Source organism: Niastella sp. sgz303648 (assembly GCF_059587045.1).
In genome coordinates this window covers 1-230686 of the sequence record NZ_JCAPSW010000005.1, presented here as the reverse complement: position 1 = coordinate 230686, position 230686 = coordinate 1, and the positions used below count along the sequence as shown (strand labels likewise).

Here is a 230686-nt window from a genome sequence, read left to right as displayed (position 1 = left end):
TTTGTCGCGTGTTACTTCAGCCGAATTAACAACACCATAGGCACCAAACAATTTTCTCAAATCTGTATCACTTATATTTCTACCAAGATTGTAAACCTGTATGTTCATGACATTAGATTTTAATGATTAAAATTTATTTCGAATTATTTAATTCCCGTAGTACAGATATACACCCCGTAGCCAGTTAAAGACCGACAATTCGCTTTTTGTATCCTGCGGCAGTTGGGTAGTGATGAGTTCTTCAATTCTATGTCCATCGCGCAGGGATAATTTTCCCAGCGATTTACCAAAATAATTTATAATGAACAAAACCTGGTTGCCATTGCTACGATCGAAAAAACGGCGGTCGGGGTCACTTGTATACACCGAGTGATTAATTTTAGTTATCCAGTTATAGTGATCGTTTTGAAGATGTTCTTTTAAGAATAACATACAAATATTAATTTAAACAGCAGTTAAAAAAGATAGAAGAAGAGAAGAAATTATTAAGGTGAGCTACGTTGCAGAAACACCTTTCAACTGCTATTTATTTAAAGATAGGCCTTTTTATTCATAAATTACTATCTGTCTGTGGTTTAAACGTTTGCAGTCATTAATTAAGTCTTCTTTTGGTATACCAATCACGCTTTACATTGCTTGTATATTAGTTGTTTGCTTCGCATTGTCGTTTTGTTAACATTATAATTCATATATTGCTCAATAATAGAACGTACCGAAATAGGTTTCTTTCCTTTTCCACTTCATTCCCTCATTTAAAGTGGCTTTGTAAATTTTCAGCTTTCTGCATTTTCTATTCTTTTTCAATCAAAATATTATTATGTTTTTATTGTTTTTCTTCGTAGCCCTATGGTATTCGTCTTTGTTTTTTCAAACATTTTTCCAGCACAGATACGCGGCACATAGCGCTTTTACCATGAACAAATTCTGGGAGCGGGTATTTTACATTTTCACTTACCTCGCTCAGGGTTCGTCTTATATGAGTCCGCGCGCGTATGCCATTATGCATCGTATGCATCATGCATATACAGATACTGAAAAAGATCCTCATTCGCCGAAATACTCCAATAATATATTTAGTATGATGTGGCGCACACGTACCATATACGCTGGAATTTTTAAAGGAACCATTGAGGTAGAAGAGCGTTTTACCAAGAATCTTCCCGATTGGCCGGCATTCGACAAATGGGCACATTCTACCGTATCGAGAACTCTTTGGGCGGTTGGTTATGGTGCTATATTTGTGTATTTTGCTTCAACCTTTTGGTTATTGTTATTGCTGCCCGTAGTATTGGCCATGGGCGCCTTTCATGGTGCAATCATTAACTGGTTTGCACATAAGTATGGATATATCAATTTCAGATTAAGGAATACTTCTCAAAATTTGTTTTATATAGACATTCTGATGTTGGGAGAATCGTATCATAATAACCACCATAAACGTCCTTCTGCAGTAAATTTTGGTAAACGCTGGCATGAAATAGACCCGGTATATCCCATTATCCGTTTATTGGCATGGAGCCGTATCATAAAATATTAGCAACAGAATACCATATGGAGTGGGGGTAGTATACAAAGCTTTGTTGCATGGCTGCAAAGCAGGTTTGTTTAACCCCGGCCGGTGTTAGAATAATGCACCGGAACTTTGTTTGCATACAAAGAAGCTTTGTAGCAATAATTATTATTAAAATAGCTTACATCAGCCTGCCGATAGCTTACATACACGGCAAATAAGTTACAAAGGTTTTCAAAATAGATTACACAGCTCCGCGAATAGCTTACATAGTCCCCCGAAATAGCTTACAATAACGGCAAAACAGCATGCAAAACGGCTATGTTTGTTGCAGCGCATTTTTGCAGCACTGCAAAGATGCTTTGCAGCGTTCAGTAATCACAGAGGTGTCATCAACCTCGTGCATTGCACAGAGTGATAAACTAAAATCCCGTCAAATAAGGCGGGATTTTTTCATTTTCAATGTGGCTTTCTTCCTGCAAACCTGATGACAGCGCCTTTGCCATTATGGTATTTTCCTTCGTGTAACTGAATTTCTTCTTCTTCCAACAGCATTACTTCATAATTTTTAAAATCGGTTGTGATCTCTTCTTTTGAGTATAGCATATCAATTTCTTTAGGGCCGCCGACTTTAGGATTTTGCTTCACCAATGGCAAATGGCTTTTACTAAAGGCTTCCAGTATAATAATGCCGCCGGGTTTGAGGTATTCATGTAACTTTTGGTGAAATTTTGATTTCATGTTTGCCGGAAAATGGGCATATATAAGTCCGATAGCATCGAAACTTTCCTTTTCAAATTGCAGTTGTTCAAAATCGCCGACAATATATTCAAGCGCAATCCCGTTTTCTTTGGCAAGTTGTAATGCTTTCGACTTTCCTTCGGCACTTAAATCAAATGAGGTTACTTTCCACCCACGTAATGCGGCAAATACGCCATTGCGCCCTTCTCCATCGGCCGGCATCAATATTGAGCCGGGTTCAAATTTTGGAAGCCATTCTTTAAAAAACAGATTTGGCTCTTTGCCGTAGGCAAATTCGGTGTCTTTATATCTTTCATCCCAGGCTTGATCCATAGTATTTGATGTATTTTTAATTTACATCAAAGGTAGTTGCTGAAGCAGTGGTTCCGATAGCACAAAAATGTAGTTTAACAGTACTTATCTGAAGTTATTCCTAAACGCTTCGGGCGAATAGCCGGTATGCTTTTTAAAGAACCTGATGAAGTAGGATACATCTTCGTAACCCAGGTGATAAGCTATCAGGGTTATTTGGTTGGATGTTGCAAGGAGATGTCTTTTGGCTTCCAGAATAATATGTTCAATAATTAATGCTGAACAGGTTTTGCCCAGCGTTTCCTTTGTGATGGCATTCAATTGCCAGGGCGAAAGGTTCAGCAGTTGTGCATAATCCGACACCTGTTTATGAGTAGTTATATGCGTTTCCAAAAGCATCAGTAAGGCTGAAAGGCGTTCCTGTGTATACAGGTTAACAGCGCCTACAGCATTTTGTTTGTGCAGCCGCATCAGTTCAATAAATAAAATACTGAGGTTTGCTTTTATCGCCTCCTCATGCATTTCCTGTTTGCCACTATACTCCTGAAAAATATTGGTCAATAAAGCATCTGATTTTTTGAACACCGCCGCATTAGGCTGATAATAGTTCATATTACCTGCTTTGTGTAATAGTTGAGCCGGCACTTTGTCGTGCGGATGATAAAACTCTTTTGTAAACTCAATAAGATATCCCGTGCTTCCGGCTCTCAACGTGAGTTGATGAACCTGCCCGGGCCGCAAAAAGAAAATGGTTTTGTCATCAACTTTGTATGGGGTAAAGTCTATTTCATGATGGCCTTTTGCTTTTTTCAAAGCAAGCATAAAAAAGAAATCATGCCGGTGAAGTGGCTGCACCATATCTTTCCCGGCAAGAAGTTCCCTGATATCACGTATGCTGAAGTTTTTAGAAAAATCAGGCTCCTGGGTAGTTGCCCCGATACGTCTGATAGGAATCGTTTTCATGTTGTGGTCATGTTCCTGTATTATTCGATAAAATCTTGTTCTTTACCTCCGGCATCGCATTCAACACATGTTCTTCGCTTCGGGCGCCTTCGATGGGAAAGATGGATACTTTGTTAATGTCGATAAATTCATTTCATTCCGGCTACAATTTTATTCCAGGCAATCTGGCCCTGCAGGCTTTGAAATTCGGGTTGTTGCTGTAAGCGGCCTTTATCGTTAAAACCGTTTTCAACGGCCTTCATCAAATCTTTTTCTGTGGCTGCTGCATCATTATTACGGGCATTCAGTATGGCAGAAAAATACCAGGCTTCGCTATTGGTTGGGTCGGCCAGTTTGTACAGCTCAACCGTGTACCGGGCATCATTATTTTGATTTGCATTTATAAGCTGATTGCTGAACGAATAAAATGCCAGCGACAACCAGGCCAGCAGTCGCTGGTACATGGCGCCTTCGGCAGTGGCGGGGTTTGCTTTTGCATACAGACCGCCGATGGTTTTCGTCCAGTAATTCATATCGCCCTGCTGAAACTGCTGCATGTACTGCCTCTTGATCTGCTGCTCGGTTGCAAGCAATTGCTGTTGTGCGAGTGATTGCTGCTTATATGCGGCAGTGCCGGTTATTGATGTTAGCTTTTGCTGAAACCAGTTTGTTTCATTGGCTAACCCGTTAAGCAAACTGATGGCTATAGTACACTCCATAGCTGCTTTTGCCGGTTTGTTCGCCTTTTCATAATCAGCAATCGTTTGTTTGCTTTTGGAAATGAATTGACTGATAAAAGCATCGTCTTTGGAAATGAGGTGTTGCGCCATGGCATCCAGTTGCAGTGCAGCAAACGCTGTGCTCATCGTTTTTTCAGGCGCCCATTCGTGTTTGCCATTGAAAAAAAGTATGCGGTGCCTTGTTTGCGTTTTATCAAAATCGTTTGTTATAGCAACCAGGTCGGTCATATTCATATCACCTTCACCGGTGATGGCGGTAAAAGTGAAACTAAAATTGCCTGCAGGTGTTTGGTCGGGCAATCCTGCCCCGTTGGCAATAACACCTTTTATTTCTGAATGATGCAATGCCACATAACCGGCTACTTTGGCGCCGCCCGAAAAACCACCTGTATATACACGGCTGTCACTGATGGGCAAACGCTTTTTGGTATCATCATATAATGTTTGCCAAATGGTTTCGGCCTGTTGCCAGTTGTTGCCGTTCTTCGAATTATTGCTGCCGATCAAAATAAAACCAAAGGCGTCTGCCAGTGCTTTATATTTTCGTACAGGTAGTGACCCGCTGGCATGCGGATCAAAAAAATATACAACAGCCAGCGGTTGTTTATTACTCTTTGCCGGAATATAATGTGAAGGAATATATAGCGCATAGGATTGCGAAGGATCGCCTGTACAAACTACGGTATCGATAATTTTCCCCGTTGGGAATGAATCCCGCACAACGGCGCGGGATTCCTGTATGGTATCTTTATTGTTGTTATTGGCAACAGGTACCTGCTGATTATTATTGGCGCAGGCATGCGTGTATAGGGCTGCTGTAACCAGACCAATAATTTGTACGGTTTTTATCATACTCCAACTGATGATTATTTGGCAAGATGTTTTCTTACTTCGGGTGCAACTTTGGTTCCAAGCAATTCAATCGATCGCATTACCTGCTTATGCGGCATAGTACCTACACTGATGTGTAATAAAAAACGGGTGAGGCCGAATAGCTCCTGTTCATACAATATTTTTTCAGTTACTTCCTGCACACTGCCCACCAGCAAAGCGCCTTTCTTTGAACGCAATCCTTCATACTGCTCACGTGTTAATGGCTGCCATCCGCGTTCTTTGCCCAGCTGTGTCATTACATATTGGTAAGATGGATAAAACTCATCGGCCGCCTGTTGCGATGCGTCGGCAATATAACCATGTGAATGAACGCTCAATTGTATTTTGCTTTCATCGTGCCCTGCTTTTATCCAGGTGCTTTTATACAACTGCGCCAGCGGTTTAAAGTGTTCAGGACTTCCACCAATAATAGCCATGGCCAGCGGCAAACCATAGGTGGCGGCGCGTATAACCGATTGCGGTGTTCCGCCCACTGCTACCCAAATAGGTAATTCAGATTGATAAGGCCTTGGGTATACACCCCGGTTGTCGATCGCCGGGCGGTGTTTGCCTTTCCAGGTAATCTTTTCACTTTTATTTAATTTGATAAGCAGGTCGAGCTTTTCGGCAAACAAGTCATCATAATCATCGAGGTCATAGCCGAATAATGGGAATGATTCAATAAAAGATCCGCGTCCGGCCATGATCTCGGCGCGGCCATCCGATAACAGATCAACCGTGGCAAAATCCTGGAACACGCGTACCGGATCATCGGAACTTAATACGGTTACGGCGCTGGATAGTTTTATGTTTTTGGTTTTTACAGCTGCAGCGGCCAATATCACGGCAGGGGATGAGGCCACAAAATCAGGACGATGGTGTTCGCCCACTGCAAAAACATCCAGTCCAACCTGGTCCATCAGTTCCACTTCTTCCATCAGATCGCGCATGCGCTGGTGCGGCGAAACCGTTTGCCCTGTTGCCGTATCGGGTGTGCGTTCTACAAAAGTGCTAATGCCGATTTCCATATATTTATTATTCTCCTTTCTTTACAAAATGGTACACTACATAACCAAATGTAGGGCAAAATTGTTCATACCGGCCATGATGGGCTGGCGGATGGCCCCCCATATTGTTCCGGATTTTACAAACATAACATGTTTTGTTTTTATGATTTGTATGCTAAACGCTTATATTCATACCATGAAACAAACCATCATTATAATTGCCTGCTTTATCGCCGGTATTAATTGTTTGAATGCTCAGGGCGTTTCACACGATACCGCCGGCTACACGCCTGCCGCAGAAAATGTACAGGCCCGTCATCAGTTTCAGGACGATAAATTCGGAATGTTCATACACTGGGGATTATCGAGCGTGCTGGCCGATGGCGAATGGGTGATGAACAACCGGAATATTAAAGTGCTAGATTATACCCGCCTGCTTCGCGCTTTTAATCCGGTTGATTTTGATGCTGCCAAATGGGTGGCTACCGCAAAAAATGCGGGCATGAAATACATTGTTTTCATTACGCGCCACCACGATGGCTTTTCGAACTGGGATACCAAACAATCTGACTGGAAAATCACCAATACACCTTATGGAAAAGACGTATTGAAAATGTTGTCGGAAGAATGCCGTAAACAGGGCATTAAATTAGGGTTATATTATTCATTGCTCGACTGGTACCGGAACGATTATCCCTGGGAAACGGGTCGAACCGGCAAAGGCACCGGCCGAACAGCCAAAAGCAATTATGCTTCGTACCTGCAGTTCATGAAAAATCAATTGACCGAACTGCTTACGAATTACGGCGATATCATGTGCATTTGGTTCGATGGTCATTGGGACCAAACCAATCCTGAAGGCGATGCCGACCGCAGTTCGCGAATTGACTGGAAGTATAACGAGATCTATCAACTGATTCATAAACTGCAACCGAAATGTATGATCGGCAATAATCATCATTTGTCGCCTATACCCGGCGAAGACTTTCAGATGTTTGAACGAGACCTGCCCGGTGAAAATAAGTCGGGTTTAAGTTTTCAAAAACCATCCGAAGCGGAGCCGCTCGAAACCTGCGAAACCACCAATGGTGCATGGGGATACAATATTACCGACCGCAATTATAAATCGCCCAGGCAGGTTATACAATTGCTGGTGGGCGCTGCAGGCCGCAATGCTAATTTGTTATTGAATGTAGGGCCTATGCCCAATGGCGTTATTCAACCCGAATTTACCGATACACTGGCCGAAGCGGGTAAATGGCTGCAGCAATATGGGGAGAGTATTTATGGCACAAGAGGCGGACCGCTTACTCCGCAACCCTGGGGTGTAACTACTCAAAAGGGAAAGTTCATTTATATACACCTGTTCAAAGCGCCTGATGGCAATACCATTTTATTGCCCGATGCAAAAATGAAGATCAAACAGATGAAAGTGCTGGGAACAAACACTGCAGTTAAATATACAAAGCAAAAAACTGGAATCAGTATTTCAACTGAAGGTATAATGGTTGATGGTGCGGATACAGTAATATTAGTTGAATCTGTATAAATATACAAGGCACGGGAAATAAGGGATAAAATGTAATATTATCGATAAACCTGCGACTAAAAGTACAGTCTGATGGGCGGCTTGTTAACTAACAACCAAGGTGAGTAGGTATTTTTCACAGGCTAACATTCAGATATATTAAAAGCAGTTTATTTGCACAAAATGCGAAATGCTTAGCGCAAAACGCGAAACGCTTAACGCTTAACGCAAAACGCGTAAAGCTAAACTGGATTTGCGTTCGGCGTTAAGCGTTCGGCATTAAGCGTTTCGCGTTCAGCATTATTCATAAACCTTCAAATTTAATTATGAGAAAGATTCCCCTGTTATTAATGGCTTCGTTACTGGCATTTGCAGCCTGTAAAGACAAGAAAAAAGCCGAAGGAGAAACTGAAACTTCAACACAACAAACATCTGCTTCCGGTGAAGAAAAGAAATCAGCACCTGCCAATCAGCCCAAAGAGTATAAGGTAATAGTAACACCCGATTCAGCTATATTGGGTAAAACCAAGGAAGCTCTGGTGAAAGTAACCGGCGCCACTGCCATTGCATTAAGTGACCCCGATGGAAAAGACAATGGCATTGAGCTTACATTTAAACTCACTGTTACCAACAAATCTACAATAGGCAATAGCAAATCAGTATCGGTTTCTTATTCCGATTCGCGCCTGGAATTAGATAATGGAACAAAGATTACACATGATTCGGGAACTGATTTTCTGAGGGCACAACCCGAAGCTACTTCAAAAGAAGAAAGCTGGACATACAAAATACCCGCTGGTGCAAAACCAAAAGCGCTTAATCTTTTTATGGATGATACAAGAGTATCGGTGAATGTGACGCTGGAATAAATACGTCAATGGTCAATGGTGAATGGTCAATACATCCCCCATGTATTCATTCACCATTGACTATTCACCATTCACCATTGACCTCGGTTAAATCATTTTTGAACAACCAGTTGTTTGCCGGGCAGATCGATCGTTATTTGCGATCCAAGCCAGTTGAGGTACATTATTCCGTCGTAAATTAACCCGTCTACAAACTGCGCTTTAATATTGCTGATATTGATGGCGGGGCTGGCAGCAGCGGCCAGTTTCTTCAGGGTAGCGCTGTAGGTGGTTGAAACAAATGCAGTATCCATCTCACTTTTTCTTCCATATTTTTTCACAGTATTCGAATCATTAATATTTATACCCAAACGCTTGCAATATTTTGAATTGAATTTAAACACATCATTCCCGGCGCCGCTGTCTAATGACATTTGCAAAGTGAGTGTATCATTTAATTTGAAATAGGCGAAAATATCCAATGATATTCCACGCGATTGTTCAGGTTGAACCGGAATTACATAACCGCTTTTTTTGAGCGCAGCAACCGTTTTGGGAGATTCAAACCGAAGCTCTTTTTTTGTAAAATCAAAGGTAAAGGGTTGTTGTTCCAGTAGTTTCAGGGATATAATACCATCTAATGTGCCGAGGTCTAAATCAAAATAGCTTACTTCCTGCAAGGGTTGCTTATAGTTGCCCAGCTCAAAATTTTTTACCTCGAACAGGTCGATGTCCAACCGCTCTCCGGTAGCCCTGAATGCGGTATAACCGCCGTCTTTTTGTACTTTATATTTGAGTTTATTAAAAAAGGTTTTGGTGAATACAGTCATGCCGGCGCCGGTATCGAATATAAAGTTTCCTTCAATACCTTCAACTTTTGCCTTTACCACAATATAGCCGTCTGGCAGCAATTGAAAAGGTATCGAAGCGGTTGTGCTTTGTGAAAATGAATTAGTACATATAACTAAAAGAAAGAATGCAAAACAGGTAGCTATTTTCATTAGGTTGAGTTTAGCCCGCGAAAATAGCAAATCGCTCTTACGAAACCGCTTTAAGTAGCGACCGTTCATAAAATGCCTGATCGGGATTTAACGGTGATTTGTATGCGCCAGTTAGATCAGCGCTTTAACGAGTTGCTTTAGATTTTTTCCGAATAAATTTTTTTACAAAAATTTCAATTTCATGCCTTCATGTGATGCGATAAAGCCCAGTGATTCGTAAAACCGAATGGCATCGGGTCGTTTTTTATCGGAAGTAAGTTGTATTAAATGACATCCTTTTTCCTTAGCCCTGTTAATGGCATAATCAAACACTTTTGTGCCAATTCCCTTGCCGCGATGTTTTGAGCCTGTTCTTACAGCCTCAATTTGTGCTCTCAATCCCCCTTCGTATGTGAGGTATTGAATAAAAGTTAAATGAAACGTTGCTACTTTTTCGCCGTTCATTTCAGCAATGGTTAATTCCTGGTTGGGATCACTTTCGATTTTCCCGAATGCTTTTAAATATTTGTCAGAAAGTGTGTTTGTTGAATTTTCTCTGCCGGCGCCCAGCACATCGTCTGCAAGCATCTGAACAATATCGGCCAGATCATCTATTGTTGCCAATCTGAACGTAAGATTAGTATTCATAATATAAGGTTTTGTTTACGCAAGTATAATTATAAAATAAAACACCCGTTCCAGCAAGCGGGTGTTTTGTTCGAATTCAGCCTTTCGAACCCTTTATTATGAAAAAAGCATAATTGTTTTATTAAATGGCCGCTTTACGAAGCGAGCACCCGTAAAACCTTTCATAAAATGCCTGATCAAGCATTTCGCGGTGATCGGGATGCGCCAGTTCGATCAGCGCTTTGGCGCGTTGCTTTAAATTTTTTCCAAACAAATTGGTAATGCCAAATTCAGTTACCACCCAATGCACATGTCCGCGGGTTGTAACAACACCGGCTCCTTCTTTTAAGAATGGTACAATGCGCGACAATCCTTTCGATGTGGTAGAAGGCATGGCAATGATCGGCTTACCATCTTCCGATAATGAAGCGCCGCGCATAAAGTCCATTTGTCCGCCAATGCCCGAATACTGGTAAGTGCCCATGGAGTCAGCACAGATCTGACCTGTTAAATCAATTTCAATAGCGCTGTTTATAGCAGTTGCTTTGGGGTTCTTACGAATAACACTGGTATCATTGGTATATTCAATATCCATTACGCGAATGGCCTGGTTGTCGTTCACAAAATCGTACAGTTTTCGTGTACCTGCCATAAAACCTGTTACAGAACGGCCAACATTTAATTTTTTGCAACTGTTGTTGATCACACCGCTGTATATTAAAGGGATCACTCCGTCGGACAGCATTTCGGTATGAATACCCAGGTTTTTATGACCCGTTAAATTTTTAAGTACCTGGTCGGGAATATTGCCTATGCCCAGTTGCAGGGTGGCGCCGTCTTCAATTAACGAAGCCACATTTTTACCAATCTGTTCCATGGCCTTACTTACTTTCGATGAATAGTCAACTTCAGGTAAGGGGCTTTCATGTTCAACCAGAACATCTATCTGATCAATATGTATAAAACCATCGCCATGTGTGCGGGGCATCAGCGGGTTTACCTGCGCAATAATAACTTTGGCTGTGTCAACTGCCGACCGGGCAATGTCTACAGATGTGCCCAGCGTCACAAATCCATGCCGGTCGGGTGGCGAAACCTGAATGACAGCCACATCTATCGGTAAAATATTTCTTTTAAACAGTTGCGGTATCTGGCTAAGAAAGATGGGAACATAATCGCCCTGATCGCTGTTGGCCACGGCACGCACACTGGCAGAAACAAATAAAGAGTTCACAAAAAAGCTGTTTTTGAATTCGGGTTTGCCAAAATCAAAGTCTCCCAGCATGGTAATGCTAACCAGTTCAACATTTCGTAATTCAGGAGCGCGTTTTTGCAAAGCGGTAATCAGATGCAAGGGCGTAGCGGCGCTGCCATGCAAAAACACTCTTTGGTTCGATTGAATTAATTTAACAGCCTCATCAGCCGTACGGTATTTACCTGCATTCATAAATCAATATAGTTGAGGATACAAGATTACAACACAGGGGGGCGTTTTTACCTGATGGCCGTCATCCTTCTGCGTGAAAAAAATCAGTTCTGCCGGCTTTTGCTACCCCTGTAAATCATAAAACTACGATGAGTGCAAGGCCTGTTTTGCCAGCATTGAATGGGTCAAAATAATAAAGCGCGCTGCACAACAAGCACGGCGATAGTAAGTGTTTGTGTTACACTTTAATAAAACAAATGCAGCTTTACGGTCATCCTATATGGTGAATGTTACGTTACGGTTTACTAACATGAAATCAATTTTACCCAATAACAATGAAATTTAGAGTATTGCTAAAATAACTTCAGCAGTTATTGATTTACTTAATTAACTTAGTTCTGCAACACTTATCACATACCAAAACCAGCACATGAGAAAGGCTCTGCTTTTAATAAAAGCAGCAATGGGCCTGTGTTTGATTATAAGTCAAACCGCCCGTTCGCAAATCACCCCCACAACCTTTGATAAGGTCATTTCATTTCCTTCGCGGTATGTAAATAAAATTCAGCAAAAGTATTCTCACGTTGATGAAGCGTTAACCAAACAAACAGAGAAGTATCTTCAACGGTTGGTCAAACGCGAAAAAAAATTACAACGGAAATTATCTAAAATAGATTCAACTGCTGCGCAGCAGTTATTTGCCAATAGTGAGCAACAGTATGCGCAACTGATCAGCAGGTTCAATGACAGTACCCGGCAGCTATCAAATTCAGCAGGAGAGTACCTTCCCTATGTAGATTCTGTTAAATCTTCATTATCATTTCTTGATCAAAACAAAATAACATTGCCCGGTGCAAAAGACATGCAGGGCAACATTCAATCTTCACTGAGCGAAGTAAATGCATTACAAAACAAACTACAGCAAACCGACGAGGTGAAAGCATTTATTCAGCAACGTAAACAACAAATTAAGCAGGCACTAAGTAAGTATACCACCTTACCAAAAAGTATAACCGGCACTGTGGATGATTATAATAAAGACGCTTATTATTATAATCAGCAGGTACAGGAGTATAAAGAATCTCTGAAAGACCCAGGCAGGTTAGTGCAAAAAGGATTGACGCTGTTGAATAAACTGCCTGCTTTTAGCCAATTCATGCAACAACATAGCGAGCTGTCAGGCTTATTCAGGTTGCCTGATAATTACGGTGCGTCGCAAAGCCTGGCCGGTTTACAAACAAGAGACCAGGTGCAGCAGCAATTGATGGATCGTTTTGGGGCGGCGGCTTTTTCTTCTGCCGGTGGTGGCGCAGGTGCAGGTTATCTGCAACAAAATGTACAGAATGCACAGGCACAACTGAGCCAGTTGAAGGATAAACTGATTAACTCCACCGGAGCGGGGAAAGGAGATGCCGACATAGCCGGTTTCAAACCCAATAATCAACGAACAAAAACTTTGTGGCAGCGCCTCGAATACGGCACCAATTTACAAACAACAAAATCAAATTTCTTTCCCACTACTACCGACTTCGGTTTATCTGTTGGTTATAAGCTGAGCGATAAAGGAACCATTGGCATTGGTGCCAGTTACAAAATGGGGTGGGGTAGCGATGTCAGGCATATTTCGATTACCCATGAAGGTATGGGGTTAAGATCTTATTTGGATATGAAGCTCAAAGGAAGTTTTTATGCAAGCGGGGGATTTGAATATAATTATCAACCCGGCCTCCCCCCAGCCCCCTCCGGTGGAGGGGGAGTAGAGACTGCTAATGCGTGGAGCCAAAGCGGCCTCGTTGGCCTGAGCAAAATCATCTCTGTAAAAAGCAAATTCTTTAAGAAAACGAAGCTGCAGTTGTTGTGGGATTTTTTGAGCTATCAGCAGGTGCCGCAAACACAACCCGTAAAATTCAGAATCGGATATACATTATAACATTTATGAAAAAACATGTATTGCTCTGGCTGCTACTATTGCCCGAAATGATCGCTGTTGCACAGCAGGGAATAAAATTACAGGTGCTCACTCCACCACCGCCCGATGTAAGTGCATTAGGGAAATTCGGACTGGTACCTGTTGATAATTTCACAGGCGTGCCTGCTATTTCCATTCCCGTTTACACGATTAAGGAGGGAACACTGGAGTTTCCGGTGTCGCTGCAATATCACGCCGGAGGTCTTAAGGTAAAAGAAGATGCCAGTGAAGTAGGTCTTGGGTGGGCGCTCAGCGCTGGCGGATCTATTGTGAGCATTACACGCGGCCGCCCGGACTTTATAGGAGGGTTTGCGGCTTCCTATATCTCAATGCCCGATCCTCCGGAAATACAACTGAAAACAAAATCACCTATCTATAGCCAGGAACAGTGGTTTTACACATGGAAGAATGATATCAGGCTTATGGCGACCGGGTCGGGGGGTGACGGATTAATCTATAGTGGTCTTAATTTAACCAAAAACGGCACACCAAAGGAGTACTACAATTATTTTACGGTGGATTATAATGGCGAGGCGCCCGATTTTGCATCGGATCTGTATATGCTAACATTAGGTGACAAATCATACAAATTAATTTTTGATAATAACTTTAAACCGGTAGTGTTAGGAGATGGATCACTGAAGGTAGAGTTGACTTATAACGCATCCTACCCCGACTGGAAGGTTACAGATGAAAGCGGTACTGCATATTATTTTACACCATTGCAGTATTACTATACCGGCCCGGTGTGGCCACCTAATAATGGGCGTGCTCTTGAATTGAATACATGGCACCTGACCAGAATTGTTTCACCTACCTACGGAGAGATAAACTTTAAATACCTGCGTTCTGCCCGGGATTTTACCTCGCCTTTGCCCAATGTTTCACAAACCTACCTGTTTGGGAATGTTTCAGTGCATACGCAGGATCAAACGAATAAAATAGATGCATATTATACCCAGTATCAGCAGCTGAATATCGATTCTATTCAGTTTAGCCTGGGGTATATGAAGTTTTTATACGATTCGGTGCGACTCGATTTAATGGGCGGAAGGCGTTTGAAGGCCATTGAAGTGCGGGATAAAACCAACCGTCTTGTGAAAAAGACAGTCCTTGATAATAATTATTATTTTAATGCTTCTTCGATTGGCGGCTCTGGTTTTTCATTACCTGATTTAAACGTGTTTACTGATGATAACAAAATGAAGCGGTTGAAGCTGAATGCTGTGCTGGAAACAGATGTAACGGATACGAATAATTATAAAAAATATGCCTTTACCTATAACGAAAAGCTAAATCTCCCTCCAAAGCTGTCTCTGTCAATCGATCACTGGGGCTATTATAATGGCGCCACAAACAGTGACCTGGTTCCACCTGTTACTTTAAACCTCGCTACAAGCCCCCCTGTGTTTTTTACCGGCGCTAACAGAGATGCCAATCCTGCATACATGCAGGCAAATACACTTACTACCATTCAATACCCCACGGGAGGAACTTCTACTTTCACCTATGAAACAAACCAGTTCCTGCGAAACGAAACTGAAGTCACTTATCAAAATGAAAGCAGCGAGTTGTATAAAGCAAAGGGATCCGCTACTGTGAATAATGGAGGCTTCGTGGATGCAAACGGCAATTTTACGGTTGCTTCGGGCTGGGCAGGGAAAAAACTTGAAATAGCATCGATCGTATCAAGGGATCCCGCTTATCCTTTAGATCCCTATTTTCTGGATATCGTTGTAAAGAAAAACGGTAGTTTTCTAAAAAGGATATCTACCATTCCTCCCGCCGGCTCAAGCATGGTTATTGATTCCTCTATCATTTTGGAAGCAGGGAATTATAATATTTCCTTTGATGCAGCCACCACCGATTTTTTTAATAGTTGCGAGATCAGGAGGATTGTTTATGTGCTCAGGGCAGATACAATTTTAAACCAGGTGCTTAAAACCCATTATGCAGGAGGTCTTAGAACGACTAAAATCAGGACTGTAGACTCGTTGAGCGGCAATGTAAATACCAAAACGTATACTTATTCAAATGGCACCGCAGATGATTTGCCCATTTATGAATCAGCCGAAGGCTATGATCCGATGGGAGAAGGAACAGGGAATTATTTTCGTTACCGCTATGGACAATCTGTTTATCCTTTTTCAGATGGGAGAAACGCACCTTTTTTCGGTTATGAGAAAGTTGAGGTAAAAGAGGTTGATTATAACAACAACGCCAATGGAGTAAGTGAATATAATTACGGCACTTCGGGCAGTATTAACATCAATACAATGGCAAAGTATGGTGGCGGTTTTGATGAACCTGGCATTATAAACCCCATTATGGCGCCCATCCCTGATATACCCGGAGGATCGAGGGGTAAATTACTGTCAGAGTTGCATTATAAACTGGTAAATGGAACAAAGGTACCGGTATCATCAACCCGCTATTATTATACCAGAATCAATTCAGACACGGTGTGGCAAATGGTGTTTAATCAGGGATTAAGCTATTACTTATTTGATGGTTATAATCACGAGCAGGAGTTCAGGATCTATGCACATCATTTTTCAATTCCTGTGCTACGCAATATGCTCGACCGGAAAGAAGATAGCGCCTATGATGCATTGGGAAAAGCTATACTGAGCAAAACTGAAAGCTATACATACGACAAAACGAATGGCCACTATCAGCTTATTAAAAAAAGTACCCGAAACTCAAAAGGCGATACGCTGAATACCTGGTACAAATTTCCGCAGGACTATGGCGATCTCTCCACCGTGTCAAACCTCGACACGGTATCGCAGGGCCTTCGTCTTTTACAACAATCACATATTGTTATACCCGTTGAAACCTGGAATGAACAGCTAAAAGCAGCATCAACTGTTAAAAAGTATGGGGCAGCACAAATAAATGTGTTTAATAATAATTTGCCTACAGTAAAACAGGTGCTTGCTTTGGAAACACCAACACCGCTAACCACGTTTACACCTTCATCGGTCAATAATGGTGTTTTTAATAAGAACAATTTGTATACAAGCCGCATCAGGTTCACTAAATATGATGCCAGGGGCAGATTACTGGAACAAAGTAAGGAAAACGATATGCCCAATAGCTATATCTGGGATTATAGCTATATGCGCCCTGTTGCAGAAGTGGCGAATGGCACGCAAACTGATATTGCCTACACTTCCTTTGAAGCCGATGGCGCGGGCAACTGGTCGGGCATCAACGCTGCTTATGTTCAAAATATCGCCGGTATTACAGGAAGTAAGTATTATAGTCAAAGCGGATTTTCAATTTCGAAACCGTCGCTAAACGCTTCAACTACCTATACAGTATCGTACTGGACGTTAAACAGTAGCGCCTATCCCATAACCGGCACGCAAACAAACTGGCCGCAAAAATTAGCAACCGTAGTGATAAATGGAAAAACATGGAACTATTTTGAGCACCTCGTTACCGGGCAATCGACCATAACTGTTAGTGGTTCAGGTTCTATTGACGAATTGCGTCTTTATCCCAAAGGCGCCATGATGGTAACCTTTACGTACGATCCGCTGGTGGGTCTTACTACCCAATGCGACCAGAACAACCGTATTACGTATTACGAATATGACGGGCTTACGCGGTTGAAGCTGATCAAAGACCAGGACGGTAATATCATTAAGACATTCGATTATCACTACAAAAAATAACATCTTTTTATATGCATTGTCAAAAAACTATGCCGGTATATTTCAGGTACGTCCTTGTGCTATTGGCTGGTTTGCTTATGGTATCAAATCGCGCCGGGGCACAGGCTACTATTACGGGAGCCACCTGTGTATTTTCCGGTAACTACTATGGTCCGTATATCATTAGTGGTATTACCTGGAGCACGGCCGACAAATGGTGCGTTACAGGCGGCACTATTAATTCAACCACCAACACCTGTATAAATAATAATGGCACCAATTCTATAGGAATTACCTGGAATTCCGGCATCACCAGTGGTACGGTATCGTACTATTCACCAGCCACCGCCACTACACCCATTGCTACACTTACGGTTACCATTATTAATCCGGGTACTGTGAGTCCCTCTGTTGCGTTTGTGCCAGGCGGACAGTCGACTACTGTTTCATTTACCGGATCAGGCGCCAGCGGCTGCAGCGGTACTTATAATTATCAATGGCAACAAAGCACTACCGGCGGTTCAACGTATACAAATATTTCCGGCGCCAACAGCCTTACCTGCAGCGTTACAGGAACCTATACCCAAACAAGTTTGTACCGGCTGGCAGTAACCAGCAGCAGTACAACAGGCACAGGCTATACTTCACCGGCTACAGTAGTTCCTATGAACCCGATTGTAACCGGCGCCATCAGCCCTGCATCGGTTGCTGTTAATTATAATACCAGTCCCGATTCCCTTAAAGCTACAGCAGCCAGCGGAGGTTCCTGCGGCACAAGCTATACGTATCAATGGCAGAGCTCAACAAATAATACAACCTGGACAAATATCTCCGGTGCAACAGGTTTAAGTTATAAACCCGGTAATCTTACCGTTACTACGTATTACCGGCAGGCAGTTACCTGCGGCCCGCTTACCCAATATACCAATACGGCTACCGTAACGGTATACCCGCAATTGCAGGCCGGCAGTATAACACCGGCTGCAGCTACCATTGTTTATAACACCAGTCCCGGTACGCTCACATTAAACAATGTATCGGGGGGTAATGGTACGTATACTTATCAATGGCAGCTATCACCGGATAATTCTACCTGGATTACTGTCACAGGCGCCGGTGCTGTTACCTTTACGCCCGGTAATTTAACCTCCGGTATGTATTACAGAGTAACCGTTATCAGCAATGGTATAAGTGCTCTGAGCTCAACCGCTGCCATTACCGTTAACAAACAATTGGCGGGGGGCGCCATCAGCGGTGCTGCAGGGCCCATTGTTTATAACACATCACCCGGTTTATTCAGCAACAGCCAAAGCGCTGCCAACGGCAGCTGTGGTAGCAGTTACAGCTATCAATGGCAGCTATCGTACGACAACAATACCTGGAACAATATCGCCGGCGCTACCGCCGGCACCTATACGCCCGGTGCACTCACCCTTCCACGTTACCATTTCAGGCGGCAGGTGAGTTGCGGAACCGAAACGGCCTGGTCGAATACATTGACTGTTCTGGTAAATCAACCTTTATCGTATGGTGATATTACGCCCGATAACCTTATCATTGCCTCAGGCGCTACGCCCGGTATGTTGACTGCCAATCCGGCTACCGGCGGCACCTGCGCCACGTATAGTTATCAGTGGCAGCAAAGCGCCAATGGCAGCACCTGGACCAATATCAGCGGCGCAACCAGCCAGAATTATACACCGGGTGCACTTACTGCTACCACGTATTATCGCCGTATGATAACGTGTGGTAGCGAAACAGGCTATACCAATGTGTGCAAAGTAACAGTAGGCGCCTTTGCATCGTGCGACGTGAATTATATTCGCGCAAGAGTTTTTACACAACCGGGTTTTACCGGCAAACCTTCGGCTGATAGTATTACAGCGCCACGTTCAGTTAAACAAACCACGCAATATTTTGATGGGCTTGGAAGATTGGTGCAAACGGTAGGCAAACAGGCCAGCTCTGGTTTGAAGGATGTTGTGGCTCCCATTGTATACGATGCCTGGGATCGGGAAACCAACAAATATCTGCCTTATGTGGCTGAAGCAACAGACGGTAATTACCGGTGCAATGCACTGCCCGAACAAAAAAGTTTTAATGCAACGCAGTTTCCCGATGAACAGTTTTTCTACGGGCAAACAGATTATGAATCGAGTCCCTTAAACCGGGTTGAAAAAACCTATGCACCCGGTAACAACTGGGTAGGCAGCAGCAGGGGCGTAGTCGCCAAATACTGGTATAACACAGCCATCGATGATGTGAGAATATGGAATGTAACGGATGTGACCGATAGCTTTGGTACTTACAGCACAACAACAGGTAGTGCCGGCGCCTATGTTGCGGGTGAATTAAGTAAAAATGTTACAATAGATGAGCGTGGCACCCAGATAATTACATTTACCGACAAGGATGAGAAAGTAATTCTGAAAAAAGTACAGTTAACCGCATTATCCGATAATGGCGGTGGCAGCGGGTATACCGGCTGGTTATGCACCTACTATATTTACGACGATATGGGTAACCTGCGTTGTGTGGTGCAACCGCACGGCGTAGAGCTGCTGTTACAAAACAACTGGAATACGGCTGCGCTTAATGGCGATATCCTGAACGAGCAATGCTTCCGTTATGAATACGACGGCCGCCAACGGATGATTATGAAAAAGATACCAGGCGGCGCTCCTGTTTATATGGTGTATGATAAAAGAGACAGGCTGGTAATGATCCAGGATGGCAATATGCGAAAAACAGGTCAGGTAAAATGGCTGGTTACGCTGTACGATAATCTGAACCGGCCCACTCAAACAGGATTGTGGACCAATAATCAGACTTTAACATATCATGCCGCTGCTGCTCAAAATGGTACGAATTTCTTTTATCCTTTTTCAGAAACCACTGTTCCTGCAACCGGATGGGAACTGTTAACACAAAAACACTATGATGATTATACCGCTCTTCCGGCCGGTTTAACAGCGAGCCTCACAAACAGTGGTTATACTACATACCTGAATGCTCCTGCAACTGATTATCCTGAACCTGTAACGCTGTTTGCTTCAGTAAAAGGATTGGTTACCTGGACAAAAGTTAAAGTAACCGACGAAACCCAATATATTACCTCCTGTACCCTGTATGATAAAAAGGGAAGGGTACTACAGGTACAAACCCTTAACTATACCAACGCTCCGGATGTTGTAACCAACCAGTACAACTTTGCCGGCCAGCTGTTAAGAAGCCATTTAAAGCATCAGAAGGGAGGCGGCAATGCTCAAACTTACACCCTGGCCACCAAAAACAACTACGATGACATGGGAAGAATGACATCGGTTGAAAAAGACTTTAATGGCAGTGGCTGGAAGCCGATAGCTGCTATGAGCTATGATGTATTGGGACAGATAAAAACCAAAAACATTTCCCCGGCCCTGAATAATAATGCCGGGCTTGAAACACTTACTTATGATTACAACATAAGGGGCTGGCTACTGGGAATAAATCGCGATTATGTTAAGAATGTTACCGGAGTGGGCGGCTATTTTGGATTTGACCTCGGTTACGATAAACAAACCATTGGTTCTATCGGCAGCTATGCAGCCGCTCAATATAATGGAAATATAACCGGAACTGTTTGGAAAAGCAGGGGCGACGGAGAGGTGAGAAAATATGATTATACCTATGATGCAGTAAACCGGCTTACCGGCGCCGACTTTAACCAGCAGTTTGGAAGCTCATGGGCCAAAACAGATCCAAACAATGCAGCCAATAAAATAGATTTTAGCGTAAGCAACCTTACCTATGATGCCAATGGCAATATAGTTACTATGCAACAACAGGGCTGGAAACCCGGTGGCAGTACTTTAGTGGACAACTTAAGTTACGCTTATATGAACAGTGGCAACAGCAACAAATTGCTGGCGGTAACCGAAAGCAGTGCCATTGGCACAACAGATAATAAACTCGGCGATTTTACCGATAAAAATCGCACATTGGATGATTATACTTATGATGTAAACGGCAATCTTGTTACTGATAAAAACAAGAAGATTGCCGGCATTATCTATAATTACATGAACCTGCCGCAAAAGATAAGCATTAGCAAAGACGACGGCACTTCCAAAGGCACAATCAGCTATTCATATGATGCTTCCGGCGCGAAGCTGAAAAAAACGGTTAGCGATAGCACCAACGGCGTAACAACTACTACATTATACATAGCAGGGTTTGAATACCGCAACGATACATTGCAACAGGTAGGGCAGGAGGAAGGACGTATACGCTACGCCAAAAAATACTTCTTTAACGGCGACAGCGCTTACCGCTATTTTTACGATTATTTTTTGAAAGATCATTTGAGCAATGTACGCATGGTGCTTACCGAACAAAAAGATACGGCAGGATATTATGCTACTATGGAATTGGGAACCAGCAACGCCATTCGCAACAAAGAAAACGCTTTGTTTAATAATATTACCACAAGTGCCTACGCAGCCGCCGGTGTACCGGGCGGTTACCCAGCCGATACCTCGCTCAGCAACCCCAATAATTATGTAGCCAAACTAAACGGCAGCGGCCAAAAAACAGGACCATCGATAGTATTGAAAGTTATGTCGGGCGATGTAATTGATGTAGCCGTTAAATCATTTTACAGACCACAGGGCGCAGCCGGTAGCAACACAAGCGCCCTTACCGATATTTTAACTTCATTGGCGGGCGGAATTGTTTCGGCATCGGGCGATGTGAAGGGAACGCTTTCGCAGTTAAGCAACAGCAGCACCAGTCCCTTGCTGGATGCCTTAAATCTGTTCAGATCGGGCAATAATCCCGATCCCACGGGTAAACCAAAGGCTTACCTGAACTGGATATTACTCGACGAGCGCTTCAATTATGTAAGCAGCTATCCGCAAAGCGGCGCATTGCCTGCAGGTAATGCCGATGTATTAAATACCCTGGCCTATACCGGTATTAACATCACCAAAAACGGTTACCTGTATATCTATGTAAGCAATGAAACGCAAAACTGGGATGTGTTCTTCGATAACCTCGCCATTAAACATTATACCGGGCCGATACTGGAGGAAACGCATTATTATCCTTATGGACTAACCATGGCGGGCATTAGCAGTAAGGCCATTGGCAAACAGGATAACAAATACGAATACAACGGGAAAGAAAAGCAGGAAAAAGAGTTTAGTGATGGCAGCGGTCTTGAGTGGTACGATTTTGGGGCCAGAATGTATGATGCTCAAATTGGCAGGTGGCATACGATAGACCCCATGTCAGAAACCGGCAGGCGCTGGAGCCCATATAGCTATGCTTATGATAATCCTGTTCGGTTTATCGATGTTGATGGTATGACGCCGGGCGATTCAACAAAGTTTAATTCGGTACAGGGGCAGGGGGCAGGTGCTACAGCTGATAAAGACGCTACTCAGTTAGCCGCGACTCTGAAAAAAGCAGGTGTTGGTTCAGCTCAGGCAACTGAAATTATGAACGAATACACGAACAATGATAACGGGGCAAAACCTATTATGAATGTGGGTGAAACAGAAACTTCTGTATCAACAACTTCCAATGGCCTGAGTTCAATGACAACTACAGAGACTTCCTCTTTCACTGTGGTAAGCGTGGATATGGGCTCAGGCGGACCATTACAAAAACAAAATGCCGGGAATAGTAATATAAATTTTGGGACTAATAATAGTGTTGCCAATGCTGACGCCAAGGCGTATACAGGTGGGTTAACTGTTACTATTAAAGCAAGTGATGCCGTTAGCGGGGGGGCGAATGCTTCAGCAACGTTGACTAACACTAAAACGAATACAACGGGTACCACGGGAAACATCACAACACCTGGTACATCATCACAAGGTACTTTAATGTTTAGAGTATCTGTTACAACAGTAACAACCGTAGTAACAAAGAATACTACATTCGATGGAATGGGTATGGCTTCCGGAACCTCCACATCGAATACATATACAAATTCAAAATTTTACTACTCTGACACCAACAAAAACAGCCGCATTGCGCTTGTAAAAGTTGGTAGTTATTAATACCCGAATACAAAAAGTCCCGCCTTACGGCGGGATTTTTTGTATTCATACTGCCTGTTGATGTACAGCGCCCATCTCACACACTTATCGCCCAAAACTGCACACTTATAAGCCAAAACTACACGCTTATTAACCAGCATTCAAAATGTTAAAATGATTTTATAGTTTAGCGCGTGATTATAACGTTTAGTTTATAATTTATCTAAACCCAACTTATATAGCCATGAAAATCGTTGCCCCTTACCTGTTGGTGGCCCTTTGCTGTGTATTAATTTTTTCCTGTCAGAAAGATGCAGACTCATCCGGTTCCTCAACCGTTAAATACAAGATAAAAACATATACTGAGGAAGTAACTTCACCTTTGGGAAGTGAAAAACAATCTTTCAATGCCAGTTATGATAACAACGACAGATTGCTAACCCTTGAATCCGTTACTACACCCGGTTATAAATTTGTGTATCAGTATCCGAACGACAAACAGTTTACCATGGATATATACGACGCTGGTTCGGTTACAATACATGTTACCTCTTTTATCAACAGCAGCGTTTCTTTAGTCGACAGCACTTTTCAGTATAACGATACACAGGATTCCTCCACTGAAAAATATATTTATAACAGCAGTAAGCAATTGGTGAAAAAATACGAATATGAATATTCAAAGTCAACCGGTTCTGTACTCGATAATGTTGTAGATTATACCTATGATAGCAATGGGAATCTTATAAAAGAAAAAGATTATTCTGGCGAAACTACCTTAAAATACGATACTGTTATTCCCAATACACTTTATCAGGGCCTTATTTACGCCAATAACCCTAAGCAGTTGCCTACCAGCGAAATTACCACAGGAGGCGAAACAGTTACTCACACATACACTTTCGACAGCGATAAACGTGTTATCGGTGATAATGTAGTTAGTACCGACGGCTCAGTTATAAAAAGAACGTATACGTATTATTGAAAATCATCCGGAAAAATAAAAAGACTTCAGTACGGAGCAAAAAAGCTCCGTACTTTTTAATTCAGTCAAATACATTGAGAAAATCAGCAGTTCGCAGCCATGTATCAGCATCTTCAGCAATCGATCAATACCATAATGCCTTTTTTGGTAAAGGCCGATTTAAATGAATACCCCAATGGCGCTTTCGTGTTCAATCCGCTTGGCAATGAAAGATTATTAAAAAAGGTTGCTGATGACCTGGCCTGTGTGTATATATTCACCGATGATGGAAAACCGGTAATTGCCGACAAAGAGCTTATCGCAGCCTGTAATTTGAAGGCCGAAGACCTGGCCGGCATTGCAGAAGAGAATGTTTTTAAGTTATTTCAATATCACCAGGTCTTAAAAAATGATATAATTCCCAATGGCGGTTTGTATTCTATTTTGCTGAACAACCGGAACGAGGCTTCCTGTATGGTATCTCCCCGGATATGGACTACCCTTAGCGACCGTCATAATGATCATATATTCGTATCGGTTCCCAAATACAACGAAATACATTTTTGCACTTTACAAAGTAATGCATTACCCGGTTTGATTTCGCATACCATAACCACTTACAACAATGCAGGTAATGCCGCCCTTTCACCCAACATTTATCTGCATCATAATGGTTCATGGGTCATGTTCGACAAAGGGTACCAGCAAATCATTGAATATTGTACAGTCCATAATTTATTCTATTTTTAGCGCCATTTTTTATGGCGAACAATCATCCTGAATTAAGAACAGTGAACGTTACGCGATATGTAACGCCGTTGCGTGAAGGCGGTTCGCTGCCGGCCATTGCCGAAGCAGACGACGGTTTTATGTACGTGCTTAAATTTCGCGGGGCAGGGCAGGGGATAAAGGCATTGATTGCCGAACTGATCGGCGGTGAAATTGCCCGTGCCCTTGGATTAAAAATCCCTGAAATTGTATTGGCCAATCTGGATACCGCTTTTGGCCGCACCGAACCCGATGAAGAGATCCAGGACCTGTTAAAGGCAAGCGTTGGACTGAACCTCGGGTTGCATTATCTGTCGGGCGCTATTACATATGATCCCGCCGTTACCACCATCGAACCCAAACTGGCTTCGCAAATTGTATGGCTCGATTGTTTGCTTACTAATGTCGACCGCACCGCGCGTAATACCAATATGCTTATCTGGCACAAAGAACTATGGCTGATTGATCATGGCGCTACGCTGTACTTTCATCACTCCTGGCAAAACTGGAAGGAACAGGCCCTGCGGCCATTTGTACAGGTAAAAGATCATGTATTATTACCACAGGCTACGCAGCTGAATGTGGTTGATTCAGCATTCCGTGCTATTCTTACACCCGAGCGCATTGCCGGTATAGTACAGGCTATTCCCGAAGACTGGCTTAACACCAACCTGCCTGAAGCATCTGTTGAAGAACGCCGCCATGTTTATACTGAATTTTTAAATACACGAATTGCATCGTCTGAAATATTTGTAAAAGAAGCCCAACATGCAGGAAAAATATTTATTTGAGTACGCTGTTATTCGTATAGTGCCAAAAGTTGAGCGCGAGGAATTTTGTAACGTTGGCATTATTCTTTACTGTAAGGAACAGCGGTTTTTGCAAACTATGTATACGGTAAACAGCGACCGTATAAAGGCGTTGGACGAAAAGGCGGATATTCCCGAAATAAATGCCTACCTGCAGGCTTTTGAAAAAATATGTAAAGGTATAAAAGAAGGCGGGCCGATTGCCCAACTGGATATGGCTTCGCGTTTCAGGTGGCTAACAGCGCAACGAAGCACTATTTTACAAACGTCGAAAGTACATCCCGGCTTTTGCCAAAATCCTCAGCAGGCGCTGATACGGCTGCATGAGCAGTTGGTACTGTAACAAACTCCCACCACCATACGATACACTGCAAACCCTTCCTCCAGGGCAAAGTAATATTATGATGTTGCTTGAATATCAACGCTTTATGAATTAATGACATTTCATTAACAAACAGTTTCTGGGCGGTCATTAAACATTTGTCTATTTCTAATATCTATTACTTCCTAAAAAGTAAACAACATGAAAACATTTTTTCTCGGCCTTGCCGTATGCATCTCATTGGCTGCTTCAGCCCAACAACGTGTAGCTCATCCCCACGAAGTAAGAAAAGATACCCGTGACATCAGGAGCGACAGGCGCGATATCCACCACGATAAAAAAGATATTGCGCATGATAACAAGGATATTTCTGCTGACAAAAAAGATCGTCGTCAGGATGTCAAAGATCTGAGCCAGGATAAAAAAGATATCCATCAGGATAAAAAAGAACTGGTAAAGGACAAAAAAGATGGCAACACCGCAGATCTGGCTGCAGACAAAGCAGATATTAAGAGTGATCGAAAAGATATTCACGCCGATAAAAAAGATATTGGCTCCGATACCCGTGATATCCGTCATGATCGCAACGACAGAAGAAAAGATGCAAAAGATTTGAAAAAAGATAAGAAAGACCTGAAAGAAGATAAGAAAGAACGGGTCGAAGACGCAACAGGAAATTAAGTTACATTCAAAGTAAAGGTCCGAAACATTGTTCCGGACCTTTCTTTATACCGATAACCCCTGCACCACCATGAAAAAAATATACTTTATTGGTTGTTTTGCCTTACTGATTTTCTCCGGTCAGTTTTTGATTGCCCAGGATTCAACCACAAAAAAAGCAACTTCATATGCAAAGTTGCGGGTAAGCTACCTCAGCGATAATGTTTATTTAGGCAGAAGCGATTCCTTAAAAACTCCTTATATAACACCAGCCTTTACGTATTACCATAAATCGGGATTATTTGCCGGTATCAGTGGTTCATACCTTACTACCACCGGAACGATGGATATGTTTAGCCTTACAGGCGGTTACAGTTTGAGCAAAAACAAATGGTATGGTGAAATAGCCGCCGACAAATATTTTTATAGTTCATCCAGCTATAGTGTAACATCAGAATTAAAGGGTGATTTCAGTATTTATTCAGATTATGATTTTGGATGGATTGAACCCAGTGTAACCGGTAGGGTTACATTCGGCGATGCTACAGATTTTGCAGCTACCATTGGGCTTGATCATACTTTCTTTATGTGGAATGATAATATTTCCGCTACTCCCACGTTTTATATAAACGCTGCTACCCAAAATTATTATAATGCCTATTATCACAAAAGAAGGTATGCAACAACAAGAACAGGGCAAACAAAGGCACTTGATATCACTGCAAGCACACAGGATGCCTCGAAATTCAGGATACTGGATTATGAAATAACACTTCCGGTTGATTATAGTCTTAAAAAATTCACTTTCGGCTTTACGCCTACGCTGGCATTGCCGGTAAATCCAAATACGATTAAGATTGTTGTAAAACCGGTAAACGGTACGCAGGAACGTACAAAGTATACTGCTGAAAATTTGACTACACGTTTTTTCTTTACGGCATTTTGTTCAATTAAGATATAAACCTCAAACATCCCTGATTTTAAAAGCTGCAAACGAACGAACGTTCACGTAATTATACCCCAAAAATAACCCGTAGATTGCTGAAAAACGATGGTAATCGTAGTGGCATAGAGTTTGCTCAACCAGATATGCATTATTGTTTGCTGTTAAAAAAAATTACCATGTATTTCTGTGAAAAACTATTTATTGATTACAAAAAACAAATGCTTCCCTGGCATACTTTTTCAGTTCGCATACCGTTGATGTACGATTTATGTTCATTATCAAATTGAAATGAATATAATTAATGGGGTATCCTTAACATTTCTTTCTTTACCTTTGCGGCTCTTATAAAACCATAAAGAAGTATCCTTTTCACGGTAATAAATGCTCTTCTTAGTAGCAGGGTTTTATTAAAAGTGACTGTTGATACAAAACAATTTCGCGTAATTATGCCTAAAGTAACCTTTAATAATAAAGACAAGTCTTTTTTTAATACTTTAAAAGCCGGCGTTGATCAGTATTTTGCGTCTAATAAAATCAGGAAAACCGGCAACTGGAGCCTGTATTCAAAAACAGCCATTTTAGCGCCTTCCGCTATTGTTGTGTATGCCTCTCTGCTTTTTTTTCAGCCCCCTGCTTTTTTGGCCATTTTACTGTGCTGCCTGCTGGGATTTATCCTTGCCAGTATCGGTTTTAATGTAATGCACGATGCCTGCCATGGCAGTTATTCAAGCCGCGGCTGGGTAAATGATACTATGGCCCTGAGCTCGAACTTAATGGGCGGTAATACCTTCATCTGGAAGTTTAAACATAATATAGTACATCATACATATACAAATGTCGATGGGGTCGACGATGATATTGCACTTAGCCCCCTGATGCGTCAATGCGAAACCCAAAAATGGTTCCCGCCGCACCGTTTTCAGCATATTTACGGCTTCATTTTGTATGCTTTTACCTCGCTTGCCTGGTTTTTTGTAATGGATTTTACAAAATATTTCAACCAGAAGGTGCATACAACGCCTATGCAGAAAATGGATTTTAAGGAACACGTTATTTTCTGGGTAAGCAAATTGTTGTATGCCGGCTTTTTTGTTGTTCTGCCTATCATAAAACTGGGCTGGATGCCCTGGATGTTCGGCTTTATTGCCCTGAACCTCACCCTCGGTTTAACCCTTGCAGTCGTATTTCAACTGGCCCATGTGGTAGAACATACTGAGTTTGTTCATGTTGATATAGATGATGTTAAAAAAATTGAAGAAGAGTGGGCCATTCATCAGATAAAAACCACAGCCAATTTTGCTCCACGCAATAAGTTCGTATCGTGGTTTGTAGGCGGCCTGAATTATCAGGTAGAACACCACCTGTTTCCCCGTATCAGTCATATACATTACCCTGCCATCAATAATATTGTAAAACAAACCTGCAGGCAGTTTGGTATTACCTATAACGAATTTCCAACCATGCAGCAGGCCATTGCTTCGCATTACAGAGTGATTAAGCAATTGGGCAAAAGGCCGGCTTAAGCTGGTTGCTTCGCAACTTTTATGCAGTAGCGCTAAGAGCTATAAGAGAAAAGGAGAAAAAAGAGAATATTTATCTTTTTTCTCCTTTTTTTATGCCTGGAAACGCTGTTTAGATTCTCTTTCACTCTTTTAGTCCCGCTTTGCGGGACGTTTCTCCTTTCTCTCTTTTTCTCCTTTATGCTCTTAGCGCCACTGCATTAGGCGCTGGCGCCTTTTTTTGTAACTTACATCAACTAAGAACTTAGAACATAGAACCCCAGAACTGCTATGAGTGCGGATAACAAATGGCTTTTAATACGCAATTACGATTTGTGGGCGCATCTTACCGATGACGAGTACGATGAGCTGAACATTGTTCATAATTTTATTGAGGCCCCTAAAGGCGATTACATCTACTTCGAAGCGTTTCATCACAATAAACTGTATTTCGTTAAAGAGGGATATATACGCATTGGATATATCGACGACAGCGGCCGTGAAGTGATCAAAGAAATCATTCAAAAAGGGGAGCTGTTCGGACAAATTACCCTCGAAAGAAATAGCCTGAATGGCGAATTTGCACAGGCCTGGAAAGCCGGCGTAAGTCTATGCGCTTTTACTATCGAAGATTTTGAAAAGTTGTTACAAAAAAGGCCCGAATTAGCTTTAAAATACAGCAAACAGATAGGCGCCAAACTGAAACAGATCGAAAACCGGCTGATCAACCTGCTCAATAAAGATGTAAAAACTCGGTTGGTGCATTTTTTATTACTGCTGGCGCAAAAACAAGGCAGTTCGAACAATACCAGCCGCTGTGTTCCCAATTACCTTACTCATGAAGATATTGCCCACCTCATAGGATCGAGCCGGCAAACCGTTACCACCCTTATCAACGAACTCACCGAAGAAGGACTGATCAATTACAGTCGCCATGAGATTTGCTTTCCCGATGTTAATAAAATTCAAAAGCTGACCATTGTCGTATAGCCGACAGGCGAACAGTACCCTTGTTATTAGTTTTGTTCTGTGAATCGGAAGCCGGAATCCGGAAGTCAGAGATCTGAAGTCTGAGGTCCGAAGACTGAAATCCGAAACTCACGTTATAAAGAAAGAAGGGATTCAATAAAATTCGGGGTTTTCTGACTTCCGACATCTGACTTCCGACTTCTCTAAAATATTATTATATGAAACACATTGTAACGGTACTGACAATTCTATTAATGAGTACAGCTATAGGGCATGCACAGGATGCAGCATTCAGAACAAAACAGTTTAACCTCGATGAAGGAGTGGCTATACAGGGATACGATCCGGTAGCTTACTTTTTACAGCACAAAGCTATCAAAGGAAGCCGTGACCTTGCTGTTAGTCACCAGGGCGTTGTGTATTATTTTTCGTCGGCAGCCAATAAAGAAGAGTTCAAAAAAAATCCGTCGAAATACGAGCCGCAATATGGCGGTTGGTGTGCCTATGCCATGGGTGCCAAAGGCGAAAAAGTAACCATCGACCCCAAAACCTTTAAAATTATCGATGGAAAGCTATACCTGTTTTATAACCGGTTTTTTAATAATACCCTTACCGACTGGAACAAAAATGAAGTTGAACTCAGGAAAAATGCTGATGGTAATTGGAAGAAGATTACCGGATATTGAGATTTCGCGATTTAGAGATTTTGGGATTTTGAGATTTAAATGAAAGCATAAACCGGAAGAAATCTCAAAATCTAAAAATCCCAAAATCAGAAATAAACTTTAACCCTTACTACAATTTATACATGCGAGTAAAAAGTTAATTATGCAGGTAAAAAATATTGCCATCTGGGTTCTTCGGTTGCTGGCTGCCGTAATTATGCTTCAAACCCTTTACTTTAAGTTTACGGCACACGAACAATCTGTTGCCTTGTTTACAAAAATCGGTATGGAGCCCTGGGGGCGTATCGGCACCGGCGTGCTGGAACTTATTGCATCGGTACTGATTTTATATCCGCGTACAACCGGCTGGGGAGCGGCCCTTGGCGTAGGATTGATGAGCGGCGCCCTGTTCTTTCATTTGTTTACCGGTTTGGGCATAGTGGTCGACGGAGATGCTGTATTATTTATCTATGCGGTTATCACTTTTGTTTGCTGCCTGATATTGCTGATCATTTACCGCAAACAGATTATAGGTTTCTTTTTTAAAAATCAAATGAAGCATGCCTGAACCAACTATGGTATTTTGAATGGATAGCGTGAAAAATTTTCCACGCTTTTTGTTAAAAACAGTAACAAAGCGCAAGCTATAAAGCATAAAAACGGCCAATGAATTATATTACAAGGTTTTTTATATGAAATATTACATTTTTTTAGTTGTTGGCCTTTTTAGTTCTATCTATTCGTTTGCCCAGTCGTTTACCCCGGTTGATAGTTTGTCGGAAGTTTCGTTCAAAATAAAGAACCTCGGATTCAATAGCAGCGGCTCTTTCAGCGGTCTGGCGGGCGTTATAACCTTTACACCCGATAACCCGGCTGGCTGCAATTTTGATGTGCATATTGAAGCCAATACGGTAAATACAGGGGTCAATTTAAGAGATGAACACCTGCACGGCACTGAATATTTTGATGTTAAAAACTATCCGCAAATCAGGTTCGTATCTGTAAAAGTCACCGGTTCCAATAAGAGCGGAACATTATTTGTTTTTGGTAAGCTTACCATGAAAGGAATAACGAAAGATTTGTCGTTCCCTTTTACAGCACAGCCATACAAGGATGGTTATATGTTTAATGGTGAATTTAAGCTCAACCGCAGAGATTTTAAAGTGGGTGGAGGCAGTACACTAAGCGATAATCTAACGGTTATACTGAAGGTTTACGCAAAGAAAGATTAACGGTGATACAGGCAGGTAAAACTGTAAGCCAGGTACTGAGTGAAAATTGTATATGCGGAAAAATCTTAATAAAATAATAATATTATATTTAGGAACAAAACCGACCAATGCAATTACAACAAGCTGTAAATAACATTTTTGTACAACTTACAGGCTCACTCAGCCAGCTATCGCCACCGCAGTATAGGCAGCCGTGTAAAACCCTTTTTAGCAACACGGTTGGCCAGCATGTGCGACACATCATTGAGTTGTTTCAGTGTCTTGAAAACGGATACGAATCGGGTATAGTGAATTATGAAAAGCGTAAACGCGATGTGCTTATTGAAACCGATAAGGAGCTTGCCTGCCGGCTGCTCATCGATTTGTACCGGGTATTGAACAAACCCAATAAAATGCTCACGCTGCAGGCCTGTTACGACGATCATATCAACGAAACCATTGCCATTGAAACAAATTATTACCGCGAAATCGCTTATAACCTTGAACATACCATCCATCACATGGCATTGATTCGTGTGGGCATTACTGAAATATCAGCCATTCAATTACCCGATGATTTTGGCGTAGCCTCATCTACCATTAAGTATCGAAAACAATGTGCACAGTAACATTTATTCCTGTCATGCAAGGGTGTGGGCATAAAATATATCTTACATCCAACCGCGATGAAAAGCATTGGCGTTCCAGTGCTTTGCCGCCTGACGTATATCGTTTTGCATCGGGCAAGCTGTTGTTTCCGAAAGACGGCGATGCCGGTGGTACCTGGATCGCTGCCCATGAAAACGGTAATGCGATCGTTTTTTTGAATGGCGGTTTTATTCGTCATACACCCGCACCGCCTTACCGCAAAAGCCGCGGACTGATTTTACTTGACCTGATCGCTGCTGATAACCCGGTTACCGGTTTTGAAAAGATAAATCCGGAGCAGATTGAACCTTTTACCGCCATCATATGGAATCAGGGACAACTTTTTGAATGCCGGTGGGATGGATCAAAAAAACACAGTTTAAAGGTAAATGCATTGCAACCACATATATGGTCGAGTGTTACGTTGTACGATGAGGAGGTGATCAAAAAACGCAAAAGCTGGTTCAGCAACTGGCTGCAAAAAAACAAACAATTGTCGCAACAGGATATTCTGAACTTTCACCAGTTTACCGGCGATGGCGATGCGCACAACGATTTACGCATGAACCGGAACGGACAGGTATTTACCGTAAGCGTTACTTCAATGGCCATTACTGATGAAGCTATACAAATGCAATATCTCGATCTTAAAAACAGCAGTGCCTACAACACAAACTTAACTGTCGAAAAATCAATGGCAGGCCGATAATGAAAAGCATACAACGCATCCTGCACCGACCTTTTTTTATAAAATTATTTAACTGGGAATACTGGAGCTTTACGGCCGTTTATCTGTGTATTTACCCGGTTTGGGTAGCATTGTGCCTGCGGGCCAGGTCGTTCTTTTTCTTTGCCGCCTCCAATCCCACTATTAAGAATGGCGGTTTTTTATGTGAATCGAAAAAAGACATCATTACTATTATTCCCCCGCAATATCATCCGCCTACTGTTTTCTTTTCGATACCGGCCAATGGCCAAATGGTATTGAAAGATCTGCAACGGGCCGGTTTACAGTTTCCGCTCATTGGGAAACCCAATATTGGTGCACGTGGCCGGGGTATAAAGGTGTTATGCCATGAACAGGATGTAATTACCTATACACATGGCGCATTTCTTGATTTTCATATACAGGAGTTTGTTCCCTGGAAAAACGAAGCGGGTATTTTTTATGTACGATATCCCGGTTCTGAAAAAGGAATGGTCACCGGTATTGTACGCAAAGAGTTTTTATCGGTAACAGGCGATGGAAAGCACACCATTCATCAATTGTTGCAACAGGATAAAAGGGCATTGATGTATCTTAACAGTCTTGAAATTATTCATGGCAACGGTTTAAACGAAGTACTGCCCGAAGGAGAAAAAAAGATCGTTTCGCCTTATGGCAATCATGCCCGCGGTGCAAAGTTCCTCGACGACAGTCATTTGGCCGATGAAGCCATTACGCGGGTAATTGATGACGTTTGCAGGCAGATACCCGGTTTTTATTTCGGCCGGCTCGATATTCGTTTCGATACCTGGGACGCGCTGAAACAAGGCAAAAACTTTTCGATCATTGAAGTGAACGGAGCCGGTTCCGAGCCAACCCATATTTATGATCCCCGGCACTCCTTATTCTTTGCCTGGAAAGAAATTATCAGGCACTGGATATTTTTGTACCGTGTAAGCCGTTTGAACCATAAAAAAGGTCATCGCTATCTTTCATTGAAAGAAGGTGTTGCCATGTTCAGGGAAGATAAATTGTGGTCGCAGAAGCTGGCTGCCATGGCAGAATAGTTTATGGTTTATGGTTGCTGCCGCGTTTTGGAGTTTCATTATTAAAACTCTACACCTTAAAAGTTCAACAGAATTATTATTACACGGAAAGATTCACCTAAAGAACCACAAACCCCGTCCGACCGGGTCATCCGGGCGGGCATAAACCACAAACTTCAAACTGTTTCAAACTGTTTCAAACTGAATTAATGAAACTACTACGCATTTTCGTTACGGGCATGTTCATTAGCTTCCTGGGCACGCTGCCGCTGGGAACGTTGAACGTAGCGGCTATGCAGATATCCGTTAGCGACGGCATACGCCCGGCCCTGTATTTTTCATTGGGTGCATTGCTGGTAGAGATCATTTATGTGCGCATTTCGCTGGTGGCGATGGACTGGGTTCGAAAACAAAATAAACTCTTCCGCCGGCTCGAATGGTTTACGGTATTTATCATTGTGGCGCTGGCAATATTCAATTTTATAGCAGCGTCGGGTACGCATCAAACCAAAAACGTAATTCTTTCCCATACCATACATCGCTTTTGGCTGGGTGTTGCCATGAGTGCGGTAAACCCGGCCCAGATACCCTTTTGGTTTGGCTGGAGCACCGCCCTGTTCACCAAAAAAATACTGCACCCCCGAAACGATCACTATAATGTGTATATAGCTGGTATTGGCATTGGCACCTTTATGGGGAATGCTATATTTATATTCGGCGGTCAGCTGATCGTTAATAAGCTCAATGCGCATGAAAGCCTCATCAGCTGGATCATCGGAGGTATTTTTGCTGTTACGGCTGTTATTATGACCTGGCGCATTGTAAGAAAGAAATAGGCCATTTGTTCGGGTCTGATTAAGGTCTGAACCGGGTCTATGCCGGGTCAAAGTCGCAGCTTGTTCGCAAATTTGCGAACAAACCCTATAGCAGTCCCAATGCAATCCCGAACAAATCCAGGAGAAAGAAGTCAGAAGTCGGATGTCGGATGTCCGATGATTGTAATCGGATGAGGTGCGAATAAATAAGGAGGATAAATTATCGGGTTCAATCTGACTTCAAACTTCCGACCTCAGACTTCAGATTTACATCAGCAGCCAATTCGCCCCTCACTATCAATATATTATAAGATTAAATAATTTTCCCTTCCATCAAACACACCAAAAAATTCTGCTATACGTTTTAAACCCTAAAATCAATAACCGGTCTGACCGTAAATTAAAACGTACCCCATGATTAAAAAGCAAACCCTTACCTTAGGCGTAATCGCTTCATTATTAATTACTTTCTCGTTTATTGGCTGTAAAAAAGACGCAAAATCCGACACAGATACCACATCTGCCACGGATAATTCAATGGCTGAATCAAACTATAACGATGTAAATACCATGGTCGATGCTTCTGCTTCGGCAGGCACCAGCTTTAGCTTCAGGTTAGCTACCAATAATGATGGTACAGCCCGTGTTGAAAACATTTTTGGCGGCTGCGGCAGCGTTACCGTTGATACCGTAAGCACTACCCGCACCATCGTTATCGACTTCGGCACCAGCAATTGTTTGTGTATTGATGCCAGATACCGTCGTGGTAAAATACTGGCCAGCTGGACCGGCAAGTACCGCGATTCGGGCACTGTGATTAACATTACTTTCGATAATTACTTTGTAAACGATAACCAAATCAAAGGAACTCATAAAACAACCAACCTGGGTAAAAACGCATCGGCCCACCTGGTGTATAAAGTTGAAGTAAACGGACAAATAATTAAAGCCAATAGCGGCGGTACCATTACATGGAACTCTACCCGTCAGCGCGAGTGGGTTGATGGCGCTTCAACACCGTTGAACCTTCTTGATGATACTTATTCAATAACCGGTTCTGCCAGCGGCACTACTGCATCGGGCGTATCGTATACCATCAATATTACACAGGCTTTGGTTCGTAAAATGAGTTGCAGATGGTTCGAAAGCGGTAAGGTGGAAATTACACCCAATGGCGGTCTTACCCGTACACTGGATTATGGTAGCAGCGGTTGCGATGCCAATGCAACGGTAACTATTGCCGGCGTATCGTTCCCGATTGTATTACTATAAGTCCTGAGCGTAGTCGAAGGACTGTTTTAAATCCTGAGCGCAGTCGAAGGATTAATGTTTCTTCCCATAGCTCATAATAAGTTTTATTTGATGAGGGCCCTGCACGCAAGTGCGGGGCTTTCCTTGTTACCGGATACCGGTTTCCGGGATCCCGGTAACCGGTAACAGTAAATTGGGAACCGGAATCTTTACTTCGAGCTCAGCTCTTCCACCCATTTATCCCTGTCATCAGGACTAAACTTCCATGGCGCAAAGTTGTTTTCGATATTGCTGAACATCGCATTCCATTCCTGCGGGGCATTGCTTTCTTCCATAACGAGAGAGCGGCGTAGTTCGAGGATAATTTCAAGCGGACTAATACTTACCGGACATTCCTGCACACAACTATTGCAGGTAGTGCAGGCACGCAATTCTTCAACAGTAATATAATCGTGTAAAAGTGTTTTGCCATCATCTTTAAATTCACCGTTTGTATCAATATTACGGCCTATATCTTCGACCCGGTCGCGTGTGGCCATCATGATCTTGCGGGGCGATAATTTTTTACCGGTAATGGTAGCGGGGCAGGCCGCACTGCACCGGCCGCACTCGGTACAGGAATAGGCATCCATTATATTGCGCCAGCTAAGGTCGGTTACTTCTTTGGCGCCGAATGTAGCAGGTGGCGCAGCATCGGCAGGAGCCAGTTCGGGCTGCATGGCATACAGCACTTCGTTTTGAATGGCCGGCATATTGTTTATTTTACCCATTGGCTGCAGCCGGGTATAATACGCATTGGGAAAAGCCAGCATAATGTGCAGGTGCTTCGAATACGGTATATAATTTAAAAAAGCAAAAATACCTGCAATGTGCAGCCACCAGCAGGTTCTTTCAATACCAACCAGTGCACTGCTGCTAAACTCGCCCAGCAGCGGATGAAGCAGGGAAGAAAACGTAAAATTGCCGGTAATGTGTTCGGCATAATGCGAATACCCTCTTTGTTGCAGCATGGTATCGGCCGAGTTCATGGTCAGAAAAAGGGTCATCAAAACAATCTCGGTGATCAGGATATAATTTGCATCGCTGCGCGGCCATCCGTTCAGGTCGGGGCTTGCCAACCGTTTTACCTTCACCACATTTCTTCTTATAAGAAATATTACACAGGCTAATAATACGGTTACTGCCAGAAATTCAAAGGCATCGATAAGATAGGGATATATTGCACCACCAAAGCCTGCAAAGATCCGGTGCGTGCCAGCTACACCGTCGATGAATATTTCAAGCACTTCGATATTAATGATGATAAAACCCGCATAAATAAAAAAGTGCATAACGGCAACGAGCGGGTTACGGAACATTTTCTTTTGACCAAATGCAAGCAGCAACACATTCTTCCACCGTTCGCCGGCCCGATCGTTATAGGGCGCATCTTTACCTAATAAAATATTACGGCGTATGCTCATGATCTTTTTACTGAAAAGCCATATGGCAACCGCCGCTAAAATGATGAACAGGATCTGTGGTATATATGACATGAAGCTAAGGTAATTTGAAAATGTGATAATTTGAAAATTTGAAAATGTGCAAATGCGGAATCGAAAGAACCACAAACTATAAACCACAAACCACAAACTTTAATTAGATTTGGCCAAAAAAATTAATGGCGCGAAATTATATTCTTGATGAAGGTACGGTAGCCCGGAAATTGCAGCGTATTGCCTATGAGATCATAGAAAACAACCTCGATGAACAGCAGATCATTCTGGCCGGTGTACGTGAAAATGGCAGCACCATTGCCCGAAATATTCAAGGTATGTTGCAGGCAATTAGTAAAGTTTCGATTGAACTGATAGATATTTCGCTCGATAAAAAATCGCCCGGTGAAATTACCCTTAGCAAACCCATGGATTTTACCAATAAAGTAATTATTGTAATCGACGATGTGGCCAATAGCGGTAAAACCATGTTATATGCCATAAAACCCTTTCTGGCTTATTTGCCCAAAAAAATTCAAACACTGGCGCTGGTTGAACGAACCCACAAAACCTACCCGATTGCCACTGACTATGTAGGTTTATCTGTAGCAACCACCCTGCAGGAACATATTTTTGTTGAGGTGGAAGGGGAAGTTGTAAAGGGTGCATATATGGAGTAATATCAAAGTTACCAGTTACCGGTTACCAGGTACCCGGAATCCGGTAACCGGCAACTAATAGTATAACGCATGCAACTTCAGCTTGCCTTTCGAATTTAATTCAATAGCCGGCGCAGGGATCTTTACCATATTGACAACTGAAAAAACAGTTTTCAGGAATTTACTTTTTGTTTTAATACGGGTAAGATCAATATCGGGCGATAAAAAGAAGCGACGCACCCGTGGAATATCGAACCGGTTAAATGCATTGCCCTGTTTATCGATCCAGGCATTGGTATAACCGCCCAGCATGCCGTCGCTGCTGTATCCGGCGGCAATATTCAGCCAGGCAGGCCATGAAGAACCTTCAAAAAATGCATGTACATTAGCGCTCAGCCAATAGGTTTGCGAGTTATAATCCTTCAACATTCTTTCGGGCAAACTTTTCCCAAACAACTGGTTTCGCCGGGTAACCAATTCGGGACTTCCATATTCATATGGCCAATAACTTAATTTGATCTGAATGCGTTGTTCCTTCCAGGCCAGTTGCTGCACCACAAAAGAGGCGGCGCCTACGGTATTGGCCGTCATATCGCCCCAGCTAAAACCCCATTCGCTGCTGAATCCGTCCTGTATTTCAATAATGCTTTGGTATGCCAGTCCGCTGATGCCCCCCAGCCAGATGCTTGTTTTTTCATTCAAACCGCTCCATTTCCACAAACCAGACGACAGGCGACTGATCTGGTAGGCCGTCCAGGTATGACCGGCCTTATCCATCTGGTTCCATTCGCCGTTGTCGTTAAAAAAGTGAAACGATTGCTTCGGGTAACCGGCATACCAGGCTTTATTTAAGGCGATGTAGGAGCCGGTCCATAAAGCGACATGGGTTCCGGCAATCAGCCAGAAACGGTTTTTATTGAGCGAATCGCTCACTGCCGGGTTATGAAACTGCGGGAAGCTGAAGGGGTGAACCGGGGTGCGGCTATTCACATTGCCCATTGCCCATTGCTCATTGCCAGTTGTATTATCCTGGGCACAGGATTTTGTATCAAATCCTGCAAACAGATAAAGGGCGAACGCTATTTTTAAAAAGAAAAAGAATGATTTTTGGATTCGAACAATCACAGTAATGATTTATGATGATAAATCGTGAAAAGTAAAACGTGAAATGTGAAAAAAACGCCTGAAAGGTAAATTTTCCCGGGTGGTTCCATTTGCCGTTTCACGTTTTCAGTTTCACGACAAAGTAATAAACCAATTGTCAAATCATAAAATTATATACCTTCAAACCTTCAACAATAACATCAAATTGAGTACTATGGATGATGTAATTATGCAGCGCATAAAAGTTTGGAAAGACGGAAATTTTGACGAAGCTACCAAACAGGAAATTGCCAGACTGGAAAAAGAAAACCTGAACGAGCTGGCCGATGCTTTTTATCGTAACCTTGAATTTGGAACGGGCGGTTTGCGCGGTATTATGGGCGTAGGTACCAACCGCATGAACAAATACACTGTGGGAACGGCCACACAGGGCTTTGCCAATTACCTGAATCAAACATATCCCGGTGGTACTATTCGGGTTGCCATTGCACACGATAGCCGTAACAATAGCCGCCAGTTTGCTGAAATCACAGCGAACGTAATGGCCGCCAATGGCATTAAAGTATTTTTATTCGAAGCTTTACGGCCAACACCCGAACTGAGCTTTACCATACGTCAGCTGGGATGCCAGGGTGGTGTGGTATTAACAGCTTCGCATAATCCCAAAGAATACAACGGGTATAAAGCCTACTGGAACGATGGCGGACAACTGGTGCCGCCCCACGATAAGAACGTTATAAAAGAAGTTGAAAAAATTGCTTCGGTAAACGAAGTAAAATGGAGTGGGGGTGAAGCCAATATTTCGCTCATTAGCAAAGATATGGATGAGCAGTATATCGAAATGGTGAAAGGCCTGAGTGTGTATCCTGAAGTGATCACCCGCCAGCGCGATCTTAAAATTGTATATACGCCCATTCATGGTACCGGCATTACTCTGGTGCCCCAGGTGCTGGAGCGGTTCGGATTCGCCAATGTGCATATCGTTGAAGAACAGTCGAAGCCCGATGGTAATTTTCCTACCGTGGTATATCCCAATCCCGAAGAAAGTGAGGCCATGAGCATTGGCTTAAAAAAAGCCAAAGAGCTGGATGCTGATATCTTTCTGGGTACCGACCCCGATGCCGACCGCGTGGGCATTGCCATTAAAGACAAACAGGGCAACTGGGTGCTGATGAATGGCAACCAAACAGCCGTGCTGGCTTTCAACTATATTATTGAAGCCCGTAAAGCAAAAGGCATTGCGCAAAGCAACGACTTTGTGGTAAAAACCATTGTAACCACCGAAATGATCGACCGTATTGCGGCCGGTAACAGTGTTAAATGTTACAATGTACTCACCGGTTTTAAATGGATCGCCGAACTGATCAAGGAAAAAGAAGCCAGCGAAAATTATATTGTAGGCGGTGAAGAAAGCTATGGATTAATGATCGGTAACAAGCTGCGCGATAAAGATGCGGTTTCGGCTGTAGCCTTGTTGTGCGAAATGGCTGCCTACGAAAAAGACAAAGGCAAAACTTTATTCGAAAAGCTGATCGACCTGTATGTACAATACGGTTATTATAAGGAGCACCTGATTTCTATTACGAAAAAAGGCATGAATGGTCAGAAGGAGATCGCCGAAATGATGGATGGCTATCGCAACAACCCGCCGCAAACCATCAACGGATCGCCGGTAGTGCAGTTGCTGGATTATGAGCTGCGCCAGGGAAAGAATCTGCAAACCGGCGATGAGTGGGAAATAAAGCTGCCCAAATCGAACGTATTGCAATTTATACTGGCCGATGGCAGTAAAATATCTGCCCGCCCCAGCGGTACCGAGCCCAAGATCAAATTTTATTTTAGTGTAAATACAACCCTTGGCAGTGCCGTCGATTTTGATTCGATACAGGCGCACGGCGAACTGGATAAGCGCATTCAGGGCATTATTCAGGATATGAAATTAAAATAAATGCTAAACGCTGAACGCTCAATGCTTAACGCAAAACGCTGAAGGCGAATGTTTGCCTTAGCGTTTTGCGTTGCGCTTTCAGTATTAAGCTTTTGGCATTTAGCGTTCGGCATTATGCGTTTGGCGTTAGTTTGAAAAATAAATAAACTATGATTAGCATAAAACGGGCAACCGTTGATGACCTTTCCTATTTGCAACATCACTGTATTGAAGCTTATTCACAAAATTTTGCCAGCCATTGGGAAGAAGACGGATTGCAATTGTACCTTGATGCCTGTTTTGCAGAAGAACAATTGAAAAACGACTTGTTGAACCCCCACATACATTACTTTCTCGCCCAGGCAAACAATGGTGTTGCGGGGTTTATGAAAATCATCGAAAACAGCCTTTTGCCTGATACGCCACCCACAAAAGCGATTGAATTAGAGAAGATCTATATTTATCCCGCCTTTAAAGGAACCGGCATTGGCCACCAGCTTATGAACCGGTTATTTGAAGTGGCACAACAAACCGGCGCCGGAATGATTTGGTTAAAAGTAATTGAGCAAAATACGGCTGCGCAACAATTTTATAACAAACAGGGCTTTGAATACTACAAAAAAACAAGGCTCGATGCGCCTAAGTTTAAAGAAGCCCTTCGGGATATGTGGGTAATGATCAAAAAGCTTTAAAAGTAGCCCCGAATGGGCCTTTCGATAAGTTTGTACTACGTGAAAAACCTTAGTGAAATAAAAATTAGAATATCCTGGCTGCACACGCAGCGATTAACCCTATTTTTGCGACTCTATTTCTAAACCCACCAATATGAAAAGGCAATTTGTAGCAGTATTAGTAATCATTGGCATCATCATAGCCAACAATCTTCAGGCACAAACCAAAATCGGGTATGTTAGTTTGCAGGAACTGATCAATGTTATGCCCGAATATAAACAAGCAGCAGCTGATTTGCAGGAATACCAGAAAGCATTGGTTCAGCAGGGTAATGATTATCAAATGGAATTTTTTCGTAAAGACAGCATTTTTAAAGCAGATTCTATAAAATGGACTACTGCGATGAAAGAAGTAAAAAGAAAGGAACTGAATGAGCTGTATTTAAAATGGACCAATTTTGTGAATGAAGAAGGGCAGCAGTTGCTTAACAAACATGAGCAGGAGTTGCTGGCTCCTATTCAGCAAAAAGCAGTTCAAACTTCTCAGGCAGTTGCCAAAGAAAACGGGTACGCTTATATTCTGCCCAAAGAACAACTGATATCTTTCCCCGCCGCCGACGATATTTTACCGCTGGTGCTTAAAAAATTAAATATTACACCGCCCTCAGCCGCTGGTGCTACAACTCCGAAGACGGGAGGGAATTAAACCAAATAAACAAGCTATAACAAAAGGCATGGCAAAGAATAAATCTGAGCCATGTCTTTTCGTTTGTTAATATTATTTGCCTCTGATTTGTCTTTTTAAACAACTACCTGAAACGAAACTCTTCTACCTCGCTTATTACCTCGTTGTTAATTTTCAATGCTAACAGAACACCGGTAAGATTACCGGTTTGTAATTCTATTTCCTGTCCTTCCTGTAAAGAATCGAATACCTGTTGTGAAATCATCAGGTAGGTATTATCCTTAAAAGGGTGAAATAAAAGATATTGTTTATATATCGGATCATAATATTTTCGGGCACGAACTGCAGATAACTTTTTTTCGCCGGTTGCCTTTTCCTTTATGTAGGGCAATACTCTTTTTCTAAAATCAAGCAGGAGGAATACAATGAAAACGGTCGCGAAAAAAACAGCGACAATAACATAAATTTTATGGTATTCAATTAGGCCGATTTTACCCCCTACTCCTTTTTTTCTTCCTGTATAATTGGCTATTAACAGTGCTATAAAAAAAGGAAAATAAATGCGCAATAGCTCAAACCAGGATTTGTCTATCCTTGATTTTATTAATTTAATATCGTTGTCTGAGAAAGGTTCTGTCATAAACAATCAGTCAAAAAGCCGGAAAGAAAATTACGTTGTTGTTTAACTTTCTTTCCGGCTTTCGTGGCGAATAGGTGGGTCACTCCATCACTTTCTCACTGATCTTCCCCGTTTTCTTATTCTTCAGAATTACTTTTTTAGCGCCGTAGTGCGTTACTTCTTCTTTCACCAGGTAATGCTCGGCATCGTATTCGGTAAGATGACTATCTTTTGAAACGCCGGTTTTTCCGCGCCAGATGTCGAGTTTAACCGGCTCCCATAATTTGCTTTTGGCCGAGCGGTAAGCGGCGTCGAGAATGCAATTCACCACATAGCCATCGTAAAAAGTTTCTTTGGGAGCTGCGCCCTGCTCCATGGCATTGAACATATCCATGAACATATGGTTATAGCCCAGTTCATTCAGTTCGTCGCCTACCGGAAACAGCCAGCCGGTATTGCTTTCGGCTTTTTCGGCCACATAATCGGCCCCTTTACCTGTTGTGAACATATCGAAACCGGTGCGTAAAAAACTGTTTATCCAGATGGTGCCTTCAGAGCCCATTACTTCATCGCGCAAATCAAGACCACCGCGGAACGTCCAGCTAACTTCAAATTGCCCGATAGCGCCGTTTTCGTATTTCACCAGCCCGATTGCATGGTCTTCGGCGTCGATGGGTTTAACCTGTGTATCGGCCCAGCACATGACTTCAATGGGTTTAATGTCTTTACCAATATAGCTGCGGGTTATTTCAACACAATGACAGCCGAGGTCAAGTATGCAACCACCACCAGCCTGTTCAAGGTCCCAGAACCAGTCGCTGTGCGGACCGGGATGGGTTTCGCGCGATTTGGCCCATAAAATGCGGCCCAGGGCTCCTTTCTGAACACTGTCGAGCGCCTTTATAAATTTGGGTGTATAAACAAGATCTTCGAGGTAACCATTAAAAATGCCTGCTTTTTCAACGGCTTCGAGCATGCGCTTTGCTTCATCTCCGTTGCGGCCCAGCGGTTTGGTGGTCATTACCGCTTTTTTATGTTTGCAGCAAAGCATTACAGCCGCTTCGTGTAGGTTATTGGGCAATGCAATACAAACTATATCTACATCGGCGTGGGCAATGGATTCTTCCATATCGGTGGTAACATGAGGCACCTGGTAGTCCTGCGCAAACTTGCGTGCGCTTTCTTCACGACGCGAGTAAATGCTTACAATTTTATCGCGACTTCTGTATCCCTGTAACGAGTCGGCATAAAACCGGCCAATAAAACCGGAGCCGAGCATTGCAATACGTGCCATAGAATAGTTTGTTGTTTGAAGTTTGTGATTTGTGATACTACCTTATACTTCCTTAATCATGCATATTGTACCCTTAATCCTGTGTTTTTTTATACCATTTCAATCGGTACTTCTGCCACTGGTTCGCCGTTTTTTTGTTTGTCTTTAAAAGATAATACGAAGAACAGTAAAACAGCTCCCGCAAAGGAGGCAGGCAGCCACCAGAAACTTTGCCATTGTTGTAAAGTGAGGGCTTTGGCATTGCCCAGAAATTTATTAAATACTATACCGGCTGTTTGCGCTCCAACAAGCATACCTATGCCATAAGTAACGAACACAATTAATCCCTGTGCCTGCGCCCGGATAAGCGCGTTTGCTTTTTTATCTACATAAATCTGACCGGTTACAAAGAAAAAGTCGTAGCAAATGCCATGGAGGGCAATGCCTGTTAAAATCATCCAGCTTACCTGATCGGGAGCACCCAGGGCAAATAATACATATCGTAATACCCAGGCCAGCATACCGGCTGCCAGCATCCATTTAACGCCCAGTCGTAAAAAGAAGAATGGCATCAATACCATGAACAGGGTTTCAGAAACCTGTCCTACCGTTTGTATTGCTGCAATTTTTTTAAACTGTGCTGCCTCCAGGAATGTTTGTGTGAAATTATAGTAAGCCGCAAGCGGAATACAAATAAGAAAAGAACTGAAAAGAAAAATAAAGAACGATGAACTGCCGAGTTGTTTGAAGGCATCTATGCCGATAATACTGCGCGCCGATACTTTGCGGCCGGCGGCCGGCGGCGGTGTATTTGGCAGAAAAAAACTATAAATGCCAAGCAACAAACCCGAAATGGCCGTTAAATACAGCGGCAGGGCAGTTTCTTCGGGTTTAACTTTATCTGCTACAAAAGAGGGTAATACAAAACTGATGATCAAACCGGCAATGATCCAACCTACAGTGCCAAATACCCGAATTAACGGAAACTGTTTTTCCTGATCGCTCATTTTATGAAAACAAATAGTATTGGCAAGGCTCATAGTAGGCATATAGCAAAGGTTATGGGCCAGTAATAATAAAATAAAGGTAACCGGGTTGCCAACTGCCGAAGGTGCGAGGAACATAAAAACAGCTCCTGCAATATGCAGTGTGCCCAATACTTTTTGCGTGGCGAAAAAACGGTCGGCAATCAATCCTACAAAAAACGGCGCTATAATGGCGGCTATCGGATTTACTGTATACGGCCAATGGGTTAAGTTGGGCATATTGTGATTGGTCATATAAACCCCGATAGTAGTATACCACGACCCCCAGGTAAAAAATTCGAAAAACATCATCACCGAAAGTTGTACACGCAATGCTGATTTCATATTTGCCGATTATTTTTTGTAAGGAATGATTTGAATTTAGGTAAAACCCGCTAATTAACACGTATTAAAAAATGCACAATGCTATAGTATCAGCAAGATTGGAAATTACAACAAAATTGTATTAGCTAACCCCCGATTCATTTTTTTACCTGATATTTTTAAGTTCTGTACATTTGTATAAGTACTTATATAATTTTATGAGCTTTTACGAATCACTCGGATACCTTGTTTTCGGCAGCAGATTGCGACGACTGAGCGAAGCTTTTCTGGCCGATGTAAATAATATTTATGAAGCGCACGGATTGTCTTTCGATGCAGCCTGGTTCCCGGTTTTTTATATTCTGTCGGGGAAGGAAAGAGTATCGATAAAAGATATTTCCGATGAGCTGGGCATTTCACATTCGTCGGTTAGCCAGCTGGTGAGCAGTCTACATCAGAAAGGCTTTATAAAAACCACTACAGCCGGTGATGATGCGCGTAAAAAAGTAGTGGCCCTAACTGCAAAAGGAAAAAAATTACAGCAGCAGGTACAGCCTATCTGGGACGCTATAAAACAGGCTATGGAAGAACTCGCATTGGAAGGCATGCACAGCAAATATTTTTTAACCGCCATTGGTGAAATAGAACAAGGCCTTCAGCGCGAATCGGTTTTCGACAGGGTGCAACACAAACTGAACCATTAAACATATTATGCAACAGGAATTTTTATACGGCATCGATCAGCTTACCATAGGAAGTGTATTATCAATTGCTGCCGGCCGCCTAAAAGGTGTGCTGAACAAAACGGCTATCGATAATATAAATAAAAGCCAGCAGCACGTACAACAGATCGTTGAAAATAATAAAACGGTGTATGGCATCAATACCGGCTTTGGCGTATTGGCCAATAAACCCGTTTCGGAAGAAGATACCCGCATATTACAGCATAAAATTCTGCAAAGCCATAGCGTGGGCGTTGGAGAACCTATACCGGTTGAAGTGGCCAAAATTATGCTTATAACCAAAGTGCATGCATTGGCAAAAGGGTATTCGGGTGTTCAGTTAAGCACGTTGCAGCGCATTCTTTGGCATATTGAACAGGATGTAATACCGGTGGTGCCCGAGAAAGGAAGCGTAGGCGCATCGGGCGATCTGGCGCCTTTGGCGCATTTGTTCCTGCCACTGATAGGTTTGGGCGAAGTGTATTATAAAGGTTCACGATACAGGTCGAATGATGTATTGCAGCAGTTTGGATTGCAGTCTGTACAATTAGGTCCCAAAGAAGGACTGGCATTGATTAACGGTACACAGTTTATATTGTCATTTGCGGTGAAGGCGGTTCAGCGAATGCACAATTGCCTCGAAGCGGCCGATATCATCGGCGCTATGAGCCTCGAAGCATTAACCGGCACCAAAGCGCCTTTTGATGACCGGCTGCACCAGCTGCGTCCGTTTGCAGGCAATCTGCTTGTAGCGCAGCGATTGAGGTTACTGCTGCACCGCAGCGCCATTATGCAAAGCCATGTTGATTGCGGCCGGGTGCAGGACCCTTATAGTTTGCGTTGTATGCCACAGGTACACGGCGCCTCGCGCAATGCCTGGCTTCATTTGAAACAACTTACAGAAATTGAACTGAACTCGGTAACAGATAATCCGATTATCCTGAGTGCCGACGATACCATCAGCGGTGGTAACTTTCACGGACAACCGCTGGCTTTGCCCCTCGATTATGCCTGTGTAGCTGCCGCCGAAGCCGGCAATATAAGTGACCGCCGTACCTATCTGTTGCTCGAAGGCAAATGGGGTTTGCCACTGTTGCTGATGAAAAATGTTGGGTTGAACAGCGGGTTCATGATTCCTCAATACACTACGGCTGCATTGGTTACCGAAAATAAAACACTTTGTTTTCCGGCCAGCGCCGATAGTATCCCTACCTCATTGGGGCAGGAAGATCATGTGAGCATGGGCAGTATCAGCGGCCGTAAACTGAACCAGGTGCTCGATAACCTTGAATTTATTCTGGCTATTGAATTACTCAGCGCCTGTCAGGCTATTGAGTTCAGACGGCCTTTGAAGAGCAGTGAAATTTTGGAATCGGCTCACGATTACGTTCGCCGTTTTGTAAGTTTTGCCGAAGAAGACAGGATTTTTGCCGACGATATTGATAAGATCAAACGCATCATCAGCGATTTTTCGTTTGTTGAACATTGTAATGAATTTGCCGTATTAAAAAAGGTTCAGCTGAACGAAGGGTTCAATGGCTTTTCTTTATAAAAACATTATTAAAAATCAAATATCCCATTAATCTCATTTATCCCAGTAAAATCCCAGTGTTATGTCAACTACCATTAAAAAATACGATGCTGTTAAATACAAAACGCCCACCGGTTCACAACTAACATGCAAAGGCTGGATACAGGAAGCCGCTCTGCGCATGTTGCTGAACAATCTTGATCCAGCAGTAGCTGAGCGGCCCGACGACCTGATCGTATATGGCGGGCGGGGTAAGGCCGCCCGTAATTTTGAAGCGCTCGACCTGATCATTAAAGCCTTAAAGGACTTAAACGATAATGAAACTTTACTGGTACAAAGCGGTAAACCGGTTGGCATTTTACAAACGCATAGCAATGCGCCCCGTATTTTGATTTCCAATTCGCAACTGGTTCCCAAATGGGCAACCTGGCAGCATTTTGATGAACTGGAACGAAAGGGGTTGATGATGTACGGACAAATGACTGCCGGCTCATGGATTTATATCGGCAGCCAGGGCATTGTGCAGGGAACCTATGAAACCTATGCGGCAGCTGCCAATAAACATTTTGGCGGTTCGCTGAAAGGCACATTGAATGTAACAGCAGGTTTGGGTGGTATGGGTGGCGCACAGCCACTGGCCATAATAATGAACGAGGGTGTGGCGCTGATCGCTGAGGTAGAAGAATGGCGCATCGACAAACGCATCGAAACAAAATACCTCGATGTAAAAATGACCGATATCGATGCTGCTATTGATCGCGCAGTACAGGCAAAAGAAAAGGGCGAAGTACTATCGATTGGTGTGCTGGCCAATGCCGTTCACCTGTTGCAACGGTTAATAGCAAGAAATATAATTCCCGATACATTAACCGATCAAACTTCGGCCCATGATCCGCTGATCGGATACTGGCCGCACGAAATTTCCTATGAGCAGGCCAAAATATTGAGGGAGAAAAATCCCGATGAGTATATTGAATATGCCTATAATTCGATGTACACGCATGTGCAACTGATGATTGAATTGCAGCAAAAGGGCGCCATTACATTCGATTATGGAAACAATATACGCGCAAGGGCGCAGGAAAAAGGATTGAAGAACGCATTTGATTTTCCCGGGTTTGTGCCTGCTTATATTCGTCCGTTGTTTTGTGAAGGAAAAGGGCCATTCCGTTGGGCGGCATTGAGTGGCGATCCGCAGGATATTGCGGTAACCGATGAAGTGATTGGTAATATGTTCCCTGAAAATAAATCATTGCAACGCTGGCTCAAACTGGCCAAAGAAAAAATTGCCTTTCAGGGATTGCCGGCGCGTATTTGCTGGCTGGGGCAAGGTGAAAGAGAAAAAGCCGGACTGGCATTTAATGAACTGGTAAGAACAGGAAAAGTAAAAGCGCCCATTGTAATTGGTCGCGATCATCTCGATACCGGCTCTGTGGCGTCGCCCAACCGCGAAACAGAATCAATGCAGGATGGCAGCGATGCGGTGGCCGACTGGCCCATATTAAATGCATTGGTGAATACTGCGGGCGGCGCCAGTTGGGTGAGTTTGCATCATGGCGGTGGGGTAGGGATGGGCTACAGCATTCATGCAGGCATGGTAATAGTTGCCGATGGAACCAATGAAGCTGCCGCCCGCTTAAGCCGGGTGTTGCGAAACGATCCGGGGCTGGGTGTTATTCGTCATGCCGATGCCGGATATGAAATTGCGAGGGAAACTGCTAAGAAAAATGATCTTGATATCAGTGAAAGATTGAAATAAACATATAATCATTATTACTTCTTTTGCAAGAGAAACAGCAGAAATATTTTTTGTTTCATAATAAAACAATCGGAGAATTACGATTGTGGGCAAGCTGTCATTTATTTTGTTTTATGTATGTAATACAATTTGTTTTTTTTCGTTTCAATCGCAGCTGCAGAAAATGCTGCACTTAATACGGGGGATTTGTACGATTCCTGTGCCGGGAAAAGTTTAGCAAAAGCCATAGTGCATTGCAATAACTTTATTTATAGAAAACGGTTTCTGTAATTGAGATAAATTATTATATTGCCGTTGATGTTACACATTAATAGATAGACTAGTAATCATATGGTATAATTACTATATTTATCCTATTAGGTTGAATGTGTGACAATCAATGTATTTTAAAAAATCCGTTATATGAAAACAACCATTTCCTTGTTCTTTTTTTGTTTTTTAGCATTTACCACATTTTCCCAACAGCCCAAATTAGGCATCCGGATTCTTCAGAATGGAACAGCAGTTACACCCGTTAACGGTGAACTTGATTTAAAAAAGGAACCTTTCACAATAGAAGTTACGCTCGAAGATATGGACGGCGTATACTTATATGCCGATTTTGCGGGCAACGTCAATAAGCTGGGTGATAAAGACCCGATCCCTGAGTTACAGGAAGTGCCCTACAAAGTAATGGCAGAAGAAAATTTCAATACAAACAAGGAATTGGTTATTTGCAATAATAGCTGGTTGTATTGGTTTTACGACAGGAAAAAGCCGGTTCACCGTTTTGATAAAGAGGTAAAAATTGTAAACGATCATTCGGTTGTGGGAACAAAAACGATACAACAATTTTATGTGCCTTCAACTGAAAAATCACAAAAAATTGCTGAAGTTTCACAACCCCTGTATTTGTTCTTCCTGGTAACAAATGCCTTTCAAAATACAGGACTTGTAAGAGAACTTTCACGTCAGAAACTAAAAATTAATTTCAAATAATAAGCTAAGCGCATAAAAAATAAGCTAAGAGCTTAAAGAAAAAAGGAGATAAAGAGAAATCTTTGTCTCCTTTTTTTATGTGAAAGTCGTAACAAAAAATTGTTTTATGGTTTGATGGTTTAATTGTTGGGAACCCGAAATGTAAACTGCAAATAAATAGTTAGAGACTTCAAACCGCAGCCTCCCAACCATCAAATAATTAAGCTATCAAACCATCAAAAAATCATTGGCACTAAAATTTCTTAAAAATGAGTGACTGAATGTAAAAGGCCTGTAAGCTATTTGATACTTTTCTAATCAGGTCGTTATTATTAACTGGTTTACTGTATATTCTATGGGACGATTGATTATTATATCAAACAGGCTTCCGTTTTCTATTGATCATGAAGGTGAACAACTTACCTTAAGGCAAAGCTCGGGCGGACTGGTTTCAGCTATAAAAAGCTATTTTGAAAGCGAAAGCTCTAAAAACAGAGGTTTTTCAGAAAAACTGTGGCTGGGTGTGGCAGATTTTCCACAAACAGAATGGAATGTTGTGTCGGAAAAACTAAACGGCCTTGATTTTCATATTATTCCCTTATTCGAGAACAAAACATTATATAAAGATTATTACAACGGTTTTAGTAATTCGGTGTTATGGCCCCTGTTCCATTACTTTCCAAGTTTGGCCGATTATCAAACGCAGTATTATGATGCATATGTAAAGGTGAACAAAAACTTTGCAGATGCTTTATTGCCATTACTGCAACCCGATGATACAGTTTGGATACACGATTATCAGCTGATGATGCTGCCCGAAATGTTGCGTGCAGGAAATCCGCAGGCCACCATCGGCTTCTTCTTACATATTCCTTTTCCGTCGTACGAAATATTCAGAATGCTGCCTGCCGAATGGAAAACTACTTTACTAAAAGGCGTGCTTGGGTCGGATCTTGTTGGTTTTCACACACACGATTATGCGCAGCATTTTTTGCAGTCGGTTAAAATGATCCTCGGCGTTGATAGCTATTTTCACAGTTTGCAATGGCAGGACCGTTTAATTAAAGCCGATCTGTTTCCAATCAGTATTGATTATAAAAAATTCAACACGGCCTGCAACGATCCTGAAACAAAAAAATATTATAACGAGATCAGAAAGAATTTTGAAGGAAAGAAGATCATATTTTCTGTTGACCGGCTCGATTATACCAAAGGTTTGATGGACCGCCTGAACGCATTTGATTATTTTCTGGAGCAATATCCCCAATGGCGCGAACAGGTTGTGTTTATTTTGAACATCGTGCCATCACGCGGCGATATTCAGGCTTATCACGAAAGAAAACAATTAATTGAGCAGAAGATAGGAACCATAAATGGTAAACTATCATCAATCAGCTGGCAACCGATCATTTACCGGTATACCCATTTGCCATTTGGCGAACTGGCCGCTTTGTATAAAGCCGCTGATGCGGCTTTAATAACTCCGTTACGCGACGGCATGAACCTCGTAGCCAAAGAATATGTGGCCAGCAGTTCGGCACGCAGAGGCGTTTTGATATTAAGTGAACTGGCCGGCGCCGCCAATGAACTGAACGAAGCCCTGCTGGTAAATCCTATCGACATCATCGATGTATCCAATGCCATCAACAGGGCTTTGACTATGCCTCCCGAAGAACAACAACACCGCATGCAGCTGATGCAACAACGGCTGGCCGATTATGATGTAATAAAATGGGTAAGTGATTTTCTCGATCAGTTATCGAATGTTAAGCTTGAACAACAAAAGCAACAGGCAAAATTGCTCGACGAGCGCATTATTGCACAAATACATTTGCATTACCAGATGGCAAACAGCCGTTGCCTGCTGCTCGATTACGATGGAACGCTGGTTCCGTTTGCACGCCTTCCGGTAGAGGCTACGCCTAATGAAGAGTTGAAAAACCTATTAACCAGCTTGTCATCTGATCCTAAAAACAATGTGGTTATTATCAGCGGCCGTGAAGCTGATACCCTGGAAAGATGGCTGGGCGATTTGCCGGTATGGCTGGTGGCCGAGCATGGGGCCAGCTACCGCACAAAGAACGACCAGTGGCAACAGGCTGTATCAATTCCCGATCAGTGGAAAAATGAAATACGGCCCATTATGCAAATGTTTGTAAGCCGTTGCGTGGGTTCTTTTATCGAAGAAAAAACCAATACACTCGCCTGGCACTATCGCACCACCCATCCCGACCTGGGCTTTACCCGCTCAAGGGAACTTATTAATAACCTGTCGCAGCTTTTACAAAACACCATGCTGCAGGTAGTCGATGGCAATAAAGTGGTTGAAGTAAGAATGTCGGGTTTTGATAAAGGCATAATGGCGCTGAAAATAGTGAACGACCTGCAACCCGATTTTGTACTATGTATGGGTGATGATACTACCGATGAAGATATGTTTAAAGCGCTTGCCGAACGCGCTTATAATATAAAAGTGAGCAATGGCTCTACCGCTGCCCAGTATACTGTTTTTTCGCAGCAGAAAGTATTACAATTTCTAAAAAAATTAATGTTACCCATCGTGGCCCAGCAAATGGCAGGTACAGAATCGTAAACTGTTATAACGGTAAAAGAAAATGATCAGCCGTGCCGTGGTTTTCTGCATCCGATAACTATAGGGATTGCAAAGAACCGTGGGACGGCTTTATTTTTGGGGGCTTCATTTTCAAATTTTCAAATTTTACCATTTTCAAATTATTTATCTTCACCCCATGGCCACTACACTTATTACCAATATCAAACAACTGGTAAATGTTCGCGAACAATGGCCGTTGTTGCGTGGAAAAGATTTATCCCAACTGCCATGTGTAAACAACGCATTTTTGTTTATTGAAGATGGGATCATTGCAGCATATGGCCCCATGGATGCCATTGGCAACAGGCAATCTGAAATCGACAATATAGTAGATGCCGCAGGTAAATTAGTACTTCCGGCCTGGTGCGATAGTCACACCCACCTCGTATTTGCCGCAAGCCGTGAAAATGAATTTATTGATAAAATAAAAGGCCTCAGTTATGCAGAAATTGCAGCCAAAGGAGGCGGCATTTTAAACTCTGCCAAAAAACTAAACGATACTTCGGAAGATGAACTGTTTAACCTGGCCTGGAAGCGGTTGCAGGAACTGGCCGCCCTGGGAACAGGCGCCATTGAAATAAAAAGCGGGTATGGACTAACGGTAGAATGTGAGTTGAAAATGTTGCGGGTGATAAAAAAGCTGCAACAAAAATCTAATCTTACTATTAAGTCAACCTTTTTAGGCGCTCATACTTTTCCTACAGCGTATAAAAATGATCATCCGGCATATATTGATTTAATTATTAATGACATGCTGCCGGTGATAGCCAAAGAAAAACTGGCCGATTATATTGATGTTTTTTGCGAAACAGGCTTCTTTTCTACTGAAGAAACAGCCACTATTTGCAGGGCCGGCATGCAATACGGATTAAAACCAAAAATTCACGCCAACCAGCTGAACCTGTCGGGCGGGGTGCAAACCGGTGTTGCGCTGGGCGCCATCAGTGTTGATCATTTGGAAACAATGGATGAAGATGCCATTCGAACGCTGGCGGGTTCCAATACAATTGGTACATTATTACCGGGAGCAGCTTTCTTTTTAAGAATGCCTTTTCAGCCTGCACGTGCATTAATCGATGCCGGTTGCGCCATTGCTATTGCATCTGATTTCAACCCCGGCTCCTGTCCGAGTGGTAATATGAACCTCGTGGTAGCCATGAGTTGTATTCAAATGAAAATGCTGCCCGAGGAAGCGATCAACGCTGCCACTATCAACGGCGCGCATGCTATGGAATGCGGTAACGAGCTGGGCAGTATAAGTATTGGTAAAAAAGCTAACCTGATTGTTACTAAGCCTGTGCCATCATTAGCGTATCTTCCCTATGCATTCGGCTCGAATTTAGTTGAGAACGTAATGATAAAGGGCGAGTGGGTGCCCAGGTCCTGAGCGAAGCCTGCCCGACTATAGGCGGGTCGAAGGATTGGAAACGGCCACGGTGAATAATTACTATAAATGATGATGTTTAGAAAAAAGAAAAAAGTAAACCTGGTTACCGAATTTCTGGAAAAGGACCGTACCGTTTCTATTAAAGACCGTGAAGAAACATTAAACTATCTCGTGGCTTTTATAGCCATGATTCGTCCGCGCCTGCCTGAATTTGAAAGGGCCAATAAAAAATTTGCCGAAGCCATACGGTTCCTGCATCAGCATCCCGCTGTACTGAATAATTTGCGAATTGCCATACTGGCGCAACTGATCAACAGCAACCTGGTTCCCCTGCTTACCGAAAGCGGTATAACCATTTCACGCGGGGCCGGGCGCGAATTGTACGCCCGTTTGAAACATAAATTTCTGCCTGCAGCACAGGACCCCAATGATTTTTTATACCTGTTAAACCGCATTTTTTTTAAGAAGAACGATTATGAATGGGTTGAACATATCGGCCGTGAAAAATGGATTCAGTTTTTTGAACTGATCGGACTTTCTTTTTCGGGCAACGAACCGGTAATTATAAAACAGGCGATCCTGTCGTTACAGATTTTAAGCGCCCGGGTGGCCCAGTTGGGATGGGAGAACGAAATAACCCACCATACGCCTGCACAATGGCAACCACCTAACAATCCCTTTTCGGCACAGCAACACTTTGTTTACGAATTAAAAGAGCTTGTTATAAGGCATAATCAAAGTAAAGAAGGCGTGCGCGAACTGGCCGAACAAATAAAGCCGGTGTTAAACGAATGTGCCGAACTGGTTCAATACATAAGAAATGAAACGGCTGAAAAAGGCACCAGTCTTTCGCAAACCTTTATTCTGTTTCAGATAGAACAGAAGCTGAACCGGATGCATTTGCTGCTGGATATTGCAGATGCCGATGAAAAAATCAATCTCGCGCGTTTTGCCAACCTGTTTATTGCCGTGGTGCGCAATGAAAACCGCAAGAACAGTATCAGGGAATTTCTATCCCAAACCACCGGCTACCTGGCCTACCAGATAGCCGAGCATAAAGGAAAAAAAGGAAACAAATACATTACTTCATCGCCGCTTGAATATTTTCAAATGATCGGAAGCGCCATGTGGGGCGGTTTGATCATTTGTTTTGTGGCGATTGCTAAAAACCTGCTGGGACTATTGCATTGGCCTATATTCTGGCAGGGCTTTGTATACAGTGTAAATTACAGTTTGGGTTTTGTGACGATTGAAGAAACCAAAGCTACCCTTGCCACCAAACAACCGGCCTTTACCGCCAGCGCTGTTGCCAGTTCGTTAGATGCCCGCAAATCAGATGAACCACCCAACCTGTACAACCTGGCTGTAACGGTTTCTAAAGTTTCGCGCAGCCAGATAGCCTCCTTTATCGGTAACCTGATCGTTGTATTTCCGGGCACCTGGTTGCTGGCCTGGTTATATGATTGGATTGTGGGCCATCCGCTGGTACAGGGCGAACAGGCCGTACATTTATTGCAGGACCAGCATCCCGGCCAAAGTCTTTCATTATTATACGCATGTAATACCGGTTTTTTTCTTTTTCTTAGCGGAATTATTGCCGGTTACGTTCAAAACAAAATTAATTACGGGCGCATTGGCAAGCGGCTTACCGAACATCCTGTATTACGCCTGTATTTACCGCAAAAACGGTTACAAAAAATTGCAGCTTACCTGAATGAATATGGCGGTAGTCTTGCCGGTAATATTTCACTTGGTTTTTTTCTTGGCATGGCCGGTTTGGTTGCCAAAATATTTGGTATACCTTTCGACATCAGGCATATTACCATTTCGGCCGCCAACACTTCTTTAGGTGCTTATGGAATAGGGTGGGAGCATATAAATTACAAATACCTGGCTAATGTGGTTGCAGGGGTATTAGGCATTGGCTTTTTGAACTTTTTGGTAAGCTTTACACTGGCGTTTATTGTGGCGGTACGTTCACGAGGCATTCGGTTACGCGATTATCCGGGCTTTTTGAAGATATTATGGAAATATTTCAGAAGTCACCCGCTCGATTTTCTCAGGCCTCGGAAACGAGTAATAAGTAATAAGTTGTAAGTAATAAGTAAATACCTGCTGCCTTTACAACTTACAACCTATGACCAATGACTTAAAACTTATAACTTAAAACCTATAACTTATATAAAGACCGCTATATGAAACATTTCAAATTCTATAATAAACACGATGTTCTTAATTTAACAAGGATACGCCGGTTTGAAACAAAGCTGGGAGAAAGCGTTCAGGTAGTTGGCGATAAAAATGTGCTGGAAACAGTTTTGCAACAATCGCCTGCACGCTATGTTGTATTTGGCATTCCTGAAGATATTGGCATACGCGCCAATCATGGCACCGGTGGAGCCGATTCGGCCTGGGATTCTTTTTTATCGGCCTTTTTAAATATTCAAAGCAATGATTTTTTAAATGGTGAAGAGATCATTCTGTTAGGCCATTTTAATTTCAAAGATGCCATGGATCTGATTGAACAAAATGCCTATGGATATGAAGAAAAAATCGATGCCTACCGTCATGCAGTGATCACCATAGATGAGGATGTGGAAGAATTAACCAAGATCATTACCTCGCATGGTAAAATACCGGTTGCTATCGGCGGCGGACATAACAATTCATATCCGTTGATAAAAGGAGCTGCCAAAGGGTTACATAAAGCGGGTATATTACCGCTGGCGCAGATAAATTGTATCAACCTCGATGCGCATTCCGATTTCAGACCTGCCGAAGGAAGGCACAGCGGCAATGGATTCAGGTATGCCGAAGAAGATGGGTACCTGCAAAAATATTGTGTGGTAGGACTGCATGAAAATTATCTTCCCCAAAACGTTTGGCTCGATATAGTGAATAATCCCTTTCTTGATTTCATTACTTACGAAGATATATTTATACTTGAAAAAAGGAATTTCATACAGGCTGTGGCCCATGCTACCGGTTTTACCGAAGAAAATTACACCGGTATTGAAGTAGATCTCGATTGCATCGAAAATACTTTATCCAGCGCAATTACACCTTCCGGTATTTCGCCTTTACATGCCCGCCAGTATGTAACTCTGGCTGCCCGCGACAGTCAGGTGGCTTATCTGCATATTTGCGAAGGCGCCACCCGGTTAACTGATGGACGTACCAACGATACCACCGGAAAACTGATCAGTTACCTCGTAAGCGATTTTATAAAGTCGCATGAAGGAAACGGAGAATAACGAATATTGAATGAAGAATTATGAATGATGAAGTGTTTCCGGTACAAACATGCTGATCAAAATGGTATCCCCAGATTTATATACCACTGCAGCTTTTTCGTTTGATCGCAGTACATGGTGCTTATTTCAAGAGGGCCGAGCGCAAAATTGTATGAGTAGGTTAAAGAATAGCCCGATAAGAAATCGGGGTTTTGAAAGAACGCACTGGTGCTGATAAAATTGGTGAACAGTACGTTGGCCCTGCCTGTAAGATAGGTGTTGGAAAACAGTTGCACCCGTAATCCGCCCTGCAGTGTGGCCAGGGCCGGTGAATACAACGTTGCTTCCTGCAAACCGGCGAATGTGATCTGATTCCTGAAAATTTTGGTTAATCCGCCAATGGCAAATTCGTTCAAAATATTACGTTTATAACTAAAGTTTATACCACCCTGCGCATTCAACAACAGGATAGCCCGGCGGCCAAAGGGTATATAACTTTCAACATTAAGCGTAGTACGTAAATACGGATTTGTACTGATGTTGGTGGTGTCGGGATTTGAAGATGGCTCTCCATTGGTATAGAAAGTAATATCCGGGTGCTGTTCAAATACCCGGGCGCCTTCCGCTTCGAGCTTTATACCCTTTCGTGGAAATATACTTCTGTCGAGCGAATTATGCTCAATATACGCATACAGGGTATTAAAGCTGTTGCTTCCTTTAAATTCAAATTGTTTGGTGATCTTAGGTGTGTAATGCACCCATTCGAACTTATGACCTGCTCCGATTGAAAAGCTACGGGTAGGGGAGTACTGCAGTTTTTCGCCGAACTTGAAAAAGGTTTGCTTATATAATCCATCCTGTTTGTACTGATCATAGGTCGAAACATCGAACCGGTCGAACTGGGTTCCGAGGATCAATGCAAAATTTTTCAGGCGTCCCAGATATTGCAGGTGTTCGCCACGAATACGAAAGCTTTCACCAATATTAATGGTTACCAGGCTTCGGGAATTGGTTATAAAAAAATTCCTTGCGGTTAAATTACCGATTATTCCTACTCCTGTAAACCGGTTATAGAGTATGCCCAGTTTGGCAAACGTAAACGGGTTTTCGGTTACATCAAATATAATTTTGCAGGTACTATCGGGTTGAGGTACCAATGAATATACGATTCGGCTGTAATAGCGCGTACCAGATGCCTGGCGTACCATATCGGCCAGATTTTTTGCCGTATACGGTTTATTAATTTGCAGGTCCATGGTATGTGCAAAAAAAGCGTCAGAAGTTTTTTCGGTACCATGTACTTCGTAAGAAGAAATAGTTACCGTATTAATAGCCGGAAGCCGGTTCTTTTTTAGCTCTACCGGTCCGTATATGGTGTTCAACGAATCGGCCAGTCTTTTAAAGCGGGGATATAATTTACGTCCTTCTTCAATACCGAGGTCTAAAATGGCCTGACCATCACTAAAGCTGCCCATGTTGAATTTTTCCATTTTAAACGGAATATAAATATCACATTGGGGCACTTCACTTTTGGCATCTTCGGCTTCTCTGAAAAAGGCGATCTGTAATAGTATCTGAAGAACGTTTCGTACTTTTTCTGAAGGCAGCAGGCCGCTTGCCACATTGCTTCCGATAACAATATCGGCTCCCATTTCTTTTACGTCGCGAACCGGAAAATTGCGTACAATGCCACCATCAACCATTCGTTTGCCGTTATAATCTACAGCTGTAAATACCGAGGGGATAGCCATGCTTGAGCGGATGGCTGTAATGATCTCTCCCTCCTTCATTACAATGGCTTCGCCATTGCCCACATCGGTGCCTATGCAACGAAAGGGGATGCTGAATTTTGAAAAATCTTTTTGCTGATAAACCGGTAAAAACAGCTCTGAAAATTTCAACCATAGTTCCTGTCCCTGTAACAGGCCGCTCGGCAGCCTGAAACTGCTTTTTTGCCAGGGAAGTTCTATAACGTATTTCGAATACTCGTCTTTTTCTTCCATGAAAATGCTGCGAAGCGAAGATTGGTTGCTCAGCAACTGGTCCCAGTCGATGGTGCGGGTAATTTTTTCAATGCTGTCGGCCGAATAACCAATGGCGTACAGGCTGCCGATGATACTGCCCATGCTGGTACCTGTTATATAGTCGATATTCAGCCCCGCCGAATCGATGGCTTTTAAAATACCGATATGGGCCAGCCCTTTGGCGCCTCCGCCGCTAAGTGTTAAGCCAATTTTCGGACGATGGGCCGGAAGCTGTGCAGTTGCAGAGTGATTCAACAACAGGAACAGTACTACAACAGGCCGGTATTTTTTTAATCTAATCATGTTAGGCCCCCACATCGGGCTACAAATTAGGAATAATTATATTCAGGGATTTAGAGATTTAGGAATTTTGTGATTTAAAAAATCACAAAATCTCAAAATCGCCAAATCTCAAAATAGTTAATGTATTTCATAGTGGCAATTCATTTCTTCGGTATCGATCCAGGCGCCCATTTTGCGGTAAAATGCGATAGCCGGTTTATTCCAGTGCGATACCTGCCAGCGAACTTTTTTACAGGCCGATGCTTTCGCATGTTCAATAACTGTATGTAACAGCCGGGTGCCGATCGCCTTTCCGCGTGCAGATTCCACTACATATAAATCGTCAAGGTATAAAGCTTTGCCCGTCCAGGAAAAATAAGCAAAGAACCAGGCGGCATATCCTACGATCTTTTTTGTTTCATCTTCCGCAACAAAACACTGGAATAGTTTGTTGTCGGCATTCATTTGTTCAACTGTGTTGGTTACTCTTTCCGGTGTTTTTTGAAAGAATGCGAATTCGTTGATCAAGTCAATAATAGCCGGATAATCGGCTTCAGTGCCTTTTCTGATCGTTATATTCATGGGATGGTTTTGAAAACTGATGTCAGAAGTCTGAGGTCTGAAGTCTGAAAAGACTCAGGGATAATCACATCGCGAGGTCTTCTGACATCCGACTTCCGACTTCGTGCTTCTTACTGCTTCGCCTCCAGTTCCATTATCTTCTCAAACACTTCTTCGTATTGTTTGTTCAGTCGCTTCAACTCTTCGCTCACTTTTTTATAATCGGCTTCGGTTTTTACGAATTTTTCTTTGTCGCCATAGGTTTCAGGAGCCGTTAACTGCAATTCGAGCGTTGATTTTTGCTTATTCAACTGCCCGATCGTTTCCTCGAGCTGCTGAAATATGCGTTGCTGTTTTTGCAGCTCTTTTTTCAGTTCCTTGTTAATTGGTTTGGGATCTGAAGTCTGAGGTCTGACGTCTGAAGTCTGAGGAGTCTCCGGTTTCTGACTTCCGGCCCTATTGCCATCAGCATCTGATTTCTTAATGCCGGTTTCCGACTTCTGACTTCTGACTTCCGGTTTCTGATTTCCGGCATCCTGCTTCTGTTTCTGTCTTTCTTTCCATTCACTCAATTCTTCGTATCCGCCGTTGAATATTTTAATTTTATGGTTATCTATCTCCCAGATGGTGTTGGCTACCTTCGATACAAAATAACGGTCGTGGCTAACAAGGATCAGGCTGCCCTCATATTTATTCAATGCTTCGATCAGCAATTCTACCGAATGTATGTCAAGGTGGTTGGTAGGCTCATCGAGCATCAGAAAATTTGCTTTACTGATGATGGTTTTGGCCAATGCCACGCGGGCTTTTTCGCCACCGCTCAAAACTTTAATTTTTTTGTCTACATCGTCACCGCTGAATAAAAAGCAACCGAGCAGTGTACGCAATTCCTGTTCGGTTTTCTGGCTGCCGGCGTTTTTCATTTCATCGAGAAGGGTATTGTTTACATCCAGCGCTTCGAGCTGGTGCTGGGCATAAAAACTTTCTTCAACGTTATGTCCCCATTTGCGCTCGCCGTTATATGATTCAGCTCCGGCAATAATGCGCAGCAGGGTTGATTTTCCCTTTCCGTTGGCGCCGATAAGCGCTATTTTATCGCCCCGGTTTATTTCGGCCGAAGTGTTTTCAACAATTGTATTGCTGCCAAACGTTTTGGTGATGTGTTTCAATTCACATAAAACTTTCCCTGGTACTTTATCTACCTGAAAATTGATGCGAAGGCTCGGACGTTCAATCGCCACATCTTCTATGCGATCTAACTTGTCTAATCGCTTCATGGCGCTTTGTGCGGCTGCAGCTTTGCTGGCTTTTGCCTTGAAGCGCTCAATAAAGCGTTCCTGCTGGCGAATGTAGTCCTGCTGGTTTTCGAATGCCCGTTGTTGCAGTTCAATCCGCTGCACTTTTTCGGTTTCGTAAAATGAGTAATTGCCATTGTAAATGTGCAGCTGGCGTTGGTATACCTCTACAATTTTGGTTACCATTCGGTCGAGAAAATATTTATCGTGGCTCACTATAACCACCGAACCCTGATAGTGCAGCAGGTATTTTTCAAGCCATTCAATCGATGGCAGGTCAAGGTGGTTGGTAGGCTCATCGAGCAGCAGCAGATCGGGCTGTTGTAAGATCATTTTGGCGAGCAGCACGCGCATGCGCCAGCCACCGCTGAACTCACGATAGGGACGTTTAAGATCGTCATTCGAAAAACCAAGTCCCTGCAATACTTCCTCAGTTTTATGATGAATATTGTACCCGTCTAATGTATCCATTTCGTGCAGCGCATCGGAATATTTATGCAGCAGCGCATCGGCGTCGGCTGCGGCCTGGCTTCCTGCAGGATGGGTGATAGCAGAAGCTTTTTCCAGATCCCTACCCAGTTCTTCAATTTCTTTTTCCAGCAGCAATACCCTTTCAAAGGCGCCGAGTGCTACCTCAAGAATTGAATCACTGGTGTCAAAGCTCAACAGGTCCTGGTGTAAATAACCAATAGTAGTTCCCCGGCTACGTTCTACGGTGCCGGCCGAAGCCTGATAATTGCCCACCAGTAATTTTAATAAAGTTGATTTTCCGGTTCCGTTATAGCCAATTAAACCAATACGTTCATTGGGTTGAATATGCCATGTTGCATCTTCTACAATTGCCCGGGCGCCAAATTCAAAAGTAACATTCGTTAATCCTGCTAACATAATAAAAAGTCAAATTAGTCAATTGAGGCAGAAAGTCAAATGCCAAAGGGGCAATTTCGTAACCTTCCTGTCATTTCAGCCTGCAAAAGTAAAACAATCGGGCGGTTATGCTAATAATATGGGTTACAATCGGGTCGGGAAATTTTTATCGTACAAAATCAACGTACATGTACCGGAAATTAATGATCATTTCCTGAAACTGATTCATAAAATCCTGTCCCAGATTGCCGTAATACAATTTGTCCTTAGGGGTTGAGCTGGTTGTTTTTATGGCAACATTTTTTAAAACGGCCGATTGACCGGCTATGTTCAGTGTTAATTCCGGTAGCCGGTATGCCTGGGTTTTGGTAACTCCGCCGGCGCCGCCAACCTGCATATCGAACGATTTTCCGCTGGTGTCGATCAGATTTTTATAATTCCGGTAAAACGGTTCATTCAAAAAAGTAAACTGCGCTCCGGTGTCGAATGTAAATGGCAGGGTATCAGTGTTGAAGGCAATGGTTACAACGGGTAACAATTCATCTACACCAAAATTTCTGATAGTGCGGTCTGAAGCCGTTTTCGGCACAGTCATGGAATTTTTATTAATATGAACTTCCTGCAATTGTTCAATAACAGGAAAGCCGATGATGCCTTTGATGGTGTAAAATCCGTGTGCAAACGACAACGCACTGTCGGGAAAAACCATAAACACCGCATTTCGTATAATGATATTGCCGATTTTAAATGCTTCAGCCACGCCAAGATTAGCGAATACTTCAATGCCCGTAATTGCGTGTACTTTAAACCGCACATTCAGCATGTGCAGATTTGTTTTTCGCGAATAGGTTTCGTTGATAACCGACAAATTAGCACCAGTATCGAATATGAAATTAAAAGTGCTGTCGGCAAAATTTACGGGTATGTTAATGAGGCCCGCCAGATCGCGCCGATAGGCGATACGCGTATCTTCTGTAATGATAGTGGTTTGTGGAGCAATATGCTGAAGCCCTTTCCAGATAATATCAGAATTTTCAGCGTCGTCGAGTTCTTCGGCCGATAAAAGATTACGGTATTTGCTTAGCAGCAGCCGGGTAGTGCTATGGGCCTGTTTATACTCAAACAGCTTAACATGGTTGTCGATCTTTTTCATCAGCAAATTGCTGATCTGTGAATTGCTGAGTTGTTTTTTATATTTATCAAGAAGAATAGAAATTTCCTGATTAGAGGTAGCGAGATCGTGAAAAAAATTATGTAAAAAAGCCTGGTAGTATAGTTTGCGGAATTCGGGAAGATCTTTGTAAGCATCGCTTTTTAATTCGCGTTGTAGCTGAAAAAAATGTCGATGCACCAGCAGACTATCCAGATTAACATTATCAGTAGCATATAACGACGGTACGGTAAAAAAACAAATCAGCATTAATAATATACGCATTGATCAAAGGTACAGCTTTGTTCATTTTCTGTTTTTAGCGCTTAGCTATATCTTTGCCGCTATGCATAAAAGTGAAATGATCAATGAATTGATACGTACACGCCGCAGTGTGTTTACGCAGCAATTTGAACCCGGAAAAAAGATTCCTGACGACATCATCTGGCAGGCCCTTGAAAATGCCAACTGGGCGCCAACGCATAAAATAACCGAACCCTGGCGATTTACGGTGTTTACCGGCGCCGGTTTGCAAAAACTGGCCGAACAACAGGCAGATATTTATAAAAAATTTGCAGGTCCCAAATTCAAACAAAATAAATATGAGCAAATGCTTGTAATGCCACAACAATGCTCACATGTAATTGCGATCGGATGCCGGCGTAATACCGATTTGTTGCCAGAAATGGAAGAAATTGCAGCCGTTGCCTGCGCTGTGCAGAATATTTATTTAACTATTTCGGCCTATGATAATATTGGCGGTTACTGGAGCACCGGCGGTATTACTTTTATTGAAGAAGCAAAGCCGTTATTCGGACTGGAGCCCGATGACAAACTGATGGGATTCTTTTATCTGGGATATGTTAAGGTGCCATCTGTGCCGGGTAAACGAAAACCAATTCAGGAAAAAGTGAGCTGGGTGGCAGGGTAGATGTGCAGGAAAATAAAAACTAATCTCCTGATCGTGACGGTACAGTTTTTGACGGCTGTAAAATGACTTAATGAAAATTTTTAAAGCGTTTATCGCTGCGCCAGGCGAGCCAGATGAAAATGACTGGAATGAAAAGAATTAAAACGAACGTAATCAGGCCGAGCATAAAATAGTTTTTGAAAGGAATTGGACTGAATCCAAAACGGAAAAGTCAGTAGTTTAGTATAAGTGGTTTCTGAGACTTGTATAAAATCAACTGACCGGTAAATATCTTTTTCTGGCACATTCCCCGGGATTTAATTTATTGAAAACGAATACGTAGCCCGGAATTAAGCGCTGACCGGCGTTTAATTCCTGGCTATTATTTTCTTATAATTAATATTATGTTAAATAGGATATTTCCTTTAAAACTCAACTCTCTTATGCATATTTCTAACCAGCGCCTTAATGTATCTTTGATTAAATGACAAATGAAATTACTTCCCTATTAGCTCAATATACCCAATTGAATTTGCATCAGGTTATTGATCACGATAAATTCAATGATTTTGCTATTACCCACCACTCTACAAGTATTGAAGGATCGACATTGACCGAAGTCGAAACCCGTTTGCTCTTAGATGAAGGCATTACCCCAAAAGGAAAACCGTTGACCCATAGTTTAATGGTTAAAGACCATTATGAAGCATTAAAGTTCATACTTGCATCAGCGGCAGAAAAGAAAACGATCAGTATTGAATTTATTCAACAAATCAATGCCCGGGTGATGAAAACCACGGGAAGTATATACAACACTGTATTTGGGGAAATTGACGCTTCCAAAGGAATGTTCCGCAAGGGAAATGTGAGCGCCGGAGGCTCCTACTTTCCAAATTTTGATAAAGTAATACCTTATACAACAGAGCTTGTAAGTCGTTTAAATGAAACTCTTTCTCAAACACAGGAACAAATAAATCAATTAAAACTTTCTTTTGTTGCGCATTTTGACCTTGTATCAATCCATCCTTTTTATGATGGAAATGGTCGTACAAGCCGTCTTCTAATGAATTATATCCAGGCGTATTACGGCTTGCCCCTCGCTATCGTTTTTAAAGAAGACAAAGCGGACTATTTTGTCGCTCTGCAGGAGACAAGAAAACAGGAAGATATACAAATCTTTAACTCTTTCATGTTTGGTCAATATAAAAAACATCTTGAGCAGGAAATTTTCTCCTATAATCAGGCTATGTCGCAAGGAAACATTCCAGGGAAAGGAAAAGGATTTTCTCTATTTTTTTAATTCTTATAAAAGCGTCCGCCAATTGATATTTGTAATCATTCCATAAATTTTAAGGATCAATCGGTGTGTTCGACAACTTCAAAGTTGCCATGAGCTGGTTGAGCAGGATTTTCGCTTTTTTCAGATTTTCCTCGTTTGCCACGGTGGTATTCAACTCAAGCACCTGATTAAAACAGATTGTTGAAACGATCAGCTGTTTATTTTTAGTGGGAACGGAATTTTTTATTACCGGATACAAACCAATCAGCCACAATTTTGAGTTAACGGTCACCCACTCTTTTTTCAATTGTGGCGCGGTCAATTGGCCGGCTTTTTTAGTAAGATAAGCAGTTAGCATGGCTTTTTGCCGGGTGATGGAAAGATTGGAAAGATTTGTGCTGGTATCGCGTATTGGTGTGGCAGCTGTATGGATCACCTGTTTATTAATAGAAATGTCGCTCGGATATTTTACCTGTTCCACGTCATCTTCATAAATTTCTATCGAAAACAAATGTGTAATGCCGTTATAAATCCATTTGTAGCCCTGTGCGCTTTCCTGAAACATCAGGTCGAATCGTTCCTGGTTGATGGGAAGTTGAGCAATAGCAGTAAAAGTTGATATTATAACAAAAACAACCAGCAATAGCGGTGTTTTAAAATCATGCATACACTGAATTATTGTTCCTGATTCGAAATTACAAAATCACAATGGCAGAAAAAGTTATAATAGTGTTGAAAAGCGTCTACAACGCCATTTTATTCTTCCATCCGGTACGCTGCGTTCTTGCCAGTTCGGGATTTTCGTGCGTGTCATGGTGAACAGTCCAAACGGCGAAAAACGCCATCAAAAACTCCCCTATCATCATTACTATTATATGATAAATCAGAATTTGCCCTTTTGCCACCGCAACCAGCCGGTTAACGGAGCTATACATTTAGCGTTTAAACCATTTCCTAAGCTTTACTATTAAGGAAATTAAATGAACTCAATGGCAGACTTTGAAGCCATGCATGTCTATTCCTTTTTCATTTTCTTAAAGGAATTATTAATCTTGCCGTTAGCGTTATTTCAGGATATTTTAAAAACCTGCCTTCGGTATCCTGTTCATGCAAAGGCCGAAGAATATAGGCTTCCCCCCAAACCATTTCTTCGTTTTGATTTAATCCGTACCGGTTGCTTTTTTTAAAGCGAATTCCTGCTGCAAAATTAAATTCAAAGAGGAAATTATGCTTAAATATCCTTTCCTGCCAAAAATAGCCTGAATGCAAAGTAAAGGCATGAATATACTTACTGATCGACATCTGTTTGTAATCGTGTACCGAACTGCCTGTAATTGAAAAAGAATCGCTGAATGTATATTCATCGTGTTTATATAAATAACCAATACCAATAAATGCCAACGTTTTTTTAAACAATGGTTCATACCACCGAAACTGCGGATTTAAAACGATCTGCTTTTTCCGTAAATGCCCGATCTCCACTTGAAAAGTTGTGTTTTTTGACAGTCTTTGTTCAAGTCCAAGCCTGAGGCCATTTATATTTATTTTTAAAGATGATCTGTATGGCATTATCGTCTGCATAGATTGCCAGGACGGTTGCAAACTATCGGTTGGTTGGGCGTTACTTTTAAAGCAGAGAACAAGAAGGATAAATGCAGTTATGTAAAATTTCATCAATATGCGAGGGGTAAAGGTTTTTAGCATTCTGCAGCTAAAATATCTCTTCCGCTATTCAAATGCAAGTTGAACCTTTTGTAAAGTTTTAAAACTTTACAAAAGCTCCTTTACTTTTATTCTGTCGCTCAATTAAGGCGTAACTGCACCATATTTCATATGCAGCACCTCACATTTTTTTAGTGACTGTTTTTTTTCAAACATTACCAGAAACAGATTGTCAAATTGCGTATCAGGAATATTTGGATTGATGGAGGAAGGCGGCGTGCAACCGCATTTTTGTATTAGTTTGCTTACCGTGTTGGAATGGCCAACTATAAGTACTCTTTTACCCCGGCAATTTTTCATAACCCGTTTTATTACTTCATCTTCGGAGTCGTATAAAACTACAGGCAAACCCTGCGCATCGGCTAATACCTGCGCTGTATGTTTGGTACGGGGTGTATTGGTTGAAAATATACTATCGATATGTGTTTCTCCCAATACCCTTTTTAATTCTTTGGCCCGGGCCTGCCCTGCTTCAGACAAGTCTTCACCGGCTTTATCCGCATGTCGTAAAATAAAAACTTTGGTAAGTGGTATTGTCTGACTAATTACTGCCGCGGAACAGTTTACCAATAACAATAACAAGATCATAGTACGCATAGCATGTACTTTTAAGTAAGTAAAGATTAGCCTGTCTGTAAAATGGCTTTATCCGTTTCGGGATTGTGCGGGAATTCCTGCTGTGCGTGGTTGTGGTGGCCGGTTGAACGAAATGAACAATGCGGGTTCATGGTAGCAAATAATAACGCTAAAGTATTGTTTCGGCATTATAAATGCAACTCCCCCACCCACACTATTTTCCCCGGCACTTTTATCTTTCCTGTTATATCCATCACCGATCCGTCGATAATATTTTTTGCTTTGGTAAAGCCATTGGTTCTTTCTTCAAAACGGCGCATGTCTATTTCCTTTTCATTATTGTCGGGGTTCATAATGCATACAATTGTTTGCTGATTATTGTAGCGAAAATATACATATACCCCTTCTTCGGGAACGTACTGCATCATCTTTCCGGTTTTGAGTGCAGATGATGTTTTGCGATAGCCGGCAAGTGTTTTAACGTAATTGAAAACGTCGTTTTCGGCGTCAGTTCTGCCGGTGGCTTCAAATTTATTACTGGCATCGCCGGGCCAGCCGCCGGGAAAATCGAGCCGTACTAGTCCATCGGGGTTTGAAAAGTTTTTCATCAATATTTCGGTGCCATAATATAACTGCGGAATGCCGCGGAACGTGAGTAACCACGCAAGGCCCATTTTTAATTTGGCAACGTCTTCGCCTACTACGCTGAAAAAGCGGCTCATGTCGTGGTTGTCGAGAAAGATGACGTTTTTGCCGGCATCGGCATATACAAAATCATTGGTGGTGGTCAAATACAGGCGGTTCACGCCTTCCGTCCAGCCGAAGGCCTGTGTTAATGCGGGAACAATGCCATACAGGTTTTGCTGAAAATCGGTTACACCTGGCAGATTGCTTTTATATGGTATGTTATACAGGTTGCGGGTAAAAAAGCTCTGGTTGGGTATGCCATGTACCCATGTTTCGCCAAACATATGTAATTGAGGGTATTCTTCGAGCAACGCTTTGTTGCAGCGGTTCATAAAATTCAGGTCGTTGTAGGCGTAGGTATCGATGCGCCAGCCATCTAATCCAAATTCTTCGGTACACCAGATGGCGTGTTGTATGAGAAAGGTGGCGAAATACGGATTTCCCTGGTTGATGTCGGGCATGGTAGGTACGAACCAGCCATTGCTCATTCTTTTTTTATCGATGGCCGATGCATAAGGGTCCATCAGTACCTGGTCTTTGTAGGTGGTATTCGTATAAACGGGCCAGAAATGAAACCAGGAACTATCCGGCAGGTCCCTGTATAAAAAATGTTCAATGCCAACATGGTTGTAAACGGCATCCTGAATGATTTTCATGCCACGCCTGTGAATGGAATCAATCAGTTCATGATAAGCTTTGGCGCCGCCGAGGCGCGGATCAATGGAGTAATGATCGGTGAACGCATAGCCATGTTCGGTACGATCGGGCATATCGTTGGTTAAAACGGGGTTCAGCCAAATGGCAGTTGCGCCCAGTTGCTGCAGGTAACCGAGGTGATTTTGTACGCCTTTTAAATCGCCGCCATGGCGTTTAAAAATATCCGACCGGTCGAGGCTTTGGTCTTTCATACCGGCTATGCGGTCGTTCGATGGATCGCCATTGCTGAAGCGGTCGGGCATGATGAGGTAAATCAGGTCTTCTGAGGTGATGCCTTTGATGCGTGTTTTACCGTTTTGATTGCTGCGGGGTTTGAGTTCGAATTCAAAAAATGACTGTGCTACCGGAGCATAGCCGCTATGAATGATTCGCTTAAAAACAATGGGTCCCGGTTTAGCCTGTTTGCTGATATTTAACGTAAGAATTAAATAATTGGGGTTTTTTACTTTATCAGTTTTGATCAACTCCACGCCGGAGTAAGCGTTCAGTCTGATTTCTTCATTGCCAATATTTTTACCATGCAACAATAATTGCAGTTGAGGATTTTTCATACCCGTCCACCAATGACTGGGATATACCTGCGGTTTATCTACCGGATATATTTGTGGTTGTGCAACACCAAATAAAAACAATAAGGAAAAGATGCAGGAGGTAATAAATTTCTTACAGCAGGTCTTCATATTTTTTTTCTTTTACAATGAGGGAGCATACAATACCTGCTGTTATCAGTAAACAACCTCCCAACTGAACCGCCAGCAGCCGGTCGTTATGCAGAAAGCTTTCCATAATTTTTCCAAAAAATAAAGAGGCAATAATCTCAGGCAATACAATAAAGAAATTAAAAATGCCCATGTAAATGCCAATCTTATTTTCGGGTAAATAACCGGCGAGCATTGAATAGGGCATCGATAAAATGGAGGCCCATGCTATACCAACCATGCTCATGGCAAGGTATAACATCGACGGGTCACCGATATATCGCACAATAAATAATCCTACACCCCCTATCAGTAAACAAAAAGTATGGGTCATTTTTTTGCCCACTTTGGCTACCCAAAATGAAAGAGTAAGCGAAAAAAGAAAGGTAACGAGGTTTAAAATCGAAGATGTGGCATTGGCATGTTCAAGTCCGCGGGTAAAAAGTTCACTTGAGGTGGCAGGATCGCCCTTAAAAATATCACGGGCAACGCCGGTTGAATAATAAAACCACATCAAAAACAACCCCGGCCAGGTAAGAAACTGCACCAGTGCCAGCCGCTTCATTTGCGAAGGCATATTAAAGACCGAAGAAGTAATTTCTTTTATCGCACCGCTAATGCCACTGCCATGCTGTGCATCGAGCTTTTGCCGCCAGTTGGGATCGGTAGGCGGATATTCTTTACTGCGTACAACGGTATACACTACGGCGGTTAAAAACATAATGCCGCCAATGTAAAACGACCACATAATGTTTTGGGGAATGCCGCCGCCTGTTTTTTCGCGCGATACATGAAGCCATTGCACCAGCAAGCCGGGTAAAAATCCGGCAATAAAAGCTGCTGCGCCTATAAACATGCTCTGCATTGCGTAGCCGAATGGCCGTTGTTTTTCGTTGAGATTATCGGCTACAAATGCCCTGAAGGGTTCCATGCTAACATTGATACAGGAGTCGAGTATCCACAGCGTGCCGGCTGCCATCCAGATGACCGATGCATTGGGCATAATAAAAAGTGCTATGGAACTTAAAATAGCGCCGATTAAAAAAAAGGGCCGTCGCCTGCCCCAGGTAGGATGCCAGGTGCGGTCGCTGAGATAACCGATAATGGGTTGAATAATTAAACCGGTCATGGGGGCCGCCAGCCAAAGGCCGGGGATCTGTTCGGGGGTAGCGCCGAGGTATTCATAAATGGCGCTCATATTATTCATCTGTAACGACCAGCCAAACTGTATTCCAAAGAACCCGAAACACATATTCCATATTTGCCAGAAGTTAAAGTGGGGTTTTGATTGGATGGCTTTTTCGGTATCCAAAACTATGGGGGATGGTTCCATATGCAATCGCTTTGATAAGGCACAAGGTACAAAGAAATAAGGCACGAGGTCCAGGGTACAAGGCGCAAGGTGCGGAGTAAGTATTAAATATCGAATGTTGAATAAAAAATGTCGAATATCGAAGTAAAAGCACTTCAACATTCGACATTCAATATTTAATATTCAATATTTTATCAGATCACAAATCCATCGGGCAGTATCGCCCCCTTCTTCACTACCACAATTCCATCTTTAATCGTATACAGCGAATGATCGGTATTTTCGAGATGGTTGCTGCCGTTGATGCGCACGTCGTTACCAATGCGACAGTTTTTATCGATGATGGCATTGCGAATATAGCAACGTTCGCCGATGCCTAATTTGGGTAAGCCTCTTTCAACAGAATGTTCCATTTCTTCAATGGTTTCAAAATAATCTGATCCCATTACATAGCTGCTTACTACCGTAGTGCCATGACCGATGCGGCTACGGATACCGATAACGCTGTTTTCGATACGGCTGGCATTGATGATGCTTCCTTCGGCAATGATCGTTTTTTCGAGCGTGGTGCCGCTGATCTTGGCCGGTGGCAACATGCGGGCGCGGGTGTACACCGCATTCGAATTATCGAATAAATTAAACGGCGGAATATCCGACGTGAGCGCCAGGTTGGCTTCAAAAAATGAATAAATATTTCCGATGTCGGTCCAGTACCCGCTGTACTGGTAACTCATTATTTTATGAACGCCGATCGATTTGGGTAGAATTTCTTTACCAAAATCGGTAGCATTTTTATGTTCTTCGGTTAACTGATCAAATATCAGTTTGCGGTTGAAGATGTAAATACCCATCGACGCCAGGTATACCCTACCCTGCTTTTGCATTTCGTCGCTGGTTTCGCTGCTCCAGTCGGGCAACAATTCCTGTTTGGGTTTTTCAATGAAAGAAGTGATATGACCGTAATGATCGGCTTTCAGAATACCAAAATCAGATGCTTCTTTGGCATGTACCGGAATGGTAGCTACAGAAATATCTGCTCCCGTTTCGCGGTGCTTATCGATCATATCCTGAAAATCCATCTGGTACAACTGGTCGCCCGACAAAATGAGCACGTATTCAAAATCGTGCTGATGCAGGTGACGCAGCGATTTTCGAACGGCATCGGCTGTACCCTGGTACCACGAAGGATTGTCGGGTGTTTGCTCAGCCGCCAGAATATCAACAAACGCAGTACTGAAAATGCTGAAGTGATACGTGTTCTTAATGTGTTTGTTTAAGGAGGCCGAGTTGAACTGTGTTAATACGAACATGCGGTTTATACCGGAATTAATACAGTTCGAAATGGGAATATCAACTAAACGATATTTTCCGGCAATAGGCACAGCGGGTTTTGAACGGCTGGCAGTGAGGGGATATAGACGGGTTCCGGCTCCTCCTCCCAAAATGACAGCAATCACTTGTTTGCTCATTTGTTGTCTTTTTTTTAAAGTCGGAAAGCCCGAAAGTCCGGAAGTTCGAAAGATAGTTCAAGGGACCTGAGATTCTTTCGGACTTTCTGATTTGCTGACTTTCTTATTATTTAAAGTTATTGAATAATTACATTACAAATTTTAGTTAAGTCAGAAACTTGTTGTTCGTACTTTCTGACTTCCGGACTCTTACTTATAAACTCTCATATACGTCAATATAATGCTGCACGCTGGTTTCCCAGCTGAAGTCGAGCTTCATCATGTGATGACGGATCACCTTCATTTTTTCTTTGTCGTGGTATAATTCTGCTGCCCGCCAAACCGCATGCGTAACATCAGGAACACTTGCCTGATTATAACAAATACCATAACCGCCGGGATCACCGAAATCAATTACGGTATCAATTAACCCGCCTGTGCGCCGCACCATAGGTACCGTGCCGTATCGCATCGAATACATCTGGTTTAGTCCGCAGGGTTCTACCCTCGAAGGCATCAATAAAAAATCAAGACCGGCATACATAACGTGGCTTAACGCTTCGTTATAACCGACATATACGTTATAATCAGTTTGTGATATTGGTTTCAGTGCTGCCAAACCGGCTTCTACTTCGGGGAAGCCGCTACCCAATACGAGGAAATTCATTCTTCGGCCCAAAAAGTAAAACGAGTCGCTGATAACGCGGGGCAACAGATCGGCCCCTTTTTCACCTACGAGTCTTCCGATAAAACCGATTAACGGTTTATCAAAATCGAGGTTAAACTGGTCGCACAGCAGCATTTTGTTTTTTGCCTTGCCGGCTTCCAAATCATTAATTGAATAGTGGTTTTCTATATAATGATCATGCTCCGGATCCCAAATCTTATCATCAATACCATTTAAAATACCTACACATTTGCCTTTTTCATACTCGAAAAGGGCTTCCAACCCATTGCTCATGTATTTGAGCTCGCGCAGGTAACTGGGACTAACGGTGGTTACTTTATTGGCGCATTTTATACCGCTGGCCAGGGGATTAATGGTATTGTTCCAGTCGAGCATGCCCCATTTCCACATATCCCATTGCGGAATTAAAACGCTCCGGCTCCAGGGCATCCAGCCCTGGTATTGTGCATTATGAATAGTAAGTACAGTAGGAATATGCGACAGCCCTTTATATTTACGGCAATGTTTTACCATAAAGGGTATCAGGGCCGCCTGGTGATCGTGCACATGAATTACGTGGGGTTTTGTGCTCCATGAATTGAGCCAGTCGAGCACACAGATCTGAAAGGCGGTGAAGCGTTCGGTATCGTCGGAATAACCGTAAACCTTTTCGCGGTCTAAAAGGCCATTTACATCTATCAGGTATAATTCAAATCCAAGTTTATTGGTTTTTTCCCTGATCACAGTAAATTCAAACCACCAGTTGCCCATATTGGTGTTGCCTTTATGTACTACTTCCCATTCGTTGGCATATAAAAATTTTGTGCGGTACATAGGCATAACCACCCGGGCTGCATGCCCCAGTTGGTTCATGTATTTCGGTAAGGCCCCTACTACATCTCCCAGCCCTCCTGCCTTTGCTACGGGATAACACTCTGCGCTGACATGTAAAATATCCATTCTTGGTTGATCAGTTATTAGTAAATGGAAATGTGTGTTCAATATAGGAAGGTTTTTGATTTTATGATGCAGATGGTAAAAAAATGATTACAAAGATTGCCCGAACGACACCAGTAAACGCGAACTATTTGCCAACTTTGCCTCTTCAACGACGCCCGTGCCATAAAAAATAGGTACAAAATAGTATTTGAACACACTATTGTGTGTGTTTACAAAGTGTATACTGACTGATATCATGCAACATGGTATTAAAAGCTTAAATAATTTTGCAAATATTTGATTACGTTGGATATATCAATTGCTATAAACGAATGATTAGCAATGAAAAAATTTTTCGCATGAGGATTTCTTACTACTTTCATCACTTAAATTCAAAACAACCGAACGGTTATGAATGAATCAAACCAACCAACCAACTACGGCGCTTTAAGTACTTTAGTAACTGTATTTTTTTTCTGGGGGTTCATTGCTGCATCAAATAGCATCTTTATTCCTTTCTGCAAACATTATTTTAGCCTGGATCAGTTTCAGTCGCAGCTTGTTGACTTTGCCTTTTACCTGGCTTATTATGTTGGTGCATTGTTTTTATATTTAATAGGCGTAAGCCGTGGAAAAGACCTGATGGCTTCGTGGGGATACAAAAAAGGAATTATATATGGCCTGATATTATCTGTTGTTGGGGCAGTGGCCATGATACTGGCTGTGAACTATAGCGGATTTACGGCAGTATTAAGTGCATTATTTATCGTAGCCTTAGGCTTTTCGTTACAGCAAACAGCCGCTCAGCCTTTTGCTATTACGCTTGGTGATCCGGCTACCGGTTCGCACCGCGTTAACCTTGGCGGTGGTGTAAATTCATTTGGAACCATGATTGGACCCATTGTAGTGGCTTTAGCACTATTTGGTTCTACTACCGTTACCGATGAACAGATTGCTTCATTAAAATTAGATACTGTAACTATTTTATATAGTTGTGTAGGGGCCCTGTTTTTTATTGCTGCTTTATTATTTGTTTTTTCCAAAAAACTACCTTCCGGCAAATCAGAAGCAGAAATTGAACGTTCAAACAAAGCAACTGTATCCTTACTTGTAATAACTGTTTTATTAATTGCTATGTTTATTCCCGTTTTTAGCAGTTATAAAAGTCCGGAAGCTCAAAAAATTGAAGTTTTATCAAAGGAAATTAACCAAACTCAAAAGAATCTCGATTCGCTTACCCGCATTACTGCCAATATTCCCGGGTCAACGCTTGATATTACAGGAACTACCAATAAAGCAGAATTGGAAAATTCCATCAAAACCAAAAATGCTGAGTTAATCACCTACAAACACCCGCTTGAAAAATACAGGATGTATTGGTTATTGGGGGCTTTAGGGGTTATCGTGTTCGGATTATTATTTTCCAATGTAAGTGCTTCAAAAAACAGCAGTGGCTGGGGCGCCATGCGCTATCCTCAGCTTGTATTAGGTATGCTGGGAATTTTTACCTATGTGGGTGTAGAAGTGGCCATTGCCAGTAACCTGAGTGAATTATTGAAACAAAAAGAATTTGGTAGTATAGCTACGGCAAAAGCAGCTCCCTTTATTTCATTGTATTGGGGCAGCTTAATGATTGGGCGTTGGGCAGGGGCTATTCCTGTTTTCAATCCATCAAAATCGGTAAAGAATTTCTTACTCGCGTTAGTACCTCTTGTGGCATTTGGTATTACATTAGGTGTTAATGCAATTGCCAAAAATGATGTTTCATCGTTATACTGGTATATCATCTGCGTAGTGATACAAATTGCCGGTTTCTTCATAAGCCAGGAAAAGCCTGCTTTAATGTTGCTGATTTTCAGCTTATTGGGCATTTTAGCTATGGCTATTGGTCTTGTTACTGTAGGTCATGTTGCCACTTATGCATTTTTAAGCGGTGGATTATTCTGCTCAATTATGTGGCCATGTATCTTTTCATTGGCAATTGCCGGTTTGGGAAAATATACAACGCAGGGTTCATCATTTTTGGTGATGATGATTTTAGGAGGAGCCATTATACCACCTATACAGGGAAAACTGGCAGATATTATTGGAATACATCAATCGTATTTTGTTACTGTAATATGTTTTGCTTACCTGGCATTTTTTGCATGGAGAGTAAAACATATTTTAAAATCACAGGGTCTCGATTTTGATCAGCAACTAAGTGGAGGTCATTAATACGCAAATTGGTGGTATCTTCGCGCCGCAAAAAAGTTAGCAGCCTGCAATCAGTACCTCAATTGCCGGCTGTTAACCTGATTCAGATGCGCCAAAAAATGACTGTACGCAGTCTGCATAAGGCAGCACATGATGAAAATTAAGAAACTGAATAATTGAAATGAGACAACAAGAGTTTGCAATTGGAATTGATATCGGCGGCACGAATACAGTATTCGGTATTGTAGATCACCGGGGCGATATTTCGTACCGGGGAGCCATTTCTACCCGTAAACACAAGGATATTAACGCATATATCGACGATCTGGCCAATGCACTTGCTCCCGCTATAGAACAAACCGGTGGCATTGGCGCCATCCGGGGCATTGGTATCGGCGCTCCCAATGGAAACTATTACAAAGGCACTATTGAATATGCTCCGAACTTACCGTGGAGAGGATTGATTCCATTGACAGAAATGATGAATACCAAATTCGGTATTCCCTGTGCATTGACCAATGATGCCAATGCTGCTGCAGTGGGCGAAATGATGTACGGAGTAGCTCGTGGTATGAGGGATTTTATAATGATCACACTTGGAACCGGCGTAGGCAGCGGAATTGTGGCCAACGGCCAGTTGATTTACGGTCACGATGGATTTGCCGGTGAACTAGGCCATATAACCATCATTCCCGGCGGCCGTTTACACAAAGGCACCGGTTTGCGTGGTTCGCTCGAAGCTTATGCGTCGGCCACCGGCGTAACGCTTACGGCCATTGAGTTTCTTGAAAAAGATCCCAATCACGAAAGCCTGCTGCGCAATTATGCAAAAGAGGAAATCGACTCGCGCATTGTATACGAATGCGCCATGCAGGGCGATAAAATAGCCAAAGAGGTATATGAGTTTACCGGCGAAATATTAGGGCTGGCACTTGCCAATTTTGTAATGTTCTCGTCGCCCGAGGCCATTATTTTATTTGGCGGTATGACCAAAGCCGGTGACCTGATTTTGAAACCTACGCGTGAGCATATGGAAAAAAATCTGCTTCCGATATTCCAGAACAAAGTAAAACTGTTGTTCTCGGAATTGCGCGAGGCCGATGCGGCTATTCTGGGCGCCAGTGCGCTGGTGTGGGAGGCGAAGACTGATAAGGTGGTTTAAAAATATCGAATAATAAATGTTCAATAATGAATGTCGAAGTGCCTTTACTTCGACATTCTTCATTTATTATTCAATATTCAATATTCAATATTTGTATATGTCTTACATTATGGTAGATATCGAAAGCGACGGGCCTATACCCGGCGACTATTCGATGATTTGTTTTGGTGCTGTGCTTGTTGATGAACAGCTCAGCAATACTTTTTATGGAAAATTAAAACCGGTTTCGGATAAATTTATCCCGGAAGCATTGGCCGTTTCGGGCTTTTCGCGTGAAGAAGTACTATTGTTCGATGATCCGGCAACAGTGATGATACAATTTAAAAACTGGATCCAGACAGTTTGTAAAGACCGGCCGGTTTTTATCAGCGATAACAACGGGTTCGACTGGATGTTTATCTGCTGGTATTTTCATCATTTTACCGGTTCAAATCCTTTCGGGCACAGCTCGCAAAACCTGGGCAGTTTGTACAAAGGAATGGAGAAAGATATGTTTAAAAATTTCAAGCACCTGCGCGAAACCAAACATACGCATCATCCGGTTGATGATGCAAAAGGAAACGCCGAAGCATTGCTGACAATGAAAAAGATTGGGTTGAAGATAAAGCTGTAGCCCTGCGCTTAAGTGCGGGGTGTATGTAAATTTTGCCCGTACTTATTTTTAAACCGGTTTGCAGTTTTAGTGTTATGCTCCAGGTATATATATGGAATTAGTTAAACAGGTTATAGGCCCCGCGTTGGCGCATTTTGAACAGTATCTTGCTGAAGCATTTACAAGTGATGTTCCATTATTGAACAGCATTCTCGTTTACCTGGCAAAACAAAAAGGGAAGCGAATGCGTCCTATGATTGTTTTGTTATGTGCCCGCCTGGGTGGCGACATCAACGAAAGCAGTTACCGGGCGGCACTGTTTGTTGAAATGCTGCATATATCTACATTGGTGCACGATGATCTGGTTGATGATGCAATGGAGCGACGCAGTGCTTTTTCGGTTAATGCTTTATGGAAAAACAGGTCGACCGTTTTTACCGGCGATTACCTTTTCACAAAAAGTGTGCTGCTGTTGCTATCGCATAACGAGCACCGGGTTCTGAAAATATTTTCAGAAGCTGCAGGAAAAGTTATTGAAGGCGAATTATTGCAGTTGGAAAAATCCCGCAAACTGAATTTGAATGAAGACGTTTATTATGACATTATAAAAGGGAAGACCGCTACCCTTTTGGCCGCCTGTTGTGCCGCCGGTGCAGCTACCACTTTCAAAGATGAATACGAGGTTCAGCAACTATACAAATTTGGAGAATTGCTGGGTATGGCCTTTCAGGTGAAAGACGATTTGCTTGATTATGGCAATACCGATATTGGTAAACCTACCGGCAATGATATTAAAGAAAGAAAAGTAACGCTGCCTCTGTTGTATACATTAAATAACTGCGATAAAAACCTGCGTAAACAACTGCTGTACATTATTAAACACAAAAATACAGATGTTGATAGTCTGGCTTTTTTAACAAAAGAAGTTAAGCTGCAGGGTGGCATAGAATATGCCCAAAAGAAAATGCAATTTTTTCGCGATGAAGCGTTAAAGATACTTCATCAGTTTCCTTCCTCGCCGGCACGTTCGGCCATAGAAGAATTGGTGAAGTACACTACAGAGCGGGAAAAATGATTTGCCGGTTGTCAATTGCCTGTTACCTATTGATTTTGATTTTCTTCTTCACCATAAACACACTCGCAACCGGCCGCTGGCCTTCTTTGCCGGCAGGTTGATTGGTAGTTTTTCCGTTTACCAGCATGCAACTGCTGCTGCCGCCATCGAGATTCAACGCTTCAACACAACCCAGTTCAATCATTATACGGGCTTCTTCTTCGAGGGTAGCGCCTTCGGCTATGCCGGGCGAACGCCCTTCAATGATCAGAATAATGAGCCGGCGGTTGCGGGTATAGCCGATCGCTGTACGCGGATGCCTGTCGTCGGTTTCATAGGCAAACAACTGCTCTTCTTTATTGCTGATAAAAACGGCTCCATCCTGTACCAGCACCGGGCCCCCGCCGATAGCAGTATACATTTTCCACCATTTCCATTGCTCCAGCGTGTGCAGGTCTTTGAGCGAAGGATCGGGATTGCTGCCTTTGGCAATGATGGGCCGGCTTTGAAAAGCATAAGGCCATCGTTTAGCCGTGTCGGTGAATACCCAGGCTATATCGGGCCATCGTTTTTTGGTAAGTCCGAATGCGCTGCGGGTGGCGTAATAAAACGAATCGTTGTACAGGCTTTTCAGCGCCGGTATGTTATACGCTTCCATTTTTCCTTTGCGTATAATTACATTCAGATTTTGATGGGTTTGATAGGAGAAGTATCCCCCGTTTATTACAATATAAGGATTGCCCTCCATGGCATAATATTCCGAGGGCGTAAAGCATTTACCCTGGCCGGTTTGCGTGGTAAATTCAAGGTGTTTGTCTTTAAGACGTATTTCGGCACACCAGGCTTTAAATGGCCGGCCGTTTAATGAATCGGTAGTTTTAAAAATACGGATAGATTTTGGCAGGCTGTCAAAATCGTTACTCACCTTCTTCCAATGCAGCTGTGCAAAACAAAAAGGAGTTGTAAGGAAGAACAGAATGAAGGCAAGACATTCTTTCATTTAATATCGAATATTGAATGTAGAATGATGAATGTAGCAGTAAAAGCATTTCATCATTCATTATTTGTTATTCGTTATTCAATATTTCTTTCTGCTTAAGCCATTGCTCTCTTCCATAACCGGGTATTACATGACGATCGCTGTGGTAAGATGAACGCACCAGCGGACCGCTTTCAACAAAATCAAATCCCATGTTATAACCGGCCTCGCGGTATTCGGCAAATTCATCGGGATGAACAAAACGCATCACCGGCAAATGCTTCTTTGTGGGTTGCAGGTATTGTCCAATGGTAATTACGTCTACATCGCTGTTGCGAAGGTCCTGCATGGTTTGTAATACTTCTTCTTTTTTCTCGCCCAGACCCAGCATAATGCCGCTTTTGGTGCGCATGCCGCCCTGTTTAAGCACTTTCAGCACTTCCATGCTGCGGCGGTATTTGGCCTGAATGCGAACCTGTCTGGTAAGACGTTCTACCGTTTCAATATTATGCGATACCACTTCAGGAGCGGCATCGATAATACGCTGTATATTTTCAACCTCCCCTTTAAAATCGGGAACCAGTGTTTCGAGTGTGGTATTTGGATTTAATGCTTTTACCGCTTTAATGGTATTGTACCATATAATACTGCCGCCATCTTTCAGCTCATCCCTGTCGACCGAAGTAAGTACGGCATGTTTTACCTTCATCAGGTAAATGGTTTCTGCCACGCGTTGCGGTTCATCCCAGTCAACGGCTTCGGGGCGGCCGGTAGCAACGGCACAAAAACCGCAGCTGCGGGTGCAAACATTACCCAATATCATAAATGTGGCCGTCCCTTCGCCCCAGCATTCGCCCATATTAGGACAATTACCGCTTTCGCAAATGGTGTGCAGTTTATGGTTATCTACCAGGTTGCGCACATTGCGGTAACTTTCACCGGTTGGCAATTTCACACGAAGCCAGTTGGGCTTTTTAACCACCGAAGTCGATTCGTTCACATTATTAATAACGGGTAATTCCTGCATATGTCTTTTATTCTTAATTAAACCCTTATTTACGTGTCAGGAATACTAACAACTTCCGACAGAAAAGGTTTAATTGATAGATTGCTAACAAATTGATTTAAACCGAACTATACCGCCCTGCAAAAGCGGGGGTATTAAATTATGGGCAAAAGTAACACAAAAGTAGATACCAGTTACCGGTTACCGGTTTCCTGGTAACTGGCAACTGGTAACCGGTAAAAGCTCACTTTCGTCGCCCGAGCAGCAGCGAAATATATGCGTTGAAGAAAAAGTTCTTTTGAGGATTGTAGGCCATCTGGTCTACCTTACTAAAATAGTATTCGGCATTTAGTCCAACCTCAATGGCCGAAACAGTTTCATTGAACCGGCCGTAATCAAAACGAAGGGCTCCTTTGGCATGTAAACCGTATTTAGGCTGAACTTTATCCCACCCAACGGTAAAGCCCGAAGCGCCCTGCTCCTGGTAGCCGCTGTCGATAATTTCGGGATATGTTTTACGGTAACGTTGCTGCGCTTTATCTACAATGTCAACATAATACGGTTTTTGTAATCCAATGGTAATACCGCCTGCATAGGCAGCCATAACAGCTACGCCGTTTTTATTGCCTTTTCCGCCAATGATGCGTTGCTGACCGGCGCCGAGTTTTACCTGGTAAAAATTATTCGTTTTGCCATAGATCACGCTGTTGAAGTTGAAACCGTTCAGTAGCGAGGTGCGTTTTTCTTTCTTATGCTTTTTTTCATTTATTTCAATCTGAAAAATATTGGCAACCCGTGCACTTTTAAAGCGGCCAATTTCATAGGAAATTCCATACCCATCGGTATTTAATTTCAGTCCGAATGCATTTTGTTTACTAAAAATAATTTCTCCTTCTTCCTCCTGCTTCATCAGGTTATTAATCCTTTCGCGTTTAGCTGCCTGTTTGTCTTTTTTTGATGTTGGCGATTTTGGTGTGGGATTATCCTGCGCCCATAAAGTGGAGGCAAGTGTACCAGCCAAAAGGAACAAAACAAATTTCTTCACTGGCTATGTTTTGATTATTAAACGTAAATTTAAGGTAAAAATATACATAATGACCTCAACAGTAATTTACGAAGGAAATCTGAGAACGGTTTGTACGCACGTAAAATCCGGTACCGTTATTGAAACCGATGCGCCACCCGATAACCAGGGCCTGGGAGAACGTTTTTCGCCAACCGACCTGGTGGCAACTGCTCTTGGAACCTGCATGCTTACTATAATGGGTATTAAAGCCCGGGATATGCAGGTTGATCTGAAAGGTGTAAAAATTGAAGTAGAAAAAATAATGAAAGCCGATCCCCGCCGTATTGGTGGTATAAATTTAACATTTCATTTCCCGGATACATTACAGGTAGATGAAAAGCAAAAAACTATTCTGGAACGCGCTGCCAATACCTGCCCCGTTATGTATAGTATTCACCCCGATATTGAAGTGAAGGTGGTTTTTAACTGGAAACCCGAGATGATTGTTGGGTAGAATTTTGAATATCTGATTACATCAACCTCACCCCAGGCCCCTCTTTCCTTAAGGTAAGGGGTTTGGGGTGAGGTTTTTTAAAGAACCTTACTGAATAGTAACCCTTATACCGCTGGTTGAAACCGGTGCACTTAAAATAAACTTGTTAGTGCCGGCAACAATGTTAACAGTACCTACCACGCCTGCACTGGTGGTAATAGTAGCAACCGCATTCGCCGGAACGGTATTGAAAATTATATAAATGTAAATATCGTCTTTGACATCATCGTATTTGAGTGGCGCACCCGACCCGCTACCAGGCCGGATGTTAGTCAATGAAACGACATCCGTCGACGATTCAACACTTATACTTGTCAGCACCTCATTGGTATAGTTGTCAACAATCACCTCGCATAATCTCGGATCTTTAACATAGTTACCCGAAGGTTTTTGCGTAAAGCTGCTGAACAGTACGAGAGATAAAAAGATCACAGAAATAAGGCTTTTCTTTTGCATCGAATAAAAGGTTAAGGTTAAAAAAATAATACGGTTAAATATAAACGATTTTACCGGGCTAATACCTGCAAAACTTTTTAAAGGTTAAACCAAAAGATACCCGGTCGATTAATGATTTATTTGCAATTATTCTGCGTCTTTACACCTCTGTACAGTAATCTTTGATTAGAAATTAATTTTCAAGTTTATATTTGGCCCCAAATTGCTATATATGAAAAAATGGTCATCACTGTTTTTTATTTGCTTATCTCTCGTATGCCATGCCAATATTCGCCTCCCGGCCGTCATCAGCAGCAATATGGTGCTGCAGCAACAGTCGACCGTAAAGTTGTGGGGCTGGTGCGGACCTGCCGAAAAGATTGCCGTTACAACTTCCTGGAACAACAAAACCGATACTGTTGTTGGTACACGGGATGCCAAATGGCAAATCAGCATTCAAACTCCGGCTGCCGGCGGACCTTATACTATTACATTGAAAGGTGGGAATACCATCGTTCTTGAAAATATACTCATTGGCGAAGTATGGGTTTGTTCGGGCCAATCGAATATGGAATGGAGTTATAACAACAAATTAAAAGATATCGCCGACGAACTGCCAACCTGCTACAATACCAATATTCGTTTTTTTCATATTCCAAAAACCACAGCCGAATATCCGCAGGACGATTGCGCAGCTCAATGGACGATCTGCGATTCAAATACCCTGAAATCATTCAGCGCTGTCGGCTATTTTTTTGGTAAAAAGCTCAATAAAGACCTGAACGTACCTATCGGACTGATCAATACCAGCTGGGGCGGCACACCGGCCGAAGTATGGACCCCCGAAGAAAAAGTAAATAACGATGCCGAATTAAAAAGTGCAGCAGCGAAACAGGAACCCAAAGCATGGTGGCCTTATTTGCCGGGCGCAACCTACAATGCCATGATAGCGCCGATCACTAATTATGGTATTGCCGGCAGCATTTGGTACCAGGGTGAAAGTAACACAGGTACTGCCAGCACCTATAGTAAATTGCTTACAACCATGATCGATGCATGGCGCAAGGCATGGAACAAGGATTTTCCTTTTTATTTTGTTCAGATCGCTCCCTTTAAATATGGAAATAATTACATCGGCGCCCTGTTACGCGAGCAGCAAACGAAAGCCATGGCGCATCCCAACACCGGAATGGTGGTGATTAGCGACCTGGTTGCCGATACGGCAAACATACACCCTACCAATAAACACGATGTGGGCGCCCGTTTAGCCAACTGGGCCCTGCACGACACCTATAAAAAAGAAGGATTTGCCTATAAAAGCCCCCTGTATAAGAACATGGAGGTAAAAAAAGGCAAAGCATATATCGAATTTGATAATGCGCCCAATGGACTAATGGCAAAAGATAAAATCATTACCGAATTGTATGTAGCGGGCAGCGATCAGCAGTTTTACCCGGCCGAAGCAAAAATTGAAAAAGATAAACTGGTAGTATGGAGTAAGCAGGTAAAAGAACCGGTTGCCGTACGGTATGCATTCGGCAATACCGCCATTGGTAATTTATATAGCAAAGAAGAATTACCGGTTGCTCCGTTCAGAACAGATAGCTGGGACGTGAAGTAGTTTCTGGTTTGTGGTTTGTAGTTTGTGGTTCTTTAGGTGAAGCTTGCTGTACGATTTTGATCCTGTTAACCAGTTAAGGTGTTTGATAATAATAATGAAACTCCAAAGCGCGGCAGCAACCACAAACTACAAACCCGAAACCTCAAACTAATATATTCGTCCCCTGCCCTCGGCAGTATCAATTAATTTTTGAGCAAGACCATCGTCAAAAACTTCCTGGCGGTTAGCCAATACCTGGCGCAGCAGATCATGAATAGTAATGATGCCGGCAAACTGGTGTTTGTCGTAGGCTACCAGGTAGCGCGCTTTGTGTTTTGCAATCAGGGTCATACATTGCTCAACGGTGTCGGTTAAATCAACCACCGGCAAATCGATCGTCATTACTTCTTTTACCTGTGCCGAATTACTCGACCGGCCTTTTAAAATTACATTGCGACTGTAATCGCGTTCACTAAAAATGCCTTTATATTCTTCACCATCCATTACGATCAGGTAACTCAGGTTTACCTCATCCAGTAAATGCAGGGCATCAATGACCAGGGCAGTAGACTGAATGATATTTTCAGGACGGGGCTTGCTGGCAATGATATCGTCTACAGTTCTCATGAAATGATCATTTTTATTTAAATATCGTAATTTATTTTATACAAACTGATTAAAATCAGCGGTAGGGATGATATAAATCACGGGTCAATTTACGATAAAACAGCGGCTAAAATTTATTGAATTTTTTTGTGCTGACCCGTATCAAAAAACGGGTCGTTCACATAAATACTGGTATCGGGCAGGTATTTTAACCGTTCCTGAAAATACTGGTTTAAAATAACCCTGAACGTATTAACCGGTGTCATGGAATCATATAATGCCGTGTAATTTTTATCATAAAAGTAGATGGCATTTAAATTGTCGAAAAACCGGCCTGTTTTATCCGGTTCTCCATAATCACGAAAACCATGATCGCCTTCCAGTACAATAATTTTATTAAGGGTATCTTTTTTTAAAATCGAAGTGATGGCCTGCTTTACCAGTTGCCTGCTATAAATCAGTTGGTTTAGATATGCTTTTTTGACCGGCTGTTTTGGGCCTGTATTGTCTGCCTCTTTCAGCGTGCCATCTTTATTGAAAAAATACGGATCGTGGGGCAACATAATGTGGCAATACACAAATCTTGGCGTCGATTGCTTTGCCGATAATACCGATTGCAACCCGTTCATATTGCCATACACATAATCGTTCAGGTAAACAGATCGGGCCTGTTTAAGTGACGCTGTAGTGTGCCATACCCAGTCGATTAACGTGTTGTTGGTAACATTCCACATAAGATCTCTTTGAACTCTGCCCGGAAGGGTTTGCATAATAAATACATGCTTGCTCTTATCATTAAAATAAGGCTTGCCCAACGTAGGGTTGTCTTTCAAATCAAAAACCGAATAATTGATAATCTTATAACCTCTTGTTTGCAAATATGAAATTAGCCGGCTTTGTTCAACTGTTTTGTTCCCTTTTAATAAATCCTTTGCTGTAAGCATCCGGTTGTTTACTTCATTGTTTAAATAGGTGAAATTTAAAGTAGATGCAACCGAGAACGGGGTAATATGATAATTACTTTTTGATTTAGTTACTGTATAAAAACCGTTATAATTCAAAAAACTATCCAATTCTGCATTATTATAGCCAAACTCATCTTTTAAACAACGGGAACTGGTAAAACAATCAAAAATTATAAAATAAATATTGGGAGCTTTCTCTAAAACCGTGTTATTATATAAAGGGTCTGTGTGTGAGTTTTCAATCAGTATATTTTGGCCGGGCTTTTCTAAAAAAATATTTCGCATTAAGTATGAAAATTCCCACACTACTAATATACCAATCGTTAAATGAACATACTGACATACATGGTAAAATGTTTTATCAGATCTTTTTATAAAGATCAAAACTGTTGCTGTAATTATGGGTAACACACATAATAAAAATCTGTATTTTTTAAAAAAATCCCCTATAGGCAATTCTTTAATAAAATCCTGTAAGGAACCAAAGAACAACAAAATCGAAACAAGAAAGGTAGTGAAAAGAATCACTTTGGTTTTGCATTTAAATAAATACCATAATCCCAAAGAAGCAGCAACAACAAAAACAAAATAATAAGTACCAAATAATAAAGATTCCCGAATCGGAATAAGTCCAAAGTATGCGTTATTTTCATGAAGGATAAAATAAACAACCAGCAAAACCGGGTAAATGTATTTAGCAATAGAGGCTATTTTTTTAAAACCGGTAAAAATGCCATTATTTTTATTGATCACTGTTTAGTCTGTTGTGGTTTTAGATTTAAATAAACAATGTACCCGGGCTTCGCGAACCGAAGCTGTATGAAAAAAATAAAATTAGCCCTTTTAAAATTACAAAGTATAGGAAAATCACGCATATCGCAACAATACATTATACTATAACCATATGGCCGGAATCCCCTATTTTCGCAAGAACCAAAAACCGGCACCTATGAGTATGCAGGAATTATTCGACCAGGCTGTGCAACGCAGCAAAGCCTTAGCCGAAAAACCGGATAATGATATTTTATTGCAATTGTATTCGCTGTACAAACAGGCTACGGAAGGCGATGTGAATGTTGACCCACCCGCCAATGCATTCGATTTTGTAGGCAAAGCCAAATTCAATGCCTGGACGGGTTTAAAAGGCAAAGCAAAAGAAGCGGCTATGCAGGAGTATGTTGATCTGGTAGCGAAACTTAAGTAAGTTGTAAGTTTTAAGTTGTAAGTAATAAGTCAGGCTCCCGCAGCATGAAAAAAACATTTCTTTATAAAGTCTGGTTGCACGATCGCAGGCTGTTTTATATAATGGCTGTGTTTTGTGCGTTCACCATCATCTTTAATGTTTTGGGTGATGAGGTAACGCCTTTTTTTGTTTGGGGCATGTATTCGGAAAAGGAAAAACCGGTGGAGCAATACGAAGTATTGCGAACAACGATTAATGATAGCCTTGTTATAGATGCTGCCGGCGGTTATGCCGATGCTACCCGGTTTTATTTAATTGGCCCGCTGGCCAGTTACAAAAAAATAAAAGATAACGGTGGCGTTGACCCCTTAAAAAACTTTCTGCAACTAAAGCTGAATAAACACTACAATTGGGTTCGATTTGCAGAAAATAAAGTCTTTAATTATGATGTATCGCAACAGGTATTTTTTACCTGGTATAATACATACCTGCAGCAAATAACGCATGTTGATGTGCGTACCGTTCAGATAGATGTAGTGCAGGTACATTACGATCGCGAAAAAATTGTAGTTGATTCAGTTTATTTGTTTGAAAAATGGAGAAAGCTTTAACTGAAAGTGACTTTTATTCACAGCCTGAACGAAACCGGATTTGCAGAATAGTATTTCTGTTTATTTTTTTTACGCTGCTTTATTCGCTGGCTTCGCATACCCTGCTGCACCAGATAGGCAAACCGGTTATCAAATTTCCTTATGTTGATCTTACCTATTGGTTAATGCACTTATTGCAGGTACCCGAAGCGATAACAAGCAATTACCTGATTGCTGTTGTTTTTGATCTGCTGCTTTTTATTACATGCATTTTATGTTTTCTGTTTCCGCAAAAGCGGGGATTTATTATAGCGTTTATTGTTCTTTATTTTATTTACTTTATCACCTTCAATACCTATGGTACGCACCACACCAATCCCAAAATAGGCGTGCTGCTGGCGCCGGTACCATTTGTGGCGCGTAATAACAAATCGTTTAATTACCTGTGGCAGGCACTTCGTTACTTTTTGCTGTTTGCCTACAGCTGCGCTTTTTTGTGGAAGTTCTTTCGATTCAGCTGGCTGCATAAAGATCAGGGAATATTAATAATGAAGAAAAATTGGGCAGCTTATTTATACTATGACCCCAATTCATGGCTGGCAGGTATATATTACTGGTTTTTGCAACATGCCGCGTTGATGAATGCTTTATTTATTGCCGGATTTATTTTGGAAGGACTATTTATTATCGGGTTCTTTACCCGCAGGTTTGACCGGTATTTATTTATTTTCTCTCTGTTGTTGCCGCTTGGTTTCTGGTTTACGGCTGATGCGTTATTTGTTGAATTATTGATTTTAAGTTTAACCTTACTCAATCTGCATCCCCTGCTGAGGTTTGTAAAACCCGGTTATATACATCGTTGATCTGATGACCGATTTCGGTATAGCTGAATTGTTGCCGGGCGTTTTCGGCAATTGTTGCCCTGTTAAACCGGTTATAATTGCCCATCAGCTGCTGCATCGATTGCAATAAAGCGGTTTCGTTGCCAACCGGTACCAGCATTCCATTACTATTGTCGATCACTTCGGCAATGCCGCCCGTATTTGTTGAAATTACCGGTAAGCCGCAACACAGCGCCTCGATTATTACACAAGGCATATTTTCGATGTTGCTGAATAATATCAGCGCATTGGCCTGCCGCATGTTCTGTGCTATTGCTTCATAAGATAGCTGCCCGGTGAAAAAGATCGCCGTATTTAGTAATCCTGAGCGTTGGGCGGCTTCAAATACCTCGGCAGTATAAGGGCCGGCCAGTATCAATTCAGTACCGGGTTGTTGTTTATTTAAGGCACAAAACGCATCAATAATACCAATCACATTTTTTCGGGGCCCCATTTCCGATACATGAATAAACCTGAATTTTTTTTGTGCCGAAGGCGAATAATAAAACAAACCGGTGTCTGCCACATTGTAAATGACCGTAAAGTCTTTTTTTATTACCCGTTCATTTATTGCTTCGCCCAGGTTTTGGCTAACCGGTAAAAGCGCGCTGGCCTCTTTAAATATTTTTTGAGTATAATGTTTGAAATAAAACGAACGACGACTGAAACGATCAACTACTTCATCGTTATATATGGCAAAATGTTCGGTACACACATAGTCAATGCCATAGGTGCGTTTTAGCCATAAGGCAATTAATCCGGCCTTAACCGGAACCTGCACGTGCACCAGGTTTGGCCTTCCATGCTTTTTAATAAAGCTGCCGATTATCTGTTTATATATATTGAAATATTTTTTCCACGATATGAGGCGCGGCAATAAAGAACTGCTTTTGTAATATGCAATGGTTTCATACAAATTTCCGTTTTGCGCAAAAGTGGTTACCTGATTTTCTTTAAGCGATTCGTCCTCTGCCACAAAAAACACATGAATTTCTGCATATGCCGATGTGGCCTGCGCCATCCGTTGAATAAAATCCCCGTCGAAAGGCGCTGTTTTATTAGGATACCAGCTGGGCAGCCACAATATTTTTTTCATAAATAGTATAAAATTGAACCCTGAACGGTTGCCGGTCAATAGTTTTTAAAATATTATGTTTGTACCTGTTTACGGTATTTTAACGGCAAAACTCATCAGGTTGTCAAACTTAAAGAAAAACTTATCATATTATTTTATTCTATCTCTAAGCCAGCTTCTTTTTCCGCTTATTTCTATCCCTTATATTTCCCGGGTATTAGATCCGGCGGGTATTGGAAAGGTGAGTTTTATTGATTCACTTACCTGGTATTTTACCACATTTGCTGAATTTGGCGTTGTAATATATGGTATTCGTGAAATTGCCAAAAGTAGTAATGATCCTGCATCTTTAAAAAAGCTGTCGGGTGAACTTATGCTATTACATATAATCAGCTCTACTTTGGTACTGGTGGTTTATATACCTGTAGTTTTTTTGTTATGGCATAAGATCGGTGATATCAGACTCGTTTTTTTCTCTCTATCATTTTTTCTGATGAATTTCTTTTCCTGTGAATGGTATTTTGTGGGTAGGGAACGGTTTTGGTTTGTGGCTGTGCGCAATCTTACCACACGGGTTCTTGGGCTTATTTCGATTTTTTTTCTGATCAGGCAGCAATCAGACTATTATATTTATTACGGCATTATTACCAGTACATCAATAGCAGTAATATGCTGGAGTACAATTACTCTTTTTAAAGAAGTGCCATTATCGTTCAGGAACGTGGAGTGGAAAAAACACCTGCGGCCGGTTTTTGTGGTTTTTCAGGTTACTATGCTCTCCGGCGCAATGATATGGTTCGATAATATATTGCTGGGGTTTTTAAGCGGAGCCATTGCTTTGGGCTATTATACTTTCGCGGTAAAAGTTATTCGAATAAGCGGGGCGCTTATAACAGATAGCCTGTGGGTGTTGTTTCCAAGAGTAGTAACTCTTTTACAACAAAAAAATCAGGAAGGATTTGAAAACACCAACCTGCAATCCATCAGGCTTTTCACCACATTGGCCGTACCGTTAAGTATAGGGTTGTTTTTGCTTGCCAGGCCATTTACCACATTGTACTTTGGGCCCAATTTTAACCGGGTTTTTATTAATATTAAAATTCTTGCTCTATATCCATTTATAAAATGTTACAGCCTTTATTTGATCAAACAATTGCTTCAACCTTTTGGGCACGATAAGGTGGTCGTAAAGGGGCTTTTTAGTGGATTCGTTGTATTGGTAATTAGTATGGGCGTACTCTGCCCGTTTTGGCAGGATATTGGGGCTTGTATTTCCTTAATTATTTCTGAAATAGTAACTGTTGCTTATTTTACCTGGTGGCTGCATAAGAAATACGCTCATATACAACTTTTTGATTTTTTTGCGTTACTGCATGCGCTGATAGCTTCTTTATTATTTATTCCAATTATTTATCTGATAAGCCGGAATGGGATACAAACAATGCTGAAATTCTCCATCATGGTTGCAGTTTGTATAATAGCTTATTTTGTAGTTCAGTTGGTAATTTGCAGAAATAAACTACTGTTGCAGATTTACCGGTCGGCTTTAAAAATCATTGGAATTAATTAACCGGTTTATCTTAGCAGGAACATTTGCAATTGGTACCATTCTTTCAACACATTTAGCTTTACAATATTTAGTTGGTTTGAATATGTCAAGGAATACAAGGATCAATAGAAAAATTGCTACAGACGAAACTACGGGTTTTGGCACCAACAATGCCCTGTACGGAGGGCGTTTGCTGAATAAAGATGGCAGGCCGAATATTAAAAAAACCGGCATCCGGTTTTTTGAAACCGTAAGCTGGTATCACACCCTTATTCAAATGTCGCTCCCGAAATTTCTGATATTTATTTTTCTGTTCTTTTTAATGTTTAACCTTGTTTTTGCAGGCATTTATCTGCTGGTCGGAATACAGCATTTAAGCGGCATGGTGGCTATAACCAGAGCAGAAAAAATTTTAGAAGCATTTTTTTTCAGCGCCCAAACGTTTACCACGGTGGGGTATGGCCGCATTAGTCCAACCGGATATCTTACCAGTTTTATAGCCTCATTTGAAGCATTTTCGGGCTTGCTCTTTTTTGCCATCGCTACCGGTCTTTTTTATGCGCGTTTTTCCCGGCCCCAGTCTTTTTTACGGTTCAGTCAAAATGCACTGCTATCCCCCTATAAAGATGGCATTGCGCTGATGTACCGCATGGCCCCGTATAAAAACAACCGGCTAACAGATGTAGAAGTGACGCTTACGCTGGCAATGGTGGAGAGTGAAAATGGCAAATCGGTGAATCGTTTTTATCCGTTACCGCTCGAAATCCACCGGATTACTGCACTATCATTGAGCTGGACGCTGGTGCATGTGATAAATGATAAAAGTCCACTGTATAACTTTCAGGAAGAAGATTATAAAAATTCGAAATTTGAAATATTGGTATATATAAAAGCCTTTGACGATACCTTTTCAAATACGGTAATGGCGCGCACTTCGTACACCAATCATGAAATTGTTATCGGGGCAAAGTTTGTTCCCATGTATCATCGTTCCGAAAAAGGGGAAAGTACTATACTCGAAATGGATAAATTGAGTATGTTCGAAGAAGCAGATGTACGTTTTAAGTAATAAGTTTTAAGCAGGCAATAGTGAATAGGCAGTAGGCAGTAGTTAATACAGAATTTTTAATAAACGGGTTTTATCTACTGCCCATTGCCCACTGCCTGCTTTTTAAACCTGCCTACTGCCTGAAAGAAAATTCCAGCTGTGCAAGGTCCTGTGGAGGAATATCTTCTTCCATTTTTCTGAAGATAATTTCATCTTCAAAATAACTGTGCTGCTCAACCAGTTTGATAAAGGCTTTGTATAAATAGTAACCATCGTCGTGCATGGGTAACCTTTCGGCCAGTAAACGAATGGTATCGTGATCTCTTTTTAAAATGTTGATGAAGTCGTAACTGAAGTGATGCTTCAGCAAAAAAGGAAATAATATCGCCTCTTCTGCATCCACATGCTTTTGCAGCTCATTTCTCCAGAATTGAAGTACGTTCTGCTGGATGGTTCTTTTATCGCGTTGCAATTGGATGTCTTTCATCAATTCCCGGCATTTCAAACGGTCTTCTTTATGCTGCCAGGAAAGTACACGTAGTGCCTTTGTATGTTCCATAACTATACCTCCTGACAGGCAAAAACAATAATCAATCCATAAGCTGAAAATGGGGAAAAATTTAGGTTGCCTTTAACGGTTTGTTTGCAATACGATGCTACGGATCCTTCGACTTCGCTCAGGACACGGATGAATGCAATTTATCAGCATTTTCAAAGTCAACGGCCCCAACCATGAAACAATTAAGCCATCAAACCATCAATATAGGTTACTCCCAAAACTTAACGGGGTAATTCATGCAGTTATCATCCTTATCGGTTAAGTGTTGACCGATTTCTTCAAGTGCTTCGGAGCTCAGCACTTTTTCTGCTTCGGGGAAATATATCCGCTCTTCGAACCTGATATGTTGTTCCAGTAAATTGGCAAAAGTGGCAATATCTTCTTTTGTGCCGGCGCCGGTTTTCAGGGCGTCTACCAGCAATCGTAACTGACTGTGTTCCTGTAACAGGCGTTGTGTAAGGGAAGTATCGAACGAAGTAGCTTCAAGGGCCGGTATCAGTACCTGTTCTTCCTGAATAAAATGCGATTGCAGTTCGGTATTCCACAGATGTATAATAAATTCTGCTATTACCTGCACTGCGGCTTCCTTTTTAAGGCCTTTGCCAACCAGCAGGGCCGCCAGCAATCCGTTGTGGTGCTGGCGGCTGAGCGGTTGTAAATGAATATCGCGTTTCATCTTTTGAAGTCTGAAGTCGGAGGTCGGAAGTCAGAAGACTCCGATGTTTAAAAATACTAATCCTGATCAAACCGCGGGTTCTTCTGACTTCAGACATCTGACCTCCGGCTTCAGGTTTATTTCAGGCTTTTAATGATAGTAATAAACTCATCGGCATTCAGCGAAGCGCCTCCTACCAGGCCACCATCTACATCGGGGCACGAAAACAGTTCTTTGGCATTATTGGCTTTTACGCTGCCGCCATATAAAATAGAAATGGAATCAGCTACAGTTGAACCATATTGTTTGGCCAATACGCTGCGCAGATAAGCATGTATTTCCTGCGCCTGTTCTGAAGTAGCTGTTTTACCTGTACCAATTGCCCAGATTGGCTCATAGGCAATTACCACACGTTGAATGTCTTTTTCTGATAAATGATACAATGATTCCTGTAACTGGGTAGCTACATAGCTGTTTTGGGTACCGGCTTCCCTGATGTTCAGCGGTTCACCGCAACAGAATATGGGGGTGATGTCGTTTTGCAGGCACAGATCAACTTTTTCGGCCAGCATTTTATTGCTTTCCTGAAAATATTCGCGGCGTTCGCTGTGGCCCAGCACACAATAGGGTATGCCAATAGAGCTGAGCATTTCGGCCGATATTTCGCCGGTATAAGCGCCTGATTTTTTATTATAGCAGTTCTGGGCCGCTACGAAATAGTTTTTTTCGTTTTCAGTTTCGCTTTTGGCCATTATTAAATAGGGGAACGGAACGGCAAAAACGGTAAGTTGATGATCTTTCAATTCAATGTTGGCAGAGAGAATATCATTCAGCAATTGTTCTCCCTGTTTGTAGGTACAGTTCATCTTCCAGTTAGCCGCAGCAATTTGTTTACGCATAAGTAGGTCGTAATTTTTTATTAATAATTTCAATCTTTCTCCCTCTGGACGGGATTGGCAGAAAGCGTTGGTGGTGTTTACCACAATGTGTAAAGACGGCGCAAAAATAGGTTCAAAATGTGAGAAAAAGTTACGCAAATCGGCGCGGGCGCCTCCCTGTGTCCCGCCTTGCGGGACGCTAAGAGTTTAAAAGAGAAAAAAAAGAGGTTTTTTATTATTTAAAATTGCTGACTGCCTGATTAAGCAGATGAATTTTATAACTAAGATTCTCTTTTATCTCTTTCCACTCTTATAGCTCTTAGCTTAAAAAATGTCCTGCGAAGCGGGACTAAAAACGAGTTATCTACGATTGCCCGAAAATATTTTTTAGCTGCACCGTTTCCTGTTCGGTAAGTACCTGGTTTTTTAATTTTTTCCAGTTGGCTATATCAACGAGCGCTTTTTCAAATTCATACAGGCTTAACCCTTTATTGCCCCAGGTAAAGCTGGGAATGAATTTAGATGGAATACCTTCTCCAAAAATATTGGCGCAAATGCCCACCACAGTGCCGGTATTGAACGAGGTGTTTATGGCGCTTCGCGAATAATCGCCCATGAGCAAGCCGCATTTTAAACCGGCGCGTATATATTCCCTGGCCGGATAATGCCATACATTCACTTCGCTGGCCGTATTTTTTATGTTTGAGTTGGAGGTGCCGGCGCCCAGGTTACACCACTCGCCTATTACCGAATCGCCCAGGTAGCCATCGTGTGCTTTATTTGAATAACCGAAAAACACTGAGTTTTTGATCTCGCCCCCTGCCATGCTGTAGGGACCGATGGTGGTGGCTCCGTATATTTTAGCGCCCATTTTTACAACCGCGCCTTCACCAAGGGCAAAGGGCCCCCTGATCAGGGATCCTTCCATTATTTCGGCATTTTTACCAATATAAATAGGTCCGGTAGATGCGTTGAGAAAACAATGGTTCAAAACAGCGCCGGGTTCAATAAATATGTCGGTTGAATTGGTTACCTGAACGGTTTCGGGCACAGGTTCCGAAAAACGGCCCTGTGTAATAAGGCGAAAATCTTCACGCAGCGCCCAATCGTTCCATTGAAAAATATGCCAGGGATATTGAAGAATTTTTACCGACTCATAGTCGGGCAAACTGCCGGCATCGTTATCGTTTTTAATCACCGATTCAACAAAACGGGCCGAGGGAATGATATTGGCGGCAAAAACGATAGCATTCTGCGGCGGCTGTTCGCCTCTTTGTAAAACGGTAACTTTTTGCTGCAACAGCAATTCCCATTTTTCGCGAATAGTGAAAATGCCGATGCGGATGTCGGCCACTGAACGGGTTTGCGAAAAGGGAAATAAATGATCAGAAATTTCTTTGTCTGTAAGAAATACCGGCTTCATGTTTCAAATTTATGACAGCAGAAATTCAAACTTAAGGCATATAATTTTCATTCCTCACGTTTTTTTCAGGCGAATACTTCAGCAAAGTTATGAATGTTAAGTTTGCATCCGAATTTTACCCATCGCTTAAATACTGACTATCAACACATTTTCTGGCTTTACATAGATTTTTTATTAAAAAAGCATTATTGTTTATGAAGCAATCGTTATTGTTTGATGAACAATCAGCTTTACGTAAGCAATAACTACAATTGTTTATCGACCAGTGTTTATTGAACAATGAACAATTCTTTTATTCATAAAACAACTTGTATTGTTGATTGAACAATATATTCTGTTCATTAATATAATAATAACATTCAATAAATGATTGGTATTATTCGGTAAGTAATAATCATTGTTTAATGAACAATACATATAACTGCATTACATAAATGAATTTGTGTAAAAGTTATAAGATTATTTATAAGATATTCATTAAGTTTTTACCGGCAAAAGTTGAATTTAATCAATATCTATGGATTTTTATTCTGCAAATAAAGTTATCTATTTAACTGTTGTTTTATATTTATAGAATTAACTCAGTTATTGGTAAACATTTGAAATCTTATCGGTTAAGCTCACTCTTTTTAGTCAGCACTATCAATTTTATTTTATAGGAAAACATCCTGAGCAGATTATAATGATTTGGCGGGGAAATGATGCACTATTTAATAGCAGTAAATGAACCTGTATGAATAGAACATTGAGTTTAAATTTCAGACGGCTCGCAGATAGTGAACTCAGTAAGCTGGCCAGAATTATCCTGGACAATATGAATGACAATGAACATTTCCCGCAGGCGAAGCCAATCGTAAATAAAATGTGGGAGAAATATGATCAATACGTGCAGGCTGTTACCGATGCAGGCAGAGGAGATATCACAAAAGCTTCTTTTAAAAACGATTACCGCGAAGAATTGATAAATATTATGAAGTATCTGGGGATGCATGTTATTATGGAAGCAAATGGATTGAAAACGCCGTTAATCAGTAGTGGATTTCCGCTTGCTAAAAACGGTGGACAGGCTATTCTGTCATCGCCTAAGAATTTTAAAGTAATACCTGGCGAAGAAAGTGGTGAAATGATATTACAGATAAAGCGGGTAATTGGCGCCAAATCATACATATATCAGTACACTCCTTATCCGTTAACCGTAGATAGTGTTTGGCAAACTGTTCATGGTACAACCTGCAAAGCCGTACTGCAGGGTTTAACACCGGGCGTAAAATACTGTTTTCGTATGGGAGCAATCGGTCCGCGAAAACAGGTGGTATATACTGATGTTATAGAGCGATTTGTGTGGTATTGAAGTTGGACTATACTAAAAACAAAAATCCCCTTCCTTAGACAAGGAAAGGGAAAGTATAGCCATGAAAAACAAAAATGTTTATATTGAAATTACGTTTTTATTTTTTCTTTTCGTAACGTTTCTTGAATTTATCGATACGACCCGCAGTGTCTACCAGCACTTTCTGACCGGTAAAGAAGGGGTGCGACATGTTCGAAATTTCCAATTTGATCAGGGGATACTCGTTACCATCTTCCCATTTTACGGTTTCTTTTGTGGGGGCCGTAGAACGGCTCAGGAAAGTATACCCGTTACTCATATCTTTGAATACTACGAACCGATAATTTTCGGGATGAAGTCCCTTTTTCATAACTCTTTGATTTTTAATTTATACGCCAGCTTTGCGACTAAGGCTTAAATATTTTTTAAATACTCGTTTTATCAGCAAAGCCGCAAAATTAGCTTTCCCCCTTAATTCCGCCAAATTAAATTTTATTCCTGACTTTTATAAAAAATTATTAAAGAAAGTTGAAAATTTAATACAAGCTGCGGCTAAAATAACGAATTAATTCATTCGAAAATCAGAAATCGGAAGATTGAAGTCCGAAGTCGGATGTCGGAAGTGTGGAGTATAAAAACAATCATAATGCTTATAATTCGTAGGGGAATTGACCCTGAATTTAAGTAAATTACATTGTAGTAAAACCCAGCACCTGTAACCAATGCTACATCAACACAAAAATGTGCAAGCTACCCATTCTTCTTCGGCAGCAGCCAACAACCGCAATTCCCAGGGAATATCGCTGCCAGCTGTTCCACCGTTTCAGGCAATGGGGATTGAAATACAAAGTAAAAATGGCCAGTCTGAAGCCCGGGATATAGAACCTTTCCGATTGGGAAGCTCAGGGAACACAATGCAACTGACAGGCCCGGGCACCGCAACGGTACAGCGATACCTTGACCGATACGCTCTTGATAACATTTTTGATGACGCACTGGCAAGGGAACTGGAACCACTAATAGAAGAATATAACCGTCTTGAAAAGCCTCCTCTATCAGGCTATTTTAATGAAAATCTTATTACTTCTGAACTGATTGGGCAACAGCTTCAGCGGCTTGCAAAAATAGAAACAATTATTAAACAAAAGGTAAATCCATTCCTTGACCCTCTACGTAAAAATATCGCTGCCGACAAAAATTATCTAAAAGAACAACAAGGCCATCTTCTTTTTGCAGAGGCCAATCATTTTAATCCCTACCGATTGATGGAATTGTATAATGAGCCGGGCGGGCGCAAGGTCATCAACGAAGCTGTAGCTGCTTCTGCCAACTCCCCCGCTGTTATGAAATTGCTGCGCTTGTGCGTCGACAGGAAAGATATTTCCATTGAGTTAGCACTTAAGCTCATACCTCAATTCATGGAAAACATCCCCCTTCGCAAGAACATGGCCACACTCGATAGCACTGACCCTAAGCTTAGCTCAGCGCAGTTAGAGCAATTTGTTAGCAAAATCAACCTCATCACTGATTTCTTTAAACATTTGATCTCGGTGCGTAACCTCCAGGAGGAGATATTCCTTCACGTACTTTCGTCTTGTATAGAAGCTTTATTCAAGGGAGAAAAAGACTATCAGACCATTGCCGGCGAACTGGCTTATGGGCTTCCGAAACCCGCCACCATGCTGGACATCGCTTCTGAACTTACTGATGGAATGCGTACGATGGGGTATACGGTCTTCCTTGCAGGAGGCGGCGCCATTCGTTTCATTGGAGGGCCCCGCCCGGTGGCGGATCTTGATTTTCGTATGGACCCGGTCGAAGGGCTGACCTCATTCGGTTCTTTCCATGGCAAAGAGGTATTGAAAATGGTGAATCGTTTGCTGGAAATCTCAAAGAACTCGCGCGACGCAGGGCTTAAATACAGCATGTTTTCTGCAGCAGGGAAAAAGGCAATGACCATCGGCACCCACAATTGGTTCAATATCGAGATCAGCATCAGTATCAACCAGGCATTCGCTCATGAAGCTGTTGAGCAGGTGCCATTCAGAATGCACAGCGATGAATATATAAAGCATATTGATCCCCGAGGTAAAGCTACCACCACCGTCAACGTCCTTACACTTACCGATCTGTTCCGCGACAAGCTGAAAACAGCGATTACCAGAACAAAACAGGAAGAAGTTAATTACAAAAAAGTTGCGCAGGACCTGTTCGATATTGTTTCGATCGTAATCATGTTTAAAGAAAAGGGAATAAATGTACTGGAGCCTGGAATATTAATGGAACATCTTCGGGCGCGGGTTGACCAATACAAAGTACAGAACCTGGAACCGCTGGATCATAATATACCTGCATTTGATATTGAGAAAGTAGCCAAACGTATGTTGTTCAGGCTGGTGCATACAGCAAGGGCGCATGTACAACCCGGACCAAGAAACGAAATATTTATGAGATTATGGTCTCACAGCCCGGTGGATGTACTTGATGCGTTGAATGATTTAACCGGTATAAATGTTACCGAAGCGATAGGGGCTTTTGACGATTATGATATCGAAGGCTGGCTCCGGAGCTGGAATGTTCGGGGCGCAACAGATGAAGAGCGGATGAAAGTGCCTGCCCACAATCCTGAATTAGATCGGTTCAATGACTCGCCACATGAACCTGAAGTATTTGACAGTAATGTGAAAGTTGCCTATATTCTTGAAAGAGCCCCGGAGCTGGTAAAAGAACATGATATGCGGATCTTCTATATACTTCTAAAATCAAAGAATAATCTTCGTATTCTTAACAATTCCAAAGATGCTGTTGAAGTGATGGCTGCATTTTCCGAAATTGTTTCAGCACGAAGTTTTTCCAACTTTTTTCGCGACTATAAGGCAAAAAATTATGTCAAAGGCGCTAAAGAAGGACTGGTTTTGCTTCCGGCAGGAAAAGCGTTCATAGAGGGAGAATTAAAGAAGCAATAGAAAACACTAACACTTTCGACTTCGGTTTCGCATAAATAAAAAAAGAAAGCACCGGATCCATTTTATACCTGCTACGTGCACGTACAACATGTAAATCCAATGCTTTCCGCTAATCGCATTTAACCCTTTTACAGATCTACTGCGATTTTCTATTTCTAAGATACATTATTCATCTTATGCATTCCAAATTCAGCCCTTGTTTGTTATTCACCGGTTTTGCACCTGGTTATCCACATACCCTGAAGAAGGAAGTCTGAAGCCGGAGGTCGGAAGTCTGAAGAGGTTTTGATTCAGTCCCTCTTTGTTAATTCGGAAAAAATCTGATGTCGGAAATCAGGTTTCTGAAGTCAGAGGTCGTCGGATTAACCCCAATATTTTAAGTTTCTTATTTTTGCAATCTCTTCGGACTTCTGACATCTGACATCCGACTTCTGACTTCAGACTTCGGAGCTTAACTGCGCATATTTTCGTACTGCAACGGAAACCCAAGCGATGCATTCCGGCACAGCTGGATAACTTCCTGCAGATCGTCGATTTTTTTACCGGTTACCCGTACAATTTCATCATTGATCTGGGCCTGTACCTTTAAACCCGAATCTTTTATCAGTTTAATGATCTTTTTGGCATCTTCCTGTTTTAGGCCGTTTCTGACGATCACTTCCTGTTTTACCACTTTTCCGCTTTGATAAGGTTCTTTGCTCTGGTCGAATGCTTCGGGGGCAATACCCTGTTTGTGCGCACGGCTGATCAATACATCAATCAGCTGACGCATTTTCATATCGTCATCAGTTTCGATATTGATTTTAAACTCTTTTTTGTCGAGGTTAATCACTACGTGCGAGCCCTTAAAATCGAAACGGTTTGTGATTTCCTTGGTGGCCACATTCACCGCGTTGTCCAGTGCCTGTGCATCAACCTTGCTAACAATGTCAAATGAAGGCATATTGTAAGTTTAAGATTAAGGTGCGAATGTATGGATTTTTGATAGCGAAAAAAAGCCTGCCCAGCTAACTGAACAGGCTTGCTTTAATGCACATGATGAACCAATTATCAATTGGCAATAGTCAATCGGCAAAAGAACCCGCTCTTTATAGTTTGCCTGCAATATGCTGGCCTTCTTTGCCTATTGCTTATTGCCTACTGCTTATTGTCTATTGCTGCTGGGCTCCTGCCCTGTTTTGCTCTTCAGTGGCGCCGGTTGAACGCCTGCGTGCCTGGGCAACCGATGTTTTACCAAACCGGTAACTGAAAGTAGCCGTTATGTTTCGGTTATCCCAACGGTTACGTACCTGCACATCTATGTCGCTGTATACGGTATGCCCTTTAAATTGCTGCCAGTGAAACGGATCGCGGAAATTGAACCGCCATGTACCCTTGCCTTTCATTACGTTTTTTTGTACCCCGAGGTTTAAAAAATACATGGGTTCGGCAATGGTTAACTGCTCGATGGTTTTGCCCCGGTAAAAGCCGCTTATTTCACCACTCCATCCTTTTTTGAAACTAAACGTATTGCTTATGTTTACCAGGGCCGATGTATAACTGATGTTGATGGGATCGTTTTGACCCGTGAATGAATTGAAGTATACCCCTTCGTACCGGTTGTTGAATACATTTACAAACAGGTTTACATTCCAGCTTTTTACTACAGTGAAGGGGGCATTAATGGCCAGCCCTATATTTTTAAACCGCGCCACATTATCGGCGGTTAAAAACGTAATTCTTTTTTCGGTGTTCTGTTTTAGTAACTGTGCAATTACATCGTCGGTTATGGTGTAGTTGATCGTAGTGGTAAAACGGCCTTTCAGTGTATGCCTGAATTCGAAGTTATTCGAATACTGCGGTAACAAATACGGATTTCCCTGCCGGTAGGTTAGTGAATCGAGGAACCATACAAACGGGTTCAGGTCCTGGTAATTGGGGCGTTCAATACGGCGACCATAGGATAAAGTGAATGAATGGGTTTTATTCAGATCATAATTCAGGTAGGTGGTAGGAAAAAAGCTGGTATAGTTTCGGGTGAACGGCGAATCGATGGTTACCTGCAGTCCCTTTGCAAGGGTGTTTTCGATGCGCAGGCCTGCCTGAACGCTCCATTTCTTCCATTTCTTATTCAAACTTACATATCCCGCATTTATGTTTTCTTTATAAATAAAATGATTCGACCGGCTATCGGGTTTCCAGGTGCCATCATCGTTACGCATGTAATTTACTTCGTTATCGTTTTTTACATAGCTTACTTTAAAGCCGGCATCTAACCTTATGTTGTGCCTAAGCGGATGCATGTAATCGCCTTTGGCCGAATAAATGTTTATGATGCCGGGAATATCTCCAAAAAGTGTCAGATTGCCGAGGTTATTACCACCGTAGTTATCGTAAATGTTTGTTATCAGCGTTGTTTTTGATCCGTTTGAATAACCGATATAATCAAGGTCGGCAGTGAACTCGCGACCTGCCGAATCGAAAGTGTGTTTGTAATTGATGTTGGCCGAATAATTTAAAAAAGTAAGTTTATTGATAGTGGTCGATTCCAGCACCGATTCAATAGAACCATCTGCTCTGCTGATCGCCTGCACGCTTATCGGTGTTGGGCGGCCGAATAAGCCAAAGCCGTTTACTACAACGCCAATGATGTTCTTTTTATCGGCATAATAATCAAAGCCTGCTTTTACTGTATAGTTGTTGTTGCGAAAATTAAAATCGGTGTGTGATTGAGACACGGAGTTCAGATCGCCGTTCTTTTCATAAAACTTACGGGTTAAATCAAGAGCGCCTTTTCCCTCGCGGTAATTGTAGTTGAAATTGCCAAACAGGTTCCATTTCCCTTTGCGGTAATTGAGGTTAAGACTGCTGCTGGCGCGAACAGGAACGTACCAGGAATTATATCGTTTGAACCAACCGGCAGTTCCGCCTGCACTGATGCTTCCGTTCAGTCCTTCGGTTAAGCTTTTTTTGGTTTTGATATTGATGATCCCCGAATTGCCCGAGGCATCGTACCGTGCCGGCGGGTTGGTCATAATTTCGATTTGGTCGAGCGCACTGGCCGGCAGGTTTTTAAGCACGTTGGCAAGGTCGGCGGGCGACAGATAAGTTGGTTTGCCATCGATCATTAATTTAACGCCCTGTTTGCCTTTTAAACTGATTTCACCCTCATTGCTGACGGTTACTCCCGGCGATTTTTCAAGTACCTCCAGTGCCGAGGCACCGGCGTTCGTTGGCGCTGCTTCTACATTCACAACCATGCGGTCGATCTTATTTTCGATCAGGGGTCTTTTGCCGGTAACGGTTACTTCGCCCAGCGTTTTGGCAACCGCTTTTTGTAATTGAATGGCCGGTAACTGAACGGGTGTTGCTGCTGTAACGGTAAAACGTTTGCCCACGCTTTTGGCAAAGCCTACTGCAGTGATTATAAGAAAGTATTCGCCTTCGGCTAACTGTTCAAATTCAAAATTTCCTTTTCTGTTCGACACAGCCACTTTTACCAGTGATGAATCTTTGGCTCGTTGCAATGAAGCCGTAGCTGCTTCAACGCCCTGTGCACCGGTATCGGTGATTAGTCCACTTACTTTACCGGTTTTGGTTTGTGCATAAAGGGTCACAGAAGCTATGCACAGGATAAATAATAGCCGTGTACATTTTGTTTTCATGTGCTGCTTTTAAGTGTTAACCAAAAGGCAATCTCTTTATGAAGTTGCAACCTATTTACAACATATAAAAACAAATAATGATAATCAGTATAAATCGAATACAGGGGGCCGATTACAGGTATCAATGAATCCTGAGCGAAGTCGAAGGATCATTGTTGAAGGATGAGCGTAGTCGAATCCTTCGACTTCGCTCAGGATCGTATAATGTAGTATCCTTCGACTTCGCTCAGGATACTAAAAAACAAAAGGCCCCATAGAAATGGGGCCTCGTTAACCAAAACTAACTGCTTATGAGAAAAACTGTATGACTGCTCTATATGAAGAAAGTTAAAATCTCTTTTGTTGTTGTTACATATATGATATTCCACATCCTGCCAGGTAAACAAGTACTATTGCTATAAGTATTATCTTTCTCATTGTTCCGTGCTTTTGTGTTATTGCCTGTTGTTTATATATGACTCCTGAACCGGAAAAAAGTTTCACTGATCACTGTTAAAAAAAACTAAATACTTTTTTCTTAATTTATCTTTTCAAACAGCTACTTTACTATATTCTAAAACTGTGCCAGACGCTGAATCTGAAAATCACAAAATTCCTAAATCTCAAATCCGAATTTCAAAAATCTGCTACTGTTTATAAGACGTTGCGTGCTGTCGAAAGTTTGCGGTGCATTTGTTAATCACCTGTTATCATATACGTAACAAAAACGGAAACAGATTGGTTCATTACTAAAAATTGTGCGTGCCACGGTGCTTTTACTACACCAGTTAACCGTGACACGCTTTGTCAATTGCCAATTGTCTATTGCTTATTGCCAGTTGTCTATTGTCTATTGATTAGTCGCCTGTTCTCACACGGTTTTGTTCTTCACCGGCGCCGCCTCTTTTGTTTTGTCCGTTTGAATTTTTCAACGGTTTGCCAAAGCGATACGTAAACGTTATGTTGGCAACGCGGCTATCGCGTGTATTGCGAAAATGCGCTTCTGTATCTTTAAAATTGATCTGGCCCTGTGCTATTTGTGTAAACAAAATATCGCGCACGTTTGCTTTTATGGTCCCTTTTCCTTTTAATACCTGTTTCGAAATACCGGCCGACAGTTGCCCCATTGCCTCGAGCATAATCTGTGCTTCGGGGCCTTTGCTCCGGTACCAGCCGCTCACTTCGGCGCCCCATCCTTTTTTAAAGTTCATCTGGTTGTTCATACTTAATTGTAAAACACCGGCTTCTATTCTGATATCATCGCCATACAATTTGCCTGAGAATTTCATGTAATTGTAATTGGTGTATATCATGGTAGTAAGCCATTTGGTAACAGGTATTTGTGCATTCACTGCTATACCTGCATTTTCGCGCCGGCCGATATTGCCTTTTTGAACAATAGTTGCATAACCCGACTGGTCGAATGTTTCGCTGAACAGGTTTTTGGTGATGCTGTAATTCAGCGTAGTGGTTAAATATCCTTTATAAATATGGGTCAGCTCGAAATTGTTGGTATACTGGGGTTTTAAATAAGGATTGCCCTGCTGGTAAGTATATTTATCAAGGAAAAACATAAACGGGTTCAGGCTTTCGTAATCGGGCCTGTCGATGCGGCGGCCGAACGAAGTATTGAACTGATGATCTTTGCTTGCGTTATAACTGAGATATATAGTCGGGAACCAGCTGTTGTACGAACGGTTGAAAGAGGAATCGCCTTTCACCGGATTACCATACTGGTAGCCTTTGTAATTGGTGTTCTCAAAGCGAAGACCTGCCTGTACACTCCATTTTTTTGTTAATGGTTTATTAAGACTAACATAAGCCGCATTTACATTTTCTTTATAATCGAAAAAGTTGGTCTTGCCATAATCGGTTTCCCACTCATCGTTATTCATCAAATAGTAATGGGCTTTGTTAACGGTTTGAACATAGCTCGATTTCCACCCCATTTCTAATTTTGCATTATTTTTCAAGGGCAGGGTGTAATCCATTTTGGCTGAGTATATACTTATTGTAGTGGGTAACACCCCTTTTAATTGTTCATCATATTTTTTGATCCAGTTGGGTTGATAGGTGGTGTTAATGAAATGCTGATCGTTGCTGGCATCGTACCTGATATAATCAACATCGGCGGTTAACTCGCGACCCGTTGAATCGTACTGATGGCGCATGTTCAGGTTTACACTTCCATTTTTCCATACTTCTTTAACATCTGAATTGGCATATACAATTGAATCAACAGCGTGTTGCGGGTTTTCGAGATACATGGTATTGGTACCGATGTTGCTTTCGGGATTATAAAAACCGCTTACTACAATTCCCAGGGTTGTTTTGTTGTTCACAAAATAATCCATCCCGATTTTAAGGTTATTGCTTGTATTGCGGCGTTTCATATAAGATACCTGCTCAAAAATGGCTTTGGTCGATTTGTCGTCATTTTTGTACCTGCGAAAAATGTCCAGTTGCTGATAATTATCATTCTGATTAAAGCTGTAGTTCGAAAACAGGTTCACTTTCCCGTTCCTGTAATTAAGGCTGAAACTTTCATTGGTTTTGAAATATTTGCCCTGGCCTGCACCGGCGGTAACGCTGCCGTTGAAACCTTTTGTTTTGTTCTTTTTGGTTTTCAGATTAATGATACCTGCATTACCTGCAGCATCGTATTTGGCAGGGGGATTGGTCATTATTTCAATCTGCTCTAATTGTGAAGACTGCATGCCTTTTAACATGTTGGCGAGGTCGGCGCCGCTTAAATAGGCAGGCCGTCCGTCGATCAGTACAATAACGTTCTGTTTGCCTTTTAAACTGATGTTCCCGTCTTTATCGACCTGAACGCCGGGCGATTTTTCGAGGGCTTCAAGCGCATTGGTGCCGGTATTGCTGATAAATGCATCTACATTAACCACCATACGGTCGGCCTTTTGTTCAACCAAAGGTTTACGGGCGCTTACGGTTACGGCCTTTAAATCTTTTGATGAGGGTGATAATAATATGGGTGTTACTTCTTTTGCTGAGCTATCTGCTGAAATGGTAAGTACCTGCGAATAGTTTTTCTGGTATCCTACAGCAGATGCTGCAATTACATAATCGCCCGGTTTGAGGTTATCAAACTGAAACAGGCCGCTTTGATCTGAAGCTGTCATTTTTACTACAGATGAATCCTTTGCTTTTAAAAGGCTTATAGTAGCGGCAGAAAGGGCTGATTGATTAATGGCGCCTACTTTTCCGGTTAGCCTGGCGGTCCTGTTTTGTGCAATTGAAAAAGATGCGGTTGCCAGCATCAATAAAAACAGGATGGAACGCTTTCTCATGGTTATACTTGTTGGTTGATGAATACTTTGTTTTAACGATTACAGTCCAAAGTTAAGTACTGTGTGTTGCATAGTACCTGCTTTTGTGTCGAATGGCTGATTTTATGGATATCCGGAAAAATTCAGGAACATGTGTATGACGTACATGCTTTGAAAGGGTTACAGTGCGTGCCTCGTTTGGGATAAATGGTAAAAATGCGGACTGGGATGGTTGGGATTTTTGGGATTGATGGGATTTCGAAGTCTGAAAGTCGGGAAGACAGAAAAGACCGAAAGTCGGGAAGTCCGGAAGTCGGAAAGAAAAGCAGGAAAAACATCAGAAGCCGGAAAGTCGGGAAAGATGGAAAAGACCGAAAGTCGGAAAGAAAACCCGCTCACAACAAAATTCTTTCGGACTTTCAGACTCGTAAAAGACCGGAAGTCTGGAGATAGAAAAACGAAAAAGTCCGAAAGAGCCCTGTCAGCAACAGGATTCTTTCGGACTTTCTTCCCGATTGCCATTGGGACGGTCTTCCGGACTTATTTAACTGAGTTGCCGTATTTTTTCTGCATAACAAAATATAAAGCAGCTCCTCCAATAATCAGTAAAACGGCTATTATTTCGGCCTGAGTGGGGTGAAAGCCGAAGATGGAATATTTGGTATTTACGCGTATCTGTTCTACACAGAAACGTTCTATACCATTTACTATAAGGTAAACGCCAAACAGGGTGCCGGGCGTTTTGAGTTTCTTACGTAATGACCATAAAAACAGGAACAGGAAAAAGCAGAAAACCGTTTCATAAAACGGTGTTGGAAACACGGGTATCGGCAACTGGTTGCAAAACTGCTGGCCATCACAACCGGGAATGCGTACGCCTTCATTTACCACATTATGCGGATAAGTATAAGCAAACAGCCAGTTGGGCAGCCAACCCGGCGCTTTTACGCTGGCATGCGGAATTTCGGAAATATTATTTGCCTGAAACGAATGCAGGTAAAAATTGCTGTGCGACTGCAGGGTATTTTGAAAACGGGTTGAATCAACCAGCTCAACTTTTGAATTGGGGCCGGGCACCGTTACATAGGCACTGTTTAAAATACCCCAGTCGCCATCGCCGGCAACCTGGCAACCAATACGGCCGAGTGAATAGGCCAGAATCAGGGCCGGGGCAATCGCATCACATAAATGGCGAAAATCGATCTTATGCTTGCGGGTATAAAAATAAATGGCGATAGCGGCACAAATCAATCCGCCGTAAAAAGTAAGTCCGCTGAAGGATAACAGAGCTTCAATAGGATTTTCTTTGAAATCCTGCCAGTTTTCGAGGTTATGGAAAATTTTTGCTCCCAAAAAACCAAACAGGGCGGCATAAATAACCAGGTCTCCTACCCTGTCGTGCGGCCATATGCGAATAGTGCGTTCTTCGGGTTCTTTTAATTTTTGCTTTTGTTTTTCCCACCACTTCAAACCGGCAAACAATAAGCCGAGGGTAAGCCCCACGGGCCAGCTTCCTTCTGAAGAAAAAATAAATTGCTGCGGATCGGCGGTGGTGGCATTTCCGGAGATGAATAAGCCGATTATTTTATAACCTAATAAAAAGCCCAGTAAAAAGTTCAGCACCAGATCGCCGGCGCCTGCGGGCTTGCCAACAATCATTTTTACATCCTGCCCGGTTAACAAACCAGCTCTTTCTTTTCGTTTTAATTCGAGGGTCAATATATAAGCAGCCGCCAAAAACGACAGCGCCACAAAAAAACCAAATGAATTAATAAAACGAAGTCCGGTCCAGTTAACACCAAAAAGATCCTTAAACGCGTAATAAAGGTTTGGATACATGAATCAGGAATAGATTGTTTGGACAAATAATAAAGGTGCAATGATAAGCAATTTGTTTGTAGTTTGAAGTTTGTACAAACCCGAAACAAAAAAACCCTCCCAGGAATGGAAGGGTTCATCACTATGAACAAAGCTGAATTAATCAGCCAGAAATTCTTTAGCAGTACTCCTGAAAAGCCGAAATCAGGTTGTGGGCAATCAGTTGTGCCGGACGGCCTTCGATCATATGCCGCTCAATAAAATGCACCAGCTGACCATCTTTAAATAAGGCGATCGCCGGTGAAGAAGGCGGATATGGCAATAAATGCTCACGCAGCTTCTTTACAGCGTCAATATCGTACCCTGCAAAGCTGGTCGTTAAATGATCGGGTTTTTTTGCTGCATTGGCAACGGCCATTAATACGCCGGGCCGGGCCGAACCTGCCGAGCAACCACATACCGAGTTGATCATAACAAGCGTGGTGCCCTGTGCTTTTAATTGATTATCAACATCATCGGAAGTTAACAGCTCCTGAAAGCCATTGTCTGTCAACTCTTCTTTCATTGGTAGTACTATTTCTGTTGGATACATTCTGCTATTTTTTAATTGAAACTATTTGAAACGCAAAACTACTGAAAAAGTTCGTTTCAATTCCCGATCGGAATTTATGTCATGAAAAAACACGATGAACTGCACTTGTGGCATATAGCAAGCAGGCAATTATGCATAAGCGTCAGCTTTTCCGGGTGTTTTTTGCTATGGTACGCCATTTGAAATTTCATTACCCGAAAACAAATTAATAAAAAGACATTAAAAATTAATAACTATGACAGTTAGACTTCATCATCCCGTACGTAATTCATTTAATTCAGCAGTTGACGATTTCTTAAATACCATTCCTTCTTTATGGAACGAAGGTTATAATGGTATCAACATTGCCCCGGTTAATATTTATGAAGCTGCCGATGGCTTTCACCTCGAAGTAAGCGTGCCGGGCATCAATAAGGAAGACCTGAAAGTGAATGTCGACAAAGGCCTGCTTTCTATCAGCTATGAAAAGAAGGAAGAAAACAAGCAGGAAGATCTGAAAGCCGTTCGCCGTGAATTCAGTAAACGCAGCTTTAAGCGCACTTTTACTGTGGGCGAACAGGTAAATACCGACAATATTCAGGCTAAATATGAGAACGGTGTACTGAAACTGTACCTGCCTAAAAAGGAACAGGTGAAAGATAACCCTAAACATGTAGAAGTTCAGTAATACCAAAAGAAATTATAAAATTTTAGTTTCATAAGCAGTTGGTTTTGGTTTAGATGACCATCCCGCGATCGCGGGATGGTTTTTTTTATGTTTTGCACTAACTTCGGCCCCCATGATAGAACAAACTTCCTGTATCCGAAAGGCAATAGGTTTGATCGTACTAATTCTTACACAAGGCGTATGGTCATATGCTCAGGATCACCGACCGGTTGATTCTACTCTACATGCCCGAAAACATATAGATACTTTTCCATTTGTTATCGATTCGTCGGAAGTGGCGCTTCGAATCAAAAATCTGAACCCGTATTTTAATTTACACGTTGATTCTTCGCTTTCGTACAAATTAGAAATTAATAAAGACCAATCGAGGTATTACTGGTTCTTACGTAATCCGCCGGTGGGCCTGCGTATTAATAAGGATAATGGCTTGCTTACTTTCAAAGGCGAAAAATCATATTTCCTGTCGGGCAAACTCAAATACGATTATCAATACCGGGTAAGCGTTGGCGTTCAGAATCTTGATAATCCCGCCGATCATGTTGATACTTCATTTTTTATCGCCTTCTACAATACCGATATCATTCTTTCAAAAGTTAAACCAACAGTTAGTTCAACACTAACGGTTGATGAAGGTGATACGGTTGCTTTTAAAGTGCAATGCGAGAATGGTAGTTTTCCAATTGAGAACATCACCTTTTTTGCCAATATGCCTTTGAAAAATTTCACGCTGGTAAAAAAATGCGACGATGATTTTATATGGTCGCCGCCGTTTGATTTTGTAAAAGACAGCGACCCCGGAAAAGAAAGGGTGCTGATACTGAGTTTTGTGGGCGCCAATAAATTCATGATACGTGATACTGCAACCGTAAAGATTGTTGTGCGTGATGCGTTGAATTATCCATTAACATTGGAAGATTACAAATTAACGGTAAAACTGATCGAGAGCTATGTGCTGCGATTAAAATACACCTTCCTGCAATTGGATAAAGGTGTAAAGCGTGTTAAAACAACCCGTACCACTTTCGATATTACCGGTTCTACCACGGCGTTAACCGGCAGTATTTTATCATCTTCTGCAGGCGACAATGAGCAAAAAATTGGCAAAGTAATGCCCAGTGTAGGCGTATCGCTGGTTCCTTTTAAAGAAGCTGTAGCTCCCCAAAAAGTAACAGAACAAAACCAGGCTTCGGGCATACGCACCGCTATTAAACGACTTGAGTATATGGTGAGCGATAATGCCCTGGTGGGCGAACGCGACCCCGATATCAGCAAAAAAACCAATAAGCTGAAAGATGAGCTGAAGCAGATACAGGTTCAGCTGGTAGATATTCCCATCGAAATCACCGCAGATATGAATGAAAAAGAGCTGAACCAGTATTTTAATAGTCCCAAGGTGAATAAGAAGTACCGAATTAAGAAATAATTAGTTAATGTGATAATTTGCTAATGTGCTAATTGGGTTCCCATTATCACATTAGCAAATTAGCTAATTAGCACATTCTTTTCGTCTGGTATCAATTATATACTGAATCTTCCACTCCCCTTTCAGGCGAACGAGCTGGAATGAATTTACGCCGCAGTGGCTGAACTGGCCTTTGTAGTAAAATTTATAGGGTGTCCAAACAATGGCAAGAGGACCATCGATGCGGATGGTTTCAAATTCAATGCGCTCATCGGCAGAGCCATTATCTTGTTTTCCTACAAAAGCGGCGAAGTCGGCCAGCTTTTCATTTCTGATATAAAATTTGCCTTCTTTATCGCGGGCAATGGTTTGCAGAATGGCGCTATCGGCAAAGGCTGATTTCAGCAAAGCAGCATCGGCATTTTTCATACCGTCGAACAACCGGTTTACCGCAGCTTTTACCGAATCTTCGGTTGTTTGCGCCTGTATTGAACAGGCTATAACCAAACCTATTGTTAATAATATAGCAATTCGTTTCATGTTAAAGTGGTTTAACGCTTTCCGGCAATTTTATTGAATCATCAAAAATAAAAATCCTATGCAGATGAAAGCATCCACTTTTGCACAACTGGTTCTTTTAATGGGACTACTGGCAGCAGCAGCCATTTTGTGAATGGTCAATAGTCAATGGTCAATGGTGAATAAACCCCGATTTTACAGGCACCGAATTAATGTCAATACCATTCCCAATTATCTATTGCCTACTGCCCATTGCCTATTGTCTATTGCTCCAAACAATCCTTCGACTTCGCTCAGGATTTTTGGATGATACTTCGACTACGCTCAGTATCCCAAAATCTTCAGCATACTTTGCGCAGTTTGCTCTTTGGCGTATACCCAATCGGTAAGTTTACCATTCTTATCGTGGCCCACGATAACATGTTTGGGTGAAGGAATAAGACAGTGTTTAATGCCTCCATAGCCGCTGATCTGGTCCTGGTAGGCGCCTGTATGAAAAAATCCTACATACAATGGCTCGCCGTTATTCACTTTTGGCAAAAACACCTCATTGATATGTTCTTCGGAGTCGTAGTAATCGTGGCTGTCGCAGGTAATGCCTCCCAATACCACACGCTGATACTCCTGGTCCCACTTGTTCACCGGCATCATCAGGAACTTTTCTCCAATACCCCAGGTATCGGGTAAGGTGGTGATGAAAGATGAATCGATCATATACCAGATTTCGCGGTCGTTCTGCACTTTTTGGCCGATTACGCTATAAATATGGGCCATGCTTTCGCCAACCGTATAGCTGCCGAATTCGGTAAAAATATGCGGCATGGGCACATTGTTCTTCTTGCAGGCTTTTTTAATGTTGCCTACAATTTCATTGATCATGAACTGGTAATCGTATTCGAACCCGAGGGAGTGTTTAATAGGAAATCCGCCACCGATATTGATAGAATCCAACTCAGGACAAATCTTTTTCAACTGGCAATACAGGTTGATCACTTTGTTCAATTCGCTCCAGTAATAGATGTCGTCCTTAATACCTTTGTTCAAAAAGATGTGCAGCATTTTTAACTGAAAGCGGTCTTCGTTGCCTTCAATTTTATCAACGTAAAATTCCAGCACATCCCTTGCCCTGAAACCCAGGCGGGAGGTATAAAACGGGAAAGTTGGTTCTTCTTCCGCCGCTACCCTGATGCCGAGCTTAAAGGGGCCTTTTACCGACTTTTTATAGTGCTGCAATTCTTCCCGGTTATCGAGAATGGGAATCACATTCTTAAAGCCGCTATTCAGCAAATTGGCAATGCGGCTGGTATAGCTTTTTTGTTTATAACCGTTGCAGATTATAAACATGTCTTTGGTTATTTTCTTACGATCATACAGTTTTTTGATGATCTCGATATCGTAGGCGTAGGAAGTTTCAAGATGTATATCATGCTTCAGCGCTTCTTCCACTACAAAAGAAAAGTGCGAGCTTTTGGTGCAGTAGCAATAATTATAATCGCCCTCATACTTGTGCTTTTTAATGGCATTGGCGAACATTTTTTTTGCCTTTTTGATCTGCATGCCAATCTTCGGCAAATAGGTAAGCTTCATGGGCGTGCCGTACTTGTCGATAAGCGCTTTCAGGTCGAGCCCATTGAACTGGAGGTAGCTGTCTTTCACATCGAACCCTTCCTGGGGAAAATTAAAGGTCTGTTGCACCAGGTCGGTGTACGAGTTGTTCATGTACTGGTTCAGGTTGCTGATGGTAGTGAATTTTAATGGTCAGTAATAAAAATTGCCTAAAACCGTAAAAAAATTATTGCAAAAGTAATCGTTTGAACAATTTTTCAAATAAAAAAAATTACGACGCTAAACGCAGAACGCATAACGCCTGCAGAACGCCAAATGCTCAATGCTCAACGCTTAACGCATCTTTTCCCGGTATGGGATTGCGTTTGGCTTTATGCGTTCTGCCATGGGCCTGCAGAACGCCAAATGCTCAACGCTCAACGCATCTTTCCCCTCTATGGGATTGCGTTTGGCATTATGCGTTCAGCGTTCTGCGTCCTGCATTAATTAATTGTTATCAAAAAAAGAGCCCCGCACATTTTGTGTGCGGGGCTCCGATATATTGTTGCTTTGCAAAGCTTATTTTACAGAAGCGATCAGGTTTTTAAAAGTTTCAGGCTCGTTCATAGCGAGGTCGGCCAGTACTTTACGATCCAGGGTAATACCTTTCTGATTCAGTTTATGAATGAATTCAGAATAAGTTAAACCTTCTTCACGCACTGCAGCGTTGATACGGGCGATCCACAGGGCCCGGTATTCTCTCTTCTTCAGTTTACGGCCTACATATTTATATTGCAGACCTTTTTCCATTACGTTTTTCGCAACGGTATAAACATTTTTACGTTTGCCGTAATAACCTTTGGCAGCTTTCAGAATCCTTTTGCGGCGTGCCCGGGATGCTACGGCGTTTACTGAACGTGGCATATCTTAGATAATTTGAAAATTTGAAAATTGATTAATTAGAAAATGAAGGCAGTTCTTACAACCTACATCTTACTTCAGGCGTAACAGGCGTTTTACAAAATCCACGTTGGATTTATGTACCACACCATCCTGGCCGAGTGCGCGTTTACGGCGATTTGATTTTTTGGTAAGAATGTGACGTTTGAAAGACTTCTGGTGCGTGATCTTTCCGGTGCCGGTTATTTTAAATCTTTTCTTGGCACTGGAGTTGGTTTTTACCTTTGGCATTATAAATACCTTTTTCTGTGATACCCTGCTGGCGCCCCCGAACTGACGGGGAACTTTTTGGGCCTTGTGGGCAATATTGTTTTATGGGTTCAGATTTCCATAAAACGTAAAATGGAGCGCAAAGGTAGGGAAATAATTTGAAAATTTGAAAATGTGCGAATTTGAAAATAGCGTACACGGCGTTAAACGCAATGTTTTGGTATTTAAGTAATTAGCACACTGCGCCTTATAGGAGCAAGCGTTTTATTCATTTTCAAATTTTCAAATTGGCTAATTTTCAAATTAACCAACCCCCATAGCAAAAAAAGCATCCCAACAAGTTGAAATGCTTTTTAATGTTACTATTATTAAAGAAGGTATTAAGCCTCTTTTTTCTTTTTGGCGCTTTTGGGCGTAATGATCATCAGCATGCGTTTGCCTTCGAGTTTGGGCAACCCTTCGGGCTGACCTACCTCGGCCAAACGCTCAGCGAATTTTAATAAAACCAGCTCGCCTCTTTCTTTAAACATAATGGCGCGCCCTTTAAACTGTACATACGCCTTTACTTTGTTGCCTTCTTTTAAAAAGCTTTCAGCATGGCGGGCTTTGAAGTCGAAGTCGTGATCATCAGTGCCAGGTGTAAAACGGATCTCTTTTACTTCAGCCGTTTTACTTTTGGCCTTCATCTCTTTTTCCTTCTTCTTCTTTTCGTACAGGAATTTATTATAGTCGATGATTTTACAAACCGGGGGATCTGCCTGCGGTGATATCTCTACCAGGTCAAGCTGTTGATCCTGCGCCATGCGCAGCGCTTCCTGTATAGGATATACGCCAACTTCTACATTATCGCCAACCAAACGTACCTGGGGTACGCGTATCATGTTATTGGTGCGATGTTCCTGCTGTTGTTCTTTTCTGAATCGGGGATTGAAATTACCTCTCGGTGGTCGCGGTGGAAATGCCATTTAAAACTTTTAATTAACAATTGTGTTTTGAGTATCCAGCCTGGGCTGGAATGGTTTTGATTTAATTTAAATTCTGAATATAGTTTCGGGTACTGCTATTATTTCGATCTAAAACCTTTTTCAAAGTTCAGTACTCCAAAAAAGGTTCCGGGTTTCTAAGTTATGAAATTATCTCAATTTTATTCTCCTCTTCTTTCTTTAATTTCTGCTTTTGCCTCCTGTAAAAACTCCTCTACGCCTTTTGTGCCCACATCGCCCTTACCTTGCCGGCGTATAGCCACCTTGTTTTCATTCACCTCTTTTTCACCTACAACCAGCATGTAAGGCACTTTCATCAGTTCGGTGTCACGTATCTTTTTACCTATTTTTTCGTTGCGGTCATCGACTTCTGCACGAATATCCGCATTTTTCAGCGATTCCAAAACTGTATTTGCGTAGGGTAAAAACTTGTCGCTGATCGGTAATATCTTCACCTGAACCGGCGCCAGCCACAGCGGAAACTTACCGGCATAGTGTTCCAATAAAAATCCTATAAACCGTTCGTGGGTACCCAGCGGGGCCCGGTGAATGATCAAAGGAGTTTCGGCTGTATTGTCTTTATTGGTGTATTCCAGTTTGAACCGGCGGCCCTGGGCAAAATCTACCTGGTTGGTAGCCAGGGTAAATTCACGGCCGATCACGCTCCATATCTGCACATCGATCTTGGGGCCATAAAAAGCGGCTTCGTCCGGAATCTCTACATAAGGTATATTCGATTCTATCAGCACCTGTCTTACCATTTCTTCGGTTTCCTTCCATAACTCCGGTTCGTTAACATACTTCTGTCCCAGTTTGGTCGGTTCGTGCAACGACAGCCGCATTACATATTTTTCAATACCGAATATTTTAAAGTATTTCTGGTACATTTCATTTACCGCCCTGAACTCATCGGCAAACTGCTCGCGGGTGCAATAAATATGCGCATCGTTCATATGTAAACAACGTACACGCATAAGTCCGAATAATTCACCACTTTGTTCGTAACGATAACAGGTGCCATATTCAGCCAGCCGTAGCGGCAGCTCTTTGTAGCTTCTTGACTCTGCACCGAAAATTTTATGGTGGTGCGGACAGTTCATGGCTTTCAGGTAGTACTTCTGGCCATCCAGTTCCATCGGCGGGAACATGCTGTCCTGGTAATAAGGCAGGTGACCGCTGGTGAGGTACATGCTTTCTTTGGCAATATGGGGCGTAACTACCCTTTTGTAGCCTGCAGCCTGCTCGGTTTCCTTGGCCAGTCTTTCCAGCTCTTCAATAATAATGGTTCCGTTGGGCATCCATAAAGGCAAACCGGGACCTACATCATCATCCATGGTGAAAATTCCCAGTTCTTTTCCGAGTTTACGGTGATCGCGTTTTTTAGCTTCTTCCAGCAACTCGAGGTAAGCATCCAGCTCCTTTTGCGAAGGGAAGGTTACACCGTACAGGCGGGTAAGCTGCTTATTGTTTGAATCGCCTTTCCAGTAAGCGCCGGCGATATTCATTAGTTTAACGGCCTTTATAGATGCAGTGGAAGGAAGGTGCGGCCCACGGCACAGATCGGTAAAATTACCCTGGGTATAAAAAGTGATCTCTCCGTCTGTCAGGTTATTCAGCAGATCGAGTTTATATTCGTCGCCTTTTTCGGTAAAATATTTAATGGCCTCGGCCTTGGGCATTTCTTTACGCACATAGCTGTTATTTTGTTTGGCCAGCTCGTTCATCTTCTTTTCGAGTGCTGCCAGGTCTTCTTCAGTAAGCTTGCGATCGCCCAGGTCCATATCATAATAAAAACCGGGCGGATTATCAGTAGCCGGACCAACCCAGAATTTCACCCCGGGGTACAAACTTTCAACCGCTTCAGCCATCAGGTGCGCCGAAGAGTGCCAGAAGGTAGATTTACCATCTTTGTCGTCCCAGGTTAATAAGTTAAGCGTAGCATCGTTGTAAATGGGGCGGGTGGCATCCCAAACCTGTCCGTTCACTTTGGCTGCCAATACTTTTCTTGCAAGGCCTTCACTGATCGACTTCGCTATATCCAAACCAGTGGAGCCTTCGTTGTACTCGCGTACATTTCCATCCGGGAAAGTAATTTTAATCATTTTTGTCACTGCCTTTTTTAGTTACCGGTTATACAATGAAGGTTTTAAAATTGCAGGTATTTTCTTTACCTGCGCATTGTATTTCCGGAAGAACCGCAAATTTAACGAACAATTTGCAGACCACCATTTACGATATGTGTCGTAAAAAACTAATAATTAAGTAATTTGCCAGTTGATGTACACGGTTTTACACCTCTGATGAATAGCTGGCCAGTTAAAATGCCAATTGAATTGCGGGGGAAACTGATAAAAATTAAGCGATCAGATGAAATTATGTTTACTTTTTGCGCTATTGGGGTGCAGCTTTTGTGTGCAGGCGCAGGACCTGACCGGAATATGGAGAGGCAATTTCAGACAAGCACCTGCAATGAACAGCCGCCCAATGGACTTTTTTACCGGCGCCAACCGATATAAATTCGAAATACAGTTAGATCAGAAAAGTAAAGAATTTAAGGGCGTTACCTACTCTTATCTTTCCACTGTTTTTTATGGCAAAGCAACCTGCAAGGGTGCCGTAGACCCTGCTACCAATCAGGTAAAGCTCGACGAATTAAAGATCGTTGAAGTTCGTATGTCTGATGCCGGCGGCGCCTGTATAATGGCCCTGTCCCTGAAATATTCGAAAGAAGACGGGGAAGAATTTCTTGAAGGAACTTACACCAGCAAAAACATCAAAGATTCGTCTAATTGCGGAAAAGGCACTGTTTTTTTACGTAAGGTAACCACATCAGACTTTTATGAAGAACCATTTTTGGTAAAACGTGAAAAAGAAAAGCAAAAAGAAGCGGAGAAGCCGGTTATTAAAAAAGATACTGCTACCAAAAAGCCGGTGATTGCCAAAACAATTACTCCAAAAACAACTACGCCGGTTAAAAAGCCGATTACGGCCAAACCTCCCGTTACAAAAAATGTTGATACAAAGTCTAAACCCGATGTAAAGATCGTTGCAACCGATACGGCAAAGAAAGTTGAAATAAAACCGAATCATCCTATCACAACCATACCTACTCCCCAGGTATTGCTGAGCCGCGAAAACGCACTGGTAAAAACCATTACCACCAATGTAAATGAAGTGCAGATAGATATTTACGACAATGGTACTGTTGATGGCGATACCATTTCGGTTTATCTCGATAAAAAACTGGTGCTCTCGAAAAAAATGCTTACCGAAAAGGCTATCCCCCTTAAAATACACCTCGATGACGACAACAACTATCACGAGCTGGTGATGGTGGCCGAAAATCTGGGCGCAATTCCTCCGAATACTTCGCTGATGGTTGTAAAAGCCGGTAGCAAAGAGTACGAGGTGCGCATTACTTCTACCGAGCAAAAGAATGCAGTGGTAGTGTTTAAATACGAGAAATAGATGGTTTGATTGTTCAATTGTTTGATTGTTGGGCACTCTGTAATTCGTGAACTCAACGAATATTTAACAGTTAATGAGTTCGGCAACCCAACCATCAAACCATATAGCCATCAAACAATCTATGCACGGGTTGTTCCTGCTAAGTTTGGTATATTCAACTAAAATAATGCATGCGTTTTGTACTGATTCCTGCACTGCTGTTTTTTCATTTTTTGTCGGATGCACAACCTTTAACGGGGATATGGGCAGGTAAACGCACTCAAAATGCCGGAGGCTGTTTTCCCGAATATTCGCTGGAGTTGCACATCATTTACATGAATAACAATTCCTTTATCGGCAATGCCTACAGCTATGATAAAGACAGGTATACCAAAATAAATTTCACCGGAAAATTCAATCCGCTTACCAAACGGATGGTGATCATTGAAAATGCCGTACTGCAATACAATGTGCCGGATAATTGTGTGCCCTGTATAAAGACTTACGATCTTACCTTAACGAAGAACGGCACTTCCGAAACTTTACTGGGCGAATGGAAAGGGCATGAAATGGGCAATAACCACAATTGCCAGCCGGGAAAAATTACACTGGCCCGTCAGGCTAAAGCCAGTTTTCCGGTTGATGTATACCAGAACGATACGCTTGCTTCGCTGCAGAAAAATCTTCGTTTGCAAAACCGCCAGAAGGAACTGGTGCAAACAGTGCCCATCGATACATCGTTCATTCATATTGAAATATATGATAATGCCGAAATTGACGATGATACGGTTACCGTTTTTTTGAACAATACCCTGCTGTTGTATAAAAAACGACTCACCGATAAACCGCTTTCCCTCGATGTAAATGTGTTTCCCGATACCGATTACGAACTGATGATGTATGCCGATAATCTCGGCCGTATTCCGCCCAATACCTCGCTGATGGTTATAACTGCCGGGCGAAAGCGCTATCAGCTGCATTTGTCAAGCAGTGAACAGAAAAGCGCTACTGTACGATTCAGGTATGTACCGAAGCAATAGACAATATGCAATTGGCAATTGACAAATAAATAAAGATGCAGGAAGCAAACCATCAACAAATTACTTTTTGCTTATTGCCTGTTGCCAATTGCCTATTGTTTCCTCGGTATTTTTTCATTTCGTTGCGCTGCATTATATACAAACGAAGCGATAATAACAGCCGCCTGTTTCAGGTCACCGGGCTGCAGGTGATCGTACGAATCCATATTGCTGTGGTGTGTGCGGGTATCGTATTCAATATCGTCCTGAATGAACTGAAAGGCCGGTAACCCGATGGCTTCAAAGCTCAGGTGATCGGTGCCGCCTGTGCGCTGCATGGTTATGGTGCCGGCGCCAAGGTCTTTAAACGGCGCCAGCCATTTGGTAAACACCGGTTGAACGGCTGCGTTGCCCTGCAGGTAAATACCCCTGATCTTTCCGGTGCCGTTATCAAGATTAAAATAAACCGAAACTTTATCGCCTGCAGCATTATACCGCTGCGTTGACGTATCGGTAAAATGTTGCCGCACATAATTTTTTGAACCGATGAGTCCCTGCTCTTCCCCACCCCATAAGGCAATGCGAATGGTTCGGCGTGGTTTGATTTTCAAAGTTTTTAAAATGCGCATTACTTCCATCATTACCGCACAGCCGGCGGCGTTATCGGTAGCGCCAACCGATGCATGCCATGAATCGAGATGTGCGCCGATGATCACCAGTTCATGTTGAAGTTTTGGATCAGAACCTTTTATATCGGCAATTACATTGTAACCTTTCAGATCGTCGGTCGCAAATTTTGTTTTAACATCCATTTCAAGCTTTACCGGAATGTGGTGTTGTGCCAGCCGCTGCAGCATCATATAATCTTCAAAGGCCAGCATAATATCAGGAAAGTTTTCTGCAGCATTGGCCATCCAGGCACCGCCTCCCTGCACAAATAAAGTACCATCGCGTCCGTGCACGCTGGTGCTTAAAATAGCCACAGCGCCCTGTTCCCTTGCAAATTCTTTCAGCCGGTTATAGGTAAGCAAACCGCCCCTGCCCCCGCCAACCGGCGGGGCGAAATGGTGATCTTCGGCTGAAGGAGAAAATCCTTTCGCTGACTGATATGACTGATTTGATTTATCCGACTTATTTGCCTGGTTTGTTTCGGGTTTCCAGTCAGCCATTTCTTTCAGTTCTTCATCGCTGTACCGGCTGGCATCGGCAACGTAAGCTGGTTCAAGCGAATCAAGGCGCGGCAGCAAAATCACTTTGCCTTCGAGCCTTCCTTTATAATGGTCAAGGTCTTTTGCATCGCCTGCCGATAATACAACAATATCGGCCTGTTGAAAGCCATTGGTGCCCGAAGTCCAGCTTTTCGGAAAAGCTATTATTGGTTTATAATAAGGAGCGGTCATGGCCACATAGCAGCGTTTCAGTTCCCAGCTTTTACCCCAGTCGCCCCAGGGTTCAAGCCGGGCATTTTCCAATCCCCATTCGGTTAATTTATTTTTTGTGTAGTTGGCTGCCCTTCTAAAACCGGGCGAATTGTTTAAGCGGGGGCCGCTTACCTCGGTGAGATAAAAGGCAATATCCATTACCTGCGAGTTGTTAAAACCCTCGTGCCGGATTTGCTGCAATATGGTATTATCCGGCTCATCGTTTTGCGCTATCGAATACGCTACAGGAATTAATCCGATAGTGAAAAGGATCAGTTTTTTCATGAGCAATATGTTTCATTGAGTCGGCGGGTTTATTATACCATTTTCGTGCCGGAGAAGTTGTTGTTATCCTGTTGCCGGGCCGCAAAAAACATATAGCAGATTGACTTGAAATATTTTATTCATTTAACATTGTTTATAAATAGTATTTTTATCACCTAACTGGTAATATCAGCTGTTATGAATTTAAGGCATTTTAAGCCCGCGCACTGGGTATACAATATTCTTCATTATAAACAACTGCTGCATAATAAAAGGGCATATGAAAAATACCATATTCATAAGCCTCTTGTTGCTTCCATTTCCAGTAAAGATTTTCCCGATAAAGAATCACGCGCCTGGCTCGATACCGGCGATTCGGCTATTCTGGCGCCGCAAAAACAGGCATTTTCAGCATTTTCACCGGCCATACAACAAAAAATTGTGCAATGGAGCGCCAACGGTTATATAACGCTTGAACAATACTTTTCGGCCGAAACCTGCGATGCCATTAATGATGAAATCAGCAACCTTACCGGCAGCGGTAAAATGCATTTCCTGAATAATAACAAGCTGATGTTTGCCAACAAAAAATCATCGCTCATCCGCAGCATTACCAAAGATGCCGGATTGCTGCAACTGCTCGATTTTTTGCTCGGCAAAAAAATGGTACCGTTTCAAACGATCAATTTTTTAAACGGCAGCGGCCAACGGGCGCATAGCGACAGTGTGCACATGACCACTTATCCGCTGGGTTACCTGATCGCGATCTGGATCGCCCTCGAAGATGTGCATCCCGACAGCGGCCCGCTGTTTTATTATCCCGGCAGTCATAAATTACCTTACCTGTTAAATAACGAATGGAATAAAGACAGTTCGTTTTTGTCGCTTGGCAAAAATGATTATCCTGATTATGAAGACATGGTTGAAGAGCTTATTGTTAAACATCATCTTCAAAAAGAAGAGCTGCTTGCCCGCAAAGGCGATGTGCTCATCTGGCACGCCAACCTGATTCACGGGGGCGCTCCCATTCGTAATGCTGCGCTCACCCGTAAAAGTATGGTTGTACATTATTATGCCGATGATGTGATCAAATACCATGAAATCACAGAGCGGCCTTCATTGATGTGATGATTTTTGATCTAATACAGCTTTACTTTAAACCTGTATCGTCCGTTGAAATAATCTTTCAGTTTTACAAACTCTTTCGACTTTTCAGTTAGCCAGAATATTGAATAGCCGGTTGGAAATTCATGCTTCAGCAACCAGCACTTTACTTTCGTATTGCTGTTTAATTGCAGGTCTTCTTTTCCTGCTACTACATAGCGTTTATAAGAAGTTGATTTTTCATTGGGGTCAAAAAAAGCAATATCAAAGATCTGTCCTACTTTTTTAATGGGTAACAAGGTGTATGTTTCCATGTCCTGTTCCCAACTGATAACAGGAATAGTTAAGGGCACCTTTGGCCTTTTAATGGCTGCATTATTTTGAAAGGTATCGCTGGGGATCATGAAGCTGTCTTTAAAATCATAGGCAACGGTCCCTGTTTTATAAACACCTTTATGAAATACCGGCGCAAGCGTTTGCCTGTTGCAGATATTGGTGATATTTCTTTGCAGTGAATCATTATGGTACCACTTCCAGTCGAACTGAACCATCGGCTGGTTATCCTTTGTGGTGAATGTAATAGTACGTTCCCATATATCTCCTGAAGTTGTGAAATTAAAAGCGCTATCGGTAAAATACACGAGGTATACGTTCTTTCCTTCTTTCAAATTACCGGTAAGCAGTTTATTGTTTATGGCATTGATGGTGTCGGCTTTCTGTGCAAATGTAGCCGTAGCCAAAAATATTAGGGCAAGTGTAAAACTATAGAAGAGCTTCATGTTTTTTGTTTGCCCGAAAATAATTTATGCTGCATGTTTTTTTGTACCATTTATCAAATATGGCATAACATTAATGTGTATGTGCCTATATGCAGAAGCGCTCAAAACTTAAAATTCCACGTAACCGCCGGAATGATGGGGAACAGCGATACCTGCTGTGTTTTAATGCTCAGGGTGCCGTCGTAAGGGCTGCCGTCCTGGTCGAAGAATATAAAATAGGGATTCAAACGGCTGTACACATTGTAAACACTAAAAACCCAGCTTTGCTGCCATTTTTGACCGGGCCGGGTATGGGGTGTATACGTGGCCGACAGGTCCATACGATGATAAGGGGCCAGCCGGTATTGGTTTATTTTGCTGTATTCCTGTGTAAGCACATTGCCGATCACATAAAACCGTTCGGGTAATGAAACCGCGTTGCCGCTTCCATAAACAAAAACACCCGACACTTTCCATTTTTTGCTCAGCTGATACATGGTTACCACCGATAAATCGTGCCGGCGGTCGTATTTGGCGGGATATTTTTCGCCACCATTCAGCTGGCCAAATTTGCGCCATGTCCACGATAAGGTATAGCCTATCCATCCGGTGAACTTTCCCCTTGTTTTATTTACGAACAGTTCCGATCCATAGCTCCAGCCATCACCGAATACAAAATCTTCTTCCGGATCTTTCAGCGATGGCGTGTATCCTTCGCGATACTCGATCTGGTTTTCCATCTTTTTATAATAAACCTCCAGCGAGGTTTCGAACATGTTATCGCTGAAATTTTTAAACAGGCCTGCCGCGTATTGCCAGCTGATCTGCGGGTTTACCCGGTAGGTGCTGGGTACCCACAGGTCGGTAGGCAGGGTTGAACCGGCATTGCTTACGAGGTGAATGTATTGCAAATTGCGGCTAACGGCTGCTTTAATAGAAGTGGCGTCGTTAATACTGTACCGAATGGTAAGGCGGGGCTCCAGTCCGTCGTAATTTTTTACCGACTTGTTGCGGGCATAGGAAATACTGTCGGTTTTATTGCCGTTCAGGTCATGACTGAAAATTTTATATGGCCCCAGCTGTGTAAAGCGACTGTATCGCAGGCCGGCATTGATCTTTATCCGTTTGCTTATTTCCCAGTCGTCCTGTATGTACACACCGGTTTCCAAAGCATATTTCCTCGATTCGTTATTGGGTTCAAAAACGGTTTCGCCCTCGTTACCGCTGAGAACGTTGGGAGTGAATGTATGATAAGTGGCCACAGCGCCAAATCGCAGTTTGTGTTGCGGCGATGCATAAAAGTCGAAGTCGGTTTTGGCGTTCCAGTCGTGGATGCCCGATGACAGCTTTATATTGAAATCGTTTTGGGTAGCGCCGAACGTAAAAGCATAATCGTTGTACACTACGGTGGTATTGGCAAACAGCTTACGGTTAAAAATATGGTTCCAGCGAAGAGTGGCTGTTGAATTGCCCCAGGGAATATCGGCTTTAAACGCCCGGCGTGCATTGCGGTAAGTGAATACATCGCGCCCGAAATAGCCGCTCAGGTACAGGCGGTCTTTATTGGAAAATATATAATTTACCTTGGCATTAAAATCATAGAAATAATAACCCGATCCGTAAAAATCGCTTTTTTCTGTTATGAAGGGTTTCGTAAGCACATCGATGTACGTGCGACGGCCCGAAATGATGAACGATGCTTTGTTTTTTTTGATGGGCCCCTGAAAAGATAAGCGTGACGCAATGGCCCCTATGCCCCCCTCTGCTTCGAACTTGTTCATATTGCCATCTTTCATGGCAATATCCAGTACCGACGACAGGCGTCCGCCGTATTGCGCCGGCATACCGCCTTTGATTAACGAAACATTCTTGATGGCATCTGAATTAAAGATCGAAAAAAAGCCAAACAGGTGACCGGTGTTGTATACAATGGCATCGTCGAGCAAAATGAGGTTTTGATCGGGACCGCCTCCGCGCACATACAAACCGGTATTGCCTTCACCGGCATTGCGAACACCCGGCAGCAACTGCAGCGTTTTTAACAGATCGGTTTCACCCATTAATACCGGTACCGATTTTACCTGGGTAATCGACAGGTCGATTTTTCCCATCTGCGCATTTTTCACATTGCCATCCCGCTTGCGCGACGACACGATCACCTCCTGTAAAACCGTTTTGGGGGCTAAAAAAAAGTGCTGTTCAATATTTTTATCGAAGGTAATTTCAACCTGCTGCGGCTGGTACCCGGCAAAAGAGGCAATTACCGTATAGGTGCCGCGGGGCATGGTAATGGAATAAAAACCGTATTGGTTGCTGGTAATTCCTTTTCCATGACCATTAACAGAAATAGTGGCCCCGATAAGGCTTTCGCCCGACATGGAGTCTTTTACAAAACCGTTGAGGGTAAATTTATCCTGTGCTGCCACCGACAGTACACTATACACCCCAATTACTATCGCAACTAATCTTCTCATTCGGCAATATTTCCGTTTTCGGTGCCAGAATACCGGCTGTGGCAGGTTGCATGCTTAACTATTTTGAATAATCCAGCGAATCTTCCACGCTACCGCAGTTCAGCATTTTATCACCGAAATAAGGGTTCTTAATTTGTCTTTCGTTGCTCATCCAGTAAGCACCTTTATTGTCAAAAGCCATGGGGCAGTACTGCCAGTAAACTTTTTGACCTTTATATCGAACGGTACGCGTAAGGGTCCACATCGCATCGGCAATCATCTCAAATTCTTTTCTTTTTGCATTGATATCTTTTTCTGCTGCCAGCGCCTGTGATGAACCTGTAAGGGTTCCGGTATAATTTTTAGCCGTTTCTTTAATTACGCCAGTGCTATCACCCTTTATTTCGTTTATTTTCAGACTATCTGCCGCTGCGGCTACCGACCGGGCTGCTGCAGATGCCTTTGCCGTATCACTGGCCACAAGGGCATCTTTTAAATTATAGTACGCATCAAGTAATTGGGTGAACGACTGGTTAAAAACATCGGTATTTTCTGCAATCGATAACGGCTGTTGTTTGGCTTCTTCTTTTTGATTAGCCGGCTTGTCATCTCCCTTGCAAAAAAAGGGCCGGGCAATCAAAATAACAACGGCAAGCACAATAATTACTAAAATCGTTTTTTTCATCCTCTTTAAAATTTAAAATAAGTACGGATGCCGGTAAATTCTTCCATCGGGAAAACCGGCAGGTTAACAGGTATATGATTTAAATCAAATAGTTTCTATATTCCTGTCTTTTTCAGGCTCTTCAGGTAACCAAAGATAATTGAATAACGCTAAAAATGCAGTTTATGGTTTGTGCCCGCCCGGATGACCCGGTCGGACGGGGTTTGTAGTTTGAGGTTTTTCCGCGCTTTGGAATTTCATTGGTAAGCCCGCACCTATAAGTTCAACAGGATTATAATTACACGGTAAAATTCACTGAAAGAACCACAAACAATAAACCAGAAACTACAAACAAATAATACTTGACTTTGTCAAGTATTTTGTAATTTCATACCATGATCAAAAAACCGGAGGCGGTGGCTGCCATTCGCGAATTCAACCGTTTTTATACCAATATTATTGGTGTGGTAAACCAAAAAATACTCGAAAGCCCTTATTCCCTGTCTGAAGTGCGGGTATTGTACGAGATCAGGCATAGCCCGTTGTGTACAGCCAGAAAAATAAAAAACACCATTCAGATTGATGAGGGATACCTGAGCCGGATCATCGAGAAGTTTGTAAACAACAACCTGGTAAAAAAAGTGCAATCTGATAACGACGGCCGTTTATTTGTTCTTTCGCTTACGCCAAAGGGTAACAAATTATTTAACCGGTTAAATGAATCATCCGACAAATCGATTGAAGCATTGGTCAATAAACTCACCGACCAGGAAGTGCAGGATGTAATTACCATGCTCGATGGCATTCGGCATATTCTTTCAAAAAAATAGAAATAGTATTTTATGATCTGTTCAATACATGATATTACCATTCGCACCTGTCTGCAGCCGGGCGATATCGGCTATATTACTTATTTGCACGGTTCGCTTTACAAAAAAGAATATGATTATGAAATTCCGTTCGAAGTATATGTGGCCGAAGGCTTATGCGAGTTCTGGCACAATTATGATCCCCAAAAAGATGGCGTATGGATTGCCGAACACAATGAACGCATCGTTGGATTTTTATTATTGATGCATCGCAACGATACCGCCCAGTTGCGTTATTTTATTATTGATCCTGCTTACCGTGGTATAGGACTTGGAAAAAAACTGATGGACCTGTATATGGATTTTTTGCGCGAGCACCGGTATACCTCCTCTTACTTATGGACCACCAGCGAATTGCCTGCCGCTGCCCATCTTTACCGTAAAAGTGGATTTAAGCTGGTGGAAGAAAAACCTTCGGCGGGGTTTGGGAAGCAGGTTGTGGAACAGAAATATGAATTAGTTTATGGTTTGTAGAATAGTTTCTGGTTTTTGGTTTGTGGTTTATGGTTCTTTCGGTTCAGTCTATCCAATTATAATTTTAAAAGTTCCGGCGACTAATACATAGAGCCTGTTATATAGGCAAGGTATTTACAAAGCGCGGCAGCAACCACAAACTATAAACTACTCAGAGGCCCATTCCAACTGCAGTTTATTCAAACTCTTATATAATCCCTCATCCATTGCCAGCAACTGCTGATGGGTGCCGGTTTCAATAACGTGTCCTTTATCGAGCACAACAATTTTATCGGCATTGCGAATGGTCGACAGGCGGTGAGCGATCACAAAAGAAGTACGGTTTTTCATCAGGTTGTCGAGCGCTTCCTGCACCAGCGATTCAGAGGCCGAATCAAGCGAGCTGGTGGCTTCGTCGAGCACCAGAATAACCGGATCTTTCAAAATAGCACGGGCAATGGCGATCCGCTGACGCTGTCCGCCCGATAATTTAATACCGCGATCCCCTACTATGGTGTCGTAGCCTTCGGGAAAGCCTGTAATAAAATCATGGGCATTGGCTTTTCGGGCGGCATCTTCAATTTCATTTTGTGTGGCGTTGGGTTTACCGTAGGCAATATTTTCGCGAATGGTGCCTCCGAATAACAACACATCCTGCGGCACCAGGGCCATTTGTTTGCGCAGTTGCGAAAGCGGAATATCGCCGGCCGGTTTGCCATCGAATAATAGCTGTCCGGCGTCGGGTTGATAAAAGCGCAACAGCAAAGCGGCAATGGTGCTTTTACCGGCGCCGCTGGGACCCACAATGGCAATCTGTTCGCCGGGGTCAGCGATAATGCTTACGTCTTTTAATACCTGCACTTCGGGGCGCGAGGGATAGCTGAAAGCCACCTGGTTAAAAGTAACGGCGCCGTGTAACTTATTTTTTTCTTCAACCGGTTCATCGGTAATGGCAACCGGTTCGGTGATGTCGCGTAATATTTCACGAACACGTTGGGTAGCGCCAAGTGTTTTTTGCAAGGTGCTATACAGATCGGCAAAACCGGCCATACTGCCACCAACAAAAGCCGTGTATACTACAAAGGCCGTAAGGTCGCCAAATGAAAGAGTGCCGGCCTGCATGAGCGTTGTGCCATACCAAACTACTAATATAATAGTGCCGAATATGCTCAGCAACATAAATGCAACAAACAATCCCCGAAATCGGCCATTGCTTACCGCCAGTTTTACAGCATCGTGCAAACTGTGGGTATAACGGCTGGCTTCGTACCACTCATTGGTAAATGATTTAACATTACTGATGCCCTGCAGGGTTTCCTGTACAATAATATTGGAGTCGGCCAGCTGGTCCTGTGTTTTGCGCGATAGTTTGCGAATGCTTTTTCCGAATACAACCCCTGCCACTACGATCACCGGCAAAACCGAAAGCATCACTGCGGTTAATTGGGGCGACAGATAAAGTATCAATCCTATGCCGATAACAAGTGTTAACAGGCCGCGCAAAATTTCGGCCAGCATACCTGTAACAGCGTCCTGTATTTGTGTAAGATCGGCGCTGATGCGACTCGATAATTCTCCCACCCTTCTGTTGGCGAAGAAATTCATGGGCATCATGATCAATTTCTTATACACATCTCTTCGCATGTCGGCCAGCGCATGTTCACCAACGTAGGTAAACAGGTAAACGCGCATAAACGAAAATGTCATTTGCAATGTTAAAATTCCCAACATCCATAACGCGATGGTGCCGGGCGCAATGGCTGTTTTTCCGATACTGATATTATGGGCGCTGTCGATAAGTTTTTTTAACAAATAAGGAAATGCCATGGTTGTACTGCCCGACAAGGCAATAAAAACCAATCCTGTTATAAACGTCCAGCGGTACGGTTTCAGGTAATTAAAAATGAGAAATACTTCTTTCAGATTTTCTTTCGATAGCTTTACTTTCGGCATATCTGGTTTCCGCATTCCGTTATCGCTTCTGTTTCCCCGGGCCATGTTTTTCGATTTATAGTGAGTGGTGAATAGGCAATTAGGCAGTAGACAGCAAACAATCATGAAAATTTCCTACCTCCTACTTCGAACTTCCGACTTCATTTCACAAGGTAACAACTTGTTTTTTACAGGTAGACGATTAAGAACCGGCAATATTGTTTTGAGAATATATCTTTTAGATTTTCAATTTATAATAACACTTTTTTGAAGCAGATGTTGTAGTGTATTAACGGATAACAGATAGGTGATTTTTTGTATTTTTTGATAAGAGTAAAATTTTTGGCATGATCTTTATTAGATTACAGGTATCCTTACAATTCTAAACTACGATCTGATTGCTTGAACCTGATTTAGTAGACCTAACTACCCGCCCACACGTAGGCATTATTAATTTTTTACATATTAAAAACTCAAAGTTATGAAAAGAAGCTTTTTAGCGGCAGGCGTTGGTCTTTGCATTTTCGCAGCTACAATGGTAATTTCAAACCATCCTGTAAGAGCAGAGGAGTATAGTGGCAATTATATCGCTCAGGATACGACTCCGAAGAAAAAGAAAGATACAACAAAGAAGAAACCCGATACAATGAATCTCAACGTATCTCAGTCTTCTTCTTCTCAAAAGTAAACTTTACTACGCAGGAACCGGTTATGCATAACCGGTTCTTGTTTTTACTCCCGCCTACCCCCGCCCCCTAAAGGGATGTTTGTTTTTTTTTGCTGAAGGGGCTGTTTGCGTTTTCAATTGCCGTTGAGCATTGAATATCGGTAAATATGCGGGTGTTTTTTTGTTTCGTCCCTACGGAACGAATTAATACCCATCATCATTCTACTACTACTACTACCAACATTTTGTGCCTGACGGCACTTTCAGATTTCTTACATCCTACTTCTTACTTCCGGCTTCCTGCTACATTAAGTATGCTCCATAATATGCTGCACCGATCAACCCGGTTTTATCATTTTTAATGATGCGAACAGGAACTTTGTCGAGCAGGTGCTGCATACGGTCGCAATCCATATAATGTTCAAAGAATTGTTTCTGCAATAACAACGGTGCTATTTTAGGCGGAATGCCGCCTCCCAAAAATAATCCGCCGGTAGCTTTCATTTTTAATACCAGATTCGATGATTCGCGGGCAAGATAGCGTACGAAGAGATTCATGGTTTCAACACATAGAGCGGCTGTTTGTTGTATGGCCGACTGACTGATGACGGCAGAATCGGTTTTTTCGGCTGCCAGCGCTTCGGTTAACCACGCCGGTTCTTCCATTTTTTTTACATCACGCAGGAACCGATATATATCAACTATAGCAGGACCAGCCACTACTTTTTCCCAACTCACCACTCCATATTCATTTTGCAAAAAATGTAAAAGCTCAATATCAACATCCGTGCGGGGCGCAAAATCAGTATGTCCGCCTTCGGTCGGAAAAGGAAAATGATTTTCACCATTCCAGTATAAACCAGCCTCCCCCAGCCCGGTACCCGGCGCTATGATGGCCATATTGCCTTTCATACTGCTATCGCCGGCATGCAGCGTAATAAAATCATCTTCAGTTAAACCGGCCAGTCCGTAAGCCGTTGCTTCAAGATCATTGATCAGTGAAACGGCTGATACACCCATTCCCGCACTCACATCTGTTATATCAATGCCCCAGTTCAGGTTGGTTAAATCAACTTTACCGTTCAGTACGGGGCCTGCAACGCCGAGGCATATGCGGTTGGGCAGACTTAAATTATATTCCGACAAAAATTTTTTCATGATGTCTACGCACGAAGCATACTCATCACTCGGGTACCTGCCTGCCTGTAAAACAGTTAAGCTGGTATCGGTAGCCTTGTATAAAGCCAGATTGGTTTTTGTTCCGCCAATATCGCCTGCCAAAACAGTAATGCCTTTTTCTGCTATTCCCGCACGCCGGGAAATATGAAGATTTTGTATGGTCATTTTATTAAGTTCTGAGTTCTTAGTTAGGTGTTCCCGGTTTTTGAGATTTGGGGTTAAAGGTATTGCACAACCGTGAGAGTTTTTTTAAATAAGTTGTAAAAGTAACTGGTGAATGGTCAATGGTCAATGCCTGATACAAGTTATCTGTTGCAGGTTTCCGGTTACCTGTTACCTGTTACCGGTATCCTGTTGCCGGAGAATTTAGTTAACGGAAAAACAGACCGGCATTTTAAAATTGCCTTGGTTATTCGGCCGGTCGTTATCTTTAAAAAAAATTAATAGTGATGTATCACTTTCGTTTTATCCTTATCGCCATTCCTGTTTTTTCTGTTACATTATTGACGGCTCAACCCAAAAAAGCAGCCGTTTATTTTCCTCAGCCCGGAAACTGGGAACACCGGTCGCCACAAACCATGGGATTCGATTCGGTTTTATTACAGGAAGCTATTTCCTATGCAGAGGCCCATGAATCGAAAGAACCGCGCGACCTGAAGAAAGCGCATTATCAAAGTGCTTTCGGTCGTGAGCCTTTTGGATATCCGGCCGGACCTTTAAAAGAAAGAGGCCCTGCAACCGGACTGATCATTAAAAACGGATACATCGTTGCCGAATGGGGTGAGCCGGGCCGGGTTGATCAAACGTTCAGTGTAGCAAAAAGTTTTTTGTCGTCAGTGGCCGGTCTGGCATACGATGCCGGTATCATAGCGCACGTTGAAGATAAAGTGTATCCCTATATGGCGCCGGTTATTCCGTACGAACCGAACAGACTGGCCGAAAACAAAGCCGATGCACTTGAGCGTAAAGATGTGATCGATTTGTTTAATACCGACCACAACCGCACCATTGCCTGGGAACATTTGCTTCGACAAACCAGCGATTGGGAAGGTACTTTATGGGGTAAGCCCGACTGGGCCGACCGACCAACAGAAAATTCATCAGACTGGATGACCCGCAAACGAAATGCGCCCGGCACGGTGTACAAGTACAACGATACCCGGGTGAATGTACTGGCGCTTGCATTGCTGAATATCTGGCGGCAACCTTTGCCGGTGGTTTTGAAAGAAAAGATCATGGACCCCATCGGCGCTTCGCGCACCTGGCGGTGGACGGGTTACGAAAATTCGTGGGTGATCATCGACGGACAATTGATGCAATCGGTAAGCGGCGGATCGCACTGGGGCGGTGGTTTGTTTATCAATGCATACGACCAGGCGCGTTTCGGATACCTGACCCTGCACAACGGCAAATGGAAGGATAAGCAAATTTTGTCGGAAGCCTGGCTGAACATGGCTCATACACCAACCACCGTTCAGCCCACCTATGGATTTATGAATTTTTACCTGAACACCGAAAAGAAGCTTTACCCACACGCTCCGGCCACTGCTTTTGCCCATATCGGCGCCGGTTCAAACATTATTTATATTGATCCCGAACACGACCTGATGATCGTTGCCCGCTGGATCGAAGGCAATGCCATGGATGGCATGATACAGAAAGTGCTGGCCAGTCTTCGTTAATTTGAAAATGAGGTAATTTGAAAATTCGAAAATGAGTGGAATTGCAATCCCGCTCATTTTCAAATTGTTCTATTGAAAAACTTCCAATTTTCCAAATTCTCACCTCGGTTTTTTCTTCTTCACCACAATATTCCATTCCGGTCCGCTGTTAATATTAAAAGAATCCGCAAAGTTACCCATGTTTATGGCAAGGGAGAAGTTCATCAGGCTGTTCATATAAGCCAGCGTTTTCCCTTCCGGCACATCGCCAAACGTATGTACAAATTCAATATCCTGGTCAACAATCAGGCTGTCATTCTTTTTGATTATTACTTCCAATTTTACTTTAGGTTCCACGTGTAACATCTTGAAAATCGAATCATTAATGTTAGTCCAAATGTTCCCATATTGAATGTCAAGAATGGGTATGTTACCCTGTATCGAATCTCCCTGATACACAGCTTTTTGGTAAGGAAGAGTCACTACGGAAGCCGGTAATTCTTTCCCTACCTGTTCAAAACTGATCACACCGGCAGCCAGCCGGGCGCCGGTATAGGCATACACGTCGCGACCATGGAAAGTGTAGGATGCCTGAGAGTTTTTTCTTCTATTTAATTCTTCATTGATTTCCCGTACCGACTCAATACCAAGTGTTTGAGCAATTAAAGTAAGTGTTCCGTTGTCGGGCGTTACGAAGTAATGACCTGTTTTGGTTTTCAGCACCACCGATTTACGGCTGGTGCCTACGCCGGGATCAACTACCGACACAAAAACGGTTCCGGCAGGCCAATATGGCGCGGTTTGCTGCAACCGGTAAGCCGCCTCCCAGATATTGTAAGCCGGAATTTCGTGGGTAAGATCGTACAACTTTAAATCGGGGTCAACCTCCGATGCCACTCCTTTCATGGCGCTCACAGCTCCATCTTTCAATCCAAAGTCGGTTTGAAAAACAACGATGCCTTTTTTATGATTGCAGGATGTAATGATTGTAACAAGTATTACACTAATAAGCAGTTGATTTATCTTCATTTTCAAATTTTCAAATTGGTTAATTTTCAAATTTAAATGGTAACTCCTGAAAAACTATTGGCCCGCATCAGAGGAATGATTGTTTTTTTTGTCATTGCCCTGGTGTTAAGCGGCGTTACGGCATTTCCGGTATATACTGAATTGGAATGGATCAATAAGAACCATCTTTTTTCGCAGGAATCCTTATTGGGGCGTTGGTTAAAAGACGTGTGGCTTACCGTAAAGGAGGTTGATTTCCTGCATCCGATTTTATTTTACGGGTACGATTGGCTGGCCTTCGCCCATCTTGTTATAGGCATGGCGTTTACAGGCCCCTGGCGTGATCCGGTACGAAACAAATGGATCATTGAATGGGGCATGTTGTGCTGCGTGGCCGTTATTCCGCTGGCGGTGATTGCCGGTCCCATTCGCCACATTCCCTGGTATCATATTGTTATAGATTGTATGTTTGGCATTATCGGTATTATTCCTTTGTGGATCACCAGAAAATGGATCAGTCAGTTGGAGGCATCTCAGCGGTAATAAATATTTTCCCATGGATTTATTAAAGATCATCGAAAAAGAACATTCCAAGGCTCAATGCGATAAAATAGTTCGATACGTTGGCAACGATAAAGAACGGTTTGCCGAACTGATGCGGCTTTTTTTGAAAGGCGAATACCGGGTTACCCAACGGGCCGCCTGGCCGGTGAGCTATTGTGTGCACAATTATCCCGGGCTTATAACGCCTTACTATAAACAAATACTTCCGCTGCTGCAACAACCCGGCGTGCATAATGCGGTGATACGTAATATTGTTCGACTGCTGCAGTTTGCACAGGTGCCCAAACGTTATCACGGACAACTGATGAGTATTTGCTTTGATTTAATTGCCTCCAACGAAGCCGCTCCTGCCATAAAAGCATTTTCATTGACAATACTTGATAATCTGTCGAACGAATACCCCGATATAAAAGCCGAATTAAAACTGGTCATTGAAGAAAGATGGCCGTATGAATCGGCGGCGTTTAAAAGCAGGGCGAGAAAGATAATTAACAGGCAATAGTCAATTTGCAATTGGCAAATTATTTAGCGGTTATTCCCTTTTGTCTATTGCAAATTGCCAATTGTTTATTGATTCACCATTTCACCCTCACGACAGCTGATGATTCGTAAACACCGTTGTGGCCGATCCTTCGCACAGGTAAACCGATGCCGGCGCCTGATGAGCGAGTTCGGCAAAAGACTTTCCGTACAATTGCTCAAAATCACAATCAACAGTGTGCTGCAATACCGGATACAAATTCCAGCGGGGATGCTCTACATAATATTCCCTTGTTAACAGGGCGCTTTCGGCGGTATAACCCCATAAACGATCATTGATGAACTCTTCTTCTGTGCCTTCGTGCCAGGGAATGCTTTCAGTTCCTGCCTTTACTTCCATTTTGTTCCAGTGATTTTTGTATTTCCATTCGTAACCAATATGTAACTGGTTACCGGTTACCCGGTTCACATTGTTCATAGGCATGGCAACGTAATGTTCTTTATACAGCAGGTTGGCCATTACGGCCAGCACAGGTTTGGGAACGATCTCTTTAATAAACACAATGCCCTTTCGGTAATGGTCATTTACTTTTCGGCGAACATAAAAGCGCAGGTTCACTTCAGGGAAAGTTGTATGAAAGGGTACCGGTATGTTTATTACCCGGGTATTGTAAAACATCATACCAACCAGACTAATATATACTTTGTTGTTAAAGGTATCAATCTCTGTTTCGGCTGGTATAAAAGGTTCGAGCAGGCGGGCATCGGTAATATAATTGATCATTATCAGCTTGCGCCATTCGGTATTCATGAATGCTTTGTGTTTCATGATTGGGTGCTTTTGTACCCAAAATTACATTATTTTCAGTAAATATTGAAAAATATGAAGTCGTAAGACTGAAGTCTGGTTTCGAATCTTAAACATCTACTACCTGGGTGGGTGTTTGTAATTCAAACCTTCCGGAGAATGCATTAAGTGAAGATCTTACTGCGGCTGCTTTTTCGTTTTAGATGAATCTATTCTGATTTTCGAGGTATCGGGTTTAACCACCACATTAAAATACCCTCGGAAACTCAGGAATATGTTAAAATGTTCAAAATATTGAATATCGAATATTAAATGTAGAATGTTGAAGTGAAGAAAACTTCGATATTCAATATTGGTCATTCGTTATTCGATATTATTTATCCGGGTTGCTGGTACAGTCCGAGGATATTACCGGCAGGATCGGCAAAACGGGCGGTGATTTCGGGTGCATCTAACCCCACCGGTTGTACGATATGGCCGCCATTGGCTTCAATGGCATCGATTGTTTTATAAATATCATCAACCATTATATATACCAGCAGTCCTTGTGAAATGGATGGCACCCTACCGGTTACCCAACTGCCGCTCACCTGCCCTACTCCGTCGTCGAATGCTACGGCGCCATCGCTACGGGTGCGGATGTTCCATCCAAAAACTTCTTTATAAAATGCTGAAGAACGCTCAACATCATAAGCCGCCATTTCAATATAACATATCTTTCCGTTACCCAACGTAGGTTCTTTATCGGTAGCCATGTTGCAATGGTTTTAATTTTGAGTTGTAATTATTGTAATTTACTTATAATTGTCTGAAACCTTCCTGTATTATGACAAACATCAATTACAGCAAAACTTCTATTACTTTAATACTGTTCCTCGGATGCTGGTTGGTAACTACCGTTGGCCGGGCGCAACAAAGCATTCCATCGAATACCGATGAAGCCAAAGTACCCCCGTATTCGCTGCCCGATGTATTAAAAATGCCTGATGGTAAACAGGTTAACAGCAGTAAGGAATGGCTGACCAAACAACGCCCTTATATTTATCATTTGTATGAAGAAGTGCAGTTTGGCCGATATCCCACAAAAAAAGTACCGCTACATTTTCGGTTGCTCGAACTGGATAAAAATGCTTTAGATGGAATTGCCACCCGCAAACAGGTGCGAATTTATCTGCAACCGGCCGATACAACGGTTTATACCGATGTGTTGCTGTATATTCCTAACAAAATCAAAGCACCGGTGCCTGTTTTTGTTGGGTATAATTTCGGAGGCAATCATACTATTGTTGCCGATAAAAATATTCTTATCTCTAACAGCTGGGTGCCTGCCCGCGCCAGAGGCGCTATCAACAACAGGGCAACCGATGCATCGCGTGGCATAGATTCATCGGCCTGGCAACTGTATGAAATACTTTCGCATGGTTTTGCTTTGGCAACTGCCTATTATGGCGATATAGAACCCGACACGGTTACAGGCTGGCAAACAGGCATTCGTTCAACGCTGAAAGATGTGCTGAATATACAACCCAATGACTGGAGCGCTATGGGCGCCTGGGCATGGGGAATGAGCCGGATATATGATTATCTGCAAACCGATAAAGATATCAATGCAAATAAAGTAGCGCTGATAGGACATTCACGGTTAGGCAAAGCTGCTTTGTGGGCAGGCGCCAGCGATACCCGCTTTGCATTGATCATTTCAAATGAATCGGGCGAAGGCGGCGCTGCCCTGTCGAAACGATGGTATGGCGAAACCGTGCAGATCATTACCGCCAAATTCCCGCATTGGTTTGGCGCAAAGTATACCACCTATGGACAAAAAAGGGATTCGCTTCCTGTAGATGGGCATATGCTGCTTTCGTTAATGGCGCCACGTCCGTTGTATGTGGCCAGCGCTGTTGAAGATACCTGGTCGGACCCCAAAGGTGAATTTTTAGCCGCAAAGGAAGCCGGTAAAGTATATGCCCTGTTTGGTAAAAAAGGAATTGATGTTGACAGTATGCCCGGCCTGCATCAGCCGGTGGGCAATACAGTGCGGTATCATATCAGGGCAGGCAGGCATAGTGTTACGCTGTACGACTGGCAACAGTATCTGCAATTTGCAGAGGAGCAGTTAAAATGATTATGTTTCGCGTGAGTATCTTCAGGACGTATCAGGACAGTTCACCTGACTATGGCATTTATATTTGAAAGCCTTTACTTTATTTCGCGGCTTACTTATTGAATTATTGCCATATGATGTACACCTGCATTGCTGCATTTCGCATTCCCTTTTATTTTATTCATAAAAATATTACGCTGGTCAAAAGATGGCTGCCGGTTCTATTGGTCTTTGCCGGTATACAGGCCAACGCTCAGCGTTCAACCTATAATTTCAATAGTAACTGGAAGGTTTTTACAGGCGATACGGTTGCTGCGCGGGAAGCATCTTTTAATGATGCCGCCTGGAAACAGGTTACGCTCCCCTGGGCCTGGAATGAAGATGATGCTTTTAAAAAAGATATCAAAGACCTGAGCACCGGCATCGCCTGGTATCGCAAACATTTTAAATTGCCGTCAACTGCCCGGTCGCAAAAAGTTTTCCTCGAATTTGAAGGCATACGACAGGCCGGTGAATTTTATTTAAATGGAAAATTTATCGGTCTGCACGAAAACGGCGTTACCGCATTTGGTTTTGATATCAGCGATCTTGTAAACTTCGATGGCGAAAATGTGCTGGCTGTTCGTATCGATAACAGCTGGGAATATCATGAGCAGGCAACAAAAACAAAATTTCAATGGGAAGATAAAAACTTCAATGCCAATTATGGAGGCATTTCAAAAAATACTTTCCTGCATATAACAGGCAGGGTGTATCAAACCCTGCCTTTGTTTACCAACCTCGGTACAACCGGTGTGTATGTATATGCCGATCAGTTTAATATTAAAGAGCGCACGGCTGCTATTCATGCATCATCACAAATAAAAAACGAATCTGCACAGCCGGCCACCATACAATATGAAGTAGAGATCATCGATATGAATGGCCAGGCCGTTGCCACGTTTGCCGGCTCTACAACAACCGTGGCGCCGGGGGCAACTGCTGTTGTACAGGCCGCTTCGGTTGTTCAGAACCTGAATTTCTGGAGTTGGGGATATGGCTTTTTATACAATGTGCAAACCATTTTAAAAGTAGATGGCAAACCGGTTGATGTAGTGAACACCAAAACCGGTTTTCGTAAAACCGAATTTAAAGATGGCATGATATACCTGAACGACCGGGTGATTATGGTACATGGCTATGCACAAAGGTCGAGTAACGAATGGCCGGCCATTGGATTATCGGTGCCGGCGTGGTTAAGCGATTACAGCAATCACCTGATGGTAGAAGGCAATGGCAACCTCGTACGCTGGATGCACATCACCCCCTGGAAACAGGATATTGAAAGCTGCGACCGGGTTGGACTGATGCAGGCCATGCCTGCCGGTGATGCCGAAAAAGATATCGAGGGAACCCGGTGGGAGCAACGAAAGGCAGTGATGCGCGATGCCATTATTTATAACCGTAATAATCCCAGCATCATATTTTATGAATCGGGCAATGAATCGATCAGTGAGCCACATATGCAGCAAATGAAAACCATTCGCGATGAATATGATCCGCATGGAGGCAGGGCCATTGGTTCGCGCGAAATGCTCGACAGCAAAGCAGCTGAATATGGCGGCGAAATGTTGTACACCAATAAAAGTGCGCATATACCCATGTGGGCCATGGAATATTCGCGCGACGAAGGATCGCGTAAATTCTGGGACGATTACACACCTCCCTACCACAAAGATGGCGAAGGACCGCTGCATAACAATCAAAATGCGGCAGCTTATAACCGTAACATGGAATCACATGCCGTTGAAAATGTAAAACGCTGGTTCGAGTTCTGGGATGAGCGTCCCGGAACGGGTAAAAGAGTGAGCGCCGGTGGCGTGAACATTGTTTTTTCAGAAACCAATACGCATCACCGCGGCGCAGAAAATTACCGTCGAAGTGGCGAAGTCGATGCGTTACGCATTAAAAAACAAAATTTTTATGCAAACCAGGTCATGTGGGATGGATGGGTAAACCCCGAAACGCCCCGCATACACATAATAGGTCACTGGAATTATGAACCAGGTGTAAAGAAAGATATATATGTAGTTTCTTCTGCAAACAAAGTTGAGCTGCTCGTAAATGGCAAATCGTTAGGCTACGGACAAAAAAGCGATGGTTTTTTGTTCTCGTTTAAAGAAGTGGCGTGGCAACCGGGAAGCATCAGCGCCATTGGTTACGATGAAAAAGGCAAACAACTGTGCACTATGCAGATTAATACCACCGGCAAACCGGCAGCCCTTCGGTTACACGCTATTGAAAGACCGGTGCCATTCATAGCCGATGGACATGATGTGTTGTTAATTGAAGTAGAAGTGGTAGATGAAAAAGGCAATCGTTGTCCTACTGCTTTGAACATGATCAACTTTGCAATTAATGGCCCCGCCACCTGGAGAGGCGGCATGGCACTGGGACCAGATAATTATATTCTCGCCAAAAGTTTACCAGTTGAGAATGGCGTAAACAGGGTATTGATCCGATCGACCACTACCGCCGGAAAAATAGTTGTTGCTGCAACCGCTGAAGGATTGAAATCCGATACGCTTTCTTTAACTACGTTGCCCTTTGAAGAGAAAGATGGTTTATCGAATACATTGCCCTGGTCTTCGCTACCCTGTAAACTCGAAAGAGGGCCAACCCCGTTAACACCCTCCTACACTGTTATAAGAACCCCCATCAATATAGTGAAAGCTACAGCAGGCGCTCATGCCGATAGCGCCTTTGCCAGCTACGACGATAATGAGTTGAGCGATTGGGTAAATGATGGTCAATTATCAACTGCGTGGATTGAATATGAACTGGAAAGAGAAGCAACCGTAAGTGAGATCACGCTTAAATTAAACAACTTTCGCAGCCGGGCTTATCCCCTGGTAATTACAGTAGATGGAAAAGAAGTCTTTTCAGGAAGCACGCAGCCAACATTGGGTTATTATACCATTATTTGCAAACCGCACAAAGGAAAGAAGGTTCGTATACAACTGGCTGCCACATCAAAAAATGCTGCGGGAAATATAATGGCAGAAGTATCAGGCAAGAAATTAGATGACGGCGTGGCACGCGACGACTCGAAGGCAAAGGGCACGTTGAGTGTGATTGAGGCGGAGATTTATGAGGGGGTAAAAAGCAATTGACAAAAAGCAATATGCAATCCCGCTCTTCGGGATTTATAGTTTCGAAGCACTATTCTGTGGCCATTGGCCACATTGCCTATTGTTAATTGCCTATTGTCTATCGATTCATCGTTGCATTTTAATTTTCCAGGCGAACTTATCTTTTACTTTAAAGAATTTGATATAGCCGTGATAGGCATTCAAATCAGTCCGTGGTGTATTGCTATACTGTTCTTCAATATGATCTTTATACCTTATTTCTCCTGTCTTTCGTGGCGTATTAAAATTTTCCCGGTCGATTATGTGATCAGAAAAATAAAAAATCATTGTATTGCTGTCTTTTTCTTTAAACCAGAGGGCGTTATACGGAAAGCCCTGAAATGCGTCGTAATACTTCTTTCCTTTGGTGATAATATCTTCTTTTGAAACCGGCCAACGCATCTGCTCCATTCTGAAATCGACAATTCGTTCACAAATGAGTATCGATGGCTTTTGGCGACGAATATTACTTTTACTTCGGGGTGTGTAGGTTACATACTGACATGCGCCGATAAATAAGATAAACATACCACTGGTAATTAAACGCATGGGTTTCATTGCATCTATATAAGGGTGTTAATTAAGGTGCAGGTAATGTTACCAGCGTCATAAAATTAGTAGAAGCGCAGTATTTTATTTGTAAAAGTTGTGTGAATTTTGTTTTTTTACTTCGTAGCGACTTCATCCCGCCTGTTGCGGGATCTTCGCATAGTCAACACGTGTTTATTATTCACTACGTAAAGCTTTCACCGGGTTGGCCAGCGCAGCTTTTATACTTTGCAAACTAACAGTAATAAATGCAATGGCAATTAACAGCAGCGGGGCTGCTACAAATATGAACCACCCTATCTGAATATGAAAAGCAAAATTGTTAAGCCATTTGCTGGCAGCAATATAAACAACCGGAATGGCAATGACTGCTGCAATGCAAACCAGCTTAATAAAATCACTAAAAAATAAATATACAATTCCCTGAACTGAAGCACCCAGTACTTTGCGAATGCCGATCTCTTTTGTACGCAGATGTATGGCAAAGGTTGATAACCCGATAAGACCCAAACAGGCTATGATAATGGCCAGTATGGTGAATAGGGCGAAAATATTTCCAAACCGTTCATCGGTCAGGTATTGGCGATTGAAATAGTCGTCGAGGAAAAAGCTTTCAAAAGCATTACCTGGGAAGAATTTATTGTATATATCTTTTATGTAAGCCAGATTTCGATGTACATCGTTCGGGTGAAGGTTAATTGAAAAATAACCCCATCTGCCAAAACCGTTATAATTATATAGAATGGGTTCGTAGGGGTCTTTTAATGATCGCTGATGATAGTTTTTTATTACGCCCACTATTTCACATGTTATATCACCAGGTGGCGCCACAAATGTAATCGGCTCGCGCAGTGCTTCTTCATTACTTTTAAACCCAAGCACTTTTACCAACTCTTCATTGATGAGCACTTTGGCTTTTTTTGTTTCATAAATATTTCCCGGCTGGTAATCGGATGGTAAATTATTTCCGGCCGCCAGTTGCATTTGATAAGTTGGAACAAATTCCGGGTCAATTTCTACCAAACCGGTAATATGGTTATGCGTTTTATCGAGGTTGGCTTTTTTAGTACCATTTCTCGCAACAATGGTTTTACCGGGAATTTCTGATGAGGGCGCTACATGTACAACGGAAGGATTTTTTAATAGTTCGTTTGAAACACAACATGAAACTTTAGTTCTTTCATTATGCTGCCCAGGTGTTTTTCGGTAAAAGCAGGCAATTTAGCTTCCAGCTTTTTGGCGTCAGCACCCGGCGTTAGTAAAACATAATTATAAAACTCCGGCCAGCGCCAGTTGTCATACCCCCAGTTTTCACCTGCTGTAGTAAAAGAAACAAGCATATTAAATTTGATATGCGAGTTTTCGGGCACATCTTTAAAAACACCTGTTACCTTCAGGGCAAGGCCGTTGATCGTAAGAATTTTATCGAGTGCGTTTTTATTTCCGAAGTATTTCTTAGCAGTACTTTCAGAAACCACTATTGTGTTCGGCTTTATTAATGCTGTTTTGGGATCTCCGGCTACAAAAGGAAAAGAAAAGATCCTTAAAAAAGAAGCATCGGCAATGTACCACTTATCCTCATTAAAGATTTTTTTATTCCCTTTTTCATCGGTATACCACATGGCAGAAGTTCCCATAAAGATGTCGGGCCGTGCGAGTCGTGCAAAATCCATCACTTCGGGAAAATCAGTTTTCATAGCCGGTGCTACGGCAGGATGTGTGCAGGCATTGGGACCGGTAAAGCTTCCCGAAAAAACCATTGGCACCCGGTATAACCTGTTGGCATTTTTATGAAACCGGTCGTAGCTTAATTCAAAATGTACATACAGGAAGATAAAAAAGCAGGCGGCCATGCCAATCGCCAGGCCGGCAATATTGATAGCTGAATACACTTTGTTTCGGAATATATTCCGGAAGGCTACAGTGAGATAGTTTTTCAGCATGGCTATATTATTTGAACTAAATAATACAAGGCTGTTTATATGTACAATAAAATTGCCATAATATTAAGGTGTTCATTAATAGCCGGTTAAGAAAATGAGCTGTTTCTGACCTGTTCGAAAATGAACAGTCGCTGTTCGGTTTTATCAGATGTAGCCGTGCCACGGTTCCCAACCGTGGCACGGCTTAACTATACCGGTCGTTTCGCCAGGGATAAGCGGTGTTGGAGTATCCTCTTTCTTCCCAAAAACCTAATACATTTTTTTTCAGAAATTCGATTCTGTTAATCCATTTTGATCCTTTCCAGGCATACAATTGCGGGGTGATCATACGAACAGGACCGCCATGCTCTTTGGGCAATGGCTTATCTTCATAAGTATGCACCAGCAGTACATCGGGTTTCAACGCTTCTTCAAGACCTACATTGGTGGTATAATCGTCGTACCCATAACATAGTATATGGGTGGCTGTTTCTTTTGGCTGAACAAGGGATGCAATATCAAGCAGACGTACACCTTTCCATCGCATGTTTAATTTCGACCAGGTAGTAACACAATGAAAGTCGGATGTATCATCGGTTTGCGGCAATGCCATAAAATCATTCCAGTTCAGTTTTACCGGATGCTCTACTTCACCATCAACAATTAATTGCCATTCGTTCAAAGAAATATCAGGTTGAACGCCCAGATCAAGCACCGGCCATTTGCGTGTTTCAATTTGTCCTACCGGAATTTCGGGCATACCATGACTGTTGAGTTCTCCGGTACCCATGGGGTTTGTATCGGCCACTGAAGGTGTTTGTTTGATCTTTTCTTCAAACCGGTTTTTCAGTTTCATCCGGGCTTCTACAATGCGGTTGAGTTTGTCTGATTGTTCCATGGTTTAAAATTAACTTATAAATTTCGCGCAAAGGCGCTGAGGCGCAAATAATTCCTTGTCTTTTTGCAGGTTTCCCTTGTTATAATTACAGTAAAATGCAATAAAAAGTCCATCACTTCTTATTGCATTTCTTTTGCGTCTTGGCGCCTTTTGCGCGAGTATATTATTCTATCAATATTTTAACCGTCTGAAGTTTTTGGTTGTTCACGTTTGCCGAAAGCCAGTACTCACCTTTGGCCAGCTGGTTTACGGGAATTGTTATTGTCCGGTTGCCGGTTGCATTAACAATTGTCTGGTAAACAGTTTGTCCCTGGCTGTTTAGTAAAGTGAGCCTGAATTGCCCGGTACCATTTAAATTGATGCGGATCGCATTGCGAACGGGGTTCTGCAACACATACAAAATGGATTTGGTTATGGAATGAATAAACGTACTGAAAAAATATGTTCATCATAAAAAACTATAGTGCACAAAAACGCATGATGTTTATTGTTAAATTGTTTGGTGGTTTGATGGCCGGGCCCCTGATATCCGGTCATTTTTACAATTAATCAGGCTCTCCGAAATTCAACGACAGCAATCAAACAATTCAACCATCAAACTATCAGGCAAAACCGGTAAAAAATTTATGGAATTGTTTATTTCAGGCATCTAATTCCTAAACTACTGCAGTATGAACTCACTATCACTACCTGTTGTTCATCCGGCATTTCAAAAACTGAAACGCTCCGGGCGATTTTTGCACCTGGCTGCAGGGGCATTGATACTGGTGCATGCCTTGTCGCACATTCGTCAACCCCATTCAAGCCCGCTGTACCTCGGCTGTTTGGTTTTTATGGCGCTGGACATTTTCATTCTCGTTTTTGCCGGAAAAAATATTGCCGCTGAACTGCCGCTGGTAAACCTGTTCTTCAGAGTGGTAGAGATCGTATTTTTTCTGGGTATCGGCATTAACCTTTGTTCCGAAACCAGCTGGGCGATGGGCAGCTCACATCTTTTGGTAAGTTTTGCCTATATGTACCTGTTCTGGTGCGAGAAAAAACTGCTTTCGTCGGAATTTGTGGCCATTCATCATACGGGCATTACCATTCCGGCCCTGCCCGAAAGCCGGTTTATCATCTGGACGAATATCGACCGCATTGAGGCTCAATACGATTCGATCACTATTGAAGCCTCCGGCGATAAATTATATCACTTTGATTTACAGAAAAATCTTCAATTCGAAGAACTCGATCAAATTCACGAATTTTGCAGGCATTATTTAAAACAGGCTTAATGCCGAATGCTAAAAGCTTAACGCTGGTCCCTGTATTTGCGTTTTGAGTTAAGTGTTTTGTGTTTAGCTGAAAATAGGGAAAGATGTCTGAATTAAAGAGTTCGCCGTATTTATTATACTCCGACGGGAAGGGAAAAATTTTTGAGGATACTTCATTGTACGCAACCGGTCGCGCCGGATGGGATGCCTTTGAGGTGCCGGTTGATGAATGGATCACATTACCCGATGGCGGCTCGTTATACGAACTGCCGGGTCGCCGCAGTATTGGTATCGATGTACAAACAGGCCAGATGCGCCTGTGCGATAAAGGTTGGGCCGTTGCCGCATTTATTCCACCTGCACATACCGGTTTATATCTTGCCGCCTATGAAACGGCTGCCGATGCGCCTACCCTGCCCCTGTTTTGTTATACCGCAGTTGGCTGGCAAAATGATGTTTTTTATGTGCCGGCTGTTCGCATCGAACAGGATATTCGGCAGGAATGCGCCGGTTTTGATACCAAACGCATCCGCACCGGTGTAGATACTTTTCTGAAAGCATATCCGCAAAACCGGCTGGTGAAACACCTGGCCGAAAATTGTTGCTTAACATATAACTGTCCGGCCGCCCGCAACTATTTTATGGGCCGCTGGGAATGTCCTGTGCCATCTTCCCCTGCCTGCAATGCCAACTGTATCGGCTGTATTTCGTTTCAGCCGCAGGAAGAAGAAATTGTTTCTACTCAGGACCGCTTAACCTTCAAACCAACAGCCGAGGAAATTGTAGAGTTTACCGTACCGCACCTCGAAACGGCGCCCTTCCCGATCGTTAGTTTCGGACAGGGATGCGAGGGAGAGCCGCTGCTGATGTGGGAAACCATCCGCGAAGCGATTATTGAAATGCGTAAGCATACGCCAAAAGGCAGTATCAATATCAATACAAACGGTTCAAAACCCAATGCGGTAAGAGCTTTGTGCGAGGCAGGATTAAACTCTATTCGTGTTAGCACCAACTCGGCCCGCAAACATATTTACGAAGCCTACTATCGCCCCAATAACTATCAGTTTGAAGACATTGTTGAAAGTTTAAAAGTGATGCGCAGCTTTAATGGCTGGACGAGCATCAATTATTTTGTATTTCCGGGTATGACAGACAGTGTGGAAGAATATGAGGCGCTGCGTAAGCTGATCATTGAAACAGACCTGAACATGATACAATGGCGCAATTTCAACATCGATCCCGACTGGTACATGGGAAAGATAGGCGCTTACGAAAACGGCGAACTGCTGGGTATAAAACAATTACAGGAACTGATTCATGAAGAATTCCCGAATTTGAAGTTCGGATATTTCAATCCGCCGATGGAACGCATCAGCGGAAATTATGAAGCGGATTTTGCGCATTGATGTAGTGAATGGTGAATGCCCGCCCGGATGACCCGGTAGGACGGGGTCAATGATGAATAGATGGCTAAAATTTGAGATTATCGTTTATATTTTTGGCGAGGGTTACGTTTAGTATCCCTTGCCTTGCCTCCTCCCATTTAACTCCTTTTACTTTACCGCTTTTAAGCTCTGCCGAGCGCCTGTTTAATTCTGAAACAAAGTCCTTATCATTCCAATTCTTGCTGTTTTTACATCTTACTTTACTTGTATCAGGTATCCTGTACCTTCGCTGCATAAAACATCCTGAATGCACTTCGAATTAGAAAAAGCCATCCCTGTACTGGAAAGAACACCACAGGTTGCAGAAGCATTGTTATTCGGATTGGATGATGCCTGGATATTCAGCAGCGAAGGCGGCGATACCTGGAGCCCGTTTGAAATTGTTGCCCACCTTGTATTTGGCGAAAAGACCGACTGGATACCACGAATGAAAATTATTCTGGGTGAAGGCAACAGGCAGTTTGAACCGTTCGATATGAAAGGTCATATTAAAGAAAGCAGTGGTAAATCGATGAACCAGTTGCTGGATGAATTTAAAGTACTGCGCAAAAACAACCTGCTTCAGATACAGGCGGCACAATTAAACGAAGAACTGCTCGAACGTACCGGTATACATCCTGCATTAGGGAACGTAACATTGCGACAGCTGCTCGCCGCCTGGGTGGTGCATGATCTAACCCATATTCATCAGCTCAGTCGGGTAATGGCCAAACAATACGACGAAGCCGTTGGCCCCTGGAAGCAGTTTATGGGAGTGCTTGGAGGGAAAAGGTAATCAGGAAGTGGCCAGTAATGAAAAGAAAGACATAAACAATAAATTAATATGCAATAATTAATAGGCAATGGGTACGGGTTCTATTCACCATTGACTATTGACCATTGACCATTCACGAACAACAGCATGGAAATAATTCTACTTTGCCTTGTGGCATTTTTGGCAGGATTTACAGATGCAATAGCAGGTGGCGGAGGATTGATACAAACGCCGGCAGCGCTGGTATTGTTACCGCAATATCCTTTGGCAACGGTAATGGGAACCTTAAAAATACCGTCGTTCAGCGGTACAAGTATTGCCACCGCGCAATATGTACGGCGGGTTCCGATAAACTGGCTGTTGATACTGCTGATGGCAGCACTGGCATTTGTAGCAGCCTTTGCGGGATCAACGCTGCTTACAAAAGTAAATAACAGCTTTATGAAACCGGTGATGCTGATAATGCTGGTGATTGTAGCCACTTATACCTTCATTAATAAAAAGTTTGGCGAGCATACCGAAAAAGATCACAGTTACAAACAACAAATCGGGTATTCTTTATTGATTAGTCTGGTGATTGGTTTTTATGATGGATTTATCGGACCGGGGGCAGGCAGTTTTTTAATTCTTTCCTTTATCGGTTTAATGGGATTTGATTTTCTGAAAGCAAGCGCCCATGCCAAATTTGTAAATCTGGCTACCAATCTCGGTTCCATTACATTTTTTATGCTCAGCGGTAAAATCATTTATGCAGTTGCCCTGCCAATGGCAGCCTGTAATGCTATGGGCGGATGGGCCGGCGCCAAACTGGCTATATTAAAAGGGAATGCGTTTATAAGAGTATTTTTTCTTATAGTTGTATGTGCTACCATACTTCGGTTTGCCTATGACGTTTACTTCAAATAAAAAAGTTATTATCATCGGGGCCACTTCGGGCATAGGAAGAGCGTTGGCCGAACTATATGCAAAAGCCGGCTATATCGTAGGCATCACCGGAAGAAGAAAAGAATTGCTGAACGAGCTGCAACCATTGTATCCCGCGCAAATTTTTACAGCCTGTTTTGATGTACAGCAAAACGATACAATCAGTCATCTGATAACGCTCATACAACAAATGGGTGGTATGGACCTGCTGATTTACAATGCAGGCTATGGCGAACCCGGCAACAACCTCAACTGGACCATTGATAAAACCACTTACGAAACCAATGTAAAAGGCTTTATTGAGATCGTTCATTATGCCTTTAATTATTTTGTACAACAGGGATACGGACAAATTGCCGCTACTTCATCCATTGCCGCCAACAGGGGCAACAGCCAGGCGCCTGCTTACAGCGCCAGCAAAGCATTTATGAGCACTTATATGGAAGGTCTGCACATAAAAGCAAAGCGAATGAAGCTGAACATTGCAATTACCGATGTACAGCCGGGCTTTATAGCCACCAAAATGGCCAAAGCCGATAAAACTTTTTGGGTAGCACCCGTTGATAAAGCTGCCCGGCAAATTATTCGCGGTATTGAAAAAAAGAAATGGCGCATATACATTACCCGCCGCTGGTGGCTTATTGCACAAATTATGAAATGGATGCCGGCATGGCTGTATCATAGAATAGGATAATTTGAAAATGTGCTAACCCTTCTCTCCATTTACGGAAATGCTTAATAAAAGTTAAAAATGCTGCATTAACATTTTAACATGCAGCCTTTGCCAATCAATTAGCATTATTGTTGCATAAATTGACCATTGACTATTCACCATTCACTAAAACATTGGTAACTTAGTATGACCAATTCATTGAATATGACGGAAGAATTTGAATCAAAGAAAAATATAAAAGCCGGCAGCTATACGATAATGGTATGCGCATTGGTGCTGGTTATATTCATTTTTGTGAAATGGGGGATGCCGCCTTTGCCCGAACCACCTAAAGAAGAAGGCATTGAAGTAAATCTTGGCAACAGTGATGTAGGATCGGGTAAAGATCAGCCATTTGAACCGGGTGAACCTGCACCTGCCAGTCAGCAGCAGGCATATGTTCCACCCAAAGCCGCACCGGTAAAAGAAGATGTAAAGGATATTGAAACCGACGATAAAAATGAAGAAGCTCCGGTTATTAAAAAGCCACCTATTGCAAAACCCGAAGCTACCAAAGTGCCCGAAAAAGAAGTAGTAAAAAGCAAGCCGGTGAAACATCCGGTACCGGTTGAAACACCTGCACCACCTGCGCCACGGCCAAAGGCTGTGTTTAAAGGTGTAAATGGTACAGGCACCGGTGGCAATGAAGACAATACTTATAAAAAGGGCGGCAGTGAAGGTATTGCCGGTGGCAAAGGCGATCAGGGACAACCGGGAGGCAATCCCGATTCAAAGAATTATACCGGTGGTGGTCGCGGCAATTCAGGTATCGCGATTAAAAGCGGGTTATCGGGCCGAACCTTTGTACGGGTATATTCTTACACAGATGATTTTAATGAAAACGCTACGGTAGCCGTTGATATTCGGGTTGATCAAAATGGTAATGTGATCAGTGCCAGCTACCAGCCAAGAGGCTCTACCACATCAGAAAGTTTTTTCAAAGACAAAGCCATAGAAATCGTTCGCAAATCAAAACTGAACGCCAATCCCAACGGGCCTGAAGAACAAACCGGAACGGTATTGGTGAAATTCAAGGTAAGAGGGTAAGAGACTTACTAATCTTTCGTTATATAAAGTCGGAAAAGTCCGCAAACCGGAAGTCCGAAAGAATATTACAGGTGGTGCTGTAACTTTCTTTCGGACTTTTTGTTTTTGAAAAGATCTTTTTTCTGTTTTTACCAACTTCCCGACTTTCGGACTTTTCGTTTAGCTTTGTCGCCCTAATTACAACGATGACCTACGAGCAAGCGACGAACTATTTGTTTACGCGGCTGCCGATGTTCAGCCGCATAGGCGCAGCTGCCTATAAAAAGGATTTGACCAATACCATCAGGCTTTGCGAATATTTAGGCAATCCGCATACAAAAATCAAATGCATTCATATTGCCGGCACCAATGGTAAAGGCTCTACGAGCCATATGCTGGCAGCGATTTTACAAACCGCAGGGTATAAAACCGGTTTGTATACCTCACCCCACCTGCGCGATTTCAGGGAAAGATTCAGGGTGAACGGAGAAATGATCGACAAACTGTATGTTGCTGATTTTGTTAAACGCATTCAACCAGCTATCGACGAAATAGAACCCTCTTTTTTTGAAATTACTGTTGCCATGGCATTCGATTACTTTGTGCAGCAACAGGTAGATATCGCCGTGATTGAAACCGGTTTAGGGGGCAGGTTAGACAGTACGAATGTTATTCTTCCCGAAATATCGGTGATCACCAATATCGGCCGCGATCATATGAACCTGCTGGGAGATACTTTAGAGGCTATTGCATTTGAAAAAGCAGGAATTATAAAACCGCAGGTACCCGTTGTAGTTGGTGAAACCTCTTTGGAAACAAAACAGGTTTTTGAACAGGTGGCCCGCGAAAAGCAGGCGCCTTTGTTTTTTGCCGATGCACAACGGTATGTGGCCGAATGGCAGTACGAACATCACCAGCTAATGGTACAGGTTACCCCGTCGGGCACCGATGAAAGAATGACCTATCACCTCGACCTTCCCGGCTTTTACCAAACAAAAAACTGCATCACGGTACTGGAAGTAATTTATCACCTGCAAAAGGCAGGCTGGAAGATCACCGACGAACAGGTGCAGCAGGCCCTTCGTCAGGTAAAAAAACTAACCGGATTGCATGGCCGCTGGGAAGTTATTCATGACCATCCTGTTGTGGTACTGGATGTAGGCCATAATGAAGACGGTATAAAACAGATCACCGCACAACTTGAGCTGAGCGATTATCAGCATTTACATATTGTGATCGGACTGGTAAAAGATAAAGAAATTGAAAAGGTATTATCGCTTCTGCCCAAAGAAGCCTCCTATTATTTCACCCGCGCCCAGATTCCGCGTGCCCTGCCTGAAAATGAACTGGCTGCAAAGGCACAAACACTTGGTTTAAGCGGTCATACATACGGTGATGTAAATAGTGCTTTACAGCAGGCGATGAATAAAGCTGCAAAGCATGATTTGATACTTGTTTGCGGAAGTGTATTTGTTGTTGGAGAAGTTAAGTTATAAGTTATAAGTGTCTTTACTTAAAACTTACAACTTATTACTTAGTACTTTAGTTCTCCTAATTTCTTCAGTGCATAAAACATCGCTGTAACGTGCATGCTCTGCACGATCTGATTTTCGCGGAGCAAATGTTTTAATTCTTCTATCGAAACAAGATGGAGTTCGATATCTTCATTATCATCAAATTCCTGGGCCTGCACTTTTTTACCGCCGGTAGCGAGGTACATATGCATCCAGTTATTATTGGTTGAAGGATTAGCAGAGATTTTACCCAGGTATTCGTAGTGTCTGAACGCATAACCTGTTTCTTCGAGCAGTTCCCGGGCAATGGCCTCTTCGTAGGTTTTATCGGTATCATCAACACACCCACCGGGTAATTCATAATTTGTTTCCCCTAATCCGTGGCGATATTGGCGTTCGAGAATTACTTTTCCATCTTCTGTCAACGCAAACGCTGTTACCCAGGTAGGAAATTCATATACATAGTACGGTGATACAATTTTGCCATCAGGTCGTTCACAGGTATCATTACGTACGGTAAACCATAAATCATTAAACAGGTATTCCGACTTCAGCGTTTTCCATTTTAAATCTCTCATGATGCTCTATATTCTGATTCAATTTTTTCAGTTAACAAGCGGTAATCAGGCTCTCAATCGGCGGTTTAACCACAAACGTCAAACCACAAACAACAAACTGTATTACTCCCCCCATCCCTTTCTTTCTCTTAACGATGTAATATGCGCCACATGGTGTTTGCCATGCCATGCATACATGCCCAGCAGAAAGTACAACGACATTTCTTTTTTATGTTCAGGATGAAAAACCGTACGGTTCCAGGCTTCCTGTGGCAAATTCAGCAATGCCGAATGCCAGCGTGTATGTAAAGCGTATAACAAAGTAATGGAAATATTGATGGGCACTGCAGTAACATCGGCGAGGTTGGCCCATAATGCTTCTTCATAGGGTTTAATAGCAGGATTTTTTTCAGTTAAACCCAGTTTAAATCGGATATAAGCATTCATATGGCTGTCGGCCACGTGATGTACCAATTGTTTAACCGTCCAGCCGCCATCGCGATAAGGCGTGTTCAGTTGCTTTTCGTCGAGATTTTCGATGGCCATTTCGAGTAAGCCGGGCAGAAACTGAATATCCTGCAACCATTCGCGTTTTTGTTTGTCGGAAAAAGGCTGCGGTTCGTATTTGCCAATGGGGTATCTTAAATCCATATTAAATTTGAAAATGAGTTAATTTGAAAATGAGGCCGTTTAATTTTCTATAAGCTAACCTTTATTAGATGCCTTGATTTTCCGATGATGGGGTGCTAATTATTTAATTTGTATTCCATTTTCAAATTAGCACATTTTCAAATTATTCATCTCTCAGTGCATGTCCTGTGAGGTGAATAAACACATCCTCGAGGTTTGCTTTCTTCACTTCTTTAGGTCGTTCGAAACCGGTGGCAACGAGGTCGTCGATCAGTTTATCGGGAGTTGCCAGTGCAACGATCTTGCCCGAATCGATGATGGCAATGCGGTCGCACAACACTTCAGCTTCGTCCATATAATGGGTGGTAATGATCACGGTAGTGCCTTTGGCGCGGATGGCTTTTATCAGGTCCCACAAATTGCGGCGCGCCTGCGGGTCGAGCCCGGTAGTAGGCTCATCAAGGAAAATGATTTTCGGATCGTTGATGAGGGTGGTAGCAATGGAAAAGCGTTGCTTTTGTCCGCCGCTGAGTTCCTTGAATTTGCTTTTCGATTTGTCTTCGAGGTTTACCATCTTCAGCAAATCAACTGCATTGATACGGCGATTGTACAAACCGGCAAACAGCTCGATCAGTTCAACGAGATTTAAGCCCGGATAAAAGCCTGATGTTTGCAACTGCACACCGATGATCTGTTTGATTGAGTTGGGTTCTTTATCAAGATTAAATCCGTTTACCCAAACTTCGCCACCGGTTTTATCGCGCAGCGTTTCAATGATCTCAAGCGTTGTTGATTTTCCGGCGCCGTTGGGGCCCAGCAAACCGAAAATTTCGCCTTCAATAACATCGAAGCTAATGCCTTTTACTGCTTCAAAATTGCCGTAGTTTTTGATGAGGCTCTTAACCGAAATAATAACCTTGCTCATGTGCTGATCCTGAATTTAGGGCACAAGATAGGTCGAAACGGGGAAATGGAGGGGACCGGAAGTACGAAAGTTGGTAGGCCGGAAGCAGGGATACCGGAAGTCTGAAGCCGGAGGTCCGATGATTTTTGCTTCTAAACTTAATTAGAAGATTGGGGAAATACAGTTTGTCTACATTATGGGCTCTTCTGACGTCTGACTTCCGACTTCTGACCTCGTCGTCTTACTTCGCAAATATCTGCGTGAAATAAATCTGGTTCTGCATATTACGTGTTACGCCGATGCCGGTAAATTTGAAATTGCCTTCAATATTACGTTTATGGTCGGGGCTTTTGAGCCAGCCGTTCACCACTTCACGGGCCGAAAGGTTTCCAAAAGCCACATTTTCACCAACATCTTTTACGCCCGGTACTTTTTCGGAAATATATTTCATGCGAAATGGTAATCCCTGGTGGCCGAATGGAATACGGTGTGTGGCCATATCCATACTGTGCCGGCGTGCCTGGTATTCCATGGCCGGATTGGGCACCAGCGGAGGCAGCTTTCTCGATTGCCGGTATTCGTTCACCAGACTGAGCACATCCCGCTCAAGGCCCGGTGCCAGATTGGCGTTAACCACCGGAGTTGAGGGCGTAACTACCACCTTTTTTTCTGATGTTGACGAACCCGATCTGTAGGTGGCTTCCCGTTTGCCTGATGATGTTTCTGCCGGATTTTTGGTAGAAGTGCAGGCCGTAACTGCCGATAACAATATGCTGATAATAACTGTATAAGAAGCAATTAAGTGACCGTCCCGTTTCATTTAAATAATTACTTTGAATTGAGCTATGCTAAATCTGTACCAGAGATTGTTTGGACCCCGTTTTTATGGGTTCTGAATTATTAATTCCATTTTAACATCTGCCGAAAGATAAGGGGCATTTTCAACCTGCACGTGCCTGAACCCGTATTTCTCATACAATTTTAATGCGGTTTGTAACTGGCTGTTGCTGTACAGGAATACCTTTTTTGCCTTCCATGAACGGGCGGTTTCAAGGCATTTTTCAATCAGCTGCCTGCTGATGCCTTTTCCACGCCAGGCCGGCGTTACGGCCATTTTAACAAGTTCATATATATCGTCGGGTTCCTTCATTAAAGCCGCGGTGCCAACAATTTCATTATCTGCTTTGGCCAGGTAAATGATGCCTCCGTTATTCAGGATGGTGCCACGCGGGTCATCGAGCACTTCGAGGTCGTGCGATTCGGTAAGATTATATTTATCAAGCCATTCGAGGTTCAAACTTTTGAAATCGGCGGCGTATTGATCTTCGTAAAGGATAAGTTCAACTTGCATAAAAAAATATTGAAGTCGGAAGTCTGAGGTCAGAGGTCAGAAAAACCCCTAATACTGACGAACTGTGTTTCCCCAAACTCCAATTTAATTTAACCAGCAGAATCGTCGGACTTCAGACTTCTGATTTCCGACTTCTTTCACGAAACGCGCCCTAAGTATTCAGCATTCTGCTTTAAGCGTTTCGTGTTGTGCGTTAAGCATTAGGCGTTCTGCGTTAAGCATGTTTCTAATTCATCCATCATGCCCCGGCTGCCAATGAATAACGGCGAGCGCTGGTGCAGCTCGGTAGGCTGTACGTCGAGTATTCTTTGTTTACCGTTGGTGGCTCTTCCGCCGGCTACTTCGAGCAAAAAGGCAAACGGATTGCACTCGTACAACAAACGCAATTTGCCTTTTGGTTTATCGATAGTGCCGGGATACATAAATATGCCGCCCTTTATAAGGTTGCGGTGCACATCGGCCACCATACTACCTATATACCGCTGTGTATACGGACCGCCGGTATCCTGGTTCTTTTTCTGACAAATACTGATGTATTTCTGAACGGCCTGTTCATACTGGAAGAAATTACCGTGGTTAACAGAATAGATCTTCCCAAATTCAGGACACTTGATGTTCGGATGGCTCAAACAAAATTCACCGATTGAAGGATCAAGCGTAAATCCGTTCACGCCTCTGCGGGTAGCATACACCAGCATGGTAGATGACCCATACACAATATAGCCGGATGCAACCTGGTTTTTACCGGGCTGCAAAAAGTCTTCTTTTGAGGCAATGGTTCCCGTAGGCGTCACCCGCCTGTAAACGCTGAAAATAGTACCTATCGAAACATTTACATCAATATTACCACTACCATCGAGCGGATCGAACAGGCACACATACTTTGAATTCTTGCTTACGGTGTCGCTGAAGGCCACATAATCGTCGAGCTCTTCACTGGCAATACCGGCACAACTGATGCCATGCTGTAATACCCCGGTAAACTGGTTGTTCGCAAATACATCCAGTTTTTTTACATCCTCGCCCTGCACGTTGATTGCCCCTGCATCACCCAATATATCAACCAAACCTGCCTTATTCACTTCTACATTAACCCGTTTGGCAGCCAGACCCATGTCGCGCAACAGACCGCTGAGTTCGCCCGTGGCATGTGGGAAATTTCTTAACTGCTGAATGGTAAATTCATCGAGGGTGAGTACATTTCTGTTGATAGTGGTCATAAATTGAGCGTTGGTTAACAGTTGTTAGTTGGCAAAAATAAGGGAAAAACCGAAGTCTGAAGTCAGAAGTCTGACGTCAGGAAAACCCGTAATTCCGACATTCTGTATTTCCTCAAACTTCTAATTAAGTTAACCAGCAGAAATCATCGGACTTCGGACCTCTGACTTCTGACTTCTCTACTTTTACTACATTTGCGCCTTATCAGGCAATTAACCTATAAATAAGACAATGCAGGTATTCAAATTCGGCGGAGCCAGTGTAAACAGTACAGAAAGGATTCAACAGGCAGGCAATATTTTAAAGTCGTACCAGGGCGAACAGTTACTGATTGTTATTTCGGCCATGGGTAAAACTACCAATGCGCTCGAAAAAGTAGTGGAAGCCTTTTACAGCAATAAAAAAGAAGAAGCGCTGCAGTTGTTCGAAGCCATCAAACAAAGTCATTTAACCACCGCCAAATACCTGCTGGTTACAACCTACAACGAAACGCTTGAACAGCTGGTAAACTTTTTTACCGAAGTAGAATGGCTGCTGCACGATAAACCGGTTCGTGGGTTCGACTATTACTACGACCAGGTTGTGTGTATCGGAGAATTACTATCTACCGCAATTGTGAGCGCTTATTTGAACGAATCGGGGTTCACCAATCACTGGATCGACGTACGGGATATTATTCGCACCGATAATAATTTTCGTGATGCCAATATCGACTGGAAATATACCGGCGAAAAGATCGAAACAGTGGTGTTGCCGCTGCTTAAAGAGCATAATGTTATCATTACGCAGGGTTTTATCGGATCAACCGACGAAAACGAAAGCACTACGCTTGGCCGTGAAGGCAGCGACTATACCGCTGCTGTTTTTGCCAATTTACTAAACGCCGAAGCACAGGTAATCTGGAAAGATGTGGAAGGCGTAATGAATGCCGATCCCAAATTATTTTCCGATGCGCAATTGCTGCGTGAACTGAACTACGATGAAGTGATTGAAATGGCTTACTATGGCGCACAGGTAATTCACCCCAAGACCATCAAACCGCTGCAGAACAAAGGTATTCCGCTGTATGTAAAATGTTTTCTCGATAAAAACCTGCAGGGAACCGTTATACATAATAAAACGATCAAGGGCCTCCCTCCTGTTATTGTGCTGAAACAAAACCAGGCATTGATACAACTGCACTCGAAAGATTTTTCCTTTGTGGGCGAAAAGCCGGTGGCCGATCTGTATCAAATTTTAGCAGATAGCAAGATCAAGCCCAACCTTATGCAAACCGGCGCCGTTACCATTCAGGTTTGTTTGGATAATCAAAGTGATAAAATTGAAAAACTGGCAATTGCCGCTACCGAAATATTCGATGTGCAGGTCGAAAAAGGATTAACGCTGCTTACTATTCGTCATTATAACGAGGCAATTTTACAAAAAATGATCGCCGGCCGCGCCGTTGAGCTGATGCAACAAACACCCGAAACGGTGCAGGTGGTCTTGAAATAGTTGCAGGTTACAGGTTTCATGTTACAGGGCAATACCTTCCACTTTCAAACCTTGTAACCTGAAACCTGAAACCTGTAACTTGTAACATAAACTTTCTACTACTTCAGATACTTCTCAAAATCAAGTTTTCTATAAAATATCTTATCTCTCACAAACTGCAGGTACAAAATAATTTCGCGCCAGCGCATGAACCACGATTCAATGGAGCGCCGGGTGAACAATTTGCTGATGGGCAGCAGATCGTATTCATAGGCGTTAAATGTTAGGTTCAATGCCTCCATATATTTTTTGTTTTTGGCAGTAACTTTATAAAACACCCTTTTGCCGATGCACATATGGGAGAATATATTAAACTCAATGCCCCGCAAAAATATAAAAGCGGTGGTGTGTATCTGAATGGGAAAATTGACATGGTGTAAAAGCGTATCCGTCGGCAGCTCTGTTACTTTTCCGGTATAAATGTTTACATCATAAATATACCGGATTGCGCCGGCGGCCGATAATACATAGGTGAAAGAAACATTTTTGAAATACCGTTTTATAAAAAATGGAAGGCTACGGCTAAATGTTGAAAAGTATTCATCTACCACTTCTTTTTCAATAAACGTTTGGTTTTCCTGCTCATAAAACTTTTCAAGGCTTTCGGCTTCCTGTTGTAAATATTGCTGCAATAATTTGTCGCGATTGGTAAACCAGTCTTTTTCACTAATGGCAAAACCGGCTTCCGACGACCAGCTATCGCCCGATACCATCACTTTTACCATGGGTGAAGGAATCTGATACCGTTTAAAATACGCTTCTACCAGTAACGGATGTTGAATAAAACGGTTGAAGTGATAAGAGTCTTTATGCAAATGACAATGATTGCTGGCAAACGGAATGGCATACCAGGCGCCGGTAGCCTTAACGGTTTGTGCAAATTCTTTGATATACCGGTCAAGATCATCTACGGTCGAATCGGGCGCATCTACTATTTCGTACGATAACCTTTCGTTGGCTGAGCTATGGCTTCTGAAAACAAAATCGATGGGCCGGTGCTTACGAACAATTTGTTTAAGCGTAAGGCCCATATGTTTTGAGTCGTTCAGGTTCAGCAATTTTATGCCATCACATTCTATCAGTACAGCACTGTCGAGAAATACCCAAAACTGGTACGAGGTAATGGTGAAGCCTTTATCCAGTTCAAAACGCTCGCCATGTTTTAGTTCAATGATGTTATCGAAGCCAAGATAGTTCAGATCGTCTTTAATGCGTGAATAGTTTCCTTTGGGAATAATGATCGGAGTTTTGTTTTTGAATTTTCTTAAAGAAGCGCCGTGAAAATGGTCCCAGTGAATATGTGTGAGGTAAATAAAATCGGGGTGTAATGAATTGATGAGTTCTTTACTTACCGGCGGATAATTCCACCACGAGCGCCAGTAGCTGCTACCGATCAGCCAGGGGTCGCATATAAGCGATGTGCCCGGTTTATTTTTTACCAATAAACCGGCATGGGATAAGATTTGAAATTCCATAACCAGAGCCGTTTCACTATTGTGTGATTCCTTCTGTATAAATATACTGAAATTATAACTGTTACACACAAACTAAATACAGAAAAAGGTTCCTTCATTTTCCTTTTTATGCTGATAATCGTATATACATCATGTATATTAAATTGCTAATTGGTATTTTGCTAAAAAATAACCGGTTGCAGGGCCGAATGTTGCCAGGGCAACAGAATAGTGATGCGGGACTGCAAGTGTCGCATAGCAGAGTTAAAGGCAATCCCGACATGCAATGCCGGAACGAAACCGCAAGTGTCGCATAGCGGCACGGCTTTCCGCAATGTGCCGTATATTGCCGCTAATTATGGAGTCAGTAATTGGTTTTTATAAAGAAAAAATTCAGTTTTATCAGGATGCGTTGAAGCGATTACAGCCTGTTACCACTTTGGTGGCCGGTTTGCGTCTTGCCTGTTTTTTTGTTTTTGCCTATGTAGTCTGGAGGTGGATTTCAGACCACACGCTGGTCTGGCCTATGACTACCCTGCTTGTGATCGCGGCGTTTAGTATACTGGTGCGCATTGCGTGGCGCCTGAACGACCGCAAGGCACTCCTTGAAAAACTGCTATTTATAAATAAGAATGAACTCGATGTGTTGCAGCATCAGCCCAACCTGTTCAATAATGGAGAATCGTTTTTATCGAATGACGGTTATGCCGGCGACCTGGATATTTTCGGCCCCGGCTCCCTGTTTCATATACTGAACCGAACTACTACCGGTCATGGTACACAGCAGCTGGCCCACTGGCTGCAGCAACCTTCTCTTTCCAAAACGGCTATTGAACAGCAACAACAGGCAGTGCAGGGACTGACCACTCAAAAAGAACTACGTCAGTTGCTTACTGCGCATGGTTTGATGAACGAAGAAAAAGAAGGCACTTTACATGATATTGCCGACTGGCTGCAACGGCCTGCTATATTGTATAATAAATTATGGGTGCAATTGTTACGATGGCTGGTGGTGGTGTACAGTTCAGTTTTTTTGATATACTGGCTGGCAACCAATAATTATTATCCGTTAATACCGGTGATATTGCTCAGCTGGATGGTGAACGGAATGTTCGGCAAACAAATTCTTAAACAGCATAGCCTTTTGGGAAAAAAGCAATCTATACTGGAACAATATGCTGCTATATTGTCGTTGTTCTGCAAGGTCGATAGCGGCACCTCAGAGCTGTTGAAAAAAGAAAAAAAGGTTGCCACAGAAGCGCATCAATCGGTAAAAAAACTGTCGCGTTTATCGGCCATGTTCGATCAGCGGTTAAACCTGATAGTAAACTTTTTTCTGAACAGTTTCTTTATGTACGATATCCATTGCTTATGGGCGCTTGAAAGCTGGAAGAAAAAACATAAAGACCGGTTTAACGACTGGATACATTGTGTAGGCAGCATTGAATGCATTAACTCATTAGCCACATTTGCATTTAATCATCCGCAATACCAGTATCCGGTTGCAGACATCGATAACTTATCAGTTTCTGCCATGCAGATGGCACATCCGTTGATACCGGCTGAGGAACGTGTAGCCAATGATTGCATATTTGGCATAAACGAAAAGCTGGTTCTGGTAACCGGTTCAAATATGTCGGGCAAAACTACTTTTCTGCGAACGCTTGGCGTAAACCTTATACTGGCGCAATGCGGCGCCCCCGTTTGTGCCGCCTCGTTTTCCTTTACACCGATGGTTATCCGCAGCTCCATTCGTGTGAGCGACTCACTGGCCGAGCATACCTCCTATTTCATGGCCGAGTTGAAAAGGCTGCAGCAGATCATTCATTATCTGCAGCAACACGATACGCCGGTATTGATCTTAATTGATGAAATTTTGCGCGGCACCAATTCAGAAGATAAAACGCACGGGTCGGAACAGTTCATTAAAAAACTGTTGCAATACCGTTGTTTAACCCTGTTTGCCACGCACGACCTGGCGCTCAGCCGGCTTGAGCAGGAACTTCCCGGCAAAGTGAACAACTATTGTTTCGAAAGCACCATTAGCGATGGTGAATTGTTGTTCGATTATAAACTGCAGCAGGGTGTGGCGAAGAATAAGAACGCTTCGTTTTTGATGCAAAAAATGGAGATTATTTAATTTGAAAATGGATTATTACAAAAACCAAAAAGCCCTCCGCAATTGCGAAGGGCTTTTTGATATATATAATCACCGTCCTTATTTCACTTCTTCGAACTCGGCGTCGGTTACGTTTTCGCCGCCGGCGTTAGATTGTCCACCGCCGTTAGGGCCGCTCTGCTGAGCGCCGGATTGCTGGCCTCCGGCTGCGCCCTGTGTAGCTTTGTACAGCTCTTCACTGGCTGCCGTCCAGGCGTTGTTCATTTCGGTAGTGGCAGCATCAACCGCACTTACATCCTGCGATTTGTGCGCTTCTTTTAATTTATTCAGGGCTGTTTCGATAGGCCCTTTCTTATCGGCCGGAATTTTATCGCCATATTCCTTCAACTGTTTTTCAGTCTGGAAGATGAGGCTATCGGCCTGGTTCAGTTTATCAACCTTTTCACGGGCTGCCTTATCCGTTGACTCATTGGCTTTGGCTTCGGCTTTCATCTTTTCAATTTCGTCCTTGCTTAAACCACTGCCGGCTTCAATACGTATCTTTTGTTCTTTACCGGTGCCCTGATCTTTAGCGGTAACATGTAAGATACCATTGGCATCGATATCGAATGTTACTTCGATCTTAGGCATACCACGCGGAGCGGGTGGTATATCTGTGAGCTGAAAGCGACCCAGGCTTTTGTTCTGATTGGCATAGGTACGTTCGCCCTGCAATACGTGAATTTCAACACCGGGCTGATTATCGGCTGCGGTAGAGAATATTTCAGATTTTTTAGTCGGAATGGTTGTGTTGGCATTGATCATTGGGGTCATTACACTACCCATTGTTTCAATACCAAGTGTCAGCGGTGTTACGTCGAGCAACAATACATCTTTCACTTCACCGGTTAATACGGCACCCTGAATGGCGGCACCAACAGCTACTACTTCATCGGGGTTAACGCCTTTGTTAGGCTTTTTGCCGAAGAATTTTTCAACCAGTTCCTGAACTTTTGGTATACGTGTACTACCACCTACCAGAATTACTTCATCTATTTGCGCAGCTTTTAAACCGGCATCTTCGAGTGCCTTTTCGCAGGGGCGCAAACAGCGTTCGAATAATTTATCGGCCAGCTGCTCAAATTTGGCGCGGGTAAGTTTTTTTACGAGGTGCTTGGGCACTCCGTCAATAGCCGTGATGTATGGCAGATTGATTTCTGTTTCGGTCGAAGACGACAATTCGATCTTGGCTTTTTCGGCTGCTTCTTTCAAACGTTGCAAAGCCATAGGATCTTTGCGCAGGTCAACTGATTCATCGTTTTTGAATTCGCCGGCCAGCCAGTCCATAATTACTTTATCAAAGTCGTCGCCACCAAGGTGCGTATCACCATTGGTAGATTTTACTTCAAATACGCCATCGCCCAGTTCCAGTACCGAAATATCGAATGTACCGCCACCAAGGTCAAATACGGCAATTTTCTGGTCGTGATGACCTTTATCGAGACCGTAAGCCAGTGCGGCTGCGGTAGGTTCGTTTACGATACGGCGAACATTTAAGCCGGCAATTTCACCGGCTTCTTTGGTTGCCTGGCGTTGGGCATCGTTAAAATAAGCCGGAACGGTAATAACCGCTTCGTTTACTTCCTGACCCAGGTAATCTTCGGCCGTTTTCTTCATTTTTTGAAGAATCATGGCAGAAAGTTCCTGTGGCGTATATAAACGGCCATCTATGTCAATACGTACGGTATTATTGTCACCTTTTGCCACCTTATAGCTCCAATGGCTGATCTCTTCTGTCACCTCGTCGAAACGACGGCCCATAAAACGCTTCACACTCATGATGGTGTTATGCGGGTTTGTGATGGCCTGACGTTTGGCCGGGTCACCTACTTTACGCTCGCCGTTTTTCAAAAAAGCCACTACAGACGGGGTGGTACGGCGTCCCTCATCATTGGCTATTACCACCGGTTCATTTCCTTCCATTACTGCTACGCAGCTGTTGGTGGTACCGAGGTCAATTCCTATTATCTTTCCCATAAATGCTGAATTTAATGTTCCATTATGGTTATCAATGATTATGCCGTGGTAAGTGAGGGTGAAAAAATGGCAGTCTGGCAAATAGTGAGCAGGCAGCAGGCAATGGGCAGTTGTGTCGTTTCAATGCAATTATTCTGATTCAATCCTGAATACCCGATTTTTAAGTCAGGTAAAAGATCTGATTTACTGGCAGCTGTTACCATTCGGGTTCTGTCATAAACGCGGCCAGGTTATTTAAGGTAGAAGTGATACCCTTTTCATGATCGGCAGGCTTTATGCCGGCGGGTACATTTTCGCAGATAATTTTCACTTCGGTGCCGCCAGGTATGGGTGTCAGCATGGTAATCACTGACATGGTACCTGCAAAGGCCGGATCATCCGATTCAAATTCAACCTGCTCAACCACCTTTTTACCGGACGCCAGTTCGGCAAACGTACCATGAAACACATCGGCATGAGCGGTGGTTTTGCCTTTTACATCATGACTGGTATTCCTGTACCCGAACCTCATCCTGAACCGGCCCCCTTCATATGGTTCAAACATATAAATTTCGCAGGTCATGCCTTCGGGTGGTCGCCACCTGGCAATAGCCTGCGGGTTTATGAGTGCATCGTAAATGGCCTGCGCCGGAGCTTTAATAACCCGCGAAGCCGAATCTGTTCTTTTATCGTTGGTAAAGGGTGTCATGATGAATGTTTTGCCTTTTCGTAAATTTACTTTCTACACAACAAGTATAAATCCCCTTTGTTATCATTAATTCCGTTAATATCTTCATATAACAAAAAACAAATATTAAATAATGAATGTCCAATATTGAATGTCGAAGTGCCTTTACATCAACCTTTAAATTCAAAATTCAATATTCGATATTCGATATTTAATATTTTACTATACCTGCGGGTTATGCGCAGTATAAACCCTTAGATGGGTAATGATTTACCCTCAGAACCTAAACTTTAAGTAGAAAATTTAGTAATTATGGTAGTCCTTTGAAAATCCGGCATTTCCTTTGAAATGAGGAAAGCCATATTTATATCTGCTTAAATAAAAAATCCTATGGTTTTTCAGTTCTGGGGCCTTTTTGCGCTTTTAACGGCAGGTGTTGTTATCTGCGACAGAAAATTTAACATGCTTCGCGACATCAGTAAAGCCAGTCCCCGACCTTTTAGCTGGTCGAGGGTGCAGCTTGCCTGGTGGACGGTAATCATTCTGACTTCCTTTACCACTATTATGCTGCAAACCGGTCATGCGCCCAATTTGCATTCCAGCACCCTGGTTTTGCTGGGCATCAGTGTTGCTACTACTACAGCAGCAAGGGTTATCGACATGGCCGATGAGCAAAATCCGCTGATCTACCGGCATCAGGATGTAAAAACCACCAATTTCTTCCTCGATATTTTAACCGATCAGAACGGGGTAAGCATTCAACGGTTTCAGACCCTCATCTTTAATGTTGTTTTTGGCATCTGGTACATTGCATCGGTGATGGGCAATCTGGGCGATCCGAATTTTTGCCTTTCCGATTTTCCCAAAGGCGATCCCAACCTGGCGCAATGCCTGCTGCATTCAATAGATTTTATCATACCCATTGTGAGCGACAATAATTTAATACTGCTGGGGCTTAGCTCTGCCACCTATGCAGCATTAAAAATTACTGAAAATAAAGGAAGGGCTTCCGAGGCATTGTCAGAAAAAGTGGCCGATGAAGCATTAAATACACCTGCACAGGGTTAAACGTATTTTTATGAACATCACTTCTGTTTTAAGTCCCAATTTTACTACGGGAAGAAGAACCTACCGCCCCGAAGCCATTGTTATACATATTATGGAAGGCACCCTGAAAGGAACCGACAGCTGGTTCACGAGTGCATTGTCACAGGTATCGGCCCATTATGGCATTGGCAAAGCCGGCGAGGTACATCAATATGTTGAGGAAGAAGATACCGCCTGGCATGCCGGCCGTGTACACGACCCCTCATGGCCTTTGATCAAAAAAACAACCGATGGCATGTATATCAATCCTAATTATTATACCATCGGAATTGAGCACGAAGGCACGGAAAGCAGCGACTGGACCGACGACATGTATAGCACCAGCTCTGAACTGATACGCGATATCTGTCAGCGCTGGAGCATTCCCGCCGACCGGCTGCATATTGTTGGTCACCATGAAATTTATTCGTTAAAGTCGTGCCCCGGTTTTAAGGTTGATATGGATAAACTGATCGCCCTTGTTACCGGCAATGCGCAGGTTGTGAACGGACAGATCAGCAAAACCGAAAAGTTCGGCAAAGTAACCTCCCTTACCCGGCTGAATATGCGGGCGGGCCCAGGTAAGCTGTACAAAATAACCAATATGGTGAATGCAGGCATTCAGCTGGCTTACGACGGGTTTACCATGCAGGGCGAATCGATCAATGGCAATGGCAAATGGTTTTATACGAATGAGGGTAACTGGTTCTGGAGCGGCGGCGTAAAGTAGGATGCTGGTTTCAGGTTACCAGTTACCGGATCCAGGTTGCCAGTTACAGGTTACAAGTTTCAGGTTTCAAGGTCCAATGTTGCAGCATTCAGCTTTTTAAAGTAATATCTATCTTATAGAAGATAACTAACATGTAACCTGCAACATGTAACCTGAAACTTAAAATATTATATCTTTAGCCCAAATGACGAATGGCATTGACCATTGACCATTCACCATTGACGATAAAACCAACCAATGCACATGAAACCTTTATCTTATTTAATGGCGGTTTTGCTGTTGGCTATAGTATTATTCAGCGGATGCAAAACCATTTCAGGGTTCGATCAGTACGCCTATACCCAGGGAACAGCGTTGAAAGTCGACGCATTGAACATCATGACCAAAGCTACCGAAAGCTTTACCTCGCAACAGGCCGCTATAGACGATGTAACCACCCGCATCGAAAAAGCATATGAATACGAAAAGCACCGGCCGGTAAATTCCATCACCGTAAAAATGTGGGAGCTGTTAAAGAACCCCGATCGCAACCTGTTCGGCGGTTTTTTAAAACGCTGGAAAGAAAAAAGCACCCTGTCGGCCACGTTTATCAATGAGGCCAAAATACAGGTAGGCGAAGCATTTGACCTGATCGTTGAACTGGAAAGCGAAAAAATAAAGCCTGCCGATGAAAAGGTAACCACATTTATATCTGCTAATCAATAATCAATATCGAATGTTGAATATTAAATGTAGAATGTCGAAGTAAAGGCACTTCAAAATTCATCATTGAACATTCAGTATTCGATATTTAAAACTTTATCTATATGCCTCCTATCGATTTTAATACCATTTTCGATCAACTGAAAAAAGGCGTTGAAAGCCTCGCTGAAAGTACTTTAAAAAATTATGTAAGCAAAGCAAAAGACGATGCCCGTAAGATGCTGAATGATATGCAGGAGAAACTCAAACGCTGGACGAACCTGCTCATGAGCGGTGATCTCACCACCGAAGATTTTGAATGGCTGGTAAACAGTCAGAAAGACCTGATACAAATGAATGCCTTAAAGCAGGCGGGCCTTGCGGCTATACGTATCGATCAGTTTAAAGCCAGTTTGCTGAACCTCGTAGTAGACACCATTTTTAGCTTAATAAAGATTTAGGGCTAATATTATTAAATATTGAATAATAAATAATGAATGTCGAAGTAAAAGCACTTCGATATTTATCATTCGACATTCATTATTCGATATTTATTATTTGATCAATATCAACTCCCAAAAATGTGAATAGTTTAAAAATTGTTTATATCTTTCCTTCTCATCGTTATCACACACGGTTAGTAGCACTTCTGGTTAAACTTCACTCTGATTAATAATCTGATTTCATTTTGTTCTCCGTATTTTATTGAATACCTCCGTCTGTCCCATTTCCTGCATGCTGTATCGCTGTAGCTATGCGTTACCGGTAAATGCATGTGGGTAAACTATCACTGTACGCAATGGGTATAGCGTGTGGCTGTAGTTTAAGTGAATACATAAAGGCAGACTTCTCATGGTTTAAGGTTCAACATGTTAAGGCAAATGATTTAAGGCAACCGGTATGCCGAAAACGGTCATTTTAGAGTAGGCAATTTAAAACCATGTAATTTATGGAGACGCCCATCCTGGATCCCAAAATTCCGGAAGCAAGAATTCCTGTTGGCCTGGTACCCACCCCCACCAATCAATACCGCCAACACCGCAAGCAAAAAACAAGCATGGAAGCTCCGGGTCAGCCCGCACATGCTCAGGTTCCGCTGCAACCATCCATATCAGCCGCACCGATTCCCATTCCCATCTTAACCGGTTCAAGGGTGCTTATATTCAAGCAGGACCCTTCGGTTGCCGAAATTGGTATCCGTAAAGTATATGTGCCTTCTTTTGTATCAAACGGTCCGCAGGACCTTCGTTTGAAAAGCATGGGATTGGCGCCCGTTAGCAAAAACGCGTTTGGTGATTTTATTCAAACACCCGGCACCGATGCCTTCGACAGCGTACAGGCATTTGCTGTTTCCCGTTTAACATTAACCATGGTGCAAAGAGCACTGGCCTTAAACGGATTACCCAGTGCATTGCCCTGGCAATGGAACTCTGCCACCAATATCGATCCCTTACAGGTACATGCACACGGTTTGCCCGATGTAATGAACGCCTTTTACAGCAGATCGCAACGCAGCCTTAAGTTTGGCGATTTTGTCGCCCCCGGCACTACTTCCCGCATCTTTACATGCCGTTCGCTCGACATCGTGTCGCATGAAACCGGCCATGCTATTCTGGATGCAATGAAACCAGGATGGATCCTCGCCGGCAACCCTCCTCAAACAGGTGGACTGCATGAATCATTCGGTGATCTGATGGCTGTTTTCCTTACGTTGTCGCAATATGATCAGGTAGAAGCCATCATTGCACAAACCAAAGCTAATCTGCACGATAAAACATTCCTGAGCGATCTGGCAGAACAGTTTGGTTTGGCATTAGGCCGTCCGAATGGTTTACGCAATGCCGATAACAACTTTAAGTTAAGCGAAACAGGCACCGAAGTACATGCCATATCGCAGGTATTTACAGGCGGTATTTATGATGTTCTGGCCGATATATTCGCATTCGAAAGAAATATCGCCAAAAAAGACGACGCTCAGGTACTGCACGAAAGCGCTCAATACCTGCTGGGATTATTATTACGTGCTATTCTGGCTGCGCCCAATACAGGTGCTACCTACGCGCATGTAGTTAACCAGATGCTGTTGAAATGCTTTGCCGATGGCAAACCGGTGCAATACAGAACCTTTATCAGGAACCGCTTTACTTTCCGTGAAGTAGTGGTATCGCCTGTACCGCTTACCGGTGAATATAAAGATGGCACTGAGCTGAAGGCTTTCGAACATGAATCATTGCATAAATCAGCTGGTCAGGACAGAAGCACCTGTTGTGGAACAATGAAGCATGAAGAATACTACGAAATAGAAAGCTATCTTAAAAAAGAAGAAAAGGAATTAAAAGAAGCAAGCAGCAAAAAGGAAAATAACGAAGAGTAAGTAAATGGGCCCGGACCCCGGTATAACATTGTTGATTATGCCGGGGCCGGTTTTTTAATTGTTTCGCTTCGCTCAGCACAATCCTATTTACCTTTACATTTAATCTAAACAACAGCCATATGCAAATCAGGGTATTTCAATCGGGAGGCTTTGCCGGAGAACGTATTCAGTTAAAGGAAATTTCAGATAATCAGTTAACGCCCGAAAAGCGACCGCTGTTACAATCACTGCTCGATAAAGCCAGTGAATTTTATGCTACGCAGGCAAAAAAAAGCAATGGCGAAATAGGCGCCGACCTGCTGCAGTATGAAATTGAAATACCTGATGGCAGAAACACACACGTTTACAAATTTGTGAAGTCGCCCAATAACCAGCCGATGACCGATTTGCTCGATTTTTTATTGAGCCTCTGAAATGGCAGGTAATAAGTGGCGAGAGGGAAGCAGGAAGGCAATAGACAACAGGCTATAAGCAAGGGTTCTATTCACCATTGACCATTGACCATTCACCAGCCACGTACAATTACTCACTAAAATCAGGTATTACCTACCTGTTACAATTAAATACATCATCTTACATTTATTATAAGTTTCTGGTTTGTGGTTTGAAGTTTGTGGTTCTTTGATTCGATCATACGTTGTAGTTGCCGGCTTTATAAATTTTAACAGGATATAGTTTGCTTGGTTAATCCAAAAAACTCGGCAGCAACTACAAACTATAAACTAAAACCATAAACTATTAATTTCCTTAAGGTTTTTAAACTACTAAACGCCGTTCACTGAACACGATCCGATGCCTGCTGAAACAGGAGTGATAGCTTCGACAGGATCAGATGCATAAGGGGAGCCAATGTACCAACTTCAATTAACCCCTAAATGTTTTGTGTATGTTTAATAACATGGCGCTTGATGTAGTGACCGGACTCATCTTCATTTTTTTTTTTGGTATTCAGTTTGCCCGCTACCGTTATTCAGGAAATAATAGCCACCCGGCTGGCTTTTCGTGCCAAAGTGCTTGAAAAAGCTATTCTGCGCATGCCCGAAGACGGTAAAACAACCTCCCTTTTTCCGCTGTACGACCACATCAGAGGTTTGAAAGAAATGCTGGTTACCACCAACCGCTTAAAAAATAAAAAGTTTGCAGCGGCATTTTATGCTCATCCAATACGTATGCTTCGGCTCCGCTGGTGATAAATCAAAAACCGGCTGGGGCGAGACCCGAACCAATACATCCCAATTGAGTATTAACAATTCACCATTTACGATTATGAAACGTATTATCACCTGCAGCGATGGCACCTGGAACAAACCCGGCAATACCGATCGCGGAAAACCGATTGAAACGAACGTTGAAAAAATGTATCAATGCATTTGTGCGCAGGATACATCAAATGGTTCAACGGTTCGTCAGGTAAAATTTTATGATGAAGGAGTTGGCACCGGCAGCTCATGGAAAGATAAACTGCTGGGTGGCATTACCGGTGCAGGAATCGACAAGAACATAAAAGATATATATACGTTTCTGGTGTTGAACTACGAACCCGGCGATGATATTTTTTTATTCGGGTTCAGTCGTGGCGCCTATACGGCCCGCAGCATTGCAGGTTTTATCAGAAACTGTGGCATTTTAAAACCTGAATTTTTATCGCTGGTTGATAAAGCCTATGACCTGTACCGCGACAGAAACGAATATTCAGCCCCCGATTCAGATCTGATGGTGTCTTTCAGAAAAAATTATACATGGGAAAATGTAACGCCTGTAAAATTTATCGGCGTTTGGGATACCGTTGGCAGTTTGGGCATTCCCCTACCCTGGTATAAATTATGGAACCGTAAAAAATATAAGTTTCATGATGTAACCCTCAGCAGTACGGTGGAAAATGCCTGTCATGCGTTGGCCATTGATGAAAGAAGAAAATTGTTCATGCCCACTTTATGGCAAAAAAGCAATACGGTAAAGAATGATCCCACGCATCCGCAACGCATGGAGCAACGCTGGTTTTCGGGTGTGCACAGTAACATTGGCGGTGGTTATGTTGACACAGGTTTGAGCGATCTTGCATTAAAGTGGCTGTCACAAAAAGCCCATGAAGCAGGATTGTGCTACGATGCAAAAGTATATGAACAGGTAAAAGGCAATCCCTGGGGCGAGCTGCGTAATTCCTATACACCATTGTACTGGTTCTGGTGGCCCGTATGGCGGCCGGTAAAGCTGCACAATCATGCCAATGAAACACTTGATGAAAGCGTTTTACAACGCACCCGTGAAATGTACCAATACCGCCCGCGTAATATTGAACGGTATATCGATGTTGATAATGAAGAAAGTAATGTGGTGGCTTTTTAGAACCGGTAATTAATTACTGTGTAATGGCATTGCGATATTGAATGAATTAAAGGTTTTGCAGAATGAAATATGAACGGTATGATGATATCATCTCTTCACCGGATAAACTTGAATTTCTTTTTTTCAGTGAAGGGCCAAAAGGCAAAATTGCCAAAGTAATTCAGTTTACACAATTGTTGGATGAAGATATTTATAATCTTGCTTTTGGAAACTTAACCGAAGATGGTTCCATTGATGATGAAACTACCAATGACAACAAAGACAGAAATAAGATATTAGCTACTGTTGCGGGTGCTGTTTATGAGTTTAGCTCTGTTTTTCCGGATAAATTCATATTCTTTTCCGGTTCAACTCCAGAAAGAACAAGGCTTTATCGTATGGCGCTGACTCTCAATATGGAAGAGCTTACAAAGGATTTTCATGTTTACGGAGTTCTAATGGGAATTGCCACCTATGAGCGGGTTGCCTTTTGCAAAGGAGCTGATTACTTTGGATTTATGATTAAAAGAAAAAAAATGTAACTTTATGATATGAAAAAGGCAAAAAAATTAAAGGGTGCTGAGGCTTTAGGCATTAAAGTGAAAGTATCGAATTCAATGAAAAAGTTTTCAGGTAAAGTGTTATTCCCCGAAAAGGTGAATAAAGCCAATGAAATAATAGCTAAGCTGAATATGAAATCTATTTAGGATAAATTCATCTGTAAGTACTCTCCCACCTCCATATGGCCATTGCTTCTGAATTATATCAACGCATCGTTTCTGCCAAATTGTATATCGATGATAACTTTCACGAAGCTATTGACCTTGATAAAATAGCCACACAGGCCTGCTTATCGCGGTTTCATTTTCACCGGCTGTTTACCAAAGTATATAAGATCACGCCACATCAGTATGTTACACAAAAAAGGATTGACAAGGCCAAAGCATTGTTAAACACCCAACAGTTTTCCATTACCGAAGTCTGCAATGAAGTAGGCTTTGAAAGCATCGGCTCATTCAGCATGCTGTTTAAAAAAGAAATTGGCTTTGCTCCCACTTACTACCGCAATATGGCCTGGTTAAAACAGCAACAACTGAAACAACAACCCAAAAAGTTTATTCCGCATTGTTTTATAGAAGGGTACGACCTGGATAAAGACAATAAACCACAGGAGCAATAAAAGTACCCGCCCCGGCTTAGGAGCCGCCGGCGGGAACAATATGCCATAACAGTGATACATTACTCACCTTTAAACCATTCGGCATAATCCTTTGCAAACGTATAAATATCACGGGCGGGTTTACCTAAAACTTCATTTATACTGCCGGTAACAGGTGTAAGTTTACCCTGTTGCTGGCTTTCAGCAAAGAATAACAGCAGTTGAATGGCCCAGTCGGGATATCCTTTTTTCGTATAGCGTTGTATTGTTTCTTCCCTTGATTCGGGAACATAGGTAACCGTTTCTCCGATCGCTTTGCCAATGGCATCTGCTACCTGATAAAAATTCACTGCTTCATTTCCGGTTAAGTTGTATATCCTGTTATAATGCTTTTCATTCAACAATACCTGAGCGATAAACCCGGCGATATCCCTGGTATCTATATAAGGCAGTTTTCCATCACCGGTTGCTTCATGAATTTTCCTTTCAGTTTTTATTGAAGGCAATTCATATAACCAGCTCTGCATAAATCCGCTGGGCCGAAGTATGGTATATGGCAATCCTGAACTTATCAGTGCTTCATCGGCCTGAATATGAAACTGGTGCACCGGTGAATTGGCTTTTTTCAATACTTCTTCAGGAAGCAGTCCATACGAAAGCCGCACAATATGTTTTACCCCCGCCTGTTGAGCCGCCTCAATAACCTGTTTATGCATAGTAACCATATTGGGCGAAAAATCGGTATTCAGAAATATACCATCGCTTCCTGCAACCAGATTGTAAATAGAATGGGTATCGTTTAAATCGCCTCCTATCCAGGTAACATAGGGTAATGAAGGAACATTTTTCAAATCACGGGTTACCGCACGGCAATGAATACCCAATTGTGAAAATAGTTTCAATAATTCTATTCCTACTTTGCCTTTTGCCCCAAATACAGTGATAATGTTATAGTTTGGCGTAGTTTGTTCTTTGCTGTTTGTTTCCATTGTTTATTCATTTAGATAGAACAAAGGTCTTTCTAAACCCGATTTTCAGCAATACTGATTAATCAGTACAATGGATGTTTGGTAAAAAACGTTTATATAAGTCCGAGATCAGCAGCAAATACAACCGCTTCCATGGAGTTGCCTGCATTTAATTTTTCAAGAATACGCTGCCGGTGGGTATTTACAGTATGTACACTGATTGCCAGCTTATCAGAAATTTCTTTACTCAGCAAGCCGCCTTTTACCATTTTCAGCACTTCCGTTTCGCGCGATGTTAGTGAAACAGAGATCGCCGCTTTTTTACCTTCGTTCGGAAGCTGAATGATTTCACCTGTTTTGAAATTGAACACCTGGCTTTTTAAACCTTCAGTCAGGTCCTGGTTGGGCGAAATGTCAATAATGCCTAACGACAGCCACATATTGCCGCGTTTATCAAAGGCCATGATCTGGTCCTGCTCCACTACTCTTACGTAGGTATTATCGGCCTTTAAAAGCCTGTATTCGTTTATGAATTTATAGCATGCCCGTTCTTCGGGTGAAAATTGTAAAAACAGCTTTAAAATAGAAATGCCATTGATGGTTAACCCGGCTACATCATCGGGATGCACTTTATTTTGTAAAAAGTGAGCGCCATAACTTTCCATGTCTTTTATATCGTATCCTAACAAACGCCCGAAATTCGATGAATAAAAAATATGTTCCTGTTTATACATATCAAATACACTCACGCCGCTATTGCCTATGCCGGCCATTGCTTCAAGTACGGGAAGTTGTTTTTCAGGAATAGAATAATCCAGTTCTTTTTCATTGAACAGCTGCTGATTCAATAATCTGGTAACGGCAGCCTGGCTGATTTCAAATTCTTTCATAAGGAACATTTAACTTATAAGCTCTTTGGAAGGTGCAAACTACAAACAAACTCACACACCGGAACTCAAAACCGGAAATCAGTATTTCGCCAAAAAAGCAATTTTCAATAAGCCCCTTCCTTCCGTAAATAATAGCTTTGATCAAAACAAATCAATATGATCACTAAAGTTTCTCACACCAGCTATTTTGTTACCGACCAGGATAAAGCCTATGATTTTTATGTTAACAAGCTGGGCTTTAAAGTTCATACCGATGCTACTATGGACAATGGCTTCCGCTGGCTGACGGTTACCCCGCCCGAACAACCCGATCTGGAAGTAATTTTATTTCCGGCAACAAGCGCTGTAAACGGGTACGATGAAGATGTACGCAATGCCCTGAAGCTATTGCTCGAAAAAGGGGTAATGGGCGCCGGCGCATTTTATACACCCGACTGCCGGGCTACTTATGAAGAATTAAAAGCAAAAGGCGTTCAATTTAAATCAGAACCCAAAGAACAGTTTTACGGTATAGAAGCCATCATAACCGACGGATGCGGCAACTGGTTTAGTATGACCGAGCCAAAGGAACATTGAGCTACGCTTCGCTCCGCAATGCTGCAGTGGCGCTAAGAGAGTATAGGAGTTGAAAGAGAAAAAGGAGATATTCTTATTCAGGACTTCCTGATTCTATACACATCGCTCTAAAGTTCGGTTAGTCGATCGCTTTGAATTGCCTTTTCTCTTTATTCTCTTTTTCTCGTTTATGCTCTTAGCGCTACTGCACAAGGCGAAGCGCGAAGGAGCACTAAGCTGCCGAATTGGTTTGATCATTGCTGCTAACAACTCCCGAGCTTTCGACTTTAAACGTGAAATTCTTTTGCGTGATAAAGCTGAATGCAACTACAATAATAGTGGTGAGCACTTTTGACACTGTGGGATAAATATGGCACTGCTCAACAAACAGCTTTATAAAAATGTAGTTTAAAACGATACAGATAGTAACCATTAAAAAATAACGGAATAACTGCACCCGGCCGCGTAAAGTTGATCCGCTGAATACAATGGTGCGGCTTAAATAAAAGCCGAGCGGGAAATTGATAGCCAACCCGGTTAATAAAGCGGCAATATGCGGACTTATAGTAATGAAAGGCGTATGAACGTCTTGTTCCCTATACAGAAAATGGTAGCTTAGGTAGTAGATGAATATATCCAAAAGCGTATTTCCCCCTCCACAGGCTGCATACCGAAAGGTTTGCAAAGGCATGAATTTTCGGAAGGGTGGGTAAAAGTAGTCTATTACTCCAGTTATCAGGTTCTTCACGATCAGTATTTAATCCAGTGCAAATTTAACTGAATATCAATAATTACCGATCACCTTTCTATTAAAAGTGTCAAATTTTTGAATTTCGGTCAGGCGCAGGGTTCATTCTTCCTGACCCGCGCCTGTTTTGTATTCCCCGCATTTACTTAGGTCAGATTTGACGAATGTCAAAAAAAATTAACAATTGTTTTTCATATCTTAAAAAGCTACATATTTGGCCCCGGTTTAACCCCTAAATCAACTAACAAAGAGCTGCTCCGTTGTAGAGCGGCTTTTTGATTTTGAGATTTTTGGATTTATCGATTTTGAGATTTCTTCCAATTCAATCTTCCCAATAAATCCCGAAAGCCCAAAATCTCTAAATCTCAAAATATTCTCCCTGCTATTGTACTATTTTTGCTGCCACACAAAAATCAAGCATGGCAATCGTTCCTGTTATACAGTCGGCAGTTAGCGTACAGATTAAGAAATTGTACCAGGCAGATGTTGACCCCTCTTCTATTACTGTAAGTGAAACCAAACCCGAATTTGAAGGTGATTATACCGTGGTTCTTTTTGCTTTTACAAAAACGCTTAGAAAGCAGCCCGAAGCATTGGGAAATGAACTGGGACAGGCGCTTGTAGCCGGCAACAGCCAGCTTTTTACAGGTTTTAATGTGATCAAAGGTTTTTTAAATCTCACCATAAGCGATGCCTGGTGGCTGCAGTTTTTACAGGAGCAATATAATGATGCCGGATATGGCCGTCAAAACAGGAACGGCAAACGCGTAATGGTCGAATACTCATCTCCCAACACCAATAAACCGCTGCATCTCGGCCATTTACGGAATAACTTTCTCGGCTGGAGCGTGGCTGAAATTTATAAGGCCAATGGCTATGAAGTGGTTAAAACCTGTATTGCCAACGACAGGGGCATTCACATTTGCAAAAGCATGATCGCCTGGCAATTATTCGGCAATGGCGCTACCCCCGAAAGCACCGGCATAAAAGGCGACCACCTTGTGGGTGATTATTATGTACTATTCGGAACCGAATTGAAAAAGCAACTGGTACCCATAAAGGAAAAGAAACTGGCTGAGCTGATGGAGCAAGGGCATTCCAAAGAAAAAGCTGAGCAATTGATGAATGACAGCCCGTTAAAAGAGGAGCTGGAAAAAGAAGCACCCATCATGAAAGCGGCCCAGCAAATGCTGGTTGACTGGGAAGCCGGCAAACCCGATGTAGTTGAGCTGTGGCGCACTATGAACAGCTGGGTGTACAAAGGATTTGATGTTACCTATAAACGCATCGGCAGCGACTTTGATAAAATTTATTACGAAAGCGAAACCTATCTGCTGGGGAAAGACATGGTTGAAGAAGGACTTCGCCGGAAAGTATTTTTTCAGAAAGATGATGGCAGTGTTTGGATCGATCTGACTGCCGACGGACTGGATGAAAAAATTGTGCGTCGTCGTGATGGCACTGCTGTATATATTACGCAGGATATTGGTTTGGCAGAATTAAAGCAAAACGAATTTCCCAGCGAACTGAGCATATATGTGGTAGGTGATGAACAGAATTATCATTTCAAGGTATTAAAGCTTATTTGTCAGAAGCTGGGTCTGCCTTCGTCTGATGGTCTTTTTCATTTGAGCTACGGTATGGTTGAACTGCCTACCGGCAGAATGAAAACGCGGGAGGGTACCGTGGTGGATGCGGATGATATTGCTGATGAAATGGTACAGGTGGCTGCGAAAAAAACCGAAGAGTTAGGCAAAGTGCAAGACTTTAATGAGGAGGAATTGAAAGAGTTATATGATACACTTGGACTTGGAGCATTGAAGTTTTTCCTGTTACGGGTTGATCCAAAGAAAAGAATGATTTTTAATCCTGAAGAGTCGATAGATTTTCATGGATTTACCGGGCCGTTTATTCAATATGCATTTGCTCGAACACAATCTATTTTAAGAAAAGAACAGCCGAAGAACGAGCCCGTAAATAAAATAGTTAGCGAACTTTTGCCTCCCGAGAAAAAAGTAATTATCGAACTCGAAAAATATCCGACTATTCTGGCCCAGGCCTGTCAGGAAATGAATCCTTCTGTAGTCGCTGGCTATGTATTTAAGCTGGCACAAACCTTCAATTCATTACTTACCGAATTGCGGGTATTAACTGCCGAAACTCCCGAAAAGAAAGAATTACGTTTACAGTTATCTCAAATGACGGTGAATGTGATCAGGTCGGGTATGGCGTTGATGGGAATACGGGTGCCTGAAAGAATGTAATTGGTGAATAGTGAATAGTCAATGGTCAATGAATATGTTGCTCTCGGGGTTTTATTGACCATTGACCATTCACCTCCTACCCCAGCAACCTGGCCTTCGCTTTGTTATACTCTTCTTCACTGATAATACCCTGTTGTTTTAACTGGTGTAATTTTTCCAATTCAGAAGCGATATTGTGTGCGGGCGTGGTGGTTGAATATTTTACTTCGCCGGCCTGCATGCCCATGGCGGTGGCCATGTGTTGCGCCTGGTTGGCCAGTTGAAGATTCTTATATTCGGCCTGCGCCAGCGTAATGGTATCTTTCAATGTTTTTGGGCCATGCACATTGTAATAATCGGTGGCGCCGATTTCGGCGGCGGTTTGAATTTCAACATGGCCGAAATTCAAAATGCGTCCCCAGATGGTTTGATCGTACGACACATTATTGATCTTCTCGAGCGGACTTTCCTTGGCAAAATGATTGAGTAGTCCGGCCTCATCGATGACGCGATAGTTGGTTACTACCCATATATTCACTTTCCAGGTAAAATATACCGTTATAAAATACAGCAGGCCAACCAGTGCTGCAATCCAGCCCCATTCCAAAAAGCCGATAAAATAAGAAGCTACGCAGCCGGCCACTGCTATCAGCACAGGAACTATTAATTTAACCCAGCTGGTATGTGTTACCAGTAATATCTGTTCGCCTTTTTGCAGAGGTGTGCGCATAATTTTGAGATTTCGGAATTTAATGATTTTGTGAATTAGCGTTTTCGGGATTTAGCGATTTAAAGGAAAAACAGAACCGGAAGAAATCTCAAAATCCCAAAATCCCCAAATCGGAAATTTTTTCATCTATCAATTTATTCCATTTTTGCTGAGCTGCCATAATTTGTCCGTGTTTTGTTTGGGCATCATAATCGGTCTGCATCTGATCGCTTTCTTTTTGTATTTGGCGGTTCAGCTGATCCAGCTCGCGGGCGTAATTGGCGGTAAATTTCGTATTAAGTATCGTTTGCACCAATTCACAGGCCTTTATAAAGGTAATTTCAAAATGCTTTTGCTCGTGTAAAAGGGTTTTTGAATTGTTCTTATTCCGGAACCATGATCTCATTTTATCGAAATAGGGCGTTATATGCACCAGAATATTCACTTCGCCATTCATGGTTACGGCATCGTAGGTAATGAGCATACCACTGCTGGTAATCGCCGCCGCCATACTCAATTCATCTGCCTTTGCTTCAAAATCGGCCGCCTGCAATGGGCGGTTGGCTGCATATACAATGATATCACTATCATCGGATTTTTTTTCTATTTGCGCATTTACCTTAACCGCCTGTGGGGCGCCTTTCGATGCATAATACTGATTTTGATTTTTCAGCCACCATTCATCGAACTGCAGCAAACCGTTCTGAATGTTTTTCCGGATCATTTCTTCAATAGGCTTTACCACATCGCCGCCACCCTCAACATAACTACTGCCACTGAAATGTGATATTTTTTCGCCTTTGATAAAAAAATTAACCATGAGCGCCAGATCGGTTCGTGTGTGTATGCCGGTGCCCGTTTGTGTTGCCTGCAGGTGTGAAATATGTAATTCTATAGGCGCTGTGGCGGTATCCTGTAAAATATTATTGTGAATAAATTCATTTAGCGAACCCGCAACGCCGTTTTGCAGATTTAACGAAAACTTCTTTTTATTAAGAAGACCCGAAGCAACAATGCCAATGGCAGATGTATCGACCCGGTCGTCGCGCACGACTGTAATGTGGAAATGCTGAACGCGTACAGGTGTTTTTTCGTTCAGCAGTTTAATAAGCTTTACATCCTGTGCAAAAGATATGCAGGATGTACCAATCAGACCTAACAAAAGAAACAGGTTACGTTTCATGGGATGCGCTATCAAACAAAAATAAAAGCCGGTATGCATATGTGCAAATACCGGCTCAATAAATTTCATGCTTCGACTTCGCTCAGGATTTAATCATCCAGCTTCAACACTGCTAAAAACGCTTCCTGCGGCACTTCTACGTTTCCAATCTGGCGCATGCGCTTTTTACCTTCTTTTTGTTTTTCGAGCAGTTTGCGCTTACGGCTGATGTCGCCACCATAACATTTAGCGGTTACGTCTTTACGCATGGCGCTGATATTTTCGCGGGCGATAACTTTTGCACCGATGGCCGCCTGTATGGCAATCTGGAATTGCTGGCGGGGTACCAGTTCTTTTAGTTTTTCGCACAGTTTGCGGCCGAAATCCTGTGCACGGCTGCGGTGAATCAGGGCGCTCAGGGCATCCACTTTATCACTGTTCAGCAAAATATCCATCTTCACGATATCGCTATCGCGATAACCTATCGGATGATAGTCGAACGACGCATAACCACGGGTCTGGCTCTTCAGTTTATCGTAAAAGTCGAATACAATTTCTGTCAAAGGCATTTCAAAAAGGAGCTCCACACGGGTTGTGGTAAGGTAGCTCTGGTTGATCAAAATACCGCGTTTGCCCAAACAAAGCGTCATGATATTGCCGATGTACTCGGGCTTGGTGATGATCTGTGCTTTGATAAAAGGCTCTTCAATGCGGTCGAGCTGTGTAGGCTCGGGCATTTCGGAAGGGTTATTTACAATTGTTTTTTCGCCCCTGGTAGTATAGGCAATAAAGCTCACGTTGGGAACAGTGGTGATCACCGTTTGATTAAACTCGCGCTCGAGCCTTTCCTGAATGATTTCCATGTGCAGCAAACCCAAAAAGCCGCAACGGAAACCGAAGCCCAGGGCCTGGGATGTTTCCAGTTCAAATGTCAGGGAAGCATCGTTCAGCTGCAGCTTATCCATGCACTCGCGCAACTCTTCAAAATCATCGGTATTTACCGGGAAGATGCCCGCAAATACCATCGGCTTCACTTCCTCAAAACCCTGAATCATTTCGGGGTTGGGGTTGTTACCCAGGGTAATGGTATCACCCACTTTTACTTCCTTCGCATTTTTGATACCGGTAATAATATATCCTACATCCCCTGTTTTAACTTCCTGCCGGGGACTCAATGTTAATTTTAAAATACCTACTTCATCGGCTTCATATTCAAGGTCTGTTGAAACGAATTTTACCTTATCCCCTTTCTTTAAACTGCCGTTGAGGATACGATAATACACAATGATACCGCGGAACGAATTGAACACGCTGTCGAAGATCAGGGCCTGCAGCGGTTTGGCAGGATCACCTTCAGGAGCAGGAATACGTTCTACAATAGCTTTTAAAATATCTTCTACTCCAATACCCGTTCTTCCGCTGGCGAGCAGAATTTCTTCGGGTTTGCAGCCGATCAGTTCAATGATCTGGTCTTTTACTTCCTCGATCATGGCGCCGTCCATATCAATTTTGTTGATCACCGGAATGATCTCGAGGTCGTTGTCGATGGCCAGGTACAGGTTCGAGATGGTTTGGGCCTGAATACCCTGGGCGGCATCTACCAGCAGCAGGGCGCCTTCGCAGGCAGCCAGGGCCCGGCTAACCTCATAGCTGAAGTCAACGTGGCCGGGGGTATCGATCAGGTTCAGAATATATTCCTGTCCGTCGCTGTGTTTATAATTGATCTGAATGGCATGGCTCTTAATGGTAATCCCTTTTTCACGTTCCAGGTCCATATCGTCGAGCACCTGGTCCATCATATCACGGTCGCTGATTGTGCCCGTTGTTTGTAACAGCCTGTCTGCCAGTGTACTTTTACCATGGTCGATATGTGCGATAATGCAAAAATTGCGGATATTCTTCATTCAGTCAATTGAGTTGTAAATACCCGCAAAAGTAACTGATTTTGGCGGCATTACAGAGAGAATCTGAGGGTGATTTGCGACTGTTTTTGACGATTTAACCGGAAATTGTTCCGGGAAGTTATGGCACAAGACGCCAACAAGCAGGGCCATCCCCTGTCTTGCGCCAGTTCTTAGGAATGGGAGGCGGGTCTGTTAAGCGTATAGCCTAACTGGGTAAATTGTTCCGGCTACATCTGGTGAATGCAAAACTTATCTAATTTTGACACACTATTAACCTCAGTCCTCTATGAAACAAATAACCGGCATCCACCCCCACCCTTTTGCAAGTCCTCTTATTATTTACCAATCTTTGGATGCACACACCGACCACCTGCTGGTGTAATTCCTTTATTTACAAAGTCAAACAAAGCAAATCGAGGCGCCTGCCCTTGAATTGTTGTCTTTGTACAGCTTCCTTCATCTTATGAAACCCGTTCCTTTTAAAACACTGTCCTAACCGGGGCAGATCCTAAAAACCTGCGCTTGCTAATCATTATCAGTTAATCAAAATTAAACCATGAAGAAGTGTTTACTCTTTTTGTGGCTGTTGCCATTGTGTCTGCACGCGCAGATACAGCTCACCAGCTACAACTCCGGAACCTCGTTTACCTGCATTGCCGTTGACTCAAATTATAACATCTGGGCAGGAAGAAGCAATGGCGTTTATCAGCTCGACAAATTAAGTAACCCCAATGCCAACACGTTTGTTGCGCTGGCCAGTACGGCGAACTTTAACGTGCAGGCCCTGGCGGCCGACCATTTGGGTTATATATGGGCCGGCCACAATGGCCGCGGTGGCAGCACCGCTGTGGGTGGCGGCATTGAACAGATCCCTATTAACAATCCTGCAGGCCTGGTGCACTTTTCGCCCGACAGAAATGCCGAGTGCTTTACCTACTTTGGGCGTAACGGCATCGGCACACTCAATTGCGCCGGTTTGGCAGTAGATTCAAACGGTACTGTTTGGAGTGCGCATAAATACAATGATCTCACGTCAAGCCCTAACTATATTGTAACACCCGGTACTTTTTCATTCAAACAGGAGGGTGATATCGGTTTTAGGTCGCGCGGTACTTATGAGGATTATCGTGCCGGTGCAGACCCTGCTGAATTCCCCTACCCGGCTTATACCTGTAACCCCACAGCGACGCAAACGGCACAAAGCCGCAACGTGTATTCTGTAACAGCAGGTAAAAAAGAAGTGTGGGTCAGCGTGGCAGCTTATACCAGCAAGTCCGGTACTTTTTTTCCGGCCCGTATATTGAAATACAACATCGATGGCACCTACTCCGGCATTTCAGCCGATTTTGCTACCATCGGTATTCCGGCCGGCGGCATCTTCAATGGCTTGTGGCTTACACCGTCCGGTGATTTGTGGGCTACCATCAGCGCCGGCAAAGGTTTTGCGGTTCGCCGTCGTGGTAACTGGACCTATGTGAACACCGCCAACCTTTCCTGCATCTTCCCTGCCGGCGCCACCATCAACGCCAACGCTATCTGGGGCAACCGCCTGGGTCAGGTGTTTATTGGCACCAATAAAGGGCTGATCGTGTATGGCGGCTCCGGTTCTGTAAACAGCAAAAATTCCTATACTTTATACACTGCTGCTACCAACGGGCTTATCTCTGACCAGATACTGGCCGGTGTTTCGGAAAAAGATTCCATTCAATGGATCGCTACCTCCAATGGCATTATGCGCAGCACGCTGGGCCGGAACTATCCGCTGGCGGTTGACACGGCCGATTATCATGTATGTAATCAGTCGGCGATCAACGATATTGAGGATAATGCCAACCGGGATGTTACCGGTCGTAAGGATTATCATCTCTATCGTGTGGAAACACAGGTTTGTTCTACCACCGGCCCCAATGGTGCTAACTGTAATGCAGAATATGTGTACAAAATGATGAAGCACGATGCCAGTCTTACGGCGCCTACACCGTTGGATTTTCCCTATGACAGGCTGTCTGCCCCCATGCTGCTGAACGCTGATAAGAATACGCTTGTAAATATGGTTTACAAGAATGCAAATGCATTTGACCCTGCCACTGCTTCAGAAACCAACACCAACGGTGGCATCAAATACTTTTGGCAGGTGCTGGACGGATCCTACTACCTTTTACAAAGAGCGGCGCCTTCCAATATTCCCTGGATAGATAACAAACTTTCAGAAATTACAGGCAAAGAAGATCTTGACGCCCTGACGAAAGAACAAAAAGCGCATAACCCTGATTCAGTAGTGGCCTGTAATACCTACAATCTGTACAATAGTCCGGGTTTTATCAGCGACCGTACCATTTATCACTATTCGACAGACCTTCTTTTCTGCAACTTCGAGTTACATAGTACACGCTATGACCAGGTTTGGATTTATCCCGACGATAAGAACCTTACGTTTACCAACTATACACAGCCCGGCCACTTCCTGTATCCCGGCAAAGTATTCCGCACCGTGGTAGAAGAATGTGGTAAAGTAAAGATCGTGACGGTGGGCACCGGTTTAAGTTATTGCGGCGACAACCTTGCGGGAGAAATAAATGCCCTGGGCAATATTATTGCTGGCTCCATCCTGTTTAAAAACATCGATCTCCGGTTAAAGAAAGCATTTGAAGCCGGTCATTAATAAAAATATCATAATCATGAAACAAGTATTCATTACCATACTGGCGCTTGTTGCCATCGCTGTCGCGGGGCATGCGCAACCGGCTGAGTTATTTTCAAGGACCTGGAAGATAGAAAAGCGGGTAGATGTATTGCGCACTAATGTTATCACCTTGTTCCACAAGGATTCAGTGAACAACATACTTAACTATGCCAGCCTGAAATACAATTTTTTCAGCAATGGCACGTATATGGTTACGTCAGACAGCACTTCTGCCCAGGGAACCTGGGCTATCAATGCAACAAGCGATTCTGTGATCATCGATACAGTTCCGTTTTTGATGACCGAACTTTCATCTGCTCATTTCACTTCCCGTGGCTATACGATGAAAATAGTAGACGCTGCCGGCACCCTGGATAGCTTATTTTCATACGTCACCTTATTCCCGATGGCTGCGCTGCCCGTGAACCTGCTGTTTTTTAATGGTCAATATGCCAACAGCCTCGTAACGCTGAACTGGAGCACCGCACAGGAGCAACAAAATGAAGCCTTCGAGGTGCAGTACAGTGCCAACGGTTCCTCTTTTGAAACCATCGGCACTGTGCCGGGTAAGATCAACAGCAGCACGGTGAGCGATTACGTGTTCACTACCACGCACTATCAGAATGGTAAGAACTTTTACCGGCTGAAACAGGTAGATGTGGATGGCCATTCAACCATCTCATCTATCGTAACCATCCTGATCAGTCAGCAAACAGTTATCAGTCTGGCGCCGAACCCGGCATCCACCAGACTGAACCTGTCGGTAAGCCAGCCGGTAAGCGGCAGGCTGCAACTAACATTGACCACGCTGGCAGGTCAGCAGGTGTGGGCAACTATGCTTGCCGGTAATACCAGCAACACAACCGTGAACCTGCCTGCTTTAACAAAAGGGGTATACATTGCCACCATCACGAACAGCAAAGGCGAAAAGCTGTTTATTAACAAGCTGGTGATTCAATAAAGAGTGATCGAAATGTAAGTCCTGGCAACTGTCCCCGGTTACTGGGTGCCGGTTGCCAGGACTTGAATTGCGAGAACGCTAAAACAGTCGGGGTTTCCAAATTTTTTGCCAGGTAACCGGAAACTGGTAACCGGCAACTATCTGAAAAATTATGAGTGCATCTACTACCCGCTATTACCTGTTTGGGCTGCTTGTTGGCCTGTTGTTGTGCTGTGCTTCATTTACTACCATGGCGCAAACAACTGCTGATTTCTCCATCAACAAAAAAGAAGGCTGTATTCCGCTCGGTGGCGTAAACTTTACCGACATTTCATCCGGCGGCACCGTAGTGCGTCGCGACTGGAACCTGGGTAATGGCACCATTATCAACAATGGCGCCGCTACGGTTGGAACCAACTATTTAACGGATGGTACGTTTACGATAACCCTCACAGTTACTTTTTCAAATGGCGATGTAAGAACCAAACAGGATGTGGTAACCGTGCACCCAAAACCTGTAGCCGCTTTTACAGGCGACGACCTGGCCGGTTGTGCACCACACACCGTACACTTCACCAACCAGGCTACAACATCTACCGGCACCATCACCAATTACCTGTGGGACTTTGGCGCCGGCGGCAGCTCAGATCCCAATCCCTCATTCACCTACACCAGCAACGGCAATTACAATGTATCGCTGATCGTAACCAACAACTGGGGCTGTACCAGCGATGCCGCAATTAAAACACAATACATACAGGTATATCAGAAAGTAAATGCATCGTTTACGATCCCCACGTATTACAGTTGCGATACCCCTTTCGCCGCCACCTTTGTAAACACCAGCACAGGCGACGGCACTATTAACTATTTATGGGATTTTGGCGACGGCCAAACTTCAACCGATGCCAACCCCTCACATACCTACACTAACACCGGCGCTTATACGGTTACGCTAACTGCAAAAAATGGAACCAATTGTACCAGCACTTCGGTTCGTGCCAATGCGGTGCTGGCAGGCAAACCAACGGCCGGCATTACCGCACCCGATACCGTATGTTCAGGCACCGCCACTGTGTTATACGGAAACATTACGCCTGCAATTTTTATCTCCACGGTAAAATGGTTGTTTCCTGATAACAACGCAACACAGTATGGGCAGAACGTTTCACATACTTTTACCACACTCGGCGATTACGATATTATGATGATCGCCTATAATGCTGCCGGATGTAACGACACGGCGCACCACATCATTAATGTGCGGCCCGCCCCGCAGGCTGATTTTTCGGTTGATAAAACGGCCGGCTGCAGTGTGCCTTTTATGGTTCAGTTCACCAACGGCAGCAGCCCCACCAATGATTTGAAATACGACTGGAATTTCGGTGATGGCGCACACGATGCCACTGCCAGTCCGGCGCATACTTACAACAGTTTTGGAAATTACACCGTAACTCTTACCATCACCGACACTATCACCGGTTGTACCGCTTACCTGACAAAGCCAAATATTCTCCGTATTCAGCAACCGCAGGTAGATTTTACCTATACGCCTCACGATGGTTGCAAACCGCTGCCGGTTAAAGCCACTGCACGTATAACCAATCTTATTGATCCGGTAGTTAGTTATGTATGGGATTTTGGCGATGGTTATACTACCTCCACCACGGTCGACAATGCTTCGCATACCTACACCACTGCCGGTGGTTATAATATTACATTGAAGATCATCACTGCACAGGGTTGCACTGTTACTTCGATCGCCAAACCGGTTGATGTGGCCGACCTTTGCGACGATGATGGTTCAGGCGATGGCGGTGGCGGCGGAGGAGGTGGTGGTGGCTTCACCATCGGCAAAACCTGTAGTGATAAATATACCCTTACGCTCACCGATACGGTCAGCAATACTGTTCCGGTTAGCTGGGACTTTGGCGACGGCTCACCGCTGTACACAACGCCGCCATTGAATCCCGTTACACACACCTTTCCCACCACAGCTACCAAATACGTAGTGGTGCTTACACGAAAAGACACACTGACCGGCGATATTACCAGTGGCCAGGTGCGTGTGATCATTATCGATGAACATGCCAATTTTGCGCCCGACATTACCGATATCTGCAACAACAAAACGGTGAACTTTCACACCATCGGTATCGATTCGTCGCACATCAACAAGTACACCTGGGATTTTGGCGACGGCACGCCGCGCTACATCATCAACAATAAAAATTATTACACCAGCTACGGTCAGTATCTGAATGGCAATACTTCTCATCAATACACCGATACAGGCGTATATTATGTAAAGCTGATCATTGAAGACAAGCTGGGTTGTACCGATTCGTTGTTGTATCCCGTGCCCATTACAGTGAAAGGCCCCGCCGCCGGTTTTATAGGCCTGCCGCTCACCACCTGCGACCCTACCCTTTTGGTGAATTTTACCGATACCAGCAAACAGAACGGCAGCACACCCATTGTGGAGTGGAACTGGAATTTTGGCGATGGCACACCGGTGTACACCACTACCCAGGATACGGCCCTTTCGCATACCTATACCAACAACAGCTATGTTCGTTTTTACACGGTATCGCTTACGATAAAAGATGCCATCGGCTGTACAGCACAGGCAACATATAGTAACTATGTAAAAGCCTATCGTCCCAAAGCAGCCTTTTTCAGTTACGATACTTTAAAATGCGGCAGCACCAGCGTGTTTTTGTACAACAACTCATCGGCATACAATGCCACTTACCAATGGGATTTTGGCGACGGCACCACGGCCACCAGCTACTACGGCTCACACACCTATAGTACAAACGGCAAATACGATATTAAACTGGTTGTGAAAGATGAGAATGGCTGTATGGATAGTGTGACAACGCCTGCTTACATCAAACTGGTAAAACCCAAAGCCGATTTCAGCGCCAGCGATACCAGCAATTGTGCACCGGTGGGTGTGTTGTTTGCCGACAGCTCCCTCTATGCCAGTACATATGTGTGGGATTTTGGTGATGGCGGCACCGGCTCAACCGACAAAAATCCGTCGCGCCACATTTACCCCGTGCCCGGTTATTATCCTGTAACGCTGCACATTACCGGCGTAAGCGGTTGTATCGATTCTATAACAAAGATCATTCACATCAAAGGCCCCATCGGGCAGTTGCATGTAGGTAATTCCACCGGTTGCACACCATATACCTTACCCCTGCGTGTAACCGGCAGTAATATCAGCACCTATGCATGGGATTATGGCGATGGCACACCGGTGCAGTCTTCGCCAGCAGATTCTGTTGTGAACCACGTGTATCCGCTGGCCGGTAAATATTTGCCCAATATTGTATTAACGAGTCCTGAAGGTTGTCCGTTCACCTTAAAAGCAACCGACACCGTTATTGTAGATTCTGCGCAAGCGGCTTTCAGCATTGACCGTCCGCTGCGCTGTTTCAATGACCGGGCTGTGCAGTTCACCAATCAATCAGCGACGGCCTTCGGAGCGGCGTCGTACAAATGGTTGTTTGGCGATGGACAGGAATCGGCCCAAACAAATCCTTTACATAGCTACAGCACCGATGGTGTATTCGATATTACGCTTATTGTAAATAGTTATTACGGATGTTCCGATACGCTCATCCTGCCCAAAGGCGTGCACATCTTTACCAAACCCGTGGTGCAAATAAATGGTGAAGTGGAAAAATGTGCGCAGCAGACCATCGACTTTCATTCAACCATAAGCTCCGAAGACGAAATTGTTCAATACACCTGGAAGCTGAATGGCAACACCATCAGCAGCACCGACGCAGCTTCACATTATTTTGACCTTGCCGGTTTATACGACCTGTCGTTTACCGTGAATACAAAATACGGTTGCCAGGTAACCGACGATACCGCCATCACCATACATGCATTGCCGGTGCCTGCCGCCTCACCAAAAGATACAACGGTTTGTATCGGCAGCCTGGTGCCATTACAGGCGCACGACGGCTCGCAGTACAGCTGGCAGCCGGTTACCAACCTGCAGGATGCTACTACTGCCACGCCCGTTGTTACAGCCATGCAGGCAACGTGGTATTATGTTACCGCGACCAATAATTTTGGTTGTGTGCAGAAAGACAGTATACACATTATGGTGGATGAAAAAGTTCGGTTACAGCACAGCGATAATGTGCTGATCTGTCGTGGTGATCAAACACGACTGAATGCCAGTGGCAACACCAACCATTTTGAATGGACGCCGGTGGCTGGATTGAACAGTGCGCACAGCGCTTCAACGGTGGCTTCGCCCGATCAAACTACCAACTATCAGATAGTGGGCTATAGCCGCAACACCTGTCCTAACGATACCGGTTTTGTGCTGGTAACCGTGGCCGACTTACCTGTGGTTGACCTGGGCCCCGACCGTACGATAGATGCCGGACAGGTTACTACCTTATCACCCACGGTGAGCGCCGATGTGGTGAAGTATAACTGGTGGCCTTTTGACGGACTTAGCTGCACCACGTGTAAAGCACCGCAGTTTGTGGCAGATAAAGACATCGTGTATCACCTGCGTGTGACCACGCAATATGGTTGTGAATCAGAAGACGACCTGCGCATTGTTGTGCCCTGCGGCAAAGGCGCTGTGTATATTCCCAATGCGTTTACGCCAAATGGCGACGGAAAGAACGAAGTGTTCACCATAAAAGGCTATGGTATTCAGCGCGTGAAAAGCTTCCGCATCTTTAACCGCTGGGGCCAGTTGGTATTCGTACGCGAGAATTTTTTACCAAACGACCGCAATTTCGGGTGGAATGGCACTTTCAACGGAAAGCCTGCCGATCCCGGCGCTTTTGTTTACATCGCCGAAGTAACCTGCAATGAGGGTAAATCTATTGTGGTGAAGGGAACGGTGCTGTTGATACGGTAATTGATGAATATAGTGGTCAGAATGCTCAGCATTTAGGTTGGTTAGCCAGTTTGCCCCGACCCCAAAAAGCGATTTCGTAAGAAACCGCTTTTTTTGCTTTCAATTACCGACTTTTGCCCCGGAAAGCACTCGCCTACCACTCTAAAAAAGATACATCCTTGGACAATTCGATCAGTTTAAACAAGTTTATCAGTGATACCGGCTATTGTTCACGCCGGGAAGCAGACAACCTCATCATCGCAGGCCGGGTATTATTGAACGACCGGCCGGCCGTTCCGGGCAACCGGTACAAGCCCGGAGACACTGTTGAAGTAGATGGCAGCCTTATGACCGCCGCCAAAAAGGATAAACGCGTATACCTGGCACTCAACAAGCCGCCAGGCATCACTACTACCACCGAATTACACATTAAGGACAATATCATCAGTTTTGTGGGCTACCCCAAAAGGATATTCCCCATTGGCCGCCTCGACAAAGACTCTGAAGGCCTGATCCTCCTCACCAATGATGGCGACATCATTAATAAGATACTGAGGGCCGACAACAATCACGAAAAAGAATACATCGTAAGGGTTAACAAGCCCATCGATCATGCATTCGTACAACAGATGTCGCAGGGAGTACCCATCCTCGATACCCGCACGTTGCCCTGTAAAGTGCAGATGATGGGCCGCCAAACCTTCCGCATCACGCTTACGCAAGGCCTCAACCGCCAGATCAGGCGCATGTGCGAATACCTCGGTTATGCTGTAGTTGGTTTGCAACGTATCCGCATCATGAACATCCGGCTCGACAAACTACCCCTGGGCAAATGGCGTTACCTCAGTGAGGCTGAATTATCATTATTGAAGGAAAGTGTAGCCGACTCAAACAAGGTCAATAGCGAAAGCAAACCAGCCGCACACGGGAAGAAGGCTGCTGCACACAGGCATACACCGGCACATCCCAAATCAGACTTTACCCCAAAAGACAAAACGCCGGCCAGCAAGAATAAAGCGACAAAGCCCGCAACTAAAGAAGGTAAACCCCAAACAGGCAAAACGGCAGAGAAGCCCTGGAAGAGGGAAAATGCTACGCAAAAATCTACAAAGGCCCGGCATGGGAAAAACTCCCGCCCGGAAAAGAATACGGGTAAAGAAAAGAAAAACCACGATAGTAAAAAGGTAAAGCGATCGGGCGAAGAAGGTTCTTTTAAAAACTACAGAAGTAAAGGACGTCGCTAACAGCGTTTTTATTAAAAATTCTTCATCTTTAAAAACCGGGGACACTCCGGTTCCGTCTTGTTTTATAAATAAATGTTCTAAAATACCTTCTGCCTTCCATTTTTTAGCCACTTCAGATTCATGAGGGAGCACTTCCTCCAGGTTGTGTACGATATAAATAACGATACGGCTGTACCTGCCAGTGGGCAAAAAAAAAATAATATGTTCATAGGCTCGCCTGCTCGCAGGTTTCCCCATTTGCCCGGGCCTTTTGACTTTCAAAACTGGAACTACAACCGCAACTGAAGTTACCGGAAAAATATACGAACGTTGGTTCGCGGTTGTAAAACCAGATATTACAAAAAAACACCTTTAATGTAGGTTTAACATTTATACCCATATTTTTGGGCGCTAACCCAAACCTAAATGCGAAGTTATTCTTTCTACCCCGTGCTTATATTATGCTGGCTCCTTATTTCACCTTTTGCCCAATCACAACTACAAAAGATCTATCTCCATCCCAAAGCGGCTGGCAGCGAAAAGCAGTCAAATTTTGTAGATTCCATTCGGTTTATCCCTTTGGAAATAAAAGAGGGAATTGAATTAAATGAGTATAACGCTGTCGAGATAACGAAAAACTACTTCCTTATAAACGATTATATGGGTAAGGCAATTCTGTTTTATTCTAAAAACGGAAGCTTTACTAAAAAAATAAGTTATAAAAAACTCGGGGAAAGTTTTTACCCGGCTTACGATGAGCATAGTAACCGGATTGTGTTTGTTGGAAATAATAAAAATTATAGCCTTACTTCCAAAGACCGGATAAAAATAATGCTGGCCTGGAACAACCCCCGTAATAAAAAGTATTTCAAAAAATACGCTATTGATTTAAACGATACATCGTTAACCATAAGAAAAGATATTCCTCAGCAAAACGACATTCTGCGTGCGTACCATTATTACGATGATCTTTACTGGCAGGGACAAATTATTACCAGCGAGCTTTTTAAAGACAGCCTGGATTATGAATTTAAGATTTACAGGAACAACCAATTGATAAAAGGTTTCTTCCCGTACAACCATGTTAATGAAACAAGGTTTTTATACACAGATAGAGAAGGCGTTGCTGTGAATAACACGAATACGCCATATGTTCATTTTATTACCCGCCCTTTTTGCGATACCATCTACAAAATGATTCGCGACAGCTTGTTTCCTGCCTACCAGTTGGTACTGCCCCTGGAAAACAGTCTGCCGCCGTCGTTTTTTACCAGGCCTTTTAAAAATAAAACCGAGCGGGAAAATTTCTGGCGGAACAATGGCTGGATGCTCCACCATATTTATACTTTTTATGAAACGCCCCGGTTTGTCTATTTCCTGGTAGGCTATCTCAACAACTATGAATCTTACATCTACCAGAAGCAAACCAATACTACCTGCAAGATCAAAAATGTAAAACCGGATAGCAGCCAGTACAATTTGCAGATACTGGGAGATTTTAACATCACGATAAAGGGTGACCGGTTCTATAGGCCTCAAAAGGCGGGCAACCTCCTGACATTTTTTGCAAAAAATAAAAATGTGCCGGTCCCCAAAGAACTGGAAAGCTTTTTAAAAAGCAATCCTCCTGAAGCCACACCGGTGATCATTGAATTCAAACTTAAAAACTAACGCTTGAAGCCTACATTCCTGATTTGTTTTTTACTGGGTTGGCGCACGCTGGCTTTTTGCCAAACCGGAAAGGTAACAGGTTCCGTGATGGACGCTGAAACCAAAACCCCTTTAGAACTCGCAACGGTAACCATTTTTGGACAGGATTCTTCCGTTATAGCGTATCAATTATCTGACAAAAACGGGATGTTCACCATTGAGAAACTGCCGTTGACAAAAAAGTTGCTGGTAAGCGTTAGTTATACGGGATATATTGGTTACAATACCTCCGTACAATTGGAATCGGCCAGGGCCGATACGCTTGCTGTTTTCCTGGCGCTGAATAATAACGACACCGTAGTGGTAACTGCCGCAATTCCTATCCGGATGAATGGCGATACACTGGAAATTAATCCTGCAGCCTTTAAAATGAAAAATGACGCAGTGGTAGAGGAGCTATTGAACCAGGTCTCCGGTATTACTATCTGGTCTGATGGCACTATAACGGTAAACGGTAAAAAAGTGCAAAGCCTGCTGGTTGACGGAAAGCCATTTATGGGATCAACGGATTCCCGGGTTGCCACGCAAAACCTCCCCAAATCAGCGATTGATAAAATTCAGCTTTACCAGGAATACGACAGGAGTAAGATAGGCAAGGAAAAGCAGCCGCAGGATTCCCTGCTTACGATGAACATAAAATTAAAAGAAGGCAGTAAGAAGGGCTACTTTGGCAAAGCAGGGGCCGGCTATGGCAGCATGGACCGGTTTGAATCGGATCTTTCTTTCCAGCTATATAATAAGAAGACGAGTGCCGGTATAGGTGGAGGTTTAAATAATATTAATAAGAATATCGGAAACATCGAAGAGATGTTTCAGAATAATACCTACAGGAATTACAATCCAAATTTATATAATGTTGGCAGATTTGGAACTAATGGTATCAACAGGAATCATTCTATAGGCGGCGTATTTGTGCATGATTTTATTGAAACCGCCAATAGCAGACAAAACGACCGCATTTCCATTAATTACAACAAATCAGGAACAAACGCCTATGTCACTGATATGAGTATTCAGAACAGAACGGCGATCGATAATCCGCAGTTTATCCGTGATGAGGGCGTACAAAACAGCCGGCAGAACAAACACGATCTTGGCATCAAATATTTAAAGACCAATAGTTATAGCGACAACTTCGATGTAAACGGCACCCTAAACACCAACAGCGAGAGCAGCAGTTCGTACCGCTCCGTTGAAGTAAGGGATTCCGCAAACCGGCTGCAAAGTACGAACGGTACTACTACGCAGCAAAGCAGTAAGTCGGATTATGAATCGCTGGGTGTAGTTTTTGCCACAGCAAAAGACGAAGAGCCTTTAAAAAGCTTCAATGGCCATGTGTTTGCCAGTCGAAACAGGACTACATCGGAAAGGGATGTAATAAGTGAATTCGAGTCTTTTACTAATATGAGTAAAAACACTTCCAACAACCGGCGCTACGCGACAAACAATCAATCGCTGAACATAACCGGAAACCTTGAATATTCGGGTTTTAAAAGAATGCTATTGCGACGGTATAACTTATTTGGAATAAATCTCAGTCTTACTCAATGGTTCAATTATACCCGGTCAACGGACAATGCCCTGGTAAGCGATTATGACAGTACTGCCAAAGGGTACATGGTCAATAGTAATCTTTCCAACGAGAATAAAAAGGAAGTATTTGAATTTACCCCTATACTGACTATGTCAAAGTCTATTTACAAATACACTGACGTATTCTACCGAAGCCTGTACATGCAGGTTAAATTAATGGATGATTTAAAAACGGATAAAAACACATCCTCCTTTGCCAAAAGAAACCTGGATCGCTCTTTCGCGTTTGTGCGGTATGAGGGAGATCTGAGCTATTACTATACAAAAAGGGGGAAATACAGGTATAACGCGTATGTTAGTTATGCGAAGCATCTTATATATCCTTCCATTGACCAGCTCTATACCCTTGTTGACGATATCAATGCGTATGATATCAGGGTCGGTAATGCACACCTGAAAAATAGCATTGATCATTCAGTCAATTTAAATGCCGGCTTTAATACCGAAAACCCGAAATCCCTTTATGCTATCAACAGCCAGATCAACGGATCATATAACCTTTCATTGAACCCTGTGACGGACAGTATCATCAACGATATCTCAGGCAAACGGATTTCTTATTATACCAATTCGGATAAAACGAATAACCTGAACCTGAATTATAACTTCAATATATCGAGAAAGCTCAATAGAAACAGCCTTCAACTTATGTACAATGGACAATTCAGGACCGGTAAAGTTCCTAACTACATTGATGGTGTAAGTAACATCAGTGAAACCGGCAGTTTGTTGAACCAGTTTAAGCTGCAATTTTCATTGGGCTCTATCCTGGTAGTCAGTGCAGGCCAAACTTTACAGCATAACAAGAGCAGGCCATCAGCACCCGGGCTGAACGCTTTTAAAAACAGCAGTAATACTACACAGCTGGGGATCGTTCTCAATTACCCGGCTAATTTCACCTTCAGCAGTACAGTGGACAAAGTTACCAACTCAAACATAGACAAACCAGTGATTCTCTGGAATTCATTTGTTACTTACAGGTGTATGAAGCAGCAGGGAGAATTAAAATTATCGGTCATGGACCTATTAAAACAGTATCAAAATATCAGCAACAATGTAACCGAGTACGGTACCAGCACCAGGATCACGAATGGGTTACAGCAATTTTTCCTGGTGACGTTTTCTTATTATCCCCGCAAATTTGGCAAAACAGAAATTAAAAAACAATCAAAGAATCAGGAATGGTAGGCATACGGAAAGCCAGCGGATAATCATGGTAAGACCGCAAAAGGTTTTTACCCGGGAAAAGGATTATAACAACCATATTGTTAATCAAAATAAAGGCTGATGAAAGTTAAATGGATAATAGCTATATCTTCTGTTGGAGTAGCAGCTTATATGCTTACAGACATATTTCATGAAGTACTGGGACATGGCGGTACCTGTTTGATAATTGGGAACAAGGTTGATCTCATAACTTCTGTCTATTTTAGAAGTCACCCCGGTAGTTTTCTTACAGATATCGGCGGCCCGATAATTAATTTATTATTTGGTTTATTAATACATACTTTTCTTAAAAAACGAAAAAGTCTTTCTCTTCTTTCCACTCTTTTTCTGCTGAATATAATGGCTTACAACTTATTCTGGTTTTCGGGGACTATATTGCAGTCTGGCTTAAGTAAAGCCGGCGACTGGACTTATGCAATAAAAGAATTAAATATCGGAGCATTAGGAAAACCTGTTCTTGTAATTGCCGGCGTTATCGCTTATTTGCTTTCCATAAAAATTATCTGGTTGCATGTCAATAGAGTCAAGCTTATTTTTGCCGAATTCCCATTGAAACAAAGTGTTGTTTACTCCTACTTTGCTGCAACAATAGCAGCAATTATTACCGGCTTATTTTTTAAATACGATAGAACAAACGCTGCGCTTGAAGGGTTTCTCGAAATGTTAGGGTTGCTACCCATTATATTTATTATCCCAGGCATACAAACAAAAGTCAACAATTACGAACTCAGGGCGAGCCCGATCGTTACCGTATCGGTATTCATTTTGTTCTTTACTTTTTGTTTCACTCTTGGTAGAGGAATATCCTTATAAAAGTTAAAATTCGATTTCGGATGCAAGAACATTCAAGTGTATTTCCATGAGAAATGCGGATAGGATAAGCCGGCTTAGTGTGACATAGAAGTATGGTTCTATTGTGCAACTATATTTTCAAGCGTTACATGAAATTGGCCGAATTCCCATCCGCCTTTTGAACCGGCCACCTGCTCTATTTTATCTTTCTGAATTTTATCTACTACCTGCTTTTGTCCTATTCTGAAAGGCGCCTCTATTGTTAGCATATTCATGTCTATACCTGCTGAACTGGTTAAATCATTCATATTTACATTGCCCTGCAGTTGCTGAATGTTGGCCTGGTCTTTATAATATTCTTCCGAGCCCAGGTAACCAGGTTGTGTCATTTTCGCATCGCGCTTTTTCATGGCCTCATTGGCTTTATGTAGGTTGTCGAGGTTTTTCATACGCGAGGGATCGGGCCGTATGTTATCGGGATTATAGCCCATATCTTTCGCCATTTGCTGCATCATGTCCATATCGGCTTTGCCCTGAGATGTTTTTATATAATTGGGATCATTCCTGTGCTCCCGCAATCTTTTGGCAGCTGCATCTACCTGTGCTTCTTTTCCACTGAATTGTGCTGCTTTATTTTGCAGGTTCTGCGCCTGTAGCTGCATTTTCGCCATATTCACCGAACCAAGCGTAGCCATAGCCAGGCTGTTTAACATGGGCGCATTGAAGTCGCCGCCATCTGATGCTGTATAGGTTTCATCGTCTCCTCCGAATTTGCTGAAAGCAATTTTAAAAACCGGGTTGTCGTCGCACATATTCACCTTTATTGAAACCGGCACAGAAAAAGTTTGCGGACTTTTATAAATAGCCACGCCCTGGTCGGAAGTAAACAGAACATCCGCCACTTTAAACTCCATATTATTGCCATCAACAGGTTCCCATACATAACAGCCTCCGTCCTGCAGTTTACATTGAATGGTTGTTTCGCCGATCACCAGGGCATGGTATTTCGCCCCGTTATCACCGTGCCCCTGCGCTTCAAAATCTACCTTTAATTTGAAATGCATAAAATCGGTCACCTTTGTCATCCATTCCTGCAATTTGTTCATCGATGGGCCCTCGCCGCCGTGCATTAAGGCAATTTTCCGCGGCAGGTAAATAAAAGCGGGAAAAAGATTATACTGGTATTGTTTGGTTAACCGTTCTTCATATTTATCAAAATAAGTTTGCAGCCAATCGGCGGCATAGATCATAGGCCCGTTGTCGGTACCAGCACCGCCTGTTATAAGGGCATACCCACGTGCACAGGCCAGCAAAAATTTTACACCGGCACATTCCATTTCAGGATGCTTATAATATTTTTTTGCCATCTCCAACGCCTTACCCTTATACACCCGTTCAACCAGCCAGGTTACCTTTTGCATCATATCTGTACCTGATAATTTTTTCATGCATTCAGGCAACCGGTCATACTCCTCAGCCGGATATACATCCTTACCACCCAATAGAGTCCAGGCCCTTGTAATTGTTAGTAAGGTTTTTATCATGTCGGCTTCGGGTTGCATCGATTTTTCAACAAAGGCATCAACTTTTTCTTCGCTTTGGTCTTTTCCTTTGGGGCCTGAACAGTCATAACAAAAAGGGTCAACCGCAGGTGGCACCGGTACTTCGGGTGATTGTGTTTTATGGGTTTTGATCCAGTTGTCTATTTCCTTGTACTTTGGCCAGGCGTTGGTACAAAAGTTTTGCAAAACGGCCTGAATCTTATCGTCGTCGGTTGCAAAAGGATCGTCGATATTGACTTGCGCTGCCGCCACTATACAGCTTACCAAAAAACTGATTATAAAAAGTATATTTTTCATTTACGCATTTTTTAAGGTTATAGCAAACAGGAATATCAATAATTTCATGATGTGGTGTTATTGTTCAATGATCCATTGCATGTTCGGCTGTGTTGTGAATGCGTCTGTTGTGGTTAACAGATCGTTTTGTAAAACCAGTTTGGCGTTGGTAGATGCATTCTTTATAGTGTAGGTATTGTGCATACCTGTTTCTTCTATCAGCCACATGGCATTGGCCGTTTGACTATTGTCGGAAAGCATAGCGTTATTGTCAATACTGAAAAAACGATTGCTTTGCCTGTTGCGAATTAAATAGTATCGGGTACCCTCTACCGGTAATAGTTCCCATTGCGCGCTGAACCAGTCGTAACTAATGGTTGAGCAGGCAACAGGGCCTCGCTGACTGTTCAGGTAATTATTGGCGGCCAGGTTCCTGATACGAATAAACCCCTGGAATCGCGCAGCCAGATTATTGGCGGGTCCCAGTGAAAACGTACCAACAAGGGTGTTGTTATTCATAGGAAATAAAGTGGCAGTAATGTTGGGCCATTCATTTAACGGAACAATGAATATGCAGCTGCCCTGAATGGTTTCATTCGGTCTTATCCAAAAGCCGATATTGGCAGGCCGCTCTTTTTGTATGGTTTTGTCGGAAGAACAATCTTTATCTTCTATAACGGCCTCTATAACACACGGCTTTGCCTGCAGGCTCATTTCTTTGTTTGTAAGCCGCGCGCCGGTAGCGTTCAGGCATCTGAACTGCACCAGGTAGTATGAAGTGCTGCTGACCAACAAACCCGATCCCTGCGGGCGCAATAATATTTTTGCCTGATCGCTGGTATTGGTGATAAAAAACTTCACCTTATACCGGCTGGCGTTTCCCTTGCTTACTTCTTTTTCCTGTTCGTTAACAATGCTGTAGCCGAATGTAAGCCCGTCTTTGGTGACCGGGGTAGAATCAGTAACAGGAAATACCTGCCGGCCAAAGGACGAAAGCTGCCCGGCCATTAATAAGAATAACAACAATTTTCGCATACCGTTTTGTTTATGATCGCTCAGTATTGTATCATACTTTTCAGGGCTTTGTAATCAATGCAATCGCTTACCCGGTCAATAACCCTTGCATAAGGTTCCTGAACAAACCGGGTATCAACATCTTTTACAATGGCAATTAACTGGAGGCTGGTCTTTGGAAGTGCCACATTGAAATACGCCGGGTTGGGTGTACATAATGCCATACCATGCAGATCGCTTTCGGTGGTCAGCTCAAAATATTTGTCTGCATCTTTTGTTTTCCCGTTCTCGTCCTTCTCTGCATAGGCATCGGTATTAAAGTACATATAGGCCTGTTTGTGTTTTTCTTCTGCCGGCATATTTTTTAACTGTGCATTTAATGCCGTTATTTTTTGTTGTGCCTGTGCAATATTGTTCTGCGCTGCGGCAATATTTTTATCGGCGCCATTAAGTATGGCCAACAGGTAACTGTATTTATCATTGTTCCCGTCGGCAGCAGTTACCTTATGCCCGTCGGGAGCCATAGCGGCCCTTTCTTTCATATCTTTAAAATCCTGCAGCGCTTTCTTTTGCTCTTCAAGCACCTTTTCTTTTTGCTTTATTAAAAACTGCAGGTATTGCTCCCTGGTGTAAGCAATATAAAGCGGCCGGCCGTTGGTTATAATGCGGGTGCCATTTTCCAGTACCAGGTATCCGCCTGTGGAATCTTTTATTACAAAATTCTTTTTAAAGAAAAAACGGGGCAGTTGAAATTCATCGCAGGCGCCACCAGATTCATCAGGGAAAAGTTTTAAAAAACAATTCGCCTTTATAATAAGCCCTGCCCCTGTTTCTTCATTAGCCACTGTTTTCCCATTTTCGTTTTTATACAATTCATGAATAGCGAACCAGCTATCGGCTGTTATTACATGCTGCACCGGGTAATCATAAGGCGACGATTTATCAACCGAAATCTGTACGTGAAGATTAAATCCTTTGGGTTGCTGAAAGTCGCTACAACTTTCAACCAGGCCATTTATCTTCAACATGTATGTTTTCATGGTGTTCACCGTTGCCACATCCAGCCCGCTGTTGTTTAACACGTTGGGCAGACCTTCTTTACCATAGTAATTACCAATCTTTCCCGGCACGCTCAGGATATTGTTGGGTTGTGCCTGGCTGTGAAGAATGGTAATGCAGCAACCAATAAAAAGCACGATAGCAGTTCTACTAAACATATCAGCGGAATTATATGGTGAGGGGCTATTTTCTTACAAATTCAACCCGGCGGTTATTGGCTTTTCCTTCGGGCGTATTGTTGTCGCTGATGGGTTTGGTTTTGCCATATCCCTTCGACGTAAGCCGCGCGGCATCAATACCCATTTTAATCAACTGGCCTTTTACCGCATCGGCGCGTTGCTGCGATAAGGTTAGATTATAACCATCGTTACCGTCGCCATCGGTATGGCCGCCTACTTCAAACTTAACATCGGGATTGTCTTTCATTACCTGCACAATCATATTCAACGTGCCCATGCTTTCGGGTTTGATGATGGCTTTATTGTAATCGAAGTTGATACCGTGGGTCACTATTTTTGAATCGGTAAATTTTTTGCCTATCATATTCATACCACCGCCGGTTGCAATACGAACGTTTTTGAAGATGACAGGATTCTTTTCATCACCAACACCGGCAAAACTTAAACTGGTATAATCTTCTTTTGTATCAGGTATTACCAATATCCTGAACTGGTCTACATATACTTTTAACTGGTGGTTTTTAACAGCAATGGCCACATGGTGCCATTTGTTATCGAAATTGGTAGCCAGGTCGGGTGAGTAATCTCTTGAAAGTTTGACCCCGCCAACGGTTCCCGAAAAATTCACGTTGTTTTCTCCAATGAAAAGAGGCGATTCCCTGTCGAATCCTTCTGCCTTATCATAACCCTTTAGTTGTATAACTACACCAAAAGCGCCGGGTACGTGATAATAATCGTATTCAATGGTATACGCGTCTGCCAAATATTTTTCTGTTTTCATTCTGGGAACTACTACCGCATAATTACCGTCGGTAAGGTGCATGGCCAGTTCATTGTTCACTTTATTTAACACAGCCTGACCGCTTTTCAGCTCCCAATGGCTGGCAAATTCTCCATCCTGGTCATCGGTAAAATGATCTTCAAACAATATTTTATCGCCGGGAACAAAATCGTAGTTGTTATATATTTTTAAACCCGGTGAAGGTTCACCATTGACATTCACCGGATCGGTACTTTGTGTTGCAGCAGGGGCATTTGCTACATTCTCTTCGGCTTTCTGCTGGCCTTTATCAACGGCTTGATCAACTTTTTCAGCTACTTTACTTTTTAATTTTTTCAACTGGCTATGTGCAGGCGCCATAACAAAGGCCGATAGAAACAGCAGGCCTAACAACTTTTTCATATAAAATTTTTTATAAAGTTGTTCTTTTGGGCGAAGCAGGGCAATCACAAAAAAGTGTTAGAAGAAGCAGGTCGGCTGTTTTTCAGTGAGCATTAATATAAATGGGACATTATAATATGTAGAAAAGTCAGCGTCGTCCGTATATTTTATTCAGGGCTTCGGTGCGGCTTTGCACCTGCAGCTTTTCATAAATTTTACGGGCATGGCTGCGAACGGTTTCCATGCTGATGTTCATGTCACCGGCAATTTCCTTGTAGCGCAGTCCTTTGGCAAGGGCTTTCAGAATTTCTTTTTCTCTGGGAGTAAGAATATCTACTTCGTCAATGGAATCTTTATGCTGAAAAGAGGTAATTACTTTCCGTGCAATTTGCGAGCTCATAGGGCTACCTCCTTCATATACTTCCACAATAGCGTCCAGGATCCTGGAAGGCGCTGTTTTCTTCAGCAAGTAACCGCTGGCGCCGGCTTTGAGCGATTCAAATATTTTTTCATCGTCTTCATATATGGTACTCATAATAAACTGCGTACGCAGGCATTGCGGTTTTAGTTTTTTTATGGCTTCAATGCCATTCATGCCGGGAAGATGAATATCCATTAACACCACATCAGGGCAAATAGCAGGCACCTCTGCAATGGCTTCTTCGGCCGTAGCAAATGCCTTGTTGCAAACAAATCCATCGCTGCTGTCGATAAGCATTTGCAAACCTTCCCTGATTTCTTTGATATCTTCTATAATAACAACATGAATCATAAGCTACTCCCCCGTATTATTTCAAAAGAAAGGATTTTAATATATAAAAATAGTACAGGAATCTATTCGCTGTGCTCACACAAAAGTGTTAGCCGGGATTTCAATGCTTATGTGCGTACCTTTTCCTTTTTCAGCACAGATGCGGCACTCGCCCCCTACCTGTTTAAGGCGATGTTGCATATTCAACAAGCCGTTCCCGAACGGCCGTACTTCACTGGCATCAAACCCCTTTCCATCGTCCTGTATTGTTAATAGTACCGCATTATTTTTTTGTTCAATGCCAATAACCACTTTATTGCACCAGGCATGTTTGCCAATATTGTTAAATGCTTCCTTTACTGTAAGAAAGGTATTTCGCCTGATCTCTTCGGACAACTTTATATCTGAAAAATTTTCGGGATAGCAAAACCGGGTATCTATTTCAAAGGGTTCAAAAAACTGTAATGCATATTCCCTGATATAAGCGGCCAGGCTTTCAAGGGTATCGTTTTGCGGATTCAACACCCAAATAATATCCTGCAGGTTATCTACCAGTTCTCTTGATGATTCAGCAATTGTTTCCAGTTGCTGTTTTGCTTTTTCAGGCTCCTGCAGTTGTTTTTTTACTACTTCGCTCAAAATGGCAATTTTGGTTAAACCGCTTCCCAGGCTGTCGTGCATGTCGCGACTGATGCGATTCCTTTCTTTTTCAATGGCCTGCTCTTTTTCGAGTTTCAGAATTCTTTCACGCAGGTTTCTTTGAGAAATATACCGGATAACCATCACTAATAGGGTAAGCACACCACAACCTGTTATTATAACGAACCAGGCCGTTTTCCAAAAAGGCGAATGTATAATAACAACAACGTAGTCGCCCTGCTTATTAATAACGCCATTGCTGCCCGCACCCCGCATTCTAAAAATATATTTGCCCGGCGAAAGACCCGCATATTGAATGATGCCTTTATTACCGGCATATTTCCAGTTGGCATCCACCCCTTCCATTTTATAATAGTACTGGTTTTGCAGAGGGTTATTATAGTTCTGCACGGCCCAGTTAAACGTGAAATTGTTATGGGTATAATCCAGGTCAACGAATTTTTCTCCGTTGCTTTTCTGTTGCACATAGCAACTCCTGTTCTGCGAGTAAACGGCTGTTAACAGTACCGGCGATGCTGTATTGAACTGTAATAATTCAGCAGGATCAAAAATGGTGAGGTAGGTTGGTGCGGTGTATATAATTTTTCCGTTTTGCAAAGGCCACAATGCTTCCGTCATGGAATTTTCTATCAGGCCATCATTGGTAGTATACCGCTTGAACAGGTGCGTTTGTTTATTAAAAGATAATAACCCTTTGCGGGTGGTAATCCATAAGTTCCCGATCCTATCCTGGCAAAAATTATGTACATCTGTATTGAACTCGGCAGGAATATTCCATTGCTCTATTTGTTGTGTGCGGATGTGAATGCGAAAAACCTTTCCTGTAATAACACCCCACACCCAATCTCCGTTCAGCAACAGGCTGGTTAACAAATACCGTTTGCCAAATGCTTTTTCAGTTGGTTTTGAAAAAGTGCCCGATGCAGGATTGTAATGAATCACGCCTTCATCCAAATCGGCCATCCAGATGTTACCAGTAGCATCTTCCACAGCCCATGCAACCAGTAATTTTTTAGTTTCATTATTCTCCCTTAAAAAACCGGTGAATATTTTTTTAAACCTGCCGGTGTTTTTATCAATTTGCCAAATGCCGCCGCGCCAGGGAAATACCCAATGGTTGCCGCGCGAATCGATGAACAGGTTGCTGATAAAATTTATTGTTGGCGGGCTGGGTTCGTTTGTAATGCGAAATGTTTTGGTGCGGCCGTTTATTTCATTAAGTAAAACCAACCCTTTTTCTGTACAAAGCCATATATTGCTATCGTTTTCCCGGACTATGTTAAGTAAAGCCGGCATTTTTTTATTACCCAATATTTCTTTTTGTAACCGGAAAGTGGAATCATACAATTTCAAAAAATCATTTCCACTGGCGCCGAAATACAATGCATTTCCTTTTTGCAGCAGGGATATCGACTGGTGCGTAACAGGTGTTGAAGAGAGGATGATATTGCGGAAAAACCTTTTGCTGAGGTCAACAATACGTACACCTTTGTCGGTACCCCACCACAGCAGGTTGTCTTTGGATGTATACACTTTCCGGATCGTAAATTCAGCAACGGCGGGTGTCTGCGGCACAAGCGGCTGACTGGTTCGGGCAACAGGGTTGAATTGAAAAATACCGGCATTCAAAAAATAATGACCCCGTATATCCCTGATGGCAGTTATGCTGTTAAGGTTATTTCCCTTCACTTTTCCGTTGAGCTCATCTTTTAGGGTTTTTGTTTCGGGATCGAATAATTGTACTCCATCGGCAGCCAGCCCCAGCCATAGCTTTCCATAAGCATCTTCAAAAATGGTATTGGTAAAGGCCTCCCCCGATGGAATATCTTTCTTGCCGATGTATTGTTCAAACTGTGCCGATGCCGGATAAAAACGCCACACTCCGTTAAAGGTGCAAAGCCAGAACCTGTTTTTTGTATCAATTAAAATTTTATTGATGTGATTGGATCTTCCATACACGTAGCCTGCAGGAATGGTGTTGTTAAGGTAGCTGGTGAACTGCCGGGTTTTACTGTTAAACTTCAGCAATCCATTTAAAGTGGCCAGCCATATTGTTCCTGTTGAATCAATCAGTATGTCTTTCAGTATATTGTTTGTATTTCCATCATCCGTTCGCCAGGTATGGAAGCTGTTGGTAGCCGCATCGTATTGGCTCAGGCCATTTCTGGTGCCGATCCACAAATGATGTTGCCTGTCTTCTGTAATGGACAGGATGTCATTATTGGCCAGTTCAGTAGCTGTTTTATTTTTTGATTTATATACGTTGAAAGCAGAGCCGTCGTACCTGTTCAGTCCATCTTCAGTGCCAATCCACATAAACCCTTTACTATCCTGGAAAAAACAGTTTACCAGGTTATCGCTTAACCCGTTTTGCTCGTTGAGTTGATAAAATACCAGGCTATCGACTTTCGATTGAGCGCAAAGACCATAGCCAAAAATGATAAATAAGAAAAGTAATCCCGTTTTTCTCAAAAGCAGCATTTATAAATTAAGATAATCAAAATTAACTGCCGTCCTGAAAAAATATTCCAGCGCCTGGGATTTGAAGGTTCACAATCCTTAACCTCTTTTTGGGTTTACCAATCAGGTGCTTTTCGTGTCTTTATTAGCGGTCTTTTCACCCGGCATCGGTTGCTTCGCAGATGCTGTTTGTGGTCGATTGGAGCGAAATGGCTGTGTTTTTAATTTGATTATAAAATCCCTGTACCTTTTAATCTGATATCTCTGGATGAGCTTCCAATAATAAATTCAAAAACACCAGGGTCCATTTCCCATTTGTTTTTAACATCATTAAAATATTGAAAGGCTTCTTCATTTAAGGTAAGGGTAACCTTCTTTTCTTCACCAGCTTTTAAAAATATTTTTATAAAGCCTTTTAATTCCTTTTCGGGCCTGGGGAGGTTTTGTTTTTCTTGTTTTACATATAGTTGCGCCACTTCAGCACCTGTCATCGTACCTGTATTTTTTATGTTGAAAGTAACAGTAGCGGTTTTATTACCTGTTTTAACATGCAGGTCGCTGTATTTAAAAGTTGTATATGACAAACCATGGCCAAAAGCAAATTGAGGTTCAACTTTATATGTGTCGAAATAACGGTAGCCTACATAAATATCATCAAAGTAGTTAACGGTTACTTCATCGCCCGGAAACTCGCCCAACTTTATAGCCGGAGCATCTGCCAGTTTCTTAGGAAAGCTAACCGGTAATTTACCGGAAGGATTAACCTGCCCGAAAATGATTTTCGCCAGGGCATTGCCGCCTTCCATGCCGGGGTACCACGCTTGTATAATACATTTAGTTTGGTCAACCCATTGCGACATATCTATCGGGCCGCCGCCCATTAATACTATTACGGTATTGGGATTTGTTGCTAACACCGCTTTAATCAGCTCATTCTGCCCGAAGGGCATGTTCATATTGGGTTTATCGACACCTTCGGCATCATACGCATTATCAGCCCAATCCGAATAGTTATAACCATGGGTCCATCCGCCTACTATAATGGCAACATCAGCTTTTGATGCGGCCTGCACGGCTTCGTTTATCATTGCCTGATCCGGGCCGGCATCGCGGGCTATGTTATAGCCTTGTGTATAAGTAATATTCACTTTACTACCCGCTACATTTTTTAGTCCCTGTAAAGGTGTTACTTCATAAAACGCTTTTACCTGCGAACTGCCTCCGCCCATTGATTGTTTCCTGTTGGCATTGCAGCCTATTACCGCAATTGATTTAATATTTGAATTTAAAGGCAGTATTTTATTTTCATTTTTAAGCAGCACTATACCTTCTTCGGCAATTTTTTGAGCTGTTTGCTCATGCGCTTTCGTATTGTATTCGCCTTTTTTGCGCGACAAACCACCAATAAGGTTGGTTTTATACATCACGTATAAAATGCGTTTTACTTTTTCATCTATAAGGTATTCGGGCACTTTGCCACTCTGCACCAGCCTCACAACGGTATTGCCCAAATAGAATTTACTGTAATCGATCGGATGCTGATTCAAATCTGTTCCCATTTCAATATCGGTACCATTCCATATCGCCTGCAATGTGCTATGCACTGCGGCCCAATCGCTGATCACTGCGCCTTTAAAGCCCCATTCTTTTTTTAATATTTGATTGATAAGGTAGTTATTGTGGGTTGCCCACTGACCACGGAATTTATTGTATGCCCCCATAAGCGTATAGGCGCCACCTTCTACTGTGGCTGCCTTAAATCCGGGCAGGTAAATTTCGCGCAGCGCTCTTTCGCTCATTTGTACGTCGATATGATCACGGCGGGTTTCCTGGTTATTGGCGGCATAGTGTTTTACGCATGCAGCAACGTCCTGGCTTTGTACACCTTTTATATACCCCACTACCATTTTTGAAATCAGGTACGGGTCTTCACTTCCGTATTCAAAGTTGCGGCCATTTAGCGGCGAACGCATAATATTAATACCGGGGCCCAATATTACACCCTTACCCCTGAAGTTGGCCTCGCTGCCTAATACCAAACCAAATGCATAACCTAAATCCGGATTCCAGGTTGAAGCAAGACAAACGCCGGTTGGCAGGTAAGTACCCGAATCGAGTACATTTTTTTGCTCATCCCATCCCCTGCCATGCTCAACGCGTACACCATGCGGGCCGTCTGAAGTCACCAGTTCGGGAATACCTAAACGCGGCACCCCTCCCGAGGTAAAAGATGAGCTGCCATGTATCATCTTAACCTTCTCGGGCAAAGTCATCTTTTTTATAAGACTATCACTTTTAGCAGCTATCTGTGCATCCGTATAATGAGTTTGGGCTTTGACAGAAAAAATGGAAAAATATGCGATTGCGCAACAAATCAAAAAAGATCTTAGCTTATTGTTCATTATAAAAGTAAAAGTTTTATCAGGTGTTTTTTAATACGATAGGCACTTTTGTATCGTAGTTGTGATTCATAAAACTGCCGGTTTTACCCGGCAGTTTTCAACCAACTATAATTAACCACTATTTAGCATAACCCGGATTTTGAACAAGCTTTGTACTGGCCAGTTCAGTAAGCGGTATAGGCAAAATTTCATTTTTATTGGCTGTGAACCCTTTAAAGGCAAGTGTTGACGGTGCATCGCCCCACCTTACAAGGTCGAACCAACGGTGGCCTTCGGTAGCCAATTCCAAACGGCGTTCGGCTTTGATGTTAGCCATCGTTGCTGATACAGGCGCTAAGCCAACACGGGCACGCACTGCGTTCAATAAAGCAGCAGCCCTTGCAGCATCGCCGCCACCTTGTAATAAAGCCTCCGCTTCCATCAGGTAAGTATCGGCCAAACGTATCTCGATGTAGTTGTTCGGATAGTTAAGATCAACCGCACCCTGTGCTGCTTTATACTTGTTAAGCGGGGCATATTTTAAGGTAAAATAGCCTGTGTTCTGGTAGCTTGGTGTATAACTTGTATTTTGAGCTTTAGCCAGGCTGTCCATGTTCAATATAGTGTAACCATATCTTGGGTCTGTAATACCGCTGCCATAATAAGGTTTAGTAAATGCTGAAACTAATTGGGTAGTAACAGGATTAAAGCCCCAGCCGCTCGCATATACAGGGCCACTATAATCCCTTACACCAACCATCTGAACGTAAACATCACCTTTAAATGTACCCCAGTTGCCCCAATCATAAGCCTGGTTTGGTGTAAAATTCCATTCAAAAATAGATTCACTGTTGAACTTGTTATCGGGGCTGAATAGCTGACCGAAATTTGCCTGCAAATGATAGCCATAAATAGGCGTTGTACCACCTGGTGTACCATTTACTATAGCAAATTGAGTGGCCGCCTGGGGGTATTTTTTATCATACAAATAAACTTTACCAAGCAATGCAATGGCAGCGCCTTGTGTAATACGACCCAGCTCACTGCCGCTAACAGTTATGGGCAGGTTAGGAATAGCCGCCTGCAGGTCGGCCTCAATGGAAGCGTAAACACTTTCAGGAGTTGCTTGTGTTTGGTTGTAAATATCCGCCGGTGCCAGTGGTGTGGTTATCAACGGTATATTTTTAAATAACCTTACCAGATCGAAATAATAATGCGCACGCAGGAATGTAGCTTCGGCGATATACCTGTTTTTAGTAGCATCACTTAAACCTGCAATAGAAGTGGTTTGCAATACGTTGATAATGGTGTTTGCCCTGCTAACGCCCAGGAAATCGATACCCCAGAAGTTTAGCTGTGGCCCCGCACCCGCAGACATCTGGTAATTGTTAAACAATTGCCAGTTTGTTACATCACCGGAACCGCCTCCACCTGCGTAACAATCATCCGAACCTGCATTTAATGCTCCGCGTGAATCGGAAAGGCTACCGTCCAGGCCACCTGTTTCAGATACCAATGGGTCATAAGCTGCTGCCAGGCCGGCAAATACCTGTTCAGGTGTAGTATAATAGTTCGCCTGTAGAAACTGCCCCTTTGGATCAGTTTCAAGGAAGGATTTTTTGCAGGACACGAGTATACCTGATCCCAGCAAAAAAGCAACCATATATTTAAGGGAAGTTTTTTCCATTTTATAATCTTTTAAAAGTTCAATAATTATAATGCTACATCTAAGCCAATACGAACAGTTTTAGCTTTTGGGTATATACCCTGGTCAACACCGCCGGATATTTCAGGATCATAACCATTATATTTTGTTATAGTAAACAGGTTATCACCGCCTATGTAGGCATGTATACGATCAAGGCCCCATTTATCGGTAAGAAATTTTGGTAATGTATAACCCAGTTGGAGTTTTTTGACACGCAGATAAGCACCTCTTTGAAGTTCGAAACCTGACGGAACATGGTAGTTCCCGTTAGGGTCGGCATCTGTGAGCCTCGGATAGTTTGTATTGGTATTGCCGGGTGTCCAGGCATTGAGCGCTTCTATCGGATAGTTTGCGGCCGTTACGTCAAGGCGACGGTATTGCTGGAATATTTTATTGCCCCACACACCTTGCCCAAATATGTTAAGATCAAATTGTTTGTAATTTACAGCGAAATTAAAACCATATTGCCAGGTTGGGATCGGGCTGCCCAGGTATTGTCGGTCGCTTGGGCCAATAGGGCCTACGCCTGTTGTGCTGGCAAAGATCAGATCACCGGGTTTAGCATTAGGTTGTATCAGGTTACCGCTTTTATCTTTATACTCGTTTATTTGAGCCTGTGACTGAAATATACCCAATACTTTGTAACCGTAAAAATAGTTGATCGGCTCACCAACTGAAATACGCTGGATGGTGGAGGGATTAGCAGCTTGCCATCCACCGGTATTAATAAATGGAAGCACGTTCAGGTTAGTAACAGTGTTCTTATTGTAGAAGATGTTTCCGTTTAATCTTACAGTAAAGTCACCCAATTTATGGTTGTAGCCCAACTGCAATTCAACGCCTTTGTTGGTTATACCGCCGGCATTTGAATAGGGAGCGCTATTAACACCTGCGTAAGCCGGAAGAGGCACTTGCATTAACAAACCATCGCTGACTTTTTTATAAAAATCAAGTGTTGCTGTAAGATCATGAAACACGGTAACTTCAATTGCCAAATCAGTTGATTTGTCCCGTTCCCACTTTAAATTGGGGTTAGCCAACGTTTGCGGTCCGTAACCAGTAACCAATGTCTGGTTGCCTGCCGGGCCAAAAACATAGCTACCGATACCGCTTACTATCGGCGAATATTGGAACGGGGCCAATGCCAGCTCATTCCCTAACACACCATAAGATGCGCGAACTTTCAAATAATCAATAAAGGTATTTTTAGGGAACCAGTCTTCTTTTGTGGCAATCCAACCTGCCGACACCGAAGAAAAATTACCGTAGACGTTCCCAGGGCCGAATTTTGAAGAGCCATCACGACGAAAACCAACCTGGATCAGGTATTTCTGATCATAATCATAAGTAACACGGCTGAAATAGGAAGCATGTTTGATCGATTGGTAATCACCCCCAAACCCAAAACGTTGTGCCTGGGGCAGGCTGAAATTAAATGAAGCCTGTTGATAAGTAGAAACAGGTTCGCCATAGTTGGTATTACCAACCGTGGTACCGCTTTCCTGTTCAGCACTTGTGCCTAACAATACGGTAAAATTATGTTTACCAATTAAGCGGGTATAGCTTGCCGTATTATCCCAGTTCCATTCCAGGCTTTGGTTATTTGAGCGGAGCTGCTTGTTTTGTGAAAGGTTGCTGTTGGTTGCTGTTAAATAATAAAGTGGTGTAAACGACTCTGTACCCCAAAACGCTTGCTTGGCAGCAATTTCTGTTTTGATTGACAAGCCTTTTATCGGGTTAATTTCGAAATATACGTCGCCGAATAAGTTATGCGACCAGTTGTAATTACCATCGAATAACTTTACCTCTGCCAATGGATTAAGCAGCGTCTGCGCATAGTTTGATATGCCATAAGGCAAGCCTTGCGCATCTCGTAAAATGTAAGCAGCCTGGCTATTGTATATTGCCGCATTAGGCTGTGAATTGATATCAGTAACAACTGCAGGGGTGATTGGGTCGAGGTTGATCGCATCGTTCAGCGGGCCACTGCTCCAGTAGTTTGTATTAAAGAATGTTGTGACCCTCGTATAATTATAGCTAAAGTTTTCCCCAAACTTAATGTACTTTTTAGGTTGGAAACTTGTGTTCACCCTGAAGTTCATCCGCTTATAGTCAGATTGGTCAGTTGAAACGATACCTTTCTGATCAAGGTAGCCTACTGAGGTAAAATAGTTCGATCTTTCGGTGCCGCCGCTTAGCGACAGGTTTTGGCTCATAACAGGTGCTTTGCCGAATATTTCATTTTGCCAGTTTGTACCGGTACCAAATTGCGAAGGATTTGCAAATGGTGCAGTACCGCCGTCATTGGTCACCGCTTGATTTCTTAACTGGGCATATTGTGTTGCATTGGTCAGTTTAAGCTTGTTTACAACTTTTTGCGAACCGTAATAGGCATTATAGTTAAGCTTCGGTATGCCTGTTTTACCTTTTTTAGTGGTGATCAATATAACGCCATTTGCCGAGCGCGAACCGTAAATGCCGGCCGAAGCATCTTTCAATACCTGGATTGATTCAATATCATTAGGATTAATTGCGTCATAACCACCATTATCCCATATCTGTCCGTCGACTACGTACAAAGGACTTGAGTTGGTTAATGAGTTAACTCCCCTTATGATGATGCTGGGAGCAGAACCCGGAGCGCCTGAACTTTGAGTAACCACAACGCCCGCTGCACGGCCTTGCAGCGCATCGTCAACACGGGTGATCTGTTGGCCTTTCAGGTCATCTGCGCTAACAGTCGAAATGGCCCCGGTTACCGTAGCTTTCTTTTGGCTTCCATAACCTATAACAATCACCTCATCTACTACCTGGATGAGAGGCATCATGCTGACTTCAAAATTCGATTGAGAACCAATTTTAATCTCTTTGGTTTGAAATCCTACATAAGTAATGATAAGTATATCACCGGGTTTGGCATCAATCGAAAATGCGCCCGCAGCATTTGTGTTTGTGCCTTTTTGTGTGCCCTTTACCTGAACAGCGGCACCGTTCAATGGCGCACCGGTTGAATCCCGCACAATTCCGGTAACAGGCGGCGGCGGAATATTATTTATAACAGGGACTTCTTTCTTTGAAGTAACTTTTTTGGTGATTACAATGGTATTGCCCTGTATTTCAAATTCAAGCAATTGATCACGAAGAATTTCTTCAAGAGCAGTCTGCAGTGGTGTTGCTTTAAAATTTACAGTAATGGATTTAACATCTTTTAAATCCTTTTTGTCATAAAAAAATACATAGTTTGTTTGCTGTTCTATAGCGGAAAAAACTTTCTGTATAGCAACGGACCTACCGGTATACGTTATTGTTTGAGCCGTACTTTTTGCTGTTACGTGTAGTGCTGTGGCAAGCAGAAGAATCGTGGTTAGTTTCATTACTAACAATGTTTTGGTTGAGAACCCCCTCTTTAGCCAATGGGCATGAAGAGTTGGGTTGCAAAGAGCTTTAATTTTCATACTTTTGCATCGTTTATGGTTATAAATAAGCAGTCGTGCGACTGTGAATCGATTAACCTGAACGAAAGCCGGGGGAAGATCGCCAAATTTTACTCCCGGTTTTTCATTGTAGCTAATCCAATACTAAAATGGGGTCAGTTCTTCTTTGTTGTAATGACCTTTATGTGTTTTTAATTAATAATGGTGATTTTATTTCCTTCAATTCTATATTTTACTTTTGTTTTCTCGAGAATACGTAACGCCTGACTCAGGGTAAGGGTTTTGCCGATTTTTCCATTAAACTCTTTTTCAGGAATAGCTCCTTCATATTTTACCTCAAGGCCATACCATCGTGCCAGTTGACGCATTACAGTTGGTAAGCTGGCATCTGTAAAGGAAAATAATCCATTCTTCCATGCTACAGCCTGAGCAACATCAGCATCTGTAATTAATTTGATTGCGTTTGACTTTACCTGCGCCTGCTGTCCCGGAATTAATAATTGTACTTTTTCGTTTGCAGTTACTCTTACTGAACCTTCTAACAATGTGGTATTGATACTTGGTTCGTCTGCATAAGCATTGATGTTAAAATGTGTTCCCAGCACTTCTACTTCTGTTGAATTATTGATCTTTACCTTAAATGGCATTTTTTGCCCTGAGCGCAGTCGAAGGGTTGCCACTTCAAAATACGCTTCACCGGTTATCTCTACTTTTCTTTCATTTCCAGCAAAGGCCACCGGATAGCGAATTGAACTCTCATTGTTCAGCCAAACTTTGGTGCCGTCGCTCAAAGTAAGTGGCACTACTTTACTTCCCCCTGGATTATACAATGTATTAAATACTATTTCAGTAGAAGATCCATTGTAAATAATCTGCCCATCCGTTGTTTTACTTACGTTTACATTTCCCTGTATCGCAAGGGTCCCATTCGTTAAACTATCTAACAATATTTTTTTCCCATTTGCCAGCGTGATCATTGCACGGTTTGTTTCCGGCGCTTTTACATCATGAGTCACGTTGGTATTGGCAACTTCCGCTGGTTTTGAACGCTTATTGAAGAATAGAAGATAAGAACCAATTCCCAGCATCAAAATTATCGAAGCGGCAACAGCTACGCTCCTCCATGGGAGCATGCTACGTACCGGGGCTGCTTTTGAGCGGGGCGGCGTGCCGAGAATATGTTGCAGCATTTCATCCGTCTTTTCAGCAGATACCACCATGCCATCGCCCTGATATTTTTCCCACTCGGCCGAAAAGAGTTGCATGATCTGCTCCCGATTAGCTTCATTGCTTACCAGGTTGGCCAGTTCGGTTTTTTCTTCCGCACTGGCAGTTTTTTCAAAATATTTTGAAAACAAATATTGTAGTCTGATCTCTTCAGGATTCATAAAAGGGAATTAGTAATAAAATAAGGATTGGGTAATGGTGTCTTTAAGAAAGACTTTAAAAAAATAAAAAAGGGGGAACGAGGCTAGAAAAATTTATGCAGATTGACCACTAAAACGACAATTTCAGACAGATGGGAGCGGATAAAGATTGTAATGGAGTCAGTCGCCAGCTTGAGATGGGTCTTAACAGATTCCTTCGATATGCCAAGCCGGTCGGCAACTTCCTTATATGTAAGCCGCTCATGGCGACTAAGCAGGTACACTTCTTTTCTTCGGGGTGGCAGGCTATCAATGGCCTGTTCAATAAGGGAAAGTTCGGAAACTTCAGCATCATTATCTTCGATGTATAGTTCCGGAGTGTTTTCTTTTTCCCAGAGCCGTTTGCGTTCCTGTTCTTTTAATTGTTTTTTTAACGCATCAAAAGCCTGATTTCGGGCCACCACCAACAAAAAATGTTTGAAGTTGTTGATCCCGGTCAGCGTTTCTCTGACCATCCAGATTTTCAGAAATGCATCCTGCACAATTTCTTCAGTCAGTTCTTTTGATTCGGTGATACGAAGTACATACCCGGCCAATAGTTGATTCCAATGCCAAAATAGCTGCCTGAAGGCGGTCTCGTCGCCTTCGGCAACCTGCAGGAGCAGTTCGCTTTCATTGTATGGAGGATGATGTGGCAAGCCAAAAAGAAGTTGCTGAAGCGCTAAAATAGTAAAGATAACATTCGTTATAGATAAGTATTTTTTAAAACAAGACAGGAGAATATGGATCAGGAAAGAATATTTCGAACCCAAAAAAGGCTTCAAATCTAACGCTCCACTGTATTCGAATATTTTCGCAATACCACAATTGAGATAACAATCAGTCACTGTCTAAAGCATTCCGGGGATATTTCTTTAAATCTTGTATAGAAAATAATTGCAAACCATTTTACGGAATTAACAAAAAACTGCTCAATTTTACCTAAATCACGTTCAGGAAAGGGTAAAATCACCACACCTCAATCTATATGGAATCCCTCGAATCATTTTATCATCATAAATTTAATAGGTATCCTGAAAAATTGCGTCACACCATTGGTCAGTTTGGTGTGTTTCGTATAGAAGACCGGATGAGCGATAGCAAAAGTCTGCCTATGCATGTACGCCGCAACTTTTTTAAAATCATGCTTTTTACCGGCGACAACCAGTTTCGTTATAATAATGAAAACATACCTGTAACAGGAAATACGTTGCTTTTTTTTCATCCGCATGAACCTTACTCTTATGAAGAGCTGTTGCCGGGCACCAGTGGCTATTTCTGTGTTTTCAGAAGCGAATTCTTTCAGGAAAGTCTGCGTATTGATCTGGATCGTCTTCCTTTGTTCCGGACTGCTGCCAAACCTGTGTTTCCATTATCGCCTGATAATTATCAGGAAGTTGAAAGCTTGTTCCGGAAAATGCTGCGGGAGAACCAGGGCGACTATATCTATAAATATGAGCTGATCAGAAATTATGTAAGCGAACTTTTTTACCTGGCCATGAAAATGACACCTCCTGAAAATCTGTTTCAGCCGGTAGATGCAGGCAAACGGCTCACTTTGCTATTTCTGGATCTGCTGGAACAGCAATTTCCCATCGAAAACACTACCGATCTGTTTCAGTTGCGTACACCCGGCGATTTTGCGGATACGCTCAATGTGCATGTTAACTATCTAAACCGGGCTATTAAGAAAACAACAGGTAAAACCACCAGTCAACATATATTTGACCGCTTATTAACAGAAGCGAAGATCTTGCTAAAACATACAGACTGGTCAATTTCAGATATTAGCCGGGTATTGGGGTTTGATGATCTGGCGCATTTTCATAAGTTCCTGAAGAAGTATGCCGGTGTGGGGCCATCTGCTTTCCGTTCGGTTTGATTTTTACCAATAATGGTGTTGATTGTACCAATCATTCCTTTCTCGCCCGACTAGCTTTGTGCATCTAAAAATGAGAAGGAATGGAAAACAAAAAAGTCTGGTACATCACCGGCGCATCGAAAGGTATGGGGCTTTCGCTTGCGAAACAGTTAATAGAACAAGGGCACATGGTAATAGCTACCTCAAGAAATGTAGCAGCGCTGACAGCAGCTATTGAGCCTACAGAGCAGTTCCTGCCCCTGCAGGTAGATCTGGCCAGTGAGCAGAGCATTGCCGGATCTTTGCAGCATGCTTTAGATGTATTCGGCAGGATAGATGTGATTGTAAACAATGCGGGCTATGGTATTGGAGGAGCACTGGAAGAATTATCCATGCAGGAAATAGCAGAGAATTTTGATGTCAATTTTTTCGCAGTTATCAGAGTGATTCAGCAGGCAATGCCTTTCCTGCGGCATCAGGGTTCCGGTCATATTATCAATATATCTTCTATTGCAGGCTTTGCACCAGGTACCGGCTGGTCTGTCTATGCCGCTGCAAAATTTGCTGTAAGTGGCTTATCTGAGGCTTTGGCGAATGACCTGAAACCGCTGGGTATTCAGGTAACAGCTGTGTTGCCAGGTTGGTTTCGCACCAGCTTTGCAAAGCCTGAATCCATTGCTTTCAGTAAAAAGCAGATAAAGGACTATCAATACATCAGGGAGTTTCATGAAAAATTTAATCAGATGGATGGTTTACAGGCGGGGGATCCGGATAAAATAGCAATGGCTTTGATGCAGTTGGTGACGCATCCAAACCCACCGGTTAATCTGTTCCTGGGAACTGATGCATACAAACGCGCTACTTCAAAAATAGAGCATTTATCAGTGCAGATGAAAGAATGGGCAACGGTATCTTTTTCTACTGACTTCATTGTGTAAGTTATGTGCTTGCTCATTTAATTACTTATCAGGACATCAAATCATAAGGCCCCGAAGTAACTGCCGACTGATTAGTTCGGGGCTTTTGTGAGCAGCTATCATCGCTTTTTCGGCTTCCCTTGTCATGAATCGACGGGCCGCTCCAATTTACCAGATTTTGATTCGCTTATCATTGTCGAGGTACATCATCTCGCCGGGTTTCACATTAAATGCTGAGTAAAAAGCCGGGTTGTTCATCAGTGGGCCATTCACCCGCCACATGGGTGGCGAATGGGGATCGTTATTTATCCAGTAGTGTAAGTATTCTTCTTTCATTTTCACCCGCCAGATCCTGGCAACTGAAAAGAAAAATCGCTGAATGGGTGTAAACCCGCCGATCCTCGTGGTATCCTGTCCCTGTTTGGTCATTTTAAAAGCGTCAAGAGCCACGGCAACGCCGCTTATATCCGCTGTATTTTCTCCTACTGTAAGCGCACCTTTCACATGAATGCTGTCCAGCACAGTGAATTTGTTGTATAGGTCAATGACCTGTTGGGTTTTGGCCTTAAACTTTTCGTAGTCTTGAGGTGTCCACCAGTTTTTTACGTTTCCGTCTTTATCAAACTGTGCTCCCTGGTCATCAAACGTATGCGTCATTTCATGCCCGATAACCATACCGATACCCCCATAGTTAAGGGCGTCATCGGCATTATTGTCAAAATAAGGAGGCTGTAGAATTCCGGCGGGGAAAACAATTTCGTTGGCGTAAGGATTATTATAAGCGGTAACTGTGGATGGTGTAGTAAACCACTCGGTTTTATCAACAGGTTTCCCAAGTTTGGCCAGGTTATATTGGAAATTGTTTGCGGCCGCGGACACCACATTTTCAAAATATTTATTCTTCACAACAGTTACATGGGTGAAATCGCGCCACTTATCGGGGTAACCGATCTTTTTGGTAATGGCAAATAATTTTTCCTTAGCTTTTTGCTTAGTGCTGTCACTCATCCAGTTCAACTGGTCAATCCGATTGGAAAAGGCCTTCTGCAGGTTATTCACCAATTCCAGCATCCGCGTTTTAGCCGATTCGGGAAAATAAAGCTTCGTATATAATTGTCCCAGCGCCTGTCCCAGATAGTTATCTACCGCGCTGGCCATGATCTCGCCGCGTGTTTTTTGCACGGCCTGTCCCGTTAGAGCCTTGTTATATTCAAAGGATGCATCCACAAAAGGCTTGCTCAGGTAGTCTGCATAGCTACTAATATAATTCGCTTTCAGGTATATTTTCCAATCCCCAAGCGGGATCGATTTCAGGAGCGTGTTCACTTTATCGTAATAACGTGGTTGGGCTACATCCAGCGAATCCATGGTGGCGCCCAGAGTATTGAAGTAAGTTGTCCAGCCTATATTGGCTTGTTGTTTATTTAAATCAGCCAGGGCTATTTTATGAAAATTGCCTTTTATATCCCGCGTTTCAATATTGGTTTTATGTGAAGCAGCCAGTTGTTTTTCGATATTGTAAACAAGCGCTGCGTTTTTTTGCGCCAACGCGGAATCGCTTCCGGTCAACGTAAAAAGATCCGCAAGATATTTTTTATAGGCTTGCCGGATAGAAACGGAGGCAGAGTCGGTATTGAAATAATAGTCCCTGTCGGGCATACCGATACCCGTTTGAGAAATATGCCCCATATTCATGCTGCTGTTTTCCTGATCGGGCGAAACCTGAAAAGCAATGAGGGATGCGATGGACAATTTGGCGGCTTTTGCCATGAATGTAATCATATCAGAAATACTGGTGATGCCATTGATCCTGTCTAACCCGGTTTTGAGAGGCTCAAATCCGCGTTGGTTGATGATATTGGTATCCATTCCGGAAGCAAAGAAATCACCGATCTTTTGTTCCAGGCTGCCTGGCGCATTGTTACTTTTCGATACGCTATCCAGGATGCCTTGTAACCTGAGGCGTTGCTGAAAGTTCATGAACCGGTAGGCGCCTACACCCGACTGACTCGCCGGTATTTGTGCAGTATCATACCATTTGGCATTTACATAATTAAAAAAATTATCGCCAGGCTGGCGGGTCGAGTCTATCCCATTAATTGCTATAAAGGATTCTTCGGTAGTACTTGTTTTGCAGGCAACAAAAGAAACTAAGGTGACAGATAGAAAAAACCAATTTTTCATATAGATTAGGTTGGTGCGAAACGATGTTGAATAATTGATAAAGATATCATTTCCGGTTTATAATTAAACAACTACGTCCTGCCTGAAGAATCTGGCCCCAATAAAAGGGATAGGTGGTATTTTGCTGATACATCCTGTCAGGCCGACGAAGATCCGGGGATTGCCAAATTTGGCGTTTTTATTTAACCTTGCATATTGGATTGCGTACTAGACAACTACGCAGGAATTTGAAATCAGATAGACCTGACAGGATTCGAACTCTGTTGATCCAGGTTGCTGCATCGTCAAATGATCTTATATTTAAATTAGCTATTATGATAGATTTGCCTCATGCTGAGAATCAAATTCACTGTGTCACGAATTTTCAAGACCTTGTTTCTACGCCATTTAATGGAATAATTAATGCAATTTGTTGGACTCGTAAACTAATAGGTGATTTTTCTGAGATTGTTAAAAAGGTAGCGCTAAGCGGAAATATAACGGCAATTGAACAAGAGGAACTTTGTGAACTTCAGTTGAGTGAACAAGGGCAACTTGCCCGTGAAATTCTTTTAAATGACTTGAAGGTATTGAAAGCTCATGGCGCATCGCCAACCCTTAATGTGATCAACTACTATGATCGGGATGATACCTACCCGTTTTTTCCAACCGATGTTTATTCTTTTCATGTAGATCGCTCCCCTATTCCAATCGATACCTTCTTATGCACTTACTATGGCGAGTCGAGTGAAATATTGCCAAATTCTCAAGGCAAAAAGAAAGTACTTATTCCAGAAATACGTGATGAACTAAAAAAACTATATCATGGAGCAGATGAAGGTTTTGAATCATTCTTAAGTGAACATTTCTTTGATCTACACTATCAGGCTGAACCTAATGCACGTCCAATAAGCTTAGGCCTTGGTCACCTATGGAGGTTGGCGGTTGATCATCCTGAAAGTCAGGTTCCTCCTTGTCTTCACCGTGCACCAAAGGAAAAATCCGGACAGAATAGGTTGCTGATGATCTGTTGAACACAAATTCTTCATAGCAAGACGATAAATTAACTTTTTATTTCTTTCTTCTTTTTCTTCTTGAAATCCCAAAGACAATCCCTCTCACCAATGCGAAAACTGTTATTTGGCCAGGCAATAGCTCCGTCACTTATCCTAAAACTAAAAATGAAAAAAGGTGCCCCAAAATTACTTTGAGACACCCTCTTTCTACTCGATTTTTATTCTTAAGTGCTTCCTCTTTCAACTACATCATAATCTGTTTTATGAGTTGAAGGAGCGCCAATTATTAGTTCTTTCGTAAATTAAATAAAAATGCACCTCCACTTTTAGGAAATCCAGTACCAGGTTGGAAGGTAACGTTTGTAAAATCAGGATGATCTCCATTGTCAAATGACATCACAACGGCGCACTCATTGCCAGAACCAAGGCAAATTATGTCAGAATCACTTTTTGTATAATTTGTTGCAATTTTTCTTTCATTTTCTGACTGCAAACCATCATACCGATAAAGTGTAACATCTTTTTTAACTGTGAACGCAGTGAAACCAACTGCCAAAGCAATGGCGGATACGCTTAATAAATACTTTTTCATAAAATGAGATTTTAAAGTTTACTGATTGCCTACTCTCTTAAACAGGTTTTCGGCTTTCCCTGATTTACCACCATAACGGCGGTGGTTTCCGCTTACAACCTGAGCTGCGCAACTCCAGTTGTAGTGTTGGAACCAACAAGTAAAATTTATTACGAATTTTCAGTAAAAAACAGTGAATCTTAGTTATGTAAATATGACGAGAGGGGTTTCTGTAATTTCTCTTGTAACCTGTTGCTTTTTATATAGCCGAATGGCAACAATGGCCAGGAAAACAAAAAATATATTGAATATCAAATGCTGCGGCCAACTTAATTTCTGTAGCATGCCGCCACAAGTACAAGGTAATTTAGGTGTAAATACAAGCATATAACCAAGATAAAAGGTAAATGCTGTCATCATCGCCAGTGAACCATAAAGACCTAATAATTTAGTGCGGGGTATAAATAATAGCAAGGCAATAATTGATTCACTGATAGGTAGCCCCCAGGTTATAACTTGCGGAAAACTGCCAATAAGGGGAAAGCCTTTTAATACATATTTTAAATCTTTAAGAACAAGAAATTTATTAATTGCCGTATACACAAACAACAATATAAACAGAGCCGAAATCACTTCTACAATCGTAGTTCTTTTCGCAGCAACAAAATTCATAAACCCATTTCTTTTCATTGCGCTGCCGGATAAGGTAGTATTTTTCATAAATACGGTTTTTAGGCCGGGAACAGGTGGCAAGCTGTTTCCGGTTAATTAGCGAAGGCGGATTGCCGTTTCAATTGTGTGCAAGTTAATTCACTTCATTTATCGTGTTTGCACAATTTCTTATCATTAATGCACTTTTATGGTGAGTAGGGGCCTAATTGGAAACATGTACTGTTTATTTCATCAGCCATAGCAATATGCAGCTATTTTATGAGCGGGTGAAATATGGTGAAAGGTTTGGACGGCTAGGCATTGAAGATGTATATGTAAATTTAATCAACCAGGTAAACTCACTGTACAACGATCCTCCTGAACTTCGCTATCAAAACTTCCTTACGAAATTCCCTGATACCGGACAGCGCATACCTCAATATTATATCGCCTCTTATGTAGGAATAAAGCCGCAATCACTAAGTCGCATCAGAAAAAGAATGTCTGAAAAGAATTAATTAACCTGGGTGAACGACCAGCCGTTTTTCATTTCTGAACTTTGTGCTACAAACAGGTAATTCATGAAAAACAAAATGAAACAACCTGCCGGGAGCTTCGCTTTGTCTCCTGCAGGATAGCTATGCTCGTTACGATGGAAATTATTTTAAATAAACAGACAATAATAGCCTAATGTATACACAAACGTTACGACAGTTACTGCTCATTATGCATCTTTCCGGTATAATACTGATGGTCGGAACCACGGTTACCTCTTTCGTCACTTTTCGTGCTTTCATAAACAGGTTTAACGTAAAAAGTGAAAGCTCAACAGGTCTTTTACAACTCTTGTCGAATCTGGCCCCAATAAAAGGGATAGGTGGTATTTTGCTGATACTTTCCGGCATTGGACTTACGTTTATAACCGGTTGGGTATTCTTGCACATGCTATGGCTTCAGCTAAAACTGTCCCTTATTCTGCTGCTGCCGCTTAATGAAATTCTGATAGAGAAAAAGCAACTAAAAAAGTTAAAGACCGCTTTTTTTGAAAATAATCCCGATAGCTCTACCATGATAAAAATGACAGTACCTAAAATCGCCAGGTTTTACACGATTCAACTATTGCTGTTTTTGGGAATCATTGTACTGGCGGTTTTAAAATTTAATTAACCTGCTTATTAAATGTTCAGGTTTGTATGCATAGAGGATTATATATAAAATCAACCCGATGCAATATCCAAGTATTTCTATAACCCCATGGCATCAAAAAAAATATCTTTGCTGCGCCTGAAATGAGCTACTATGAAAATCAGCAATGTAACCTTTATCCTGATGTTTGGCATATTTATCCTTTTTTCTATGTGTAAAAAAGATAACGGTACCCCAACCTTATCATTGAAACACCTTGCACGCTCTCTCTGCATTATTTTAATCTACAAAAATTAAACAAAGCTAACGGTATTTACCAGTTGCAGATCATCTGTAATGGGCCTTGCCTTGCCTGCGATAATGATTAAGATTTTTTATTCACCAAATCCTAATTTATGCACATCAAATTCTATTCCATTAAACTTTTTCTTATTGCTTTAATGCTATCCACGGGTATGGCAAACAGGGCGAATGCGCAGCTTCAGGTAGACATGGATCCTCCTTTCAATTCAACAAAAGGGGGATTAAACTTACCTGCTTCTGTAGGTGATATACTGGTATATGTCATTCGTACCACGAATACGTCTACAGCGGATATGACCAGTTCTAAGTTTTATAACAACATTCCGGCAGGAACATCCTATGTAACAGGCTCAACCTCACTAAACGGCTTTTCTATACCCGATGTAAATGGAAAAATGCCCTTTGTTGGTTCGGGCGGGTATATTAATTCGATTTCCAATGGGAGTGGTATAATTAGCCCTGGTACTTTTGCCAAAGTAATATACCAGGTTAAGGTAATTGCCAGTGCGGGCACAATTAGCAACTACGCCACCTGTGAGGCAACCAGCGGCGGCATCAGCTATATTCAAAAATCCAATACAGTATTTACCCCGCTGGTACCAGACCCTGCCTGTTCTGTTGTTTATCAGTCTACAGCCCTTGCTCCTTCCGGCAGCACCGTTTTCTCTTATATCAGATCAGTGAGTACTGAAAACGGAACAGGGGGCGCTACTATCTATGACGGCGTTGCCGGACCGTGTTATAACGCGGTTACCGGCGCAGTATTAAGACAAGGTAGTATAATGACAAATGTTGCTGCTTTGGCCTACGACAAAAATTCAAACAGGATCTATTTCGTTAATAACGCTGCCTCTCCCGCACAAGACCTTTGTTATGTAGACTTAGGCGCCAGTCCTGTTGCGGCAAAGAGATATGTTGGTTACCCACTTGAAACAAATACCAGTACCGGTTATAATATTAACCGGATGACTTTTACTGCTGATGGGTATGGCTATGCGGTCACTTCAAATGCCCTGGACCTTATCCGTTTTTCTATTGATGCTTCCACCGGTCTTCCTGTAATCAGCCGGTTAGGGGCATTGCAGAATGCGCCCTTTAATGGCTCCAATAATATACTGGGCGAAGCGGGGGGAGATATTTTTAGCGATGGATCGGGCAAATTGTATATGGTAGTTAATGCCGGTAAACTGTACAGGATCGATCCTGCTATACGTGTAGCCACTTACCTCGGCACTATAAATCCCGTGCCTTCAGGCGCCACCAGTTCAGTTGCCATTGATACGGCCGGTAATTTTTATTTAGGAGGCGCCTACCAGAACGTTTATAGAGTAAACCTGAATACCCTGAGCGCTGCTTCCATTGCAAGCGACACTGCCAATGTTTGGACGAACGGCGACTACGCCAATTGCACCTTCCCCATACTGCAACCCGCCATACAGGTGAATAAATCATACCGGAATACCAGCGGTAACGCGACCGTAGCATCGGGTGATACGATTGAATATACTGTTGAAGTGGTTAACACAGGAAATATCAATGCAGTTTTTGTAAAATTATATGATGCTATTCCTGCTTATAGCAGTTATGTCGCTGCTTCCACAACAATAAATGGTACAACCGTAACAGATGTAACCAATTCAACAATGCCCTTTTCTGTAAACGGTGGCAGGTTTATTAATTCACCGGGAGAATTGACTGGTATTATCAAGCCAGGCGATGCCAATAAAGCGGTGATCAAATTCCGGATAGTAACCAACCCGCTACAAACTATCTGTAATCAGGCTACAGCAACCTTATCCGATATAAATGGAGATCCACTGACCATTTATTCCGACGATCCTGCACAACCCGGCAACCAGGATGCCACCTGCTTTTGGTCGGATAGTGCAGGAACAACAGGCGGCACAAGAATAGCTACAACCGGTAATACCCAATTGAGTGTAAAGGGAACGGTACAACCCAATCCGTTCGTTACTGCGTTGAACCTGCAGCTACAGTTAAATGCAGCCGCAGCAGTGCAGGTACGACTGTTTGATCTATACGGCAGAACCGTGTTCACCACATCTCAAAAACTTGCAACAGGCTTTCAGTCATTGCATATAAATGTTCCGTCAGGTCTTACACCGGGCATCTATATGCTGGAAGTTACGGATGGTAATAACCGGTTATTACAGAAAAAACTGCTGAAACAATAAGCATATCAGTAGCAGATGAATGTAGACAGGCATGAGTTCATACAGCAAAAGCCCCGCCTGCGCGGGGCTTTTTGATAACATTTAAGCGTAAATGAAATGTAGTGCGTCGGCCACCTAAAACTTCCGCTGCTTATTTTTCCACCGTATTCAAATCGAAATTTTCTGTTACGCCTACGGAATTTTACCGGTCTGAATTGGTCAAGGTGTAAATAGTATAGTCAGGGTTCTCTTTGTCAGCTTCCATTGATTTTTTAAATCCAAACTTCAACAAAAGTTTGGTTGAATGCTGATTGCCATTATGAGTAAATGCTTCTATTTTTTGAAGCTGCAATGTATGAAAGGCATAGTCAATAACTTTTTCAGCCGCTTCTTTCATTATTCCCTGTCCCTGATAATTTGTCAAAAGTTCATAACCGATCTCGCACTTATTTTCTTCGTTTAAAAAGCTAAATAAGCAAATTGTTCCAACAAAGGTGTTACTATTTGTCAGGGTTATTACCCAATAGATCCCATCATTTTTTTCAATGGTATCATTTATCTTGTTGATAAAGTTGATTGCGTCTTCAATTGTCTGGCTTGGTTGTCTTCCAAGATACTTGTTTATCTCCCTGTCAGAACGCAAGGCAAAAATACTTTCTCCGTCATCGGTTGATAATTGTCTAAGAGTTAGTCTTGCAGTTGTCAAAGTTGGAAAGGGTGTAAAGGATCTATTTACCATCCTATCAGATTTTTACCTGGTAATGTTTATGGTCGTCTTAACCTGACCGCTAACACTTATAAATATATGCCGTTAAATTGTTTTTACCTAAAATTATTAGCATTGATAATAGGCCGGCTCCGCATACACCCCGACCAGGAAAAAGCGATTTCGTAAAAAGCTTTTTTGCTGTCAAATAAAAACTTTTGGCCCGGAAAGTAATCACTTCGCAATATGGGGCATTTCTAACTACGAAAGTAAATGAGGTATTCGCGGCAATCCCACAACTGAACTGCATTCCGGAAGATGACAACAACGAACAAGGCAGCATTGCTGCTGCCTTAATGATAGCACTATCCGCTCATTATGCGGAAGTACCTTAGAGAAAGGCATCTAAGATCCAACCTGGGTTCCAAAATTCGCGGTAGTTTGCGATTTTCCCTTCCCGCAACGTAATGCGGCCTACGTAGATCTGCTGGTACCTCTTGCCAGTAGCAGTCACCAGGGCACTGCCTTCGAACTCCACAAACACTTTATTGGGATCAGACGTGGCCGAGAAGGCAAAGTTAGTAAAGCTCCAGTTGGTAGCGCTTTGGGTCACGTTAGCTATGTACGCCGTAATAGTGTCTCGTCCTTCCAACTGCTTGGAATAGGGGGCGGGTGCATATGGGTACTCGTGCACGGCGTCCTCAGTCCATAGGTTGGCATAGGCTTCCCGAGTCATGGCGGGGTCGGTAAACATAGCAAGGTGCATTCGAAATAAACGTTCAGCGCGAGCCGCGCTATTGTCCGTGATGGTTGAATTCATGATCTTTTTTTTTAAGTTGAGAGTCTTTAACCGTTTTTTATTACCTCACAAAACTACAAGGGAGATGCTATATCTTTGTTATCTGTTACATAAAGGATACCAGTTACAAAAAGGTTACTATGGCAAACAAAAATCGTTGTTTAACGCCCGCCACCGACGAAGAATGCAGAAAGGCAAGACTCAGTCTTCAGGACACGCTGGACGTAGTAGGCGGCAAATGGAAATTGGTACTGATCTCCATATTGAGAGGTGGTAAGTTAAAATTTCGGGAACTGTCCAGGGAAGCCGGAATATCGCCCCGGATATTATCCAAGGAATTGAAGGAGATGGAAATCAATGGTCTGGTTACCCGAACGGTACTGGACACCAGACCTATCATGGTGGAGTATGAACTTACCCCCTACAGTAATACGCTTTCGGAGGTGATCATTGCCATGCATGAATGGGGGAAAAAACATCGCCAAAAAATGATCGGACAGAAATCAACTGAACCGAGCTCGCTTTCAAAAAACGTGTAGCGAATAAACGCTTGATTATATTTATAAGGAATCACGCTTTTCCATTTATTTTTCTCTGCAACCGCATCATATCCTTCCCAATTCAACCTTATTCGCCCTCACATAATGCGCAGTAGTCTCAATCTTTTTATGCTCCATCATTTCCTTTATTGAGGTATTGGAACAACATGAAATAATGTAATGCTTGTTGCAAACGTGTACCGGGACACTAAGTCTCGGGACAACTGGACAGTCTATATGTAAAAGGTTTCGGCGCAACAGCAG

At 42.8% G+C, this 230686-nt stretch carries 192 protein-coding genes (1 of these 192 cut by a window edge); 98 read left to right on the top strand and 94 right to left on the bottom strand.

Annotated features, from left to right (window positions below):
* Together AC59IL_RS16570 and AC59IL_RS16565 are read right to left on the bottom strand one after the other, a co-directional pair.
* A protein-coding gene (locus tag AC59IL_RS16570; RefSeq protein ID WP_496553281.1) for an RNA recognition motif domain-containing protein crosses the window boundary here: on the bottom strand, positions 1-108 show its start. It extends 144 nt beyond the left edge of the window; only the first 108 of its 252 coding nucleotides appear in the window; the start codon lies at positions 106-108; its stop codon lies beyond the left edge, outside the window.
* A gap of 39 nt (positions 109-147) precedes the next feature.
* Positions 148-432 carry a hypothetical protein gene (locus tag AC59IL_RS16565; RefSeq protein WP_496553280.1) on the bottom strand — a complete coding sequence of 95 codons (285 nt, stop codon included), beginning with the start codon at positions 430-432 and terminating at the stop codon, positions 148-150.
* 385 nt (positions 433-817) lie between these two features.
* Here AC59IL_RS16565 and AC59IL_RS16560 point away from each other — a divergent pair, with 385 nt between their 5' ends.
* Positions 818-1537, top strand: coding sequence for an acyl-CoA desaturase (locus tag AC59IL_RS16560; protein ID WP_496553279.1), 720 nt, complete (start codon positions 818-820; stop codon positions 1535-1537).
* 432 nt (positions 1538-1969) lie between these two features.
* On the opposite strand, the gene AC59IL_RS16555 is transcribed toward AC59IL_RS16560, so the two are convergent.
* The 4 genes from AC59IL_RS16555 to AC59IL_RS16540 form a co-directional block, all read right to left on the bottom strand.
* On the bottom strand, positions 1970-2584 hold the full coding sequence (locus tag AC59IL_RS16555) for a class I SAM-dependent methyltransferase (RefSeq protein ID WP_496553278.1): 615 nt from the start codon (positions 2582-2584) through the stop codon (positions 1970-1972).
* An 84-nt stretch (positions 2585-2668) separates the two neighbouring features.
* Positions 2669-3526 carry a helix-turn-helix domain-containing protein gene (locus AC59IL_RS16550; RefSeq protein WP_496553277.1) on the bottom strand — a complete coding sequence of 286 codons (858 nt, stop codon included), beginning with the start codon at positions 3524-3526 and terminating at the stop codon, positions 2669-2671.
* A 128-nt stretch (positions 3527-3654) separates the two neighbouring features.
* A complete protein-coding gene (locus AC59IL_RS16545) occupies positions 3655-5097 on the bottom strand; it encodes an alpha/beta hydrolase family protein (protein ID WP_496553276.1) in 1443 nt (480 codons plus the stop codon).
* Between the two features lie 14 nt (positions 5098-5111).
* Entirely contained in the window at positions 5112-6146 is a 1035-nt protein-coding gene (locus AC59IL_RS16540) for an LLM class flavin-dependent oxidoreductase (RefSeq protein WP_496553275.1), read from the bottom strand.
* A 175-nt stretch (positions 6147-6321) separates the two neighbouring features.
* Between AC59IL_RS16540 and AC59IL_RS16535 the strand changes: the two genes are divergently transcribed.
* Entirely contained in the window at positions 6322-7674 is a 1353-nt protein-coding gene (locus tag AC59IL_RS16535; protein WP_496553274.1) for an alpha-L-fucosidase, read from the top strand.
* Between the two features lie 305 nt (positions 7675-7979).
* Positions 7980-8522, top strand: a complete 543-nt coding sequence (locus tag AC59IL_RS16530) for a hypothetical protein (protein ID WP_496553273.1) — start codon at positions 7980-7982, stop codon at positions 8520-8522.
* A 92-nt stretch (positions 8523-8614) separates the two neighbouring features.
* Here the strand turns inward: AC59IL_RS16530 and AC59IL_RS16525 are convergent, their stop codons facing one another.
* From AC59IL_RS16525 to AC59IL_RS16515, 3 genes are all read right to left on the bottom strand, one after another.
* Entirely contained in the window at positions 8615-9502 is an 888-nt protein-coding gene (locus AC59IL_RS16525; RefSeq protein WP_496553272.1) for an aspartyl protease family protein, read from the bottom strand.
* 162 nt (positions 9503-9664) lie between these two features.
* Positions 9665-10129: a GNAT family N-acetyltransferase gene (locus AC59IL_RS16520; RefSeq protein WP_496553271.1), complete on the bottom strand. Its 465-nt coding sequence runs from the start codon at positions 10127-10129 to the stop codon at positions 9665-9667.
* Positions 10130-10250: 121 nt separating this feature from the next.
* Entirely contained in the window at positions 10251-11555 is a 1305-nt protein-coding gene (locus AC59IL_RS16515) for an acetyl-CoA hydrolase/transferase family protein (protein ID WP_496553270.1), read from the bottom strand.
* A 409-nt stretch (positions 11556-11964) separates the two neighbouring features.
* Here AC59IL_RS16515 and AC59IL_RS16510 point away from each other — a divergent pair, with 409 nt between their 5' ends.
* From AC59IL_RS16510 to AC59IL_RS16420, 19 genes are all read left to right on the top strand, one after another.
* Complete coding sequence (locus AC59IL_RS16510) at positions 11965-13464, top strand: hypothetical protein (protein ID WP_496553269.1); 1500 nt, start codon at positions 11965-11967, stop codon at positions 13462-13464.
* Between the two features lie 5 nt (positions 13465-13469).
* Positions 13470-17186 (top strand): RHS repeat domain-containing protein, encoded by a 3717-nt coding sequence (locus tag AC59IL_RS16505; RefSeq protein WP_496553268.1) that lies wholly within the window; start codon positions 13470-13472, stop codon positions 17184-17186.
* Between the two features lie 11 nt (positions 17187-17197).
* Complete coding sequence (locus tag AC59IL_RS16500; protein WP_496553267.1) at positions 17198-23212, top strand: DUF8696 domain-containing protein; 6015 nt, start codon at positions 17198-17200, stop codon at positions 23210-23212.
* Positions 23213-23435: 223 nt separating this feature from the next.
* Complete coding sequence (locus AC59IL_RS16495) at positions 23436-24176, top strand: hypothetical protein (RefSeq protein WP_496553266.1); 741 nt, start codon at positions 23436-23438, stop codon at positions 24174-24176.
* Between the two features lie 99 nt (positions 24177-24275).
* A complete protein-coding gene (locus tag AC59IL_RS16490; RefSeq protein ID WP_496553265.1) occupies positions 24276-24905 on the top strand; it encodes a hypothetical protein in 630 nt (209 codons plus the stop codon).
* Positions 24906-24916: 11 nt separating this feature from the next.
* The gene (locus tag AC59IL_RS16485; protein WP_496553264.1) at positions 24917-25714 is read left to right on the top strand and encodes a HipA family kinase; all 798 of its coding nucleotides are present in this window, start codon (positions 24917-24919) and stop codon (positions 25712-25714) included.
* Positions 25692-26075 (top strand): DUF3037 domain-containing protein, encoded by a 384-nt coding sequence (locus tag AC59IL_RS16480; protein ID WP_496553263.1) that lies wholly within the window; start codon positions 25692-25694, stop codon positions 26073-26075. Before AC59IL_RS16485 ends, AC59IL_RS16480 begins: the two co-directional genes overlap by 23 nt.
* A 180-nt stretch (positions 26076-26255) precedes the next feature.
* Positions 26256-26735 carry a hypothetical protein gene (locus tag AC59IL_RS16475; RefSeq protein WP_496553262.1) on the top strand — a complete coding sequence of 160 codons (480 nt, stop codon included), beginning with the start codon at positions 26256-26258 and terminating at the stop codon, positions 26733-26735.
* A gap of 70 nt (positions 26736-26805) precedes the next feature.
* Positions 26806-27675: a hypothetical protein gene (locus tag AC59IL_RS16470; RefSeq protein ID WP_496553261.1), complete on the top strand. Its 870-nt coding sequence runs from the start codon at positions 26806-26808 to the stop codon at positions 27673-27675.
* A gap of 431 nt (positions 27676-28106) precedes the next feature.
* On the top strand, positions 28107-29183 hold the full coding sequence (locus AC59IL_RS16465) for a fatty acid desaturase family protein (protein WP_496553260.1): 1077 nt from the start codon (positions 28107-28109) through the stop codon (positions 29181-29183).
* A gap of 267 nt (positions 29184-29450) precedes the next feature.
* Positions 29451-30149 carry a Crp/Fnr family transcriptional regulator gene (locus AC59IL_RS16460; RefSeq protein ID WP_496553259.1) on the top strand — a complete coding sequence of 233 codons (699 nt, stop codon included), beginning with the start codon at positions 29451-29453 and terminating at the stop codon, positions 30147-30149.
* A gap of 197 nt (positions 30150-30346) precedes the next feature.
* Positions 30347-30814: a YHS domain-containing (seleno)protein gene (locus tag AC59IL_RS16455; RefSeq protein WP_496553258.1), complete on the top strand. Its 468-nt coding sequence runs from the start codon at positions 30347-30349 to the stop codon at positions 30812-30814.
* Positions 30815-30956: 142 nt separating this feature from the next.
* Positions 30957-31361, top strand: a complete 405-nt coding sequence (locus tag AC59IL_RS16450; protein WP_496553257.1) for a DoxX family protein — start codon at positions 30957-30959, stop codon at positions 31359-31361.
* A gap of 124 nt (positions 31362-31485) precedes the next feature.
* On the top strand, positions 31486-32025 hold the full coding sequence (locus AC59IL_RS16445; protein WP_496553256.1) for a YceI family protein: 540 nt from the start codon (positions 31486-31488) through the stop codon (positions 32023-32025).
* Positions 32026-32132: 107 nt separating this feature from the next.
* Entirely contained in the window at positions 32133-32633 is a 501-nt protein-coding gene (locus AC59IL_RS16440; RefSeq protein ID WP_496553255.1) for a hypothetical protein, read from the top strand.
* A 14-nt stretch (positions 32634-32647) separates the two neighbouring features.
* On the top strand, positions 32648-33361 hold the full coding sequence (locus AC59IL_RS16435) for an NRDE family protein (protein ID WP_496553254.1): 714 nt from the start codon (positions 32648-32650) through the stop codon (positions 33359-33361).
* Positions 33361-34425, top strand: coding sequence for a hypothetical protein (locus AC59IL_RS16430; RefSeq protein ID WP_496553253.1), 1065 nt, complete (start codon positions 33361-33363; stop codon positions 34423-34425). Before AC59IL_RS16435 ends, AC59IL_RS16430 begins: the two co-directional genes overlap by 1 nt.
* A gap of 188 nt (positions 34426-34613) precedes the next feature.
* Positions 34614-35240, top strand: a complete 627-nt coding sequence (locus AC59IL_RS16425; protein ID WP_496553252.1) for a LysE family translocator — start codon at positions 34614-34616, stop codon at positions 35238-35240.
* A gap of 393 nt (positions 35241-35633) precedes the next feature.
* Positions 35634-36491: a hypothetical protein gene (locus tag AC59IL_RS16420; RefSeq protein WP_496553251.1), complete on the top strand. Its 858-nt coding sequence runs from the start codon at positions 35634-35636 to the stop codon at positions 36489-36491.
* Positions 36492-36679: 188 nt separating this feature from the next.
* On the opposite strand, the gene AC59IL_RS16415 is transcribed toward AC59IL_RS16420, so the two are convergent.
* On the bottom strand, positions 36680-38005 hold the full coding sequence (locus tag AC59IL_RS16415) for a 4Fe-4S dicluster domain-containing protein (RefSeq protein ID WP_496553250.1): 1326 nt from the start codon (positions 38003-38005) through the stop codon (positions 36680-36682).
* Positions 38006-38130: 125 nt separating this feature from the next.
* Between AC59IL_RS16415 and AC59IL_RS16410 the strand changes: the two genes are divergently transcribed.
* Complete coding sequence (locus AC59IL_RS16410) at positions 38131-38625, top strand: phosphoribosyltransferase family protein (protein WP_496553249.1); 495 nt, start codon at positions 38131-38133, stop codon at positions 38623-38625.
* Between the two features lie 54 nt (positions 38626-38679).
* Here AC59IL_RS16410 and AC59IL_RS16405 read toward each other — a convergent pair whose 3' ends face one another.
* Complete coding sequence (locus AC59IL_RS16405) at positions 38680-39729, bottom strand: DUF2279 domain-containing protein (RefSeq protein ID WP_496553248.1); 1050 nt, start codon at positions 39727-39729, stop codon at positions 38680-38682.
* 193 nt (positions 39730-39922) lie between these two features.
* Here AC59IL_RS16405 and AC59IL_RS16400 point away from each other — a divergent pair, with 193 nt between their 5' ends.
* The 3 genes from AC59IL_RS16400 to AC59IL_RS16390 all read left to right on the top strand — a co-directional run bounded on the left by AC59IL_RS16400 (position 39923) and on the right by AC59IL_RS16390 (position 43012).
* A complete protein-coding gene (locus AC59IL_RS16400) occupies positions 39923-41656 on the top strand; it encodes a phospho-sugar mutase (RefSeq protein ID WP_496553247.1) in 1734 nt (577 codons plus the stop codon).
* A gap of 149 nt (positions 41657-41805) precedes the next feature.
* Positions 41806-42327, top strand: coding sequence for a GNAT family N-acetyltransferase (locus AC59IL_RS16395; RefSeq protein ID WP_496553246.1), 522 nt, complete (start codon positions 41806-41808; stop codon positions 42325-42327).
* Positions 42328-42460: 133 nt separating this feature from the next.
* Positions 42461-43012, top strand: a complete 552-nt coding sequence (locus AC59IL_RS16390; RefSeq protein ID WP_496553245.1) for an OmpH/Skp family outer membrane protein — start codon at positions 42461-42463, stop codon at positions 43010-43012.
* Positions 43013-43115: 103 nt separating this feature from the next.
* On the opposite strand, the gene AC59IL_RS16385 is transcribed toward AC59IL_RS16390, so the two are convergent.
* From AC59IL_RS16385 to AC59IL_RS16375, 3 genes are all read right to left on the bottom strand, one after another.
* Positions 43116-43631, bottom strand: coding sequence for a hypothetical protein (locus tag AC59IL_RS16385; RefSeq protein WP_496553244.1), 516 nt, complete (start codon positions 43629-43631; stop codon positions 43116-43118).
* Positions 43632-43710: 79 nt separating this feature from the next.
* A complete protein-coding gene (locus AC59IL_RS16380; protein WP_496553243.1) occupies positions 43711-44904 on the bottom strand; it encodes a Gfo/Idh/MocA family protein in 1194 nt (397 codons plus the stop codon).
* Between the two features lie 89 nt (positions 44905-44993).
* Complete coding sequence (locus AC59IL_RS16375; protein ID WP_496553242.1) at positions 44994-46253, bottom strand: MFS transporter; 1260 nt, start codon at positions 46251-46253, stop codon at positions 44994-44996.
* A 197-nt stretch (positions 46254-46450) separates the two neighbouring features.
* Here AC59IL_RS16375 and AC59IL_RS16370 point away from each other — a divergent pair, with 197 nt between their 5' ends.
* The 8 genes from AC59IL_RS16370 (at position 46451) to AC59IL_RS16335 (ending at position 58456) form a co-directional block, all read left to right on the top strand.
* On the top strand, positions 46451-46936 hold the full coding sequence (locus AC59IL_RS16370; RefSeq protein ID WP_496553241.1) for a MarR family winged helix-turn-helix transcriptional regulator: 486 nt from the start codon (positions 46451-46453) through the stop codon (positions 46934-46936).
* Positions 46937-46943: 7 nt separating this feature from the next.
* Positions 46944-48506, top strand: a complete 1563-nt coding sequence (gene hutH / locus AC59IL_RS16365; RefSeq protein WP_496553240.1) for a histidine ammonia-lyase — start codon at positions 46944-46946, stop codon at positions 48504-48506.
* Positions 48507-48567: 61 nt separating this feature from the next.
* Positions 48568-50244: a urocanate hydratase gene (gene hutU, locus AC59IL_RS16360; protein ID WP_496553239.1), complete on the top strand. Its 1677-nt coding sequence runs from the start codon at positions 48568-48570 to the stop codon at positions 50242-50244.
* Positions 50245-50646: 402 nt separating this feature from the next.
* Positions 50647-51222, top strand: coding sequence for a hypothetical protein (locus AC59IL_RS16355; RefSeq protein ID WP_496553238.1), 576 nt, complete (start codon positions 50647-50649; stop codon positions 51220-51222).
* A 334-nt stretch (positions 51223-51556) separates the two neighbouring features.
* Positions 51557-53794 (top strand): bifunctional alpha,alpha-trehalose-phosphate synthase (UDP-forming)/trehalose-phosphatase, encoded by a 2238-nt coding sequence (locus tag AC59IL_RS16350; protein WP_496553237.1) that lies wholly within the window; start codon positions 51557-51559, stop codon positions 53792-53794.
* 157 nt (positions 53795-53951) lie between these two features.
* Positions 53952-55202: an imidazolonepropionase gene (hutI, locus tag AC59IL_RS16345; RefSeq protein WP_496553236.1), complete on the top strand. Its 1251-nt coding sequence runs from the start codon at positions 53952-53954 to the stop codon at positions 55200-55202.
* 66 nt (positions 55203-55268) lie between these two features.
* The gene (locus AC59IL_RS16340) at positions 55269-57299 is read left to right on the top strand and encodes a site-specific recombinase (RefSeq protein ID WP_496553235.1); all 2031 of its coding nucleotides are present in this window, start codon (positions 55269-55271) and stop codon (positions 57297-57299) included.
* A gap of 98 nt (positions 57300-57397) precedes the next feature.
* Entirely contained in the window at positions 57398-58456 is a 1059-nt protein-coding gene (locus AC59IL_RS16335) for a formimidoylglutamase (RefSeq protein WP_496553234.1), read from the top strand.
* 56 nt (positions 58457-58512) lie between these two features.
* On the opposite strand, the gene AC59IL_RS16330 is transcribed toward AC59IL_RS16335, so the two are convergent.
* From AC59IL_RS16330 to AC59IL_RS16315, 4 genes are all read right to left on the bottom strand, one after another.
* Positions 58513-60762 carry a patatin-like phospholipase family protein gene (locus AC59IL_RS16330; RefSeq protein ID WP_496553233.1) on the bottom strand — a complete coding sequence of 750 codons (2250 nt, stop codon included), beginning with the start codon at positions 60760-60762 and terminating at the stop codon, positions 58513-58515.
* 117 nt (positions 60763-60879) lie between these two features.
* Positions 60880-61323 carry a GNAT family N-acetyltransferase gene (locus tag AC59IL_RS16325; protein WP_496553232.1) on the bottom strand — a complete coding sequence of 148 codons (444 nt, stop codon included), beginning with the start codon at positions 61321-61323 and terminating at the stop codon, positions 60880-60882.
* Between the two features lie 110 nt (positions 61324-61433).
* Positions 61434-63485 carry an ABC-F family ATP-binding cassette domain-containing protein gene (locus AC59IL_RS16320; protein WP_496553231.1) on the bottom strand — a complete coding sequence of 684 codons (2052 nt, stop codon included), beginning with the start codon at positions 63483-63485 and terminating at the stop codon, positions 61434-61436.
* Between the two features lie 145 nt (positions 63486-63630).
* Entirely contained in the window at positions 63631-64899 is a 1269-nt protein-coding gene (locus tag AC59IL_RS16315; RefSeq protein WP_496553230.1) for an aspartyl protease family protein, read from the bottom strand.
* Between the two features lie 61 nt (positions 64900-64960).
* Between AC59IL_RS16315 and AC59IL_RS16310 the strand changes: the two genes are divergently transcribed.
* Both AC59IL_RS16310 and AC59IL_RS16305 read left to right on the top strand, forming a co-directional pair.
* The gene (locus AC59IL_RS16310) at positions 64961-65545 is read left to right on the top strand and encodes a nitroreductase family protein (protein WP_496553229.1); all 585 of its coding nucleotides are present in this window, start codon (positions 64961-64963) and stop codon (positions 65543-65545) included.
* Between the two features lie 463 nt (positions 65546-66008).
* Positions 66009-66824, top strand: a complete 816-nt coding sequence (locus tag AC59IL_RS16305) for a Fic family protein (RefSeq protein ID WP_496553228.1) — start codon at positions 66009-66011, stop codon at positions 66822-66824.
* Between the two features lie 49 nt (positions 66825-66873).
* Here AC59IL_RS16305 and AC59IL_RS16300 read toward each other — a convergent pair whose 3' ends face one another.
* The 8 genes from AC59IL_RS16300 to AC59IL_RS16265 form a co-directional block, all read right to left on the bottom strand.
* A complete protein-coding gene (locus AC59IL_RS16300; RefSeq protein ID WP_496553227.1) occupies positions 66874-67470 on the bottom strand; it encodes a hypothetical protein in 597 nt (198 codons plus the stop codon).
* Positions 67471-67546: 76 nt separating this feature from the next.
* Positions 67547-67738, bottom strand: a complete 192-nt coding sequence (locus AC59IL_RS16295; RefSeq protein ID WP_496553226.1) for a hypothetical protein — start codon at positions 67736-67738, stop codon at positions 67547-67549.
* 91 nt (positions 67739-67829) lie between these two features.
* Entirely contained in the window at positions 67830-68285 is a 456-nt protein-coding gene (locus tag AC59IL_RS16290) for a hypothetical protein (protein WP_496553225.1), read from the bottom strand.
* A gap of 324 nt (positions 68286-68609) precedes the next feature.
* A complete protein-coding gene (locus AC59IL_RS16285; RefSeq protein ID WP_496553224.1) occupies positions 68610-69122 on the bottom strand; it encodes a SixA phosphatase family protein in 513 nt (170 codons plus the stop codon).
* 167 nt (positions 69123-69289) lie between these two features.
* Positions 69290-71185 carry a glycoside hydrolase family 13 protein gene (locus AC59IL_RS16280; protein ID WP_496553223.1) on the bottom strand — a complete coding sequence of 632 codons (1896 nt, stop codon included), beginning with the start codon at positions 71183-71185 and terminating at the stop codon, positions 69290-69292.
* A complete protein-coding gene (locus AC59IL_RS16275) occupies positions 71169-72536 on the bottom strand; it encodes an MFS transporter (RefSeq protein ID WP_496553222.1) in 1368 nt (455 codons plus the stop codon). Before AC59IL_RS16275 ends, AC59IL_RS16280 begins: the two co-directional genes overlap by 17 nt.
* Before the next feature lie 173 nt (positions 72537-72709).
* The gene (locus tag AC59IL_RS16270) at positions 72710-73984 is read right to left on the bottom strand and encodes a glucose-1-phosphate adenylyltransferase (RefSeq protein ID WP_496553221.1); all 1275 of its coding nucleotides are present in this window, start codon (positions 73982-73984) and stop codon (positions 72710-72712) included.
* 193 nt (positions 73985-74177) lie between these two features.
* Positions 74178-75590, bottom strand: a complete 1413-nt coding sequence (locus tag AC59IL_RS16265; RefSeq protein WP_496553220.1) for a glycogen synthase — start codon at positions 75588-75590, stop codon at positions 74178-74180.
* A gap of 390 nt (positions 75591-75980) precedes the next feature.
* Here AC59IL_RS16265 and AC59IL_RS16260 point away from each other — a divergent pair, with 390 nt between their 5' ends.
* From AC59IL_RS16260 to AC59IL_RS16245, 4 genes are all read left to right on the top strand, one after another.
* Positions 75981-77786 carry an MFS transporter gene (locus tag AC59IL_RS16260; RefSeq protein WP_496553219.1) on the top strand — a complete coding sequence of 602 codons (1806 nt, stop codon included), beginning with the start codon at positions 75981-75983 and terminating at the stop codon, positions 77784-77786.
* A gap of 160 nt (positions 77787-77946) precedes the next feature.
* On the top strand, positions 77947-78927 hold the full coding sequence (locus AC59IL_RS16255; RefSeq protein WP_496553218.1) for an ROK family protein: 981 nt from the start codon (positions 77947-77949) through the stop codon (positions 78925-78927).
* A 97-nt stretch (positions 78928-79024) separates the two neighbouring features.
* Entirely contained in the window at positions 79025-79540 is a 516-nt protein-coding gene (locus AC59IL_RS16250; RefSeq protein WP_496553217.1) for an exonuclease, read from the top strand.
* A gap of 91 nt (positions 79541-79631) precedes the next feature.
* Positions 79632-80594, top strand: coding sequence for a polyprenyl synthetase family protein (locus AC59IL_RS16245; RefSeq protein ID WP_496553216.1), 963 nt, complete (start codon positions 79632-79634; stop codon positions 80592-80594).
* Between the two features lie 22 nt (positions 80595-80616).
* Here AC59IL_RS16245 and AC59IL_RS16240 read toward each other — a convergent pair whose 3' ends face one another.
* The 3 genes from AC59IL_RS16240 to AC59IL_RS16230 all read right to left on the bottom strand — a co-directional run bounded on the left by AC59IL_RS16240 (position 80617) and on the right by AC59IL_RS16230 (position 83603).
* Positions 80617-81573, bottom strand: a complete 957-nt coding sequence (locus AC59IL_RS16240; RefSeq protein ID WP_496553215.1) for a phosphodiester glycosidase family protein — start codon at positions 81571-81573, stop codon at positions 80617-80619.
* A 67-nt stretch (positions 81574-81640) separates the two neighbouring features.
* On the bottom strand, positions 81641-82579 hold the full coding sequence (gene lipA, locus AC59IL_RS16235; protein ID WP_496553214.1) for a lipoyl synthase: 939 nt from the start codon (positions 82577-82579) through the stop codon (positions 81641-81643).
* A gap of 223 nt (positions 82580-82802) precedes the next feature.
* Positions 82803-83603, bottom strand: a complete 801-nt coding sequence (locus AC59IL_RS16230; protein ID WP_496553213.1) for a hypothetical protein — start codon at positions 83601-83603, stop codon at positions 82803-82805.
* Between the two features lie 49 nt (positions 83604-83652).
* On the opposite strand from AC59IL_RS16230, the gene AC59IL_RS16225 reads away from it, so the two are divergent.
* Positions 83653-84078 carry an OsmC family protein gene (locus tag AC59IL_RS16225; RefSeq protein WP_496553212.1) on the top strand — a complete coding sequence of 142 codons (426 nt, stop codon included), beginning with the start codon at positions 83653-83655 and terminating at the stop codon, positions 84076-84078.
* Between the two features lie 87 nt (positions 84079-84165).
* Here AC59IL_RS16225 and AC59IL_RS16220 read toward each other — a convergent pair whose 3' ends face one another.
* Positions 84166-84573, bottom strand: a complete 408-nt coding sequence (locus tag AC59IL_RS16220; protein ID WP_496553211.1) for a hypothetical protein — start codon at positions 84571-84573, stop codon at positions 84166-84168.
* 211 nt (positions 84574-84784) lie between these two features.
* Between AC59IL_RS16220 and AC59IL_RS16215 the strand changes: the two genes are divergently transcribed.
* Entirely contained in the window at positions 84785-86173 is a 1389-nt protein-coding gene (locus AC59IL_RS16215) for a sialate O-acetylesterase (RefSeq protein WP_496553210.1), read from the top strand.
* A 147-nt stretch (positions 86174-86320) separates the two neighbouring features.
* Here AC59IL_RS16215 and AC59IL_RS16210 read toward each other — a convergent pair whose 3' ends face one another.
* Together AC59IL_RS16210 and AC59IL_RS16205 are read right to left on the bottom strand one after the other, a co-directional pair.
* A complete protein-coding gene (locus AC59IL_RS16210) occupies positions 86321-86779 on the bottom strand; it encodes a CBS domain-containing protein (protein ID WP_496553209.1) in 459 nt (152 codons plus the stop codon).
* A gap of 113 nt (positions 86780-86892) precedes the next feature.
* Complete coding sequence (locus AC59IL_RS16205; protein WP_496553208.1) at positions 86893-88476, bottom strand: hypothetical protein; 1584 nt, start codon at positions 88474-88476, stop codon at positions 86893-86895.
* Positions 88477-88672: 196 nt separating this feature from the next.
* Here AC59IL_RS16205 and AC59IL_RS16200 point away from each other — a divergent pair, with 196 nt between their 5' ends.
* From AC59IL_RS16200 to AC59IL_RS16190, 3 genes are read left to right on the top strand one after another with little or no spacing between them, the layout of a single operon-like run.
* Entirely contained in the window at positions 88673-88927 is a 255-nt protein-coding gene (locus AC59IL_RS16200) for an acyl-CoA-binding protein (RefSeq protein ID WP_496553207.1), read from the top strand.
* A 44-nt stretch (positions 88928-88971) separates the two neighbouring features.
* Positions 88972-89517, top strand: a complete 546-nt coding sequence (locus tag AC59IL_RS16195; RefSeq protein ID WP_496553206.1) for a hypothetical protein — start codon at positions 88972-88974, stop codon at positions 89515-89517.
* Positions 89502-90359: a hypothetical protein gene (locus AC59IL_RS16190; protein ID WP_496553205.1), complete on the top strand. Its 858-nt coding sequence runs from the start codon at positions 89502-89504 to the stop codon at positions 90357-90359. Before AC59IL_RS16195 ends, AC59IL_RS16190 begins: the two co-directional genes overlap by 16 nt.
* On the opposite strand, the gene AC59IL_RS16185 is transcribed toward AC59IL_RS16190, so the two are convergent.
* Complete coding sequence (locus AC59IL_RS16185; RefSeq protein ID WP_496553204.1) at positions 90307-91473, bottom strand: glycosyltransferase; 1167 nt, start codon at positions 91471-91473, stop codon at positions 90307-90309. The two genes, AC59IL_RS16190 and AC59IL_RS16185, sit on opposite strands and share 53 nt — an antisense overlap.
* 55 nt (positions 91474-91528) lie before the next feature.
* Between AC59IL_RS16185 and AC59IL_RS16180 the strand changes: the two genes are divergently transcribed.
* Entirely contained in the window at positions 91529-93022 is a 1494-nt protein-coding gene (locus tag AC59IL_RS16180) for an oligosaccharide flippase family protein (RefSeq protein WP_496553203.1), read from the top strand.
* A gap of 82 nt (positions 93023-93104) precedes the next feature.
* A complete protein-coding gene (locus AC59IL_RS16175) occupies positions 93105-94070 on the top strand; it encodes an ion channel (protein WP_496553202.1) in 966 nt (321 codons plus the stop codon).
* 112 nt (positions 94071-94182) lie between these two features.
* On the opposite strand, the gene AC59IL_RS16170 is transcribed toward AC59IL_RS16175, so the two are convergent.
* The 4 genes from AC59IL_RS16170 to AC59IL_RS16155 form a co-directional block, all read right to left on the bottom strand.
* Positions 94183-94608 carry a hemerythrin domain-containing protein gene (locus tag AC59IL_RS16170; protein ID WP_496553201.1) on the bottom strand — a complete coding sequence of 142 codons (426 nt, stop codon included), beginning with the start codon at positions 94606-94608 and terminating at the stop codon, positions 94183-94185.
* A 208-nt stretch (positions 94609-94816) separates the two neighbouring features.
* A complete protein-coding gene (locus AC59IL_RS16165; protein WP_496553200.1) occupies positions 94817-95284 on the bottom strand; it encodes a hemerythrin domain-containing protein in 468 nt (155 codons plus the stop codon).
* Positions 95285-95400: 116 nt separating this feature from the next.
* Positions 95401-96162 carry a triose-phosphate isomerase gene (gene tpiA / locus AC59IL_RS16160; protein ID WP_496553199.1) on the bottom strand — a complete coding sequence of 254 codons (762 nt, stop codon included), beginning with the start codon at positions 96160-96162 and terminating at the stop codon, positions 95401-95403.
* Between the two features lie 343 nt (positions 96163-96505).
* Positions 96506-97564: a putative sugar nucleotidyl transferase gene (locus AC59IL_RS16155; protein WP_496553198.1), complete on the bottom strand. Its 1059-nt coding sequence runs from the start codon at positions 97562-97564 to the stop codon at positions 96506-96508.
* 733 nt (positions 97565-98297) lie between these two features.
* Between AC59IL_RS16155 and AC59IL_RS16150 the strand changes: the two genes are divergently transcribed.
* A complete protein-coding gene (locus AC59IL_RS16150) occupies positions 98298-98915 on the top strand; it encodes a fibronectin type III domain-containing protein (protein WP_496553197.1) in 618 nt (205 codons plus the stop codon).
* A 97-nt stretch (positions 98916-99012) separates the two neighbouring features.
* Here AC59IL_RS16150 and AC59IL_RS16145 read toward each other — a convergent pair whose 3' ends face one another.
* Entirely contained in the window at positions 99013-99264 is a 252-nt protein-coding gene (locus AC59IL_RS16145) for a type B 50S ribosomal protein L31 (RefSeq protein ID WP_496553196.1), read from the bottom strand.
* A 352-nt stretch (positions 99265-99616) separates the two neighbouring features.
* On the opposite strand from AC59IL_RS16145, the gene AC59IL_RS16140 reads away from it, so the two are divergent.
* Positions 99617-101860 carry a nucleotidyl transferase AbiEii/AbiGii toxin family protein gene (locus AC59IL_RS16140; protein ID WP_496553195.1) on the top strand — a complete coding sequence of 748 codons (2244 nt, stop codon included), beginning with the start codon at positions 99617-99619 and terminating at the stop codon, positions 101858-101860.
* Between the two features lie 451 nt (positions 101861-102311).
* Here the strand turns inward: AC59IL_RS16140 and AC59IL_RS16135 are convergent, their stop codons facing one another.
* From AC59IL_RS16135 to AC59IL_RS16115, 5 genes are all read right to left on the bottom strand, one after another.
* The gene (locus AC59IL_RS16135; RefSeq protein WP_496553194.1) at positions 102312-102803 is read right to left on the bottom strand and encodes a YajQ family cyclic di-GMP-binding protein; all 492 of its coding nucleotides are present in this window, start codon (positions 102801-102803) and stop codon (positions 102312-102314) included.
* A gap of 208 nt (positions 102804-103011) precedes the next feature.
* Positions 103012-105504 (bottom strand): TonB-dependent receptor domain-containing protein, encoded by a 2493-nt coding sequence (locus AC59IL_RS16130; protein ID WP_496553193.1) that lies wholly within the window; start codon positions 105502-105504, stop codon positions 103012-103014.
* 836 nt (positions 105505-106340) lie between these two features.
* On the bottom strand, positions 106341-108794 hold the full coding sequence (locus tag AC59IL_RS16125; protein ID WP_496553192.1) for a TonB-dependent receptor domain-containing protein: 2454 nt from the start codon (positions 108792-108794) through the stop codon (positions 106341-106343).
* A gap of 519 nt (positions 108795-109313) precedes the next feature.
* Positions 109314-110612 carry a prolipoprotein diacylglyceryl transferase gene (locus AC59IL_RS16120; protein ID WP_496553191.1) on the bottom strand — a complete coding sequence of 433 codons (1299 nt, stop codon included), beginning with the start codon at positions 110610-110612 and terminating at the stop codon, positions 109314-109316.
* A 157-nt stretch (positions 110613-110769) separates the two neighbouring features.
* On the bottom strand, positions 110770-111183 hold the full coding sequence (locus AC59IL_RS16115) for a BrxA/BrxB family bacilliredoxin (RefSeq protein ID WP_496553190.1): 414 nt from the start codon (positions 111181-111183) through the stop codon (positions 110770-110772).
* Positions 111184-111418: 235 nt separating this feature from the next.
* Here AC59IL_RS16115 and AC59IL_RS16110 point away from each other — a divergent pair, with 235 nt between their 5' ends.
* Positions 111419-111850, top strand: coding sequence for an Hsp20/alpha crystallin family protein (locus AC59IL_RS16110; RefSeq protein ID WP_496553189.1), 432 nt, complete (start codon positions 111419-111421; stop codon positions 111848-111850).
* A gap of 112 nt (positions 111851-111962) precedes the next feature.
* Positions 111963-113273, top strand: a complete 1311-nt coding sequence (locus AC59IL_RS16105) for a hypothetical protein (protein WP_496553188.1) — start codon at positions 111963-111965, stop codon at positions 113271-113273.
* A gap of 63 nt (positions 113274-113336) precedes the next feature.
* On the opposite strand, the gene AC59IL_RS16100 is transcribed toward AC59IL_RS16105, so the two are convergent.
* From AC59IL_RS16100 to thrS, 6 genes are all read right to left on the bottom strand, one after another.
* Positions 113337-113792, bottom strand: coding sequence for a nuclear transport factor 2 family protein (locus tag AC59IL_RS16100; protein ID WP_496553187.1), 456 nt, complete (start codon positions 113790-113792; stop codon positions 113337-113339).
* Positions 113793-114095: 303 nt separating this feature from the next.
* On the bottom strand, positions 114096-115490 hold the full coding sequence (locus tag AC59IL_RS16095; protein WP_496553186.1) for a type III PLP-dependent enzyme domain-containing protein: 1395 nt from the start codon (positions 115488-115490) through the stop codon (positions 114096-114098).
* 405 nt (positions 115491-115895) lie between these two features.
* On the bottom strand, positions 115896-116240 hold the full coding sequence (gene rplT / locus AC59IL_RS16090) for a 50S ribosomal protein L20 (protein WP_496553185.1): 345 nt from the start codon (positions 116238-116240) through the stop codon (positions 115896-115898).
* Between the two features lie 69 nt (positions 116241-116309).
* The gene (gene rpmI, locus AC59IL_RS16085) at positions 116310-116507 is read right to left on the bottom strand and encodes a 50S ribosomal protein L35 (protein WP_496553184.1); all 198 of its coding nucleotides are present in this window, start codon (positions 116505-116507) and stop codon (positions 116310-116312) included.
* A 359-nt stretch (positions 116508-116866) separates the two neighbouring features.
* Positions 116867-117451 carry a translation initiation factor IF-3 gene (infC, locus tag AC59IL_RS16080; protein WP_496553183.1) on the bottom strand — a complete coding sequence of 195 codons (585 nt, stop codon included), beginning with the start codon at positions 117449-117451 and terminating at the stop codon, positions 116867-116869.
* Positions 117452-117630: 179 nt separating this feature from the next.
* Positions 117631-119571 carry a threonine--tRNA ligase gene (thrS, locus tag AC59IL_RS16075; RefSeq protein ID WP_496553182.1) on the bottom strand — a complete coding sequence of 647 codons (1941 nt, stop codon included), beginning with the start codon at positions 119569-119571 and terminating at the stop codon, positions 117631-117633.
* A gap of 265 nt (positions 119572-119836) precedes the next feature.
* Between thrS and AC59IL_RS16070 the strand changes: the two genes are divergently transcribed.
* On the top strand, positions 119837-120937 hold the full coding sequence (locus AC59IL_RS16070) for a hypothetical protein (RefSeq protein ID WP_496553181.1): 1101 nt from the start codon (positions 119837-119839) through the stop codon (positions 120935-120937).
* Positions 120938-121107: 170 nt separating this feature from the next.
* Positions 121108-121956, top strand: a complete 849-nt coding sequence (locus tag AC59IL_RS16065; protein ID WP_496553180.1) for a hypothetical protein — start codon at positions 121108-121110, stop codon at positions 121954-121956.
* Positions 121957-122048: 92 nt separating this feature from the next.
* Here AC59IL_RS16065 and AC59IL_RS16060 read toward each other — a convergent pair whose 3' ends face one another.
* A complete protein-coding gene (locus AC59IL_RS16060; protein WP_496553179.1) occupies positions 122049-123641 on the bottom strand; it encodes a M20/M25/M40 family metallo-hydrolase in 1593 nt (530 codons plus the stop codon).
* Positions 123642-123818: 177 nt separating this feature from the next.
* On the opposite strand from AC59IL_RS16060, the gene AC59IL_RS16055 reads away from it, so the two are divergent.
* On the top strand, positions 123819-124748 hold the full coding sequence (locus tag AC59IL_RS16055; RefSeq protein WP_496553178.1) for a phytanoyl-CoA dioxygenase family protein: 930 nt from the start codon (positions 123819-123821) through the stop codon (positions 124746-124748).
* Between the two features lie 11 nt (positions 124749-124759).
* On the opposite strand, the gene AC59IL_RS16050 is transcribed toward AC59IL_RS16055, so the two are convergent.
* The 3 genes from AC59IL_RS16050 to AC59IL_RS16040 all read right to left on the bottom strand — a co-directional run bounded on the left by AC59IL_RS16050 (position 124760) and on the right by AC59IL_RS16040 (position 128620).
* On the bottom strand, positions 124760-125503 hold the full coding sequence (locus AC59IL_RS16050; RefSeq protein WP_496553177.1) for a hypothetical protein: 744 nt from the start codon (positions 125501-125503) through the stop codon (positions 124760-124762).
* A gap of 101 nt (positions 125504-125604) precedes the next feature.
* Positions 125605-127956 carry a TonB-dependent receptor gene (locus AC59IL_RS16045; RefSeq protein ID WP_496553176.1) on the bottom strand — a complete coding sequence of 784 codons (2352 nt, stop codon included), beginning with the start codon at positions 127954-127956 and terminating at the stop codon, positions 125605-125607.
* Positions 127957-128014: 58 nt separating this feature from the next.
* Positions 128015-128620 (bottom strand): DUF3347 domain-containing protein, encoded by a 606-nt coding sequence (locus AC59IL_RS16040; RefSeq protein ID WP_496553175.1) that lies wholly within the window; start codon positions 128618-128620, stop codon positions 128015-128017.
* A 374-nt stretch (positions 128621-128994) separates the two neighbouring features.
* On the opposite strand from AC59IL_RS16040, the gene AC59IL_RS16035 reads away from it, so the two are divergent.
* Together AC59IL_RS16035 and AC59IL_RS16030 are read left to right on the top strand one after the other, a co-directional pair.
* A complete protein-coding gene (locus AC59IL_RS16035) occupies positions 128995-129429 on the top strand; it encodes a MarR family winged helix-turn-helix transcriptional regulator (RefSeq protein ID WP_496553174.1) in 435 nt (144 codons plus the stop codon).
* Positions 129430-129441: 12 nt separating this feature from the next.
* Positions 129442-129942, top strand: a complete 501-nt coding sequence (locus AC59IL_RS16030) for a GNAT family N-acetyltransferase (RefSeq protein WP_496553173.1) — start codon at positions 129442-129444, stop codon at positions 129940-129942.
* 147 nt (positions 129943-130089) lie between these two features.
* On the opposite strand, the gene AC59IL_RS16025 is transcribed toward AC59IL_RS16030, so the two are convergent.
* Positions 130090-131874, bottom strand: coding sequence for an ABC transporter ATP-binding protein (locus tag AC59IL_RS16025; protein WP_496553172.1), 1785 nt, complete (start codon positions 131872-131874; stop codon positions 130090-130092).
* A gap of 460 nt (positions 131875-132334) precedes the next feature.
* Here AC59IL_RS16025 and AC59IL_RS16020 point away from each other — a divergent pair, with 460 nt between their 5' ends.
* Positions 132335-132541, top strand: coding sequence for a hypothetical protein (locus AC59IL_RS16020; RefSeq protein ID WP_496553171.1), 207 nt, complete (start codon positions 132335-132337; stop codon positions 132539-132541).
* Positions 132542-132823: 282 nt separating this feature from the next.
* Here the strand turns inward: AC59IL_RS16020 and glk are convergent, their stop codons facing one another.
* Positions 132824-133864 carry a glucokinase gene (gene glk / locus AC59IL_RS16015; RefSeq protein ID WP_496553170.1) on the bottom strand — a complete coding sequence of 347 codons (1041 nt, stop codon included), beginning with the start codon at positions 133862-133864 and terminating at the stop codon, positions 132824-132826.
* A 284-nt stretch (positions 133865-134148) separates the two neighbouring features.
* On the opposite strand from glk, the gene AC59IL_RS16010 reads away from it, so the two are divergent.
* Positions 134149-135381 (top strand): serine hydrolase domain-containing protein, encoded by a 1233-nt coding sequence (locus AC59IL_RS16010; RefSeq protein ID WP_496553169.1) that lies wholly within the window; start codon positions 134149-134151, stop codon positions 135379-135381.
* Between the two features lie 99 nt (positions 135382-135480).
* Here AC59IL_RS16010 and AC59IL_RS16005 read toward each other — a convergent pair whose 3' ends face one another.
* Positions 135481-136389: an SAM hydrolase/SAM-dependent halogenase family protein gene (locus AC59IL_RS16005; protein ID WP_496553168.1), complete on the bottom strand. Its 909-nt coding sequence runs from the start codon at positions 136387-136389 to the stop codon at positions 135481-135483.
* Positions 136390-136425: 36 nt separating this feature from the next.
* On the opposite strand from AC59IL_RS16005, the gene AC59IL_RS16000 reads away from it, so the two are divergent.
* Together AC59IL_RS16000 and AC59IL_RS15995 are read left to right on the top strand one after the other, a co-directional pair.
* Complete coding sequence (locus AC59IL_RS16000; RefSeq protein WP_496553167.1) at positions 136426-136911, top strand: hypothetical protein; 486 nt, start codon at positions 136426-136428, stop codon at positions 136909-136911.
* Positions 136912-136924: 13 nt separating this feature from the next.
* On the top strand, positions 136925-137434 hold the full coding sequence (locus AC59IL_RS15995; RefSeq protein ID WP_496553166.1) for a HEAT-like fold family protein: 510 nt from the start codon (positions 136925-136927) through the stop codon (positions 137432-137434).
* Positions 137435-137521: 87 nt separating this feature from the next.
* Here AC59IL_RS15995 and AC59IL_RS15990 read toward each other — a convergent pair whose 3' ends face one another.
* Both AC59IL_RS15990 and AC59IL_RS15985 read right to left on the bottom strand, forming a co-directional pair.
* Positions 137522-138241, bottom strand: a complete 720-nt coding sequence (locus AC59IL_RS15990; RefSeq protein ID WP_496553165.1) for a YqjF family protein — start codon at positions 138239-138241, stop codon at positions 137522-137524.
* A gap of 356 nt (positions 138242-138597) precedes the next feature.
* Positions 138598-138975, bottom strand: coding sequence for a VOC family protein (locus AC59IL_RS15985; protein ID WP_496553164.1), 378 nt, complete (start codon positions 138973-138975; stop codon positions 138598-138600).
* Positions 138976-139046: 71 nt separating this feature from the next.
* Here AC59IL_RS15985 and AC59IL_RS15980 point away from each other — a divergent pair, with 71 nt between their 5' ends.
* Entirely contained in the window at positions 139047-140342 is a 1296-nt protein-coding gene (locus tag AC59IL_RS15980; protein WP_496553163.1) for a glucuronyl esterase domain-containing protein, read from the top strand.
* A gap of 113 nt (positions 140343-140455) precedes the next feature.
* Entirely contained in the window at positions 140456-143473 is a 3018-nt protein-coding gene (locus AC59IL_RS15975) for a glycoside hydrolase family 2 protein (RefSeq protein ID WP_496553162.1), read from the top strand.
* A gap of 105 nt (positions 143474-143578) precedes the next feature.
* On the opposite strand, the gene AC59IL_RS15970 is transcribed toward AC59IL_RS15975, so the two are convergent.
* The 5 genes from AC59IL_RS15970 to AC59IL_RS15950 all read right to left on the bottom strand — a co-directional run bounded on the left by AC59IL_RS15970 (position 143579) and on the right by AC59IL_RS15950 (position 147254).
* Positions 143579-144049, bottom strand: a complete 471-nt coding sequence (locus AC59IL_RS15970; RefSeq protein WP_496553161.1) for a hypothetical protein — start codon at positions 144047-144049, stop codon at positions 143579-143581.
* A gap of 168 nt (positions 144050-144217) precedes the next feature.
* Positions 144218-145063, bottom strand: a complete 846-nt coding sequence (locus AC59IL_RS15965; RefSeq protein ID WP_496553160.1) for an ABC transporter permease — start codon at positions 145061-145063, stop codon at positions 144218-144220.
* A 116-nt stretch (positions 145064-145179) separates the two neighbouring features.
* Positions 145180-145983 carry an ABC transporter permease gene (locus tag AC59IL_RS15960; protein ID WP_496553159.1) on the bottom strand — a complete coding sequence of 268 codons (804 nt, stop codon included), beginning with the start codon at positions 145981-145983 and terminating at the stop codon, positions 145180-145182.
* A gap of 184 nt (positions 145984-146167) precedes the next feature.
* Complete coding sequence (locus AC59IL_RS15955) at positions 146168-146860, bottom strand: sulfite oxidase-like oxidoreductase (protein WP_496553158.1); 693 nt, start codon at positions 146858-146860, stop codon at positions 146168-146170.
* 163 nt (positions 146861-147023) lie between these two features.
* Positions 147024-147254, bottom strand: coding sequence for a T9SS type A sorting domain-containing protein (locus AC59IL_RS15950; RefSeq protein WP_496553599.1), 231 nt, complete (start codon positions 147252-147254; stop codon positions 147024-147026).
* 277 nt (positions 147255-147531) lie between these two features.
* On the opposite strand from AC59IL_RS15950, the gene AC59IL_RS15945 reads away from it, so the two are divergent.
* The 7 genes from AC59IL_RS15945 (at position 147532) to AC59IL_RS15915 (ending at position 154470) form a co-directional block, all read left to right on the top strand.
* Positions 147532-148134: a hypothetical protein gene (locus tag AC59IL_RS15945; RefSeq protein WP_496553157.1), complete on the top strand. Its 603-nt coding sequence runs from the start codon at positions 147532-147534 to the stop codon at positions 148132-148134.
* Between the two features lie 83 nt (positions 148135-148217).
* Positions 148218-149519 (top strand): radical SAM family protein, encoded by a 1302-nt coding sequence (locus tag AC59IL_RS15940; RefSeq protein WP_496553156.1) that lies wholly within the window; start codon positions 148218-148220, stop codon positions 149517-149519.
* A 286-nt stretch (positions 149520-149805) separates the two neighbouring features.
* Positions 149806-150333, top strand: coding sequence for a DinB family protein (locus AC59IL_RS15935; RefSeq protein WP_496553155.1), 528 nt, complete (start codon positions 149806-149808; stop codon positions 150331-150333).
* 126 nt (positions 150334-150459) lie between these two features.
* Complete coding sequence (locus tag AC59IL_RS15930) at positions 150460-151218, top strand: sulfite exporter TauE/SafE family protein (RefSeq protein ID WP_496553154.1); 759 nt, start codon at positions 150460-150462, stop codon at positions 151216-151218.
* Positions 151199-151930: an SDR family NAD(P)-dependent oxidoreductase gene (locus AC59IL_RS15925; RefSeq protein WP_496553153.1), complete on the top strand. Its 732-nt coding sequence runs from the start codon at positions 151199-151201 to the stop codon at positions 151928-151930. Before AC59IL_RS15930 ends, AC59IL_RS15925 begins: the two co-directional genes overlap by 20 nt.
* A 165-nt stretch (positions 151931-152095) precedes the next feature.
* Positions 152096-152995, top strand: a complete 900-nt coding sequence (locus tag AC59IL_RS15920) for a hypothetical protein (RefSeq protein WP_496553152.1) — start codon at positions 152096-152098, stop codon at positions 152993-152995.
* Positions 152996-153180: 185 nt separating this feature from the next.
* On the top strand, positions 153181-154470 hold the full coding sequence (locus tag AC59IL_RS15915; protein ID WP_496553151.1) for a bifunctional folylpolyglutamate synthase/dihydrofolate synthase: 1290 nt from the start codon (positions 153181-153183) through the stop codon (positions 154468-154470).
* Between the two features lie 38 nt (positions 154471-154508).
* On the opposite strand, the gene AC59IL_RS15910 is transcribed toward AC59IL_RS15915, so the two are convergent.
* The 6 genes from AC59IL_RS15910 to fbp all read right to left on the bottom strand — a co-directional run bounded on the left by AC59IL_RS15910 (position 154509) and on the right by fbp (position 159150).
* Positions 154509-155066, bottom strand: a complete 558-nt coding sequence (locus AC59IL_RS15910; protein WP_496553150.1) for an NUDIX hydrolase — start codon at positions 155064-155066, stop codon at positions 154509-154511.
* Between the two features lie 102 nt (positions 155067-155168).
* The gene (locus AC59IL_RS15905; RefSeq protein ID WP_496553149.1) at positions 155169-155696 is read right to left on the bottom strand and encodes a YfiT family bacillithiol transferase; all 528 of its coding nucleotides are present in this window, start codon (positions 155694-155696) and stop codon (positions 155169-155171) included.
* 142 nt (positions 155697-155838) lie between these two features.
* Positions 155839-156600 carry an ABC transporter ATP-binding protein gene (locus AC59IL_RS15900; protein ID WP_496553148.1) on the bottom strand — a complete coding sequence of 254 codons (762 nt, stop codon included), beginning with the start codon at positions 156598-156600 and terminating at the stop codon, positions 155839-155841.
* A gap of 220 nt (positions 156601-156820) precedes the next feature.
* Positions 156821-157399 (bottom strand): CAP domain-containing protein, encoded by a 579-nt coding sequence (locus AC59IL_RS15895; protein WP_496553147.1) that lies wholly within the window; start codon positions 157397-157399, stop codon positions 156821-156823.
* Between the two features lie 63 nt (positions 157400-157462).
* Positions 157463-157930 carry a GNAT family N-acetyltransferase gene (locus tag AC59IL_RS15890; RefSeq protein ID WP_496553146.1) on the bottom strand — a complete coding sequence of 156 codons (468 nt, stop codon included), beginning with the start codon at positions 157928-157930 and terminating at the stop codon, positions 157463-157465.
* Between the two features lie 200 nt (positions 157931-158130).
* Complete coding sequence (fbp, locus tag AC59IL_RS15885) at positions 158131-159150, bottom strand: class 1 fructose-bisphosphatase (protein ID WP_496553145.1); 1020 nt, start codon at positions 159148-159150, stop codon at positions 158131-158133.
* 229 nt (positions 159151-159379) lie between these two features.
* On the opposite strand from fbp, the gene AC59IL_RS15880 reads away from it, so the two are divergent.
* Positions 159380-160642, top strand: coding sequence for an aspartate kinase (locus AC59IL_RS15880; RefSeq protein WP_496553144.1), 1263 nt, complete (start codon positions 159380-159382; stop codon positions 160640-160642).
* Positions 160643-160740: 98 nt separating this feature from the next.
* Here the strand turns inward: AC59IL_RS15880 and AC59IL_RS15875 are convergent, their stop codons facing one another.
* On the bottom strand, positions 160741-162156 hold the full coding sequence (locus tag AC59IL_RS15875) for an MBL fold metallo-hydrolase (RefSeq protein WP_496553143.1): 1416 nt from the start codon (positions 162154-162156) through the stop codon (positions 160741-160743).
* Positions 162157-162493: 337 nt separating this feature from the next.
* Between AC59IL_RS15875 and AC59IL_RS15870 the strand changes: the two genes are divergently transcribed.
* Positions 162494-164275, top strand: a complete 1782-nt coding sequence (locus tag AC59IL_RS15870; RefSeq protein ID WP_496553142.1) for a MutS-related protein — start codon at positions 162494-162496, stop codon at positions 164273-164275.
* Between the two features lie 78 nt (positions 164276-164353).
* On the opposite strand, the gene dnaK is transcribed toward AC59IL_RS15870, so the two are convergent.
* Complete coding sequence (gene dnaK / locus AC59IL_RS15865) at positions 164354-166270, bottom strand: molecular chaperone DnaK (RefSeq protein WP_496553141.1); 1917 nt, start codon at positions 166268-166270, stop codon at positions 164354-164356.
* A 196-nt stretch (positions 166271-166466) separates the two neighbouring features.
* Positions 166467-166958 (bottom strand): SRPBCC domain-containing protein, encoded by a 492-nt coding sequence (locus tag AC59IL_RS15860; protein ID WP_496553140.1) that lies wholly within the window; start codon positions 166956-166958, stop codon positions 166467-166469.
* A gap of 369 nt (positions 166959-167327) precedes the next feature.
* Here AC59IL_RS15860 and AC59IL_RS15855 point away from each other — a divergent pair, with 369 nt between their 5' ends.
* The 11 genes from AC59IL_RS15855 (at position 167328) to AC59IL_RS15805 (ending at position 175313) form a co-directional block, all read left to right on the top strand.
* Positions 167328-168005 carry a hypothetical protein gene (locus AC59IL_RS15855; RefSeq protein WP_496553139.1) on the top strand — a complete coding sequence of 226 codons (678 nt, stop codon included), beginning with the start codon at positions 167328-167330 and terminating at the stop codon, positions 168003-168005.
* A 10-nt stretch (positions 168006-168015) separates the two neighbouring features.
* On the top strand, positions 168016-168753 hold the full coding sequence (locus tag AC59IL_RS15850) for an N-acetylmuramoyl-L-alanine amidase (protein ID WP_496553138.1): 738 nt from the start codon (positions 168016-168018) through the stop codon (positions 168751-168753).
* Positions 168754-168996: 243 nt separating this feature from the next.
* A complete protein-coding gene (locus tag AC59IL_RS15845) occupies positions 168997-169458 on the top strand; it encodes a hypothetical protein (RefSeq protein WP_496553137.1) in 462 nt (153 codons plus the stop codon).
* A 101-nt stretch (positions 169459-169559) separates the two neighbouring features.
* Positions 169560-169895 carry a hypothetical protein gene (locus AC59IL_RS15840; protein WP_496553136.1) on the top strand — a complete coding sequence of 112 codons (336 nt, stop codon included), beginning with the start codon at positions 169560-169562 and terminating at the stop codon, positions 169893-169895.
* A 488-nt stretch (positions 169896-170383) separates the two neighbouring features.
* A complete protein-coding gene (locus AC59IL_RS15835; RefSeq protein WP_496553135.1) occupies positions 170384-171808 on the top strand; it encodes a hypothetical protein in 1425 nt (474 codons plus the stop codon).
* A gap of 119 nt (positions 171809-171927) precedes the next feature.
* The gene (locus AC59IL_RS15830; protein WP_496553134.1) at positions 171928-172221 is read left to right on the top strand and encodes a protealysin inhibitor emfourin; all 294 of its coding nucleotides are present in this window, start codon (positions 171928-171930) and stop codon (positions 172219-172221) included.
* Positions 172222-172749: 528 nt separating this feature from the next.
* Positions 172750-172998, top strand: coding sequence for a hypothetical protein (locus AC59IL_RS15825; RefSeq protein WP_496553133.1), 249 nt, complete (start codon positions 172750-172752; stop codon positions 172996-172998).
* Between the two features lie 76 nt (positions 172999-173074).
* A complete protein-coding gene (locus AC59IL_RS15820) occupies positions 173075-174154 on the top strand; it encodes a T6SS phospholipase effector Tle1-like catalytic domain-containing protein (protein ID WP_496553132.1) in 1080 nt (359 codons plus the stop codon).
* Between the two features lie 62 nt (positions 174155-174216).
* Positions 174217-174675, top strand: a complete 459-nt coding sequence (locus AC59IL_RS15815; RefSeq protein ID WP_496553131.1) for a DUF6934 family protein — start codon at positions 174217-174219, stop codon at positions 174673-174675.
* Between the two features lie 9 nt (positions 174676-174684).
* Positions 174685-174840, top strand: a complete 156-nt coding sequence (locus AC59IL_RS15810) for a hypothetical protein (RefSeq protein ID WP_496553130.1) — start codon at positions 174685-174687, stop codon at positions 174838-174840.
* 35 nt (positions 174841-174875) lie between these two features.
* Positions 174876-175313 (top strand): helix-turn-helix transcriptional regulator, encoded by a 438-nt coding sequence (locus AC59IL_RS15805; protein ID WP_496553129.1) that lies wholly within the window; start codon positions 174876-174878, stop codon positions 175311-175313.
* 59 nt (positions 175314-175372) lie between these two features.
* Here the strand turns inward: AC59IL_RS15805 and AC59IL_RS15800 are convergent, their stop codons facing one another.
* Both AC59IL_RS15800 and AC59IL_RS15795 read right to left on the bottom strand, forming a co-directional pair.
* Entirely contained in the window at positions 175373-176281 is a 909-nt protein-coding gene (locus tag AC59IL_RS15800; protein WP_496553128.1) for an NmrA family NAD(P)-binding protein, read from the bottom strand.
* A gap of 92 nt (positions 176282-176373) precedes the next feature.
* Positions 176374-177150 carry a response regulator transcription factor gene (locus AC59IL_RS15795; RefSeq protein WP_496553127.1) on the bottom strand — a complete coding sequence of 259 codons (777 nt, stop codon included), beginning with the start codon at positions 177148-177150 and terminating at the stop codon, positions 176374-176376.
* 156 nt (positions 177151-177306) lie between these two features.
* Between AC59IL_RS15795 and AC59IL_RS15790 the strand changes: the two genes are divergently transcribed.
* Entirely contained in the window at positions 177307-177726 is a 420-nt protein-coding gene (locus AC59IL_RS15790) for a VOC family protein (protein WP_496553126.1), read from the top strand.
* A 211-nt stretch (positions 177727-177937) separates the two neighbouring features.
* Here the strand turns inward: AC59IL_RS15790 and AC59IL_RS15785 are convergent, their stop codons facing one another.
* Positions 177938-178396 carry a GtrA family protein gene (locus AC59IL_RS15785; protein ID WP_496553125.1) on the bottom strand — a complete coding sequence of 153 codons (459 nt, stop codon included), beginning with the start codon at positions 178394-178396 and terminating at the stop codon, positions 177938-177940.
* 476 nt (positions 178397-178872) lie between these two features.
* Here AC59IL_RS15785 and argS point away from each other — a divergent pair, with 476 nt between their 5' ends.
* Entirely contained in the window at positions 178873-180717 is a 1845-nt protein-coding gene (gene argS / locus AC59IL_RS15780) for an arginine--tRNA ligase (RefSeq protein ID WP_496553124.1), read from the top strand.
* Between the two features lie 76 nt (positions 180718-180793).
* On the opposite strand, the gene AC59IL_RS15775 is transcribed toward argS, so the two are convergent.
* The 3 genes from AC59IL_RS15775 to lepA all read right to left on the bottom strand — a co-directional run bounded on the left by AC59IL_RS15775 (position 180794) and on the right by lepA (position 184471).
* Positions 180794-181426, bottom strand: a complete 633-nt coding sequence (locus AC59IL_RS15775) for an SHOCT domain-containing protein (protein ID WP_496553123.1) — start codon at positions 181424-181426, stop codon at positions 180794-180796.
* A gap of 88 nt (positions 181427-181514) precedes the next feature.
* Complete coding sequence (locus AC59IL_RS15770) at positions 181515-182657, bottom strand: DUF922 domain-containing protein (RefSeq protein WP_496553122.1); 1143 nt, start codon at positions 182655-182657, stop codon at positions 181515-181517.
* 20 nt (positions 182658-182677) lie between these two features.
* Positions 182678-184471, bottom strand: a complete 1794-nt coding sequence (gene lepA / locus AC59IL_RS15765) for a translation elongation factor 4 (RefSeq protein ID WP_496553121.1) — start codon at positions 184469-184471, stop codon at positions 182678-182680.
* A 556-nt stretch (positions 184472-185027) separates the two neighbouring features.
* Between lepA and AC59IL_RS15760 the strand changes: the two genes are divergently transcribed.
* The 7 genes from AC59IL_RS15760 to AC59IL_RS15730 all read left to right on the top strand — a co-directional run bounded on the left by AC59IL_RS15760 (position 185028) and on the right by AC59IL_RS15730 (position 199545).
* Positions 185028-187133, top strand: coding sequence for a hypothetical protein (locus AC59IL_RS15760; protein WP_496553120.1), 2106 nt, complete (start codon positions 185028-185030; stop codon positions 187131-187133).
* Positions 187134-187149: 16 nt separating this feature from the next.
* Positions 187150-188115, top strand: coding sequence for a T9SS type A sorting domain-containing protein (locus tag AC59IL_RS15755; RefSeq protein ID WP_496553119.1), 966 nt, complete (start codon positions 187150-187152; stop codon positions 188113-188115).
* Between the two features lie 151 nt (positions 188116-188266).
* Positions 188267-193000: a PKD domain-containing protein gene (locus AC59IL_RS15750; RefSeq protein WP_496553118.1), complete on the top strand. Its 4734-nt coding sequence runs from the start codon at positions 188267-188269 to the stop codon at positions 192998-193000.
* A gap of 158 nt (positions 193001-193158) precedes the next feature.
* On the top strand, positions 193159-194223 hold the full coding sequence (gene rluF, locus AC59IL_RS15745; protein WP_496553117.1) for a 23S rRNA pseudouridine(2604) synthase RluF: 1065 nt from the start codon (positions 193159-193161) through the stop codon (positions 194221-194223).
* A gap of 405 nt (positions 194224-194628) precedes the next feature.
* Positions 194629-195873: a 6-bladed beta-propeller gene (locus AC59IL_RS15740; RefSeq protein ID WP_496553116.1), complete on the top strand. Its 1245-nt coding sequence runs from the start codon at positions 194629-194631 to the stop codon at positions 195871-195873.
* Positions 195874-195876: 3 nt separating this feature from the next.
* Complete coding sequence (locus AC59IL_RS15735; protein WP_496553115.1) at positions 195877-198693, top strand: carboxypeptidase regulatory-like domain-containing protein; 2817 nt, start codon at positions 195877-195879, stop codon at positions 198691-198693.
* 99 nt (positions 198694-198792) lie between these two features.
* Positions 198793-199545, top strand: coding sequence for a hypothetical protein (locus tag AC59IL_RS15730; protein WP_496553114.1), 753 nt, complete (start codon positions 198793-198795; stop codon positions 199543-199545).
* Positions 199546-199643: 98 nt separating this feature from the next.
* Here the strand turns inward: AC59IL_RS15730 and AC59IL_RS15725 are convergent, their stop codons facing one another.
* The 11 genes from AC59IL_RS15725 to AC59IL_RS15675 form a co-directional block, all read right to left on the bottom strand.
* The gene (locus AC59IL_RS15725; protein WP_496553113.1) at positions 199644-201383 is read right to left on the bottom strand and encodes a hypothetical protein; all 1740 of its coding nucleotides are present in this window, start codon (positions 201381-201383) and stop codon (positions 199644-199646) included.
* A gap of 57 nt (positions 201384-201440) precedes the next feature.
* Positions 201441-202397: an RICIN domain-containing protein gene (locus AC59IL_RS15720; protein WP_496553112.1), complete on the bottom strand. Its 957-nt coding sequence runs from the start codon at positions 202395-202397 to the stop codon at positions 201441-201443.
* A gap of 20 nt (positions 202398-202417) precedes the next feature.
* On the bottom strand, positions 202418-203593 hold the full coding sequence (locus AC59IL_RS15715; protein WP_496553111.1) for a hypothetical protein: 1176 nt from the start codon (positions 203591-203593) through the stop codon (positions 202418-202420).
* Positions 203594-203618: 25 nt separating this feature from the next.
* Positions 203619-204797 (bottom strand): OmpA family protein, encoded by a 1179-nt coding sequence (locus AC59IL_RS15710; protein ID WP_496553110.1) that lies wholly within the window; start codon positions 204795-204797, stop codon positions 203619-203621.
* 127 nt (positions 204798-204924) lie between these two features.
* A complete protein-coding gene (locus AC59IL_RS15705) occupies positions 204925-205548 on the bottom strand; it encodes a response regulator (RefSeq protein ID WP_496553109.1) in 624 nt (207 codons plus the stop codon).
* A gap of 75 nt (positions 205549-205623) precedes the next feature.
* Positions 205624-208659 (bottom strand): sensor histidine kinase, encoded by a 3036-nt coding sequence (locus tag AC59IL_RS15700; protein ID WP_496553108.1) that lies wholly within the window; start codon positions 208657-208659, stop codon positions 205624-205626.
* A 218-nt stretch (positions 208660-208877) separates the two neighbouring features.
* A complete protein-coding gene (locus AC59IL_RS15695) occupies positions 208878-210914 on the bottom strand; it encodes a glycoside hydrolase family 3 C-terminal domain-containing protein (RefSeq protein WP_496553107.1) in 2037 nt (678 codons plus the stop codon).
* A 253-nt stretch (positions 210915-211167) separates the two neighbouring features.
* On the bottom strand, positions 211168-212715 hold the full coding sequence (locus tag AC59IL_RS15690) for a RagB/SusD family nutrient uptake outer membrane protein (RefSeq protein ID WP_496553106.1): 1548 nt from the start codon (positions 212713-212715) through the stop codon (positions 211168-211170).
* Between the two features lie 26 nt (positions 212716-212741).
* Positions 212742-216110: a TonB-dependent receptor gene (locus tag AC59IL_RS15685; RefSeq protein ID WP_496553105.1), complete on the bottom strand. Its 3369-nt coding sequence runs from the start codon at positions 216108-216110 to the stop codon at positions 212742-212744.
* A gap of 251 nt (positions 216111-216361) precedes the next feature.
* The gene (locus AC59IL_RS15680; protein ID WP_496553104.1) at positions 216362-217558 is read right to left on the bottom strand and encodes a FecR family protein; all 1197 of its coding nucleotides are present in this window, start codon (positions 217556-217558) and stop codon (positions 216362-216364) included.
* Between the two features lie 83 nt (positions 217559-217641).
* Positions 217642-218361: an RNA polymerase sigma factor gene (locus AC59IL_RS15675; RefSeq protein WP_496553103.1), complete on the bottom strand. Its 720-nt coding sequence runs from the start codon at positions 218359-218361 to the stop codon at positions 217642-217644.
* A 203-nt stretch (positions 218362-218564) separates the two neighbouring features.
* On the opposite strand from AC59IL_RS15675, the gene AC59IL_RS15670 reads away from it, so the two are divergent.
* Both AC59IL_RS15670 and AC59IL_RS15665 read left to right on the top strand, forming a co-directional pair.
* Complete coding sequence (locus AC59IL_RS15670; protein WP_496553102.1) at positions 218565-219458, top strand: helix-turn-helix domain-containing protein; 894 nt, start codon at positions 218565-218567, stop codon at positions 219456-219458.
* 80 nt (positions 219459-219538) lie between these two features.
* Positions 219539-220375: an SDR family NAD(P)-dependent oxidoreductase gene (locus tag AC59IL_RS15665; RefSeq protein WP_496553101.1), complete on the top strand. Its 837-nt coding sequence runs from the start codon at positions 219539-219541 to the stop codon at positions 220373-220375.
* A gap of 147 nt (positions 220376-220522) precedes the next feature.
* Here the strand turns inward: AC59IL_RS15665 and AC59IL_RS15660 are convergent, their stop codons facing one another.
* The gene (locus AC59IL_RS15660; protein ID WP_496553100.1) at positions 220523-222538 is read right to left on the bottom strand and encodes a M13 family metallopeptidase; all 2016 of its coding nucleotides are present in this window, start codon (positions 222536-222538) and stop codon (positions 220523-220525) included.
* Between the two features lie 314 nt (positions 222539-222852).
* Here AC59IL_RS15660 and AC59IL_RS15655 point away from each other — a divergent pair, with 314 nt between their 5' ends.
* Positions 222853-223551 carry a hypothetical protein gene (locus AC59IL_RS15655; RefSeq protein ID WP_496553099.1) on the top strand — a complete coding sequence of 233 codons (699 nt, stop codon included), beginning with the start codon at positions 222853-222855 and terminating at the stop codon, positions 223549-223551.
* Between the two features lie 268 nt (positions 223552-223819).
* On the opposite strand, the gene AC59IL_RS15650 is transcribed toward AC59IL_RS15655, so the two are convergent.
* Together AC59IL_RS15650 and AC59IL_RS15645 are read right to left on the bottom strand one after the other, a co-directional pair.
* Positions 223820-224125 (bottom strand): hypothetical protein, encoded by a 306-nt coding sequence (locus AC59IL_RS15650; protein ID WP_496553098.1) that lies wholly within the window; start codon positions 224123-224125, stop codon positions 223820-223822.
* 183 nt (positions 224126-224308) lie between these two features.
* A complete protein-coding gene (locus AC59IL_RS15645) occupies positions 224309-224824 on the bottom strand; it encodes a MauE/DoxX family redox-associated membrane protein (RefSeq protein ID WP_496553097.1) in 516 nt (171 codons plus the stop codon).
* A 197-nt stretch (positions 224825-225021) separates the two neighbouring features.
* Here AC59IL_RS15645 and AC59IL_RS15640 point away from each other — a divergent pair, with 197 nt between their 5' ends.
* The 3 genes from AC59IL_RS15640 to AC59IL_RS15630 all read left to right on the top strand — a co-directional run bounded on the left by AC59IL_RS15640 (position 225022) and on the right by AC59IL_RS15630 (position 228399).
* Complete coding sequence (locus tag AC59IL_RS15640; protein WP_496553096.1) at positions 225022-225273, top strand: cyclic nucleotide-binding domain-containing protein; 252 nt, start codon at positions 225022-225024, stop codon at positions 225271-225273.
* Between the two features lie 172 nt (positions 225274-225445).
* Positions 225446-225922, top strand: coding sequence for a hypothetical protein (locus AC59IL_RS15635; protein ID WP_496553095.1), 477 nt, complete (start codon positions 225446-225448; stop codon positions 225920-225922).
* 374 nt (positions 225923-226296) lie between these two features.
* Positions 226297-228399: a T9SS type A sorting domain-containing protein gene (locus AC59IL_RS15630; protein WP_496553094.1), complete on the top strand. Its 2103-nt coding sequence runs from the start codon at positions 226297-226299 to the stop codon at positions 228397-228399.
* A 181-nt stretch (positions 228400-228580) separates the two neighbouring features.
* Here the strand turns inward: AC59IL_RS15630 and AC59IL_RS15625 are convergent, their stop codons facing one another.
* Together AC59IL_RS15625 and AC59IL_RS15620 are read right to left on the bottom strand one after the other, a co-directional pair.
* Entirely contained in the window at positions 228581-229117 is a 537-nt protein-coding gene (locus tag AC59IL_RS15625) for a GNAT family N-acetyltransferase (protein WP_496553093.1), read from the bottom strand.
* A gap of 358 nt (positions 229118-229475) precedes the next feature.
* The gene (locus AC59IL_RS15620) at positions 229476-229904 is read right to left on the bottom strand and encodes a nuclear transport factor 2 family protein (RefSeq protein WP_496553092.1); all 429 of its coding nucleotides are present in this window, start codon (positions 229902-229904) and stop codon (positions 229476-229478) included.
* A gap of 119 nt (positions 229905-230023) precedes the next feature.
* Between AC59IL_RS15620 and AC59IL_RS15615 the strand changes: the two genes are divergently transcribed.
* The gene (locus AC59IL_RS15615) at positions 230024-230422 is read left to right on the top strand and encodes a winged helix-turn-helix transcriptional regulator (RefSeq protein ID WP_496553091.1); all 399 of its coding nucleotides are present in this window, start codon (positions 230024-230026) and stop codon (positions 230420-230422) included.
* The last annotated feature ends 264 nt before the right edge of the window (positions 230423-230686 follow it).

Excerpts from the sequence above, each read along its gene's own strand:
- lipA (WP_496553214.1), bottom strand. The coding sequence starts at position 82,579 with ATGCAGGAATTACCCGTTATTAATAATGTGAACGAATCGACTTCGGTG.
- AC59IL_RS15670 (WP_496553102.1), top strand. The coding sequence starts at position 218,565 with ATGGAATCCCTCGAATCATTTTATCATCATAAATTTAATAGGTATCCT.
- AC59IL_RS16460 (WP_496553259.1), top strand. The coding sequence starts at position 29,451 with ATGAGTGCGGATAACAAATGGCTTTTAATACGCAATTACGATTTGTGG.
- AC59IL_RS16220 (WP_496553211.1), bottom strand. The coding sequence starts at position 84,573 with ATGCAAAAGAAAAGCCTTATTTCTGTGATCTTTTTATCTCTCGTACTG.
- AC59IL_RS16300 (WP_496553227.1), bottom strand. The coding sequence starts at position 67,470 with ATGCATGATTTTAAAACACCGCTATTGCTGGTTGTTTTTGTTATAATA.
- AC59IL_RS15875 (WP_496553143.1), bottom strand. The coding sequence starts at position 162,156 with ATGGAATTTCAAATCTTATCCCATGCCGGTTTATTGGTAAAAAATAAA.
- AC59IL_RS15855 (WP_496553139.1), top strand. The coding sequence starts at position 167,328 with ATGGTTTTTCAGTTCTGGGGCCTTTTTGCGCTTTTAACGGCAGGTGTT.
- AC59IL_RS16055 (WP_496553178.1), top strand. The coding sequence starts at position 123,819 with ATGAATTTAAGGCATTTTAAGCCCGCGCACTGGGTATACAATATTCTT.
- AC59IL_RS15980 (WP_496553163.1), top strand. The coding sequence starts at position 139,047 with ATGACAAACATCAATTACAGCAAAACTTCTATTACTTTAATACTGTTC.
- AC59IL_RS15725 (WP_496553113.1), bottom strand. The coding sequence starts at position 201,383 with ATGAAAAATATACTTTTTATAATCAGTTTTTTGGTAAGCTGTATAGTG.
- AC59IL_RS15715 (WP_496553111.1), bottom strand. The coding sequence starts at position 203,593 with ATGTTTAGTAGAACTGCTATCGTGCTTTTTATTGGTTGCTGCATTACC.
- AC59IL_RS16530 (WP_496553273.1), top strand. The coding sequence starts at position 7,980 with ATGAGAAAGATTCCCCTGTTATTAATGGCTTCGTTACTGGCATTTGCA.
- AC59IL_RS16355 (WP_496553238.1), top strand. The coding sequence starts at position 50,647 with ATGAAAACAACCATTTCCTTGTTCTTTTTTTGTTTTTTAGCATTTACC.
- AC59IL_RS16295 (WP_496553226.1), bottom strand. The coding sequence starts at position 67,738 with ATGTATAGCTCCGTTAACCGGCTGGTTGCGGTGGCAAAAGGGCAAATT.
- hutU (WP_496553239.1), top strand. The coding sequence starts at position 48,568 with ATGTCAACTACCATTAAAAAATACGATGCTGTTAAATACAAAACGCCC.
- AC59IL_RS16565 (WP_496553280.1), bottom strand. The coding sequence starts at position 432 with ATGTTATTCTTAAAAGAACATCTTCAAAACGATCACTATAACTGGATA.
- AC59IL_RS15890 (WP_496553146.1), bottom strand. The coding sequence starts at position 157,930 with ATGCAAGTTGAACTTATCCTTTACGAAGATCAATACGCCGCCGATTTC.
- AC59IL_RS16445 (WP_496553256.1), top strand. The coding sequence starts at position 31,486 with ATGAAATATTACATTTTTTTAGTTGTTGGCCTTTTTAGTTCTATCTAT.
- AC59IL_RS16135 (WP_496553194.1), bottom strand. The coding sequence starts at position 102,803 with ATGCCTTCATTTGACATTGTTAGCAAGGTTGATGCACAGGCACTGGAC.
- AC59IL_RS16325 (WP_496553232.1), bottom strand. The coding sequence starts at position 61,323 with ATGAATATAACGATCAGAAAAGGCACTGAAGCCGATTATCCGGCTATT.
- glk (WP_496553170.1), bottom strand. The coding sequence starts at position 133,864 with ATGACCATACAAAATCTTCATATTTCCCGGCGTGCGGGAATAGCAGAA.
- AC59IL_RS16210 (WP_496553209.1), bottom strand. The coding sequence starts at position 86,779 with ATGAGAACTGTAGACGATATCATTGCCAGCAAGCCCCGTCCTGAAAAT.
- AC59IL_RS15755 (WP_496553119.1), top strand. The coding sequence starts at position 187,150 with ATGAAACAAGTATTCATTACCATACTGGCGCTTGTTGCCATCGCTGTC.
- AC59IL_RS16070 (WP_496553181.1), top strand. The coding sequence starts at position 119,837 with ATGAAATTATGTTTACTTTTTGCGCTATTGGGGTGCAGCTTTTGTGTG.
- AC59IL_RS16215 (WP_496553210.1), top strand. The coding sequence starts at position 84,785 with ATGAAAAAATGGTCATCACTGTTTTTTATTTGCTTATCTCTCGTATGC.
- AC59IL_RS15955 (WP_496553158.1), bottom strand. The coding sequence starts at position 146,860 with ATGGAACAATCAGACAAACTCAACCGCATTGTAGAAGCCCGGATGAAA.
- AC59IL_RS15770 (WP_496553122.1), bottom strand. The coding sequence starts at position 182,657 with ATGAAATTTATTGAGCCGGTATTTGCACATATGCATACCGGCTTTTAT.
- AC59IL_RS15870 (WP_496553142.1), top strand. The coding sequence starts at position 162,494 with ATGGAGTCAGTAATTGGTTTTTATAAAGAAAAAATTCAGTTTTATCAG.
- AC59IL_RS15685 (WP_496553105.1), bottom strand. The coding sequence starts at position 216,110 with ATGAAACTAACCACGATTCTTCTGCTTGCCACAGCACTACACGTAACA.
- AC59IL_RS16275 (WP_496553222.1), bottom strand. The coding sequence starts at position 72,536 with ATGGAACCATCCCCCATAGTTTTGGATACCGAAAAAGCCATCCAATCA.
- argS (WP_496553124.1), top strand. The coding sequence starts at position 178,873 with ATGGCAATCGTTCCTGTTATACAGTCGGCAGTTAGCGTACAGATTAAG.
- AC59IL_RS15985 (WP_496553164.1), bottom strand. The coding sequence starts at position 138,975 with ATGGCTACCGATAAAGAACCTACGTTGGGTAACGGAAAGATATGTTAT.
- AC59IL_RS16465 (WP_496553260.1), top strand. The coding sequence starts at position 28,107 with ATGCCTAAAGTAACCTTTAATAATAAAGACAAGTCTTTTTTTAATACT.
- AC59IL_RS15760 (WP_496553120.1), top strand. The coding sequence starts at position 185,028 with ATGAAGAAGTGTTTACTCTTTTTGTGGCTGTTGCCATTGTGTCTGCAC.
- AC59IL_RS16125 (WP_496553192.1), bottom strand. The coding sequence starts at position 108,794 with ATGAGAAAGCGTTCCATCCTGTTTTTATTGATGCTGGCAACCGCATCT.
- AC59IL_RS15995 (WP_496553166.1), top strand. The coding sequence starts at position 136,925 with ATGGATTTATTAAAGATCATCGAAAAAGAACATTCCAAGGCTCAATGC.
- AC59IL_RS16410 (WP_496553249.1), top strand. The coding sequence starts at position 38,131 with ATGGCGCGAAATTATATTCTTGATGAAGGTACGGTAGCCCGGAAATTG.
- AC59IL_RS16475 (WP_496553262.1), top strand. The coding sequence starts at position 26,256 with ATGAAAACATTTTTTCTCGGCCTTGCCGTATGCATCTCATTGGCTGCT.
- AC59IL_RS16045 (WP_496553176.1), bottom strand. The coding sequence starts at position 127,956 with ATGAGAAGATTAGTTGCGATAGTAATTGGGGTGTATAGTGTACTGTCG.
- AC59IL_RS15635 (WP_496553095.1), top strand. The coding sequence starts at position 225,446 with ATGTATACACAAACGTTACGACAGTTACTGCTCATTATGCATCTTTCC.
- thrS (WP_496553182.1), bottom strand. The coding sequence starts at position 119,571 with ATGATTAAAATTACTTTCCCGGATGGAAATGTACGCGAGTACAACGAA.
- AC59IL_RS16060 (WP_496553179.1), bottom strand. The coding sequence starts at position 123,641 with ATGAAAAAACTGATCCTTTTCACTATCGGATTAATTCCTGTAGCGTAT.
- AC59IL_RS16110 (WP_496553189.1), top strand. The coding sequence starts at position 111,419 with ATGACAGTTAGACTTCATCATCCCGTACGTAATTCATTTAATTCAGCA.
- AC59IL_RS16480 (WP_496553263.1), top strand. The coding sequence starts at position 25,692 with ATGCAGGAAAAATATTTATTTGAGTACGCTGTTATTCGTATAGTGCCA.
- AC59IL_RS15815 (WP_496553131.1), top strand. The coding sequence starts at position 174,217 with ATGAAATATGAACGGTATGATGATATCATCTCTTCACCGGATAAACTT.
- AC59IL_RS15640 (WP_496553096.1), top strand. The coding sequence starts at position 225,022 with ATGCAGCTATTTTATGAGCGGGTGAAATATGGTGAAAGGTTTGGACGG.
- AC59IL_RS16425 (WP_496553252.1), top strand. The coding sequence starts at position 34,614 with ATGAAACTACTACGCATTTTCGTTACGGGCATGTTCATTAGCTTCCTG.
- AC59IL_RS16305 (WP_496553228.1), top strand. The coding sequence starts at position 66,009 with ATGACAAATGAAATTACTTCCCTATTAGCTCAATATACCCAATTGAAT.
- AC59IL_RS16255 (WP_496553218.1), top strand. The coding sequence starts at position 77,947 with ATGAGACAACAAGAGTTTGCAATTGGAATTGATATCGGCGGCACGAAT.
- AC59IL_RS16270 (WP_496553221.1), bottom strand. The coding sequence starts at position 73,984 with ATGAGCAAACAAGTGATTGCTGTCATTTTGGGAGGAGGAGCCGGAACC.
- AC59IL_RS16150 (WP_496553197.1), top strand. The coding sequence starts at position 98,298 with ATGAATAGAACATTGAGTTTAAATTTCAGACGGCTCGCAGATAGTGAA.
- AC59IL_RS15945 (WP_496553157.1), top strand. The coding sequence starts at position 147,532 with ATGAACTCACTATCACTACCTGTTGTTCATCCGGCATTTCAAAAACTG.
- AC59IL_RS16385 (WP_496553244.1), bottom strand. The coding sequence starts at position 43,631 with ATGACAGAACCTTTCTCAGACAACGATATTAAATTAATAAAATCAAGG.
- AC59IL_RS16025 (WP_496553172.1), bottom strand. The coding sequence starts at position 131,874 with ATGCCGAAAGTAAAGCTATCGAAAGAAAATCTGAAAGAAGTATTTCTC.
- AC59IL_RS16035 (WP_496553174.1), top strand. The coding sequence starts at position 128,995 with ATGATCAAAAAACCGGAGGCGGTGGCTGCCATTCGCGAATTCAACCGT.
- AC59IL_RS16315 (WP_496553230.1), bottom strand. The coding sequence starts at position 64,899 with ATGCGTATATTATTAATGCTGATTTGTTTTTTTACCGTACCGTCGTTA.
- AC59IL_RS16185 (WP_496553204.1), bottom strand. The coding sequence starts at position 91,473 with ATGAAAAAAATATTGTGGCTGCCCAGCTGGTATCCTAATAAAACAGCG.
- dnaK (WP_496553141.1), bottom strand. The coding sequence starts at position 166,270 with ATGGGAAAGATAATAGGAATTGACCTCGGTACCACCAACAGCTGCGTA.
- AC59IL_RS16335 (WP_496553234.1), top strand. The coding sequence starts at position 57,398 with ATGAAACATTTCAAATTCTATAATAAACACGATGTTCTTAATTTAACA.
- AC59IL_RS15630 (WP_496553094.1), top strand. The coding sequence starts at position 226,297 with ATGCACATCAAATTCTATTCCATTAAACTTTTTCTTATTGCTTTAATG.
- AC59IL_RS15990 (WP_496553165.1), bottom strand. The coding sequence starts at position 138,241 with ATGAAACACAAAGCATTCATGAATACCGAATGGCGCAAGCTGATAATG.
- AC59IL_RS16240 (WP_496553215.1), bottom strand. The coding sequence starts at position 81,573 with ATGAAAGAATGTCTTGCCTTCATTCTGTTCTTCCTTACAACTCCTTTT.
- AC59IL_RS16180 (WP_496553203.1), top strand. The coding sequence starts at position 91,529 with ATGTTTGTACCTGTTTACGGTATTTTAACGGCAAAACTCATCAGGTTG.
- AC59IL_RS15680 (WP_496553104.1), bottom strand. The coding sequence starts at position 217,558 with ATGAATCCTGAAGAGATCAGACTACAATATTTGTTTTCAAAATATTTT.
- AC59IL_RS16430 (WP_496553253.1), top strand. The coding sequence starts at position 33,361 with ATGAAAAGCATACAACGCATCCTGCACCGACCTTTTTTTATAAAATTA.
- AC59IL_RS16500 (WP_496553267.1), top strand. The coding sequence starts at position 17,198 with ATGCATTGTCAAAAAACTATGCCGGTATATTTCAGGTACGTCCTTGTG.
- AC59IL_RS15910 (WP_496553150.1), bottom strand. The coding sequence starts at position 155,066 with ATGAGAGATTTAAAATGGAAAACGCTGAAGTCGGAATACCTGTTTAAT.
- AC59IL_RS16390 (WP_496553245.1), top strand. The coding sequence starts at position 42,461 with ATGAAAAGGCAATTTGTAGCAGTATTAGTAATCATTGGCATCATCATA.
- AC59IL_RS15915 (WP_496553151.1), top strand. The coding sequence starts at position 153,181 with ATGACCTACGAGCAAGCGACGAACTATTTGTTTACGCGGCTGCCGATG.
- AC59IL_RS16535 (WP_496553274.1), top strand. The coding sequence starts at position 6,322 with ATGAAACAAACCATCATTATAATTGCCTGCTTTATCGCCGGTATTAAT.
- AC59IL_RS16095 (WP_496553186.1), bottom strand. The coding sequence starts at position 115,490 with ATGAACAACTCGTACACCGACCTGGTGCAACAGACCTTTAATTTTCCC.
- hutH (WP_496553240.1), top strand. The coding sequence starts at position 46,944 with ATGCAACAGGAATTTTTATACGGCATCGATCAGCTTACCATAGGAAGT.
- AC59IL_RS15805 (WP_496553129.1), top strand. The coding sequence starts at position 174,876 with ATGGCCATTGCTTCTGAATTATATCAACGCATCGTTTCTGCCAAATTG.
- AC59IL_RS16505 (WP_496553268.1), top strand. The coding sequence starts at position 13,470 with ATGAAAAAACATGTATTGCTCTGGCTGCTACTATTGCCCGAAATGATC.
- AC59IL_RS15690 (WP_496553106.1), bottom strand. The coding sequence starts at position 212,715 with ATGGAAAAAACTTCCCTTAAATATATGGTTGCTTTTTTGCTGGGATCA.
- AC59IL_RS16495 (WP_496553266.1), top strand. The coding sequence starts at position 23,436 with ATGAAAATCGTTGCCCCTTACCTGTTGGTGGCCCTTTGCTGTGTATTA.
- AC59IL_RS16525 (WP_496553272.1), bottom strand. The coding sequence starts at position 9,502 with ATGAAAATAGCTACCTGTTTTGCATTCTTTCTTTTAGTTATATGTACT.
- AC59IL_RS15660 (WP_496553100.1), bottom strand. The coding sequence starts at position 222,538 with ATGAAAAATTGGTTTTTTCTATCTGTCACCTTAGTTTCTTTTGTTGCC.
- AC59IL_RS15935 (WP_496553155.1), top strand. The coding sequence starts at position 149,806 with ATGCACTTCGAATTAGAAAAAGCCATCCCTGTACTGGAAAGAACACCA.
- AC59IL_RS15860 (WP_496553140.1), bottom strand. The coding sequence starts at position 166,958 with ATGACACCCTTTACCAACGATAAAAGAACAGATTCGGCTTCGCGGGTT.
- AC59IL_RS15625 (WP_496553093.1), bottom strand. The coding sequence starts at position 229,117 with ATGGTAAATAGATCCTTTACACCCTTTCCAACTTTGACAACTGCAAGA.
- AC59IL_RS16250 (WP_496553217.1), top strand. The coding sequence starts at position 79,025 with ATGTCTTACATTATGGTAGATATCGAAAGCGACGGGCCTATACCCGGC.
- AC59IL_RS15835 (WP_496553135.1), top strand. The coding sequence starts at position 170,384 with ATGGAGACGCCCATCCTGGATCCCAAAATTCCGGAAGCAAGAATTCCT.
- AC59IL_RS15710 (WP_496553110.1), bottom strand. The coding sequence starts at position 204,797 with ATGAAAAAGTTGTTAGGCCTGCTGTTTCTATCGGCCTTTGTTATGGCG.
- AC59IL_RS15940 (WP_496553156.1), top strand. The coding sequence starts at position 148,218 with ATGTCTGAATTAAAGAGTTCGCCGTATTTATTATACTCCGACGGGAAG.
- AC59IL_RS15775 (WP_496553123.1), bottom strand. The coding sequence starts at position 181,426 with ATGCGCACACCTCTGCAAAAAGGCGAACAGATATTACTGGTAACACAT.
- AC59IL_RS16175 (WP_496553202.1), top strand. The coding sequence starts at position 93,105 with ATGTCAAGGAATACAAGGATCAATAGAAAAATTGCTACAGACGAAACT.
- AC59IL_RS15785 (WP_496553125.1), bottom strand. The coding sequence starts at position 178,396 with ATGCCTTTGCAAACCTTTCGGTATGCAGCCTGTGGAGGGGGAAATACG.
- AC59IL_RS16420 (WP_496553251.1), top strand. The coding sequence starts at position 35,634 with ATGATTAAAAAGCAAACCCTTACCTTAGGCGTAATCGCTTCATTATTA.
- AC59IL_RS16470 (WP_496553261.1), top strand. The coding sequence starts at position 26,806 with ATGAAAAAAATATACTTTATTGGTTGTTTTGCCTTACTGATTTTCTCC.
- AC59IL_RS16260 (WP_496553219.1), top strand. The coding sequence starts at position 75,981 with ATGAATGAATCAAACCAACCAACCAACTACGGCGCTTTAAGTACTTTA.
- AC59IL_RS16450 (WP_496553257.1), top strand. The coding sequence starts at position 30,957 with ATGCAGGTAAAAAATATTGCCATCTGGGTTCTTCGGTTGCTGGCTGCC.
- AC59IL_RS16010 (WP_496553169.1), top strand. The coding sequence starts at position 134,149 with ATGTATCACTTTCGTTTTATCCTTATCGCCATTCCTGTTTTTTCTGTT.
- AC59IL_RS16310 (WP_496553229.1), top strand. The coding sequence starts at position 64,961 with ATGCATAAAAGTGAAATGATCAATGAATTGATACGTACACGCCGCAGT.
- AC59IL_RS16285 (WP_496553224.1), bottom strand. The coding sequence starts at position 69,122 with ATGCGTACTATGATCTTGTTATTGTTATTGGTAAACTGTTCCGCGGCA.
- AC59IL_RS16485 (WP_496553264.1), top strand. The coding sequence starts at position 24,917 with ATGGCGAACAATCATCCTGAATTAAGAACAGTGAACGTTACGCGATAT.
- AC59IL_RS16040 (WP_496553175.1), bottom strand. The coding sequence starts at position 128,620 with ATGAAAAAAACGATTTTAGTAATTATTGTGCTTGCCGTTGTTATTTTG.
- AC59IL_RS16030 (WP_496553173.1), top strand. The coding sequence starts at position 129,442 with ATGATCTGTTCAATACATGATATTACCATTCGCACCTGTCTGCAGCCG.
- AC59IL_RS16380 (WP_496553243.1), bottom strand. The coding sequence starts at position 44,904 with ATGGCACGTATTGCAATGCTCGGCTCCGGTTTTATTGGCCGGTTTTAT.
- AC59IL_RS16120 (WP_496553191.1), bottom strand. The coding sequence starts at position 110,612 with ATGTATCCAAACCTTTATTACGCGTTTAAGGATCTTTTTGGTGTTAAC.
- AC59IL_RS15800 (WP_496553128.1), bottom strand. The coding sequence starts at position 176,281 with ATGGAAACAAACAGCAAAGAACAAACTACGCCAAACTATAACATTATC.
- AC59IL_RS16200 (WP_496553207.1), top strand. The coding sequence starts at position 88,673 with ATGAGTATGCAGGAATTATTCGACCAGGCTGTGCAACGCAGCAAAGCC.
- rplT (WP_496553185.1), bottom strand. The coding sequence starts at position 116,240 with ATGCCACGTTCAGTAAACGCCGTAGCATCCCGGGCACGCCGCAAAAGG.
- AC59IL_RS16520 (WP_496553271.1), bottom strand. The coding sequence starts at position 10,129 with ATGAATACTAATCTTACGTTCAGATTGGCAACAATAGATGATCTGGCC.
- AC59IL_RS16140 (WP_496553195.1), top strand. The coding sequence starts at position 99,617 with ATGCTACATCAACACAAAAATGTGCAAGCTACCCATTCTTCTTCGGCA.
- AC59IL_RS16375 (WP_496553242.1), bottom strand. The coding sequence starts at position 46,253 with ATGAAATCAGCATTGCGTGTACAACTTTCGGTGATGATGTTTTTCGAA.
- AC59IL_RS16265 (WP_496553220.1), bottom strand. The coding sequence starts at position 75,590 with ATGGATATTTTACATGTCAGCGCAGAGTGTTATCCCGTAGCAAAGGCA.
- AC59IL_RS15750 (WP_496553118.1), top strand. The coding sequence starts at position 188,267 with ATGAGTGCATCTACTACCCGCTATTACCTGTTTGGGCTGCTTGTTGGC.
- AC59IL_RS16320 (WP_496553231.1), bottom strand. The coding sequence starts at position 63,485 with ATGTTAGCAGGATTAACGAATGTTACTTTTGAATTTGGCGCCCGGGCA.
- AC59IL_RS15665 (WP_496553101.1), top strand. The coding sequence starts at position 219,539 with ATGGAAAACAAAAAAGTCTGGTACATCACCGGCGCATCGAAAGGTATG.
- AC59IL_RS16050 (WP_496553177.1), bottom strand. The coding sequence starts at position 125,503 with ATGAAGCTCTTCTATAGTTTTACACTTGCCCTAATATTTTTGGCTACG.
- AC59IL_RS15970 (WP_496553161.1), bottom strand. The coding sequence starts at position 144,049 with ATGAAACCCATGCGTTTAATTACCAGTGGTATGTTTATCTTATTTATC.
- AC59IL_RS15705 (WP_496553109.1), bottom strand. The coding sequence starts at position 205,548 with ATGATTCATGTTGTTATTATAGAAGATATCAAAGAAATCAGGGAAGGT.
- rpmI (WP_496553184.1), bottom strand. The coding sequence starts at position 116,507 with ATGCCAAAGGTAAAAACCAACTCCAGTGCCAAGAAAAGATTTAAAATA.
- AC59IL_RS16510 (WP_496553269.1), top strand. The coding sequence starts at position 11,965 with ATGAGAAAGGCTCTGCTTTTAATAAAAGCAGCAATGGGCCTGTGTTTG.
- AC59IL_RS15900 (WP_496553148.1), bottom strand. The coding sequence starts at position 156,600 with ATGAGCAAGGTTATTATTTCGGTTAAGAGCCTCATCAAAAACTACGGC.
- AC59IL_RS16340 (WP_496553235.1), top strand. The coding sequence starts at position 55,269 with ATGATGATGTTTAGAAAAAAGAAAAAAGTAAACCTGGTTACCGAATTT.
- AC59IL_RS15740 (WP_496553116.1), top strand. The coding sequence starts at position 194,629 with ATGCGAAGTTATTCTTTCTACCCCGTGCTTATATTATGCTGGCTCCTT.
- AC59IL_RS16330 (WP_496553233.1), bottom strand. The coding sequence starts at position 60,762 with ATGATTAGATTAAAAAAATACCGGCCTGTTGTAGTACTGTTCCTGTTG.
- AC59IL_RS16395 (WP_496553246.1), top strand. The coding sequence starts at position 41,806 with ATGATTAGCATAAAACGGGCAACCGTTGATGACCTTTCCTATTTGCAA.
- AC59IL_RS16550 (WP_496553277.1), bottom strand. The coding sequence starts at position 3,526 with ATGAAAACGATTCCTATCAGACGTATCGGGGCAACTACCCAGGAGCCT.
- AC59IL_RS16555 (WP_496553278.1), bottom strand. The coding sequence starts at position 2,584 with ATGGATCAAGCCTGGGATGAAAGATATAAAGACACCGAATTTGCCTAC.
- AC59IL_RS16145 (WP_496553196.1), bottom strand. The coding sequence starts at position 99,264 with ATGAAAAAGGGACTTCATCCCGAAAATTATCGGTTCGTAGTATTCAAA.
- AC59IL_RS16115 (WP_496553190.1), bottom strand. The coding sequence starts at position 111,183 with ATGTATCCAACAGAAATAGTACTACCAATGAAAGAAGAGTTGACAGAC.
- AC59IL_RS15830 (WP_496553134.1), top strand. The coding sequence starts at position 171,928 with ATGCAAATCAGGGTATTTCAATCGGGAGGCTTTGCCGGAGAACGTATT.
- AC59IL_RS16065 (WP_496553180.1), top strand. The coding sequence starts at position 121,108 with ATGCGTTTTGTACTGATTCCTGCACTGCTGTTTTTTCATTTTTTGTCG.
- AC59IL_RS16105 (WP_496553188.1), top strand. The coding sequence starts at position 111,963 with ATGATAGAACAAACTTCCTGTATCCGAAAGGCAATAGGTTTGATCGTA.
- fbp (WP_496553145.1), bottom strand. The coding sequence starts at position 159,150 with ATGACCACTATCAACAGAAATGTACTCACCCTCGATGAATTTACCATT.
- AC59IL_RS16130 (WP_496553193.1), bottom strand. The coding sequence starts at position 105,504 with ATGAAAACAAAATGTACACGGCTATTATTTATCCTGTGCATAGCTTCT.
- AC59IL_RS15845 (WP_496553137.1), top strand. The coding sequence starts at position 168,997 with ATGAAACCTTTATCTTATTTAATGGCGGTTTTGCTGTTGGCTATAGTA.
- AC59IL_RS15930 (WP_496553154.1), top strand. The coding sequence starts at position 150,460 with ATGGAAATAATTCTACTTTGCCTTGTGGCATTTTTGGCAGGATTTACA.
- AC59IL_RS16560 (WP_496553279.1), top strand. The coding sequence starts at position 818 with ATGTTTTTATTGTTTTTCTTCGTAGCCCTATGGTATTCGTCTTTGTTT.
- AC59IL_RS15840 (WP_496553136.1), top strand. The coding sequence starts at position 169,560 with ATGCCTCCTATCGATTTTAATACCATTTTCGATCAACTGAAAAAAGGC.
- AC59IL_RS15975 (WP_496553162.1), top strand. The coding sequence starts at position 140,456 with ATGATGTACACCTGCATTGCTGCATTTCGCATTCCCTTTTATTTTATT.
- AC59IL_RS15925 (WP_496553153.1), top strand. The coding sequence starts at position 151,199 with ATGACGTTTACTTCAAATAAAAAAGTTATTATCATCGGGGCCACTTCG.
- AC59IL_RS16515 (WP_496553270.1), bottom strand. The coding sequence starts at position 11,555 with ATGAATGCAGGTAAATACCGTACGGCTGATGAGGCTGTTAAATTAATT.
- AC59IL_RS15880 (WP_496553144.1), top strand. The coding sequence starts at position 159,380 with ATGCAGGTATTCAAATTCGGCGGAGCCAGTGTAAACAGTACAGAAAGG.
- AC59IL_RS16280 (WP_496553223.1), bottom strand. The coding sequence starts at position 71,185 with ATGAAGACCTGCTGTAAGAAATTTATTACCTCCTGCATCTTTTCCTTA.
- AC59IL_RS16170 (WP_496553201.1), bottom strand. The coding sequence starts at position 94,608 with ATGGAACATACAAAGGCACTACGTGTACTTTCCTGGCAGCATAAAGAA.
- AC59IL_RS15895 (WP_496553147.1), bottom strand. The coding sequence starts at position 157,399 with ATGAAACGGGACGGTCACTTAATTGCTTCTTATACAGTTATTATCAGC.
- AC59IL_RS16400 (WP_496553247.1), top strand. The coding sequence starts at position 39,923 with ATGGATGATGTAATTATGCAGCGCATAAAAGTTTGGAAAGACGGAAAT.
- AC59IL_RS16245 (WP_496553216.1), top strand. The coding sequence starts at position 79,632 with ATGGAATTAGTTAAACAGGTTATAGGCCCCGCGTTGGCGCATTTTGAA.
- AC59IL_RS15650 (WP_496553098.1), bottom strand. The coding sequence starts at position 224,125 with ATGAAAAAGTATTTATTAAGCGTATCCGCCATTGCTTTGGCAGTTGGT.
- AC59IL_RS15645 (WP_496553097.1), bottom strand. The coding sequence starts at position 224,824 with ATGAAAAATACTACCTTATCCGGCAGCGCAATGAAAAGAAATGGGTTT.
- AC59IL_RS16455 (WP_496553258.1), top strand. The coding sequence starts at position 30,347 with ATGAAACACATTGTAACGGTACTGACAATTCTATTAATGAGTACAGCT.
- AC59IL_RS16165 (WP_496553200.1), bottom strand. The coding sequence starts at position 95,284 with ATGAAACGCGATATTCATTTACAACCGCTCAGCCGCCAGCACCACAAC.
- AC59IL_RS16440 (WP_496553255.1), top strand. The coding sequence starts at position 32,133 with ATGCAATTACAACAAGCTGTAAATAACATTTTTGTACAACTTACAGGC.
- AC59IL_RS16415 (WP_496553250.1), bottom strand. The coding sequence starts at position 38,005 with ATGTCATATATACCACAGATCCTGTTCATCATTTTAGCGGCGGTTGCC.
- AC59IL_RS15790 (WP_496553126.1), top strand. The coding sequence starts at position 177,307 with ATGATCACTAAAGTTTCTCACACCAGCTATTTTGTTACCGACCAGGAT.
- AC59IL_RS16155 (WP_496553198.1), bottom strand. The coding sequence starts at position 97,564 with ATGAAGCCGGTATTTCTTACAGACAAAGAAATTTCTGATCATTTATTT.
- AC59IL_RS16350 (WP_496553237.1), top strand. The coding sequence starts at position 51,557 with ATGGGACGATTGATTATTATATCAAACAGGCTTCCGTTTTCTATTGAT.
- lepA (WP_496553121.1), bottom strand. The coding sequence starts at position 184,471 with ATGAAGAATATCCGCAATTTTTGCATTATCGCACATATCGACCATGGT.
- tpiA (WP_496553199.1), bottom strand. The coding sequence starts at position 96,162 with ATGCGTAAACAAATTGCTGCGGCTAACTGGAAGATGAACTGTACCTAC.
- AC59IL_RS16020 (WP_496553171.1), top strand. The coding sequence starts at position 132,335 with ATGAAAAGAAGCTTTTTAGCGGCAGGCGTTGGTCTTTGCATTTTCGCA.
- AC59IL_RS15795 (WP_496553127.1), bottom strand. The coding sequence starts at position 177,150 with ATGAAAGAATTTGAAATCAGCCAGGCTGCCGTTACCAGATTATTGAAT.
- AC59IL_RS16545 (WP_496553276.1), bottom strand. The coding sequence starts at position 5,097 with ATGATAAAAACCGTACAAATTATTGGTCTGGTTACAGCAGCCCTATAC.
- AC59IL_RS16000 (WP_496553167.1), top strand. The coding sequence starts at position 136,426 with ATGGTAACTCCTGAAAAACTATTGGCCCGCATCAGAGGAATGATTGTT.
- AC59IL_RS15620 (WP_496553092.1), bottom strand. The coding sequence starts at position 229,904 with ATGAATTCAACCATCACGGACAATAGCGCGGCTCGCGCTGAACGTTTA.
- AC59IL_RS15850 (WP_496553138.1), top strand. The coding sequence starts at position 168,016 with ATGAACATCACTTCTGTTTTAAGTCCCAATTTTACTACGGGAAGAAGA.
- AC59IL_RS16435 (WP_496553254.1), top strand. The coding sequence starts at position 32,648 with ATGCAAGGGTGTGGGCATAAAATATATCTTACATCCAACCGCGATGAA.
- infC (WP_496553183.1), bottom strand. The coding sequence starts at position 117,451 with ATGGCATTTCCACCGCGACCACCGAGAGGTAATTTCAATCCCCGATTC.
- AC59IL_RS15730 (WP_496553114.1), top strand. The coding sequence starts at position 198,793 with ATGAAAGTTAAATGGATAATAGCTATATCTTCTGTTGGAGTAGCAGCT.
- AC59IL_RS15810 (WP_496553130.1), top strand. The coding sequence starts at position 174,685 with ATGAAAAAGGCAAAAAAATTAAAGGGTGCTGAGGCTTTAGGCATTAAA.
- AC59IL_RS16195 (WP_496553206.1), top strand. The coding sequence starts at position 88,972 with ATGAAAAAAACATTTCTTTATAAAGTCTGGTTGCACGATCGCAGGCTG.
- AC59IL_RS15720 (WP_496553112.1), bottom strand. The coding sequence starts at position 202,397 with ATGCGAAAATTGTTGTTATTCTTATTAATGGCCGGGCAGCTTTCGTCC.
- AC59IL_RS16190 (WP_496553205.1), top strand. The coding sequence starts at position 89,502 with ATGGAGAAAGCTTTAACTGAAAGTGACTTTTATTCACAGCCTGAACGA.
- AC59IL_RS15905 (WP_496553149.1), bottom strand. The coding sequence starts at position 155,696 with ATGGATTTAAGATACCCCATTGGCAAATACGAACCGCAGCCTTTTTCC.
- hutI (WP_496553236.1), top strand. The coding sequence starts at position 53,952 with ATGGCCACTACACTTATTACCAATATCAAACAACTGGTAAATGTTCGC.
- AC59IL_RS15820 (WP_496553132.1), top strand. The coding sequence starts at position 173,075 with ATGAAACGTATTATCACCTGCAGCGATGGCACCTGGAACAAACCCGGC.
- AC59IL_RS15655 (WP_496553099.1), top strand. The coding sequence starts at position 222,853 with ATGATAGATTTGCCTCATGCTGAGAATCAAATTCACTGTGTCACGAAT.
- AC59IL_RS15960 (WP_496553159.1), bottom strand. The coding sequence starts at position 145,983 with ATGCTGAAAAACTATCTCACTGTAGCCTTCCGGAATATATTCCGAAAC.
- AC59IL_RS16540 (WP_496553275.1), bottom strand. The coding sequence starts at position 6,146 with ATGGAAATCGGCATTAGCACTTTTGTAGAACGCACACCCGATACGGCA.
- AC59IL_RS16490 (WP_496553265.1), top strand. The coding sequence starts at position 24,276 with ATGTATCAGCATCTTCAGCAATCGATCAATACCATAATGCCTTTTTTG.
- AC59IL_RS16100 (WP_496553187.1), bottom strand. The coding sequence starts at position 113,792 with ATGAAACGAATTGCTATATTATTAACAATAGGTTTGGTTATAGCCTGT.
- AC59IL_RS16225 (WP_496553212.1), top strand. The coding sequence starts at position 83,653 with ATGACCTCAACAGTAATTTACGAAGGAAATCTGAGAACGGTTTGTACG.
- AC59IL_RS15615 (WP_496553091.1), top strand. The coding sequence starts at position 230,024 with ATGGCAAACAAAAATCGTTGTTTAACGCCCGCCACCGACGAAGAATGC.
- AC59IL_RS16370 (WP_496553241.1), top strand. The coding sequence starts at position 46,451 with ATGAGCTTTTACGAATCACTCGGATACCTTGTTTTCGGCAGCAGATTG.
- AC59IL_RS16005 (WP_496553168.1), bottom strand. The coding sequence starts at position 136,389 with ATGAAGATAAATCAACTGCTTATTAGTGTAATACTTGTTACAATCATT.
- AC59IL_RS15920 (WP_496553152.1), top strand. The coding sequence starts at position 152,096 with ATGACCAATTCATTGAATATGACGGAAGAATTTGAATCAAAGAAAAAT.